The sequence below is a fragment of the Sphingobium sp. CFD-2 genome (assembly GCF_024611135.1).
Taxonomy (GTDB): Bacteria; Pseudomonadota; Alphaproteobacteria; order Sphingomonadales; family Sphingomonadaceae; genus Sphingobium; species Sphingobium fuliginis.
In genome coordinates, this window is sequence record NZ_CP084407.1 from 57,672 (window position 1) to 281,484 (window position 223,813).

Consider the following 223,813-nt stretch of genomic DNA (forward strand, 5'->3'; position numbering starts at 1 on the left):
GAGGACCCGCTTCCCGATCGCCGCTTATCCATAAGACAGAAGCTGCTGACGATTGTCCTGGCCGGGACAGGGGCCTGGCTGGTTTTCTACGCGCTCTTCATCTTGAGCGATCAGCTGCCCGCATTCTTGTTCTGAACGAAAGGCGATGATGGTTGTTGTCATGCCCTGTCGGCTGCCTGGAGCCTGCGGGAGCGTCCCGCAAGGAGCATCATTATACGGGGTGCTAAAGCTTCGCGCCGATCGCTTGAGGGTGGAAGGATAGAATGAGACGTGTGAAACGCCGGTTGGCGCGGTGGCCTTCACTCGCCCGGCGATGGGCCAGGAGACAGATGGGAGCCTCTCTGCCCGAACCTGTCTATCGGGACATGGTTGCCGCGCTGTTCGCCATGGATGTGCCCGTAGCAGGAATGGGCGTGCTCTTTGCAACCGCCGGCACGCTGATGGCGCTCGAGCATGGCGGCTGGCTCCTGGCAGCCCTCACCGCGGCCGGGATCGCGGCGACTTGCGCGCGGCTCGCCTTGTTCCAGGCCTTCAGGGGCCGGACTGCCGGGGAGGTGACCGCGCTTTCCGAACTGGAGCGATGGGAAGCGCGCTATGCGTGGGGGAGCTATGCTTCCGCCGCGCTCCTGGGCGCGCTCAGCGTTGCCGCGCTGAGCAGCCATGCGCCCCTTAACCATATGGTCGTCGTCAGCCTTGTCTTCACCTTTGGCGCGGGCACGGTCGCGCGCATATCCTGTCGCCCGCTGATCTGCGTCCCCAGCGTGCTTCTGGCGGCTGCGCCGGCCATCGTTGCGCTCGCGGTCCATGCAGGCGGTCAGATAGGCCAGGAGTGGCACGCCGAATATTTTTTCGTGGAAGCCGTCCTGGTTTCGGTCGTGACGGCGCTTAGCATAGAGACCGTCCGTCATTTGTACCGCTCGACCGTGGAACAGCTGACAACCAGGCATGACCTGACCCATCTGGTTCGAAAGGATGCCCTTACCGGCTTGCCCAACAGGCTCCTGCTGCGGGAGCGTTTCGCTGGCAGCCTGGAGACCAGCCTTGCCGAAAAGGCATCGGTAGCGCTGCACTTTCTCGATCTCGACGGCTTCAAGAGCGTCAACGATCGCTATGGCCATCCTGTGGGAGACCTCCTGCTGCGCGAGGTCGCGGTGCGTCTTTCAGGCTCCGTGCGATCGAAGGATACCGTGGCAAGGCTGGGCGGGGATGAATTTGTTGTCGTCCAGGAAGGCATCCATCATGTCGATGAAGCCACCATGCTGGCACGCCGCGTGATCAAGCAGCTGAGCGCGCCTTATGCGGTCAACGGCCATCTTCTCGAGATTTCCGTGAGTGTCGGCATTGCCATCGCGACCCGCGACGAGAGGGATTTCGATGAGCTTTCGGTTCGCGCCGACGCTGCATTGTACGACTCCAAGCGGGCAGGAAAGGGGCGTTTCCATCTTTGTGCCCCGTCCGATCCTTCCGCTCCAGGACCGGCGGTTTCGGCCGGCGGAATGGGATGAGGTGAAGCCAAGCCCCTTGCGACGGGCCGCGATGATCCGTTGATTTGAAGAGAAAGCCGTGCCCGGCCGGTTTCGGCCGCCATGCGATCGTCCAAGAAAGCGCTGCATGAGAGCTTCAGACTCGCGGCTCGTGCAGGGATGTCCGCTTCCTCCCGGCAGGGCGACGTTGCAGCCATCTCCACGGATCGCGCGGGAAAGCATGGGACAACATTGCTCAAATCCCGGCGCCACACTTGCTTTCACGCCACAGGTCATGACGCCGGGATCCCTGATTCGGCGGTGCGACCCACGTGCCGGCCTCAGGTGCTGGGCGAGATATGCATCGCCAAGCCTGCGCCATCCTATAAGGAATCATACAGGATTGTCCACGCAATAATTCCGCCAATGACGCATTGATAAGATTACATTAACGCGTTAAACGCAACTTCGTAGTATTCAACGGGCATGTATCCAGCGATTCCTTGATCAGGCTTTGCTCTGAAGAAGGTCTGGCTGGCGAACGGCCGGATGAGCCGTGGCATGTCATTAGGTGAGAGGTGAGTGGCGTAAAAAGACCTGGTCCTCCATAGAAGGTGCCCGATACCGGGGAACCTGGACAGAGGCCGTCGAGCGTTGCTCCCCAAGGCCTCTTTACAGTTCGTCAAGCCCGGAAAGTGGCAGTCCTTGGAGTACAGGCCGATCATGCCTCGTGCGGAGGCATGCTTGGCCAATTGGCTTTTCCCGTGGGGGAGGGCGTCTATCTTGAGGGGCAATTGATGGCGCACAGATATTTCAGGCGTTTTGGATGGTTTTCAGAAGCATATGTCGGATGGCAAAATGATGCGAAGCTGCGCCTGCAGGATGTGATCGCTCGCTACGGTCTTTCTGATGCCGCAACCAGCTATATTCAGTTACGGATCAGGCGTGCGCCCCTGACATCATTTGAGAGACGGCGTTGGCGTCATATACGCAAACTCTATTGGGACCGGGTTCATCGGCCTACCTCTAAAGTCGTCGGTAAGGATTGATGGTCCGACCATGTGAGGATCACGTCCGGATGGAAGATGACAACTGGTATGGACCGCTATGATCGCCTCCATGATGACCTAAATTCATGCACCGGCTCGCCTTCTCGCATATTCTGCGCAGGAGAACCTTCCTGACATAGCGGGCAGAAGAGCGTTCTCTCGCATCGATCCGGCAACCGGCTTCACCACATGTAACGCTGCTGAATGGTCGGGCGTATCCGGGCCGGTCCGTTGCCCCACCCAGCGCGACGTCCCGCCCGTCGACTGCGCGAACTTGCGCCGGCAGCGTCTCTCGCACCCCAGGCAAACAGCCGCATGCTGGCGCGATGTCCGGTTGTACCGGCTTGATTGCCCGGCGCTAAAATATGTCAGGAGGAAAAGGAGGGGATCGTCAGCCGGACAAAGCCAGTGGAAAGCTGCGCCGATCTCCACCCTCCCTCCCTGGCCTTGCCGATCCAGTGTCGTTCCTCAATGCGTCGCCGCCGAATAGCGCGCCAGCAATGCTACCAGCTCGCCCTGCCGGTTCGTGCCGGTCTTGGCCAGCAAGGTCTTGAGATGCGATCGCACGGTCGAGATTTGAACCCCGTGCCCGTCGGCATGTTCCTGAAGCGATTTGCCGTCGATCAGGCTGACGCACAGGGCCGTCTCGGCTCTGGTGAGGTCGTGACGCTGTTGCGCGAGCGCGATAACGCGCCGCTGGTGTTCGCGCTTGTCTATGAACCGGATTGTAGCCAACTGGTGACTCTCGCTCGACCGATATTGATCGACGAAGGCTATCCAGCCGCTCGTCTCGATGATGTCGCTCTGTGGATTCTCGTCCTGGGTCGCGCGCGCGACTGCCCGGACCAGCCGCGCCTGCAGATCGGGCGCGGTCGCGCCCAGCACGACCGAACGGCCTCGTTCGGCGAGACAGATGGACTCCAGAGGTGAGAATGTATTCTGCGCCATCCACCTCACTTCAAGCCGATCGGTTACAAGAAAGAGCGGATGGGTTCGCCCCAGCAGGGTTTCGAGCTGCTCGATGCGGCGTCCTTGCGTGCGTAAGCGGCTTCGCGTCGCCAGTGCGCGCTTGAGATGAGGCAAAAGGTCCTGAAGTCGCCGTTGCTCGGTCATGACAAAGGGCGGACTTTCGCGCGCACGGTGAACGCAAAAGGCATAATGTCCCTCGTCGACGAGAAATTCCGCGCTCAGGCAGTGAACGTCCGCCGCGCTGCATCGCTGCCTGTGAAAGCTCGAGATGCGCGTGGGGCGGCGGATATTCTCGATACCGCCCGCAGAAAGCCCTTGTGGCGCATTGAGGGCCGAGACCTTGCGCAATTCATGGCCGAACAGGGTGGTTGTTTCGCCTTGTCCCATCAGCCGCAACCAGCAGGCTTCCCCGCCAAGATGGGTCACGATCGCCGACGCAAGATCAGACAGCGCCGAATCATCGATTGCGGCGGTGTAGATGAGATCGATGATGGACTTCTGCACCAATGGCCCCTCTCGATTATGGAATGCGTGCATCTGCCTCCCTCACGAGCGCACGACGGTTGAACGGAGGGAGTTGTGACTGCCCATCTGATTAAACTCGAAAAAAATTTTCGCATCCCCAATTTAGGGGAAGTCACTCATTCCAATGAGCATTAAGCAAGTATCCGAAACCATATGAGTGAATCGGTATGGAATGGGAGGTATCGATTGGTGTCACGGGTGCCGATTGAAACATCAGATGGATGAAAAGATGGGTGCGAGGGTGGCGGATCGCTGGCCTAAGCCCCGTTAACGTCGGACTGTAATCTCCCATATGTAGAATTTACGACATCGCGACTGGCCGATACTTCCGGCCGGTCGCGATGGCGCGACCAATCGCTAGAAGGAAATCGACATGGCCAAGACCAAGCCCACGCCGGCCAATCCGGCGACCAAGGCTCCAGCCGCGGGTCACCCTCGTGAAGGAACCGTTGAAGGGCAGGGCGCAGCGAAATTCGTCGCCGTTAAGGCCGCTGGCGCCGCGGCAGGCAAAAACCCCGGCGCTGCGGGCGATGTCCACAAGGATGCCGAGGCTCGTGGCAGCGGGCCGGAGCCGGTGAAGGTCGCGATGCTGGCGAGCGATGCCGGAGCCTATGCGGAAATGACAGGCGGCGCGGCGCCCGAGGCCGCGCCGGCGGAAGATGAGACGGTGCAGGATGGGTCGGCGGCCGCCGAGACTGCTGGCGAAGGCGCAGGTCTCTCGACCGGTCTCATCATCGGCGGTGTCCTCTTGGGCGGCGCCGGCATCGCGGCGGCCGCGAGCGGCGGTGGCGGAAAACACGACGGTGGATCGGAGGAACGTCCGAACGTCGCGCCCGCGCTTTCGGCTGCGACCCAGACAGTCACGACCAAGGAAGATGCGGCCGCCACCATCAGCGTGTCGGCGACCGACGCCAACGGGGATGCTCTTGCCTACACCGCTGGAGAAGCGGCCCACGGCACGGTGACAGGCGGCGACAATGGCGCCTTTGTCTATACGCCGAACGCTGATTTCAACGGCGCCGACAGTTTCGAGGTGACCGTCTCGGACGGGAAGGGCGGCACGGCGACCCAGACGGTCAATGTGACCGTGACCGCCGAAAATGACGCGCCGACATTTTCATCGGCGACCCGCTCGCTGACCACCAGCGAAGACGAGGCGGTGTCCTTTGCGCCTGGCGCGAGCGACGTGGATGGCGACGCGCTGACCTATGCCGTCTCCGCCGCGACGGGCGGAAGCGCGGCGGTGGGTGCGGACGGCCGTGTCACATTCACGCCGACGGCGGACTTTTCGGGCGACGCAAGCTTCGTGCTGACTGCAAGCGATGGCAACGGCGGCACGGTGACCCAGACGGTCAATGTGACCGTGACCGCCGAAAATGACGCGCCGACATTTTCATCGGCGACCCGCTCTCTGACCACCAGCGAAGACGAGGCGATGTCCTTCGCGCCTGGCGCGAGCGATGTGGATGGCGACACGCTGACCTATGCCGTCTCCGCCGCGACGGGCGGAAGCGCGACGGTGGGTGCGGATGGCCGTGTCACATTCACGCCGACGGCGGACTTTTCGGGCGACGCAAGCTTTGTCCTGACTGCAAGCGATGGCAACGGCGGCACGGCGAACCAAACAGTCAATGTGACTGTCGCGCCGGTCAATGACGCGCCTGTCTTCGCCTCGGCGGAGTTGGCTGTGGAAGCGAGCGAGGACGAATCCGTTACCATCGAAGCGAGCGCCCAGGACATCGATGGCGATGCGCTCACATATAGCGTGTCAGGAGCGACCAACGGGATGGTTGCCGTCGGGACGACGCCCGGCAGCTTCGTGTTCACGCCCGACGATGATTTCAACGGCGTCGCCAGTTTCCAGCTGACCGCAACCGATCCGAGCGGCGCCACGGCGACCCAGACCGTCACCATCAATGTTGCCGCTGTCAACGACGCGCCCACGATTGAACCGACGGCGAGCCGGTCTCTGACGACGAGCGAAGACGCGCAGGTCGCGTTCGTGATCGACGCGAGCGATGTGGATACGCCCGAAGGCGAGCTTGTCGCCACCATCGCGACCGCGCCGGAGCATGGCAGGATCGTGACCGATGAGCAGGGGCAGTCCTTCTATCGGCCCGATGCCAATTTCAGCGGCACCGACAGCTTCATTGTCTCGGTGAGCGACGGCCAGGCCTCGACCAGCTATACCGTCAACGTGACGGTCACGCCGGTCAATGATGCGCCTGTGTTCGGCTCGGCCACCAGGTCTCTCACGACCGACGAGGATCAGCCCATCTCCTTCCAGCCCGGGGCGAGCGATGTCGATGGCGACGCGCTCACCTATGCGGTCGACAATATCGCGAACGGCACTGCGAACATCGGCAGCGACGGCAGCATCACCTTCACTCCGGCCGCCAACTTCCATGGTCAGGCGAGCTTCATCCTCACGGCGAGCGACGGCCAGGGCGGGGTCGCGTCGCAAACGGTCAGCATCACGGTCGTGAACCAGCCGGACATCGTCGATCTCGACGCGCTCGACCAGCTGGAAAATGGCGGTGACGGCGACCCGACCACGCCTCTCCTGGTCGATGCAAGCAACACCGACTATCGCTTCGACGATAGCGCGGACAAGCCCAGCAGCACCTGGATCACGGGCTTTGGCAGCGACGATTATATCCAGGTGGACGAGCCTATCGAGAATTACAATTTCTCGTCCAATGGTCAGGATATCTCCATCAGCTATCAGACCGCTGACGGAGCGATCAACCTCTTCGAGCTCGATGGCGTCGTCACGGATTCGTCCGTCCTGGTGTTTGACAAAGCCTCGGCGGCAAAGGCTGTCGGTTTCGATTTCTTCACCACGAGCGCCCCGCCCCAGCCGGCAACGACCATCAGCCTCGACGTCGATACCGACAATAATCTCAATACGGTCGCACTCTTCAGCGGCGCAGGCTTTGCCACGACCTTCACCCAGGACGCGAACATGCCCGATTTCGTGCAGATCCGCAATTTCGGGGCCGATGACCGCATCACCCTGCTCAATGCCGACCCGGACGATTTCAATTTCTCGTCCAATGGGGATGATATCTTCATCAGCTATCAGACGCCGGGCGGCGCCTCCAATGACATCACGATCGTTGGCGCCGTGCGCGACAGTGGCGTCCTCGTGTTTGACGAAGCCTCGGCGGAGGAGGCTGTCGGTTTCGACTTCTTCCAGGCCGCGAGCGATGGCGGAACGACGCCGCCGCCTCCGGCCCAGACGAGCAATCTCGACATCGATACCGACAATAATCTCAACAGCCAGGCCGTGTTCGATGCCGCAGGCATCGCCGCGACCTTCACCGAAGATGCCGATGTCCCCGACTATGTCCAGATTACGGGCTTTGGCTCTGACGATCGCATTCTGGTCACCAACGCGGCGAGTGGAGATTTCAACTTCTCGTCCAACGGCACGGACATCTTCATCTCCTATCAAAGTGCTGGCGGAGCGGTGAACGACATCTCCATCGTCGGCGTCGTCCAGGACAGCAATGTCCTCGTTTTCGATGAAGCATCGGCCGAAAAGGCCGTCGGCTTCGACTTCTTCCAGTTCGGCTGATCGCAAAATCCAGGGAGCACCATCATGGCACGTTTATTCCTCCAAAATGAGTCAGCCTCTTTCTCGTCGAGCGGGGCCTCGACCATCACTGGCTCGAACGGTTCAGAGATCGTCACGATCGGCACCGGCATCTTCACCTTCGACGCTTCGTTCAACCGCGGCGGCGATACCATCATCCTGTCCGGTAACGCCGGCGGCTACAATGTGAGCCGGTCCAACACCCAGGTGACGCTGACCAGCGACGACGGGCAGACCACGCTGATCCTGCCGGCAGGCACCGCCGGTATCACGATCCAGTTCGCCGATGCGACCCGCGCGCTGCAGATCAGCAACGGACAGGTTCTGCTGGGCTCGCAGGCGATCGGCCAGGGCGCGGCGCAGGAAGTCGAGAACGGCACCAATGGCGACGGCCAGGGCAATGGTACGCCCCAGGAGACCCCGTTCATCCTCACCGCGGATGCGCCGTCGGTAGCGGAGGGGAATGCCGGGACGAAGGCCCTGACCTTCACCGTCAGCCTCGATCGCGCACCCGATGCGCCCGTGACCGTCAATTATTCGACCACGACGGCGGGCAGCGCGGTGGCCAACACCGATTTCCAGCCGGTCTCGGGAACCCTCACCTTCGCGGCCGGGCAGACGACCGCCACGGTGACCGTGCTTGTCAATGGCGATGTGGCGCAGGAAAGCGACAAAACCATTGTTCTGAGCTTCACAGGCGCTGGTCTGGATGCGCCCGTCAACGCGACCGGCACCATCATCAACGATGACCTTGGCCAGCAGCTTACGACCCAGAATGACATCATCTTGGGTACGGGCGCTGACGAAATCTATGAAGCGTTCAACAACACGCTCAATGCAGGCGACCGCATCGATGGCGCGGGCGGGAGCGACACGCTTCGCCTGTCGGTGGACGGGGCGTCCGCAGGCTCGACCTATAGCGGCTTTCAGCTTCGCAATGTCGAGACGGTCGAGGTCACCAATGACGGGCTTGGCGGCATTGCCCTGGACCTGTCGAGCTCCCGCGACATCGACACGCTGCGCGTCAGCAACGGCTCCCAGGCTGTATCCTTCAACCAGGTGACCGAGCTTGCCAATGTCGAACTTGAGAACCTGACCAATCCGGCGGCGGCGGCGACGACCGTCCAGTTCCAGGACGCGGCGGTCGCCGGCGAGGACGACACGATCGGGCTGACGCTCGACAATTCCAACGCGGGACTTGTGCGCATCGGAAGCGTGGGCGACGCGAACGGGGGCATTGAAAACCTCGTGCTCGAAACCAATGCGAGCGCATCGACGATCTCCCAGCTCGACACCGATATCCGCTCGCTGACAATCAACGCGCGCGATGGCGGCAGCATCGATATCGCCGCGGCGCTCAACGGCACGATCCGGACGATCGACGCCGGAGCATCCGCCGGCAAGGTGACGCTTGATGCCAGCGCGGCGACAGGCTCGGTCGAGTATACCGGCTCGAGCGGTGTCGACGACTTCACGGGCAGCGCCTTTGCCGACATCATTGACACTGGTGAAGGCGATGACAAGGTCCTGGGCAATGGTGGCTCGGATGTCATCAACCTTGGAGACGGCGCCAATGAGGTGAACACCGGCAGCCTGGCGGGCGACACGCCCGTGGTGACCGGCGGCAGCGGCCAGGACAAGGTGACAGACGGGGCGGGCAACGCGACCATCTCCACCCTTGGCGGCGACGATCTCATCGATATCAGCGCAGGCGGGCGTGACGCCGTCGATGCAGGCGAAGGCGATGACGTCGTGACGGGTCTGGCGGGCTTCGACGCCAGCGTCATCGGGGGCATTGCCCAGGACGTAGTGGACGGCGGTGAAGGCACCGACACATTGCGCGTCAATGCGGGGCTCGTGGACGCCCAGTTCAATGGCGTGAGCAGCATCGAGACGCTCCGGATCGAGACTGCCGGCACCACCACGCTCCAGGGCGATGATGCTGGCACCAACTATGCTCAGCGCGCCGGCATCGTGACCGTCTACGCCGAGAATGCGGGCAGCGATGTCCTTCAGGCGGGGACCTTCACCTCGGATCTCACCGTCTTCGCCAAGGGCGGCAACGACACCATCCGGACCGGTCGCGGCGCGGATACCGTCAACATGCAGGGCGACGCCAGCCTTACCGACGCCGACAACCTCAATGCCGACGGCAGCGGCGGCGGTTCGCAGGGGCGTGACACGCTCAATCTGAGCGGCAACACCACCGTCTCGACGGCGAGCCAGTTCCGCGGTTTCGAACAGATCAATCTCGGTTCGGCGCGCGGTACGCATGGCTCCGGCAACGCCTACAGCCTGGCGATCGACAATGACAATGCCCCCACGGCTAACGGCACGCTCACCATCGACGGCGCGGCCCTGAGCGGCAGCTCGAGCGTTGACCCGTTCGAGACACCGGAAACCGTCAGCCTCAATGCTTCGGGCGTCTCGGCCTATGCGCTCGACGTCACCACGGGCAGCGCGAATGACGTGATCGTCTCGGGTACCGGCGACGGCATCTTCCGGACCAATGCCGGGGCGGACTCGATCACGCTGACAGGCGGGACCAACTCGGCACTGACCGGTGAAGGGGATGACACGGTCGTGACGCTCGGCGGCGTCAACCGGATTGAACTGGGCGCGGGCGATGACGAGGCCACGCTTGGGGCTGCCACCGACACGGTGCTGGGCGAGGAAGGCGACGATGTCTTCCACGCGGGCGCCAATCTGACCGCGGCAGACACGGTGAACGGAGGAGAGGGCGAGGACCGGCTCGAGATCGGCAGCCGCCACTATGCCGACGCTGATTTCACCAACGTGAGCTCGATCGAAACCCTCGAGATCACCACCAACAACAACGCGGTGCTGGGCACGGCCGCGAGCGGCTCAGGGATCACCACGGTCGTGTCGAGCGCGTCGGGCAGGAGCGACATCAACGCGGCCGAATATGGCTCGGCGCTCACCTTCGACCTGCGCGCCGGCGGCCATGACCAGGTGGTGGGCACGGCCTTCGATGACGTGGTCGTAACCGGTACCGGGAACAACAATCTGCGCCTTGGTGCAGGCGAGGACCGCGTCATTGTCTCGGGCAATGAGCTTACCTCCCAGGATGTCATCTCGGGCGGGGCGATCGCCGACGGCGTCACCGACACGATCGAACTGGACAACAGCGGCGGCGCGGTCACGGCAACGGTCAATCTCGATAATGTGACCAGCATCGAGCTCTACGAATTCTCGACCGACGGCGATCGGAATGCCAGCGTTGCCGATGTCGACAATCATAGCCTCACCTTCAGCAATGGCGCCGTGGGCTCGCTGACTGCGATCACGGTCGATGCCTCCAGGATCACCGACAGCGATGACAGCGTCACCGTGGTTATCGACGGCCCCCTCATCGGCACCGTCAACGACCCGGACTATGCGTTCAACATCATCGGCGCGGGCGCTGGCGTCGAGACCAACGTCATGAAGCTCAACAGCGTCGGCAATATTCAGAACAACATCAATTTCTCGGGCCAGGACGGCGATGACAATCTCTTCATCTCCGGCAACGACCTGGGCGGTACGGTGACCTTCTCCGGCGGCGGCGGAACGGACTCGATCCGGCAGATTGGCGGCGATGTTGGAAATCTCATCACCGATGATGGTTATCGCGGAGTGTCGGGCGTCGAGGTCCTGACCGTTGCAGGAGGGGGGCTGTTCTCCGGGAACAACCGGCTCAATGCGGTCCTGGGAAGCGAGGCCGGCGGCTCGGGCCTTACCACGGTGATCGGCGGCAGCAATGGCGACGACGTCATCTTCGACGCCGGCTTTGGCCGCGGTGTTACGATCGATCTTCTGACCAATTCGGGTGGAAACGACGACATCGATGCTGGAGCTGTTTCCGCAGCGTTCACCTTCATGGCCGCGACGTCCGGCTTCAACGCCAACGATCAGCTGATTGGCGGCAATGTCGACGGAGACGTTCTCCAGCTGCGCTCGACCGGGACCACGGCGGTGGCCACGTCCATCTCGAACATCGAGACCATCATCTTCGACAAGACGCCCGGTCTGGGCCAGTTCGATGGCAACCAGGGCACGACGATCAGGCTCGACAGCAAGCTCGGCGAACTGCAGAGCGAGGGCAGCGTGCTCACGGTCAATGCCGAAGCATTCGACAGCGATGACGTGCTCAAGCTGTCGGTCACGAACTCGACGAATGACGACGCGAATTATGCGGTCACCGCAGGCGCAGCCGACGACGTGATCGTGACGGGACGCGGGGCCGATGTCATCAACGCGCGTGATGGCGATGATACCGTGACCGCCGGAGCCGGAAATGACATTGTCTATGGCGAAGATGGCAATGATGATGTGAGCGGCGGCGCCGGAAACGACCAGCTGTTCGGCGGGGAGGGCGTCGACCGTCTTGCCGGCGGCCTGGGAGACGACATGGTCGATGGCGGGACCGGTGATGACCTGCTGCGCGGCGACGATGGCGTGGACACGATCCTGGGCGGCGCAGGCGCGGATCGTATCTATGGCGGGGCCGGCGCGGACATTCTCGATGGCGGCGACGGCGCGGACATCTTCTACTATGCGTCCGCCAATGAAAGCGCACCCTCGACCGCGCGCGACGTCATCAACAATTTTGAGAGCCACGACCTCATCGATATCCGCAGCATCGCAGGCGGTGACGGTCTGACGATCAACTTTGTCGGCAACGTAGCCAACTTCAGCGACGCACAGGGCGCGGTCCAGGGCAGCGATGGCGACATCGATGTGGTCTTCCAGCAGGACAATCATGTCCTGTGGTTCGACATCGACAATAACGGCCAGCTCGACGGCAATGATCTGCAGATCGTTCTGACCGGCGTGAGTGAGATTGACGGAAGCAACGTCTTTAGCGGCGCTGTGGTCGATGCCGCGAGCACGACAATGGGCTACGGCCAGTTCAACGCGGACTTCACCGCACTGAACATGGCGTAAAGCTTTCGAGATCGATGCGGGCGCCCTCGCGCCGCATCGATCCGGTGATCCTTACAACGGGCGTGAGCCCTGTCCACGGCTCGGTCGCAAGACCGGGCCGTGGACAGACGCGTACCTGCTCCTGAGCGGGTGCGCGCTGCGGTCATTTGCAGGAGCTGGGGTTCATGTGGAGCGGACCAAACAGGGAGAGACAGGATGCTGGTGGATTCGGTTAAATGCGCAACGCTCGTCAACGGCGTGGTCCGGATTGGATTGTCCTACCGCAATGCGAGCGGTGACGAGGTGACGGCCGGGGAGATCATGGTGCCCGCCGGGCAGCTGGCAGGTCTTGCGCAATCCTTGGCGCAACTGGGCGCCAGGCTCGGCGCAGGCGATGGAACCCGCGCGGCATGAACGCTGCCCGGTCGAAAGGGCCGCCGCGGGGCCGTGCCGCCAGGCGTGGCGCTCGCCTTGCGGGGCTCGTCCTTCTTCTTCTGGCCGGAACGTCCGTGCGTGCGCAAGACATGGGACCTGGCGACCTTGCCATGGTTTCCGGCGAAAATGGGAGCGAGCGTTCGTCGGCGGCGCCTGAACCGCCCCCGGCTCGGGCGAGAATCTATGGACCCCGGTTATCCGAAGCGATGGAGGTGTCGCAGGCGCCTTCGGGCATTCCTGCGCCGCTTGACCGGCTGGCCCGCGAGGCTGCACGGCGCTATCCCTCGATCCTCGCGGGGCGGACGGCCTTGAGGGCGGCCCGCAGCGACATCCGCGCCGCCAGGCATTTGCGGCTCCCGAGCATTGCGCTCGAGGGTGTCGGTTTCACCGGTGGAAGCGATCTCGCCGCGAGGAGCAACCTCGCGGCCAACCTCATCGTGGATCAACCCGTCTGGACCGGCGGCAGAATTTCCGGGACGATCGAAAAGGCGCAGGCCCAGCAGGCTGTCCTTGCCGACCAGGTGGATGAGACGACGCGGGACGTCGAACTGCGGGTGGTCGAGAGCTATTTCCAGATTGCCGGCGCGGCGCGTCGCGCGACGATTCTTGACCGCGGCATCGCGCAGCACCGGCTGCTCGTCGACACCATCATCCGGCGTGTCGAACAGGAGATCAGTCCCAGGTCCGACCTTGATCTGGCGCAGTCGCGCACCGCGCAACTCGAACAGCAGCGAGCGGTCAACTCCGCGCAACGCATGGTCGCCACGCAAAGGCTCATCCAGCTTGTCGGGCGCGCGGACCTGCAGCTGGGCGACGTTCCAGACTATGATCCGGCCCTGCACCATCCCCTGATCGAGCGCCTTGCCGATGAGGCGGTCGCCTGCGATCCCACGCGGGACCGGCTCAAGGGGGAGGCGGCGGTGGCCAACGCTGAAGCCAGGGTGGCCAAGGCCCAGATATTTCCCCAGCTTTCGGCGCAGTTTTCCTCCAACGAGATAACCGGAGAGCGTGTCGGGCTGGTGCTGCGCGCCCAGACAAATGGCGGACTGTCCCAGCTTTCGGCCTATGAGGGCGCGCGTCTTCGCCATAGCGCCGCCATCTTGCAGGTCGGCGTTGCCGAGCGGGAACTGCGCGAAGCCGTCGCACTCGATATGGTTTCGAATATTTCAACGCGCGCGCGCATCGCTGCGGGGCGCGACGCCACCAGGACGGCCATCTCCGTGACAGACTCCTACAAGCGTCAGTTTACCGCCGGTCGGCGGACCTGGCTCGATGTCATGAATGCCGTTCGCGAAGCGATCACGGCTGAACTGAGCGCCAATGACGCCGAAGTCGAGGCGATGGCGACGTCCTCGCGTCTTCTGCTGCGCAGCTGCAGATGGCAACCGACCGTCCAAACCGGGAGGACTGAACAATGACTTCGAGCTTGCTTGGCGTGCTGCCATCCTATGCCCGGCAGCGATCGATCGACCTGCCTGCGGAGATATTCGACGAGGCCGTGGCGCAGGAGCTCCCGGGCGGCGAGGACGCGCTGGACGACCTTGCCTCGCGCCTGGGCTGGCCGGTGCCGATCAGGCTCGAGGCGAAGCCCGGCGCTGAGGATTTTCCGCTTCTTCATCACCATCCCGACCATGGCTGGGTCATCGTCGAGCAATGGATCAACGCGGGCGACCTGCGGATTCGCACGATCGAGGGGCCAGCCATCCTTGGCTATCGGTCCGGGCTTGCTTTGCTGCGTCCCGCGATCCCCGATTGCCGTCCCAAGGGGCAGGGCGGCAGTGCGCTTGCGATATTCTGGCAGGTCTTGATGCGGCGGCGCTCCATGCTGTGGACCGCCGTGCTCGCAACGATCATCGTCAACTTCGTCACGCTCGCAACCTCCCTTTACTCGATGCAGGTCTATGACCGAGTGATCCCCAGAGGCAGTTTCTCGACGCTCTGGGTACTGACGGTGGGGGTTATCATAGCCCTGCTTATCGACTTTGCCCTGCGAACGACGCGGGCCCTCATGATGGAAAGGGAATCAGCGGCTATCGACGCTGAAGTTTCGGATTATTTCTTCGCCCGTGCGCAGGCCGTGCGCCTCGATGCGCGGCCTCCAGGCGTGGGCACCATGGCTGCGCAACTGCGCGGGCTTGAGCAGGTCCGCTCCATTCTTTCGGCCGGTTCGATCTTCCTGGTCGCCGACCTGCCCTTTGCCCTCTTCTTCATCCTCGTCATCGCGGCGTTGGGCGGTGTCATAGCGCTCGTGCCCCTCATCAGCTTTCCCATAGCGCTGCTTCTTGGTTTCCTGTTCGCTCGCCTGATCCGCAACGACACGGACAAGGCGCAGGTAAGCGGCACCCGCAAGAACGGCCTGCTCGTCGAGGCGTTCGATGCGGCCGAAACGATCAAGGCCAACCGCGGCCATTGGCACATGCTCGGCCGCTGGAACCGTCTTGTGGCAGATGTTCATCAGCATGAGGACCCCGTCAAGCGGTGGAGCAGCGTCACCGGATCGATCTTCTCCACGCTCCAGCAAATCTCCTATGTGGCGCTCGTGGCTGTGGGCGCGGTCGAGGTGGCCGCAGGTCACATGACAACGGGCAGCCTGATCGCTGCGGCAATCATCGCCGGCCGTGTCAACGGTCCGCTGGTGGCGCAGCTTCCCTCGATGCTCGTTCAATGGAGCTATGCGCGCTCGTCGCTACGGATGCTCGACGGCATCATGGCGCTTCCGGTCGACGAGCCGGAAGGGATGGTCGCGCTGCGGCCCGAGCGGTTGCGCGGCGCCCTGCGCGTAAAGGAGGTGATCTTCGCCTATCCGGGATCCCGCGAGACCGTCAACCTGCCCCATCTTGCGATAGCGGAGGGAGAACGGGTCGCGATCATCGGTGGCATCGGTTCGGGCAAGTCCACCCTGCTCAAGCTCATGGCGGGCCTCTATGCCCCTGCCTCGGGCCAGCTGACCATCGGCGGCCTTGACGTTCAGCATGTCGCAAGCGACGTCCTGCGGCGTCATGTCGGCTATCTTCCCCAGGATGTCCGGCTCATCAATGGCTCCTTGCGCGACAATATTCTGCTGGGGCTTCCCAATCCGGGAGACGACAAGATCCTCGCGGCGGCCGCCCAGACGGGCCTTGCAGGACTGATCTCGGGCAATCCGCTCGGCCTGGACCTGCCGATCGCGGAGGGCGGACGGGGGCTTTCGGGCGGGCAGCGCGCGATCGCCGGGCTGACCCGTCTGATGCTGGCAGAGCCGCGCCTCTTCCTTCTGGATGAGCCGACCGCCAATCTCGATCCGGCGACCGAGGAACAGGTGTTGCGGCTTATCGACGGGCGGCTCAAGGCCACCGGCGGCACGCTGGTGATGGTAACCCACAGACTGCAGCTCCTTGGCATCGTCTCGCGCCTGATCGTCATGCAAAATGGAAGGGTCGCGCTCGACGGACCGACCAAGGAGGTGCTGGCCCGCCTGCGATCCTCCTCTTCCCAAACGCCGACCGCCGCCCATGGAGCTGCCTGACATGGCTACATCTTTTCCCACCACCGCCCCATCCCCAGTCCCGGCAAGGCGCATGGGGCAGTTGGTGATCCTGCTGTGCACCCTTGCGATCGCCGCCTTTCTTGCCTGGTCGATCTGGGCGCGGCTTGACCAGATTTCCCGAGCCCGGGGGCAGGTGATCCCTTCGGGCCGTACGCAGATCGTGCAGAGCGTCGATGGGGGCGTCATCGAGAAGATCCTCGTGCGCGAAGGGGACCATGTCGACAAGGGTCAGTTGCTTGTGACCCTTGACCGGGTGAAACTGGCTGCCGCGGTGGCGGAGGGACGCGCCAAGGTCGCAGCGCTCAAGGCGACCATGGCCCGCATCGATGCGGAGCTTTTCGACAAGCCCCTGACTTTCCCGCCCGAACTCAAGGCCTATCCTGCCTTCATGGCCAATCAGCGCCTGTTATATGCCAAGCGCCGCGCGGCCCTTGGCTCGACGGTCGGCACCCTTGGCCAGATGCTCTCGCTAAGCCAGCAGGAACTGGCGATGTACAGGCCGCTGGTCGACACAGGCGACGTGAGCCGCTCGGAAGTGTTGCGGATGCAGCGCGGCGTGTCCGACGTCCAGGGACAGATCGCAAACCATCAGAACCGCTATCTGACGGAACTCCAGGCGGAGTTTACCAAAACACAGGAGGATCTGGTAACGGCCGAGGAGTCGCTGACACAGAGGCTCGATGCCTATGCGGCGACCGAACTGCGCTCGCCTGTCACCGGGATCGTCAAGAATGTACGCCTGACCACCCTGGGCGGGGTCCTCAAGCCAGGGGACGAGGTTCTCGAAATCGTCCCGACCGGCGAGGAGCTGATTGTGGAAGCGAAGGTCTCCCCTTCCGACATCGCCTTCATTCGTTCGGGCCAGAGCGCCTCTGTCAAGTTCGACGCCTTCGATTCCTCAATCTATGGCGCTGCCGAAGGGAAGGTGACGTTCATCAGTCCAGACACCTTGATCGAACGCCGCCCCGATGAACCCGCCGACACCTATTACCGTGTTCACCTGACGGTCGACACCCGGTCCATGCACCCGGTCGATCGCGGCGAACGCATCGAGATCCAGCCGGGCATGACCGCGACGGCGGAGATCAAGACCGGACGCAACACGGTTTTCCAATATCTCACCAAGCCCATCACCAAGACGCTCTCGCAGTCCATGGGGGAACGATAGAGGATGGGCGCGCGCCCGCCGCGCCCCGCTCGCTTCCCGAGAGCCTCCTGTCTTTGTCCGTCAAGCTCTCGGCAAGGCAAAGGCCGCGCAGATCTGTTTCATCCGCCCTGCCATCCAGGTAGAGACAATATCATGCTGAAGCGAAGAGAATATTCATCGGGCGCTCAAGGCGCAGGCCTTGACCTTGGGGCGGGCCTCGACAGCGGCTCTTGTCCGGCATGACGAACGCGACTTGCCGCGGCAGCATGCCGTCGGGCCGCACGGCCAGAACTGCCTGGCCGAGCAATTTAAATGCTTGCCGAATATTTGGGTCTTCTATTTCGTCGTGGCAGACTGTAGAGCCATTGTCATTCCGGACCAGCCGGATATCGGGATCTTCCATGAGAATCGCTCCGAAATCGGTCCGGCGGAACGATATCCGGTCTTGTTTGACGTGCGAAGTGGGCGAGACGTTGCCATGATCAGGTCTGAACTTGTGCAAAAAATGCAGGAACAATATCCCGACCTGCCCCCCAAGGATGTCGACCGACTCGTTTCGCTCTTCTTTCAGACGATTTCGGATCATCTTGCCGGAGGCGGGAGGGTTGAACTTCGTGGCTTTGGCGCCTTCAGCCTTCGTGAGCGCGACGCGCGCATGAGCCGCAATCCGCGGACAGGTGAAACCGTGCCGGTCGTTTCCAAGAAGGCCATACACTTCAAGACCGGAAAGGCGATGTTGGCGCGCATTCAGCCGCAAGGGCAGGGCGACTGAATAGGGCGCGCGGGACCGGCTGCAACCCCATCTTTCCAAAGCTGCAGCGCTGCTCGATTTGCGCGATCATCTACAGCAGAGATCATTCTCGCACGATACGGCAGGCGAGGCTGCCTGTTTCGAACATATTCCCGCTTCGCCTGTCGCGCCGGGCGCCGGCGCCCAGGCCATGATCCGCAGACGCCCGGAACGGCGTCCAGGGCTCCAGGTTCGACGCTGCCCGCCCGCGAGCCGTCAGGCTCGCGCCGGGCTTTCGCAAGCTCCGAGCGTGGTGATGATCTTGAAGGCGGCGCTTCGGACAAGCCGATAGCTACGTCGTCCCGTTTCTATGGTCTCGCTCTTGATGCCTCGCGTTTCGAGCTGCTTTCTCAATTTGCAGATATAGACCCTGATCACGTGTCAACGGCGGAGTAAAAGTCGGCCATTGGGCGGCGCAAAATCAGGCCGGGTGATCCGTGTGCTGGCGAGCGCCGCGAGGGCGTAGCCCGAGTGGGGGTCGCCAACACACGGATGGTCTTTTCTGTCAGGGGTTGGAGCGTGCCTTGCGCGCCTGGCTTTGGGCCAGACGATAGCTCTCTCCGTTCATCTCGAGTATGGAGACGTGGTGGGTAAGCCGGTCGAGGAGCGCGCCTGTCAGGCGCTCGGAGCCGAACGTTTCGGTCCACTCGTCGAACGGCAAGTTGCTGGTGATCAGCGTCGAGCCGCGCTCGTAACGCTGCGAGATCAGCTCGAACAGCAGTTCCGCGCCGGTTTTCGAGAGCGGCACGAACCCCAGTTCATCGATGATGAGGAGCTTGTATCCGGCCATTTGCTTGTGGAGGCGCAGAAGGCGGCGTTCGTCGCGTGCCTCCATCATCGCGCTGACCAGCGCGGACGCGGTGGTGAAGCCGACCGTCAGGCCCTTCTGGCAGGCGGCAAGGCCGAGGCCGATCGCCACATGGGTCTTGCCGGTTCCCGAGGGACCAAGGGCTATGACGTTCTCGCGGCGGTTGATCCAGTCGCAGCGTGCCAGTTCCAGCACCTGCATCTTGTTGAGCTTGGGGATCGCGGCAAAGTCGAAGCTGTCGAGGCTCTTGGCGGCCGGGAACTTCGCAGCCTTGATCCGGCGCTCGACCATCCGGCGTTCCCGGTCGATCAGCTCCAGTTCGACAAGCCGGGCAAGGTAGCGGACGTGATCTGCGCCCTCGGCCGCGCATCGCCGGGCCAGCTTGTCATGCTCGCGCAGGAAGGTTGGTAGCTTGAGCGTCTTGAGGTGGCTGGCCAGTAACAGCTCGGGGGACGGACTGCTCATGCCGCATCCTTCGCATCGCCCGAGAGCAACTGCATGTAGGAGCGCGCCGATGTCGTCTCCACCCTGGCTCTGGGCAGATAGGGATAGATCGCCATGTCCAATCGGGGTGGTCGGCGCTCCACCCGGCACAGCAGGAGATGCTTCACGGCATCAAAGCCGATCGCCCCGATATCGAGAGCCTGCTTTACGGCCGCATGCAGATCGGCAAGCGTGAAGCTCTCCAGCAGACGCAGCACCTGCACATACTCGCGCCGACCATGCTTGCCCATACGAGCTTCCATGAGGCGGCGCAGCGTTGCAAACGCTTCGGGCAGGTGCCAGCCTTGCAGGGGCGCTGCCTGATCGAGCGCATTGATCTTCTGTTCGATCAGGGGAAGGTAATGGATGGGATCGAAGATCACGTCCTCGCGCTCGTAGCTGCGCACATGACGGGCAATGACCTCGCCCCGGCAGCCGATCACCACCTCGCCGACATAGCCCCGGATCCATACCTCCTGATGGCCGAAGCGCACCGGCACCGAGTAATCATTGGTCCGGTAACGCACCAGCGCCTGCGACGAGACCTGGCCGCTGGTCTGGTCACAAGCCTCGAACGGGGCAGCCGGCAGTTCCTGCATCGCCGCCAGATCGCGCTTCAGCCTCTCGCCGATCGTCTCGCTCTCGCCCCGCAGCCGGTCGTTCTGACGCTTGCGGCATTGCTCCTCGAGCCACAGGTTGAACGCCTCCCACGTCGCGAACCGGGGGATCGGCACCATGAAGTTGCGGCGAGCATAACCGACCAGCCCTTCAACACTGCCTTTGTCGTTCCCCCTGCCGGGACGGCCGTAACGATCGCGGATCAGGTAATGCGACAGGAAGCCGCTGAACAGCCGGGCGCGCTGCCTCGTGCCGTCGGGCAGGATCTTCGAGACCAGGCAGCGGTCGTTATCGTAGACGATCGACAGCGGCACCGCGCCGAAAAACGCGAAGGCGTGCACGTGGCCGTCCATCCATGCCTCGGCAACGGCAGCGGGATAGGCGCGCACGTAGCAGGCGTCGCTGTGCGGTAGATCGAGCACGAAGAAATGCGCCTTCTGCACAACACCGCCGATCTCGACCATGGCCTCACCAAAATCTGCCTGGGCATGGCCGGGCGCATGCGCCAGCGGCACGAACATCTCCCGGCTGCGCTGCTCGCGCTGTCGGATGTAATCCTTGATGATCGTGTAGCCGCCGGTGAAACCGTGCTCTTCGCGAAGGCGGTCAAATACCCGCTTCGCCGTATGACGCTGCTTGCGCGGAACCTGACGGTCACCATCAAGCCATGCATCGATGATCGGAACGAACGCTTCCAGCTTGGGCCGCCGCACCGCCGCCGTCCGGCGGTAACCGGGGGGCTCCGAATACGACAGCATCTTGCGGACCGTGTCGCGCGATACGTTGAAATGCTTCGCCGCCTCACGCTGGCTCATGCCGCCCGCGCAAGCAAGACGCACCTTCAGGTAAAGATCCACGGTATATATCTCCACGCCCTCCCTGCTCGCGCAAAGAAGGCAAAGTGGACGACTTTTACGCCGCCCGCAGCAGCACTTCGCCGCCGCCACCGTGGTCTAATTTTGCACCGCCGTTCTCACCAGTTGATGGACGAGGTCAGGGTCTTCCTGACCGACACCCTGAAGCTGGAAATGTCTGCCGAGAAAAGTGGAATCCGAAAAGCCACGGACGGGGCGCGGTTCTTAGGATACGAGGTCTGCACCAGCACCAACCGCAATCCGCACAAGGCGATCTTCTATGGTCGATCCACCTTGCGGCGCGGCTTGGCTGACCGGCTGCGGCTCCGAGTGCCAAGGGACCGGGTGGTCCGGTTCGTCAATGATAAGGGCTGGGGCGACTATGAAGCCTTCCGCCCGCGTCATCGGCCCGCGCTGCGCTTCGCAAGCGACGTGGAGATCGTCCTTGCCTACAATGCCGAATGGCGCGGCTTTGCGAACTATTATGCTCTAGCTGACGACGTGAAGCGCAAGTTGAATAAGGCCGGTTACTTCGCCTTGTTCTCCTGCGTCAAAACCATCGCCGCCAAGCATAGGACATCAGCTCGCAGCGTCTTCGCCAGACTGCGGCGTGGGATGGACTTCTTCATCCGCTTCGAGGTGGGAGATGAACCCCGCGCGATCAAGCTATGGCAGTTGAAGGACCTGCGACGACATGTCCGATCGTGGGGCGGGATCGATAATCCCCGCTCCGCCCAGTTCGTGTTCAGCAGAACGGAGCTGGTCGAACGACTCAACGCCCGCCAGTGCGAGCGTTGTGGTCGGGATGACCTTCCCTGTGAGGTCCATCACGTCCGCCGGGTCGCGGAGATGCAATATGCCGGGCTGTCCCGCTACATGCGGTCGGCACGGCAGAGCAAGCGTGCGGTCCTCTGCGTCGCTTGCCACAATAGCATCCACGCCGGTCAACCAACCGACCGCCAACGGCGGATAGCACGCAGTCGTGGAGAGCCGGATGCGCTGAAAGGTGCACGTCCGGTTCGGAGGGGGGCCGAGCAATGTTCTCTCTGAGACTTTGCCGGCCTACCCTACCCGACCAGGTGGACGGATTGCCCGCCCATTTCTATGCGCCTACTGAACCGGATTCGCCGACCCTCCCTTCGTTGCGACAGCACGCGATCGATGCTTTCTTCGCCGCAATCCCGGCAGAGGTACGCCACGGCGGCAACCAGGCCTATTTCACGCCCACCTTCGACTATATCCAAATGCCCAGCCGTAGTGCCTTCCGCAGCATGGACCTCTATGCCTCGACCCGGTGCCATGAGACTGTTCACTGGTCGGGCCATGCGAGCCGCCTCGCGCGAACCTTCGGCAAGCGGTTCGGCGACCGGGCCTATGCATTCGAAGAGCTCGTTGCCTTATCTGGACAGTCTGCGCCGTCCGCAACATTGCAGTAAGGTCGGCGATGGACGCCCACGGTAGGCAGTTATCAGGCTGGCCGTAGCGCTGACCCAAGAGCTGGCGGAGGCCAGCCTGATAGCTGCCGGGCCATAGGGCGCAACGGTGCGAGGTCAGCTTCCGGGTGGGGGGTCCGGGGGGAGGGTTTCGCGCCGGTGTCGATCATTGTCTGCGAGCGCCGCGAGGCCAAGGGTCTCGATGCGCATGTGCCGCTGATCCTGCGCGGTGACGCGCTCTATGATCCCGATCTGGATCGCTTCTTTCTCGACCTGCCGCTGTCGGGGGTCCGCTCGCGGCATTCGCTTCGCGCCTATGCCTATGATGTCGCGGTCTGGCTTCGCTTTCTCGATGCCTGCGGCAAGACCGTGTGGACTGCGACCCGCGACGATGTGGGCGCCTATCATCGTGAGCGACGCCGCGACGAAGCCGATCACCGGATCACGGCGGCAAGCTGGAACCGGGCCGTCGCCAGCCTCGATCGCCTCTACCGCTGGGGCGAGCAGCAAGGGCTGATTGCCGAGGCACCGTTCAGCCGTCGCGCCGTGTGGCGACCGGCGCAGGGTGGCCGTCGTGGCATGATCGCGGCGCGCAACGACGCCTATGAACGTGTCGCCAAGCGGTCGGATGTGCGGTTCGTCACGATGGACGACTACCGCATCTTCCGCGAGGTCGGCCTGCGCGGCCTCACCCCTGACGGCACCGAGCGCCCCGGCGCTCGCGATCGGAACGGGCTGCGCAACGCGCTGTTCGCCGACCTTCTCGTTACCACCGGCCTGCGCCTTGAAGAGGCGTCGGGCCTGCTCGCCGCCGAGCTCGCAGCGATCGACCGCGGCGACGGCGACGCCCAACAGCTTTGGCTGCCTCTCCCACCACCGCTCACCAAGGGCGACCGGGGACGCAGCGTTCTGGTCCCGCGCCGGCTGCTTCGTCAGATTGCCGCCTATGTCGCCGTCGAGCGCGCCGCGGGTGTGGCCAAGTTCGCCGCACGCGGCGGCGCGGCCAGCTTCGAGCGACCGATCCCTGTCACCCGCGCCGGTCTCGACCACATGCGCGATGTCTGCACCCCGGAGGAACGATGCCGCCTGATCCTGTGCAACGAGGATGGAACGCCCCACGAGCCGGCGGCGCTATGGCTGACCGAAGTCGGGCAGCCTGTTCGCCCCAACTCGTGGGAGGTGATCTTCACCCGCGCCTGCAAGCGGTGCGAGGAGAACGGCTTCCCGCTGTCGATCAGTCCGCACCAGCTTCGTCACACCTTCGCAGTCCATATGCTCGCCTTGCTGATCCAGCAGCGGCTGCGCGAAGCGGCATTGCCGGCGGGGCCGGTGGAGAGTTACCGGCTGATCCTGGGCGACCCGCTGCAACAGGTGCAACGCCTGCTCGGTCACGCGAGCCTCACCACCACCTATATCTACCTCGACCATATCGCGACCCGCGCCGATACGGTGGACGCAGCCGTCGAGGAGCTGCTCGCGCTGCTGCCGGGACCGCAGGGCGCATGAGCGGGCGTCCCCGCAAGGGTCGGCCCGTCGCCTTCGCACCGATCGCGCCGGAGCGACCGCAGCCCGATCCGGTGCTCGGCCTCAAGTTCACCATCGAGGCGCGGCATGGCGGGACGGTCCTGATCGATATGACGGGGCTCGATCCTCGCCCACTCGCCATCGCCTTCGCCGGCGCGCTGCGTCGGTCAGCAGCGCTCGGCGGCCCCATCGGTGCGGCCAGCGTCATCAAGCAGTATGTAAATGCTTACCGCCTGTTCTTCGCCTGGCTTGGCGATGAAGCGCTGAACGTGGCTAGCGTCGGCGACCTGCGCGCAGTCCATATCGATGGGTTCGCCTCCGTGCTCGAGCAGCGCGGGATGGGCGCGATCCACCGGCACATAACGGTCGGCAAGATCATCAACACATTGCGCGCGATCGAGGCCGACCGGCCCGATCGGATCGCGCCCGACCTGCATGAGCGGCTGCGCTATACACTGGCTACTTCGGCGGGCCGCTCGACCCCGCGCGATGCTTACAGTCCTTTCGTCGCCCGCGCGCTGCGCGACGCCGCGCGGGCCGATGTCGAAGCGATGTTTCGTCGTCTCGGCGCCGACGACCGGACCGATGGAGGCGACCCTGTAATCGCCAGGGCACGCGCCGATGTCGAAGCGATCATCGCACGCCATGGAGCTATTCTAACCGACCGCGTCGAGGTGCGCCGCCTCTATTTCATGCGCCTGCGGCGCGGCCTGCCGTTCAGCACGCTCATCGACGATCTTCATGGCCGGTATCATCTGCTCGCGCGTGATCTGCCGGCGCTGCTCGTGTTGCTCACGCTCGATACCGGTCTCGAGCCCGAGTGCCTGAAGGCGCTGACCGTGGATTGTCTCACCAACCCCCATGCCGGCACGGTGGAGCTGCGCTATCTGAAGCGCCGCGCCCGCGGTGCCGAGCACAAGAGCATGCGCGTCCGTGACGGCGGTGGCGGCACGCCTGGTGGCCTTATTCGTCGCCTGATCGACGTCACGGCGACCGCCCGCAGGTATCTGACCGACGACTGCCTCTGGGCTTACCATAACGCAGGCGGCCTCCGGACAGGCGTCGCTCACCCCACGGAACGTATCGCTGCCTGGGTGGCGCAGCATGCTATTGTCGACGATGACGGCAAGCCGCTCCACCTGCTGCTCTCCCGGCTGCGCAAGACCCACAAGGCGCTGTGGTACACCAAGACCGAGGGGCATATGGCCCGTTTCGCGGTGGGCCACTCCCGCGAGGTCGCGGCGCGCCACTATGCCGATCTGCCGTCGCTCCGGCCCTTGCACGAGGCTGCCATTGCCGATGCCTTTCGGGAAGCGGTCGCCGCCGCGATGCCGACCGTGCTCCCGCCCACCGCCGAGCAGGCGCTGCGCGCAGCGCCCGAACAGGCCGCGCCGCTGATGCAGCCGGATACGGTGGGTCCGTTGCTCGACGGCGAACAGGATGTCTGGCTCGCCGCCTGCGCAGGCTTCCATAGCAGTCCCTTCGCCGAGCCCGGTTCGCCCTGCGCGCAGCCCTTCTGGGGGTGCCTCGATTGCCCCAACGCCGTCATCACCGCGCGCAAGCTCCCCGCGATCCTCGCCTTCCTCGCGTTCGTCGAAGAGCAGCGTCGGAGCCTGCCGGCGAGCGACTGGGCGGCCAAGTTCGGCCGCGTCCATGCCCGCATCACCGCCCAGGTTCTGCCGGCCTTCTCCGATGCCGTTATCGCCGATGCGCGTCGGCAGATGGCGAGCGAGCGGCTCTATCTGCCGCCGGAGGCACGCGTATGACCACGCCCGCCCATGCCCGCGCACCCGCGTTCGACGATCGGCCCGTGCTGGCGAGCGCGCCGCTCAAGGCAGGCCATGCCCGCGAGGAGCTGTCGCGCGTCGGCGACCCGAGCTGGGATCTCGGTCCCGCCGTATTCCGTGAGAACGCCCGGCGCTGCCACGTCACCGTGCATTTCGACGTGCTCGAACATCCCGACGTGCAGGCGGCGATGCGCGCCTATCTCTACGCCCGCCTCAACGTCGATCTTCCCGGCTACCGTCCCAAGCTGCCGCCGGCGAGCATCCGGCAGGCATTCAACCGCGCACGACGGTTCTTCGCCTTCGCGCGCTTGACGCTCGGACGGCTCGACCTTGGCCGCATCGATCACGCGCTGGTCGATGCTTACGCCCGCCATCTTCGCGACGATCCCGCGCGGCGACCCGTCATAGTCGGCCACCTCCTCGAAGTGGTCTCCGATCTCTATCACTATCGTGACCACCTCGCTGGCGGAGGCCTCGCATTTGAGCCTTGGGGCGGACAGTCGCCCGCCCGCGTTGCAGGCTACCGGCACGTCCGCGAGAACCGGACCCCGCGGTTTCCGGAAGAGGTCATCGCCGCGCTGCTCGCCTGGTCGTTGCGCTACGTCACCGCCTTCGCCGGCGATATTCTCGCGGCCCGCCGTGAGCTTGATCGGCTCGAAGCGCGCCGGGATCGCCTTGTCACCGCCGACGCCGGCCTCCCGGATGCTGATCGCCGGCAACGTCGCCGCACCCGCCTGAAGGCCTATTTCGATCGCCGACGCCGCGAAGGGCGCGGCGCACCGATCTGGGGCACCGCTCATAACGGCAAGCTGCGCGTCGATCCCAACACCGGCACCGTGACCCCACCGATCAACGCCCATCTCCTGCATCTCCATGCCGGGATCGACGTGCAGACCGAGCCAGGCGCGCATCTCATGCTGACCGGCGGTGAAGCGAGGCTGATCGACGCAGTGGCGACCGAGCTGGGGGTGGAGGTCGGCGGCATGGACACGCCGATCTCGATCGACCCCGAGAGCGGTCGGCCATGGCGCGAACGCTTCGACGCGAAGACTCTCGCACATGAGGAACGGATGCTCCAGGCCGCAGCCTACATAGTGTGCGCCTATCTGACCGGCATGCGCGACTGCGAGGTGCAGGCGATGCGCCGCGGTTGCCTCACGATCGCGCGCAGCGAGGACGGCCTGATCGAGCGGCATCGTATCCGATCGACCATCTATAAGCGCCGACGGGCCGTGGGCGAGGCGGCGAGCTGGGTGACGATCGAGCCGGTCGCAGACGCGATCGCGGTGCTCGAACGCCTGTCGGCAGGACCGGCGCGTGCCAGCGGCAGCGATACACTCTGGCCGGTGCTGCGTCCGAGCGCCGTCACCAAGACGCATCTGTCGAGCGAGGTGGTCCGCCAGCTCAACGCCTTCCGCGACCACCTCAACACCGCCTTCGGCAGCCCCGATGCGCCGATCATCCCATCCGGTCCCGATGGCAAGCCATGGCGCATCACGACGCGGCAGTTCCGGCGCACGATCGCGTGGCACATCGCCAACCGTCCGTTCGGCACCGTCGCCGGCATGATCCAGTATAAGCACGCCTCGGTCGCCGCTTTCGAGGGCTATGCCGGCACCAGCGCATCGGGGTTTCGTGCCGAGGTCGAGGCACAGCGCCGGCTCGGTCAGACTGACGATCTGCTGGACTATTTCGACCAGCGGCAGGGCGGCGCATCGCTCGGCGGTCCGGCGGGACCGCGCATCGCGCGGACGCTCGACGATGCCGCCGTCAGACAAGGGCCTTTGCCCGCCATGATCGCCGATCGCGCCCGCCTGCGCGTCATGCTCGCCAGCGTCGCGCGCACCTTCCATGTCGGCCCGCTCGCGGATTGCTTCTTCGATCCCGCGACCGCGCTCTGCCTCAAGCGCGTGACGACCCCCGATCCCGCACAGCCGCTCACCGCCCTGTGCGAGCCGACCCGCTGCCCCAACGCCTGCATTACCGCCCGCCATAGGCCGGCGTGGGAGCGTGCAGCCGCTGATGCCAAGGCGCATTTGCGCGAGCGGCGCATCTCCGATCTCCAGCGTCAGGCGCTCCAGCGCGAGCTCGATCGCCTGACCGCAGTGATTGCCGGGATCGATCCTCCCGCGCCGTAGACCGCCCCGGCTGTTGGCGGATTCCTGCGCCGGTCGGCGCGCCCGCGCAACGGCTTCGCCGTCCTCCGCTTCGCTGCGGCCCTGGCGGGTGCGCGAGCCCCCCTGTGCCCGGCGCGAACGGGCCTCCGCCGCCGGGGATGGTCCCCGGCGCGAGAACGGAGAACAGATCATGCCAGCCTCACCACGTGTCGACGTCTACGCTCGCGTCACCGACGCGATCGTCGCCGTCATCGAAGCCGGCACCGGCACCTGGCGCATGCCGTGGCATCATTCCGGCGCCGACGTCACCCGCCCGACCAACGTCGCCAGCGGCAAGCCCTATCGCGGCATAAATACGGTCTCGCTCTGGGCGGCCGCCTATGGCAGCGGCTATACGAGCGGGGTCTGGGGCACCTATCGCCAGTGGCAGGCGCTCGGCGCGCAGGTCCGCAAGGGCGAACATGCCAGCCTCGGCGTCCTCTGGAAGGAGTTTCGCGCAAAGGGCGGCGAAGCCAGCGACGATGATGGCGACCACCGACGGCTTTTCGCCAAGGCGTTCAGCCTGTTCAACGCCGATCAGGTCGATGGTTATGCGCTCGAACAGGGGCCGGTCCTGCCCGAGAGCGAACGCCTCGCCGCCGCCGAAGCCTTCATCGCCGCACTCGGCATCGATACCGTCTACGGCTCGGCCAGCGCCTATTATCACATCGCCGAAGACCGCATCCACATGCCGGATTTCAGCGCCTTCCACGACGCCCACGGATTCTATGCCACCCATATTCACGAGGCAGCTCATGCCAGCGGCGCAGCCCATCGGCTCGACCGGGATTTCAGCGCCAAGTGGACCAGGCACGCGCTCGCCATGGAGGAAGCGACCGCCGAACTGACCGCATCGTTCCTGCTCGCCGATCTCGGGATCGCGCACGAACCGCGACCCGATCACGCGGCCTACATTGCCTCCTGGCTGCAACTGCTCAAGGACGAGCCTCGGGCGATCTTCACCGCGGCGAGCAAGGCGCAGGCGGCAGCCGACTGGATGCACGCCCAGCAGCCATGATCCAGCGGCGACCAAGGCTGAGCGGCCGATCCCCAGCGGGCTCGGCCGCTTCGTCGCGCGCAGCGATGCGCGGGCTTCGCCCGCTCACCAGCGGACGCCGCTGGCGCGGCGGCGCTGATTATTGGGCCTCCCTCGATGCGGGTCTGGTCGGCGCTCCCTGCTAGGCCCGCCACGGCGCGCCGCAAGCCCGGCTTCGCCGAGCTGCTCCATTTCATTTCGCCCCTCCGGGTGCGGCCCGCCGCTACAGCGGGCCTCTCCGGTCGTTCTCGCCGCCCACCCCCGCTTCGGGGGAGCCATGGGTTTTGGGCAGTGCTGGAGGCACCGATGGTTTTCACCTTCCAACCGCCATTTTTCGCTGGACTGTCAGGATATGTAGCCGAGATCGGGGCAGGGCTGTGCTGCGCCGATCTTGGATTGCCAAACATCCTGCACGATAGCCATGCAAGCTATGTCGGCCATTGGCTGACGATCCTGCGCGGCGACAAGACCGCGATCATCCACGCCGCAGCAAAGGCGGAGCAGGCGTTCGCCTACCTCAAGAGCTTCGCCGCCAAGGATGGCGTCGCCGATCGCTCTGAGCCGGAACGTGCCGTCGCACCGGGCGCCTGACCGGCTGCGGCGACTACGCCCTTTTAACCCCTCGAACCAGAAGGAAGGATCGCCACTATGGGATGGCTCTTCATGCCGTTCAGCTCGATGGGCGGCCACAAGTCGGCCAAGGCCTATCTCGATGCCCAGCTTACCTGCGAGCGTACCCAGGAAGACGGGATCAAGCGTGGCCTGCGCGTGCTTGCGTCGTCCTGCCCCCGCAATCGCACCTATTATGCCGCTGCCCAGGAGCTGGTCGATGACGTGCCCGGGAACGTCTTTGCCGTTGTCTGTCTGGTGCGCTGGAACCCGCGGTCCAGTGACGGCCATCAATTCGGCTATAAGGACCTGAGCGAGAATATGGGGCCATACGAAAGCGACATGGAGCGTGCCTGGTCGATCATCCCGGTCACACGAGTGCACAAGACGGTGTTCGCCTGACTGTCACTCCCCTATGAAATGGATCATGACATGATACGCGCCGTCGATACGGGGAGCCTGTCACCCAAGCGCCAGATGCTTTGCAGCCGGGACAATGCCATGCGTGTGGCAGAGCAGATTTTCGACCAGTCCCTGTGCAGGGTAAGTGTGTTGAGCACCGGCGATCCATTGCAGCCCTATCGTGTGTCGACCAATCCGGAGGTTTTGGATCGCATCATTCTGGAGATGGTCGCATGACATGGTTGACCATCGGCGTCCTACCGAATTCATCAGCAATCGGAATGGCACAGCGTCAGGGCTTGCTTCTCGCACAGGGCCATCTACACATGGCATTTTGTGCACAAGGGCGATCTCGATCGCATGGATCGGTGCCTTCTCTATCATCGCTTCGAAAGGCAGCGGTTCACTCCGCCGATACCCGGTGCATCTCCTGGGTCACTCTCGGTCATCGCCTTTACGGCGGGCATTCTGCCGGTCGTGGGCACGGCCGCCCGCGATGGTGACCCCGAAGAACAGGATCAGCAATAATATCGAAATGACGACGATTGCGACAATGGCCATGCTTGGCTCCTTTGCAAGTATTTGTGATTGCTAACGCATATGCGGGCCTGATTCCGCTGCCGTGGCGTTTGGCGCGCAAGCCCGTCGGACCGTCAGCAGCAGCCATCCCACAATATGTCCGTGAGCGCTCCGCGGTGCAGGCTCTTTGTCGCCAGGCTCGAGCGCTTGCTCATGACTGCACCGTTCCGAATTTTTTCTCGCGTCAGGCGGACAATTGTCGAACGGCGACACCATAAAATCCGGCACATGAAACTCCCGCAGGCTGCCACCGGTTCGAGCAGGCTTGCTCAGCATCATACAAAACTCACTTCATGGTTGTTAAGAGTGAGATTTGATGCATAAAACATCATGCGACAGGAGTTGTTTCTCTTGAGGGGGCTTCAAGCCAGCGGCTGCCGAAGTCCGCCTGCGCCTGCCTGCGAGATGCCTTGCTGGCACTGATGAATTCGACGCGAGGCCGCGTGGTGTTATTTTGGCAGGGGGTCTGCCACAGAAAAATATGTCGGTGCGGCCAGGGGGCATTCGCTCAATAAACGAAAAACGTGGATCGTCCCCTTCGCTGCTGCAACGCAGTAGCCTTGACCCAAGCCGCTTCAGCCCTCGAGCGCAGGATCGATCCACCAGGATCGCCCCAGCGGGAAATCTTCGTCCATCGAGACCATTGGCCCATCGGGTTCGTCTCCCACATAGGGCGAGCGCAAGGGGCGAATGCGTACCCGACGCTGGCGCATCTGGCCGGCGACACGGCCCCGTCCTTCCAGCACATCTTCCAGCCACATGAGGTCGTCGAGCATTTCGACCACGCCGCGGCCCGCAAGACAGAAATAAATGCAGCGCTGGAAATCATCGCCCGTCGAATTGCTGAGGATGCCGACAAGCTTCCGCTTGCCGCCATGCTCACCTTCATGAATCCAGCTCACCGCCTCACGCAGTTCGCGTACCGAATAATAGGCGTCCTCCACATGAATGCCGATTGCTGCATTCGCGATCATTCGGCGCGACGGTGTGTTCTGCTCGTCGAGGGCTGCATCGCGCAGGGTAATGTCGAGATCGAATTGTGCGAGGAAAAGGCTCTGGGCATGAGACATGGCTGATTTCTCCGTGTAATGAACATATCATGAACATTTGCCCGGTCAACAAGCTTGATCGCGAGCCTCTCAGTTTCCCGAAATTGCGGGTCCGCAGCCTCTGCCGAGATGATGTGGATGCAGGTAATTCGGACTGAACTCGGCAACCTCGCACAGACGGGCCAAGTCCAATATGCGTATGGTGTTTTGCTATCTGTCGAGCAATCCATCCTCCCTGAAGCGCTTCATCACGCGATTGACGTGCACGCTCGTCAGTCCGACGGCATCCGCCAGGTCCTGCTGCGTGAGCGGCAGATCGAAGCGATCCTCCTCCGCGCGACCCATGATCCTCAGTCGCTGGTGCAGTTCACATAACAGGTGCGCCGTGCTTGCATAAGCATCCTTTCGCCCACCGTTGACCAGCCAACGGCGCAGGATCGCCTCATCAACCAAGGTAGCACGCCAAGAAGCTCGGGTGAGCAGTGGCGGATCGGGTGATAGAACCGATCGCTGTCTTGTCGACATAGCCCACCATGGAATCCGTGATAGCCACGATGCTATGGTCCATGGCGGCCAGTGTCGTTACATGTATGTCACAAAAATCACCCGGGATGAGGCATGCGGTTATTCTACGATCGCCGTTGGCGGTGATTGAATAACGGGCTGCCCACCCGTCGATAATGAGGTGAACATGCTGCGGATCGGTCCCTTCCGAGATAATGTCGTGCGCCTTCGGCGTCGTCATGGTCGACCGGCAAAGGGAGTTGGCACGCTCCTCTTCCTGCTCCGTGAGATGCTCCACGGACCCCAGTTTGAGAATGAGCGGACTTTTCAACGGATAATCCGGCCTGAGTTACTCAGCCAATATTCCATATGCAGTATATACCTCACGATGGCGCGCTATTATTTCCACGTGCGTGATCGTTCGGGCATTTCCCTTGATCCAGAAGGGGTGTTGTTGCCAGATTTCGCGGCCGCGCGCGATTATGCGATCGCCGGCGCGCGCTCGTTGATCTGCGAAGAGATCAGTCGTGGTGTACTGGATCTTGGCGGTTCGATTCAGATCGCAGATGAGCACGGTCAAACGATCTTCATCCTGTCGTTCGACGAGGCTGTTTCGCATCCCGAGGATTAATCAGTCAGTCGCAAGACACGGCTGCTTTGAGGGCGCCCATGGACGTGGCGGACGCCCACGCATGGCATAAGCTTCACGGACGTTGCCGTGATTGGCGCCCATCTGGTCGAACCATCCGTCACAAACTGACCCGGAGAGGGTGCCCGCCACCTGTCGGTTCTCCGTGTTTGCGCCTTGGCATGTCGCCGGCGGCACCGGAACGGTGGCTATCAAGCGTTCAGCAGGGGATGGCGCCATTCAGGCGGTACCCGGGAAAAAGGGGAGGGGGAAGGAGTGCGCGGGCGAATGAACCGCTCGAATTTCCGGAGGACCCCATGAGCTACGATGTCACCTTCCGCTACAGCCAGGCCTTAGACCCGAGCGCACTTGTCACGATTGAGGCCTCGCTCCACGCGATCCAGGCCGCCATCACCGATTGCCGCAATGCCGGGCTTCCTGTCGAAACCGACCCCGCCGTCATTCTGCTTGTGCGCCATCTGTCGCAGATCGGCGCACAGCGGACCGACGACGCGGATCTTCGCCGCGCCTGCATTGCGCAGGTCGAAGAACTTCGCGGCAGGCCGATGCTCAAGATCCTGGCGCTCCGTGGGGTCGCCTATGATGCACCGGCCAAGCGCCTCTTCCATGCCCAGGGCCGGACGGCCATGCGCCGTCTTGCAGCAGCTCTTGCCCTCGAGGATGGCAGTTTCGACATTCGCTCAAACAAGGCCGGTCCCGCCGTCTCGGGCGATGTTACGCTCCACGGAGAGAGCATCTGGGTCCAGCTGTCGCTTGGTCCGTTCGGACCTGGCCGCGAGGTCTGCTTTCGCAAAGTGCAGGATCGGCACGACCATATTGGTCAGCGCAACTATTGGGCGTCGGTTCGGGATCTCCTTGAGCCTGAGCAGTTCGCAACGCGCATTCGTCAGGAATTGAGGCTTCCCGCATCTGCCCCCGACGCGCCGCGCCTGGTCGCGTGATGCACACCCACGCCGCGAAGTTCGCTACGCGCAGCAGCTGCATCACGACCTCAATCTTTCATCCTGGAGCCCGGTCGCGCGCGTCGTTTGCATGGGCGGCGCTCGGCGCTCGGCGCGCGGATTGGCTACGCGAGATCGGAGTCTTCCCATGAACCCGACCGCTTTTCCTTCGCCCCTGCGGATTCCCGATACCATCCAGATTCACCCGCCGCCACCGGTCGTCCTTGCATATGGCATGGGCGTCGACAGCACTGCCCTGCTCTGTGGAGTATCGATAAGCGATTCCAGCCACGGTAAAGTGTGGGCACAAACCCACATTTGTGCTAATGTGCCTCTACTAGGATTTCGTGAGGTTCCCATGAGTCGGCTGACTATCGATATCACCGAACAGCAGCACCAGAGTCTGAAGGCCTTGGCCGCTTTGCAGGGCAAAACGATCAAGCAATATGCGATCGAACGGCTTTTCCCCGGCGACACGAACGCCGATCAGGCTTGGCAGGCGCTAAAAGCGCTCTTGGGCGAACGAATCGCCGAAGGCCTGGCGGGTGGCGTTTCCGCCAAAAGCATTGGCACGATCCTGGACGAGGAACTCGGCGAGGATAGTCGAGCTTGACCGCTCCTTATGCTTTGACGGCGGCGGCGGAAGACGATTTGCGTTCGATCATCCGCTATACGCGCAAGCAATGGGGTGACGCGCAGGTACGATCCTATATTGCCAGCTGGAACGTAGCATCGTCCACCTGGCGACCGGCCAAGGCCCGTTCAAAGAGATCAGCGAGCTCCACCCGGCGCTCCGCATGGTTCGTTGCGAACATCATTATATCTTCTGCCTCCCGTGCGAACATGAGCCGACGCTGATCGTCGCGATCTTTCATGAGCGCATGGATTTGCTGATGCGGTTAGAGAGCAGGCTCACTTAGGCGGTTCGCGGCAGAGACGTCGCCCGCAGTAAAACACCGGCACGCTCGCGGCCGCGTCCGATCACTCGATCGTGTAGCCGAGCGCGCGATAACAACCTGCCGTTTTGCCGCCATGCGCGAGAGCAGCGGAACGGCGTCGTCAACATAGTCGTAGACCCGTACGTCGGTCGTTCCTACGTGCCGGCGATGTAGGCGCCCAACATATTGAGCAAGCGTGCCCCGTCACGAGATCGGCATGGTCAGGAACAGCGTATCGAGCCGATCATCGTCGAACCCCTCGCCGATGTAGCGGCCTGTGCGAGGATGAGCCGCTCCTCGCCATAAGGGACGTTCAGTGCCGTCTCTGATGCCTTTCGGTCCGTCGCGCTCATGCCGCCACGCAGCACCGCCAGATTTCGCACGAAGCGGCATAACCGGCTTTGCAGATATTCGAGATGATCCTTGCGCTCGGTCAGGATCACCGGATCACCGGCGACCTTTTCGCCTCAAGTGCACGCAGCACATCGTCAAAGATCAGATCGTTGCGGGCTTCATCCTGCGCGAGGGCGGCACAAACCGCAGGCATTGGCGGCCTGTCCATGATCGTCAGCGGCTTTGGCAGTTGGAACGCGGTATGGCGCTGCCGAACGCGATGGGCGATGCCCCGACGGACCGCTTGTGTTCGAGCATCGACCCGGTGGCGGATCGGGCCGCATTGCATGAAGATGATCGGCTGATGTCCGTCCTTTCGCGCCACGGTAGCGGACAGGCCGAGAACGAACCGCGCCTTGGCGCGCCTGGCGACAAGCTCGAAGCTCGCCGGGGAGAGGTGATGGCATTCATCGACGATGAGATGGCCATAGTCGCCAACCAGATCTGCAACCTCACCGCGCCTGTTTCCCCGACGGCGAGCTCGCCCCTGCAACGGCAGCGCGATCAGATTGCCGAACCCGCCGAGCGGCATGGTATCCTGGCTCGGGAAGAGGCGGTCATAGGAGCCGAACCCGATCTCGCGGCGCCGCTCCATCGTCTCGGTCAGAAGTGACGCGCCCAGGGCGCGGGCGGTCCGTGCCGGCACGGCATCGGCAAAGAAGATCCAGACATGGCCGCCATTGCCCGATCGGGATCGTTCCAGCGCTGCGGCACGCCGCGAAGGCGGCAGGTTTCCATCATGGCGAGCGCATCCTCAGACCAGCTTGCCTTGTCGAAGTCGGCCGCGAGGAACCGGCAACTCTCATCGGCCAGCAGCGGGTAGACACCCGCAACGAAGTCGCCCGCGTCGGATCGCGAGGACGCGCCGCCGCGCAGATGCCGGTCGATCATCTCGTCCGTTACCGGCAGGAACGCCTGGTGCGCGCACTCGCCGCACTTGACGCGGGGCTTGCCGCAAAGCCCGCGTTTCCATTCGTTGCCGCAGGCGAGCGCATAGCCGCCGCGCCCGGTTTTCCGATTCTCCCAGCGCAGCGGGAGGACGTCCTCGCGCCCGGCGACCAACCGGCGGAACAGAGCGACCTTGGCGCTCGTCGACGATGTCGCCGTCACTGGTGCGTTGGGGAACAGCGAGGGGGAATCCGCCTTTCGAGTCTTCGGCCAACTACCAGCCCGTGCACGATCTTCGTCCCGGCCGTTCCGCCGGATTTCGGGCGAACCGCACCGCCGCGTCAGAACGCGAACGGGCTGATTTGTCGGTCACCCCGGCATCCACTACTCTCCTTACGGGAACGACTCGAATTGCCGGTTCAGTATAACTGCTTCCGCAAAGGGCGCTAATCGGTTCTGCTCAGACCTACTTGCCGAACTTGAAAGCCGCGGCACTCCGCCTAACCTCGTGCTAAGCGCCGACACGGGTGTCGAGAAGCCCGAAACTTACGACTACCAGGTCATGATAGCCGCCTGGATGGCGGCGCGCGGCATTCCCTATGAGATGGTCCGCTATGTGCCCCGACGCTTCAAGCATCGGCCGCCTTATTACGACATCCTCGCCAATGTCCTCACCAACGCGACCCTGCCGAGTATTTCGCTTGGCGGCAAATCCTGCAGTCTGAAATGGAAGGCGGCGCCTCAGGAGAAGTTCCTGAAAGCCTGGACTCCCGCCAAGACCGCCTGGTCGCGCGGTCAGAAGGTCGTCCGTCTGACCGGGTTCGACGCCTCACCGCAGGACACCCGCCGCTACACCCATGCCGCCTCGATCACCAACGACCTCTTCGATACCCGTTACCCTCTGCGCGAATGGGGCTGGGACCGCGCCCTTTGCACCGCGCGTATCGAGGCCGTCGGACTTCCCGTGCCGCCCAAGTCAAGTTGTATCATCTGTGGCGCCATGAAGCCTGACGAAGTCCGCACGCTGCCCGCCTGGTGCTTGCGGCTCATCGTGCTCGTCGAGGCCCGTGCCGCGCCGCGCCTTCGCACCGTCGAGGGTCTTTGGCGCCGTTCGACCAGGACCCGCCCAGGCCGAATGACCGACTTCATCCGCGCGGAGGCGCTGCTGCCCGAGACCGAGATCGACGCGATCATCCGCGATGCGCCTGCCGATCTCGTTCGCTTTCAGGACATCGCCGCCCTCGTGCCCCTGGCCGAGCGGCCTGCCTTGTCCGACTGGCTGGAGACTTTCAATGCCGGTCGCCTCACGAGATGAAGCCATTGCACCTCCCGGGGACCGGGCCTGCGCCGATCGTGTGCAATATCCTAAGGCCTGAGCACTACGCAACATTTCCCTTATCTTCCATGGTCGTCTGTGTCAGGATTTTCCGTGCGCGCGATAGTCCCACGGATGAACGGATACATGAAAAGGCTTAATATTGCCCATTCCGAATGGCCCGAGCAGCAAGGCGGATTGATGATCTGCGGCTACGAATGGGGCGGCGATGGAGCCGCCAACGCCGGAAGCTCCGTCAACGACACGATCTCATGCACCTTCGTCAACAAGGAGTTGCGCTATGGTCCTGAGGCGCTGGATTGGCCCTATGACAAAAGGATCAGAAAATGGTTCAGCCTGTGGGGCTGGCCGCTCGACCATGAAAACCCTGGACCGTTTGAGAGATCCATAATCCAGACGAACTGGTGCGATACCCAGAACCCCCGGATGAACGGTGATTACACGCTCCTGTGGCAACCCGAGCAAGCCGCGAACTTCATGGGTCATGTCGCCTATTTCAGACCGCGCATGATCCTGTTTATGGGAAGCAAACTGATCGACGCGTTGCAAGCCCCGGAAACCCTTGAGAAGTTCGAGGGCGTCGTTGGCAAATGCGTGAGCCCCTGTAGGACGGTTCAGCGACCGTTCGACGGAATCCGCTTCAAGGTCGGATATCAGAGCTTTGAGCGTTGCGAAGTTACCTGCTTCCCTCATCCCAGCGCGTCGCGGGGCCTTAGCGACAGCTATATCGATCTCTTTTCCACCGAGATCCGCAGTCGCCTGAACAGCTATGCAGCCCGGTTCAGCGCGCCCTTGTCGGCCGGAACCTGATCCCGCGCGTTGCCTTCTCAGCGATGCGGCACCCAGGTGAACGACGTTGCGCTCAACGACCGGCGCCTCGATCTCCAGTGCCTTGGCATACTCGATCAACAGACGAGGATATGGCTGTCATTGTCGATGACTGATCGCATGCCCCGCCCGATGCGGCAATGGCGGGCGATGACGTCGTTGTCGTTGCCGACCAGCAGGAGGTAATAGGTCCGGGGCCGGTTCGAGCACCGGCGCTATGTCCATTGGTTTCCATTCCCCGGACAGATCTTCGATCGTCAACCCGGCCTTGCCGAGATTGGCGGAGCGCGAGCAGATTAACCAGTTGGACCGACTGCGCAGGCACGATCCGGTACTTGAGGCTCGTGCCCCCTTGCGTTTGCAGCACCGACGCGGCGCGAGCTGCATAGACTGAGCCCACCAGCTTGGTGCCATCTGCGGGATCGACCAGGCGCAGGCTTTTGGTCGCCAGCGGCGCGCGGCTCGCACCCACCCTGCGTGGCATCGGGCACGAGCGTCAGGAACCAGGATGCGTCGAGCGGGCGGATCTCGCTCTGCGTGGCGGTGCGACCGGGCCGGCCGCCATTCGCCCAAGGCCGTGTATCCCGTGCTGTTCGACCCGCGCACGCTGCTTTTGTGTCTCCACAAGTCCTGCGACAGCGCCGCCACACAAATCGCCGAGAAGCTCTTCTCGTTCACCAATCCAATGGAATCGACCGCTGCCATCCGCATTCGCGTTATAGTATAGCCGAACCCGTCCAGGCCCTGGCTTTTTCATCCATGCAGCGCCTCGGGCGTGGACAAGAAGAGAGGGGGTGAGGCCACAGGTCCTCCGGTGCGAGTTCGCCCGCAGGCCATTCCCTCATACCAGGAGCCCTGCCATGTCACTCCCCATCAGCGCGCCAGAAGCCGTCACCATCGTGCCCGAACACCGGCGCAGCGCCTTCCTGCCGGCTCTCTTCGGACGCTGCCATTTCTTCATGGCCGAGACGATGGTCTACAATTTCCTCAGTCTGCTCTCTCCTGATTATCGCGGTGGCTACTGGAAGTTCCTCGAAGCTGGCGGCCGCCCGCTCTATCTCGCACCTGCGGGGCAGGAGACCTACCGAATCTGCTGCCAGGGCAATGGCTATACAGGCATGCTGTCCGCAGACGGCGCCGGCATCGTCGCCACCTTGTTCACCTTCTCGCATCTCTCGTTTGAGGTCGAGGACGATCACATCGTCGAGGTCTTCCACAGGCCGCGTGACTTCGCGGGCGACCACGTCGAGGCGACGGAGATATTCAGCGCCATCGACTGATATGACGGTGGCGCATGACCCGAAGATCGTGCGTGTATCGCCGGCAACCCGCTCAATCTCTTCCAGGCGCGCCACGTGGTCGTCGTCGAGATCCCCGGCGAGGACAGCATGGCCTTCACCATCAAGGCCGGTGTCACTACCGTTTTCCCTGCCGGAAATCCCATCCGTGTTCCGGGATAGCAGATTCCCGGCCATCGGACGCGATCTTCCGTCCCCCCTGCTTCAACGGTAACCCGTCAACGACACAGCTCATGGACGGACACCCGATTTGCGCGGAAGACGCAAGTGCAGGTAAGACCGCCTTGGAAAAGGAGAAACCCATGTTCATGACTCGCATCCTGCCCGCTCTCATCCTCGCTGTCACCCCGGGACTTGCGCAGGCGCAGCCCGCTGCCGCCGATCGCCAGCCGGGCGTGCTCTATAGTGGCGCCGGTCAGGAGCTGGGAAGGATCACGGTCACGTCCGCGCCGAAAGGTGTGATCCTGCGGGTCGAAGGACATGGTCTCCCGGCCGGATGGCACGGCATGCACTTCCACGAGAAGGCGGACTGCGGTGATGCGGCTTTCAAGAGCGCCGGAGGCCATGTCCATTCCACGAAGCCGATCGTACATGGCTTCCTTGTCGAAGGCGCCAATGACGCGGGCGATCTCCCCAATCTCTTCGTCCATGCTGACGGAAGCGCGAGCGCGGAAGTTTATTCTGCCCTGGTCTCCATCGACAACCGCGACGGTCGGCCCGCGCTCAAGGACAGCGACGGCTCGGCCCTCGTCATTCATGCCAACGCTGACGATTATACGACCCAGCCGATCGGCGGCGCGGGCGACCGCATCGCTTGCGCCGTGATCCGCTAGGCCAAGATTCAGCGGCCTCGCGCGGCCGTGTAATGACACTGCGGGGTGAAACGCAAGTCCCGGACATACGGTCCGGCCGATCGGCGACGCGGTCGGTTGGAGAGGGAAGAGGGAGGGGGACCGGGGAAGCAAGCCCGCTTCAAGGAGGTCCCAAATGCCGCTTCCCGCCGTCGTTCGCAGCGAAGTCCATCCCGCCGCGATCACCAGGGTGACGCGCCTCTTAGGTCTACATTGCTGATCTGCCCTATTAGGGCCGTCCTTCATCAGCTGCGGTGTAGTGGCGGCCTCTGGTGCGTTGGACCTGGCCAGACGGAGCGAAGAGCAATGTCATATCGACGCATGACCGCGCCGTCTCCCTGTGCGCACGAACAACTATGGATTTTGCGGAATGGCCATCTTATATGACCAGTCATTAGACGTGACTATAAAGGTGATCTATGCGAGCTGAGACCTATGGTGCGGCCGACTTCAAGGCCAACTGCCTGGCGATCCTGGACCGTCTGGCGCGTCGCGATGTCGATCGGGTGACCATCACCAAACGCGGCCACGCCGTTGCGGTGCTGACACCGCCGCCGAGCGTGGCTGAGGCGGTCGAGGCACTGCACGGTTTCATGCGCGGATCCGTTGGCGTACCCGAAGGGTTCGATCTGTTGGCGCCCGTTCTCGATGAACCGCTGACCGCAAGCGAAGGCAAGCTTCACCAGTGACGAAGCGGAAAAAGCCCGAGCCAGCACCAAGGGCAGTGCTGTTGGACACCTGTGCGGTCATCTGGCTGGCCAACGGCGATCCGATTGGCCCTGACGCGCTGGTGGCAATCTCGCATGCCGCGCTCGCAGACGGCATTTTCGTCTCTCCCGCATCGGCGTGGGAGGTCGGGTTGTTGAGCCGTATCCGCGGCGATAAGCGGCCTGCCGTTTCCTTTCTTCCCGACCCGCACGGTTGGTTCGCCCGTTTCATGGGCGGTCCGGGGATCAAGGAGGCGCCGCTTCTTCCCGAGATTGCCATCGCATCGTCGCATCTACCTGATCCGCTGCACGGCGATCCCGCCGACAGATTTATCATCGCGACGGCGCGACATCATCAAATCCCAATCGTTACGCGAGACGGCAAGATCATTGACTATGCCGCGCAGGGACATGTGAACGTCATCGCTTGCTGAAGGCTATGGCACATCAATCGGCGGAACCAACATTGTCTTCCCTGAAAGCCCAGCTGATCGCGCTGTCCAGTCTCGCCATCCGGCGACGGCGCTTGGAGGGGAGAGGGAGGGTGATTGTGGTGATGCGCCGACGTTGCCCGTCTGCACGCCAGCCTATCAGGACGTCCTGTTTGCGGGCTTCCCCTGATCATACCGGAATCTGGATCACGCCACCTTATCAGGACACTTCATTGTCAACCTATCGCCTGTTCAACAACACGCTCGCCGCGCGGGCGCCACGTGTGTCGATCTCGATCTGCAAATAGATTATGGCGAACACTGCGCTCGACCTAAATGATGAATTGGACTATATGATGGACCATCTATTCAAGGGCAAGTGAGCCATCGAAATGCGCGTGTCTGTCAGTGATGCCAAAGGTCAGCTCACCGAGCTTGTCCGGCGGGCGGAGGCTGGGGATGAGGTCATCCTGACCCGTCGCGGGCATGAGATCGTTCGCCTCGTTGCGATCGCTGCCGCGCCCGGACGTAAGGGCCGCCGCGCGCTGATGGAAAAAGCCCGGTCTGCGGCGGCAGCAAAAGTTCTGTCTGGCCCTACTGCCGCGCGGAGCCAGGACGATCTTTACGGCGATGACGGGATGCCAGCATGATCGCCGTCGATACCTCAGCGCTGATGGCGATCGTGTTGGGCGAGCCCGAGGCCGAGCAGTGCATGAACGCGATCGAAGATGCCGCCACCCTTTTTATTTCTGCCGGAACCGTTGCGGAAGCGCTCATCGTAGCGTCCCGGCGAAATGTAGGCGACGAAGTCGAAGCACTGCTTTCCGGACTGGGCTTTGAAATCGTCGCTGTAACAGGCGCGTCGGCCCGCCGGATCGCGAGGGCTTATGGACGTTGGGGCAAGGGCGTACACCAGGCATCGCTCAACTATGGCGATTGCTTCTCCTATGACGTCGCAATCGAAAATGATTGCCCATTGCTTTTCGTCGGCAACGATTTCTCCGCGACCGACGTTCGTCCTGCGCTCTAGTTCCCGCCGGTTCTGCTCCAAGCGCCGCTGGCGCGCTATAGCCCATAGATTCAAGGGTCTCGCGTCCAACAGCGCGGGTTCTTTCGCCTTCTCCCGGCCCTGCGGCCAGCAAGGGGGAGGGAAATCTGCGTCAGCTGTCTTAACCCATGGAGGAACGCAGTGTCTGACATCATCGACCTAGGCGGCGCGCCTGCCAACGGGAACTGCGCGCGGAACGGACACACCCCCATTTCGCGGCACTCAATCACCTCGAATTCGCCACCTATCGCGCCGCTCTGACCGCCCGCGCGCGCATCGCCAATCTCCATCGTGATCCGCGCATGGATGGACTGCAGCGACTTGGCGCCCACCGCGCCCTGACCCAGCTTGCGACCGACAACGAGGTTTCGGCCGGTCATGTCGGTCGGGGCGCCCAAGCGAAGCGTCTGATCTCGCCGAGGTCGCTGCAGTCGGCTTTGGGGTGTCGATCGCCAAAATTGCGCTGTTCTGAGCGCAGCCTCGAGTACGGAAGCGCTCGCGAGCGACAGGCAGGCATCATTTTGCGTGACCCCGTCTGTCGCGCGCGTGCCTCTGCTGAATCCCTCTCCGATGCTTGTAGATTGAGCGCTCGTTATTTTCTGATCGCGTCACGAATTTCACGAAGGAGCAGGATCTCCTCAGGTGTCGTTGCGGCCATGTCTTCGGGCTTGGGCATCAGGCGGTTGACGGCCTTAACGAGCAGGAAGATGATGAAGGCCAAGATCAGGAAGTTTACAAATACGGTCAGGAATTCGCCCCAGCCCAGCATCGCGACCCCTGCTTCCTTGAGGTCGGCATAGCTTTCGGGATTGCCCTTGAACCCAGCGGGTATCTCTCCAAGCCTGAGAAAATATCGCGAAAAGTCCGCGCCGCCGAAGAGGAAGCCAACCACCGGCATGATGAGGTCATCTGTCAGCGACTTGGTGATAGTGGCAAATGCGCCACCGATGATCACGCCAACGGCGAGATCTATGACGTTGCCGCGACTGATGAACGCCTTGAATTCCGAAATCAGTCCCATGCTGGGTCCTTTTTGTCATTGCGGATAATGGCAGCATGGCGTTCTGTTTTGGTCATCACAACCATCTATTTTCGACCCCGAAACAAAGCCCGAAGCCCATTTTGCAAGCGGGGCCGCATCCTCTTGCACAGCTAGCATGCGCGCCGGCGCATCGACTGGCAGGTTTCATCGATGACGATGGATACCGGTGATCTCAGAGCATCTTGGCCTTCATTCGCTTTGAACGTGCGACCGGCTGTCGGAGAAATTTCTAGCTGCAATCGCGGATTGGGAATGAAAGCTCGGTGCCTTGAGACACCATCTGCGGTTCCCGCGATGCCAGGCGTGTGAGATCGATCCTTCCCAAACTGGCCTAACGAGATCCGAAGTCCGATCCCAACGCCGATTCTCCCGATTTGCCAAACGCGACTAATCCGTCCCGAGGCCGCGAATGGCGGACCTCGGATTTGGCGCTTAAGCGCCTGCTCGGCCGAACGGCCGAGGAGAGGAGGGGGAGGGAGGAAGGTGCCTCGGACACGGTGTTCGAGAGCAACTTCTGACGGAGACGTTCCATGAACATCGGTACGATCAAACAGAATGACGGCGGCATTTTTGTCGGCAAGATCACGACGCTGACGATCGCGATGACAATCGCGCTGCGCGAGGTCCACTCGGCCAATCCCAGGGCGCCGAAGTATGAAGTGCTCGCTCTCTCGGCCTCGCGGGCATGGGTGCAGGTGGGCGCGCTCTTTGAACTCTTTTCGAACGGCACTGGTGAAGCCTTTCTCAACGGCAAGATCGAAGACCCCAGCTTCGCCGCGCCGCTCTACGTGTCAGCCTTCCGCCAGGAGGACGGCAGCTTTAACGTCGTCTGGTCCCGTCCGACGCGCCGCCGCGATCTCGCCTCCGAAATGGCGCCCAAGGCCGATGACGGTCTCCCGCCGCTGCCGGGTGCCGACGAGACTGTCGGTGTCGGCATGGGCGCGGGCACGGGTGCCGAGGCCGGCCTCGGCCAATCCTCGGCGGAACACGCCTTCGCCGGCTGACGCCGCCGGTCCAACTCCACGAAGGCTCTCGCGCCAACCGGCGCGGGGGCCTTTCGCTTTCCCCCGGCCGTGCGGCCGGCCTGGACGAAGCAAGGGGGAGGGGGGATCTGGACCTGCTGTCCGAACCATGGAGGAAGCGATGTCCAATATCATCGACCTGGGCGGCGCGCCCGCGAACGAGGATTGCGCGCAGCTCGGGCACACCCCGGATTTCGAAAGGCTAAACCGTCTTGAGGTCGCAGCCTATCGCGCGGCGCTGATCGCGCGCTTCGGTGTGCCGCCGGATGGCTGCGTCCTCAAGACGCTCACCAACCGCCACGACTTCGGGATCTATTACACGCTCGGCCTCTCGGTCGATGCCGGCGCCGCCCGGCGGGACTCGCGCGTCGCCGCCTATGCCGAGGCCGTCCAGGACGACCTTGCGACCTGGACCGAAGCCTGTTTTGCGGCACCCGTGCGCTACGCCGACGGCGAACCGCCGATCGTCGAGCGTGACCGGATCGATGCCATCGTCACAGGCGCGCTCCTTGCGACGCGGCCCGGCCCTGACGGCCGCTTTGCCGTGCCCGATTTCGAAACCCTGCACCGCAACCTCGCCGCCGCCTACCCTGCGAGCGCCGAGGCCGCGAACACGCTTCTTCAGGAGATCTCCGCATGACCGACATCCAGCTCGATCCCGAACATGCCGCCGCCGCGGCCCGCATCGTCGCGGAGATCGACGAACAGATCGACCGCGTCCGCGAGGCCGAGCGCCGCTGCAAGGCCGCCTTCCTGCCGCTGCTCGTCGAACATGGGATCACCCGCGTCGAGATCGGATATGATGGCGGAGGCGATGAAGGCGCGGTCGGCGACGTCACCGCCTTTGCCGGCGAAGACACCTGTGACCTGCCCTCCGTGCTTTGCGACCATTTCTCGGTCGAACGGGGCGGCGACATGGCGAGCCGCGCGATCCAGCTCGAGGATGCGCTCAGCGCCTTCGCTGAAAATGCCGCAAGCGACCATCACAGCGGCTGGGAGAATGGCGAGGGCGCCTGGGGCACGATCGAGATCGACGTCGCGAGCGGCGCGGTATCGCTCACTCACAACAGCCGCTTCGTCGACTATGAAACGACCGAGACGGAGCTCTAGCCATGTCGCACTGCCATTATCATGCGCTCAGCTCGGTGCGTCGATGGGGCGGGGTGCCCGGCGACTATATCGCGCTCCACCAGTGGTTTGACGAGTCCAAGAAGATCCTTGCCGATCCGCGTCACCGTGCGCTGCGCCATCATGCCGAGGGCATCTTCATGCTCGAGACGGTATTCGGGGTCACCATCACCAACAGCGACCATCGCGACGTGCCGGTGCGGCTGATTGGCGAGATGCATGTAACGGAGGACCTGGGGCGAATCCCGTCCTTCGCCGACTGGGCACGGCTCATCCAGCCCATGCCGTGGATCCTGCGCGGCAATCCGACCGGGTCGCCGGGACTGGATCCGATACTTCGCCGCAACGCCTCGAGACATGCCCAAAGTTCGCTGGACGAGCCCGGTTTTGCTATCAGTCAAAAATAGACTGAGTTGATTGAACTAAGTCAGGAGCCAGTGATGCAAACCGTCAACATCCACGAAGCGAAGACGCATCTGTCTCGCCTCATCGACCAGGTCGCAAACAGCGGCGGCTTCATCATTGCCAAGGCGGGCAAGCCGGTGGCCAAGGTCGTTCCTTTGAACGCGCCGGATGCCGGTCAGACGAAACGCCTGGGATTCATGGCGGGTCAGATGGTCGTGCCAGACGACTTCGATAGCATGGGAGAGGCCGAGATCGACGCCCTCTTCAGTGGCCAGCCATGAAGCTCCTCCTTGATACCTATCTGTTGATCTGGGCTGCCGGATTCCCGGACCGAATGCCAGAGAAAGCGCACGATCTTCTCGACGACGTCGACAACGAGCTCTTCTTCAGCGCCGCGAGCCTTCGGGAGATCGCCATCAAGAGTTCATTGGGCCGCGACGACTTTTGTCGTTGATGCCAGGTTACTTCGGCGCGGGCTGCTCGACAACGGCTACAGCGAACTGCCGTCATCAGCGAGCACGCCGTTGCGATCGACGCTCTGCCGCCCATTCACAAGGATCCCTTCGATCGCATATTAATTGCCCAATCGATGATCGAGGGCATCACTCTCCTGACGGCCGATGAGACGGTCGCCCGTTATCCGGGGCCAATCCGAAAATGCTAAGGTCGTTGGACACATCGCGTGACATAACGACGAGACGCTTCGACGGTCGGAGACCGGCTTCATTAAATCCGCTCGGCCTCACGCAATCCGATCACGTCATTGTCGAAGGGATCCCACGACCATGTCCATTGAGCACGTCCCGATCGACGAGGCCAAAAACCGGTTCGACGTCACCTATGACAAAGCGATGAGCACTCCCATCGCCGTTTAACGAAACGGCGTTGCCCACGTCGTGATGGTCCCGCCAACGGAGTTTGAACGCCTCGCTCGCCTCGACCGCGTCGCCATGACCCCCGAGGAACAGCGGTGGCCGCATGAGCGCGCAGGAAGCGGTGACGGATGTCAACGGCGGAGTAAAAGTCGGCCATTGGGCGGCGCAAAATCAGGCCGGGTGATCCGTGTGCTGGCGAGCGCCGCGAGGGCGTAGCCCGAGTGGGGGTCGCCAACACACGGATGGTCTTTTCTGTCAGGGGTTGGAGCGTGCCTTGCGCGCCTGGCTTTGGGCCAGACGATAGCTCTCTCCGTTCATCTCGAGTATGGAGACGTGGTGGGTAAGCCGGTCGAGGAGCGCGCCTGTCAGGCGCTCGGAGCCGAACGTTTCGGTCCACTCGTCGAACGGCAAGTTGCTGGTGATCAGCGTCGAGCCGCGCTCGTAACGCTGCGAGATCAGCTCGAACAGCAGTTCCGCGCCGGTTTTCGAGAGCGGCACGAACCCCAGTTCATCGATGATGAGGAGCTTGTATCCGGCCATTTGCTTGTGGAGGCGCAGAAGGCGGCGTTCGTCGCGTGCCTCCATCATCGCGCTGACCAGCGCGGACGCGGTGGTGAAGCCGACCGTCAGGCCCTTCTGGCAGGCGGCAAGGCCGAGGCCGATCGCCACATGGGTCTTGCCGGTTCCCGAGGGACCAAGGGCTATGACGTTCTCGCGGCGGTTGATCCAGTCGCAGCGTGCCAGTTCCAGCACCTGCATCTTGTTGAGCTTGGGGATCGCGGCAAAGTCGAAGCTGTCGAGGCTCTTGGCGGCCGGGAACTTCGCAGCCTTGATCCGGCGCTCGACCATCCGGCGTTCCCGGTCGATCAGCTCCAGTTCGACAAGCCGGGCAAGGTAGCGGACGTGATCTGCGCCCTCGGCCGCGCATCGCCGGGCCAGCTTGTCATGCTCGCGCAGGAAGGTTGGTAGCTTGAGCGTCTTGAGGTGGCTGGCCAGTAACAGCTCGGGGGACGGACTGCTCATGCCGCATCCTTCGCATCGCCCGAGAGCAACTGCATGTAGGAGCGCGCCGATGTCGTCTCCACCCTGGCTCTGGGCAGATAGGGATAGATCGCCATGTCCAATCGGGGTGGTCGGCGCTCCACCCGGCACAGCAGGAGATGCTTCACGGCATCAAAGCCGATCGCCCCGATATCGAGAGCCTGCTTTACGGCCGCATGCAGATCGGCAAGCGTGAAGCTCTCCAGCAGACGCAGCACCTGCACATACTCGCGCCGACCATGCTTGCCCATACGAGCTTCCATGAGGCGGCGCAGCGTTGCAAACGCTTCGGGCAGGTGCCAGCCTTGCAGGGGCGCTGCCTGATCGAGCGCATTGATCTTCTGTTCGATCAGGGGAAGGTAATGGATGGGATCGAAGATCACGTCCTCGCGCTCGTAGCTGCGCACATGACGGGCAATGACCTCGCCCCGGCAGCCGATCACCACCTCGCCGACATAGCCCCGGATCCATACCTCCTGATGGCCGAAGCGCACCGGCACCGAGTAATCATTGGTCCGGTAACGCACCAGCGCCTGCGACGAGACCTGGCCGCTGGTCTGGTCACAAGCCTCGAACGGGGCAGCCGGCAGTTCCTGCATCGCCGCCAGATCGCGCTTCAGCCTCTCGCCGATCGTCTCGCTCTCGCCCCGCAGCCGGTCGTTCTGACGCTTGCGGCATTGCTCCTCGAGCCACAGGTTGAACGCCTCCCACGTCGCGAACCGGGGGATCGGCACCATGAAGTTGCGGCGAGCATAACCGACCAGCCCTTCAACACTGCCTTTGTCGTTCCCCCTGCCGGGACGGCCGTAACGATCGCGGATCAGGTAATGCGACAGGAAGCCGCTGAACAGCCGGGCGCGCTGCCTCGTGCCGTCGGGCAGGATCTTCGAGACCAGGCAGCGGTCGTTATCGTAGACGATCGACAGCGGCACCGCGCCGAAAAACGCGAAGGCGTGCACGTGGCCGTCCATCCATGCCTCGGCAACGGCAGCGGGATAGGCGCGCACGTAGCAGGCGTCGCTGTGCGGTAGATCGAGCACGAAGAAATGCGCCTTCTGCACAACACCGCCGATCTCGACCATGGCCTCACCAAAATCTGCCTGGGCATGGCCGGGCGCATGCGCCAGCGGCACGAACATCTCCCGGCTGCGCTGCTCGCGCTGTCGGATGTAATCCTTGATGATCGTGTAGCCGCCGGTGAAACCGTGCTCTTCGCGAAGGCGGTCAAATACCCGCTTCGCCGTATGACGCTGCTTGCGCGGAACCTGACGGTCACCATCAAGCCATGCATCGATGATCGGAACGAACGCTTCCAGCTTGGGCCGCCGCACCGCCGCCGTCCGGCGGTAACCGGGGGGCTCCGAATACGACAGCATCTTGCGGACCGTGTCGCGCGATACGTTGAAATGCTTCGCCGCCTCACGCTGGCTCATGCCGCCCGCGCAAGCAAGACGCACCTTCAGGTAAAGATCCACGGTATATATCTCCACGCCCTCCCTGCTCGCGCAAAGAAGGCAAAGTGGACGACTTTTACGCCGCCCGCAGCAGCACTTCGCCGCCGCCACCGTGGTCTAATTTTGCACCGCCGTTCTCAGACGGACGGACCATTTGGGAAACGAGCTGTGCAAAATGCCCTCGACTACCTGATCGATGTCGCGCGTTCCGACCCTGCCCAGGCGCGCCGCGTCGCCAATTTCCTGCTCGCCTGGTCGAACGGGGACGACTGCGGCCATTTCCCGATCGCAGACCTGTTCGGCGTCGATGCGACGATCGCGACGCACATGACCACGATCATCGGCATTCTCGGCCAGCATGAGGGCGCGATCTATCCAGACGCCTTCGCCCGCAAGGCCGAGATGATCGAGCTTGTTCACCGCCGGCGCGACTTCAACAACGACTGAGCCCGCGCGGTGGTGGGCGGCTCGCTCTGCGGTCCCGTTTGCGCTATGATCGGTCCCATGACGGAACTCGACCCCCATACCTTGCATGTCGCCGCCTCGCTGGTTCGGGGCCGCCTCGCAACGATCAAGCTCGACCCACGGATGGACGGGCTGCAACGACTCGGCGCGCACCGAGCGCTCACCCAGCTCGCCATCGATCTCGAGGTCTCGGCCGACCATGTCGGGCCGAAGCGCTGCCGCCGGAAAGCCTGAGAGGACGGCCCTAACAATCTGCTGGTGATCGGCGTACACGACGCCGGGACGCTCCTACCCAGTGAAAGGGAAGGAGGATGCGTGAAGGTGATTCGATCGCCGACGCCTTCGTGCTCGTGCACGACTGCTATCTCCAGGTCTGAATTCCCCGCGGTTTCGGCGTTTCACGGTTGAACCAACGCTCAGCAACGCCATGTGTATAAAAACCGAAAAGGATACACATCATGAGAACGAATATCGTCATAGACGACAAACTCATGGCCGATGCCATGCGCGCGACCGGTTTCAAAACCAAGCGTGAGGCCGTCGAAGCCGGTCTTCGAACCCTTGTGAAAATCCAGTCGCAAGCAGCAATCCGTGCCGCTCGGGGAACACTCCATTGGGAAGGCGACCTTGACGCGATGCGACGCGACACATGATCCTTGTCGATTCCAGCGTCTGGATCGATTTCTTTCGCGGCACGCCATCGCGCGAAACCGATCTCCTTGACGAGTTGCTCGGCCAGGAACCGCTTCTCATTGGCGATCTCGTCCTTGCGGAAGTGCTCCAGGGATTTTCGGCCGATCGAGATTTCAAACGCGCCTACGGTTTGCTGGGTTCACTCGAATTGATCGAGATCGGCGGTCGCGAGATCGCTCTTCAGGCGGCGCGGAACTTCCGATCGTTACGAGCACGCGGGATCACCGTTCGAAAGACGACCGACACGTTGATAGCGACCCGATGCATCGAAGCGGGCATCAACCTCCTCCACAACGATCGGGACTTCGATCCGTTCATCGAACATCTTGGCCTCAATTCGATTTGAGGCACGCCTACTGCTATTGGACCTTCGGCGTCCAACCATGCGCAGCGAGAGCGCGTTGAATATCCGTCGACACGATGCCTGGCTCCGCGCAGCAATACCAGTCCAGATAGCTGCCTTCTTCCCGAAGCCATGCAATCAGGTCACCTGCCGACCGAAACGAATAACTCACCGCGCCGCCATCAGCATGTTGCCACTCGACATTGGCAAGAGCGGACCACAGCTCCACGGCAACTCCGCCATCAGCTAGGATCCGCTCTCCAAGCACACGGTCCAGCATCAGCTCAAACGCCTTTCGCAGTCGCGCAGGACGTGCACTTGCCACGCCATCCCAATCTCGTTTCTCGGTAAACACCGGCTGCATCCTCCTAATCGGACTGCGACTGCCGTTGTACAGCCCTGCATAATGTAGCGTGCGGGCAACGTGCAAGGAAGGCGCTCTCAACCGGCATCGCTTTCCTCGCAAGCCGACCAACTCCCGAGACCGCGAAGAGCGGACCCCGGATAGTCTTAAGGAAGGGGGCGCTGACGCGCCTGCTCGGCCGAACGGCCGAGGAGAGGAGGGGGAGGGAGGACGATGTCTCGGACAAGGGTGTTCGAGCCATCATCCAGGAGAAGTCCCATGAACATCGGTACGATCAAGCAGAATGACGCTGGCATCTATGTCGGCAAGATCGCGACGCTGACAATCGCCATGACCCTGGCGCTGCGCGAGGTCCACTCGGCCAATCCCAAGGCGCCCAAGTTCGAAGTGCTGGCGCTGTCCACCGCGCGGGCCTGGGTGCAGGTCGGCGCGCTCTTCGAGCTCTTCTCGAACGGCACCGGCGAAGCCTTCCTCAACGGCAAGATCGAGGACCCCAGCTTCGCCGCGCCGCTCTACATCTCGGCCTTCCGTCAGGACGACGGCAGCTACAACGTCGTCTGGTCCCGTCCGACGCGCCGCCGCGATCTCGCCTCCGAAATGGCGCCCAAGGCCGATGACGGCCTCCCGCCGCTGCCGGGTGCCGACGAGACTGCCGGTGCCGGCATGGGCGCGGGCACGGGCGGCGAAGGCGCCGAGGCCGGCCTCGGCCAGTCGTCCAGCGAGCATGACTTCGGCGGCGAGGTGCAGGAGCCCGCGCGCCGCGGTCGCCGTCAGCGCACCCCCGAACCCGTCGAATAACGCCGAGCGCACCAGCCAACCCCGCGTCACGAGCCCCCGGCGCGGGGTGACAGGGCTCGCTTCGCACCCCCTGGCGAAGCGGGCCCTGTCTTCGTGCTGCTTTTACCAACGGCACCGCGCGATCGGAGGCAATATTCATAATCTCCCCATTTCCCCAATATTGGGGAAATCGATTGAGGAGCTCCGCCATGCCCGCGGACCGCGCGCCAGTAACCATCACCAAGTATGGCCAACCGGATTTCACGATCGACGACGCCGCCTATTTCGAGCGAATCGAACGCCTCGCTGCAGGGCAGATCCTGGCTGTTCTCGACCTGCAGACCACGCAAATGCAGCAGGCGGGCTTTACGAGCCAGCTTTCGAAGCTCGACAAGCGCTTCGGCTGGAGCGCCTGAGACACGTTGAGGCCGTTGGGCGGGGATCGATGCTGATATTGCCATCTGCTATCAAGGTGATCGTCGCCCGCGAAGCCTTTGCCAGGGCGGGCGACGCCGACCTCGAAATGCTGCGTCGTCTGCCGCCCGTTGCCGTGCCGCAAAGCTATCTCGAATTCGTCGACCTGGGGTTACGTCCGGTTCGATCCGCTCGATGATCCGTGCGAATTTACCTTTGCCTATGGCGCGCAGGAGGTTGGCACCGACCTGCGATCATCGGTCAGCATGTTCATGGCCGCCGACAAGGTCGCCCCATATTATCAGGGTCTCGTCCTCGACGTCGATGACGACCTGCCCAAGTTCCCCGCCCATATGCTGCCAATCTGCTTCACGCCCAGTCAAAGCCACGTCCCGCTCGAATGCGGCGGCGACAGCGACGCCGTGTGGTTCTGGGACTTCGAGGACGAGCCGTGGCCCGGCGACACTGGCGTGAACCTTGGCTTCGTGGCTTCGACCTTCCAGTCGTTTCTCGACGGATTGCGCGTACCCACTCCGTGAACCGGAGCCACCGGGGCACCCTTCGACCAGACGGCCAAGTTCAGCGTCACCACCTCGACAACGCCTCGCGAGACGCCAGACCCGCGCCGCGCGGCTGTAGCGGACCACGCCCGCCACCTATTACGCCGCCCCTGCTTTATGGACTGCTCTCCTCCCGCCCGGCAACCTTCCCGGCGTGAACATCCCGCGGAGGTGGCGCTCCCGTCTGGCGGCCCGGCGCCGCCACGCGCTGTGGATCCGGGCCGAGGCCCGAGCGCAGCCGCGTCGGGCCAGCGGGAAACGCCGATGCTCTCAGCCCGACACCCCATTGCCCATGGCCTCGTGCGCCGTTCTGCAAACGCCAGGCACGCCACCCGCTTGAGGGGATGAACGCTACGCCCGGGCGGGGCCGCCGCAACCCCGGATTGTCCGGCCGTGTTGAGGCCTGACGGCCTCTGCCCGCACCACCCGGAAAATTCGGGGTTCCCCTGCGCTTCGCTCCGGTGCGCCGGCCCCTCGGACCCGGGCCTTCGCGATTGTCCATCCCAGCGGGATCGGCCCGCTGGCGCATCGCAAAGGCACAGCATCATGAACAAGGTTTTTCTCTCAGGCCGGATCACCTCGGACATCACCCGCTTCGGGACCGACAGCAAAGGCGGCGTCAGCTTCTCCCTCGTCACCTCCAAGCCCGTCATCAAGGACGGCCAGGTCCAGAAGGACGGCAACGGCTACACCGAGACCTACGACGAGTTCCATACCGTCAAGGCCTTCAACGGACTCGGCAAGTCGGTCGCCAACCACAAGAAGAAGGGCGACAAGCTCATGGTCGTCGGCGAGATCCGCTACAGCCGCAACGAGCGGGACGGCCGCACCTTTTACAACACCGACATCGTCGCCGAGGAAATCGAGTTCCTCTGACCCCCCGGACGGGCGGCCCTTGGGCCGCTCCCTTTCCTTTTCACGGAGACGATAGATGTTCCAGCTTTCCAGCCTTGAAGAGATCGCCGGGGTCGCCCACGGGATCGAAGTCCTCACCCCCAACCTGGTCGCCCGCATCCGCCGGGCCGCCGACCAGCTCAATCCCCACGAGATCGCAGCGCATCTCGCCGGTGCGATCACCGAGGCCGCGGACGCCGCCCATATCCGTTCGTTCGAGGAGGCCCAGTTCGGCGAAGCCAGCGCCGATGCGGTCGTCACCTGCGAATATCATGACGAACTCGCCGCCGCCTGGTCGCTGGTGGCCGCCGAGCATGAGCTCTTCAGCCCCGATCTCCTCTTCACCTTCGATGGGTCGGTCCACTGACCCGTCATTCCTTTGTCCCCAAGGATATCACCCATGTCGTCAACAGCACGTCTCCGCCGTCCCCGCGCCCATGGTTAAGGCATCGTTCTTCACCACCGCCTGGCTTGGTGGCTGGTGAATTTCCCTGACCTCGACAGCGTTCCCACAGGCGCGCGCAAGCTCTCGGGCCGGCTGACGCCGGCCCTTGCCGCCTGGCTGCGCGAGGAGACCGGCGATCGGTGTCTCAACGATGATGTGGGAGCCCTCAATCCGGGCAGCCGGCGCTGGTCGGGCGAATTTTCCGTCGTGCCAAGCGGCGCGGCCTGCGATCTGTTCGATATCGGCGTCCACCCCTGGGGGGCGGAGGCGGGTGAGCTCAAGACCAGGCTCGCGCGCACGATGATGGATGCGACGCTTCATCCGGTTTCATCTCGAGGCTGGCCGCGCTGCCGCGCGAGGACCAGCCGATGCTCGCCATGGCGCGACATCTCGGGGGACGCGGTCGGCGACAGCGGCAGCGATATCATCAGCTGGCGCGAGGCCGCCGATTGGATCAGGCCGGTGTGACGGCAGGCACCGCCGTGCGCGCCGGGCCCTTTGCCGGTCCCGGCTCTGGCGTTGACGGGTTCGCCTTGTCGAGCGCGCCACCGACCTTGGTCGCGACCTCGTCGAGCGTCGCCATCAGGCGATTGAGCTGCGACAGATTGCCGCTCAGTTCGGGGCCATAGCGGATCGAAAGATATTCCCTGCCCTCGCTGAGTTTGCCGAGATGCTCGAGCGTGCGTTGTCGCAGCCGCAGCGCAGATACCGCGGGGTTCGCGGTGCGCTTGCGCAGGTCATGTTGGTAACCCCGGATCTCGGCCGGCTTCACGCCCCGCGCCAGCAGCAGCGCATTGAGGTAAAGCTCGATCGCCTGGATCGCCGTCATCCGCGCCGGCGCCCAGCTCGACGGCTTGCCCCGCTTGCCGCGGCCCATCAGATCATGCGCCGCGCCGCGATATTCGTCGGCGAGCTGCCTGATGTTGTTCGGTGTCGCCACTTCGCCCGGATAGGGCTTTGATTCCCCCTGCATCGCGCCAGTCTATGACGCGATGCTGAAAGTTCCAATAATGTTCCGGCGCAAGACGAGATGGCACAGGGGCGGCGCATCCCGCCTCGTGCTACGCGCCGGGCGGAACCGGGGCTCTATTCGCTAAGCCGCCGCCGGCCTGTGGCCGACCCCGGCTAACCTCACGGAGCCGCGCGGGGGGCGTCTCCGCCCGTCCGGGTTACGATCCCCTTGCGGGACGGTGACGCAATGTGAGGTTTTACACCCCTATTCCTCTCTTGTGTCTGCCTAGAGTGGCATGCGGGGTTGGCGGTCCGTCAAGCATGAGCGGTCCCCCCAATTTTCAGTCCGCGCCCGCGTGCCGCGGACCCGCCCGGAAAATCGGTTCCCCCACTCCCCGCGGGGCGGCGGCGACCGGAGACCGGTCGCCGTGCCTGACATCCCTGACCACCGCATGCCCCGAGGCAAGCCTCATCGAACGGATGAGTTCCTTGAAAACCTTTGGAGGCTCCCATGACCAAGTCCTTTGCAAACTTTGCCGATCTCGCCAGCCACATCGCCGCCGAAACCGGAGCAGACGAGCGCAGCACCCTCTATTCGGGCGCGTTTCTCGAGCATGACGAACGCGCGAAGCTGTCGCCGGTCGACGAGAGCGAGCAACTCGAAATGCCCGATCCCTACCACGTCCGCGCGGCGGTCGAGATGGTGATGGCGATGCTGTTCGACGTGTTCCGCGACACCCGCCTGGAGCCCTTCGCCAGTGACCTCGCCTGGGGCTTCGTCAACAGCTTCCATGTCGTGGCGAAGCGCATCAGCGACCGCGAGGACGATGCCGCCAAGGAACTCGGCGATCTCGCGCGCAGCTTCGATCCGAGCGAAATCTACGCGACGCAGATCGAGGACGCACAGCTCCTCTGCCAGACGCTGCAAGGGTGCCGCGACGCGATGGAATGCATGCGCGACCACGCCGCCGAGGTTTACCGGATCGAGACCGGACGACCCTATGCACCGACCCGTGGCAGCCGGGTCTCGAAGGGCGTCACCGCATCGATGATCGACGCGCGTGATTTTCTCGCCGCACGAGGCCGGGAACGCCGCGAGCAGTTCAACCCCGAAGGGCCCGTCGTCGCCTTCTCCGGCGGTCAGGTCTGGGAAGATCATGACCTGCTCTGGAAGGGACTGGACTCGATCCTGGCGCGCGTCCCGGAGATGGTCCTCGCAACGACCGCGCAGGCGAAAGGCTGCGACGCGATTGCGCAGGCCTGGGCGGCAGCGCGCGGCGTGAAGGTCATCATGTTCCGCCTGGATCGCAGGTTGGGCGCCAAGGCCGCGTTCGTGCGCAATGATCGCCTGCTCGCCCTGAAGCCGGTCGAAGCGGTGGTCTGCGAAGGCTCCGGTATCCAGATGAACCTCGCGCAGAAGCTGCGGCAGGCAGGTGTCCCTTTGCATGTTGTGAAGCTGTCACAGCAGCGTCCGGCTGAGCGCAGCATCCGGCGGGCCTGAGCGCCCATCGGTCGAGAGGCTCCGGCATCCGCCGGGGCCTCTCGTGCCTCATTTCTGCGGTGCCCTGCGGCGCGCCGGGCATCGAACCCGACGCGCCGCACCCTGGGTGTGCCCGGGAAACCCCGCCGATGGCGGCCAAAAGAGAACAGGAGGGCCAGGGGACGGGCAACTTTCGAGGAGCCAAAGGCCATGTCCATCCTGTTCCGCATCGCCGTCCCCGCCGACGAGACGATCGATCCGTATGCGATCATCACCGTGCGGCAGTTCGCCGCCTTTCGGAGGTTTCTCCGCGCGGAAGGCGACCGGCTGGGCGTGGCGCTGCTCGAGCCCGACGAATATCTCGGCGACAGTTTCGAAGCGCGCGTCTGTCCTCTGGCTCTGGCGTCGATCACCGCCCGGTTCGACCACGAGCCCACTGTCATCGCGGTGGTGGAAGAAGCGCAGTTCCGTGTCCGTCGGGTCATGGTCCACCGCGACCGCGCGGCCGCCGAAATCCGCATGCGCGTCGCGCTGACATCGGATCGGGGTCTCGAACTCGATCTCGCCTACGGCAACGCCTATGCCTTGCTCGAGGCCCTCGATATCGAAGCGGAAAGCGTCGGCGACATCGCGCTTGATATGGCACAGGACCGTCTCCGGGATCCGGCCACGGCCGCCCGTGCAAGAGCGCGCCGCGTCGATCATTACCTCCCTCATCTGGAGACGTTGCTGATGACGGCATCGGATCCTGCCGTCGCCCGCCTTAGCTGGGCCTGACGTCCGGCGTTTTGCGGCGGAGAAGTGCGTCGATCCAGAATGTTGAGGAGCCGTGAAACGACGCCGGGCGCGGTGAGGTCCCGGCTCGCTCGCGTGCCATGCGGTCCCGTCGGACCGCACGCCGCTACGCATCGCCGGAGGGGACCTCACGAGAGGAAAAATCTCTCACAGTCTTCCCATGATGTCGGGCGAACGAGGCCGCCTCAAGGACGGCGGGGCCCCACCATTTTCGTCGGCGGATCGGGCGCCGGTTCTTCCCCTTCGGCGGTAGTGGCCGCCGAAGAAAATCGTGACCCCCACCGCCGCTACGCGGCCCGCTACGCGGTTCCTTGACCCGACCTCGCCCGCCCGACGCGACTGCCCCTGTCATTCAAGACAGACGAGGAGCACCGCCATGCAGATCAACACGACCGCCGCCGCCGACAACGCCGCCTACTTCGCCGCCGTCACGAACGCCACGCGCCGGGCGCATCGCAGCTACTTTGACCAGCATGTCATCGAGGACACCGAGCTTGGCTATCTCGCCATCGACGAAGGCGATTACGGCACGCTGAGCCAGGCGATGATCGACCGGATCGTCTACACCGCACCGGGCGGCCTCATCGACGAATATTGAGGCCAGGACGGGGAGGGGCTTAGCGGCCTCTCCCCTTTTTTGTGTGAGGATCATTCGGACATGAGGGGCGTCGAGCCCCCCATGTCCGAGCCGCGACCTATGTCGCGCCGGGGGTCGTTCAGGCGGTGAGGCGCTTCTCGACCTCGTCGATCCCGAGGGACCGTATCCGGGTCATCAGGCAAGAGAGCCGTTTGCTTTCGACCTTGAGCAGTCCCGACTTGTCGACGGCCAGTATCGCTGCCTCCCGTTCTTTTTCCGCAAGCCGTTGCCTGCGCTCTTCCAGCTTGCGTTCGTCCTCTGCGAGCGCCGCGCGCTCCTGTTCCAATGTGCGTGCCATAAGGGCCTCTTGGTTCACGCTGATCGGGCTATGAACGGGAGGCATAGTATCGAGGCCAGCGCGCTGCTGGAAGGGAAAGATGGACCGGCGGCTCGGCGGGGCGAAGGCGCCCCGCCGCCGGGCTCTATTCGCTAGGCCGCAGACCGCTGGAAGGAGCGGTCCCCGGCCAAGCTCACGGAGCCAAGGCGATGCCTTGTCTCCGCCCATTCGGGTCACTAACCCTGCCGTTCCTCTGGAGCCCGAGACGCATCATAAACGGCCGGGCACACCGTACCAATCGGTCCGTGGAACGGACCTGAGCCTTGATAACTGCGCGGCAATCCTTCCGTCCGCCGGACGGCCCGGTGCCCAGCCGGCGGCGTTACCCACCCATGAGACATGCAAGCCCAGAACGCCCGGGGTAGGGATCTACCCTGGTGCAGAGTAGCACACCGAACGCACCGAGGTGCAGCGTTATGTTGATATTATTCAATAGCTTACGGCGGCCTAGATGCGTGTGTGCATGTGGGACGGGTCTTCTCATAGACCGGCCGGGCCGGATTTTCGGCCATTTTGTGTGTTACGCGGAAACACGCAAATGGTGCTGACGCTGCATCTTATTGCGTCAGCACCCAGAATGGCTTACAGATAGAAACGCTTTCCCAAGACCCCGCCAGCCTCCTGAGAGGAGGCTTGGTTTGACAACTCCCAACAAGCATTGCACGGTCCGTCTCGATCGGGGCAAATATGATCGTCTGGTCGCACTCGCTGAAGAGCAGGGATGCACAGCTTCGGATCTTCTGCGTGCGGCAGTTGACAGCTTTCTAGCATCCGGACGCTTGCTTAACACGAGCCAGCGTCGTCTTGCACGCATCGGCGAATTCCAGCAGCTCGCGCTTGACATCATCATTCGGGAGCAATTCCCCGAATATCGGGACCGGATCATCGCGGAAACCGACAAGCGCCTGCAGCAATATCATGGCGCATAAGGACATTCGCACCGACGGCCGGCCCGTCCACCTCACGCATCACAGCGCCCGGGGCCGCGTCCAGCGCAACTCTGGCAATTTTACGCGCGGTTCGCAGCTTCTCGCCCATGAAATGCTGATGTGGTTTTCGGGTGCGAAACTGCCCTTCCTGCTGTGGTTCTTCGCCTTCCTTGTTGCCTGGTCGATCATCATGTCGATCAAGCTCGATGAGCACGGGTTTCAACTCGTTTGCATGAAGGTCCTTTCCGTGTTCTGGAACTGGGTTGACCTCGATGCGAACAAGCGCGTCAACGTCACCTTGCCCAGCGGCAAGATCGTGCGCACCGTCATGAAGGCGGTCCCCCATATCCCTGAGGTCATCAAGGCGTGGGAGGTCGCGATCCGGGGACTTCTTGGCGCACTGCTCGTCTCGATCTTCCTTACCATCCCTTTGACGATCTGGTTCGTCGACATTTCGCATCGCCGCGGTCGTTCGATCCTTCAGGAACGCCATGAGCGCGGTGCCATGCTTGTGGAGCGCTCGGTCCTCGCTGCCGAGATCGGTGCCCACAACCGCGTGAAGTTCGAAGAGGATGCCGCCGAACTCTTGCCGAACCTCTCCGCGTCGCAAGTGCTCGCGCTGCCGTTTCGCGCCCGCAAGGCGGCCGGCATCCACCATCCTTATATGCTCGCAGGCATCCCCTATCCACACCGCATGGAGCAGTCGCATTCGATGCTCATCGGCACCACCGGTTCGGGCAAGACCTCCGAGCTCAGAAGCCTCGTCTCGCAGATGCGCGCGCGCCAGGACACGGCCGTCATTTTCGATCTCACCGGCGCCTATGTCGAAGCCTTCTACGATCCCGATCGCGACACGATCCTCAATCCGATGGACGCGCGATGCCCGGCCTGGTCGATCTTCAACGACTGCCGCACGCACAGCGAGTTCACCGCCGCCGCTGCGGCGCTCATTCCGTCCGATGGCGGCTCCTCCGAACCCTTCTGGGCGCTCGCCGCCCGCACCCTCTTCATCGAGATGTGCGTGCGTTTGTTGGAGCGCGGCGAGGCCACCAATCTCGCGCTCGCCGAGAATCTGATGACGGCCGATCTCAAACGCGTTCATCGCACCCTTGCCAACACCATCGCCGACCCGCTGACCGCGCCCGAAGCTGCCCGCATGGCGGAGTCCATCCGCGCTGTCTTCAACACCAATGCCCAAGTCCTTCGCTTCCTGCCCGATGCGGGCGTACCGTTCTCGGTCCGTGACTGGATAACGCGCGACAAGAAGCCCGGGTCGATCCTGTTCGTCACCTCCAACTATGTCGATTTGCCGATGAACCGGGCACTGCTGACGCTATGGATGGACATCGCCATCAACCGGCTCATGACCCTGCCGCGAACGCGGTCGCTACGCACCTGGTTCATGTTTGACGAGCTGGGCGCGCTGCACCGCCTTCCCGCCATCGAGAACGGGCTTCAGACCGCTCGCGCCTTTGGCGGAGCAATGATCCTCGGCATTCATAGCTTCGAGAAGCTGGTCGAGGTCTATGGCGAGCAGGGCGCCCGCAACCTCGCCTCCCTCGCGCGCTCGAAGCTCATCCTCGCTACCGCCGATCTCGACACGGCCGAACAGTGTGCCCGGTATATCGGACACCGGGAGGTGCGACAGATGGATGAAGCTTATAGCTACGGCTACAATAACACCCGCGACGCCTCGACCCTGACCCCGCGCAAGCAGGTTGAACCGCTCGTCATAGCTGACGACATCACCAACTTGCCTTCCATGCACGGGTTCGTGAAGTTCCCCGACGGCTTCCCGGCCGCGCGCATCCTGCTCGAGTGGAAGGACTATCCCCAGGTCGCGCAGGGCTTCGTCCAACGCCCCGATATTCAGCCCGTGCGGTCAAGGCGCGGAGAGGAGGTGTTCGAAGAAGAGGGGGCAGGGGAGGCCGGTGGGCGCGATGGCGCCGGCCTGGTCGTGGAAGAGGTCTCCGATACCGCCAATCTCGCGCGGGATCTTGCCGCGCGCATCCTGTCCGCCGAGGTCGAGGAAGAGCCCGAGGCAGCCGCCGATCGAGCCGCGCAGCGCGGGGATGACCAGGGCGATCAGACGGTAGCGCCCGCCGCCGCCGAGCGGGCGCAGACCGCGCGGGCCGGCGATGAGGAACAGCCTGTCGCCAGCCGCCACCGGGATGATCGGCGCGGTGATTGGCATGGTCCCGCGCCCCAGGTCGAGGATCAGACCCTTGCCGAACTGCGCCAGGACTTTTCGGCAGGCCCGGATCATGACGGCATGGACATGGGGATTTGATGCTTTCGGTCGCTGCCGTCCGCTCTGCCTCCGGCGCCGCGAACTATTTCGCGAAGGACGACTATTACACGATCGAAGGCTCGTCCGAGATCAGCGTCTGGGGCGGGGAGGGGGGCGAGGCGCTCGGACTATCGGGTGAGGTCTTGAAGGACCCGTTCGAAGCCATCCTCAACGGCGTGCTCCCGAGCGGAGAGGGCGTGGCGCAAGTGGAAAACCGGCGGGCGGGGCTCGACCTCACTTTTTCCATGCCCAAGTCGGTGAGCGTCATGGCCTATGTCGCGGGCGACAAACGCGTCCTCGCCGCGAACATGACGGCGGTCCGACAGACAATGGCCTGGGTCGAGAAGAATCTCGCACAAGGGCGCAAGGATGTCGAGGGCCGTAAGGTGCCGGTCCAGACCGGCAACCTCGTCTACGCGCTCTTCCAGCACGATACGAGTCGGGCGAAAGACCCGCAGGCCCATATCCACGCGGTCATCGCGAACCTCACCCGCATGCCAGACGGCAAATGGCAGGCGCTCCATGCCGACAAGCTCTGGTCGCACAACAGCATCATCGGCTCGATCTACCATGCCTATCTGCGCTCCGAACTCGAGCGGGCGGGCTACCAGATCGCCATGAAGGGCAAGCACGGTACCTTCGAGATTGCTGGCGTTCCCAAGGCGGTGCTCGTCGAATATAGTAAGCGCCGTGAAGATATCCTCGGCCGGGCGACGAAGCTCGGCATCAAGTCACCCGAGGGGCTGCGCGAAATCACCCAGCGCTCGCGCGACCCCAAGCTCCAGGTCGAGGATCGCGAAGCTCTTAAACAGGAGTGGGCGGACCGCGCCGCCGCGCATGGTTTCGACGGCAAGGACCTGCGCGCGGCCGCGGAGGCTCGGGCTGGCATGAACCCACCGGGCCGCGCCATCGAGCGCGGCTACCGCGCGATCACCGACGCCATCGCCGTCGCACGGGGCAGGCTCGGTGAATTCCTGCGCCCGCGCGATCCCCTCGTGGATCACGGTCTTGCTCGCGCCGTCCGATCGCCGGTCGAAGCCCGGACGCAGCTCGCGGTCGCCTCGGCGGTGCGCATCCTGTCCGAACGCGAGGCAGCCTGGCCTCTCAACAAACTCGGTGCGACCGCGCTCGATCTGGGGCTCAAGGGCGTGACGATGGCGTCCGTCGAGCAAAGGATCGAACGGCTGATCCATGGTCGCCAGCTCATCCCCGGCGTCGCAACGGCCGCCGACCGTACGGGTCGCATGGTGACGACGCCCGAAGCCCTTCGCACGGAGGAACGGATCCTTGCCGCCGTCGAGCAGGGCAGGGGCCTGGCCGCCCCGATCGTACCGGCGACCGATGCCGTGTCCCGGCTCCAGGCCTCCGCGGACCGCCCCCTCAATCCCGGCCAGCTTGCGGCCGCTACCTTGATACTTACGTCAGCTGAACGCACCGTCTCGGTGCAGGGCGTCGCCGGCGCGGGCAAGTCGACCATGCTGCAGGCGGTCGCGCGCGTGGCGGAGGCCGAAGGCCGCGGCATTACCGGGCTCGCCTTTCAGAACAAGATGGTCGCAGACCTGTCGGAAGGCGCCGGCATAAAGGCACAGACGATCGCGTCCTTCGTGCTCGCCAATGAAAGGTTCATCTCGGAGCGCAATACAGCTCGGCTTGAATCCGTGCGCGAGAAATACGCTGGAACGATGCTGATCGCTGATGAAACGTCGATGGTCTCGTCGGCCGATATGCTCAAGCTCCACCAGATCAGCGAGGCGCTGGGCATCGACAAGCTGGTTCTCGTCGGCGACCGGCAGCAGCTCTCCTCGATCGATGCGGGCAAGGCCTTCGCCATGATTCAGGCAGGCGGCGGCACCATGGCGCGCATGGACCAGAATATCCGCCAGCGCACCGATCAGCTTCGCACCGTTGCCGCGCTCGCCAATGTCGGCAAGGCCAGCGCCGCTATGAAAGTCCTAGGTGACCGGGTCGTCGAGTCCAGTGCCCCGGCGGAACAGGCGGCAGACATGTGGCTCGCGCTTGGCGCTGCCGATCGCGAGGTAACGGCTGTTTTCGCCTCGGGGCGCGATGCCCGCGCGACCATCAACCAGCGGATCCAGGACGGCCTGGTCGCGGAAGGGTCGGTGAAGGGGCCTTCGGTCCACCTCACTGTCTATGAACGGATCAACACGACGCGCGAGGAGCTGCGCTACGCTTCGACCTATCGGCCCGGACAGACACTCGAGGTCGGGCGGGGCGGCGCGCAGGATGTCGGTCTCAAGAGCGGGTGTTATGAGGTTCTGAAGGTCCACACAAACGGCAAGGTCGATCTCGCCGACGGACGCCGCAAGATCCGGTTCGATCCCCAGAAGCTCTCCCCGACCGAGACGCGCGACCGGCTTCAGCTCGCGGAGAAGAAGGGCCTGGAGCTGCGCGAGGGCGATCGCATCCGCTGGACCGCCAACGATAAGGAGCGGGATCTCCTCAATGCAGCCATGGCGCGGGTGGTTGGCATCGATGCCGACGGCGTTCGCGTCGAGACGGCAGACAAGCAAACCCTCACACTCGGTCTCGGTGACCCCATGCTCGCTCGGCTCGATCTTGCCTACAGCCTCAACATGCATATGGCGCAGGGGATCACCACCGACAAGGCGATCACCGTCATGTCGTCGCATGAGCGGCACCTCTCGAACCAGCGGCTGTTCAATGTCGGCGTGACCCGCGTGCGCGATGAGCTGACCCTGGTGGTCGACGACAAGGAGAAGCTCGAGCGCCAGCTCGATCGGAGCCCGGGAAACAAGACGTCCGCCCTAGAGACGCTCGGCCGGCTTGAAATTGACGGGAAGAAGGGGCCGGGCACTCAGCCGCCGACGCCGTCTGCTCCCGGGTCAACCGATGACCTTGGATTCCTGCCCTTGCCTGCCGGCTCGACTATGCCCGTCGTCCAGGCGAAAGCGTCCCGGAGTGAAATTGAGTCCGGTCATGGGGATCCCCTGGCCTCATTGCCCGAGCGCAGCCTCGGCCTCGACCTGTGATGTAAAGTCGCCGGCACGGTGCCGGTGTCGACAGAAGGAAATGAACATGGGTTGGAAATTCCAACAGCACGGCAATTTCGGTGATTATAGAGGACCGACGACTGTGTCCGCCACGATAATATCGCGCCGCTTGTACTTCAAAGCTTCGGCAAGGCCGATGAGGTCTAGCGCAATATCCGCCGACCGCCGTCTCAACGGCCATGAGGAGGGCTGACGATGGATGGACATAACGGCCGCGATTGGGTCACCTCGCGCCTGCTGCTTCCGCTTATGGACAACCTGGTGCCGTGGTTCGTCTTCATGCTCAGCGCCCTATTGTTCCTTGCATTCCTGCGCATGATGGTGGGGACGGGCGGTCCGCCACGGCCTGTCGCCAAGCCGTTCCTGACCGCGCGCAAGGCGGCAATGCTGGAGGTGCTCGAGCAACTTTTACCAATGTATCGCCTTCATGCCCAAGTCGCGATGGGAGCATTGCTCAAGGTGCCGGCGTTTCCCGGCTGGCGCGCGACCCAGGCCGATCGCAACAGTTTCTCGCAGAAGATCGTTGATTATGTCGTACAGGATCCGACCACGGGCATCGTCGTTGCTCTCATCGAACTGGATGGGCGGGCACGTTTCGCCCAGAAGGACGGTGAGCGCGAGGCCATGCTCGCGTACGCCGGGTACCGGACCTTTCGCATTCCAAGATCGACCCCTCCTTCGATCCCGGCCGTGCTGACGATTATTGGATCGCTGCGCGACGACGCCCTTGGCTCGGCCGCGACGGCGCACGTGCAGTGAGCTTGCGCGTCGCCGTCCTAAACAGCAGCAGGCTGCAACGCAAACGAGAGGAGCGTGCTGAAATATGGCTTGCCCATCTAAAAGACCTCGGGTTCGGCCGGATCCGCCGTGGATCAGGATTATCCTAAGGAACGCTCTGCTCTGTGTCACCAGTGGGTGAGATTCAGTGCGGCTTGGTATCGCTGCCCCGACACCCCTCAGCGCCGAACACGCGCGAGAACGCGCGCCGCCACGTTGCTGCGGACCGCGAGCTTCCTGCCGTAGCGCAACGCGGTTGCCGGCGAACTCCATCGCAGTGCCTGGGCGATGCCCACACCGTCTTCACCTGCGGCAAAGAGATCTTGGGTCAGGCCAACACGTAGGGAATGTGTCGACAATGCGCGCACTGCTTCCAGCAGCTTGCCGGCAGGGAGTGTCACCAGCCCCTGTTCATAAGCCGTCATCGCGATACGACGATATATGCCGTTAACGCCCTGTCTCGTGAGTGCGGTATTCCCAATGGAATAGGTGATTAATGTCATGTCGGCAGTTTCGCCCGACGGTCGCGCCCGTCTGCGGTCAATCCCAACCCGGCGGAAAAGCAGACCCTCCTGGATACCACTTGCAGCTTGCCAAGCTTGAACACGCCGAACAGTTTCAGCGGACAGCCACGCCCATGCTCCTTCCTGCTCCTGATCCGTCTTGGAATAGGGTATGAAGAGCGTTGCCGCCCCGTCGTTTTGACAATCGATATGCCCTGCTTCAACGCGCGTCAGTTCGCTGACCCTTAGCCCCGCATCATATCCAAGCGAAAGCAGCGCTGCGTCCCGGAGGCCCTGGAGGTCGCCAGCGCATGCGTCGAGCAGCGCGGCAAGAGTAAAGCCTTGGGCGATATGGGGGTCTAGTGCCTTGCCCAGCCGTAAGGGCGCTGCCTGGCGCTGCGAGACACCTCTGCGACGCCGGATGCCCTTGAGCGCATTTCGCACCATCGGCGCGTCCGTCGGCGAGGCAGGGGTGGCGAGATCCAGAACCCGGTGAACCGAGCCGAGGCTCGCAATGCGCCGCGCTAGTGTGGAGGGCTTCTTACCTCGCGCGTCGAGGGCGTTAACATAGCGAACGATATCCTCCGGGCCGGCTGGCAGTGGGGCCATTCCTTCATCCTGGCACCAGTCCCGCCAACAGGCGAGATCGGAAGCAATCGCTGCCTTCGTCGCGTCTGCCATTGCGCTTAGAGCGGTTTCAAGTCCCAGCTTACTGATTGGCGAGAGGTCCAGCGGAGCCATCGCGGCAATCGTGCGGACTAGCCGCATGTCGCTGCTTTCGCGGCTTTCGCCTCGCAGGCGCGTGGGGAGTGAGACGTTTTCCACTTTTACAAGGACGGCCGTCCCCGCAGCGCAGGATTTCGCGAGATCGTCCTTCATCGTTCACCGCCCATCTGATCCCAAAATGTGGGGGGGCAGCGCATCTCGCCCACCCTCCTCTCGCTTCTGTTCTTACCATAATGTCCAATTATGGTAAGTGGGAAAATCGTGCGGGGAGGGGGGCTTCCTGGCTGTCGCGCGTCCGTCTTCGGCTATTTCGGCTCGCGGTGATCCTCTGTCTTCGCGGCGGAGTGCCGACCGTGATTCAAGACCGGCACAGTGCCAAGGAGCCGTGAAAAATCCATTCCGGCATGAGGAACGATCTGCTGAAATCTAACCGGATGCAACTTGTTACTGGCTTTTGTAGCCCGGTCGTCGAGCGCCGCAAAAAATGGATCTCCCCGATATTTACATTCCCGTGCGTTGCAGGCAGACGAGCCAATCATCAAATCCATACGGGTCGCATCATGGCGGACGACGCAAATTTCGAGATCGCTACACTCACGGTTCAACTGTTAAGCGCGTTCGTAGCAAACAACACTGTGTCTAGCGAGAAGTAAGCGGGGTCTGGCGACCGCCTTGCGCAGCGCCCATTAGCCGGGATGATTGCCGCTCTTTAAGCGGGGTGGCCGGTGTCGGACGAGATTGAAGATTCAGCGAGCAGCGCAGCGACTACTCATACGAGCGGTCGTATGAGTAGTCGGATAGAGATCGTTAGCCGGGTGTCAGGCCGGCGGCGGTGGACGGTAGAGCAGAAGCTGGCCGTGCTGCAGGATGCATTCGGCCCGGAGGGCTGCGTGCGCGCGGCCTGTGAACGCCATGACGTCGGCAGCGGCTCGATCTACACATGGCGGCGACAGGCGATGTCCGGTGAGCTCGCCGGGGTGCGCAAGTCGATCAAGCCTGCCTTTGCGGAGGTGCAGATCAGCGATCAGCTGGCCTTGCCTGGGCCAACGGTCGCAGCACGCAGCGAGGGAGTGATCGGCATCGAGCTGCCGTCTGGCATCAGGGTGAACGTGGACGCCACCGTCGATGCCGATGCCCTGTCGCGGGTGATCGGCGTCCTGACGCAATGATCCCGCTGCCGCCCTCAACGCGGATATTCCTGGCCTGCGGCGCAACAGATATGCGTAAGGGTTTTGACGGCTTGGCTGTGATGACGCAGCAAGTTCTGGAGCAGAGCCCGCATTCCGGTGCGCTGTTCGCCTTTCGAGGGAAGCGCGGTGATCTGGTAAAGCTGCTCTGGTATGACGGTCAGGGCATGTGCCTTTTCTCCAAGCGGATGGACCGAGGCCGGTTCATTTGGCCATCGACCAAGACCGGTTCGGTGGTGATGACGGCGGCCCAGCTTTCCATGCTTCTGGAAGGCATCGACTGGCGGCGGCCGGAACGGACTTTCACCCCGTCACTTGCGGGCTAAAACGCCCATTTTCCGGCGCTTTTTCTGGCATTGCGGCGTCTGTTCCGCTATAGGGTCGCGGTGTCGGACGCAGGCCTTTCCACCGCTGATAAAGACGCTCGGATCGCCGAGCTCGAAGCTGCTTTGGCGGCCGCCCACGCCGATATTTCTGCCCGCGACATCCTGATCGACACGCTGCGCGTGCAGATCGCGCGCCTCAAGCGGATGCAGTTCGGCAAGTCGTCCGAGAAGCTCGACACTCAGATCGCACAGCTTGAGCTTGCGCTCGAAGAGCTCGAAGGCGAGGCCATCGTCGCCGCCGCCCGCCGGGCCGATCCGGCAGAGGTTGATCGGCCGTCGCCTGTTCGTGCGCTGCCTGCTCATCTGCCGCGGGAGGAACAGCGGATCGAGCCCGAACGGGGCAGTTGCACCTGTCCAGATTGCGGCGGAGCGCTGCGGCCTCTGGGGCAGGATAGCGACGAGATGCTCGATGCCGTGCCAGTGCAATGGCGTGTCGTTCGGACCATCCGGCCCAAGTATAGCTGCCGGTCCTGCGAGAAGATCGTCCAGGCGCCCGTGCCGGTAAAGGCGATAGCGCGCGGCAAGGCGACCTTCGGCACGCTGGCCCACGTTGTCGTCTCCAAGTTCGACCATCATCTGCCGCTTTACCGCCAGGCCGAGATCATGGCTGCGCAGGGGGTCGAGATCGACCGATCGACACTGGCGGGCTGGGTAGGACAGGCATCCGTGCTGCTCGACCCGATCGTCAGTCGCATTCGCGAGGTGGGCCTCACCGCCTCAAAGATCCATACCGACGATACGCCTGTTCCCATGCTTGATCCGGGCCGGGGCAAGACGGCCACCGGCAGGCTTTGGGCTTACGCCGTCGATGATCGTGGCTCGGGCGCTACGACCCCCTCGCTCGTCTGGTATGAGTTCACCACCGATCGCACCGGTGCGCATCCCCAGCGTCAGCTGGCCAACTTCGCCGGCTACCTGCAGGCTGATGGTTACGCCGGTTATGACAAGCTCTACGACACGAACCGCGTCACCGAGGTTGCTTGCTGGGCGCATTTCCGGCGGAAGATATTCGACATCCACGCCACCAAGCCGACGCCGCTCACCACCGACCTGCTAGAACGCATCGGCCAACTCTATGAGATCGAGGCAGAGGTTCAAGGCCAGCAACCCGAGATCCGCCGACGAAGCCGGCACGACCGCACTCAGCCGTTGATCGATGAGCTGCGGCAAGCACTTGACGATGCCCTGCGCCGCCTCTCGCCCAAGTCCGAGATGGCGAAAGCGATCGCCTATGGTCGCAAGCGCTGGGTGGCGCTCACGCGCTTCCTCGATGATGGGCGTCTGGAGATCGATAACAACATTGCGGAGCGTGCCATGCGATGCGTGGCCTTGGGCCGTAAAAACTGGCTGTTCGCCGGATCAAAGGCAGGCGGCGATCGGGCGGCGGCCATCTACTCCGTTATCGAGACCGCAAAGCTCAACGGCCTCGAACCACAGGCCTATATTGCCGACGTTATCGCCAAGATCGCCGGCAACTGGCCTGCCGCTCGCTGGGATGAACTCATGCCCTGGAATTGGCGACCAGATCAGCAACCGATCGCCGAAGCCGCCTGATCTGCGGCCTCCAGCCCACGCTTACAGCGAGAATCTTGCTGACCTGATAAAGACAACACGCGCTGCCCTGGCTGATGAAGTTGCTCCGACGCCCGAGCCGACACCGGCTTATGTTCCTGCCGTCTCCATTCGCAAGAGCCTGTCGTCGCCCGATCATATTATCAGTCTGATCGACGGCAAGCCCTACAAGACGTTGAAGCGGCACCTGACCTCCCACGGCCTGACGGCCGATCAGTATCGCGAGCGCTATAAGCTTCCAAAAAGCTATCCGCTGGTGGCGCAGACCTATTCGGCGGCACGCCGCGCGGTTGCCCAAAAACTTGGTTTGGGCAAGAAGCCTGTGGTGGCTGCCGAGCCAGTCGTGCCCGCCAGTACGCCTGACACCGCAGCTGCCCCGGCGCCGGTGGCCGTCAAGACAAATGCCAGGAAAGCCCCTGCAAAGGTTAAATCCACCAAAGCTGCGGCTCCTATGGCGCAGGCGAGCGCGAAGCTGAGGGAACCCGATGCTCGCGCGCCTTCCAAGAAGGCCGCCCGCAGGCGCCTCTCGATCGCCGTGCCCAAGGGCGAACTGGATGTGCCCGCAGTCAAGGGAAAACCCTCCGCTCCCTCGAGCACTGCGCCCAAGCTTAAAGCCGACAAGGCCTCTAGGTCCCCGGCCCAGCCGCAGTCCGCGGCAGAGACTGTTTCTCAAGGGAACGGCACGCAGGGCGCTGCGGGATCGGCCGAAAATTCCGAGCAGACGAATGTGGTGGAAGCAGCGAAAAGCAACTTGTAAAGGATGGGGCGTGCCTTCGTGGCGGCCACCAGCGGTTTGCCCCCTGCCCGGCCCAATGAACATCAGCGCAGGCCGAGACTTTCGCACAGCAAGATAGGCGGATCTTTAGGCATGTGGCGATGCCGCGGCAATTGAGCCTTGAGGTGGTTGGAGCGCTTTATCCAAATGCCGATGGATCAAACCGGCTGTTTGAACTTCGCATGCTCAATCCAGGCGATGGTATATCGCTGATCCCGGAACCGACCAACAAGGCCGATCCGTTGGCCGTGGCCGTCTTTTCATTTCGTGGTTTTCAGATCGGTTATCTCTCCGCGGAGAGGTGCGGCTGGATTGGCGGCAAGATCCGCCAGGGTCACGATATAAGAGCGATCTTCCAGCGGGGAACGAGGGATGGCGCTCTCATCCGGGTGCATCTTGATGGCGGAATACCCACGTTGCCATCACCGTTGCCGCCGGGCGTCTGGACCGAGGATGAATGCTATGCCTGTAGCGTGGATCCTGAATCCGGCTTTTGGCCGGACTACATTCCCCCGGACGACTGACCTTTTGTCGCGCCCTAATGCGCACGTCCCAAGGCGCGCTTTGCTTCCGATGTTATGGTATAGACGGCTTCACGCTGGGCGCCCCGATTTTGATGGTCGACACGGATGCCTTGATAGTGACGGCGCAGGAGTCCGGCGCGCACCAGATCCGACGCGGCCCGGCTGATGCTGGTCCGTCCGGAGCGAAGGATGCGCGCCCTCACCTCTTCTTCGATCCGCCTCCTTGCCGCATCCGGATCACCAGGCAATTGACCGCTCGCAATGAGATCGGCGCGAACAGCACCGATCAATGCGCGCCTGCGCCCATCCCTTTGGGCGAGAGGAATGAGTGCCTGGCAAAGCCAATCGCGTACCGGAACCAGCGCGCCTTCATGGCGAACATAAGGTCCTACGCTATTACCATGGCCGGCAGCCTTGGAAATGAGATTGAGCACCAGAAAGGCATAGCGCGGCCGCCTCGACACCCTTGATATCTGCTCGATTAAATCGGGCAAGTCAGACAGCTTCGGCGCTGTTTCGCGGGAATGAAAAAGGTCAAGCTGCTGGAACATATCGGGAATCTAGCACAGAGTGACTCGCTGTGAATCCCCCCTCGCGCTTTTTTGCGACAAAAAACACTCGTGTCACTTTACCGGGCGGGGCGAACAGTCGGGCGACCGCAAACACCGTTGCCGCAGTCGGAAAAGCCGATAAACAAGACTGTTCCATCCAAGAGAGGTTCACCATGAACAGCATAGCCCTTGCCGAAGCCATTGCATTGGAACATGGCATTACCAAAACCGATGCCCGCAAATATGTCGATGCGGTTTTTACAACGATCGCCTCCGCTGCGGCGAACGGAAATGAGGTTTCGCTGAGCGGCTTTGGCAAGTTCAAGGTCAAGGATATGCCTGCGCGTGAAGGTCGTAACCCGGCTAACGGTCAGATCATCCAGATTGAGGCATCAAGGAAATTGACGTTCACGCCCGCCAAATCAGTCAGGGACCAGTTGAACGGCTAGAACCTTCAAGGCGCTCCCCAGATCCTCTGGGAGTGGCGCCGCGTTCTTGCTGTCACTTTATCAATGCCGCAGCTGGTAAAGTGACACGACCGGCACTTAGTGCTCGCAATGCCTCTACACCATCGTTGGTGAGCTGGGGTCGTGAGCGTGGATTGATACTGTCAATTCTGTCAGCGTTGCGGGACGGCTCTTGATTTGGGACTGAGCGACGCGCTTATGGCGCACCCTTTTCCTCGGGTGTGCTCTGGGCTGGCTAATCCTCGACGCGGGACACAGCAGCTTCGAAGGCAATGATCGCGATCGATCGGCCAGTCTGGTCGGCGATTTGTATAGAGCCGCGCAGATCAACTATGCCATGCATGATGTCTGAGAACGGCGGTGCAAAATTAGACCACGGTGGCGGCGGCGAAGTGCTGCTGCGGGCGGCGTAAAAGTCGTCCACTTTGCCTTCTTTGCGCGAGCAGGGAGGGCGTGGAGATATATACCGTGGATCTTTACCTGAAGGTGCGTCTTGCTTGCGCGGGCGGCATGAGCCAGCGTGAGGCGGCGAAGCATTTCAACGTATCGCGCGACACGGTCCGCAAGATGCTGTCGTATTCGGAGCCCCCCGGTTACCGCCGGACGGCGGCGGTGCGGCGGCCCAAGCTGGAAGCGTTCGTTCCGATCATCGATGCATGGCTTGATGGTGACCGTCAGGTTCCGCGCAAGCAGCGTCATACGGCGAAGCGGGTATTTGACCGCCTTCGCGAAGAGCACGGTTTCACCGGCGGCTACACGATCATCAAGGATTACATCCGACAGCGCGAGCAGCGCAGCCGGGAGATGTTCGTGCCGCTGGCGCATGCGCCCGGCCATGCCCAGGCAGATTTTGGTGAGGCCATGGTCGAGATCGGCGGTGTTGTGCAGAAGGCGCATTTCTTCGTGCTCGATCTACCGCACAGCGACGCCTGCTACGTGCGCGCCTATCCCGCTGCCGTTGCCGAGGCATGGATGGACGGCCACGTGCACGCCTTCGCGTTTTTCGGCGCGGTGCCGCTGTCGATCGTCTACGATAACGACCGCTGCCTGGTCTCGAAGATCCTGCCCGACGGCACGAGGCAGCGCGCCCGGCTGTTCAGCGGCTTCCTGTCGCATTACCTGATCCGCGATCGTTACGGCCGTCCCGGCAGGGGGAACGACAAAGGCAGTGTTGAAGGGCTGGTCGGTTATGCTCGCCGCAACTTCATGGTGCCGATCCCCCGGTTCGCGACGTGGGAGGCGTTCAACCTGTGGCTCGAGGAGCAATGCCGCAAGCGTCAGAACGACCGGCTGCGGGGCGAGAGCGAGACGATCGGCGAGAGGCTGAAGCGCGATCTGGCGGCGATGCAGGAACTGCCGGCTGCCCCGTTCGAGGCTTGTGACCAGACCAGCGGCCAGGTCTCGTCGCAGGCGCTGGTGCGTTACCGGACCAATGATTACTCGGTGCCGGTGCGCTTCGGCCATCAGGAGGTATGGATCCGGGGCTATGTCGGCGAGGTGGTGATCGGCTGCCGGGGCGAGGTCATTGCCCGTCATGTGCGCAGCTACGAGCGCGAGGACGTGATCTTCGATCCCATCCATTACCTTCCCCTGATCGAACAGAAGATCAATGCGCTCGATCAGGCAGCGCCCCTGCAAGGCTGGCACCTGCCCGAAGCGTTTGCAACGCTGCGCCGCCTCATGGAAGCTCGTATGGGCAAGCATGGTCGGCGCGAGTATGTGCAGGTGCTGCGTCTGCTGGAGAGCTTCACGCTTGCCGATCTGCATGCGGCCGTAAAGCAGGCTCTCGATATCGGGGCGATCGGCTTTGATGCCGTGAAGCATCTCCTGCTGTGCCGGGTGGAGCGCCGACCACCCCGATTGGACATGGCGATCTATCCCTATCTGCCCAGAGCCAGGGTGGAGACGACATCGGCGCGCTCCTACATGCAGTTGCTCTCGGGCGATGCGAAGGATGCGGCATGAGCAGTCCGTCCCCCGAGCTGTTACTGGCCAGCCACCTCAAGACGCTCAAGCTACCAACCTTCCTGCGCGAGCATGACAAGATGGCCCGGCGATGCGCGGCCGAGGGCGCAGATCACGTCCGATACCTGGCACGGCTTGTCGAACTGGAGCTGATCGACCGGGAACGCCGGATGGTCGAGCGCCGGATCAAGGCTGCGAAGTTCCCGGCCGCCAAGAGCCTCGACAGCTTCGACTTTGCCGCGATCCCCAAGCTCAACAAGATGCAGGTGCTGGAACTGGCACGCTGCGACTGGATCAACCGCCGCGAGAACGTCATAGCCCTTGGTCCCTCGGGAACCGGCAAGACCCATGTGGCGATCGGCCTCGGCCTTGCCGCCTGCCAGAAGGGCCTGACGGTCGGCTTCACCACCGCGTCCGCGCTGGTCAGCGCGATGATGGAGGCACGCGACGAACGCCGCCTTCTGCGCCTCCACAAGCAAATGGCCGGATACAAGCTCCTCATCATCGATGAACTGGGGTTCGTGCCGCTCTCGAAAACCGGCGCGGAACTGCTGTTCGAGCTGATCTCGCAGCGTTACGAGCGCGGCTCGACGCTGATCACCAGCAACTTGCCGTTCGACGAGTGGACCGAAACGTTCGGCTCCGAGCGCCTGACAGGCGCGCTCCTCGACCGGCTTACCCACCACGTCTCCATACTCGAGATGAACGGAGAGAGCTATCGTCTGGCCCAAAGCCAGGCGCGCAAGGCACGCTCCAACCCCTGACAGAAAAGACCATCCGTGTGTTGGCGACCCCCACTCGGGCTACGCCCTCGCGGCGCTCGCCAGCACACGGATCACCCGGCCTGATTTTGCGCCGCCCAATGGCCGACTTTTACTCCGCCGTTGACAGGTGTCGTTCGAACAAGCACCAGCTTCTCTTCGAACAGGAGTTCAGCGACAATGCCTGGTCTGCTGGGGGCTGCATAAAGCACTGCAACATCGAGCGTTCCGTCCTGGACCTGCTCCATCAGACGTTCGCCGGCCTCGATATTCGTGCTTACGGCGATGTCGGCGCATTCGCGCCGCATCCACAGGAGCCAGTGACGGAGCAGCGGACTCCACAAGCTGAGCTCGGCCCCGACCGTCACCACCGTTTCGCGCCCTGGCGGCAGAGCCACGGCGCGCTGGGCGCGCGCCCAGACCTGAACGAGAGTGGTTGCAAAGCGCAGAAACTGTTCGCCGGCCGGTGTCAGTCTGGCGCCGGCCTTGTTGCGGATGAAGACGGGTCGATCAAGCTGTTCCTCAAGGACGCGGATCCGTGCGCTTACCGCAGTTTGCGTGAGATGAAGATTGTTGGCGGCACCGACAAAACTGCCCGTTTTCACCACCTCGAGAAAGGTCCGGGCGATACTGATATCCATCAATGCAAACCTTTGCACTCAACGTAGAATTATATTCGTTTGCTTCATCTGTGTTAGCAGGAGGATGATGTCTTCACAAGACGCGGCCGGCCATGGCCGCTTGCCAATCCGCTGCTGCGGTTCTCGGAAAGGAGGCCAGCAATGAAGCATCAACATCCATTCAGGCCACACTCTGTGCCTTCACGAAAGAGGCGTTCATGGGTAGCTCTGGCGCTGGCCCTGCTGACCATCGTCCTGGCTGCGGTCGTTGTCATTCTCTACCGTGAGGGATATGTTGCCGATGGCCTCCTTCCCTCGATGATCTGCTTCATTGCTGCTGTGGCAATCGGTGCTGTTGCCGCAGCGCAAATCGAGGGACAGGAGCCTGAGGATCCGTATAGGCGTTATCGGGAAATCGCGCCGCCGTCCGACGTCTATAGTGTATGGCCGTTGACTATCCGGCTCCCTTCCGACGCGGGCCGCTTTGATGGTCGATGTGGACGGAGAGGGAAGCGGACGGATTGAGGAATGCCTGAACCATGAGCCGCCGGAAAGCTCTGCTCCAGGCTGGACATGCGTCGCAAGAGCCTGCTTGGCTGCTGCTCTACTGCGCGACCGCGATCATGATCGCATTTATATTCAAGCGCTCCTGCCCGTGGGGCGGCATTGGGGAAAGGCCGTGAAGCCAGCTGGATCGCGCGAAGGTGATATCGGTCCTGCGGCCAGTGACTATGTTAACGCTGTCCCTCGTCAAAGAGCGAATACCATAACATTATTGTGCCTATCCATGAATAACATTCACTTGTTTGATTGATCGGGCTACATCAATCTGATTGCGCATGAAGGAGGTTCCATGACCATTCAACTCGGGCAGATTGCCCCCGACTTCGAGCAGGATTCTACCCAGGGCCGCATCCGCTTTCACGACTGGCTTGGCTCAAGCTGGGGCGTGCTGTTCAGCCATCCCAAGAACTTCACCCCCGTCTGCACGACCGAACTGGGCGAAGTCGCGCGGCTCCGTCCGGAATGGGACAAGCGGCAGGTCAAGCCGATCGGGCTTTCCGTCGACCCGGTGGAGGCTCATCGCCGATGGGAAGAGGACATTCGCGAAACCCAGGACGCCATTCTCGACTTCCCGATGATTGCTGATCCTGATGCGCGTGTTTCGACACTATATGGCATGATCCACCCGGAAAGTGATCCCACCGTGACGGTCCGGTCAGTGTTCGTGATCGATCCTTCGAAAAAGGTCCGGCTCATCCTCACCTATCCGCCAAGCACGGGGCGCAACTTCTCGGAAATCCTGCGGGCGATCGATAGTCTACAGCTAACCGATGCGCGCAGCATCGCAACACCTGTGAACTGGTCACCGGGAGATCCTGTCGTGATCTCGCCCAAACTCTCCGAGGAGGAGGCAACTCGCCAGTTTCCTCAAGGCTATAGGACGCTCAAGCCCTATCTGCGCATCGTCGACCTGCATCAACAGGTGCCATGAAGAAATGCGGGCGGAGGATGAAGGGCAGATCACAAGCCTGGCGCGGAGCGCAGATGGACTGGGCCTGCTGTTTGAGCGCAATCGGGCTTGGGCTGAGGCCAAGACTCATGCAGACCCTACATTCTTCAGCCGCCTCGTAGGTCAGCAGCGTCCGCGATATTTCTGGATTGGCTGCTCCGATAGCCGTGTGCCGGCGACGGAGATTGTCGACCTCGATCCAGGCGAGATGTTTGTGCATCGCAACGTAGCCAATCTGGCCAGCGAGGACGATCCAAGCTTTGCCGCTGCCCTCCAGTTCGCAGTGGAGATACTCGAGGTGGAGCATATCATTGTGGTAGGACATTATGGATGTGGCGGCATCCATGCTGCCATGGGGCCTCAAACCTGTGACGCCATAGGTCGATGGCTCACACCGGTTCGGCGGGTGTATCGAGGCTCTACTGGTGAGGAGGAATGCGTTCCCATCGACGCGGACGAGCTTTGCGAATGCAACGTTCGAGCGCAGGTTGAGGCCCTGTCGAGGAATTCCGTTGTTCGTCAGGCCTGGCGACGATCAATGGATCTCACGCTTCATGGGTGGGCTTACTCGATTGGCGACGGACGCTTGCAACCGGTATGTGATCCGGTGAAGATTTCCAGCTTGGAGCGGAACTAAGCGATCTGCGGCGGAGCTTTGCTGTCGTTGAGAACATTATTCGGGCGAAAATGGCGGTCGACGGCAGCAAAATCTACTCGGCAATTGCGGCATGCAAGAGCGCCAAGGCAGCCAGCCGGGATCTTGACGCTCAGATCGCGATGTCGGTCTTTCCCGGTCTGGAAGTACTTCCGCTGATTGCAGCAGGGGTCTGGCGGCAGGACGATGGCAAGCATGTACGTGCCTTGCGGTATTCAAGTTCGAGATCTGCGGCGATGACTCTTGTTTCCCCGGGATGCTGGCTTGAGGCGATAGGGGATGACGTTCATATCCTGGGGGAAACGGGCGAGTGGATCGGCACACACGCACTGGGCGCCATCGCAATTTGTATCGCGGCGCTCACGGCCCGGTTGTCCGAAGCATAGATTCGCCCTACGCGGGATAGACATAAGCGTGCCCTGTCAATTTCGCAGAGATGAGAACAGATCTCTGCGAAACTGTCAGGCAAAGGATTTCAGGACAGGCTAGAGCCATGCGCCTTCGATTATTGCTACCCTTGCTGCTAGCTGCGGGAGGATCTGCTTCACTTCAGGCGGAGACATCGGGCGTGCCGCAATTTACCTTCAGGGCGCTCGAGAGGGATTATCAATGGTACGACCGAATGGACGAGGCAAATGCCGCTTTGCGCAGTGCCGTTCCGCCAGGTAGCTCATTCTGGAAGGCGCTCGACACGCTCAGGAGCGCGGGCGCTCAATGCGTCGGCGATAATCGCGATCGTCGCCTCGCTCGATGCACATATTCAGAGCGCATCATCATAGACGATTATCATCCGGCTGATGCGATCTGGACGGTACTGCTGCATTTACAGGACGGCGAGGCGGTCGACCTCACGATGAGTCGCGACATCGACAAGCGCTGACTGGTTTCATTTGCCCTCCTGATCGGCGTCAAAACCGGAGGATGTTCCTGGTCCGGATGAGGCTGTCCATCCTCCGCCCAAGGCCCGGAAAAGCGTGATCTGATCCTCGTTCATCGCCGCCCGACTGTCGGCTAGCGCCTGCTCGGACGCTATGAGATCGCGTTCGGCCTCCAGCGCCGGAAGCTCGGCAATCTTGCCTCCGCGCCGTAGCTGCGCCGTCCGCTGCGCCGCCCGTTCGGCATCATCTCGCGCCCGGGCGAGACTTTGCTTCTGGTCGAGCCCCGCCGCATAGTTGTTGAGCGCCATTTCGACCTCCCGCAGCGCCTTGATCACAGTCCCATCGAAGGTCGCGAGATCGGCCTTGCTTTGTGCCTGCGCCGCGGCAATGCCGGCCCTCGCGGCATGGCGATTGAGGGTCCAGCTGATGAGCGGACCCAAACCGAAACGGTTGGTCAGGGGTGAGAGAAAATCGGCCGCCGCACCGGTCGATCCGGCCGATGCTCCGAGGCGAATGTCGGGATAGAGGGCGGCAGTTGCGACGCCTATGCGGGCAGTGGACGCGGCAAGCCGGCGTTCGGCCATGCGAATATCGGGCCTTCGTCTTAGCAGCGCCTGTCCGGTGCCGACTGGCAGTATTTGCGTCAGTTCCAGCGGGCGATGACAGGCAAGAAGCCCCATATCCGCCTGATCAGGCGTCCGCCCCTGCAAGGCCGCAATGCGCAGGACCGCATTGCGCTGGCGGGCCGCAAGACGCGGCATGCGCGCCTTGTTGCTTTCCAGAGCGCTCTGCCGTCGATCCAGCTCATAGGGAGCGGCACGACCATGGCGGATCATTATTTCCGTCAGGCGAAGACCTCGTTGCTGAAGCGCGATCGAGCGGTTCAGCAGCTGAAGCTGGAAGCCTCCATTGCAGGCGTCGACATAGGCCCGCGCCGTCTCGGCCGCGACATTGATGCGCACCAGGTCGCGCGCGGCAACTGCAGCCTCTGTATCGGCGCTCGCCGCCTCGACCCCCCGCTTCAGTCCTCCGAACAGATCAAGGTCGTAACCGAAGGCGATGCCGGCATTATAGATTTGCCGAGCCGGGGGCTGGATATGCTGAAGCTCGGCTTCAGCGGATCTTTGCGCGTAGCTGGTCTCAGCATTGAAATTGCCCTGAATTTCCTGGCTCGCTCCGCGGGCATCCAGCAGGGCGAGCGTGCGCAGGAGATTGGCCTCGGCCGTGCGGAGGTCAGTATTTGCCTCCAGCGCGCTGGTGATCAGCCCATCGAGTACCGGATCGTCGTAAAGCTTCCACCAATGATCGGGCAGCGGCTCCGCCCGGGTTACCTGTGTTGCAGAGCGAAATGCCCCCTGGGCTCCCGGCGTGTTGGCCACCGCGCTGCCGGGAACATGATAATCCGGTCCAACGACAGCGCAGCTCGCCAATATGGGCGCAAGCAGAACAGGCCAAATTCGCTTCACCACGGCAAGCTCCTATGAACGCTGCGGCCGTCATCGCGGGGATGAATGACGACCGTAGCGGTCTGGCCCGGGATCATGCGCACTTGCGGCGGTATCCTGTCGATCGTGACGCGAACCGGAATGCGCTGGGCGAGCCGAACCCAGGTGAAGGACGGGTTCACATTGGCGAGTTGGCCGTTTGCGCCGGCACGTTCGCGATCTTCCACGCCGCCGGCGATGCTCTGCACATGGCCCTTTATTTCATCCGCAACACCCATGAGGTAGATGCTTGCAGGATCACCGACGCGGATGGCAGGCAATTTGGTTTCTTCGAAATAGCCCTCGACGCGCAGGGATTTGCCGTAAACGAGCGCGAGCGCCGGCGTGCCGGCCGACAGGTAAACACCCGGTTGCAGCGACATGTTGGCAACTGTCCCATCGACAGGCGCGCGCACGAAAGTGCGGTCGAGGTTGAAGCGGGCAAGGTTGCGGGCGGCGATCGCTTGCCCGATGTTCGCCCGCAGCTGGTCCACGCGAGCCCGGCCCTGTTCAATGACTTCCGCAGCGATTACCTCGGTCATCGCGTGATTGCGCTTATCTTCCCGGATTGCCTGCGCAAGTGCTGCCTTTTGACTGGCAACATTGGCAGCGGCCTGCTCAAGCGCAAGCTGATAGCGCGGCCGGTCGATCACGAGCAGGATGTCACCTTTCTTCACTGGTTGATTGTCGGTGACGCGGACCTCCGTTACGAGGCCGCTCACATCCGCAGCAACGGGCACCATATCGGCACGCACCTTGCCGTCACGCGTGACAGGCTCGACCTGATACCGGATCCACAAGGCATAGATCCCGCCCAGGATGGCCAGCAGGACGAGCAGCGTGGTGAGCGATCGCAGGAGGTTTTGGCGGTGCAGCATCAGGGAGTGAACCATCGATAGAGGAAGGCGTCGGCAAGGGCGGACAGCCCCCACCAGAACAGGATGAAGAGAGCGAGTTCGAGCAAGCTGGGATGCCACAGGAGGCGTGCGAGCGGCAGGCGCTGCAGCGGGCTGCGCACCAGATAAACCAGCACTGCGGCCAGTACGCCCCAGACAAGGGCTGCGGGCATGTAGACGCCCAGCACATGTATTTCCTCAATCACTCACCGCTTCCTTTCCCAGGGCGGCGGCCTGGGGGAACAGATTGCAGCGCATCCCCACCAGAGCGCGCAGCGCCCGGCGGCGTGTTTCATCCTGGGGCAAGTCCAGCATGGCAAGCAGCGCGTGATCGACAGCATGGAGCAAGCCCGCCGGCGGAGACTTGGCCAATCCATCCTTCCAGCGCGCGTCATAGAAGGACGCGAGGCCGGCAAGGACCGCGCCCAACCGATGGCGCACATCATGCGGGACATGCGGCAGTGACCGGCGCAACGGGATTATATTGCGTCCTATCCGCAGGTCTGCGAGCCCGTCGGCGCTATGCAGCACGTCCCCCGGCGCGGCCAGGGCCATGCGCGCCGCCACCTGTCCCAACCGGTCGACGGCCTTTGCAGTCCAGCGGTCGGGCTGGAACGGGCGGCGAATGTCGGACAGCTGCGCCAACTCGCCCCAATTGGCTCGCACGATGCGTCGCGCCGTCCAAAGCGCGTTGGCGGAGCGGAAGAGGCGCGTGACCGCAAGCGTCGTGACGATCCCGCCGAGCTGCGCCAATCCTGTATTCACGAACAGCGCAAAATCCGCCTGAAAGCGGGCAAGGAAGCCCATCGCCACGATGAAACAGGAAAACATCGGCAACGCCTGGGGCGACCGCTTCGGATCGGCTTGTATATACCCCATCCAGAGCAGGGCCGGCGCCAAGGTGATGATGAGCATCTCAAAGCCATCGACCCGCGGGAGGATGACGAAGAGATAAAAGGCAGCGAGCGGGAAGGTCTTGAGCGTGGCGAGAAGATAACGGCCGATCACCGGCGCCGGGTCATCCTGGGCGGCGAATGAACAGGTGATGAGAGCGGCAAAGGCAGCCGTCGCCGAGCCGTTGGGCCAGGCAAGCAGAATCCAGATCGCGCAATAGATCATGATCGCCGTTGCCGTCGCCAAGCCCGCCAGCGCGGCAACGCCATGGTCGCGCGCGAGCGTGAACGATGGCGGCTCTGCTCTTAGCGCTGGCCGCCCGGGCGCCCCGATTCTTTGAACGAGTCTTTCGCTTGCAGCCAGTTCGACCAGGAACTCGGAAATACGCGCACAAGCGCTGCCTGTCAGAAGCGATATCCAGTTGCCCTGCCTGTCCATCGCGGCGGCCATCGCATCGCATCGTTGCAGAAGTGGCCGCAGCTCGCCAAGACCGCTATCCGCCCGCGTCAACCAATCGATGATGTCGTCGACCAGTGCGCGCAATTCCGACGGAATGGCGGCATTTTCCCTTAGCAGATCCAGCCGGTTGGCGGCGGCTGAAGCCAAAGGCAGAATATTGGCCAGATGCTGTTGCAGCGCTGTCACGCGGCGGCGGGTGGCAGGCGCCCAGCGCTGGTCGAAGGGGAGGTGAACGGCGATCATGCCCAGTTCGGTCACGTCCGCGGCCAGCACCCGTCGATGTTCGTCTTCGAGTCGACTGTGATGGCTGCCCAGCGCTTCGGCGGTCCAGCGACGCGCATGCCCCAGAAAGGATTGTGCCCGGGCGCGAATGACCGGTGTCGCGCTCCATGGCTGAAGCAGCGCGTGGACGGCGGTGACGCATAGAATCGCCACAGTCATTTCCTCGACCCGTGCGATCGTCGTGTCGAAAATGTTGCCGGGATCGTCCAGATAGGGAAAGCTGATGACCGCCGAGCTGAACGCTGCCATCTGGAACAGAAAAGCTCTGGGCGTGCGATCCAGAACAGCGAGGTAAATGCAAAAGCCCGTCCATGAGGCGAGGCACAGGACCAGGAGCTCCGGTGAGTTTTGCAGATTGGGCACCAGCAGGATCGTCATGACCGCCCCTGTGATGATCCCGCCCAGCCGATAGAGAACTTTGGGCCGAAAGGCGCCCGCCATCGGCTGCGCCGTGACATAGACTGTCAGCAGCGCCCACCAGGGCCGCGGCAGGCTGGCCGAGAAGGCGATGGTCAGCGTAACCGCTGCCGCCAGAAAGCTGCTTACCGAAAAGAGCAGCTTTTGGGGATCGACATGGAAGGTCGGAATTTTCAGGCGTTTGGTCCCGCCCGTGAGCGTCATTGTCATCCTTGGCAACCGTGACATACTGGACATTGTCACGACCGAGAATGACCGTGCTCATGACCCCCTTTGCCGGTGCCCTAATGACGCTTGCTCCCCATCCATAGATCAAAATATTTATAGCTGAGCGCAAGAACGTTGCAGATATGCGCGCAAGTCGAGAAAATGTCGGGCGAACGGCGTGTCTGCCAACCCTAGCTCGCCCTATGGAAAGATTATCTATTTCCGATCTTTGCGGTGGCGCAGGCCAGCTTCCTCGGCGGAGCGATCTTGTCCATATCCCGAGAGCAGGAACGCAGCGATCGGCACCATGACGAAGAGGAGGAGCATCAACTGTTCTTCAGTCAGAATGCGATGGTGGCGCAGAAAATATATGCCATAGGCCGCAGCCGCCATAATGAGAGTCCAGATAATGGAAGACCAGGTGGGTACTGGGCTGATATCTGATGGCTCCGATCGCTGCCCCTTCATGGGCATCCTCTCCTGCAGGAACAGCCTTCGAAGCGGTCTTCACTATGACGGCCTGGCCTGCAATGTTGGTGGACCAAGCCATTTCGCGCAAATGAATGTTTTTGAAGGCTGACCGCAAAAGCTTTGATCGTTTGACGGATCTCTTTCCAGGCAGGTGTGGCGCGCGCCGCTGTGTTGGATCAGGGCAATTCTTCCGCTGCGAACTGGACATACGTCACCGGAACGCAACCCGAAGAAGTCGCCGCTTGTGTTGCTCCAGCCTCAGCGACAAGGGCAAGGGCCGGTCGCCGGGCCGCGTTCATGCCGCGCCCCTGAAAATCGGCGGCAGGGCCTGCCGATCGCTCATGCTCGATGTACGACCAACGGCTCATGAAAGACATCGCGGCGAAGAGGAACCAGAGGCCCGGCATGGCCTGCATCCGCCGCTAAAGTGGATGGAGGCGCCGTTTCAGCGCTGCGCGATGGCCAGGTCTCCCCCGTTGATCTGGAAGACTCGTCTGGCTGATGGCCCACCGTTGCAGACGACATCACCATGAGCGTGCTGCAAAACGCCGCCGCGATTCCGGGCAGGACCGCAAATGCGTAGAGAGGCCGCGCCATGAGGATGTCGTCCATCAACGGCTTGTCAGGCTGCCAGCAGTTCGTCGGCAGGGCCGAAGAATTCATAGTGGATGCGCGAAGATGGCACCCCCGCCAGCGAAAGCGTGGAGACCGCATGGCGCAGGAATGGGCGCGGTCCGCAAATATAATAATCAGCGTCGGCCACCGGCGTGTTGGCGGTCAGCCAGTCGTCGGTGATGATGCCCGCCGCGTCATAGTCGCGGCCTTCGACCTCGTCGCCAAGCGGGGTCTGGTGGAAGTCCACCACCTGGACTGCCTTGCCCTGCGCGGCAACCGTACGGACATGCTCACGCATTGCGTGCGTTTCACGATCGTGGGTGCCGTGGATATACTGGACCGGAACCTCGGTCTCCTGCGCCACCAGGGCCTCCAGCATAGCCACCATCGGGGTGAGGCCGACGCCTCCCGAGAGCAGCACCACCGGCCGCTCGACATGGTCGGCGAGGAAGAATTCACCCGCCGGCGCAGCGACCTTGAGAATGGTTCCGGGCTTGACCTCATCATGAAGCCAGCCTGAAGCCAGCCCGAGCGGCTCGCGCTTGACGGAAATGCGATAGGTTTGCCCGTTGGGAGCGGAGGAGATCGAGTAGTTCCGCTTGACTGGCGGATGTCCTGGGATCTCGAACCAGAAAGTGAGATATTGCCCCGGCTTATGCGCCATCACCCGATCGCCATCGACAGGCCGCAGCACGAAGGAATTGATTACGCTGCTTTCCCGCACGACTTCTTCCACGTTGAAATCGCGCCATCCGTTCCACCCCCCGGTCATCTCCTTCTGCTCGTCATAGACGCGTCGTTCGCGCGCAATCAGGATATTGGCGAGAAACCAGTATGCCTCGCCCCAGGCGCCAAGGATTTCCTCCGTTGCCGCCTCCCCGAGCACTGCCTTGATGGCCCCCAGCAGCGCCTCAGCCACATGAGGATAATGCTCGGGCAGGATCTGCAAGCCCACATGCTTCTGCGCGATCCGCTCGACAGCTGGCGCCAGAGCGCCGAGATTGTCGATGTTGCTGGCATAGGCAAGGATCGCTCCCGTCAGCGCGCGAGGCTGGGAACCGGTATCGCCGTGATGAGACTGATTGAACAAATCGCGGATCTCGGGATTCTGGAACATGCGCGAATACATCTCATGCACGATGTCCAGACCATGAGCTTCCAGGGCGGGGACAGTGGCTTTGACAAGCGCGACGGTCTGCTCGCTGAGAGGCTGAGACATGATTTCTCCTTTGCTAGGTTGACGTTACAGGGAGCGGTCAGGAAAAGGGAACCTGATTGTAGAAATCGACCCGCATCTTCATGGGCCCGAGCGGCGTGACGAAATGGGGTTGTCCGGGCAGCACGACGCCGGGATTGTCCCTCGTCAATATGGTTTGCGACAATGGTTCCAGGCATGTGAGTTGAACGCGCCCTTCCAGGATCCTGATCACCCCCCAAACACCCGCCTTGGTGTCATGCCGCGACCGCAGTGCGGCCGGAAGAGTGTCCTGGTCGAACACTGGCGTGGAACGATAGGGCCGGATATCAGCCATGATGCGCTGGTCCATTTTGCTGGTCCTTATCCATCGCAGGACAGGACATGGGATGTCGCGGCAGCCGGAAGAATATCGCGAGCTGCAAACTCTCGGCGATCTGAGCCGCCTTGGCCTGGAGGGCTGCGGCGGCATCTGCTGCCACCAGATCACCTGTGGTCTGGTTCCAGAGCAGCAGCCACCGTTTGAACAGTTCCGGCGAGAGCCGTGACTTGTGCTTGAGGTGCGCAACAACAGGCTGCCCCTTGTAGCGCCCGCTTCCCAACATCACCGATGACCAGAAGTCGGTCAGCCTGCTTAAATGCTCCGGCCAGTCCTGCACCGCGTCATTGAAAATGGGACCAAGCCTGTCATCCTCCCGGACGCGGGCATAGAATGCCTCGACCACCCGTTCCAGGTCGCTTTCACTGACAGATGAGACGCCATTCACGACTCAACCTCCAATCATGCATTGCAAATGCATCTATTGTGTTCTCTGGAAAGATGCAAACGGAATGTATATTATCTGTCGCAGAAAGGAGGATGGACGCTCACGACCATGAAGCTCACGCTGTTTACCGACTACGCCATGCGCGCGCTGCTCTATCTTGCCGGGCGACCCGGGCGCCTGTCCTCGATCGCCGAGGTCGCGCAGGCCTATGATATTTCGCAGAACCACCTGATGAAGGTCGTGAACGATCTTGCGCGAGCCGGTTATATCGAGAGCGTGAGGGGACGCGGTGGCGGGATTCGACTCGGTAGAAATGCGGCGGATATCAATCTTGGCGAACTGGTCCGCCATACTGAAGGCGGATTCGACCTGGTGGATTGTGGGAACTGCATCGCCGCTCCTGCCTGCAAACTGACCGGCGTCCTAAAAGAAGCCCTGGGAGCGTTCCTGGCCGTGCTTGATCGATACTCGCTCGCGGATCTCGCAGCCGATCCAGGTCAATTCGAGGCCATCTTCGATTCGTCAGGCGCCGGCTGGCCGCGAGCGACTGGCTAGACTCCCGTCCCTGGCCACGCGTCTCCAAAGCATGGTCGTCGGCCTCACGGCGCTCGCATGCCAGGCAATTAGGTTGTTCGTTGATGCGACCGCACACCCGAAGTGCTCTCAAACCCCTGGTGCGTGCCTCCCCCCCTGACCGTAAAATATGCGGGAATGCCCTTCCTGGCCTATCGTGTCGACAGCCACAGCAAAGCGGCCGTTCCAGCGACTATCCTGTACCAGGCGAAGGGCGCAAAGCCATGACGCGAGACCAGACCTACAAACCATTTGATGACGAGCAGCGCGACAATGAAGGAGATGGCGAAGCCAAGCGCGATGCTGTCCCACCCGACCGCTGCCGAGGTGATCTGATCACCCTTTTTCAGCAGTTCGAGCGTGGTTGCCCCCAGCATCGTGGGGATTGCCAGGAAGAAGCTGAATTCCGCAGCTGTGCGCCGTTCAACGCCGAGGGCCAGCGCTCCCATGATGGTTGCGCCCGATCGGCTGACGCCCGGGATCATGGATATGCACTGGATGAAGCCGATGCCAATGACGCGGACGAGGGGAATGTCGGCGATACCATGAAAACGGTTTTCCTTGATCATCCGTTCGATCAGCAAAATGGCGATGCCGCCCACGACCAGCGCCCAGGCGACCACCTTGGGCGCGCCGAGCAGCGTTTCGATCGCATCGTGCAGTGTAAGACCGATCACTGCCGAGGGAATGAAAGCGATGATCAGGTTGCGCAGGAATCGCCAACTTGTTGGCTGCCGGTGCAGCAGCCCCGTCGCCACCGCCCAGAAGGTTCGCCAATAGAGCACCACCACCGCCAGAATCGCGCCGAGCTGGATCACGATGTTGAACATTGCCCAGGTCGAGGCGTCATAGCCCAACAATTCACTCGCCAGGATCAGGTGGCCAGTCGATGATACCGGTAGAAACTCGGTCAGTCCTTCGACGATCCCAAGCAGGATGACTGTCAGATAGTGCAAGTCCATGACTGGATAAGATCCTTGGGGTCAGACAAGTGAAGTTCCTCCCGGGACGGCGGAGGAGAGATCGATGTCGCGCTCTTGCGCAGGAGCAAGGCTGTATGCAAGCCCTTTGCTGGATGAAAGGGAGCGTTGTCAGCGTCTTGCGGCGACCGCTGGAAGAGCCGGCTGCGCCTGTGCCGGTCAAGGCCGATGCGAAGGGAGATCCGATGTTTGCCCGAATGTCGCCTGCGGCGGCGTGCTGGTCGCATGCAACGTTGAGCGACCCTGCGATCGCATCTGTCCGAGGAGACCGCTTCTGTTCGTCATGACAAAGGCGCGCTTCCTGGTGTACCTCGGGACTGAAGGAGGTCGCATTGTCCCATAGCGAGCCCAACATTATCGTTTCGCCGCTGTCCGGGCGTGTCACGATCGAGGAAATCACGGTTGACGTGCAAATCTACCGTCTTGTGCACGACCCACACTGGGCGCTTGAGGTGATCAACTCCAACGGAATGTCGACCGTCTGAGAGACCCTGTTCGAATCCGACCAACAAGCGTTTGATGCCTTTACGCTCGTCGTACAGTCAGAAGGCATGATGACCTTCCTCGATGAGGACAGGGAACACGATCAGCCGACGATACATTGATCGGAAATGTTCAAGCCAGCCGTCAGGACATTGACGGGGAAAACCGGGCGATGAACCAACTTCCTCAGTAGCTTACTGCTGTGCATTGAAGGCAGATGCAAGGGATACGCTCGCGCGTTTTGCAGATCGCTTTTTCTGCGGCAAAACCGGCGCGGGCGGACGTCCCCCGCCACGCAGCCGCGGCCGCCGTCACTGCCCCACTCTGTTCGCGCCTGAATTCTGCACGACTGCAACCGCGATATTTCGTACGATCCTACGGCTTAGCCTGGTGTCGGAAAGGTAGTTCACATCGCGCCTGATCCGCCTCACCAGGATGCGCATTTCACCGAAGGTCGGTAGTCGCCCCTGTCCCATCGCCGCGATGATCGCTGGGTAGGACCACGATTGCCGCTCGATCATATTGGATCCTTTCAGTCAACGGTTGCGCGATGCGCCGCCTCTGCGCCTTGCCGATCTTTCATCCGTTCCTTGAAGATAAAGGACGGCCGCGGCAGCAAGTCCGAGAATGGCGCTCATTCTCACAAACTCGCTTGCTCCAAGGGCGACAAATGCCGCGACGGCAATTCCGACCAGCATCATCCACGCCTGCCTGCGACAATGAAGGCCAAGAGCAATCTGCCAGACCAGGCATGCCATCAACAATGAAGTCATGACACTACCAACGGTCAGCGCAACGCCTTCAACCAGGATCTTCAGCAATGCCATGGCTGGCCTCCATTCTCCCGGGGAGCCTTGCCGGGGACGTGCCTGAAACACCCCGCCGATTGAACTCTCTTATATATCGTAATGCGATATTATCGCATCGGCTCGGACTTCGCAAGGGGGCCTTGTCTGCGGTGCGGACGTTTGCGACGGCAAAGAGACTGCATAAAGCGCTCGCGCGGGCAACGTGTCAACGGCGGAGTAAAAGTCGGCCATTGGGCGGCGCAAAATCAGGCCGGGTGATCCGTGTGCTGGCGAGCGCCGCGAGGGCGTAGCCCGAGTGGGGGTCGCCAACACACGGATGGTCTTTTCTGTCAGGGGTTGGAGCGTGCCTTGCGCGCCTGGCTTTGGGCCAGACGATAGCTCTCTCCGTTCATCTCGAGTATGGAGACGTGGTGGGTAAGCCGGTCGAGGAGCGCGCCTGTCAGGCGCTCGGAGCCGAACGTTTCGGTCCACTCGTCGAACGGCAAGTTGCTGGTGATCAGCGTCGAGCCGCGCTCGTAACGCTGCGAGATCAGCTCGAACAGCAGTTCCGCGCCGGTTTTCGAGAGCGGCACGAACCCCAGTTCATCGATGATGAGGAGCTTGTATCCGGCCATTTGCTTGTGGAGGCGCAGAAGGCGGCGTTCGTCGCGTGCCTCCATCATCGCGCTGACCAGCGCGGACGCGGTGGTGAAGCCGACCGTCAGGCCCTTCTGGCAGGCGGCAAGGCCGAGGCCGATCGCCACATGGGTCTTGCCGGTTCCCGAGGGACCAAGGGCTATGACGTTCTCGCGGCGGTTGATCCAGTCGCAGCGTGCCAGTTCCAGCACCTGCATCTTGTTGAGCTTGGGGATCGCGGCAAAGTCGAAGCTGTCGAGGCTCTTGGCGGCCGGGAACTTCGCAGCCTTGATCCGGCGCTCGACCATCCGGCGTTCCCGGTCGATCAGCTCCAGTTCGACAAGCCGGGCAAGGTAGCGGACGTGATCTGCGCCCTCGGCCGCGCATCGCCGGGCCCGCTTGTCATGCTCGCGCAGGAAGGTTGGTAGCTTGAGCGTCTTGAGGTGGCTGGCCAGTAACAGCTCGGGGGACGGACTGCTCATGCCGCATCCTTCGCATCGCCCGAGAGCAACTGCATGTAGGAGCGCGCCGATGTCGTCTCCACCCTGGCTCTGGGCAGATAGGGATAGATCGCCATGTCCAATCGGGGTGGTCGGCGCTCCACCCGGCACAGCAGGAGATGCTTCACGGCATCAAAGCCGATCGCCCCGATATCGAGAGCCTGCTTTACGGCCGCATGCAGATCGGCAAGCGTGAAGCTCTCCAGCAGACGCAGCACCTGCACATACTCGCGCCGACCATGCTTGCCCATACGAGCTTCCATGAGGCGGCGCAGCGTTGCAAACGCTTCGGGCAGGTGCCAGCCTTGCAGGGGCGCTGCCTGATCGAGCGCATTGATCTTCTGTTCGATCAGGGGAAGGTAATGGATGGGATCGAAGATCACGTCCTCGCGCTCGTAGCTGCGCACATGACGGGCAATGACCTCGCCCCGGCAGCCGATCACCACCTCGCCGACATAGCCCCGGATCCATACCTCCTGATGGCCGAAGCGCACCGGCACCGAGTAATCATTGGTCCGGTAACGCACCAGCGCCTGCGACGAGACCTGGCCGCTGGTCTGGTCACAAGCCTCGAACGGGGCAGCCGGCAGTTCCTGCATCGCCGCCAGATCGCGCTTCAGCCTCTCGCCGATCGTCTCGCTCTCGCCCCGCAGCCGGTCGTTCTGACGCTTGCGGCATTGCTCCTCGAGCCACAGGTTGAACGCCTCCCACGTCGCGAACCGGGGGATCGGCACCATGAAGTTGCGGCGAGCATAACCGACCAGCCCTTCAACACTGCCTTTGTCGTTCCCCCTGCCGGGACGGCCGTAACGATCGCTGATCAGGTAATGCGACAGGAAGCCGCTGAACAGCCGGGCGCGCTGCCTCGTGCCGTCGGGCAGGATCTTCGAGACCAGGCAGCGGTCGTTATCGTAGACGATCGACAGCGGCACCGCGCCGAAAAACGCGAAGGCGTGCACGTGGCCGTCCATCCATGCCTCGGCAACGGCAGCGGGATAGGCGCGCACGTAGCAGGCGTCGCTGTGCGGTAGATCGAGCACGAAGAAATGCGCCTTCTGCACAACACCGCCGATCTCGACCATGGCCTCACCAAAATCTGCCTGGGCATGGCCGGGCGCATGCGCCAGCGGCACGAACATCTCCCGGCTGCGCTGCTCGCGCTGTCGGATGTAATCCTTGATGATCGTGTAGCCGCCGGTGAAACCGTGCTCTTCGCGAAGGCGGTCAAATACCCGCTTCGCCGTATGACGCTGCTTGCGCGGAACCTGACGGTCACCATCAAGCCATGCATCGATGATCGGAACGAACGCTTCCAGCTTGGGCCGCCGCACCGCCGCCGTCCGGCGGTAACCGGGGGGCTCCGAATACGACAGCATCTTGCGGACCGTGTCGCGCGATACGTTGAAATGCTTCGCCGCCTCACGCTGGCTCATGCCGCCCGCGCAAGCAAGACGCACCTTCAGGTAAAGATCCACGGTATATATCTCCACGCCCTCCCTGCTCGCGCAAAGAAGGCAAAGTGGACGACTTTTACGCCGCCCGCAGCAGCACTTCGCCGCCGCCACCGTGGTCTAATTTTGCACCGCCGTTCTCAGTTGTAATATGATGTAGACGCGGAGGTGGTGAGATGTTCGATGTCGATACGTACCTGACCACGCAGAACACGTCTGGCGGACCGATTATACGTCAGCTTGACCGGGCTGACATTTGCGATATCGACCTTGACGATGATGCAGGAACTGAGTTCTCTATTGGCGCGGCGATCGGACAAGCAATTGTCCTACTGCTAATCTTAGGGGTATTGCTTTATTTCCATTCCGCTTGATGAGAGATCAACCATCTGGAGGACGAGTGTCAAAGAACTTGCGACTCGTTTCCCTGTTTACATTGTTTTCAATATCTACCGCTCCCTGTAGGTGCCCTGCACGATTAACCAGCCCAGCAGCCCTGTCTGACGCGTAAGATCTCTCACCCTCTACAATGACCTTGTCCGCAACATTTGGGTTGCCTGAATCGGGACCCTTCGGCATTCCGGTGATGCCTTGAGGACGATAGCTCCTTTGGATGTCTTCAAAATCACCAATGCTTCGATGTGGTATATCAACTAGGTCGGGTTCATTAAGGAGATCTTGAACTTCAGCGCGTATCGCCTCCTGCTTTTCGCCCATCCAACGGCCGATCATTCCGTTGCGCACCGTCCGTTGATGGCCAGTCAGATCGGTTGACCATAGCTCTGGTGCATCAAGGCCTGGATTATTAACCTGCTCATTGCGATACCATTGAGCTAGTTCCTGGCTAAGATTTTCACTGAGTTGCATTCCGTGAGTTTCAGCATAGCTCGCGTCAAGAGAGAGCTGTTGCGATAGTTCCTCCAGTTTTTCAGCGGATTCTTGGTAGGAACGGGCACGAGAGAGCGCATCTTCGCGCCCCTGAGATGATGATGCTGCAGTGGATGCACGACTGAAGTGTCCGCCCTTCTCGTAGGTGCCTTCAGATATTGAAGCGTTGTTCCCGATGGAATGCTCGTCGCGAGTACCGGTAAACGTACTGCTGGTTTCATCATTCGATCGCGTTTCTTTAAAGCCTTGGTTCAGTTGATCATTCTGATTTCCCGTGAATGCAACGCGGCCGTCTACACCTGAACCGACCCCTGAGCGACCACCCTTGCCTCCAAATGCAAGTTGTCCGGTCAATCCGCCGCTGACTTGTTCATTCCAATTCGCCGTCCAATCCCGTCCACGGCTTTCCGATTGTCCAAGGCTGATCGAGCTGCGCTGGTCGATGCCTGACGAACTGGTTCCCGACTTCCGGTCAGTTTGTTCGATCGACGTGCTTGAATTCCTTCCGACGCTGGTGTCCCAGCCGGACGATTGTTCGGATGCCAAGCTGGAGGCGCTGCGATCGGTATGCGTGCTGGTCAGAATGTCGTTCGCCGCTGCCCGGTATGCCTGAGCTTGCCGGCGAGCCTCATGCGCCTGCTCCCTCATCTCGGATACAAAGCCCGTGTTGGCTGTCGGCGTGAAACCGAGCCGGGAAATGGCCTGGCTGGTGTCGATAACCTCCTGCCCGTTCCCGTAGCTTGACACGGTTGCGCCGTTGTCCTGTCGAATGCCGAACGCGGGGCCGCCCGCTTGATATGTGGGGGCGACGCTCCACTGATTGCTTTGCCGCATGTTCGACGTCTGGTTGGCCCAGCTCACATTTCCATAGGAATAATTTCCCGTCGTTTCCTCCAGTGCGGCAGCTTCGGCGGCGTTCTGCGCCGGCGCCAGCATCGACATGGAATGGCCGGCGATCGACATGGCGCCCCGCGCAAGGCCCGCGGCCAGAAACGGTACGCTCATGAGCATGAATCCAGCGATCGTAGCCGTCTCGGCGTTGACCGCATCAATGCCGGCATAGGCGCCGAGGGTCACGCCGCCACCGGCAACGCCGCCGGCGGCCGCCTCAGCCCGTGTCATGCAGATCATGTGCAGGATTACATAGAGCGGACCCCAAGCCGCAAGATAGAAGAAACCCGTCGCATAGCCCTTGAGGGCAGAGAGCCCGGTCTGCGGCATGAGGAACAAGGGGAAAATGACAGGGAACATGGCGAAGAAGACGACCGTCAAAACGACATTCAGGATCGGGACCCAAGTCATCGCCTGCTGGGCGATACTGTTATAGGTGTTGCGTGCCTGAATGTCGGCGCGGGTTTGGGCGAAGGCATCGATCGCGCTTCCGCTCATATTGTTGCGGGCCTGCATGAACGCATTGATGGCTGTATTCTGCCGCATGGTTTCGACAAAGCCGTCCGTTGATCCGGTGAAAGCCTGGTTGACGATCGGCAGGTCGTTACGAAGCTTGGTCTGCGCGACGGCTTCGCCGAGCTTGGGATAGAGCTCCAGTCCCCAAATCTTCGAATTGGCCTCGATCATCGCCACCCACTGTGCATCGAGCATCGAATAGGCCTGCCTGCAGGTCACGATGTAAGGCGTGACCGCCGCACCGCTGCGTTCCAGCCATTGCTGAGACCGGGATTCCGCGTCTGAAGCGATAGCCGCCCAGAGGTCGGTTGCGTTCGCCAGATCGGTCAGCGACTTTTGGTACAGCATGATGTCGCCAAAGACGCATTGCTTCATATAATGATCGAGATTGGCGGAGAATTCAGCATCGCGGATGTTGAAATTGCGCGTTGCGTCAAACAGCCGGGCTCCGTAGATGAGCCCATTGCTGCTGTAATTGAGCTCACTCGGACTGACAAAGACCGTTTCGGCCGTCCGGGTTAGATAATCGCCAATTTGCGTCGTGAAGCTGGCGAGAACGCCAAGACCCAGCGGCACGTTGGCTATCGTAGCAGGCGCAAGGCCCGGATTAATGCGATCTGTTACCTTGATGTCCGTGGTGGGGACCATCAGACACATGTAGATTGCGCTGGACTGGAGGAACCAGTTGAGCCACGCTTTGTAGTTCAGCGTGAAGGCTACCACAAACAGCGAAAAAATGAGGCCCATCACCATGACGACACGGATCATCGATCGATAGCCGCCGCCGCCGGTCCACGCGGCCACAGCGTTGAACATGCTGACGAGATATTCGCCGCCGCCAACCGTAAAGACCTCCAGCATCGCCCTTCGCCCTCGTTACTGGAACCCTCTGGCGCTGAGACCTCGGGAGAAATTGAGCGCTGCGGCCATGCCTGGAGACATCGTGTTCTGCAGCGTGGATTCCAGGAACACGCTTCGGTTGATGACCTGATAGGTGAGCTGGAGCTTGTTGTTGAGTTTCACCTCCCGCTGCCCGAACTTCTGCCGGGTGGCTGCGATCTGCGCCTTCCATTGCTCGGCCGTCGCCTGATCGGCCGTCTGATAATGGACCTTCGACTGCTCGACGCGATCGAGCATATTGTCGAGCATGGCATTCAGGATATCGACCGCCACGATTTCGGAGAGCGCATCGATTTCTCCGCTTGTAAGAGCGTTATGGGCGAAGGCCTGCACCGTCAGGATCTTGTAGAGCGGAATGGTTGCCATGTTCAGCAGCTGCTTCTCCGCTGCGGTGAGGGTTCCGTTGGTGCGAGCCTTGATGCTCATGTCGCTGATCATCTGCCGGATGCGCGGGCGCAGCGCCGCGGAAGCGGGCACAAGGAGCGTGGCTTCGCCTACATCATAGCAATTGCTGTCATTGCATTTGAGGACCTTGACTGCCGGTGCATTCTCGGTGCCGTCGAGAAGCGCGGTGACTACGGCTTCCTCGGCTGGACCGAACATGATGACATTGCCGCCAACGTTTCCGCTGGACGACGGCCGGGTGACGATGGTGCCGACCAGCGTCATGATATATTCTGAGAAATCCTGGTCGAAGGCGCCGAATTTGGCGGATTTCCTGAGCGCTTCCCAGGTGTAATTATGGTTCTCGCCAATCAGATGATCCTTCATGGAGGGATCGTTGTTGCCCGCTATCGTACTGTCGCGGCTGCCGCCATTGTTGCAGCCCTGGCGCGAGGCGGCCCAGTCGGAGAAGACGCCCTGGGCGTTGCCGACCGCCTCGCAGATCGTGGCGCGGGTCGTGTCCATGGCGGGCCAGATGCCGCCAACGAGCGCCTGGGCAGTTTCGCAACTCGAGATGTTCATCTGGTTGAGAAGCTGGGCCTTCTGGCTGAACTCGTCCATCACCTTGCCGATTTCAGGAGATACCGAATCGATCGCGAGCTTGAAGGCGAAGCCCAGAGCGTTGTTGGCCGTGGCTTTCAGCATCGCCACGATCTCGGATGCGTTGATGAAGGAGAATGAGCCTGAGAAGAGGTCGATGCCGCCGCAACCCGCGCGAGCGCTGGGAAGCTGAAGGTTGAAAGGCGACACGCTCTTTTGCGGAAAGCGGGTCCAGACGTTCCCGAGCGAATAATAGCCTGCGGACTGGCCCTGGAAGGCGGAGGGGCCGGTCACGTTGGCGGCTCCGCCCGCCTCGCTGAAAAAGTTGTTCATCTCCGAAGCGACATTGGCGTTAGCCCCGCCGATGATCGCGCAATGGACAGATGCTGTCATCGCTACGACCGAGCCAGTCTTTTTGAGGAAACAGCCGATCCGGCTGGATATCTGCCCCTGGCGCATCAGAAGTCGCTCCCCACCCTGGTGTTGGTCAACATGAAGATCCGGTCCATGATCTCGTCTCCTGAAAGGATGCCAAACCCGACCGGGATGGTGCGCCTGGTGACGGTGTCGAACAGCACCAGTGCGGGTGTTTCGTTGCCCGGCACGCCCATGCGTGCTCGCTGGCCGGCGTCGACGACATAGTTTGGAAAGTCGCGGTTGGGTCCGCCATCCATGGAGATCGCCATCACCGACATGCGGTGGCTGTCGGCGACAGAGCGCAGGATCGGTCCGAATATGTCGCAGGCTCCGCAGCTTTGCGCATAGAAATAAAAGAGTCCATAACGCTGGCCAAGGTTAGTCAGCGCGGCGGCGCGGTCAGCCTTGCGGTTATCCAGCCAGGCCCTTTTACCTACAGTGCTGACAGGACGCTGGAGCGTATAATCAAGGTCGGGATTCTGCCACAGCGCCCGCTGCCATGTGTCGGAAAAGGTGGAAGCGCGATCGAGTTGCTCGCGCTGGAACCGTACATAGGCGACGACATTCTCTTCGGTCGGTTCAAGGATCGCCCTCGCTTTGAGTTCATCAAGCTCGCGGGTGATCGCCGCCATCCGATCCGTGGCGCTGTCTTGCGGAGGCTCGACAGACTGCGGGTCAGCCTTTTCGGGCCTCGTGCAATAGAACCACTGACCAAGCCGTCGCTCGCGACAGTAGAAGTCGTCCCCCGCCTGCCCCCCTTCAACAGCTTGCGCTGACGCGCCAGCTGTCAGGACCAGGGGCGAAGGCGATAATGTGGCCAGCAGCGATATTGCGATAGACGCAGGATTGATCCTCATCCCGATGGTTCCTCGTCACCGATTATCCTCAAGAGGATGGGCCAGTCCATCATGCGCGGAGCGGAGGATCGGCATCTTCAGCGCGAACTTCCAGGAGCCGTGTCCCCGGTCCCGCAACCTGATGGGACCGTTCAACAAAGGACGGGCAACGAGCTGCCCGGTCTCGCTCTCCCGGAATCGCGCTCTTGACCTCAGCAGCCAGCCCTGCTCAAGCCTATATTCAATGCCGTGCCCCGGCTTCCGGGTGCCGACGGCCCGCGACGAATCATTGGCTGTGAAGCTCATAATAATCCTGTATCTTCTGCTGAATGTCGATCATCGTCTGGGCTTCGTCCGGCATCCGCACGGCGTCCATGAAGTCGGAATAGACGTCGGTGAAGTCCATCTGCGAGAGATCTAGGCGCGAGAACTCATCGATCGTGAAGCCTTCGCACTGCTCGCTCTTCGGCTTGCCGAAGGGCTTGTCGATCTGGGGCCGGCCCTGCTCCTGCAGGATACGCGAGAGCTTGCTTTCAAAACAACAATAGGTTTTCCGCTTTGTCGTGCAGACGCCGAGCACGCTGCCCGAGCAATAGCTGCCCACAAAGGTGCAAAAGCCCATCCGATCCTTTACATCGAGCATCTTCTCCTCGGTCGAACACATGAAGGTTGTGAGGAACTGGGTGGCGACGCCCGCGAGAGCCGCGACATTACCGCTGATTGCACCGGTAAGCGCGGCACCGCCGATCCCGAGCGGCAACAGGCCCGAAACCTTTCCCGCGCAACAATTGACGAGCCCGAAGATCGGCTTGTGGCATGTGTCCCGCGCTCCTGGGAACACATGCATATCGTCGGGATCAAAGTCTTTTCCCGCAGTGTCGATGGCGTGAAGCGCTGTCAGAACATCCTTGAACTCGGTGGAAGCCTCGCGGTTGATCGCCTCGCAGTCACCATTGATGCAGTAGACATCGTCGCCGCAGACATATCTGGGCGGCTGCCCGGCCTTCCCCCCCGGCACCGGGCAGCTATAGACCTTCTCCATCATCTTGCAGCCATCGGCTGATGGGCTCTCGTCGAGGCAGTTGTCATATTTCCAGCTGCACTGCGGGTTGGCCTGAAGATCGCCACAGTCGCTTTGCGGATCCTCGGTATAGCAGCTGCCATCAGAATTGCTGTTCGATCCAGAGGGACATTGCTGATGCGAGGCGGCCGCTTGGTTGCGGGTTTGCGAGCATGTCTGGCCCGAGAGCGTGAAATCGGCAGGACAGTAATAAGTAGGTTGGGCGGCAACGGTTGCCGTGCATTGTGTGTCCGACAGTAGAAAGCCTGCAGGACAGGCGTAGATCGGCGTCGCTGCCTCATTCTCGGCCTTGGTGCATGTCGTCCCGTTCAGTCCGTAGCCCGGAGGACAGGTATAGATCGGCGTGCCGGGCATGGTATCGGTTCTTGAGCAGCTGGCGCCATCGAGGACATGGCCTTGAGGACAGGCGTAGCTTACAGATGCGGCGATCTGTTCGCTGACATTGCAGGCCGTCCCCGACAGGCTTCCCCCGCTGGGGCAATTATGCTGCACATTGGCCTGTCTATGCTCGGATCTGACGCATGTTTGTCCGGACAAGGCATAATCAACAGGACAGGCATAGGTAACCGACGCGCCCGTCACATTGGTGCGATGACAGGTTGTGCCCTGCAAATCGCCACCCTGCGGGCAGCTATAGGTTACAACGCCATCCTGCACCGTACTCGACACGCAGTGGTTATAAGCCGGATCGAAATTCCACAGAGCGCTTGGACAGGTATAGTTCGTCAGCGGCCTGTACAGGCACCAGCCTTCGCCATATTTCTTCTCTTCGCGCAGAAACTCGATCGCAGTAGGGTGGTTCGGGGAGGTCGGCGCACATTTGCGAGAAGCAAATTCTGCCTTGCGCATCACGCAATGAGGACCGCCGGAGAACCCGTCGGGATTGTAGTAGTAATAGGGGCAGGCATAGGCGGGCGTTGCCGAAGTCGTGTTCGTCATGACGCACTTGTCGCCCTGGACCGTGCCCCCACCCGGACAGCTATAGGTGGCCGTCGCCTGATAATTGGCGTTCTGGGAGCAGGTGCCGTTTCCAAGGCTATAGCCTGGCGGGCAGCTATAACTCTCGGCAGCTGGCTGCGAGAGCTGGCGCGTGCAGGTCGAGCCGCTCAGCGCCCAACCGGGTTCGCAGGAGTAGATTGCACTTGCGGCGTAGCTGAAATTGCGCACGCAACTCGTACCCGAGAGAGAATAGTCGCCGGGACAGGAATAGACCGGCTCCGCACTGGTGGTGACGATCGTCTGGCAGATCGAACCGGCAATGCTATATCCGCTCGGGCAATCATAACCGTTCTGTTCTGCGTCCCGGGTCAGGATCTTGCTGCACCGGCTGCCTTCAAGCGTCCAGCCGGCAGGGCAGCTATGGGCGCTGACATTCGCCGGTTCGCTTCGCGCGCAGCGAGAACCTTCCAGCGTCCAGCCTGCATCGCAGCTATAGCTGATATTTGCCAGCATCGTCTCGATCATGGAGCAGGCTGTGCCGTCGAGCGTCCACCCCGGTGGACAGCTGTAGACCGTCTCTAAAGGCACGGAGTTGACGACGACACCCGTATCGCACGTGGCATCGTAATGGACTTGGCTCGCCTCGGCCGGCAAGGGCTTGCACTCGCCGCTGCTGGCGCCGATGCTATCGCTTCCCAGCTGCGTGGAGGGGTCATTTTCGATTTTCACCGCGTTGGCAGTCACGGCCTTGATCTCGTCGAGCGAGAAGACCGGCCGGCTCTTGTCGACGTCGATCGAGACCTGATAGGCGTCGTTCGATCCCTTGAGCGCGTTGGCGTCGCTGGCGAGCCTGTCAGGATCGGAAAAATAGTTCGTCTCGGGCAGGCCTGTGCCCTGATAGCCTGGCACGAGCGCGGCCTGGGCATCGGCCTTGGGAATCCAGGCCTCGTCGCTGCGCATGGCATTGCCGAGCGCTTTGCCATCTTCGCGGGCCTGGCTGTTCGTCATTTGCGCGGGCGCAGGCGCCGCCACTGCGACCAGGAGCGCGGCGAGAAGCGGGGCGAGCCCTCTCACGGCCGGTCTCGCTTCATATTGGCGAGCGCCACGGCGGCGATGCGCGCCCCCGGGCCATTGCCATCGACAAAGCTGCCCAAGGCATGGCGCACGGTCACATTGCCAGACATCCGGTCATAGGGCGGAAGCGTGGTCGTGCAATCGAAGCCTGCGCAGGGATCAAAATCCGAGGAGACGGCGACATAGGTTGGCACCACCTGCACATCGAAGGCGCGGAACAGCCTGGGATCAACGCCGATGGCCGCGAAATCCTGCTCATCGACAAATTTGGCAAGCTCGACGGAGAAGGCCTTCATGCTGTTATTCGGGAAACCGCGGAAGACCACGATGCCCCCTGCCCTGGCCGTGTCGCGGACCATCTGCTTCAGGGAAGCGGGCGGCATGGAGAGGCTGGCGAAGGCGATGAATTGTGGCGCCTCACCGGCCTTGCGGTCGAGATTGGCGGCGGCGCCCGAAACGATGGCGTCGAAATCGATCGCACCGGCAGACCCCTTGGGCAGGTCGCTGGCCGCAACCTGGCGCAGAGTGTGGGGAACCCTCTCCTCCATGCTCAGCGCCTCCTCACGGAAGGAATCGCCGCGATCCTTGATGTGATCGACGAAAGCCCGGGCGTCGGCCTCGAGTCCGGCTGCACGCCGCTTGACTGCCTGAATGTCGATGCCCTCGACCGTCTGCGCCAGCAACGCCGAGATGCCGGCGGCGCTGATCATCAGGCCCAGGGCGATCCGCGCCCAGGAACCGCTTAAAGCGCGCCTTGCGCCCCTTTCGGGTGGAATGCGTTCAGAAGACACAGCAATTCCTTTTTCTCCAGACGAGATAGCCCATGTCCTCGCCCCCGGCAGGATAGGCTCGCCCGGCGCCAGGCGGCATGGTGGACGCGCCGATCGGCGAACAGGCATAACGGCCCGACACCGTCGGAATGGGGTTCACCATCTGGAAGCGATATTGCTGCTTGCGCATGATCGGCATGACATATTTGCTGCACAAGCCCTTCGATCCCATTGTCCCCCAGGCGAGCGCCTGACGGTGCATCTTGTAGGCGAAGCGGGAGAGAGCCAGGCGCGACGACTGGACATGACCGATGGAGGCGGGGATGTTCCCGTTCATGGGGTACATCGAGCCTTGGCAACCCGCACACCAGAAAAGCGTGTCGATCGGCATGGCCGCGGTGGCGCTCACGCAGTCAGCTGCGCAGGCAGCCTGCGCGACCGGATTGGCAAAAACGATCGCTTCCGGGTTGATAAGCCCGGAGAGCGCGTCATCCTGCCAGAGCGGATCGACCTCGGTCATATAGGCGATGTCGAAACTGGCCTGCTCGAAGCAAACGAAATCAGTGAGCAGTTCCATCCAGTAGAGCAGCGGATAAACATACCAGTGCACATGCCACTTGGCCGTGCTCTGCGAGCGCCCGCCGACCATCGAAGGCCCTGCCATATAGCCCTGGCCAATGTCGAAACCAGGGGCGATCCGCACGCCGCCCAGATTGGGAAAGCACCACGGCTTCATCGTGACGTCGGCAAGCCGCGCCGGTTCCCAGAAGCCCACCGAAATGCCGATACGCGGAATGGGATCCGTGCAGGCGCACACTGGCGAGGAGGGATTTGACGCGTCGGGCCGGTTCCCGGGCCAGATTTTCAGCCCTCCAACCGAGAGAGGAAAAAGGCAGGACCAGCAAACATCCGTGATGGGATTGACGAATTTGCCATGGCAGGCAGGTGCTGCCTTCGCGGCGGGCACAATCGTAAAGACAAGGGCAAGGGCGCTCAAAATGACGAACGCGCCGCGCGGGTAACGGGTCATTCCGGGGTCTCCCCCGGCTCGCCGGCATGATTGTCAGCCCGTTGCTTGGCAGTCCAGTAGAGGAGGCTTTGGATCACGGTGATCGCGATAATCCCCGCTGCAAGACATGGAGCCGCCTGCCCAATCACGGCTCGCATCGGCCGTATGAACGCGACGCACAGCGCTGTGGCGAGACAGGATAGCTGCCAGCTCATGCGCAGCCAGCGCAACCGAGCGGTTTCGGTGGCCGCCATGGGCGTGCGCAAGAGGTCGAGCCAGAGCGGCATCAGCCTTGCTTCCCGCTGGGCAACGGTATCTCGCTTATCCGCATGAATTTGCCCGCCGGCTTCACGACCGCCGGAATGTGCTGGATTCCGAACCTGCCTGTGAGGCGTCCTTCCTGATCGAAATAGAAACGACGTTGCCGATGCGTCATAAGGTCGATCGGGGAACCCGACACGAAGATGATCTTGGCCTGGCTGTCGTCATAACGGGCAGTGGCCCAGTCCACCTGCGCTGCGTCATCGCCGTCGATGAAGACGAGTGCCTGCCGAACCGTCAGGAAATCGAGCGGGTTGATTCTTTGGCCTGCCGCTGCGATCAACTGCCCCTTCTGGTCGCGAATATCCTGTTCGAGCGTCACGGAGGGGTCGAAATCCCACTCCCTGGGGCTAGTCGCCGGAGAAACGCCGCGCACCGGATCGGGCCTGCGGATCTTTGCTTCGGCCCGCTTTGCAAATAGCGCATTGAGGCGCGCCAGGTCTCCGCTGGCTTGCGCACGCTTCAACCGGTTCTCGATCGTCGTGAGCAGATCCGGCTCGATCACGGGGAAGGTTTGCCCGGCGCGGCCATAATCCTTCGCATGGGTTCCCGCCGCCCCCACAAGCGCCAGGATTCCAAGCGCCGCGGTTACCAGGTGCATCCTGGGCGAGGACGACCTCACAGGATCGGTACTCCGGTGCCGATGATCTGGCTTTTGCAGACAAATCCGATTTCAGCGTAGCGGCTGTCGAATCCATCCTTATGGGAAGAGCCTGCAAAATAGCATTCGGGTGGAATTGAGCCTGTCCTGCCGGGGGTCAATCTTTCTCCAAGCCGGGTGCGCGATTTCATCGCCACGACCGGACGCCCGTTGATCGTTACAAGGGACCCTTGATGCGCCACAACATCTCCCGGCATCCCCAACACAAGCTTGCCGAAGGGCTGGGCCTTTTCGCCAAAATGCCGGCGGAGTAGCGTGCCGGAAGGCGGCATGAAGAAAATATAGTCACCTCTCGCCGGCATGCGGCCTCGCTCAATGGCGAACGCCCAGTTAGGCAGGGATTGCGTCAAGTTGATTAGCAAGACGTGCGAATTGCGCCATTGCTCAAGCGCGCCCAACACAAGACAGGCACCAACAATGCCGGCCAGCATCAGCCATCGACGCTTCGCATGCCGCCAGGTCGCACGCACGTCCTCACCGCGGCTCTGCGCCATCGGCCCCTCCAAAGCTTGTCACCAGCGCGCCTGTGCTGTTGATCGTCTTATCCATGTCACTCTCGGCACGCGGGCGTGCCTGCGCCATGGGATCATGGGAACGCAACGGCGCGACACGGTCCGGACCTCCCGCTCCCGGGGAGGTGACAGCCGTGTCCGCGCGGGTCGGGGTGGTGCGCGCGCTTGCCTCTTTGGGAAAGGGAATCCCCGCTCCGTAGACCGCCTTTTTGACGCTTTGGGTAATATCCGGCACGTTCCGGCTCAGCACCGCTTCCCCGGCCATGACCACCTGCCCATCTTTGGAACGCCGGTGCAGCTCGCCTTCAAGGGCTCCCATGAAGCGGCGTGTCTCGGCCTCCACTTGTTCAGGCGGTGACGCCGAACGTGCCTGTGCCTGTACATATTCACCGACGATGGTGGACAGCCGGGCGGAAACGATATGATCCCGCTGCGGCGCAAGAAGCGTCTTGGTCACCCACATCGCCCAGACCAGGGCCAGAAGGATCAACGTCCCGGCAAGCAACTGGGCGCGTGAATAGCCTGCGAAAAAAGCAGGTCTGCGCCGCGGCGCAGGGAGAGGAGGCGCGGAGGGTGGGACGAGGCCAAGATCGAGTTGGGCGGGGTCAGACATGGGGAATACGATGCCTTCGCAAGAAGATGATGGCGCACGACAGGATGAGGTGGGAAACCACAAGCAGCATCTGGAAGGACCGGACACGCTCGGCATCCGCGGCGAGATAGCGGGAGGACAGATTGGCGAGTTGATGCATCATGCCGCCCAGTGAAAATCCGCCAAGGCAGAGGAAGGCGAAGAGGAAGAGACCCCAGGTGATCAGGAGCGTGCCAGCGACGAATGCCGCCACGTCCAGAATGAGAAAGGCAAGGTCGTTCACCCCCCTTCCCGGGCGGCCGCTTGCGGAGACCTCGTGATCGGGCTGCACCCTGTCGGGATGAACGAGCATCGTCCTACTCCGCGGCCCTGGCGACCGGCTCCGGTCCCGGGGCGCCCGACCATTTTTCAGGAGCATCGGGAAAGGCGACGCGTTCGATCGCCTGGTCCATGCTCAGGCCTTGTTCGACAAGATGCTCGATCGCAGCGAAGGTGTCGGGCGAGGAGGAAAAGAGCGTCGCTGAATAAGGATCGAGAACGAGGCGGCCAACGGTCACCGTTTCGGGACCCTTGATCATGATATCGGAATATTCAAAGCCATTGCGCTTGAGAGAGCGCAGCAAAGCATCGGTATAATCGTCCATCTCGAACCGGTCATGTTTCCTGAAATCCGCGATGGTTTCGGGTTTTTGCTGAAGAATGACGAACCAGTCGCTATTCTCCAGAGCGGCAATGGCGCCGTCGGACTTGTAATAGTCGTTGAGGGACTGGGTGGCGGTCACCAGCGAAGCCCCATATTTGCGGCAGGTGCGCGCATAAGTCTCGATGAATTCCGCCATCGCCCCGCCCCGCAGCATCTGCCAGGCTTCATCAAGCAGCAGCGCCTTGGGGATCGCGCGATCCACCTTGCGCATCATTTGCTGGGAAAGGAACATGATCGCCGTCAATACGACGCTGCGCAGCTCCTCGCGCGAAGAGAGATCGGAAAGCTCAAATACGGTCAAGGCGGCCGACAGTTCGAACGAGACCTCTCCTTTGAAAAATCTGCCGTAGGTGCCGTGTGACGAGAAGGGACCCATGGCGATGCCAAGGTCTCTCGCCATCTGGTTGCCGGTCGCGTCGAGGGCGTTTATGACATCGTCGATCGAACCAGATCGTCCTTGCTCTTCCCAGACACGGTTCACCGCGCCATCGATCAGCCCCCGTTCGGTATCGTTCAGCCGGTCGACATGGCGCGCCATCTGGTTCACGATGGCCTTGAGCATTGCCATGCAATCGAGCAGATAGTCCTCGTCCTGCGCTGCCTGCGCCGCATCGATCATGCTGAAGGGGTTGAGGCAGAAGCCTGCTGACATGGTGAATTCGACGAACGCGCCACCCTGCAGTTTTGCGGAATGTTCAAAAGAGCGGCCGTCATCGATCACGACCACCCGTGCGCCCGCGCCGCACAGGGAGGCGCATAGTTCCTGGAGGGCGACGGATTTGCCGGATCCTGATTTGCCGAATACCGCGACATTATGATTGCCGGCCCTGTTCTCGAACGGGCTCCAGAAGAAGGGTTGGCCCCGGCGGCCGACAAGCAGCATGTGCGGAACGCTTCCTCCAAGATATTCGCCCTGCAAGGGCGCGAGATTGGCGGCGGTCGTGGTGAGCATGGTGCGCATGCGTTTCATGCGCTCCAGATCCTTCGACAGCCCGTTCGCCATCGTCATGGGCATGGCGCACAGAAGGCCCATGATCTGGAGATAGCGGTCATCGAGCAGGTCCCAGCCCGCAGCGCGATACACTGATTTGAGGATGCGCTCATGGGCATCGCCCTTGCCCTCGGGCGAGAAGGCGGTCACCGAATAGAACAGGCGCACGAGCTTGCGTCCTTGCTTCATCTCATCATTCACATGACGCCATTCCTGGCTCTGTTCCTTGAGCTGGGGCAGGAAACGCGCCGACTTGCTGTCCGCCAGGCTTGTCGAGCGCATATATTTGAACCCCGCCTTGCTCGCCGCGGCCTCCACGTCGGGAAAATCGATGCACAGGTTGGTCGAGACCGGACAGGGCATTCGCAGCTTGTCGGTGAACATGTCGCCGATAAGGCGCGCGACATCCCAAGGCGCCCAGCGCTGTGGTAAATTGCGGACGGAAAACGCCCGGACGTCGAAGCAGTCGGGATAAACTTCGCCAATTTCAGGCGTGCCGTCGCACTCCCTGCCCGTGGGACGGAACCGCTCGGTCCGCAGCAATATGCGGTCCGCTTCCACGCGCATCTCGATGTCCCGGCGGATCGCCTGGTCGGCGATGCTATCGTAGGGACTGTAGCTGACGGCATCCTCACCGGGCGCGGTCGTGGGAGATGTGATGTCATCGATCCACGCGATGAGGGCGGGCGGATCCATGTTGCGGGCACTGACATTGACCGAGGCGAGCGCCGACACGAGGCCGTCCATCACGCCGATGATGTCCTCGTTTGAAACCCGGGAATTTTCCGGCGTCGAATAGGAAATGGCGACCCGGTGATTGCGCAGGAAGAACGGCGCGTCGGCGGAGAGGGACGACCAGACCCCTTCCGTCATCAGGCCGATGCGGTGCTTTGCCATCCGCTCATAAAGGCCTCGTGCCCTGTAACGCGGGACATACCAGCGCGAGAGCAGCTCACTCACGCGCGGGCTCATCCATTGATGGATCTGGAGGCAAGCCGGCGCGGGAATGGCCTCGGAGAGAAACTGCGCCAGTATCTCCCCGCTGCGCTCATCAGCGCCAACCATGGGCGCCATCTCGAGGACGAAGCCGCGCGAGGCGCTGTTGTAGAATATGCCGCTTTTCGCATCATAGCTGCGATAGGGAAGCCAGTGCGCCAGCATGGGCACGCCAAGCGCTGGGCGTTCGGCCTCGGGCCGCTGCGTCCGGGCCAGCCACGAGGACATCAACCTGTCCAGAACCCCTCTCTCCCCCATGTCATTCGCCCTCCCTGGCGAAGGCTGGAAAAAGTCCGGCATCCGCCGGTGCGGGCGATGCCGCCTTGGGCTCCTCGAGGGACGCCTGACCGATCGCTGATCGCTGCTCGACCAGGTTGGGCGAAGCGGCCTTTTCTTGTCCCGGGATTGATGCTTCGCCGGCGGATGCTTGCAATGCAGGCGCGCCGTCCTTGCGGAGGGCGGACGGCCTGCTCCTGGCCGGCGAGGAGGAAACTCGCAGCCGCTGCTGCACATCGGCCTTGATCCGGGCGAGGGGATCGGCAGCGCGCATCCGCGCCGCAGCAACGGCGCCCGGGTCGGGAAGGTCAGGATCAGTCGCGGTCGGCACGTCACCGTGGGTTCCAGCAGTCTCTACGCGCTCGATCATCTGCGGAGCGGCGGCGAGCGCATTGCGCACGGGCGACGGCCCGGACGCGGTCGCCCGCCATTCGCCGGGCGCGACCACCGCATGAATCGCACTGGCCTCATGCAGCCTCCCCATCTCGTCGACATGCGCCGGGAAGACAATCCGCATCACGCGATCACCGGTTCTCCGGGCGCCGGCCGCGTCCAGGCCGTGCGCGGCCCTTGTCCGGCCGGTTGGAGCTGTCTCACCTGTTCCTCGCGTACGAGGAAAGATGTCCGCGGCGGTCGCAGCGGAGGGATCGTCAATGATCATCGCAAGCGCGCGGTCGTCGATGACCGCGCTCGGTGCGCAGATCCCGTCGGGCGCCCTGCAGGCAAAGCTGCCCTTGATATTGCCTCCCATGCCCACGCATCCAGGCAAAATGGCAAGGACAAGGCAGCCGGCGATAGCGCCTACGCCTGTTCGCGGGGCCGGCACGGCCCGGCTCATGGCCGCGCCTCCATGAGCCAGCTTTCAAGAAATGCCTTCGGCCGATAGCCCTCCAGCACCGATCCATCCGCGCGCACGATGACCGGCGTGCCATTGAGCCCGTTCTTGCGCGCGAAGGCCTCGTTCGCGTCCAGGCCGCTGGTATCGCAGGCGGGAGACGCCTTGACCGGATTTCCCGCGTAGACCGCATGCAGCGCAGCTTCCTGGTTTGGCGCGCAATAGACCCTCTCCGACAGGTCGCGACTGCCGAGCGAGGAAATCGGCCGTTCGATCACCTTGACGTTCATCGATCGCAACACGCCCGAGAGCGCGCGGCAATAGCTGCACCGGAAGTCTGAGAAGACCGTCACTGCCGGCGCAGCCTTGTTGCCCCAGACGATAGCGCCATCCTTGGGCAGTTGCGCAAGCGAGAGGATGCGGGGAGATTGCGGCACGGTGTTGGACTCAGCGGCGGCTGTGGCGATGGCTTTTCGCGCGTCCCCGCTCGTGGCCGCGGCATTGGCCGACGCGGCGGCGCCGACCAGCATGTCCGGGTTCATCTCCAGCAGCCGCGCTGCCGTGACATCCTGCCGGGTCTGCATGTCATAGATGCGCCCGATGATGAGATAGCGCGCGGAACCATCGACATAGAAGAGGTTCGCGCCCGCCGTGATCTCGCAAATGCCCCTCACCTTCGCGCAGTTCACTTCGCTCACCTGGGTCTTGGGCAACCGGGTCTTGAGCAATGCCCGCACGGCGGTGTCGGAGGGACTTGCGTCTGCCGCGAGGGCGAGGCTCGCAAGGCCAAGACACGCAGTTCCCATCACGATGCGGGAGACCCGGGCGAAGCCGAAAAGCTTTCGAAGCACCTTAATTGCGGACATAAACACCTTCCAGGAAGACGATTTCCACGTCGATGCCGGTCGGCATCTCGATGACCGGTTGATATTGCTCTGCGCGTTCGATCAGATATTTGGAGACCATGTCGCCGGTCTGGGCGACGCCTTCCCCCAAACCGCCCTCCAGGATTTCCGAGGTCGACAGCTTGTCCCGCTTGCCGCCGGTACTGATGTTGGTTCCCTGGAAAACGCTGTTCGCATTGGCTGAAAAGCCGCGCCCGAAGCCGCCGACCAGTCCTGCCATGAAGGCCTGCGTGACAAGGGAACCCTCACGCGAGACCACGCGGCCCCGCACCCCGGTCTTGCCGCCGAAGGCGATGAACCCCTTAACCTCCGAAACGGCATAGCGGCCGCCCGGTTGGGGGCAGGTCATCTTCTGCAGCTTTACGTAGACCTTTTCGCTTGAAAGATCCCCGCGCGCCGCCCCGTTCACGAGACAGCCTTCGATCCTGGTGGTGAGGAGCTTGCCATTGGTGAAAACCGAACGGGCAGGACCTGTGATGCGCAGGACGACGGGCAGCGGATCGGTCTGGCTGTTGACCCCGGCGCTGGCATCGACGCCGACGATGACGCGCGCGCGGGCGAAACTGTTGGGCGGCAGATAGTTCGGGCTGTCGGTATAGACGGTGTTGCCTTTTTCGATCTTGGAAGCTGTTCCCGCATCGGCGCTCGAGAAGCTTACCGTCTTCACCTCATGGCTTCGCACGAGGGCGCCTGGCGATCCCTTGCCATCGGATGGTTCGGGCCGCTGGTAGGTTTGTGTGCCGCCTGGCCCGTAGAGCGCACCGGGTCCGGGATCCGGCGCCTTACCGGCAGGGTTCTGCGCAAGTTGGCGCTTGAGCTGTTCATTCTCGGCCTGATAGGCGCTAAGCACCCGCTGGCCATCGGCCTGCATGGCTTCATTCTGTCCTTTCAGGGCTTCGATCTGGGCAGCTAGCGCGTCCACGCGCTGCTGCTGGCCGCCAAAAGCCTTGAGCTGGTTTTCCTGGGCCTCGAACTGATTTTCCGACCGCGCCATCCACTCCTGCTGGGAGAGATTGCGGTTGACGAGATCCTGTGTGGAAACGGTGACCTCGCTGACCCCTTCCTCGTCGGGTTCAGTCTTCTTCTCGCCGCCGCCGAATATCCAGAAAGATGAGGCAAGCAGGCCGGCAAGGGACAGACCGGCAAGCAGGTTCCGCTGTCTTATCCGCACGGCTTCATTGCCGCCAAGGTCGCCTGGGACCGGCGAAACATCCTTCCCCGAGTCGCCCTCAACCGTCTTGCGCCTGAAGGAAAACAGATCGGAAACCGCCATCAGGGCCTCCCGTTGCGTGATACGAGATAGGCGGTCGTCACCTGGCCTGGACCCAGGCGAGGCTCGGCAATGGAGATTGCCAGCGCGTTTGACGGGGCGATCGTCCGCTCGTCGAGCGCAATCTGCTCCTTGCCCAGATTCTCGATCCTGAGCATCCGCCCGCTCAGGTCCGCGCCCAGATATTCCGCGATCATCTGGACCTTGAGGTCGCCGACCGACACCGGCCTCAAGGATGGCTGCCGTCTTTCATACCCGTGGACGTCGCCGTTCCGGGCCATGGCCTCTATCAAGGCCACTGCTGCACCCCGCGGTTCGGCCCTGTCCTCAAGGCCGCTTCTCTCGTCCTCTTCCCGCGCGATCGCCGGGTTGGAGACGAAGACCTGCACAGCCTTGTCTCCCTCCACCCGGCACATAAACTTATAGACAAATCCGCGCTTGCTGGTGCCGAAGAAGGACAGGACGGGCCGACTAAAGCCGTCGGGCACGGAGAGATAAATATCGCCGCGAACCGGCTCGTTGACGACGGTGAAATCGGCGGCAGGATTGCCGGTGGCAATCTTCGACACGCTCGCGAACTGGTCGGCGACGAGGCTGATACGCGTGAGATCCCTCGCCGAGGCGTGACAATCGACCTGCGCGCTGTCCGCAGCCATGATCGTCTGGTCGGCAAGAACAGGTTCGCTTCTGAACAGGAACGCAAGAACCAGCAGGCCAAGGCCGGTCAGGCGGCTCGTCGGGCACGCGGCGCGGGACGCCAGAACCATCCCGGTCGCAAGGCTTGCGAGGAGAAGGATCGACATCATTGATCCTTCCCTTCCGGCTTCCCGACAATGCCGAAACCGATGAGCTTGAGGCTGAGGCCGGTATATTCCCAGTCATAGCGGAAAGTCCGACTTTGCCTGGAGACCACCTTGCTTCCAACAATGGTAGTCAGATCGCCGGTCACTTCGGAACGGAGATTGCGGGTGTCGATCTTCATCGACTGAATGGTGAAGAACTGCGCAATGGAGGATCCGCGCTGCTCATCGACAATCTTGAGCAAATCGGCCTTGATCCTGCCCTGGACTTGCGGCGCGGTTATCGCGAGGACTGCTTCGAGCCAATAGTCCAGGTTCTGCGGGCTGCGATTGAGCGTCAACAGCACGACATCACGCGTAATCATCTCGAGATAGTCCCGAGACACGCCCGAAGAACTGAGCGTCAGCGGCGCACGCAGTACCGGCTGCAGCACAATCTCACGATCGCGGGTGCCCAGAACGAACAGCAGTGCAAGAGCAAGCAGGCCAAGGGCGAGGACGCCAAGTGCGAGCAGGTTGCGCTGCCGCAAGACCTGCTGACTTCGAGAATGCTGATAGGCAATGTCCATGTCAGCCTGCCATCAGTCTAAGATAGGAGGGTGGCGTGGCCCGCAAACCGGTGAAGCCGGCAGGCAGATGCCAATAGGCCATGTGCAGGAGCCAGGATACCGCGCGACCTGCCTTTGCTTTCCGCAGACCCCACCAGCCTGCCGCGGCTAGCGCCATGCCGATGAGAATATGCTGAGACAGGATGCCCCATATGAATGGCATGACCATTGCCAGGAACTCATCGAGCGTCCACAGCCCGATCAGCTCGGGATCGTCGAGATGAGCCGGGATACCATATCTGTCCTGCGCCATGTCACCACCCTCCCCGACCGCGCGACGGGGCGATCTTCGCCCCGAAGGCGACCGGAACCAGTCAGATCGTTGCCGTTACGGTCGAGGTGACGATCGGTATGCCCGTGCCCGCTCCCACGCCCACGCCTACGGGGATGGCGATCTGGCCGAGAGAGAAACGGCCCGAGGCGAGGCCGACGATACCGCCTACCAGGGAGAGGATGGTGATGATCCGTCCGCCCGAGCCTTCAAGAAATCCGGTGAAGGTGTTTTCGGCGGTGTCAAAGGTTGCGTCCGCGCCCGCGAAAGCCGGGGCGGCGAACATCACAAGCGCGAGCGCGAGAAGGACGATGGCGAACATAGCTGCTTCCGCGCGTCCGGCCGATTTGAGGAGAGACTGCATGAAGTTTCCTTCCAGTGAGCGGCACAGTCGATCTGCGCCTGACACAAAGGCTGCTCCGCGCTTTGCCGGTTGTTCAAGTCCGGCAAGGTTCCGCGGTATCCATTTCATGCAAAAAAATGTCGATCTGCCCTGAAATCGGACGCCCTGTCCCCAAAGGAAGGACATCCGTCAATAAAGGAAGGACGAAAATTTCCTTGATTTGAGGACATCTGTCCCAGTTCTGAGGACAGGTATTTTTTTCCTTCGCTATTGGGTGATTCGATTTACTGGGAATTAGATCTCTTTTCCTGAATATAGTCCGAATGCCGTCACTTCGCGGGGGAGGCACGACCTAAGAATAGGTTTTATCTGAAAATGATTGTGGTGGGGCGACGGGCGGGGTTTCACGCGGCGCCCTTCCCGCATTACGCGATGTAACTGAAAATAGCGCCGAATGTGACCTGAGCGATTCGGCCAGGACGATGCTGGCACTGTTGGCAGAGGGTCGGTTGATGAGTGGGAGAGACGCGTTCGGCCCACCCGATTCCGCTCCAGGCGCAAGGTGCCGGGATGCATTCACAAGCATTGATGCAGGTTGAAAGAAAAATGTCACAAATGCTCTTGCTGAATCGAACAATATCTGTTCAGTTCGCGAAACTTGTGTGAATGGTCATAAGGGGGAAGTCGTGGATTTCACGCTACCGATCGCTAACGCTCAATCCATCCGTCATGCCGTAGAACAGGAACAGGCCGTTCTGATCGACTGGCTCCTTAAAGAGATCGAGCGTGGCAGTATGACGCTCCGCGATCTTTCTTTCGCGAGCGGACTTCACAAGACACGTCTTGGCTATATTCTTCATCGCGACCCGGTAAAACGCAGGGTAGCGCAAAATCCGGAGATCCTCCTGGTGTTGAAGGCCATGGATCTCAATCCCATCGAGGCTTCGGTGATGATCGAGGCAAGCCGTTATGCCGATGAAAGCTTCAATACCCTCTTCGGCCTGCTTGCCCACCTCTATGTCGCTCTGCCGAGGAAGATCATGAATGCCATCAAGGAGATTCACGGCCTTGATGGATCGCTTATCCGACGGGAATGGGCCGAGGCCTTGGCGACAGGGATCGCCAACAGGCTGAAGGATGTGCTGATGCAATGTCATATGCGCCGGGACGCGTTCATGGATTTTTGATCCTTCGGCATGTTGCTGGACTGTATGGCGCTGCCTTCACGGCACTGCGGATCATGCCGCGTTTTAGCTCCGCCGATAGCTGGAAGCTTGCGCGCCGGGGGGTGCATGCGATAGCCCCCGGCCCGCTGCCTCATCCACCGCATCGCACGGACAAGACTCATGACTGCGCTCGCTCGTTCCATCGGCATCGACTTTGGCACCACCAATTCGGTGGTTGCGGCGGGTCGTGGGAATGGCGAGGCCACGATGGTGACCTATCCGGCGCCCGGCAACACCGGCGCAATCTTCCGGTCCGCTCTTTGTTTCTGGGAGGATCATGATGCGCCTTTTGGCATTGCGCGCGAAGCAGGCCCATGGGCCATCGCTGAATTCCTCGAATTCCCGCATGGCAGCCGCTTCCTGCAATCCTTCAAGTCCGTCGCCGCGAGCAGTGCATTCGAGCATGCCACCATCTTCGACAAGCGGATGCGGTTCGAAGATCTGGGTCATATCTTCCTCGAGCGTTTGCGCGCGCACGCCGGCGAGGCGCTGAGGGATCTGCCGCCCCGGGTCATCGTCGGCAGGCCGGTCCGCTATGCGGGGCAGCGCCCGAACAACGCGCTCGGCCGGGAGCGGTACGACCTCATGTTCGCCGCGCTCGAACGTGAGGTACATTATGTCTATGAGCCATTGGGCGCGGCGTTCAGCTTCGCCTCGCGCCTCACAGAACCCGCCACGTTGCTCGTCGCGGATTTCGGCGGAGGGACCAGCGACTTTTCGGTCGTGCGGATCGAAGCGCCTGGGGAAGCGCGGCGCTGCACGCCGCTCGGGTCCGCAGGCATCGGCATAGCGGGCGATCGCTTCGACTATCGTATCATGGACAAGCTGGTCCTCCCCCTGTTGGGCAAGGGCGGCACATACCGGTCCATGGGCAAGACGCTGGAAATAGCTCCCGGCCATTTTGCCGATTTTGGCGACTGGGCCCATCTCGCACTGATGCACAACCGCCGCACGCTGGCCGGGCTGGAAAAGCTCAAACGCGTAGCGGACGATCCTGCCGCAATCGGCCGCATGATCGCTGTCGTCGAAAATGAGCTTGGCTATCTCCTCTACGACACTGTCGGGCAACTCAAGCGAACGCTCTCTGCGCAAGAGCATGCGCATTTCCACTTCGACAGTGCGGGCGTGCAAGTGGACGCGGAGGTCGGCCGGGCTGATTTCGAAAGCTGGATCGCAGCCGACCTGGCGCGCATCGATGCGACAGTGGACGTGGCGCTGGGACGCGCCGGCGTAGCGCCTGGAGGGATAGATCATGTCTTTCTGACCGGCGGCTCCTCCCTGATTCCCGCCGTACGCCGCCTCTTCGAGCAGCGCTTCACCACCAGTCATATCGCAAGCGGGGATGAACTGACCTCTATCGCCCATGGCCTTGCCCTGATCGGCCAGGAAGAGAGTGTCGCCCAGTGGGCGGTAGATGAGAAGGATGACGTCATTCAGGAGTAAACGAAAGCCGGAACGCAGCCGTGGCAGCAGCGATCGGGCGCCTGCTGGCGTCCACAAGAACCTGTAGACCATCGATCCGGATCCGCGGCCTCGTGCCTGGGAGACTCTGCCGCGCCGTCGGACTCACGACCGTCTCACGATAGGCGGCCGGCATCGCAGCATGCAAATGGGGCAATCCGCCGTTCTCACCAGTGGCCTTGTTAACAAGAGCCGATCAAGCCCGCTTTTGCGGGCCAGGCTTCTGACCTGCCTGCAACAAGCGAGGATCGCGCCGTCATGCCCTGTGTTGGCGCAAGGCCCACAGATGTGGATGATCTATCTCTCCATTACTGACGCGGTGAACGAATAGCCCACCCCGTAGACGACTTCGATAGGCGCGCGCACCTTCAAGCGGTCCTCGATCTTGCGGCGCAGCCGGCTCACGATCGCATCGAGATGGCGATTGTCGAAACTGGCCTTGGGCCTGGCCAGTGCCGCGATCAGTTCCTCTCGTTCACACACGTCGCCGCCGCGCCTGCACAATGCGCTCATGAAGGCTAACTCGGTTGCGGTGAGCTTGAGCGGGGGCTGGTGAGGAACGGTCAACGTCCAGTTCGTTCGATCAAGCACCCATTGGTCGTCAATGCCGTTTGCAACATCGGGCAGATCGTCCATTCGCCGCAGCAGGCTTCGCACCGCCGCCTCGATTTCGCGCAATGTGCTGTGCTTGACGAGGTAGATATCCGCTCCGCTGTCGAACCCTCTTATGCGATCATCGCTGTCCCCCAAAGCCGTCAGCATGATGATGCCGCACGACTGGGACCGGCGTATTTCTGCGGCCAGTTCAAAGCCATTGCCGTCCGGCAGCCCAACGTCGAGAATGACAATGGCTGGAGGATTTGGCTGGGCCAGTTCCTGGCGCATCTCCCGCGCCGTTCCGACCCCTCTTGCCGCAAGGCCGGTGAGTGCAAGGAAATCAGCCAGGTCCTGGCGCAGCCGCGGCTCGTCCTCAACGATCAGAATATGCTTCACGCCGCTTCCCCCTGGACCATGCTTTGCTCCCACGCCACCTGAGGATGGGGCACTCGTACGCTCGCGATGGTGCCGCCCGCCTCTCCAGGACGCAGATGCAGCGTTGCGTTGTGATAGGTCAGTAACTTTCTTGCAGAATATAGCCCGAGGCCCGTTCCCATGATTCCCTTGGCGTTGGAGGCGCGGAAGAAGCGGCGGCCGATCCTGTCGATTTCAGCTGCCGGAATACCCATTCCCTGATCGCGGACCTCGATCACGACCGATCCTTGCTCTTCTCTCGTCTCGATCCGGATCGGCTGGTCGTGGGGCGAATATTTAAGGGCGTTGTCGATGAGGTTGATGACCACGGTCGCGAGCATGTCCGGGTCCACGCAGAAGCACAAGGTTTGATCCTCCATGGTGAAGAGCAGCCGATCGCCCCTGCCGGTCATATCGAAATGCAATCGCACATCGCCCAGCAGGGAGCCGACCTGCATTCGTTCGGGCTGAAATCTGCTGTCCTTGTCATCCGCCATGAAACGATCGATGAGGGAAAACAGGCGATCAAGCGCCTCGGATATGCCCGAGAGCCGTTCACGCGTGGCTCCGGGCGATTTATCGCCGACCAGCCCGATCATGTCAGCCGCGTTGCGAATGACCGCTAGCGGCGTGCGGAACTCGTGACTGACAACGCGCATGAAATCGGCCTGTTCTTCCCGAAGCGCGCGTTCGACCCCAAGGCTTGCGCTCAGCCGGCCTTCCAGTCGCCCCCGCTCCTCAATCTCCTCCAGCAAGGCCTGGTTCTTGTCCCGCAGGTCCGAGGACAGCCTTAAGCTCACCATGAACAGCAGGCAGGCGAAGAGGGCGATGAGGAACAAGGTGGCCTGCAGCAGATACCATGCGTTGCGATCCGCCAGGATCGGACCGCTCTGGAATTGCGAGGGCAGGTAGACCTCGATGACGCTCTGGGCGAGGCTGGCGAGCATATATTCTGCAAGGACGCTGATCGTGATCCATCGCAGCAGCATTGGCTGCGTCCGGTCACGCAGCAGTCCCAGGCACATCATCGACATGATGACGAGTGTCACGAACGTCGAGGCATGGATGCGGGTGGCGACGTCATTGGGATCGTTGGTGAGCGCCGCGCTCCAGGCTGCGACCTGGAAGATCAGGAGGGAAATGCCGATCCAGCTATGGCGGGGCTGGCCAAGGAACCTCGCCAGCCCTTCGGCGAGCAATATAAGGCCAAGCTTGATGGTCGTGTTGTGGACGATGATGGCCCAGGCTGCCGGCTCGTCCCCGCGAAGGACCATCCACAAGACCCCAGCGGCGATGGCGATGAACCCGGCGGCGAGGAACCGCAGCTCGTAGAGATGCCGCCATGCACGCCAGACAAAGATCCACACCACCGCCTGCATGCTGGCGGTGGCGAACAGCACGACCAGGATGGTTCGAAGATCAAGCATCACCGAATATGTGCATAGGGGGTCGCTCCATCGCCCTGGATCGGGCGATCTTGAAAATCGCAGCAGTTCCGCTGCAAGGCAAGCGCCGGTGCGGGCTGCAAGATTCAATAAGAATTCATCAGAATTGATGGCTGGAATTATCGAGCTTTTACATCTAGTTAGATTCCATTCAAATGGCGCGCGGGCCGGGCCGAATGGAACCGGCATGTAATGGACGAGCCGGTGGTTTTTGCCACTTGCGGGGGGAGCGATTGTCCATCGGTACATCCAGTCAGGCCAAGGCGTGCCGGGTCCGACGGTCCCTTGCAGCGGCGGTATCATGCAGGGATCGGGCCTATGGCCGTCCCGCGTCGCAAGGCTGGCCTGCTTGCTGCTATCCCTTTCGCATGCCTGACGGACCCAACAGGAAGGATGAGAGACGATGCCCAAAGTCCGTATCGATAGAATTGAATGCCAGGCCCAGAAGGATGCCAAAGGTGAAGCTGAGATATGGCTGCTTGCGCAATCGGACGGTGGAATGCACGTTAGATATCCGGCCGGTCCCGTTGCTGCGCAGAATATAAGCGAAGGGGGGACATGGCAGATTGGTGATCTTGAGCTTGAATTCGAGGGCTGTTGCAATCTCGCGATCTACGAGCAGGACCTGAATGTCGACATCAGCCTGACCGATTTCCAGGGCTGTGTCAGTTTCATGGCCGGTGCCGATGACCTGGTGGACAAGATCGCGACCAACGGAAGCGACAGCAGCGACAGCGGATACAGCAAATATGCGGTCGGGTTCACCAACCTGGGCTGAATATTCTCGCATGGGAGATGGCGTGATGAGTTCGACCCTGAAAGATATCATAAAGAATCGTCTGGATGCTGCGGATATCCCGCAATCCCTGCCACCGGCCGAGCAATTTTCCGAGCGCGACCGGGCTGAGGTTCGGGCGGCCTTCCCGCCGATGGATCCGCAGATTGTCTCGGCGCTCGAAGCGGCGGCACGGGCGTTGCATGAGAGCCATGCCGGCCAGGAACTGGCTCGCCGCGCGCTGGACATGACGCCGCGCGAAGTCCTCGCCCTGGCCGGCGATGTCGCGAGGATTCCGGAGATTCGCCATGTCGCTGAGCTTGCAAAACGGCCCGGCGTCTTTGCAGCTTCGCGGGTCGAGGGTGGCGGAAAGATAAAGGATCTGGTGTCCAACTATGCGCCGCAGAGCCTGATCGTGAATTTTTGCTTCATGGGCGACGCGTTCGTCGGGGTAACCGGCTTTGTTGGCTTTGCTTATGATCTGGACGATTTCAACCGCTATTCGCTCTTCATCGGTGGATCGATAGGGATAGGCGTCGATGCCGTCGTCGCGGCGGGGCAAGGTGTGGGCCTGAGCGCCAACGCCTATTCGGACATGACCGGCGCCTGCGTGGGTGCGGATATCGGGGGCGCTGCGGGCGCCGGCCTCCTGCTTGACGGATCGATCGGCTACAGCCCTGTGGCGCGGACCTATCATCCGGACCAGTGGACCGGGATCGTCTATTTCCTCGAGGGGGCCGGAGCCGGCGTGGAATTCTATTTTGGTTATACCCTGCTGCTCGTGAATCAGTCGCTTCCCGACATCTTCCAGCCGCGCGGGGCATCCCGGACCACGATCTCTCGCATCGCCTGCGAAAGAGCCGAGGATGCCATTGGCAAGGACGAGCTATATTTTGAAGTTACAACCGATGTCAGTCCCGGCAGAACCTATCGATATCCGCTCTGGGATTATTTCTCCATCGAAGAGGGCAAGAGCTGGGATGTCGGATTTACGATAAACTTCAATGCTCAGTTTGAAGTCACGCTCTACAACGCCGAAACGAACGGCGCGAACAAAATCACCAGCTTTACCGTGACATCGCAAGACATCCCGGGCCAGGGGAGCTCGAAGAGACTGGAATATGATAATGGATCGGGCATGTTTCACAATCATGTCCATTATCTTGTCGACCTCTATACCCCCAAATACGGTTAGCAGGGCGGCTTTGCTGAAGGTTCCAGGCTGACAGTCACGTCCGTTTGACGTCGCCGATATGCGCGCGCGGGTAACGAGCCTCCCGTTTCATTGTTCATCATGGAGACTTTATCATGCTTGCGTATGCGAAGCGGAACCTCTTTCGTTCAGCCGCGATTACGCGCCTACTTGCGCTGGGCACGTCGATGCTCGTCGTGTCGCCGGCGGCCGCACAGGATATCGCGACCGGCGACGGGCGGTCGGGGCCCGTCTCCTGGCTCGACCCCGCGAGCTGGGCGGATATATCGGTGCCGACAGCGGCTGACGATGTGGTCGTCAATGCTCCTCTGGGCGTGCAGGTCGCGGGCGGCGCAGCATCGAGCAGGTCGGTCGATGTCGGCTCCGGTGGCGATGGTCTGCTGATCGTCGGCACGGGCGGGACACTCGCCTCGAACGCCTTGTCCCAGAATATGCAAAGCCGACTGGGCGTCCTGGATGGCGACCGTGGAGAGGCCGCGGTGACCGGGGCATGGACGCTTGATCATGCGCTGATCGTCGGTGCCGGTGGCGCTGGACGATTGGGGATTTCGGAAGGCGGCCAGGTCAGTAGCATCGCCGGTATCGTCGGCAGCGACGTCCCTGCCGCAGGCACGGCCATCATCACAGGTCCTGGATCGCATTGGCAGATCAGGGACAGGCTGACCCTCGGCGTTGAGGGTCGCGGGACCCTCGTCCTTCAGGACGGCGGCACCCTGACCAGCAACGAAGGCGTGCTTGGCGGGACAGTGGACGGTGTTGGCATCGTGAACCTGTCCGGTCTCGGTTCGAGCTGGGACATGGTGGGCGACCTTTATGTCGGCCACCATGGAAGCGGCACGTTGACGGTTGCCGACCAGGGCGCCGTTTCCAGCCTGAGGGGCGTTATCGCCTATTTCGAAGGCTCCACGGGCGCGGCGACCGTGACGGGCACGGGTTCGCACTGGGCGATGGGCGACAATCTGCAGGTTGGCCGCGCAGGAACGGGCGAATTGCACATCACGGCGGGCGCAACGGTGCGGTCGCGCTATGGCGCGATCGGCGCGGAGACCAGTAAGGCGTTCGGCATCGTCGAGGTGACCGGCCCGGGCTCGACACTGACCGTGGACGATCTGCTGTATGTGGGCCGGTTCGGACGCGGTGATCTGCGGATCGGCGACGGGGGCGCTGTCCATTCGGCATCGGGCGTCATCGCCTTAGGGTCAAGCGCGATCGGCACGACGATCGTCGACGGGCGCGGCGCGCAATGGGACGTCACGAACGAACTGGTCGTGGCCAACCAGGGCGCAGGCACGCTCATTCTCGGCAATGGCGGCAGCGTCAGGGCGGGCAGCCTCGTCCTTGGCGTGAACGGGTCAGGCACCCTCACCATCGGGGCGGCTCTAGGAGAGACGGCCGTGGCACCTGGGTGGGTCGACGCGCCCACCGTCGCGCTGGGGTCGGGCAATGGCACCGTCAATTTCAACCATAGCCAGGACGGCTATCTGTTCTCGCCGGCGATCGGCGGCATGGGCACGGTCAATGTCCTCTCGGGCCGCACTGTCCTTGCCGGCGCGAACAGCTATGGCGGGACCACCACCATTGCTGAGGGGGCGACGCTTCAGGTCGGCAACGGCGGAACGGTCGGCAGTCTGGCCAGCGATGTGGTGCTGGGCGGCGGCACCCTGGCCTTCGCGCGGAGCGACCCGTTCGCCTTTGACAGTGTCATCTCCGGGACCGGCCATGTGACCCAGTCGGGCGGCACGCTCATCCTTTCGGGTGCGAGCAGCTTCACCGGCGACGTCACGGTCACTGGCGGCACTTTGCGCCTCGCAGTTCCCGGGGCTTTGGGGGATGAGGGCAACATGCTGGTGCTCGGCGCCGCCACATTGGAAGCTGGTGCGTCGATCATGCTCGCCCAAAATCTCCAGGTCGCCAGTCCTCATTCGAACACCATCGATACGAGCGGTTTCGACCTTCGCCTCAGCGGCGTCATCGCCGACGGCCCGGGCACCACCAGCGGGAATTATCTCAACAAGCTGGGTTCCGGTACACTGACCCTGACCGCCGCCAACAGCTACACCAATCGTATCGTGCTCTGTCAACGGCGGAGTAAAAGTCGGCCATTGGGCGGCGCAAAATCAGGCCGGGTGATCCGTGTGCTGGCGAGCGCCGCGAGGGCGTAGCCCGAGTGGGGGTCGCCAACACACGGATGGTCTTTTCTGTCAGGGGTTGGAGCGTGCCTTGCGCGCCTGGCTTTGGGCCAGACGATAGCTCTCTCCGTTCATCTCGAGTATGGAGACGTGGTGGGTAAGCCGGTCGAGGAGCGCGCCTGTCAGGCGCTCGGAGCCGAACGTTTCGGTCCACTCGTCGAACGGCAAGTTGCTGGTGATCAGCGTCGAGCCGCGCTCGTAACGCTGCGAGATCAGCTCGAACAGCAGTTCCGCGCCGGTTTTCGAGAGCGGCACGAACCCCAGTTCATCGATGATGAGGAGCTTGTATCCGGCCATTTGCTTGTGGAGGCGCAGAAGGCGGCGTTCGTCGCGTGCCTCCATCATCGCGCTGACCAGCGCGGACGCGGTGGTGAAGCCGACCGTCAGGCCCTTCTGGCAGGCGGCAAGGCCGAGGCCGATCGCCACATGGGTCTTGCCGGTTCCCGAGGGACCAAGGGCTATGACGTTCTCGCGGCGGTTGATCCAGTCGCAGCGTGCCAGTTCCAGCACCTGCATCTTGTTGAGCTTGGGGATCGCGGCAAAGTCGAAGCTGTCGAGGCTCTTGGCGGCCGGGAACTTCGCAGCCTTGATCCGGCGCTCGACCATCCGGCGTTCCCGGTCGATCAGCTCCAGTTCGACAAGCCGGGCAAGGTAGCGGACGTGATCTGCGCCCTCGGCCGCGCATCGCCGGGCCAGCTTGTCATGCTCGCGCAGGAAGGTTGGTAGCTTGAGCGTCTTGAGGTGGCTGGCCAGTAACAGCTCGGGGGACGGACTGCTCATGCCGCATCCTTCGCATCGCCCGAGAGCAACTGCATGTAGGAGCGCGCCGATGTCGTCTCCACCCTGGCTCTGGGCAGATAGGGATAGATCGCCATGTCCAATCGGGGTGGTCGGCGCTCCACCCGGCACAGCAGGAGATGCTTCACGGCATCAAAGCCGATCGCCCCGATATCGAGAGCCTGCTTTACGGCCGCATGCAGATCGGCAAGCGTGAAGCTCTCCAGCAGACGCAGCACCTGCACATACTCGCGCCGACCATGCTTGCCCATACGAGCTTCCATGAGGCGGCGCAGCGTTGCAAACGCTTCGGGCAGGTGCCAGCCTTGCAGGGGCGCTGCCTGATCGAGCGCATTGATCTTCTGTTCGATCAGGGGAAGGTAATGGATGGGATCGAAGATCACGTCCTCGCGCTCGTAGCTGCGCACATGACGGGCAATGACCTCGCCCCGGCAGCCGATCACCACCTCGCCGACATAGCCCCGGATCCATACCTCCTGATGGCCGAAGCGCACCGGCACCGAGTAATCATTGGTCCGGTAACGCACCAGCGCCTGCGACGAGACCTGGCCGCTGGTCTGGTCACAAGCCTCGAACGGGGCAGCCGGCAGTTCCTGCATCGCCGCCAGATCGCGCTTCAGCCTCTCGCCGATCGTCTCGCTCTCGCCCCGCAGCCGGTCGTTCTGACGCTTGCGGCATTGCTCCTCGAGCCACAGGTTGAACGCCTCCCACGTCGCGAACCGGGGGATCGGCACCATGAAGTTGCGGCGAGCATAACCGACCAGCCCTTCAACACTGCCTTTGTCGTTCCCCCTGCCGGGACGGCCGTAACGATCGCGGATCAGGTAATGCGACAGGAAGCCGCTGAACAGCCGGGCGCGCTGCCTCGTGCCGTCGGGCAGGATCTTCGAGACCAGGCAGCGGTCGTTATCGTAGACGATCGACAGCGGCACCGCGCCGAAAAACGCGAAGGCGTGCACGTGGCCGTCCATCCATGCCTCGGCAACGGCAGCGGGATAGGCGCGCACGTAGCAGGCGTCGCTGTGCGGTAGATCGAGCACGAAGAAATGCGCCTTCTGCACAACACCGCCGATCTCGACCATGGCCTCACCAAAATCTGCCTGGGCATGGCCGGGCGCATGCGCCAGCGGCACGAACATCTCCCGGCTGCGCTGCTCGCGCTGTCGGATGTAATCCTTGATGATCGTGTAGCCGCCGGTGAAACCGTGCTCTTCGCGAAGGCGGTCAAATACCCGCTTCGCCGTATGACGCTGCTTGCGCGGAACCTGACGGTCACCATCAAGCCATGCATCGATGATCGGAACGAACGCTTCCAGCTTGGGCCGCCGCACCGCCGCCGTCCGGCGGTAACCGGGGGGCTCCGAATACGACAGCATCTTGCGGACCGTGTCGCGCGATACGTTGAAATGCTTCGCCGCCTCACGCTGGCTCATGCCGCCCGCGCAAGCAAGACGCACCTTCAGGTAAAGATCCACGGTATATATCTCCACGCCCTCCCTGCTCGCGCAAAGAAGGCAAAGTGGACGACTTTTACGCCGCCCGCAGCAGCACTTCGCCGCCGCCACCGTGGTCTAATTTTGCACCGCCGTTCTCAGCCATTGTGAGCGAGATAATCGCGCCTACACTGGAAACACTGCCGGCGATGCTCCCTAACCTTCATATCCGGCTGGCTGGAGCGAGCGGCTATGCCTTCGCCGGCGGCCCGATCAGTCCCGCGCCCAGGGTAACACTGCTGGGACCGACGAGCGCGGCCTATGCGATGGTGCTGGCGCCAGGGACCGAAATCGTGACGACGGGCCTTCTGCCCCAAGGCTGGATGGCTCTGGTCGGAGCGGCGGCGGCGGAATTGAGCGATCGCATCATCGATGCCGCCGCAATCTGGGGCGACTGGAAGATCGATCAACTGTGCGACCGCCTGGTGAGTGCGGTCGGTGACACAGCCAGGGTGGCGGTCCTGGAGTCGTTCCTGCTCCAGGAAACGCGCAATCTGTCCGATATCACTCTGGCCAGAACCGCGATGATCGATCAGTGGCTTGAACGAAGCGCCGGCCTGTCGCTCGATCTGCTATGCGCGGAACTGGGCGTGAGCAGCCGTCAAGCGGGCCGATTGACGCTTGAACTATATGGGGCTTCGCCAAAAACGCTGGCGATGAAATATCGCGCCCTGCGTGCCGCCGCAATCATGACCAGCCATGGCGAAGCCGGACTGGAGCGGGCGATGACGCCATTTGCCGATCAGTCGCATCTGATCCGCGATTTCCGGCGATTTGTCGGCTGGACGCCGACTGCCTTCGCGCGCGACCGGCGCAACGCCGCCTATGCGACACTGGAAGGGCGAAGCCGCGCTGGCGCGGTCCGGCCCCTCGCGCTGCTGAGTTGATGTCCGGTTCGTTCAATACCGGAGCGATCGTGCGCGCTATGGCGCTCTCTTCTTAAAAAGGGGCTTGGCCCCCTCCCGATGACAGAGGGCTGTCTGATGAGAAGCGCGTTCCTATCGATTGCAAGCGGTTTGATCATCCTATTGGCCGGTTGCGGCTCCTCGGACATGACCGGCGAGGACCGGGCTACCCAGCCCCGGACCGTTCCTGGCGAAATCGCTCCCCTTCCCCGCGGCACGCATGAGGTAAAAGGCCGCATTGTCACCATTCGTTTGCCCTATCGTACCACCGATAACCTGCTCTGGACGTCAGCCACCGATGTCATGGCAGCAGCTCCTTTCATGTTTCAGGACCTGGACATTCAGCCCCGGGCCGGACCTCAGGGCACGGACCTGGCGGTGTTCACCTATAAAGCCGACAAGCCGGGCACGGCAACGCTCGAATTCGGTCTCGTACCCGCGGGCACGACACTCCTGGACAATGGAGCAACCCGCCTCAAAGGCGAGCCGGCAAGCCGCTATGCCGCGAGGGTGACGGCGCAATGAGGTTGCCTCGCTCCTGTTCCCTTGGCGCTTTCGCAGCCCTGTTCCTCGCCATGGCATCAGCAGTCCTCGCTGCATCCCCGGCCGGTCGCATGGACGCGCGGCGCAATTCGTCCGCTGCCCTGCATGACGATGGCCTGTCCGATGCGCCATACGTCTACGCGTCGCGGATGAAAGGCATCTACGAGCTGGCGGAAGATCGTGAGGGCGGTCGCGCCTGCAGGATCATCCTGACCGATGAGCGCACCATCGGAGGCTATGAGGCGCAGGCCGACAATGCCTGCACCGCCCTCTTCGCCTTGCCCTGGTTCTGCGGCCATGACGACGTGATCGATACAGAGAAAAATTGCACCCCCGGGCCAACGGAAGACGTCTTTGCCTGGTTCGTCGCGCCAGATGGACAGATTGTGCTGATCGATGGTGCCCGCCAGCCATTGTTTCGCCTTACGCCCTTGTCCGACGGAATTTATTACGAACGACGAGATGACAGCAATGGACAGGAAAGCCTTAGCTTCTCCCGCGTCAGCCCGGCAGACGCCGACCGGTGAGCCAGATGTTCCATTTCGGACGGACCTGCGGCCGAGTTCAGCTGATACCGATAGCCGTTCAGTCCGGCTGCGCGAGGTCATGAAAGAAGGTTTCCAGGGAGGAAAACGCCTTGTGGTGTCATCCTCGGTGCGGTCTACCCTGGCAAAGAGACCCAACAAGCCGCCCGGCTCTCGCCCAGCTCCATGCTATTTACGCTCATGGGGCGTCCGGTTTATTTGAGCGCTTCCCTCGCCCGCCGCCCGAGACGAAAATTGCTTCGGGCGCGCTCCGATGCGTTGGGAGGAAGATCTGCCCCAACAAATCCCGCGACAAAGGCTCTTCTCTGTCCATCGCTATGCTCGACCACGCCTATAAGCGCACGAATTATCGCTTTTAGATCGCTATTCCTCACTCCGGTTGCGTAGAAAAATTGGCATGTCATGGCAAGATCATCGCATCGTCTCCTGTCAGCATATGGCTTTTCCCACGTGCACATGGATCAGGCAGAGAAAGGTCACTTGTCGCCGGTTTCAGCCGAGTTGACCTGCCCCGCGCGGACCTGGCCTGGCAGCGTTGATGGATGAGGCGGAGTCCGATGTGCCGGCCTGCATGACGTTCCGGAAAAAACTCTGGCTCGAATTCCAGCGCGCGGATCCTATCGAGCGGTTGAACGGCCAGACGTAGATTTCCTTGAAGTTGCCCCACGAACGTCGAGACCGTCAAGCGGGCGATGACAGCCCCGATGGTTGCGCGCGATCACCGCGTCCGCATCCGGACGCGCATAGCGCGACTGGGGTGCGACTAGGGCCCGGGTCAGCTCGGCCTGAGCCTGCGACGATGGCGAAATGCCTGCGCGCTTACAGGTATCTTGCCACCCGCTTCGCCGACGCGAAACACCAGCTGATATTCCGTCTTCCGCTACGAAACTTCGACGCGCCGGAAATCCAACGGATGCGAACGCTCTGCCAACTTCAACGGGCAGATATTCCACGAGCGCCGGGAGTGTATGGGCGGCCCCTGCCGGCAATCCGGCAAAACCGGCGAACTCGACGCGGGGTATCACGGAAATCGATCTCAATGCCGCCCCTTCTGCGCCCGGCAGCGCCCGCGTCATCAAGTCGGGCCGCGTCGCCGCAAAAAATACCGGTTTTTGGGGTCTCCAGCTCGCGAAAGCCAAAAAGGCGCGGGGTCCAGACGGTCGAAACACCCTTAAGACCGCAGCTGGCGCGGCTTGAGGAGCCGCATCGTCAACCCGCAGGGATTCGCGCCTCTCTGGGATCCGATGCCACCCGACACGAGCCAGGCTTGAGCTAAAACGATCTCCGGCGCATCCAATCTGAAGTTCGTCGAGAGATCGCAGCCACGCGCCTCGCAGTCAGCGCGAATGCCCCGCTGGCTATCGGCCGTCCGCAGCGGCGCGGTGGCGCAGCAGATCGGCGATCTGGCCGGCGAACAGCTCGGCTGGCGGATCATAGCCGTCGAACCGCTCGTAGAGTGGCCGCAGCGCGCCCTCGACCACCGTCGCCAGCCCGTCTTCGATCTCGCCAACCCGGGCGACCGCGCCGAGATCGACCTGATCGGTGCGTGCGCGGTGCCGCTCCTCGAGCGCGTGCCGCAGCAGAGGTTTCGCCCAGGAGAAGAGTTCACGGCCGGCGAGCCCGGTATAGCGCCCAACGAAGCGGATCGAGCTGTTCGCGTCGCCGCCGAGCGCCCGCGCCAGCCAGGCCGCATGGAGCAGAACCTCGCCGGTCCGCCAGATCGGCAACGTCAGGTCAAAGATCGTCGATGGCTCGAAGTCGGACCCGTCCTCCTGATAGCCGCGCTGCAGGTAAGCGGATGCGTCGCGCGATACCTGCCAGAAGTCGCTGTGCGCGGCGTCGGTGAAGATCCGATCGGGCTCGGGTCTGCCCAGCCAGCACTCGACAAGCCCGTTTCGGATCGTCGGCCTGATCGAATCCTTGGTGGGCACCCAAAAAGGCGGCCAGCCCGACGTCTTGGGGGCGCTGGCGAGCAATTCGCGCAGCTTGGAGAGTGTCGGCGCCTTCTCGATGCCGTCGATCGCATAGGCCTGTTCGCTAGACCCTTCGGGATGCCGCGAAGCGCTGGTCTCGGGCAGGTCGGCGACGAGTTCCTGCCAGCGTGTCCGGGCGGCATAGGCAAAGGATTGCAGGCTGTCCGAACGCCCCCGCTGGACGAACAGGCCGAGCGCATCGAGAATGGCGACGATTCGCTCGAAGCGCAGCGTGATCTCGCCCTGCTCGAAGGCATTGACCGTTGGCAGGCTGACGCCCGCTAGCGCCGCCAGGCTGCGTTGGGTCAGTCCCTCGTTCTTGCGGCGGCGGATCGCCTCGTCAACAACCTTGCGCCAGTCGAGCGGAAAGTCGGTCATGCTAGGATCCTTTGGGCATTGTCGTGCACGATCTCGCGGTAGCGGACCCGAAAATCGTCTGGCTGGACGTTGGGAGGGAAGGCGAGCGTCCTGGCGCCGGCAAAGGCCTTGCGCAGGCGATCGAGCGACCCCTGCACAGCCCGGAGCGGCAGGCCGATATCGGTGCCGAGACGCTTGACGAGCGCACGATCGAGCGCCTCGAACTCGCGCTTGGCGCCACCGATCTCAAGTGCGGCCTCACGTTCATAGTCCGGATAAACGAGGGTGTTGACGAGGTCGTAGGCCGGGCTCAGCCGGAGGCCTTCCGCCCGTTCGAGCAACGAGAAATTCTTCAGATGTGCGTCGGCATTGCCGATCACCAGGTTGAACACCACCAGCTCGAAATAGCGCGCCAGATCGATGCGCGCGCGCGCGGAATGCCGCTCGATGACCGTGGCGGCCTCCTCGTAGGAGGAGTGGTATTTGCCGTCGAATTGGCGCCCGCGCGGTTTGCCGAGGACCTGGGCGAAATCCTCCAGTCGCAGACGTGCACCATCCTGCCGATCGAATCGCTCGACCAGCAAGGCAATACCCTCAATGCCGCGCAGCTGCGCGCGGGTGGCCACGGTGATGCGCTCCTCGCCGAGGATCTCGCGCGCGAGACGCAGGGACAGATCCTCATTCTGGACGAGGGTTGGCAGATCGGCGCGATTGAACTTGGCGATATGCGTCGCAGGCTCGGCTGCGTGCAGGCAGGGGCGGAAGCCCTCCGCATCCTGCCAGGCGAGCAGCTTCTTCTGCACGCCCGACATCGTCCTGCCGGGAACAGTTGCAGCCTCGTCGACGACATCCTTCGTCAGAAGGGTGGGTTCAGGAAAAATGCCGTCGGGGCAAATCCCCACCGCACCGATACAATCCGCGCCATATTGAAGCAGCAGCCCGAAATCATCCTGCTCGGCGGTGCCGCCGGCACGCGCCTGGCGTCCGCGTAACCAGCCTTCGGGTCCCAGATGTTCGAAGAACGGGATGAGGCCGCCACGCCAGTAATGATCGCGGGTCGATGTCGGCAGCGCACAGGCGATCGCGTCCTGCCACCCGTCGTGATAGATGAAGCGCGTGTCACGACCGATTTCGCTCAGCGTTCCTGCTGGACGGCCCTTGAATGTGACGATGGCCTTGCGGTCCGGGATGGTGAACTCCGATCAATCTTCCATAAAGTTTTATGACATATTTGGTATAAGATCAATAAAGGTTTATCACCATCGACCGAAACTCTCAAGGTCGAAAACAGGATTGATCTTCTACGCCCAACCCTCTGCAATCAGTATACAGGGACGACAGAGGCACGAGCGACGCATAGCAAGCATTTTTTGAACATATGCGAGCTATGCGTCTGGTAACAACGCCAGGTTGAACAAAATTGCCCAAAAGCTGTGATTGGGCGCGCAGGATCGCAATCCGATCAGCAGCGGCTCTCGACCGCCGCGTGGCGGCGGTCCCGCTCGGCTTCATTGTCGCTGACCACGTCGATGATCCTGCCCTGCAGCCACTGGGCGCCGACCTGCATCTCCAGGTTGGAAAATCGGCCGCGCGACAATGTTAACCTACGCGCTATAGGTGCAGGTCCTGCCGACATTGGTGCAAATTCTGATCAGCAATCCATTGGCGAGCTTGGTTGCGCTCGTCTGAAGATCGCCGAAGTCATTGTATAAGGCAGATGCTTCCACCTGCACCTGGCTGAAGCGCAACAGGAATTTCGCGCCGGCCTCGCAGGTCCCGACCTTCTCTAAGTTGAACGGATCACTTTCCGTCACCGACAGGATCGTCGAACCGGACGTCGCACATGAGGCAATGGCGCGCTCAAGCACAATTAGCCAGATGTCTTCTATCAGGACGGCAAGAGGGAATCGCTCCCGACCGCCGGGTCCTGGCAACTGCGGACGTTCGAACTGTCGGTCCCGAATGGCGCGTATGCCGGGCGCCGCTATGACCGCTTCGAGCGACGCATCGGCCTGCGAAGGGCTTCGGCCGCGACACGGCCGACGCAGCTTCAAGAACGGCGTGCTCACTGTCACCCGGCCGAAAACAGAGGAGGCGAACGAAAATGTCCGCCGCATTGCGGTCATGACAAGGCGGCATGACAGGCAGCCCGAAAACTCGGTCCCGGCCCTGCCTCAAATCGATTGGGACTTGGGGCGATGCCACGGCGCTCGCCGCTAATGACAATCGCAGGTCCGGCCCTGGCAATTCGAGCGGCTTTCCGCAGGCGCGATGTTGCAGCAGCATCTGACGGTCAAAGGCTCCCAGGAAACCGCGCCGAAGGTCACGCTCGCGGCCAAATCGAGGCGCCGCTTTCGATTTGCAAAGTTCCAGCCCAGCTCTTCCAGTGGTATCGAGCAGCGCCAGCGCTCGGCAGGACCGCGTCATTGGAGCGGGATGATACCATCGATCGCGCACCATTCGGCAGGACGGATCAGTCGCCCGTGCGCGATCCGGACCGAATGGAGTGCGGCCTCGATTTCCCGCCGCCAATGATCGAGGAAGCCGAACAGCACGGGGAAATCGGGCGCGAGATCATATTCCTGCCAGACGAACAGCTGGAGAAACGACGGCGCATCGGGCCGGTAATAATGGATCTCGGCGGTGGTGAGGCCGTAGCCCTCCAGCTGTGCGACAAAGCCGCGATCGGTCATTGCAGCGATCGGCCGTCCGTCCGCGCGTCATCGAGCGAGCGCATGGCGGCGAAGACCTCGTCGATCGGAACGGCGCCCTGGGCGCCGGGCGGCCGGCGCATCGCCGGCTGGTTCTTCACCGCGGAGCGGTCGGACGCCCAGGAGGCGAGGATGGCGCGTTTGACTTCCGGCTCCAGGCTCGGATGGCGCGCAACGTCGAAGGGGTGCAGAAAACGGGCAAATGGCTGCGACTCCTTTCCTTGTGTCGCTCCTATTCTCATGCGTGGGCGGTGCCACATGCGGCAGAAAATTTTGGAGCTGCCGTGAGTCGCGTCAAGAGGAGAAATGCGGCACATGTTGCTGAAAAGGGTTGGCCTGGCACTCTGGGTAGGCGAGTGCCAAAAAAGTCCATTCTCCCTCTTGAACGGGGAAACCATTTTTCTAATTCACGCGAACCTGTCGTTCCGATGAGCGGCAGGGCTTGTCCCATTCTGTTTTGCATCCGGAGGTTATGCATGCATTTCCGCCCCTTGCACGACCGTGTGGTCGTCCGCCGCGTTGAAGCCGAGGAGAAGACCTCGGGCGGCATCATCATCCCCGACACCGCCAGGGAAAAGCCGCAGGAAGGCGAGGTCGTCGCCGTTGGGCCCGGCACGCGCGACGATAGCGGCCAGCTCCTCGAGCTTTCCGTCAAGGCCGGCGACCGCATCTTGTTCGGCAAATGGTCGGGTACCGAGTTCAAGATCGACGGCGAGGATCTGCTCATCATGAAGGAGAGCGACATTCTCGGGGTGATCGACGATGTCGTGCCTGTGAAGCAGGCGGCCTGAGCCGACCTGCCATCCCTCTAACCATCAGGAAGGAATCGAAGAAAGGAGCAGGCAGATGGCTGCCAAGGAAGTGAAGTTTGCGTCGGACGCGCGTGACCGCATGCTGCGCGGCGTGGATACGCTGGCCAACGCCGTCAAGGTAACGCTTGGCCCCAAGGGTCGTAACGTCGTGATCGACAAGAGCTTCGGCGCGCCGCGCATCACCAAGGACGGCGTAACCGTCGCCAAGGAGATCGAGCTCGCCGACAAATTCGAGAATATGGGCGCGCAGATGCTACGCGAAGTCGCCAACAAGCAGAACGACAGGGCGGGCGACGGCACGACGACCGCAACCGTGCTCGCCCAGGCGATCGTACGCGAAGGGGCCAGGGCCGTCGCTGCGGGCATGAACCCGATGGACATCAAACGCGGCATCGATCTGGCCGTGAACGCCGTGGTGAAGGATCTCGAGACGCATGCGAAGAAGGTGAGCGCCAACAGCGAGATCGCGCAGGTCGCCACCATCTCCGCCAATGGCGATGCCGAGGTCGGACATATTCTCGCGCAAGCCATGGAGAAGGTCGGCAATGAGGGCGTCATCACCGTCGAGGAAGCCAAGAGCCTCGAGACCGAGCTGGAAACGGTCGAGGGCATGCAGTTCGACCGCGGCTATCTCTCGCCCTACTTCATCACCAATGCCGAAAAGCTCAAGGTCGAGCTCGACGATCCGTACATCCTGATCCACGAGAAGAAGCTCTCCAATCTGCAAGCTCTCGTGCCACTGCTGGAGCAGGTCGTGCAGTCGGGCCGTCCGCTGCTGATCATCGCCGAGGATGTCGAGGGCGAAGCGCTGGCGACGCTGGTGGTCAACAAGCTGCGCGGGGGCCTCAAGATCGCTGCGGTCAAGGCGCCCGGCTTCGGCGATCGCCGCAAGGCCATGCTGGAGGATATCGCGATCCTTACCGGCGGCAATGTGGTCAGCGAGGAACTGGGCACCAAGCTGGAGAACGTCACCATCTCCATGCTCGGCAGTGCGAGGAAGGTCACGATCGACAAGGACAATTCCACCATCATCGACGGTGTCGGCACGAAAGCCGATATCGACGGCCGCCTCGCCCAACTGCGCCAGCAGATCGCGAACACGACATCGGACTATGACCGCGAGAAGCTGCAGGAGAGAGTCGCCAAGCTCGCCGGCGGTGTGGCGGTGATCCGGGTCGGCGGCGCGACCGAGGTCGAGGTCAAGGAAAAGAAGGACCGTGTCGATGACGCGCTCCACGCGACCCGTGCCGCTGTGGAGGAAGGCATCCTGCCGGGCGGCGGTATCGCGCTGCTTCGCGCGATCAGGGCGCTCGATGGCCTCAAGGCCGCCAATGACGACCAGCAGTCCGGTATCGATATCATCCGCCGCGCGCTGCGCGCGCCCGTGCGGCAGATCGCCGAGAATGCCGGTGAGGACGGCGCGTACATCGTTGGAAAGCTGCTCGAAAGCTCCGACTACAACTGGGGCTTCAATGCCGCCACTGCCGAGTATCAGGACCTTGTCCAGGCAGGCGTCATCGATCCGGCCAAGGTCGTACGGACCGCGCTGCAGGACGCCGCCTCGGTCGCCTCGCTGCTCATCACGACGGAAGCACTTGTTGCCGAACTGCCCAAAGATGAGAAATCCGCACCGATGCCGGCGATGGAGTATTGAAAGGCGGGAGGCCCGGTCGGCCGGGCCTCCCATGCGGTCGGATCTGCCCGCGGCCAACAAGACCACCGATTTTCATCAACCAGATGCAACCACGGAGCTTGCTGTCGATCGTCATATCGACCAGCGCCCGATCTCAAACGGCGGCGTTGATCAGATAGAATGGAATTTCCCATAGTTGCTTTGGCTTGAGAGTATTTTGCATCCACGGTTCGTCGGGCATGTCCGACTTGACGCCTGGTAACGGCGGGTTCGGCTTCAGGCATTTCCACGATCGTTCTCCAATGGCCTAAGCGGCCATGGGAAAGAACGCTTTCGGGTCTGATGGGCTGGATCCCTCGGGCCTATGCGACCGGATCACGACGTTCTTGCAGGTCCACCTGAACGTCCCCTGCAGTGGCGCAAGCGGCCGCTGGTACATCTTGAGCCTGAGCGAGAACTTTTTCCTTTCGCGAGACAGTCATGGGCACGTTGAGAGACCCCCAGCTCCCCTGGGTGATGCTGTATACCGTCTTGCGCCGCCTCCAGCGCGAACGTTAAGGGAACGAAATGCCTTGTAAAGTGACTCTTTACAGTGCACGATCTTGAGATAACGCGCGGAGGAGGCGAGCGAATGAGAGCTGGAGTTCGCCTGAAAGATCCCACTCATCCTGGTCGGTTTGTAAAGAGCAAAATCATCGAAATGCATGGGCTTTCCGTGACGCAAGCCGCACAGGCGCTCGGGGTTACGCGTCCAGCGTTGTCGGCCCTGCTCAACGGTCGAGCACATCTCTCACCCGAGATGGCCTTGCGCATCGAGAAAGCGTTTGGCTTGTCTTTAGTCACGCTCATGCGAATGCAAAATAGCTTCGACATCGCACAGGTCAGGAAACGGGCAGCCGATATCAAAGTGGTCCGGTTTACGCCGAAAGCGGCCACGGCTGGCGGGGTAAGGATTTCGTGAGCCTGAAATCGCCGGTGAAAGTGAAGAAGGCCACTCCAATTGAGATGGCCGTGACGCTTGATACAAAGCGCATCGAGCTTTCGCGCGCCCGTGTCATGGCGCGCGCCTGGTCGGAGACGATCACGGAAACGCGGCGTACCAGCCAAGCCGCGTTGTTCACACGCGCCGCCATGGAGGACTTTGCCGCCGGCGTGGCGCCCGGCCTTGCCCTCAGCCCGCCATTTGTCGCTGTCCGCGGAAAGCTTGATGCGACTGCCCGCCAGCTGGCCCGATCAATCGGGCAGGAAGCGGCGACGCTTCCGCTGCTGGAAGGCTGTCATTTCCTGACGAGCCTCTACACGACGCTGCTGCCTGGCAAGGAGCGCAGCGCCCTGGGCGCCTTCTATACGCCGCCGGCGTTGACGCGTCGCCTGCTCGACTTGGCTACCGAGGGCGGCGTGGATTGGTCGAGCGCACGCGTGCTCGACCCGGCGAGTGGCGGCGGTGCCTTCCTGCTTGAAGCAGCCGCGCGCATGCGGCGGGCGCTTGACGGCAGCGAGCCTGCTTTCATCCTCGCGCAGCTCGGCACTCGCCTGTCGGGCTTTGAGCTTGATCCGCATGCGGCAGGGCTGTCGCAGGCAGCCCTTGAAATCCTGCTGTCCGACCTAGGTGCGGCGAGCGGCCGCCCGGTGCCGGTTTTTGTGAAAGTCTGCGACACGCTCGAAGAAACGCCGGCGGCGCAGTTCGACCTTGTGGCCGGCAATCCGCCCTACGGCCGCGTGACGCTCACCCCTGCGCAGCGCAGCCGTTATGCGCGCGGCCTTTACGGCCATGCCAACCTCTACGGCGTCTTCACCGACATCGCCCTGCGATGGACGCGACCGGGCGGCGTGATCGCCTATCTCACCCCGACGAGCGTCCTGGGGGGGCAGTATTACACCGCCCTGCGCCAGTTGCTCGCGGCCGAGGCGCCGCCGGTCGCGATCGACTTCGTGCATGCCCGGCGCGGCGTGTTCGAGGATGTGCTGCAGGAAACCCTGCTCGCGCTTTACCGCAAGGGCGGGGAGAGTGAGCCTTTCCAGGTCCATTACCTCACCGTCGATAACGCGCGCGAAGCGCGCCTGACCAGGAACGGCAAGGTCAGCCTGCCCGCCGATGCCGGCGCGCCGTGGCTCGCCCCGCGCGAACCGGCCCATGTGGGATTGATCAAGTCGGCCGAGGGCCTGGCCGCACGCCTGTCCGATTGGGGCTATGGCGTCTCGACCGGCCCGCTCGTCTGGAACAGGTTCAAGCCGCAGATGCGCGGCCGGGCGGCGCGCGGCCTGCATCCGCTGATCTGGGCGGAAGCGGTGACGGCGGATGGCCGTTTCATTTTCCGTGCCGAGAAGAAGAACCACGCACCCTATTTCAAGACGGAAGCCGGGGATGGCTGGCTCGTTGTCGATCAATCCTGCGTGCTCGTGCAACGCACGACGGCCAAGGAGCAGCTGCGCCGCCTGATCGCGGCTGAATTGCCGCAGGCGTTCATCGACGCGCACGGCGGCGTGGTCGTCGAGAACCACCTCAACATGGTGCGCGCCATCGGCAAGCCGAAGGTCACGCCTGCAACCGTCGCGGCCGTCCTCAACAGCGATGTGGTCGACCAGATATTCCGCTGTATCAGCGGAAGCGTCGCCGTCTCCGCGTTTGAGCTGGAGTCCATCCCGCTGCCGCCTCTCTCCGCCATGGCGCCGATCGAGCGCCTGGTTGCGAAAGGCGCGACACGCGCGGCGATCGAGAAGGCCCTGCGCGGCCTCTATGGCCTCAAGGCATGAGTTTGCCTGCCCTGTTGTCGTGGAACGACGTTCACGCCCGCCTGCCAGAAATATTCCCGGAGGGCTCCGCAAACCGCGAGCGTTCGGTCTGGGAGATCGCCGCCAAGACCATCTTCGTGATGCTCTATGCCGGTGCGGTCGAAGGTGCGGAGCGATGGATCAGGCCGGATCAGGTCACACGCATGACGGACCAGCAGGCCGCGCAGGCGGATGACGGCGCGCGCGATGCCTGGGCGAAAGCCTCCATCAAGCCGAGCAAGGCCGATGTGCCGGGCCGCTGGTATGCCGTGAATACGCGGGAATCCATTCGCGACGACACGATCCGCTATGCGCTGATCGGGAACGGCGCCGTCATCGAGCGCGCCGGCCTGTCGACCACCTCGCCGGCGGGACGCTATGCCCTGCAGGGCGATTTCGCGGCGCTGCTGGCGCCCGATCTCGACGAGGCCACGTTCATCGCGAAGGCGGCAGCCTGGCGGGAAAAACACCTTAATGCCGGCGCGCTCGCGCGCATCGCGATCGTGCGCAAAGGCGCTGCTGGCGGCGGTGCCTACGAGCTGGTGACGTTCCCCAACGGCGAGACCCGGCGCATGACAGCCGGGCCGAGCGCTGACATTTCAAAGGCGGTCATTGAGGTCTTCGCGCCGAAGTTCCTGACGAAACCTGGCGTCATCACCTTGAGCGAAAGCGGCAACAAGGTCGTGGCGCGGGATGATGAACTGGCCAGGGCGATCGGGCTGACGATCCCGGCTGACAAGAGCCTTCCTGACATTGTGCTGGTCGATCTCGGCCCGGAGCACCCGCTGCTGATCTTCGTCGAGGTCGTGCACACGGACGGCCCTGTCAACGACACCCGGAAAGCCGCGCTCCTGCAGATTGCCGAAGGTGCCGGGTTCGCGCCGCAGCACGTCTCCTTCGTGACCGCCTATCTTGATCGCGCGTCGCAGACTTTCCGCAAGACCGTCAGCGGCCTTGCCTGGGGCAGCTATGCCTGGTTTGCGTCAGAACCCGATAACCTCATCATCTTCAGCGGGAAGCCGCACCAGATCGAAGGAGGCTGAGGGCGTGCCGCGCGCGGAACCAAGCAGGCGCTGATTGTCGACATGCTCGCGCGCGACGGCGGAGCCACCATCCGTGAACTCGGGGAAGTGACGCGCTGGAACCCAACACGGTCCATGCCGGCCTCCCAACCCTTCGATTCAGCGGGCGCAGGATCGCGGTTGAGCAGGCCGGTGAGGAAAGGCGCTACCGGATAACAGCGGATTAGCTGCGCCGCGAAGGCAAGCACAGATTCGCTGAAATGCGTCAGCTCCTGGTCGTTGATGGCTTCCGTTTCACAGGGCAACGTTGGTGTCATGGTGGAAGCGGTTCGCGGAGGTGAGCAGCGTCTTGCACATTCCGGATGCGGACGTCCGTGCGCGCGCAATCGAACGCATGGCCAACGCTGGCGAGACCCATTGGCTAAAGGCGCAAAGCAACAATGCCCCGCGCCTTGAACCTTCCCGCTGATTCAATGCAGCGCTGTGGGTCGCGCCCGAGCGCGCAGATCGTTGCCTCGCTGGAAGCGCCGCTCCGGACTGGTATCGGCTACGTCAGCCCCGATGATCGCTCAGCTGAATGATTTGTCCTGGCTGCGGGACTTCACCCCCGATTTGCGTCAGGAATTCATGCCATTGCTCTTCATCCATTCCCGTTACCTCAAGCCATTGGCGCTCGGGCGTCCGGCACGCGCAGATGGTCTTGCGCGTGAGCGCCTCAATGTCAGGATCACTCATCATCGAGAGGGCGATCCCGAGCCGCTCCTCTATAGACAGGTCGCGCGTCAACCCGAATTGTTCGGGTTCTCTCGCCAATAGCTCAAAGGCGAACGACTTTGCTATCAGCCCGAGCAGCCTCTCGGCCTCAGCCTTGCTCATCGGTTATCATCTATCTGCTTGGCTCGCGTGCTATTGCACCATGGCGCGCGCCGCTGACGGTTACGGTTTGCGCCGTCTCGTTGCGGGGCCAATCCATATATTGTGACGCCTCAAGTTCGATGACGCGAATATGGCCGGCGTTCAGCCGCTCGATCGACTGGATGAAGCTGCGCGGCTTCTTCATCAGTTTCTTGTCCTCGACGACGTTCAGCCCCGTCCGCCGCATCGCCTCGCCGACAAAATGGACGCAGTTGCGGCTGTTTAGCAGGTAACGATGATCGCCATTCTCTCCCCACTCAGCCACTAGGCGCATGATCGCGTCATGCTGCGCGTCGGTGAGAAGCACGGAGAAATGCGCGTTGCTGCGTGCAATGTAGCGATCGGTCGTCTCGTCGATACGGCCGGGCACCGTTCCCAGCAGGATAGCAGGCGTGATGGCCTTTGCCGTAAAGCCGTAACTCGCCCGCACCTTCGTTCCGTCCGTTCGCGTTCCGTGCAGCGTAAAGAAGGCATGCGGAAAATTTCGACCAAGCTCCTGCGACCAGAATGTGACGACGACCTCGGCACGAACCACCGGCGCCAGGAAAAAGCTCAGGCAAAGGAAGGCAATGGCGAAATGGATGCACAGAATTCGCGAAGGCCCGATACTGATCATGGCGCTCCTCCTATGCTGCATTCGCCGCCCCGTGCAATAATGAATGCTTTGCCACAGCCATCAATGTTGGGCGCTCGCAGGACATCGGCAGCCTCAGGCTGGAACTTCGCCCCCGCGAACGCCTGTACGAGAATCGTCGCGTGCAGCGGCGGGACACGCCTGAACAGTGCGCATTACTATCCCGGGGAGCAGTATATGGGCGATCACGCCTGCTTTGTGCGGCATCGGCAGACAGTGACCGCCGGGTCTTTGACGCTCATGCTCCCGGCAATGGCGCCAGGGGACTGTCGCATCTGGCTGTTACGCTGGATGATCGAATGCTTTTGCCGCTCCAGATCCGCCACACGCGCGCAACGCTGGTTCGCATCGCGTCACGAGTGCCACTATGGTGGCGCGGAAGGATGATGGCGAAACGGAAAGGACCGCGTTCTTGACCTTGACCCACGACATGGCCTTCGAGGCCGACTGCGTTATGCGGGCGAGGGCAGCGGATCCCATCATGGCCAAGGGCGTGATCGCCCCGGCAACAGCCGGATGGATTTGCGCAGGCAAAACTGGACTCGACATCAAGAAGCATCTTGCGCGGGAAGCGTCCATAGACTCTCGGAGCTGTCGCCTGCGCTGCCCACCGATGGCTCAATTCCAGCTCCCGGCAAGGCGCTCGGAATATTTGATCGAGACATATTGAGCGGATTCAACCGGTCGTTGCATCACCGGCTTCATACGGCTTAACGAGGAACGGGTCGAGGACCTCTGCAGGCGCTTGAACCGCCCCGGTATTACCGGAGACCCCAACTCCTGAGAGAGGGTCAATGAGCAGGACGACGCACAAGTTTGCGTCTGAGGTTCGCTAGCGGGCCGTGAAGACGGTTCTCGATCACGAAAAAGAGCATTCTTCCCGCTCGGCGGCAGCGACAGCGATCGCGGAGAAGATCAGCTGTTTGGCCTACACATTGCTGGAGTGGATGAAGAAGGCCGAGCTGGAACAGCAGCGTTCGTGCCGGGGCTCTGGCAGAACTGGCTGACAGATAAAAGGCGCGCGAGCGGGAGAACCGCGAGTTGCGCCAGGCCAAGGAGATCCTGCGCAAGGCATAGGCGGATTTCGCCCAGGCGGAGCCTGCCTTATGAGATTTTTCCGGCTCGGTAAGGCAAAATGGAGCCGCTGCCCGGCACTGCGGCTGCGGTGCCGGGTAGCGGCGGGGGACGGCGTCGTGCGGAGCCTGGTCTTGCAGGACCGCTGTCGAGCTTGACGATCCCCCGTCTTTTCTGATGACCTGAACCGGTACGTGGGCTGCGGGGCAATGCGCCGCTCTCTACCCTCTGCGGAGTCGACTCCAGCATGCCGATAACGCAGGGTATGCCGCGTTGATTCTACAGGGTGAAGCATGGCGGAAGGTGCATCGGGCAAGCCGGTTCTGGGATGGGAGATATTTGCCGCGGACGGCATGGCAGACGTGCATTTCTGGGTGAGCCGCGGCGAACAAAAGGGTACCGTGCCGCTCCCTTCAGCCATCCTCCTTTCCGAAAAACAGTGCCGAACCTTGTCCGAAAACCTCCTGGAACTGGCGGACTGGCTCCAGGAGAAGGAAAAGCCGGCCTGACCACGCCTGCTCCTGCCGTACATTCGCATTGGTCATCGCGACATGGTTACCGCCTTCCCTGCTCTCAGGCACGACATGTCAATCGCGGAGGCGAACGCCATCGCGCGCTTCTCCAGGAACAGCCGGATTCTTGCTTTCCCACTCCTCTACGGGCCAAAGCGGCATCGAGGTCGCGACTTGCGGGCTGTCGGAACCCTGCGGCGAATGCCGTCTGGCTCGGCCCTTGGCCTGTTCGATGTTCACCGCAAGCAACAGGCCGTCGTCCTCAAAAATATCGCTATCCATCGCTATGGCGCCAGGCGCGATGATCGCAGTTGCCATTTTTCCATGCTGCTAGCCCATTGGCAGAGTGAGTGTGCGAAACCAGATCAGCGCGCACGATGCTACCGGCGCTGTCCGGCAAAAAAGAACCCCGCCGGAGCAAACGCAGCGGCGAGGTCAAAAATTTGGGGGTTGTCGCCCCGGAGGGGTGGAGCGACGTGACGGAACCTAGCCTCGGCCGATGAACCTTCCATGAAGGACGACGCACCATGCACTCGGTCGCCTGGCGGCAAGGCTCGTTTCCCTGGCTTCGAACCGCGCTGGCACGGGAACATTGGTAGCGGCATTTTATGCAGCGCACACAAGGCGTCAGTCCGTCTGGAGCACTTGCCGGCGCAGCATATTGTTGACGCGCGTCTGCCAGCCCGGACCGCTCGCGCGCAGGGCAGCGACGAGATCGGCGTCGAGCCTGATCGAAACTCTCTCCTTGACCTGAGCCTTCTGCCCGCCGGACACGCGCGCAGGCGCCCCGGATTTGGCCTCAGCTTGCTGGGCGGCGACGTCGTTTGCGTCGGCGCCAGTCGGATTACCCCGACGCATGATAGAGTCATTCCTGGCGATCATTGCTTCCCCTGCACAACTGGAACGGCATCCGGCTTAATGCACGTCATGACCGCCCAGTCCAGCGGCGCCCTCTGCCATGGCCCCTTCATATCAAGAGATCCTTCCCGCTCATCGAGCAGATGGTGAAAGGTCGGCTTGTTCAAATTCTGCTGAACCGGGCGGTTTGCGCGTTCCATATTCAGGCGGCGGGCCAATCCAGCACGATCTACATTATTGGGTGCAGCATCAAAAGGGCGAGAGGCGGCAGGCTGGCTGCCGTGCTGACGTCAAGAAGGGCGCTTGCGTGCCCCGGACGATCAGGAAGACGCCGTCGGATGGCGAGTTCGCGGATGGGAGAAAAGAATGACTGTCCGAGTTTCAGGTGAGTGCAATATGAAACTCTCATCCGAGCAGGCGTTACAGCTTCGGTTAGCACAAGAGGAGCCGAAATGCCCGCGGTAGGGCCACTGGCCAAGCGTGCGCCATCCCATTTTCCGGCGTGAAGCTTCTTGCCATCCATCCCCATCAGGCGATCATTCCGGCAGGAGTCGCGGAGGAATCACAAGATTCTGGACAGGTGAGATGGTGTGATGCACTGTGCCATTGAGAAATCACGCATAAGCGGAGGAATGGAGATCCTATGGCCTATAAGCCGATCCGCAAGGCTGTCTTTCCCGTCGCGGGTCTGGGCACGCGATTCCTTCCCGCCACCAAGTCCGTGCCGAAGGAATTGCTGCCGGTTGTCGACCGTCCGCTGATCCAATATGCGGTGGACGAGGCGCGGGAGGCGGGGATCGAGCAGATGATCTTCGTCACAGGGCGCGGCAAGGGCGCGATCGAGGATTATTTCGACATGGCCTTCGAGGCCGAGGCCACCCAGCGCGAGCGAGGCAAGGATCTCTCCGCGCTGGATGGCACGCGCCTGTCGCCGGGCAGTGCTGTGTTCCTGCGCCAGCAGGAGCCGCTCGGCCTGGGCCATGCCATCTGGTGCGCGCGCGAGATCGTGGGCGACGAACCCTTCGCCATCCTGCTCCCCGACGAATTCATGAAAGGCGCGCCGGGCCGCGGTTGCCTCAGGCAGATGGTCGAGGCTTATGACAGGATCGGGGGCAATCTCGTTTGCGCGCTGGAAGTCCCGATGGCCGATACGCCGAGCTACGGCGTGATCGATCCCGGCAAGCGCGACGGCGCGTTGACGCAGGTAATGGGCCTGGTCGAGAAGCCCGCGCCGGGCACGGCGCCCTCCAACCTGATCCTGCCGGGGCGCTACATCCTCCAGCCCGAGGTGATGAAGATCCTGGAAACGCAGGAGAAGGGCGCGGGCGGTGAAATCCAGCTGACAGACGCCATGGCCGCGATGATCGGGCAGCATCCCTTCCATGGCGTGACTTTTGACGGCCGCCGCTTCGATTGTGGGTCGAAGGCCGGCTATATCGAGGCCAATCTGGCGCTTGCGCTGGAACGTGACGACCTCGCCGCGCCCATACGCCGGTTCGCCCTGCGGGAACTGGGGATCAACTGAAATCCACCCTGAAGGAATGGTCAATGCCGGACAGCCATGACAAGCCTCCCCCCGACGCCGCGCTGGTGAGAGCCATGGGAGGAGCCTTGTCGATCCTTACCACCCTGTTGGCTCGGCAGGGCCTGCTTCGCGTGAGCGATGTCAGCGAGCTTTTTGGCGTCTATGCGGTCGCCACAAGCGAGATTGATGACGCGGAAGGGCAGATTTTAGGGTGCTGGGCCGCCATGCTCCGGGACGTGGCACAAGATCAGGCCGTCGGATCCTCTGCGTCCGCCAGATAGCCTGGCGCGCCGCCGCTAGGCTGTCGGCTTGCCTCCATGGGATGACTGGACGAACAATCAGAAGATGGTGACCTCGGCCAGTCGCATCCCGGCCATCTGTCCCGATGCCGCCGGAATGCCCTGGAAAGGCCCTGCCCCGCTACTTAACCGACGCCAGTTGGCAAGGGTTCGGGATACATAGTCCTGGGTCTCCGCTATGCGCGGCACAGCCCCTTTGCGGATACGGCCCGGTCCAGCGTTGTAGGCGGCAAGCGCCAGATGATAGGCCCCATAGCGATCCAGCTGGGTTCGCAGATAGCGCGCTCCTCCTTGCAGATTTTGCACTCTGTCATAACGGTCCACGCCCATTTCGATCGCCGTTGTGGGCATGAGCTGCGTGAGCCCGAAGGCCCCCTTGGGAGAGATGGCGGACGGATCATAGCGGCTCTCACTGATGATCATGGCGTCGAACAGACCCACTGGAAGATCATATTGGCATGCCGCCGCGCGCATGAGGCTGAAATGGGCGGCGCGCCTTCGCTCTGCAATTGTCTCGAGAAATCCCGATGGCCGATAGGCAACTGGCGCGCAGCCAGATGGCGAACGCCCAGCGCCTGCGGCCTCGGGCCTCATCCATGCGGGGACGTCAATCGCCGTGGTCATGTCCGGCGCTGGCGAGGCGCCCGTGCCGTCAGGGCCGTGTGCCCTCGCGCCCGAAGCAGCCATCATCGGACGATCTGTTGTCAGCATCCCGACTTCGTGCGTCCTGAACGAGGGTCGTGAATCGCTATCCCTCTGCATCGCATCGGAAGGACTGACCACGGGCAGCTCGGGCCATGGCGATGGGACCCGCCTCATCTCTATCAGTTGCACCGTCCTGCCGGCCGTCATGGATTGGGCGGCGGCTGCGCCAGGCAGGAGCGCGATAACGGCCATGACTACCCGAATGCTCGGCATCAATGCTTCTCCAATCCTTGCAGGAACAAGCAGAGCGCCCCTGATTATGCTTGTCAATCCCCGCGCCATCGACAAGACTGGAGTATCCCAGCGATCGGAAGCGCAATTCGGCAGAACTCAGCGATCACCGGTCAGGAACTCGCGCAAGAGAGGAGATGGGGCAGCTGTGGTCGGGGGTAATTGGATCCTGCGCCGTTCCAGGTCCCGTCCATTGCGCCTGGCACACAGACAATGTGGTTGATCGATCGGCAGACCGATGGCGCCGCTAGGGGCCGCAGGATCGCTCTGCCGCCGGTTCTGCGCGACGCGCTCATACGCTGGTATGTCGGCGCAGGCAGCCAGCAGGACGAGGCGGCAGGCATAATGCTTGTCCAGCAGGCGCGGATCGGCGCCAAGTGGATAGCATGCGATTGCCTTGGGAGGTCGGCGCTCCCTCCCATATTGACACCGGCCTATCTCAGCGAAGCGGAAACCTATTATCTGCGGCGCCTCACGCAGTCGAACCGGCCCGAGCACCGCGCCGATTGCCCCTTCTTTCGCGACCAGGCGACCAATCGCATCACCCATGTGCACAACCGGGCAACCCCGGTCGAACCGCCAACAGGCTTCTTCCAGGTCCTGCTGCCCGCGCCCGACAAGCTCGCCCAGAAGCCGCAGCGGGACCTGATCGACGATCGTACGCGCGACGCCTCCATCCCGCGCCTCGCCCGGCTGCTGCGGCGGCTGATCGACCTGTCCGGCGTCAACCGGCTTTCACCCCTTGGACAGACCCCGGCCGTCCATTCCATCGCGCATGAATTCCGGGCCCTGGGTCGCGCGGCGGGACAGATCGAAATCGCTCCGGGCATCGAGTTGGTCCGTCTTCTATGGACGCATGCAGCCGCGCTGCATGGGAAACAGGTCTATGCCGCGCTTCGCAGAATGGCGGAAAACTGGCCCACGGGACATGCGCCGCAGGCCTTTCTCGCGCTGTTCGCTGAAAAATTCGAGGGCAATATCATCAGGCCCGCGGGAGCCGACCCGTTCTATCTCGCCAATCGAGTGCAATCACCGTCGGTTCGATCCAATCGCATCGGCGGGCCCTATCTCATCCTGGTCGTTGTCGGACAATATCCGGAGTCCCGGGGATATTCCCCGCTCAGAGCCTATGCCCAGCCTATCCTGTCGGGCCGCTGCTTCGTGCCGGTCGAGTCCGAAGCCGAACGCACGGTCCTGCGGGAATTACTCCGGGCGCGCCATGCCTTGCGGCGCGAAGGCGTTGAATGTGCCATCGAGAAGCCCGTCTTCGATTCCCTGACCCCTGCCGGTCCATTCCGCCCCGATTTTCTGGTCGAGGCCCGCTCCATCGAAACCGGTGAGATAAAGCAGATCATCCTCGAGGTTAAAGACAGCGAGCAGCCGGCGCCGGCTCTGGATCCCCAGACACCCTCATCTCCTCTGCCGCGATCGACGGCGCTCCTGAAGGTCTCGTCCAACGACTGCGAGCAGCACAGGCTTCCTCGAATGCTACTCGATGCTATAAGCTTTTGATCCATTCCTTCGCCAATGGTCATTGCCACATTTACTTTTGCCGTTCCGCACTACAAGAAGCGCCGGCATTGCCCCCCGAATAAGAGTCCCTGCATGGCACAAGAATCCGGTTCCGATGTCGCCGCTCTCACCGTCCAACTGCTAAGCGCCTTCGTTTCGAAAAACCCGCTGCCGAGCGATCAGCTGGCGCAGTTGATAAGGACGACACGTGCCGCGCTCAGCGAGGATGTCGCCGGTGAAACCTGCGTCCCGCAGGAATACAGGCCCGCCGTGTCGATCCGCCAAAGCCTTGCCTCGCCCAGGCACATCATAAGCCTGATCGACGGCAAGCCGTACAAGAGCCTGAAGCGCCACCTGAGAGGGCATGGGCTGACACCCGCGGAATATCGCCTTCGGTACAAATTGCCGGCAACCTATCCGATGGTTGCGCCCAGCTACTCGCAGCTTCGCCGCGCCGTCGCGCAAAGGACCGGCCTCGGCTACACGAGACGGGCCAATGCCCATCGGGCGAAGACGTCACGATAAAGGCCTTCGGCAGGCCACGACCCGATCGAAACGGCTGATATGCTCACTGCCCGGACGACTGCACGCGCATCCATGGCATAGGAGAGGAAGCCGCCACCGTTGAGGGAAGAGTAATCAGTAGCTGCGCGGCCTTGCAGTAGCGGTTCAGCCATGGCGCCCATCAGCATGCGGGGTGCAACGCGCGAAAAATCTTTCGATGAACAGCCCTGCGACGGCAACTCTCGTGGCCGGTTCTGGCGCAGGAAATCCGTACTGGATGCTTGACGAAACATTCCTTGAAGATTTGTCCCATGCTTCATCTTGTCGCTGCGCAGTGCAGGAAATCGGCAGGGATTGACCCTTCTCCCGACCCTGTGCAAAAACCGCTTTGCGATGCGTTGCAGAACGCTTCAGGGGTCTCGACGTCGGTCCGGTGCAGTGGGATATCGGCGTCGGGATTCCCCATCTTCAGCATGATCGGGAGAGGTCCGCGCTTGCTTAGCGTCGTGGCCCGCCATGTTCATTATGTTGTGAAGCAAAAACAACGGGTTGTCAGAATGTCCCGGCGCCAAGGGGGTCATCGTGTCGCTCAAAGCAACGGGGTGGCGCCGGGATCTCTGAAGGCCATAAGGGTCTGGCAAGCTTCAGGACCGGGCCACTTGTCACGACAGGGAAATGTCAAGCCGGGTCGGAACATTAATAGCCGCTGTTCAAACCGATGTCGAAACAAAATTTCGGACTTCTCAAGGAATCATTATTATATTGTCGTCCAATGCAGAGAAAGGATAAGGTTACACACGCATTCGATGGTCTGTAACCTGTTCGTTCCTTGAGACGCTTATTAACAGAATGGAAACACTCTCGGGAAAACCGGTGTTTTCGCGCCTGCCCTCGCCAACGCCGTCCTATCGGCGCGCCGGCCGAATTCGCGTACTCCGTTCCGCTGCGACCTCGAACGGCGACGTCGTATTGGCCTGCGGATCATAATAGCGATCGATCCTGTTGCGGATGCGGTTTTGCACCCGATTGGCAATCCGGCTGTTCAGGCGGCCGAGCGGCTTGATATCCACCCGGACGCTGTTCTTTGTTTGACGCTGGCCCGCCTGGCCAACGGCGGACTGGGCGATCTCACCCGCGCTCGATGCTACTTGCCCGTGGGCGTGGGTGGGCAGGACGGCAGAGAGAAGCAGGAGAACTCCCATCAAGGATTTGCGCGATCTCGAATGTCTTGCCATCATCACTCGGTCGCCTTCGCCGGACGCAACAGGAGGTGTGTGATCTGGCCCGACACTCCCGCGATGTCGTCGGACGATCGAGCGACCAGGGCAAGAATCTGCACCGGGCAGTCCGCAGGGATGCTCATAGCGCCTGCGAATTGTCCATTTTTCTCCGTCGAATTGGGGACGTCTGCCCGAGCGACCTCGCGTCCTGACCGGCAGCGGACCCTCCAATAAGGCCGGGAGCGCGCTGGCTGCTCGACCCCGACGCTACGGCCTTCCAGCACATAATCGCCTGGCGGGAGCATCTGAAGCTGCTGAAGCATGATTCCGCCATTGCCCATCGAGATGCTGAAATCGAATAGACCCCCGCCCTGGTCCGAGAGGATGGACCCCGATACCCCGCCCCGCGACGTGGCAATCCAGTCGAAAGACGTGGGCGCATCTATCACGGCCGTGAAGTTGGGATCGCGGGACCGACCTTTGTGGACCCCTTCGCGGAACGACGCATAATATTGCCACGCATCCTCGAAGCGTCCGGCGGCCAGCAATCTGTTCGTGATCGTTGCGCTCGCAGGACCGGAAACCGGAAAGCGCTTCTCCTGCAAGGTGCGGAAAAATGCGGCGGCTGCCACAGGATCGCCGTCGCTTCTTGCAACATGGTTCACAAAATCACTGCCCCAGATAGGCTGAGACCTGAGAAGCTGAACCAGCCCGTTGCGGATCGCCGGATCACCAAGCGCTGCGATGAGCACCGGATAGAGCACGCCTGGCGCATCCTTCTTGGTGCGCAGCGCAATGTCATAATGCCGCAGAGCGCCGACGATATCACCTTGTGCAACGGCAAGTTCAATTGCCATCAGCTGCGTGCGCAGATCCCGCCTGGAAAGCATCTGTGAATAGCCAAGCAGGCGCTCAGCTGCCGCTCGGTCACCCTTGAGCAGAGCAGCAACGGCAAGCGTCGCCACCGCTTCGACGGCGGTCGGATCATGCCGAAGCGCCGCATTGGCCACCGCTACCGCGCGAGCCTGATCGGCAGCGCTGGCATTGGGGCCGCTCAGCAACTGCGAATAGCGGCCTGCAACATGACCATTATTCGGCGCCAGCGCATATGCCAGCTCAATCCGGCTGTCGGGCAAGACCAGCGCGACCGACTGCATGACACTGATCGTGCCCAGCGCCGCAGCGATGCCGGCCAGCACCAGTCGCACGCTCCATTTAAGAGGAGCCTGCATCCGGTGCTGCACCCGTCCCAACATCAGGCTGCTTCGGCTTCTGGATCGCGCCGGTAGCTATAGCCATATTCATAACCATAGCTGTATCCGTAATGCGCCTTCTTGGCGTCGAACTTGGTAAGGACACTGCCGACGATCCGGACATTGGCGCTGATGAGCCGTCCAATGGCCTCCTTCACCAGGTTGGTGCGGATACCATGCGATTCCACCGCATAGATAACGCCTTCCACCTTGCTGGCGATCAGCGGCGCATCCGCAAGCCCCATGACAGGCGGAGAATCGATAATCACATGATCAAAATATTCCAGCAGCCGGGCAATGAGCTGCGAGAGCCGGTCACCTGTCAGCAGTTCGGCGGCATTGGGCGGCAGCGGACCAGATGACATGGCGGTGAAGCCCAGCTCATCCATATGAAACAGAAGGGACTGAATATCTTCTTCCCCGCTCAGGAAATTGCTGAGACCCCGTTCATGCCTGACACCTCCCAACTGATGGATGGAAGGGATGCGCATGTCGCCATCGACAAGGATGACCTTCTTCCCGGCCCTCGTGAGCGTCGATGCCAGGGCAAGGCAAGTGGTCGACTTGCCCTCGCTCGGCCGGGTCGAGGTGACGGCAAATGACCGCGGTACCCCGTGGGCGGTCGTGAAGGACAGATTTGTCTGCACCGCAAGATAGGCATCTACAAGGTCGGACTTGCGGTCGAGCAATGTTTCCTGCGGAACCTCCTCGATCTTGGGAATCGATCCAAGCAGGGGCAGGCCCAACTCGCGCTTCAGTTCCGCAGGATCTGTGATTCCTTCATCCATCTGTTCAAGAGCGAATGCCAGCGCTGCACCGATCCCAAGGCCAGCGAGAATGGCGATGGCCAGGTTGAGCATCAGCCTCGGGCTGGATGGCACCTTGGGAACCTGCGCCGGGTCGACGACAGAAATATTGTTGACGCCCACGCCGCCGGCGACGCCGATCTCCTTGAAGCGCTGCAGCATGCCGTCATAGAGTGCCTGATTGGTATCCACTTCCTGTTGATAGATATTATACTGGATGCTGCGACGGCGCAGATCGAGAAAATCGCCCTTGAGTTCCTCGACCTTGGCGCGCAGCGCCTGTTCCTGTTCCTGCGCCTGACGATAGTCCGCGAGAAGCGAACTGCTGACGCGCCCTTCTTCCCTCGCGATGCTGCTATCGAGCTGCGTGATCTGAGCCTGGACGGCATTGGCCGCAGGATAGCCGGGTTCAAACTGCGTCATCAGCCTCTTATATTCGGCGGCCAGTTCAGCACGGCGCTGCCGGAGGCCGTTGATGGTCGGATTGGCGAGCGCTTCCGACGATGCGCCGGCCTTTCCGCTTTCCTGGTAGCGCGCTTCCGCCTGGATCCGGTTGGCCGTCGCCTGTGCCAGTGCCGCGTTGAGCGAAGCCAGGTCATCGACGACGATGGACCGCTCGGCGCTTGATTCGCCGTTGCCCGACTTCGCGGGCAGATTGATGATCTTCGCTGCCGACGCATAGGAGACCAGTTGGCGCTGGGATTCGTCGAGACGTTCCTTGAGCTGCGCCAACTGGCGCTGCAACAGATTGCGGCCATAGGAAGTGGCTTCGATCTTGCGCTCGAGATTGGTCTGGATGAAATTCTGCGCCCAGGCATTCGCCACTTTAGCCGAGAAGTCCGCGTCAGGACTCGTAAAGCGGATGTCCACCAGTCGCGACATCCGCGTAGGACTGACGTTCAGTTGCTTTCGCAGGATCTCTCCGGCGATCCGCAGCCGGATCGTCCGTCCCGACGGAGCATAGCGGCCATTGACAAGCTTGAACGCGGGATTTTCGCTGCTTGCCCCGAACAGCTCGAAGAATTTGGGTGAATCCATGAGCTTGAGCTCAGCCGCGACGCGCTCGGAGAGCGAGCGTGATTGCAGCAGCCCATATTGCGTCTGGTAAAATTCCTGGTCTGCAATGCTCGCGTCGCGCTCCACACCCTGCAAATCGGTGACCTTGTCGGCCTCTCGCGAGATCTCGATCGTCGATGATGCGGTATATTGCGGGGTCATCAGGAGGGTAACAATCAACCCGATCAGGAAGCAGGCAGCCACCGCGCCGAGGATGACATAGCGCCACCGCATGGCGATGCCCAAATATTGGCGGAGGATGGGAATCCCCGCCGGTTCCGCCAGGGACTGGTGCAAGGCGGACGCCGCGTCGTCGCCGAACTTGGATGTTATAGCATTCATCTGGATCAGGCCTTAGCGCAAGACGGCAACAAGCGGGGCGGCAACAAGCGGCGCCAGGGAAACGATGTCCCGGAACAGCCGGCGTTCCGGGGAATCGCCCACGACGACAACGTCGTTGGCATAAATGGGCGGATCGGCATAAGCGCCCCGGCGGATCGCTCCGAGGTCGTAAAGCCCGGCCATGCGCTGATTGTCTACGGTCCGCAGGATCACCACCTGCTCCTTTCGGGCGAACTCATTGAGCCCCTTGGCCGAGGCGATGACGCGCATCAGCGTCATCTGGTTGGTGACCGGATAGAGGCCAGGCTCGGTCACTTCACCGTCAACCGTGACGACCTGGCTGACCGAACTCTTGATGTTGACCGTCACCTGCGGGTTGCGAACATACCCCTTGAGTGCGACTTCGATGGTGCGTGCCAGCTCGTCTGCAGTCTTGTTACGGGCGTCGATCGTGCCAATCAGCGGCATGGCAATCCGTCCGCTTGCATCCACCTGCATCTCGCGGCTGAGGTCGGGCACGTTGAAGATATCCACCCCGATCGTATCAAGCGGCCCGATGAGGGCAGGCCGGTCCGCAGCGCTCAGATCACTGCGGTCCGGTGCAGGCAGCCCCTGGCTGTCGGGTACGACCGTCAGCTGCGCACTCGGCTGGGGGGGCGGCGTTCCGGCACATCCCGCGACGCTCGCGGCAATAATCAGGGAAACTAAAATTTTGCGCATGCGTCTGAATTCCACACCCCAAAGAATCGGCCATGCATTAGATGCAGATATCACGTTCGTAAAGCGACGTGTTTGGCGCCTTGGCTAAGCCAGAGACCAGCAATCACAATAATCGCCATAAAGATCGGGGTTCGAGCTGGATAATCAGTGAGGCTCGCTACAAGAATGAGAAGCAAAATGCCTGATCCCGCTTTGGCCAGCCTGTGCTGTGCAGACCCCGCGCGCCAGACGCGAATACTTGCCGACACATACCAGCCCAGGGAAACGAGGAGCAGAAGCAAAGCCGGCAACCCGCCATCGAGAACGACCTCGAGAAAATCATTATGGGCGTGGTTGAAATAAGTGCGTTTCAAAAGCGCGAACGGCTCGTGGATCCGGAATATCGGGTCGAAGCTGCCGAACCCGGCGCCGGCGGGGAAGTAGGTGGCGACCATGGAAAGCACCGTGGGAAGACCTCGACTGCGCATGTCCTGTCCAGGGTCCAGTTCAAAGGCTCGACTGATCGATTCAGCCCGATCGGCAGCGATGCTGATGAGGACGAGCAGCGCGATCACACCGATCACCGATGCAATCAGAACCACGAACGCCCATCGTGGCGCATGACGGATCTCGTGTCGGATGTCGCCCCATGACAGCGCCAAGCCCAGGATGATCGCCAGCAAGCCCGTCACGATGCCCGCTCTCGATCCCGTCGCGAGGATGGTGAGGGCAAATAGCATGACGAGAGCAAGAGCGGCGGGCGCTCGCCATCGATGGCCTGATTGCCCAGAAAAGGCCCATCCTGGCGCGATGATGCAGCTTACCGCCAGGAAGAGCGCGAAATGGTTCCGGTTTGCAAAAATGCTGCTGACGCTGCCTGGCGTGTCGTTGACCCATGGATGATCGAAGGCGAAACCGCAAAATTGCCAAAGCCCGATCAGCATTGAGAGGAAGATCATTCCCAGTAACAGGCTCGGGAGCCAGCGCTCCTCGTTGTCTGCTAAAGCGCTTACAAGATATAGCGTGACGACGGGAATGATGAACGAGGATGCCGCATTGACGGTGGCCCATGGCACGATCGACCAGCTATGCCATAACGGTTCGCCCAGAGAGGTTTCAGGAAAGGGTTCCCGTCCCGGTAACAAGGTCCAGATGCTGGGTGGCAGCGGCACAAGCTGGAGAAGAACGAGGAGGAGTGCCGCAGCCAAGAGCCATGCAACCGCTCCTGCCTTGGCCGCGCTCGGCTTCAAGCCGATCAGGAGCGCGATCACGAGCAAAAGCCATGCGATGGTTCGTATTGCAACCTGACTCATCACATCCGCATGGGAGGCGCCCCCGGCGACCCACAAGCCGCTCAAGAGGAAGAGCAAAAGCGTCAGCGCTGCACTCGACGGACGTGAGGGGGCGATTGAGTTGACCATATTCATTGGCCGGTAAACCCAAAGTCCACGTTGAACGGCTGGATCACGGCCTCTCGCCTGTGCTCATGCAAGCGCCAGATTTTCCGTCCCGGCAGCTTCCGTTAGCACTTCCCCGAGGATCGCTGCGGTCCGCGCCATGTCTTCAGAAGAAAGTGTGGGATGGACAAGGAACATAAGGCTCGTCTCACCGAGGGCCCTTGCATTGGGCAACGGCGATTGCGGACGCCAGCCTGTGCCATCGAACGCCTTCTCCAGATAGACTTCCGAACAGGAACCTTGAAAGCAGGGAATCTCGCGCGTCGCGATTTCGTTCACCAGTCGGTCCCGTGACCAGCTTGGCGCTAAATTCTCGGGCCGGACATAGGCATAATATTTATAATAGGCATGGATCGAACCCTCCTGCCAATCTGGAGGGCCCATTGTGAGTGAGTCACTCAATCTGATGAGGCCATTCTCCCCCGCAAAGGGAACCAGCGCTTCATGGATAATAGTCGCGTTTCTGGTCCGTGCCTGCGTCCACTCGGACATCTTGCGCAACTGAATCCGGCCAATGACGGCTTGCATCTCGAGCATGCGCCAATTCGTGCCGATGCTCTCGTGCAACCAACGGAAGCCCGGAGGATGCGCCCGCGCATAAACCGCGTCCCAGCTCTTGCCATGGTCCTTGAAAGACCACATCCGTGACCAGAGTACCGGATCACTGCAGGTCACCATCCCGCCCTCGCCACCCGTTGTCATGATCTTGTCCTGGCAGAATGACCACGCGCCAACATGACCGATCGAGCCGACGCTGCGCCCCTTGTAGCGGGCGCCGTGGGCCTGTGCGCAGTCCTCGATAACCTTAAGGCCATGTAGCTCGGCCAGCTTCATGATCGGGTCCATGTCGCAAGGCCAGCCCGCGAGATGCACCACGATGACCGCCTTTGTGCGCGGGCTCATGGCTGCCGCGATAGTCTCGGCGGACAGATTGCCATTGATCGGATCGACGTCTGCGAAAACCGGAGTGGCGCCCGCATTGGCTACGCAGGATATCGAAGCGATGAATGTCCGCGGGGTCACGATCACCTCATCACCCTGCCCGATGCCCAGGCCATGCAGCGCAAGATCGAGCGCCACGGTTCCATTCGCGACAGCGATTGCATGGTCAACCTCCGCCCACTGGGCGAATTCCCTCTCGAACGCGCGACATTCTTCGCCAGTCCAGTAGTTGACCCGACCGCTCGACAACACCGCTGAAACGGCGTCCACCTCTTCCGAGGAATAGGACGGCCAGGGCGCGACCTTCTGATTCAGCATGCTAATTCCTTTTCGAGCTGCCGAGCGGGAACGCCAACAACCGTCGTGTAGGCAGGCACATCCTTGGTCACAACGGCACCCGCTCCCACCGTGGCGCCCTTCCCGATCCTCAGCGGCCGGCCCGGTTGCCCCTGTTTGATGACCGCCCCCGAGCCGATATAGGCATGATCCTCAATGACGATATTGCCGTTGCATTTCACGCCGGGCGCAAAGGTGACAAAATCGCCTATGACGCAATCATGCTCGACATAGGAATAGAGATTTGCATGGAAGCATCGGCCGATCCGGATGTTTGAGGTCAAGGTGACGAATGGCGAGAGAATCGCGCCCTCTCCTATGACAACATCATGCATTTCGACGACATTCTGAGCCCGCGCTTCAAACAGGGGAATTCCTGCGTCCGCACATTTGTCGGCAAGTTTGGCCCGTACCTCCGAATTGGCAATCGCGAGGCAAACCCTCTTTTCAGCCGGATTGGCGCGAAAGGCCTCCCAGGACATGACGGGATAGCCGTTCGCCTGACTCATCGGCGCATCGTCGATGAACACCAGGTCTGCGTCTTGGCCATGGCGCGCGCGTACGATGGGCATCACGCCCCGTCCGCAACCGCTCGCACCATATACGCCCAACAAGGGTTTCATATTTCATTTCCCTGGAACTTTGACATTGTTGCCTCTCCCGCGGCACTGATACCGTCCCGCGCTACCACTTTGAGTAGGGTGAGCAGGAGGATCTTCACGTCGAGCCAGAAAGTCTGATGATCAACATACCAGACATCCAATGCCAGCTTCTCCGGCCAATCGAGAGCATTGCGGCCGTTGATCTGAGCCCATCCGGTAATACCCGGCCGCAATTCGTGCCGCCGCAGCTGCGCCATCGAATAGCGCGGCAGATATTCCATGAGCAGAGGGCGAGGCCCAACCAGGCTCATATCACCTTTCAAAACATTCCATAGTTCAGGCAGCTCATCGAGGCTGGTAGCACGCAGGAAGCGGCCGAAGCGCGTCAGTCGCTCGGCATCACCTAAAGGTTGTCCCTCAGCATCATGCGCATCGCGCATCGTCCGGAATTTGATCATGCGAAATGGCTTCGTGTCCCGCCCAGGGCGCGTTTGCCGAAAGAGGATCGGAGAACCTAGGTCGAGACGCACCAAAATCGCAAGCACAGCCAGCACTGGCGAAAGCAGGAGTAATGCAATTGCTGCGACGGTGATGTCGAACAGACGCTTTCTCATCTGCGTTCTACCGCCAACGTTGTGCGCTGTGTGGTCCGGACGGCGGTGTAGAAAGGATCCTTCTCGAAATCGTTGCGCTTCAATCCCGCCGTGACCCAATCAACCCACTGTCCCGAGAGATATTCACGGCTCATGGAGCCGCGCGCGAATGCCGCTGCATTGTGTCCCATCGCGGCCAACGCAACGCGGTCCTCTGCAGCTTGCTGGAGGGCGTCCGCAAACGCCACAGGAGAGTCGGGCTGCACGGCAAAGCCTAGTTCATGCTGATCGATCATGCCGGCCAGCCAGCCCGGATAGTTGTTGAGCACCGGCAGGCCTACAGACAAATAGTCGAAAAATTTGTTGGGTGAGGTGCCATAGGCAAATTCGGGAATATTCCGCAAAATCTGTAGGCCCAGGTCCGCCTCCCGAAGTAAGGACGTCAAACGCCTTTTCGAAACCGGATCGAAGAATCTGACATTGGTTAACCGTTCGGCCTTCACTCGCTCGACAAGACGCGCCTTTTCCTGCCCTTTCCCGATAAGCGCTAGGATGATGTCGGTTCGACCACGATTGCGTAACTCGATGCCCGCATCGATTAGGGCATCGAGTCCATTGGCCAAGCCATGCGTACCGCAATAGACTGCGAGAAGCTGACCCTGAGAGATATTGTTGGCCTGCCGGAAGCTGTTGGCCGCCGGTCCACCTTCTGAAAAAAGCTCCACATCGCAGCCATTGGGTATCATGCTGATACGAGAGGCCGGGACACCCCGACGCGCGATCCCATCTACAATGCCAGGCGACAGACCAATACACCGCGTGGCCGAACGATAGGATATCCATTCCAGGACCGACATCGCGCCCAGAACGACCGGATTAGTGATCACTCCCATGGCGCGAGGCAATTCGGGCCACAGATCGCGAACCTCGAACACAAATGGCTTGCCCCGCAGCCACCGTGCGAAAATGCCGGGGATGCCGGCCGTCAGCGGTGTGGTCGTCGCGAATGCCAAGTCATACTTCTCGCGAAGCGCCAATTTGATGGACGCCAACGCGAATTTGACGAAAACACCCGAGCGACGGATGAAACCATCCTCATTGGCATAGCGGAGGTCGAACTCCACAACATTGATGCCATCAATCGTACCGCGCCGGCAACCCTTGTGAAACGGCATAGCCAGACCAGTTGCCCCTTGCGAATAGGATCCGCAGACCATCGTCACACTATGCCCCTGCCGGAGCAAGCGGCGTGCCATTTCATAGGAACGGGTGCCAGCAGCACCGTCAGGTGTGGAAAAATGCTGATGGAAATAGAGGATATGCACGTCAGAATTCGCCTGTTGTAACGATCTTACACGAATGATTGAACGCTATCTCAAGTGTCGGAATCTGCTCAATACGCATATAGTATCTGGATTCGCAAGCATTCGTGAGCGCGATTTTTGTATCGGAATCATTGCAATTTATCAACAAACTCATCTTATTGCTTGATATGCGGTTATTCTCAAGGCGATATGTGTCAGGCAGCAAGCGCCAACGGAGCACGGCAGCATCGAATCGTCCCTCGATCGTATCGGTGCAGGTGAAGCCATGTGAACGGAGAAGAATTTCGCGATGATGGCGCGCGCCGCGATGATCCGTGTAGGCAGCGGCACATCGCAAAGTGTCGCCGCTGCTCACAAATTCAACACGGTGGGCCTTCGGCCAGGCTCCGAAGAGAAACCGACCCAGTCGCGGCATCTGATCACGCCCATCGAACTGCACCGTGTTATGTGACGCGGTCCCCGCAAAATATCCGCTTGTTTCAGGCTCGGCATTGTAGCTGAACGTTCCCGCATCGCGGAGCAGATTCAGCCCGTCCACCCATAGATCCATATGCAGCAGATCGGCCTGGCTCGGACGAAACCGGAACCGAGGATAGCGCAGATAAACAGCTGCCCTCCCCGTCCGGAGCACGTGGAACCCTCCATCATCGAATGTGTCGCTGGCAGGCCGCGACAATGTCGTCGTATCCGGTGAAATGCCCAGCCAGCGCAGTTGAGCGTCCCAAGCCCCGTGATCACCGATGGCGCGCTGACCGCGGAAAAGAACCGAGGCCATCTGCAGCGATGGACGGAAATCACGATAGTCACTTTCCGTCAGTGGAAGGATGCGGACGCCATCATTGGCGCCAAGGTTAGGAGCATCGCCCGACGTACGATCCACCATGGCATCCAGCCAGCGGGTTGCTGCTATCAAACGAGTGTGCATCGTACCCGAGAAAGGAGCCAGATCCCACCGCTGCCTCCACATCTCCACGAAAGAATAGGTGTCGAGCATAAGTCGATGATAAACGACCGAATATTGGCTGAAACTGCCATCAGGCGCGATCAGATGGCGAGCCCGATTTTCCAACCATCTCCTGCCGGTGGCTGCCCAGTGCCTTGCCTTTGGCCAACCAAGCGCCGAAAGGAACGACCCTCCGGCAAACATCGCGGCCGCTTCGGACGTACCGTGGTTATTATCTTGCCCAATCGCATAGGACATGGTCGGAGCAATACGCTCAAGGTGCAGCGCTATTGTTTTGGCCAGCGCTGGCTCCGGCGTTCGCTCCTGTCCGAGAATGATCGCCGTCGCCAACAAATGAATGACCCGGAAGGAAGCCTCCTGCCCACATTTCCAGTTAGCGCCCAGATAAGGCGGGTTATCCTGCAACCATGATTGCAACCAGTGGTTAAGGGTAGCCAGTGCGTCAACATCGCCGTGGGACGCCTGCGTCGCGAAAGCGACGCTCCAGCTGAAGCGTGAGAGTTCCCAGACACCCTTGATATCACCAGAACCGGCAAAATCCGGAATGGCCCACCAATTGCTCACCTTGTCTGCCGGACCGGAACCGAAGGGGCTGTAGTGCCAATCTGGAGCTCCCCCCGACTGCTCGGCGCTGAACCAGTCAAACCACCACAGATGGTTTGACCAACGTTCATTAGGTAGTGGCAAACCAGACCGCGGAGAAGGTGTCCTAAATAGCGCCTCTGAAGGAACAACCCCTCTAATTTGCAGTACAGGATGCCGGCCACATTTCAAACGAAGCCGATAGACAGCCACCCGCGCGACGGATCTCACCCCGAGGCGCATCATAGTCTTCAAGTACAGAAAGGCATTCGATCTCATAAACTTGGGCCCCCCTCAACGCCAGATGGCTATTCAAAGCTCGCACTGAGGTCTCCCACGCCAAGCGACTTTCAAGACCACGTTTATCAATACAGAGCCTGATTCCCTGTTGCCGAGATCACTCAACACAGTCTCGACCCGATAGGAGAATTACCTACATAGCGAATTGTGGACGGTCGATCCGTCGAACGTTCACAATTCAGCTTCCCGACGAACGCTTCGAGCCAAACAATACAAGATCATGAACCATATGGCTTGAGAGTATAGGACACTTTTAGCAAACGAACCAAAATCTAATCTTATGAAGAACGCTAACCAGGGAATAATCGTGGCAAATATGGTCACACCAAACGCATTATTCCTCCAGTTTTCAAAAGCATATATATTAATTCTCCCCAACAGAATAATCATCAGCAAGAAAATCACGAGGCAGCCCGAAAGACCAAAGTTATAAAATGCTTCTGTCGCAGGAAAATATCCCATATTCCCGCCGATAGAGATGAAACGTGGATCGAAATGGCGGTCGGTGTACTCCCCACTAAGAGAAACAACACCTCCATTTATAAAAGACGGCAGCATATACACTGGAGAACTTAGGTAGCTTATTCCCAATCCGAAACCGCGCTTGTCCACAAAGGGAATTTCATCGTAGAGTGTACGAAACGGCGCACCCAACTCGTTATCTGAAACATCGAGCCACTCAACAGAAGCATTATCTCGAATAAAGTCGATGGTCGCAGCCACACCATCCGAAGAGATAACCTGCCTGTAATGTGCGAACGTCGACAAAATAACAAACAATGGAAGCACCACAACACACGCTCCGGAAATTTTCGGCCGGAAGCGTATGATTGAAAAAGCTGAAAACAGGCCACAGATCAGCAAAAACATCGGTCGCCTGATACCGAGATATGCAACGTAGGCTACGAAAAAGACGGTAGCGCAGTACAAAAACAGACGTGCTCTGTTGCGGGCTCCGTCAATAAGTCCGACAGAAAATATCGCTATGAGAGAGACCGCACAAACATATAACCCGATCTCAATAGGTCCTGCTTCGCGCTTTAATAGAGCTCGCCCCGCATAACCCGCGCCAAGATAGGCTTGGAATCCAACAGTAGCCATCACCGCAACCACACTGCCAACCAAGCCGACAAAAAATAGAATGTAGCTCGCTATGTTTATCTGCCGCGCACTTAGCTGATACGAACTTGATATACCATTATTAGATACAGAAACGGACCTAAAACGAACGAAAATAAGACCAAGTGCGAGGCCCATATGGCAAAATATGCAGATAAGTAACCCACGATCAACAATATCCAACGACAGGTCTTTCGGCGATATATGCGCAAATATTGGTAGATTCAGGGAGTAAATCGTAAAGAATAGAACGAAAGCTATGTCAACATGCACGATTCCTGCCTTTCTCGATGAGATTTCGAGATAGCAATATGCCAGTGCAGCGACGCCGCAGATAAGCGCAGCGGCAAGCGACAATCCAGCGACCAACATGGCCGCTGCTAGAACGGCGCCGAGAAAATAGCCCGTTGCCAATATAGGAGTCTGCTCACTCATCGAGTGTCCGATCTACGAATGATCTAATTCGCTTTGCAGGACTCCCACCAACAACCGACCCTGGCTCTACATCGGCATTTACGACCGAATTGGGCGCGATGATCGCATCATCACCTACTTGGATGGGGCCGATCAGAATGCACCCTGGGCCGATATGAACCCGGTCCCCAATTGTCGGCACACCCCCCTTGCCAAAATTCCCGCCAATCAGAACATTCGGTCCAATAGACACGTCATTTCCGATCCGTGTATGGCCGTGAACCACTATACCCAATCCGCCGTAGCCGAGACGGAGGTTGCGCCCCACTCGCAGCCCGGGTGAGATTTGACAGGCGAAAATCAGCCGCACAAAAATTGAGATAACCTTTGCCAGCCCAATTCTACTAAGGAAAGAACTGGCAATTGCGCGTACAAGGAAGCGAATAACATAGGTCATCGGAGTTCTTCCAAAATTTCATTAAACAGGCAAGACGCTCGTTCGATACTAAAGTGCTCCGAGATGAGATCGCGACCTTTTCTAACGCCTTCTTGCGGCTTCTCCGCGCGCGCAATGGCTTGCGTTATCCTGGAGGTGAGTTGATCATCCGAATCAACAAAAAACCAATCACCGGTCTTCTCCACGACAGAAGTCAAGTCCGCATAGGATGCCAGCCGATTTGTGACGACAACCCGATCAAAATAGAGGGCCTCCAAAAGCGTCGCACTTGTTTGATCAGAGACAGGAAAGTTAATACAGACATCGGAATCGCTCATCATCTGCATATATTCTTGATGATCGCAAGGCCTATCGATAAAGATAAAGCGGCTATCATTGAACTCTCGGCGCAGATCATTGAAATATGTCTCGTCACCATTACCGAGCGGAACAATCACCCTCTTGTTTTTCTGATCGCCAATTGCTTGAGCTACGGCGACTAGTACCTCTCTCGTTCGATAGTGTGCAGCCGTGTTTCGCAGAAGCATAATCTTTAACGTCTCACCCGACCCGTGCGCACCGGATCGTCGGATTAGGGCCGTTTGTTGGGTGTCTAAACCTGTATGGAAATAATGAGTTTTCATGCCTACAGTTGGAGACTTCCGCACGATTCTAGCCTTGGCATCCGCAGACGTCACCGTAATAGCAGACGCATTCCTGAGCACAGCGTCAACCATTCGGCTATAAGCAAACCCATGTGGACGCAATATCTCACTGCCATAAACCGTCGCAATATATGAGCGGCCGCTCAACATGGCCGATAGACCGTAACCCGAAGCACCGTGAGCATGAAGCAGTGTATCCGCGGGAAGCGCTCGTAGTCGCAGACCCAAAGCAATGTAGGAAAGCATTTTTCCACGAGTAGATACCAAATTTTCAGTAGCAAAAGTACCCTTCAAAGGATGTACAGAATACAACACATTCACCTGCCTGTTACACAGACGGTAAATTTGGCGCCATGTCTCCAAGTGGAATGAGGCAGGATTACCTAGGAAAATCATGTCAAACGCAATCTTCCATGAACGAGGGCCCCGAAAACGCCAGCGAAGCCCGAGAGGGCGCTTATGATGAGAAACATTGTCCAGTTTGATTGTAAGTATGCAACGGTTCTGACGATTCCGGAGACCGCCCATGTAAAGAATAGTGGCGCATAGAGTCGTTCTGATAAATAGTATACGTGAACGAAAGACAGCACCGCCTGCCCGAGGAAAAAAGTTGTTATTAAGGTTGCAAAAATGACAACTGGAGCACCAGGTGTTAGCCCTAATCCAACGGGATTGTAGGTAAAAAATGCGGAAATGGCCGCGCTGGAAAAAAGGCCTATAGCCGCTGCAGCGGCAAAAAGCTGAAGAAATCCGCCTTTTCTCAAGAAGGCATACAAGGATCCGGCAGGAATACGAAAGAGATGAGGTCGTTTTACCTCAATGAGCGACACCGTAAGCGCGTAGGCCGAACTGCAATAAGAAAATATAAGAAGGTAATCTGACAAATATGAATCAAGTTTGCTCAAGCCTTCGGCGAACACTATCCGATCGGACATAACATTAAATGCAATTAATCCAGAATGAGCCGACATTAGCAGCATTGATGTTTTGTCGGTCAGCATATTTCTTAAATTGCCGAAGCTTCCCTTATCGATTTCACTAAGAGCGACAGGTATAGTGAATGCCATCGCGACCATCGATGGCAAAATAAACCGATCACCATTGGAGCCATATGTGAAATAGACGCCCAACAATGTAGCGATTTCTAGGGTAAGCGCAACGCACATTACTCTATAGGCTTTTCCCACCTTCCCAGATGAGATCTGTAGATTAAAAAGTATGCGCTCGTTTACCCGATACGTAACATACAGAGAGACTGCGATAAAAACCGCATAGCTGTGCTCGTAAAAAGAGACATAGATAGCCGCTAATATAAGCGCGGCAGCGTGAACAAGTAAGAACAATGATATATCAATGCGCCCTTCCCTCCAAGCAACCACCTGCACGGGATAGCAGATACATCCGTGAACTGCGATCAGGAATATCATGGAATTTAGAAGAAGGAATGCATCTTTACTATAGAGACTTGCCGTCAGTTGGATAGCTATCAAGCTTCCCACCATGGTGGCGAGCTTCATCGTCAGCACAGATGCCGCTGGTCCACCAGCCGCCCGAAATACGTTAGTGCGCAACTTTTGTGTGGCGGACACTAGCAAGACCAAGCGCCGCGCAGGTCGAGGAGCACACCGTTGGGCTGCGGTGCGTTTCTAAAACTCTGATGATCAACAAGCATCACATGCACGTCAGCGGTCTGCCGCGCTTCTTCTTCGCTCACGAGGATCGCGCCTTCTATTGAGCCAGGGAGCCGATCGATGTTCGGTTCAACGACATAGACACTACCACAATGAAGTGAGGATAATTTGCTAACTATCTCGACCGCGGGACTTTCCCGTAAGTCGTCAATATCAGGCTTGAACGCCAATCCGTAGCACGCAATTGTGACGTCCGCTTCAGCCTTTCCGGGATCGGCGCACAAGTGTCGCGCTACAGCTTCCTTAATCTTGTTGAGTACCCATTGCGGCTTTGCATCGTTCACCTCGCGAGCCACCCGGATCAGGCACGCCTCTTCCGGGGTTTTTGACACGATGAACCAGGGATCAACCGCAATGCAGTGGCCGCCAACGCCCGGCCCTGGCTGCAGGATATTCACCCGTGGGTGACGGTTGGCAAGCTTGATGAGTTCCCACACGTCGATGTGCAGCTTGTCACAGATGATCGATAATTCATTCGCAAAGGCAATGTTAACATCGCGAAAGCTGTTTTCTGTCAATTTCGCCATCTCTGCCGTTCGTGCATTAGTAATCACGCACTCGCCATCTACGAAGATCTTGTACAGTGCAACTGCGGCATCGGAACATTTACGCGTCATGCCGCCGATCACGCGATCATTGTGTATGAGCTCCTGCATGACCTTTCCTGGCAGCACGCGTTCTGGGCAGTGTGCAACTCGGATATCCGAGCTTTCCCCAGCAGACTGGGGGAAGGTCAAATCTGGCCGTGCCTCGGCCAACCAAGCAGCGAGCAGTTCAGTCGCTCCAACAGGTGAGGTGGATTCCAGAACAACCAAATTGCCGGAGGAGAGGACCGGAGCGATCGCACGCGCGGCGGACTGAATATAGGTTAAATCAGGGGTATGATCGTCACCTTGAAATGGGGTCGGTACCGCTATCAGGAAAGCATCAGCTGGTTCGGGTCGGGTAGTAGCTCGCAAAAAGCCTTCCGTGACAGCCGAATGAACAGCTATGTCCAGATCCGGTTCGACAATATGAATTTTCCCTCGATTAATAGTTTCGACAGCGCTCGCATTTACGTCGACACCGACCACCTTGACTTTGCGCGACGCAAACATCGCTGCAGTCGGCAAGCCGATATAACCTAATCCAATAACGGAGATGGTGGGACTGGTCATGCTGCTTCACTGTCCTTATTCTGAAAGTTCCGTTGCGCCCAGTGAACCAAGGCGTCCGCAATTCGCTTGCAGGCTGCGCCGTCCCCATATGGATTGTGGGCAAAGCTCATCCGCGCATATTCCTCGTTATCCATCAGAAGCCGCGTGACCTCCTTCACGATGAGCCGCGCATCGGTCCCAACCAGCTTTACGGTTCCCGCTTCAACAGCTTCCGGCCGTTCTGTCGTATCGCGCATGACGAGGACCGGCTTGCCGAGAGATGGCGCTTCTTCCTGCACTCCACCTGAGTCCGTGAGCACGATATGCGCGCGATCCATGAGATAGACGAAGGGAAGATATTCCTGCGGTTCGATGAGGTGGATGTTCGGGATGCCCGAAAGCAGGCGATTTACCGGCTCCTGGACTTGGGGATTTAGATGAACGGGATAGACGATGTCTACGTCTGGGAAATCGCCAGAAATTGTCGCCAAAGCCTTGCATATCCGCTCGAAGCCGTCTCCAAAGCTTTCGCGCCGATGCCCCGTCACAAGGACCATGCGACGCTCACTATCGAGTTGCGGAAGTCGTCCCTGCACATCCCGCACGAGCGCGCCGTCGGTCTTCAGCCGTTCAACGACTTGCAGCAGCGCATCAATGACGGTGTTCCCAGTCAATATGATGTTGTTTTCGTGCACTCCCTCTCGGAGGAGATTGGCCTCCGCCGAGGATGTCGGCGCGAAGTGCAGTGTCGTAATCGCGCCTGTTAGCTTGCGATTGGCTTCTTCAGGCCATGGAGAATAAATATTGTGGGTTCTTAAACCAGCTTCGACATGCCCTACCGGGATCTGATGATAATAAGCAGCGAGGCTCGCTGACATCGTCGACGCCGTATCGCCGTGGACCAAGACGATGTCAGGTCGAAACTGCTCAAAGACTTCTCGCATGCCCAGCAGGACAGCGCTCGTAATGTCGCTTAAATCCTGCTTCGGTCGCATGATTCTAAGATCATAGGCGGCCTCGAGGTGGAAGATTTGCAGGACTTGATCGAGCATCTCCCGATGCTGTCCGGTCACGCAGATGCGGCAGTCAAATCGGCTGTCCGTGCTCAGCATCAGCGCAAGAGGCGCCATCTTGATGGCTTCAGGCCGTGTCCCAAACACGAGCATCACTTTGATCGACATAAGTGAATTTCCCTTTGCTTCATGGCCCCAATTGTCAGCGAGACCGAAGAGAATAGAATGGTGGTCGCCGACCCTCTGGTCTCGTCCCCGATTAGAAGCCGTTCATCAGGAAGCGACGTCTTTCACAGATGTTGGCGAGTGATATTCCGGGACAAGTTCACGAAGGACCGAAAGAGCGCCACTGGGTCCTCCCTGGCTCAAAAAGGTGCCAAGCCGGTCGAGGTTCGCAGACAAGCTGGGCCAGGCGAGCATGTTCTCCCGCGCCTGCATGATCCGCGAATGTGCGGTGGGGGCGGGATCATCGCCGATCAGGAGTTCCTCATATAGCTTCTCCCCTGGCCGGAGGCCGACTTCGACGATTTCGATGTCGCCATCTGGCGTGGTTTCATTTCGCACGGATAGTCCTGAAAGCCTGACCATGGTTTCAGCAAGGTCCACGATCCGAACCGGCTGTCCCATGTCGAGGACGAACACTTCGCCACCTTTGGCCATGCCGCCGGCCTGGATCACGAGCTGGACCGCTTCGGGGATGGTCATGAAATAGCGCGTGACGTCGCGATGCGTGATCGTCACCGGTCCTCCGGCAGCGATCTGCGCCTTGAACAGCGGCACGACCGATCCGCTGGAGCCCAGCACGTTGCCGAATCTCACCATGGTGAACAATGTGCTCTTCTGCTCCTGCGCACGCGCCTGGAGGATGAGCTCGCAGACCCTCTTGGACGCGCCCATGACGTTGGTCGGCCGTACCGCCTTGTCGGTGCTCACCAGAATGAAGCGCTTGACCCCCACCGCCTCGGCCGCAAGGGCGCAATGCAGCGTACTGAAGATGTTATTGCGCAGGCCCGCGATCGGGTTGCTCTCGACCAGCGGCACATGCTTGTAGGCGGCCGCATGGTAGACGCTTTCAGGCTGCCACCGTCGGAATATGCGGAAAACGGAATCGCGATCGGCCACATCGGCAAGTTCGGGCACGATTTCGACATCATGGCCTTCCTGCGCCGCTATCTGCCGCAGCTCACGCTCGATCGCGTACAGAAAATATTCCGACTGCTCGACAAGGATGAGGCGCCGGGGATGCGACCGGATGATCTGGCGGCACAGTTCGCTACCGATCGATCCGCCCGCGCCTGTCACCAGCACATTCTTGCTGAGCAACGAACGACCCATCAGCAGTTCGTTGGGCGCAACCGCGTCACGGCCGAGCAGATCCTCGACCTGGACATCGCGAAGATCGCTGACGGTCACATGGCCATCGATCAGTTGTCCGATGCCAGGCAACATCCTCACGCGGATCTTCCGCTTCTGCAACGTCGTCACGATCTGGCGACGACGCACGCGCAACGCACTGGGAATCGCAAGCAGGACTTCATCCACCTGCCGTTCTTCCAAGACCCGGTCGAGCGACGAGGAATGCCAGACCGTAAACCCGTCGATCTGCTGCCGGCTCAACCGCTCGTCATCGTCGACATAGCCCACGAGGGTAAGATGCGGTTCATGCCGAAGGGAATTGGCGAGCTGCTGGCCGCCGCGGCCGGCGCCATAGATGAGAACGCGCCGGCGATCCTCACCATTGCCGCGCGCCAGGTGAAGCACGTCGCTTACCACGAACCGCATGCTCAGCCGCAGGAACAGCATGAGCAGGAAAAAGATCATCGGGTGAAGCAGCGATGTCGTCCGCGGAACGCCATCGATCTGGATTCCTCCGAAAAGGATCGTGAGCGGCACCGAAAGGAGCGCACAGGCACAAAATAGCTTGCCCGAGGCGCGCGCGCCGGAAAAGCGAATGAGATTGCGGTAAATCCCGGTCCACCAGGCAATCGGCGCCCAGCAAAGCAGCGCTGCGGCAGAGAGCGTCAACAGCGCCGCGGCGTCCTGCGGCCATTCGCCCAGACGCAGCGCCAGCGCGATCCAGGCCGCGCCGACACAAAGCGTCCCGTCCAGACCGAAGGCAAGCCATCGCCGCGCCGAACGCGGCAGCGATGTAATCGCCTCCAACATATCAAGAATGGGTTTAGCCATTTCTTTGGTCATTGCTTGGCACCTCTCTCGATGCACTTTCCTGCGGAAAGATGGTCAGCTGGGAAGCGACGGCCTGGCGGCGCACGGACGGCGTATCTTGGGGGTCATTCGACGGTCACCGACTTGGCCAGATTGCGCGGCTGGTCGACATCGGTGCCCTTGCTGAGCGCCACATGGTAGGCCAGCAGCTGGATCGGCACGCTGTAGACCAGTGGCGCAATCAACGGATGCACCTTGGGCATCGTGATCGTCGCCAGGCAGCCCGCGCCGGCCTCCTCGATCCCGTCATAGTCGCTGATCAGCACCACCTTGCCGCCGCGCGCCTGCACTTCCTGCATGTTACTGACTGTTTTTTCGAACAGCGGGCCGGAAGGCGCGATCACGATCACCGGCACCTTCTCGTCGATGAGCGCGATCGGACCATGCTTCATCTCGCCCGCGGCATAGCCCTCGGCGTGGATGTAGCTGATTTCCTTGAGTTTGAGCGCGCCTTCGAGCGCCAGTGGATAATCGGTTCCGCGCCCCAGATAGAGAACGTCGCGCGCGCCGGCGATCTCGGCGGCGACCGCCTGGATCTTTTCCTCATAGGCGAGCGCCGCGTTGAGCGCTGCGGGCGCTTCGGCAAGATGCCTGACCACCCCATGCTCTTCTTCCCGCGTCATGCGCCCCTTGGCGCGCGCGAGATTGGCCGCGAGCGCTGCCAGCACCGCCAGCTGGCATGTGAACGCCTTGGTGGAGGCAACACCTATTTCAGGACCTGCATGGGTCGGAAGCAGCAGGTCAGCTTCGCGCGCCATGCTGCTCGTCGGCACATTGACGACAACCGCAATCTTCTGCCCTTCGGCCCGCGCATGCCGCAACGCCGCCAGCGTGTCGGCGGTCTCGCCCGACTGGCTGATGAAGAGAGCCAGCCCGCCCGGCTCGATCACCGGAGCGCGATACCGGAACTCCGAAGCCACATCGAGATCGACCGGCACATGCGCAAACTGCTCGAACCAGTATTTCGCGATCATCCCTGCATAGAAGCTGGTGCCGCACGCCACGATCGTGACTCGCTTTATCCCGGCAAGATCGAAGTCGGGAACAGGAAGCGTCAGCGTCTCGTCGATCCGCTGGAGGTAGGACCGCAAGGTCTGGGCAACGACGATCGGCTGCTCGAAAATCTCCTTGATCATGAAATGGCGGTGATTGCCCTTCGAGATCAGTTCGCCCTCGACACCCGAGTGCGTGAGGGGCCGCTCGACAGCTTCATTATCCTGGTCGAAAACCTGAACCTCGTCGCGCGAACATACGACCCAGTCGCCTTCTTCCAGGTAGATGACCTTCTGGGTCAGGGAAGCAAGCGCGAGCGCGTCAGAACCGAGATAGGTCTCCCCTTCCCCGAGTCCCACGACGAGCGGAGAACCAAGCCGGGCACCGATCAACAGATCCGGCTGCTGGCGAAAGAGGATTGCAAGCGCAAAGGCGCCGCGCAACTGCGGCAGCACTTCACGGACGGCCTCTACCGGGCGGAGACCCGCCTCGACCTGCTCGCTGATCAGATGAGCCACGACCTCGGTATCGGTCTCGCTCGTGAAAACCCTGCCTCGTGCGATAAGCATGTCGCGCAGCGGCTTGAAATTCTCGATGATGCCGTTGTGAACGACAGCAACCTCCTCGGTCGCGTGAGGATGCGCATTATTCGTCGTAGGGCCGCCATGCGTCGCCCAACGCGTATGGGCAATGCCGACCACTCCCGGCAGAGGCTCGGCGTCCAGTTCCTTCGACAGATTATTGAGCTTGCCAGAGGCACGCCGCCGCTCGATCACCCCGCCATGAACGGTTGCAATCCCGGCAGAATCATATCCCCGATATTCCAGGCGCCTGAGGCCGTCCAGAAGGCGAACGGATACATCCTCATGGCCAATGATGCCCACGATCCCACACATGAATATTCTGCCCCAAAAAGTCGGTTGCTGCTTATGCACAGCATTCGCAGCTATGCAAGTAACGATTCCTACATGAATGCTTTACGGTCGTTCATGATCGCCTTGAAATCAGGTGTGAAACAAAGATCCTGATGGTTAATCCGAAGCGAACTTTAGCTGTTCATGACCGCCCGTCAGCCGGACACTCCTGCCGGAAACCCGCAGGAAACCTTGTCACCCCGCGTAAAGCTCCGGCTCAGCAGTCCATCGCATGCGACGATCCCAAGCCTGTCGGCAGAGCCTGGACGATTCGGGCTACTGGCCGTAACCTACTGACCAAACGCCCGTTCCATCCACGGACAATCCGACCGGACAGGGAGTGGGCCGGCGCCCCAAAGGGTCGCGAATCCTTCCAGGAAGCGCCAACTAGGTAATCCTATGGGGTCAAATTGTTACAATGAGGCGTAATAGTCAGGAATCGCGTCATCATTCGATATTTCTATGCATGGGATGAAAAATATTCACTCGTCGATTCTTTTGTTTCCTCAGCTGGCGGCTCTGATTATGAAATAGCGCCAAAGCAATGAGGGAGCTTCCCATGATATTTCAGGACGGCGAGTTTCGCCCGACCGGCAAGCGCGAGCCGATGCTCTTCGATGGATGGGACTATGTGCCTGTCGCGCAGATGCGTGACGCCCAGGCACCAGGCCTGGCCTCCGCCGAGGGTACCGCAGGCACCTATAACGCTGCGACATCCGTCCAGGACGATCCCAATCCGCGAATATAGAGTATTTTCGAAGCAGGCGGCATCGCCTGCTGACTCGGAAGATGCGGAAACAAAAGACAAATAGAGCGTGGTCCGCTTCGATCTGATCGGATCAGGCTCCAGGTAGAACGCTGCGCTGGACGGGTCCGCAATTTTCTAGGCTCATTCTCTATGGCAGCCGAAAGCAGGAACGCGCCATGGGCCTGGGCCGAGATATCGTCCGCCCTCGCCAACGGCGCATCCCAATATACTGGCCTGCGCCAAATGGATCGCATCCAGTCAAGCAATCGCATGTTTCTCATGTCAGCGACAAGGCACGCCGCCGATCCTATCGGGGGCGGTCTCTGCTACTGAACGGGGCGCAACTGCCTTCCGGACTGTGATCGTCTGATCGATAGAAAAGGACAAAAAAATGGCGGCTCGAAGCCGCCATCCTTCTATTCTTTGATAGGGATGTCAGTTGCTGTCCGAATCATCGTCATTATCAGCGACCGCCACAACCGCAGCCACCGCTGCCACCGTACCGATCGCAGCCAGGGCGATCAGCGGCAGACCGATCAGCTTGCTCGACTTCTTGGACGATGTGACGGCCTTTACCTGCGATGCATTGGCAACCGAGAGCGCCGAAGCGGAGTTCGCCAGAGCCGGCGTTACCACCAGCGAAGAGGCCGCCAGGCCAGCAAGAAGTGTCTTGAACCGCATGTCGATTATCCCTTTCGAGGTGATATTGATGCCCGAATATCATTCGTTACGTGGCCATGCAAGAGCGTAGCGGCAACGAATCATGATACCAACGCCGCCAATCCTTTCGCGTTGCAACTATTCACATCTTTTGTTGCAGGATCCACCGCCCTGCGCCCTCGAATCCCATCGCGCTCAGCACCCCGGAACGATAGGCTCCGGTATCGAGGCTGATCCGCCCCGGATGCTCAACGACCTCGTCGAAGATCGTATGCCCATGGACAATGACCTTGCCGGGAATGAGGGGTCGATCCCTGACGGTCGATGCACGCAGAAACTCGTCGCGAATCCATCGCAGGTCACCTGGTTCCTGCTGTTCAAGCGACACCCCTGGCCGGATTCCTGCATGGACGAACACATAGCCCCCTTCGACGACCATGTCCTCGAATGTCCTGAGGAAAGCCCGATGCGCCGGCGGTACTGCCGCCTCCAGCAACGCTGCCAGCTCATAATAATCGGCCGTCTCATAAGCGGTGCGCGTAACGCCATAGCTCAGGATCGTTTCCGTGCCGCCGATACGGTCGAAAAAGCGCAACGCAGCGCGATCCCCCTCCAAAGCCTTGAGGAAGACTTCCTCATGATTGCCCAGCAGGAACCGAGTCTCGGGTCGCTCGATCTTCAACGCCATCAACCTCTCGATGACGTCGGCGGATCGCGGCCCGCGGTTGATAAGATCCCCAAGGAAAATTAGCTCGCCGCCGCCGCCGCGCAGGGCGTCGTCCGCGAAAATCTGGTCGAGCAGATCTTCGAGAAGATCGAGATGGCCATGAATGTCGCCTATGGCGTAAAGGCGGCGGCCATCGGGCACGATAACCGACGGCGCGGAAGCCTTGGCGAAGCGGGAGAAAATCTTTCGGAGCATCGGCCGATGCAGCACCTTGATGGCTCTTGAGCGATGAGAAAACAGCAATGGTGAAAGATAAGAGCGTTGCAAGCGTAAAAATGCGAATGCGGCGCACATTGCGCGTAACGTTCCTCTGGGCGATCGTCATCATGGCGCCGGGAGCCTCGGCGGTCGCGCCGCCCCCCTTCGAAGCCATTCGGGAAGTCGATGCGGAACTGGCCGAGCTCGGCTACAGGCTCGCCATTGCCAATGCGAGCCTGTGCGACCGCCAGGAACCCGGTCTTGGCCTGCTGCTCCATACCCCCGATCAATATGCGCCTGAAATACGCAAGGCGGCCGCGGCGCATTTCCGCTTCGAGGGGCCGTTGGGCGTGGAAGCCGTCATGAACGGATCGCCAGCGGCTGCGGCAGGCATTCGCGCGGACGACACATTGCTGGGCGTGGCGCAGATCCGCTTTGCCCCTTCAAACCCCAGGGCAAAAGCGAGCACAACAGCACTGGTCGAGGCGAGCCGGCAGATCATGGCGCTCCCGCCCGATCGCCCGCTCATCCTGCACCTGCGTCGCGCGGGCATAGACCAGCAGCGCGTCGTGCTCCCCGTCCCGGCATGCCGATCGCGCTTCGAGCTGGTCCTTGGTTCCCGGTTTGTCGCCCAGGCTGACGGCGAGGTCGTACAGATCGGCAGTCGCTTCCTTGCAGATTATCCCGCATGGGCAGCAGCGCCTGTCGCCCATGAACTTGCGCATAATATCCTGCGGCACCGCGAGCGGCTGGAGGCGCAAGGCGTCCGGTTCGGGCTCTTGTCAGGCATCGGTCGCAATGTCGGCTATTTCCGCCAAACCGAACTCGAAGCGGACATTCTGTCAATCTCGCTCCTTGCCAATGCCGGATTTGATCCGGCCATAGCCCTCTCTTTCTGGCGTGCCTTCGGTCCAGCGCATGACGGGAGCCTGCGCAGCCGCTCGCATCCGGACTGGAAAGCCCGCATCACCGTCATGGAGCGGGAGATCGCCCGGCTGGGGCCTCATCGCCCCCACAAGCCAGCGCTCCTCGCCGGGCGACACCAGCCGCTCGACGGGGACTGGCAAGCCCTGCTGGGCAATGAACACTGACCTACCGTAGACGCGTCGGATTTGCCCTCTGTCAGCGGGCAGGTGGGGGCGTCTTCCTGCCTGGGAAGGATGACGGCCGTTCCTGCCATCGCCTCCCGCATCGGAATCGAATATGATCGGCAAAGTTAACCCTGACGATCATCATCGACACCGGACGCGCCAGCACAACCCTCTGCGCTCCGCCTTCGCTCCGCGAGTCCAGCAGCCGGATAAGGCCCCAATTTTGTCGCAAATGCCAGATGCGCGATCATTTGCCAGCGATCAGGCGGGGCTCCCGGCGGCTGAGCCAGGCACTGGTTTTGGCGCCGCAGCATTCATCGCTGACCCGGGAACCGCATTGGGCGCAAGACAACGCAGGTCCAGCCATCGGCCGAGACGCCATCCAACCTGAGCGTCGCGCAATCCGACTACAGCTTGCGCGACGGGCCCTGGTCAAGACCAACCGAAGGGCTGGCTCCAGGCGAGCCCCTGCCGGGATCCACAACGCAAGGCACCGCGCCGGAAAGCCAAATCGGATGCGCAGCGCATGAAACCGCCGCTCGAGAAGCCGGCTGTCGGCTCGGCAGCTGCATAGCGCGTGATGGCGGAGCCGGACATGCGACTCCGCCAGGGATCGATCAGGCCACGCGGCTCTCATCGAGGCCTGTCCCCAGAGCCCCGATCCTGTCCTTGATCGCGAGCTTCTGCTTTTTAAGGCGCGCGACAAGCAGTTGATCAGGCATCGGGCGGCGCAGTTCCTGCTCGATTTCAGCCTCCAGTCGGGCATGCTCTTCGCGCAGGTGATTGAGGCGATTTACAGACATCGTCATCTCCATGCCAAAGTTGAGGATGTAGCGCTTGAGAGCGCAGATTAGAGATAGCATCGACCCCGCGGCGTTTTCAAGATGGGGCATTTTCTCTACCCGCGTTCAGGGCGAATATCGCCTCTGGTCGAACTGCCCTGAGAACGTGGCCTCGCTCGCGCGGCGTCGCTCCATCATCCTCGAACAGAACCGCTCGCAGCGCTTTAGCGGGCGGGTTCCAGCTGGAGTTTCAGCTTTCGGGTGACGCCGCCACGCAGCAGCGTCAGTTCCACGCTCTGACCAACCTGAAAGTCGTCCAGCCTTGCAAGAAGATCGCCAGGGCGCGACACCGGCTTGCCGTTCAGCGCGACGATGACATCGCCGGCCACCACGCCCCGGATGGAACGGGTAGCCGGAGTAATCCCGGCCCGTTCGGCCGCCGATCCCGGATTGACACCAAGGACGAACACGCCCTCGACACCTGACGCGCGTTTCAGCCGATCGTTGAGCTCCTCCTCGCTTTCCACCCCAAGCGCTGGTTGCGTATAGCGGCCGTTGGCGATGAGCTGGGGCACCACGCGCATGACCGTGTCCACAGGAACGGCGAAGCTGATCCCTGCCGACGCCCCGGAGGGGCTGTAAATCGCTGTGTTGATGCCGATCAGCCGCCCGGCCGAATCGAGCAAAGGACCTCCCGAATTACCCGGGTTGATCGCCGCGTCGGTCTGGATCAGATGCCGGATGTCCGGGCCGTTCTGGTTCGGTAACGACCGATCGAGAGCCGAGACGATCCCCTTGGTCAGGGTCCAGTCGAGGCCGAAGGGATTACCGATGGCGAAAACATTCTGCCCGACCTGAAGATCCGCACTGGTTCCGATCGGCACGCGGGCCGGCGCCTTGAAGCCCATCCCCCCGATCTTGAGTACAGCCAGATCATGCTGCGGACTGGCGCCGACCAGCGACGCGCTGAACTGGCGGCCGTCGGCCAACTGGATCTGCGCTTCCGAGGCGCCATCGATCACATGATAATTGGTGATGACATGCCCCGCCGCGTCCCACAGGAGGCCCGAGCCTGACCCCTTAGGGACGCTGTACACATTACGCGTCCACAGATCGGCCACGCGGCGGCTGGTCGAAATGAACACCACCGAATCGCGGGCATTGCGGAAGAGCGCGATAGTGGCCTGCTCGTCTGCCGCAAGGTGACCGCGCGGCGTGACCACCGGGCGCTGTGCGGCAGGGGCGGCCTGCAGGAGCAGAAGCGAAGCAACGGCAGCAAGGAGCATGATATTAACCAGGATGAGGAAAAGGATGAATCTGCGCGACTGCGCGATGGTCCGGGTGCGGGCAATTCTGGGCATGGTTTGATGGGGGCCAGCGGATCAGACAATGACTTCACCCCGAGCGCGATAATCTGCGTGGGTATGAAGGTCAGATATATTGCGACATCTTCGCCTTCTTCAACCCATCTCATAGCGTCGACAGGACGGGGGCTTTGAGAGGTGGCCCGGTAAAACTGAACATTGAGATAAGTGTATTTTCTGCCTGACGGTGGCCAGTATGGCTGCGAGACAGGAGCAGAGATGAGCAAACGACCCCGCCGGAACCACAGTCCGGCTTTCAAGGCGAAGGTGGCACTGGCTGCCGGGAAGGGCGAGAAGACGCTGGCCGAGTTGGCGCAGCAGTTTGACGTGCATCCGACCCAGATCACGACGTGGCGTAGCCAGTTGCTGGAGGGCGCAGCCGGTGTGTTTGGTTCGGACAAGGCATTGGAAACGGGCGAGCCGCCGGTTGACGTGAAGACACTACATGCCAAGATCGGTGAGTTGACGCTGGCGAATGATTTATATGTGGCGTTTCCTGTCAAGCGGCATGCAGAAGTTCTGCGTCGGACTGATTGGGCCCGCCTCTTCCATTCGTTGATAGGCTGCGGGGTCGATCGTCATCGTGCAGACGTGCGCCTGCCGCATCAACTTATATCCGGCAGCTCCATGACGGCTTGCCACAATCCTGCATGCACAGCACAGACGTTCGAGGAGACGGTCTCACACTTTTTGCCGGTGCATGCGCACCAATCATACTCTCGAATTCCGTCACCCCACTTTCAGGCCCTGGCCGGGACCTGAACTCTCAGATTTTTGTCATCAGGCGCTGGCCCTGCCTGGCACATCGATGCCTTCAGGGACTTTGCCCGTCTCGACATAGCGCCAGAGCGTGATCGCAAGCTTTCGGGCCATGGCAACCAGCATCACGCGGCGGATACGCGGCGATTGTCCTTGGGTTCGGGCCTTGTACCATTTCGTCAGCGGACTCTCGGCATGCCTTCCCTGCCCAGATCCTGGCAATTTCGATGAGAATGCGCCAGACCCAGCTGTTTCGGGCTTTGGAGATGCCCTGACACCTCCTCGTCGAGCCGCTGTCTATGCACTCGGCGTCAGCCCGAGGTAGGATCCCAGGTGGGAACGGCTGCTGAACTGCCGCGAGAATATCTCCCGCGCCATGATGGCTGCAGTCGTGCCGCCAATCCCTGGCAGCAGGCGGAGCATCTGACGCTTCTGCTCGACGACGGGGTCTTGAGCGTCAGCCATGTCGCGCTCTTTCTCGACACAACATATCTGCTCTTCGATCAGGGCCAGTCGGGCATATTCTCGTTCAAGTTCATGACGCAGACGCTCGGAAAGACGTCGGCCTTCGGCGGTGACAAGGGCGCCGAAATCGATACGGGTTGCCCGTAGTTTCGGCTCGATGCCCCTGATCCCCTGACCAAAGAGCAGGCCCTTGATCCGGTTGATATGGGCCGGGCGCTCACGGACGAGGCGTTGCCGCTCGCGATGCGAACGGCGTGCATCCTCCTCTTCTACGTCGGGAACGCGCACGACCGCACACACGTGATTGTCCCCGCGATCAATGGCGATGACCGCACGGAGCAGCATGAGGGCATCGAGGCGATCAGTCTTCACCCTGCGCGCGCGACGGTTCACCTGCAGGCTCGCGGGATCCAGCACCTTGCACATAATCCCAGAGCCGGTCAGGCGCCGCGCGAGCCAAAATCCATCATAGCCCGCCTCGTAGCAGACCACGATCCTGGATATCGGACCGGCTACATTGCGAAGCCGGGTCATCAACGCATCGAAATCCCACCCGCCAGGAGATAGATGCTCGGTTTGGGGTGATCAGGGTGGGCGATGGCTATCACCCAGTTCTTCTTGCTAAGCTCGATCGCCGCATAAACGGTCGTATGGGCCGGGGAAACAGAGGCAACTTCCTGTCCGGTCGTCATGGCCAATCTCCAATGAAAGAACTCAAGAGGCAGAGTGCGTATAAAAGGCACGTTTCCTTGTGGGTTCGTTGTTGTTTTCCAGGATAAGGAAGCATAAAGGGCGGAGACAAATCTGCCTCACCCAAAATTTGCCGAGGCTCTCGAGGGGGGTCTGATGGAGCGGCAGCGGGCCGCACCGTCACTTCTTAATTGAAAATCAGGCCGAATCGACTAAATGGGTTCGCGGAGGCTTTGTTGGCGGAAACGCTTGCATTGCCTTCTTTCGTTTCAGGCCAATGGCTTTGGCCTCAGATCGTTGATGACGGTCATACCGTAGATCCGATCGCCCCCTTCCGTCTCACGCCTGAATTGCAGCCGATGGACCAGGTCCACCAGCGGCCGCAGTTCGGCGCACGCTGGCGCTGTCATGCGGCGCAGCCGAAGCCCCCAGCTGATGACATAAGCGACGATGTCCGCTGTCTGGATGAGCGTCGTCAGATCGCTATGCACAAAGAACGGCTCAGGAATGATGAGCCGGGAGCGGCTGCGACCGTTGCGTGTGTTCACGAAGTATTTCGATACCTGGCCGAGCAGAATGTGGGCGGCGCTCCGATCCAACTCGTCGAATACGAGATAGCCCATCGGATCGCCGGGCAATCCGTTGAGGAAGTAGTAGAAACGCTCGAACAGAAACGCATAGTCCTTACGCAGCGCGTCTCCGCGTTCGGGACGCAGGGCCTCGCGCGGGACGATAGTCGCGAACACCCTCGCACCATGCCGGCGCGCCAGATCGAGGCTGAAGCGGCAATATTCGACCTTGGCTTGACCCAGCGCAGTTAGGCGATCCCGCGTCACCGCCGTTCCGTCGATCAGCAACTCACGCGCCAACTGGGCGCGCTGGGCGTGTTCAAATGGTCCGAGCTGAGCCGCGTGCTTGAATGTCTTGCGGTCGAGCAGCTTTTGCGCCTTGGCCTCCCGGCCATAGGCTTCAAACAATCGCATGCCGAAGATATGCTGCTGCGCATCCGACAAGTCGCGGATCAGCGGCCAGACCTTCCGATCTTCCACGGCGATACCCGCCAGCACCTCATAGGGCGAATGGCGCTGATCCTGCCCCGATTCATCGATGAACAATGTCCAGCTCACAGTCGCGCCCAAACCTCCATTTAATTGGTATGATCTTTCTCGACGAACAGGGCGCGGCCGTACCTAATCTGGCAGTTTATGAGAACCCCCTCAACCAATGCTGGTCTTGCCGGAAGCTGCCGGCAATCCTTGATCTGACAGGCCATGCCACACCGGCCATGTATGCACCCAAGCGAGTAAGTTCTGTCTCGGAATGTAGCCACGCGAATGTCCGCTTACGCCATGGGCTGACCTTCCCGCCGTCGCGTCGAAGCGGCATGTGTTGGTCGTCAGGAGAAGTGCCAAATGGTGGCGAAGATCTCTGCGGATTGGCTGCATGCGCTCATGGCGACTCGGCTAGCCATCGTAATTCGAGGATATCCAATCTTCCCGACCATGCCGGACACGCAGAATGATGACCTCGTCCTCATCTCCCACATCATAAATACCAGATGGGCTTTGTAGGGATGCGCGCGGACAGGCGGCGAGATCTCCTCTCGCAAGCGCGCGGCATGCGGGTAGTCTGCGAGAAACGCGAAAATCGCGCTCAGCCCTTCGTGATAGGCGTCGGCCTGAGGCAGACCGAACTGCACCATGCCTTCGAGAAAATGGCCGTCAGATCATCGACTGCGGCGCGTGCTAAGCGGAAGCGAGGCACGGTCAGGCTTACAAGCCTGCCTGGCCGATCGCCCGCGCCCGGATATTCGCCATCGTGTCGTCGCTGAGACCACTGGCGCGTGCTTCATCGACCAGGCGCTGCATGGCGGCAACCTTGTCGGCACGTTCCTGGTCACGGCGGATAAGATCGCGCACATAGTCGCTGGCATTGCTATACCGGCCGGTCTCAGTTTGTGCCTCTACCCATTGCTTCATAGGGTCGGGCAGTGAGATGTTCATCGTAGCCATGGCAACCTCCAAGACCATGTGGATAACAAAGATTGGCAAACTTTGTCAATTGAGGCCGTGGCCGTCCCATGCACACAGGGGGGCTATTATACAGCCGACGCTCCACGCATAACATTTCCTCGGTGGGGGCGCAGCGTTCTTCAGGCGGCTAATCCTGGCCATCGGAGAATGATCATGGAAAATGTCTGAAACCGTGAGTGCGTCCCCAAGCGCCCGGTCTGGAATGCAGGGCGCGCGGTCGGCGCGAAGCGGGCCCTGAAGCCCAAGCAAATTTGGGAGATCCGATTTTACCTCAATCAGCGCCGTCGCCTGCGGGATCGGGCGCTGTTCGACCTTGCGATCGACAGCAAGCTACGCGGTTGCGACCTTGTCCGCATGAAAATCGGCGACGTCGTCAGCGGAGGGCAGATCCGAACGCGAGCCATCGTAATGCAGCAGAAAACGGGTCGGCCTAAGCATCGCCTGCGGCCCGCGGGTCGTACATGTGAGACTTTCGTACGCCTGCCGGCGCCCGAAACCCTTCGACAAACTCGCCGTTTTTCAGGCAGAGGTACGAATGACGTGTTTCGTTCGGAGCGGCCCTTCGCGGATCGGCGGCGGTTAGCCGCCGAACGGGCAGCGCTGGCCGTTTGCTGATTGGCGGGTTCCGGACGAAAATTAAGACAAGCCGCCGCTGGTCGAGGCCGCGCCGCCATCACAGGAATGAGCCCATGAACGCGATCAGCGGATAGCCGTTGGACAGCGGCGATGGTCGGGTCACCCAGCCATTGGAATTAAGCCACCCAGCTTGCAGTTTTCGATGAGCGTGGCGAAGACCGATTAGGTTCGCCGCCTTGGCGCACACCGCTCAGCCGCTGCCCCGAACAAACTGGTCACCCGGCAATCAGGGTCGATGGCTATTGTGGAGAATTACATAACTATATGCGACCTGTACGATGGCGCCGCTTTTTGCGAAGACGTTTAGACTCCATCCACAATGTATATACATTTGTTGACACGTCGCCTCACTCTGGTAGTGTATCGCCATTGTAGCATCAGAGGTGTATCAAATGGGTGTTCAGGTAAAGAAGTGGGGTAATAGTGCGGCGATCCGCATCCCCTCCGCCATCATGGCGGCTGCTGCGCTGAATGTTGGACAGGAAGTCGAAGTTCGCGAAGAAGGCGGCCGGCTCATCATTGAACCCGTCTTGAAGCCTGTCTATACGCTCGAGGGATTGCTAGCAGGCATGAAGCCGGAGACGTTCCACGACAACGTAGATTTTGGTCCCCCGGTCGGCAATGAGATATTTTGATGGTCAGTCGCTATCTGCCTGACACGGGCGATATCGTGTGGCTGCAATTCGATCCCCAAGCGGGGCATGAGCAAGCGGGGCATCGGCCTGCCCTTGTGCTCTCACCTGCGGCCTATAACAAAACGCGGGGTATGATGATTTGCTGCCCGATGACGAGCCAGATCAAGGGCTATCCTTTCGAAGTTGTTGTGTCCCGGGAACCGCCCAGCGTCGTCTTGTCCGATCAGATCAAGAGCCTTGATTGGAAGGCGCGAGCGGCGAAGAAAAAGAGTTCTGTATCAACGGCAGTGATCGACGAGGTCCGCGCAAAGGTAGGCGCACTCCTCGGCATTTAGCTGGGGTCCAGCATCAACGGCTATGGCAGCTTTTAACCCCGCCCGTCATGGGCGGCGCTGATCCGCAGGCAGTGCGCTCCGCTGACGTAGTCCCGTTGCCAGCCGGGCAAGCTGCCGGTCGGCGCCTGAGCCGGTGCTCCGTCATGATGGCACAGGCGCCAGAGCGTCCGCTCCTAAGGGAGGGGATATCGCAAACGAACGGCGACAAGTGGCGCGACGCCGACCGGCGAGCTTTCGAGGCGAATGGCGGGTTCCAGCGCAAGCTGTCGGCCGAGGTAACGACGCCAAATGACTTGGATTGGTCGTGACCTGTCGACTATCCGAGCAGGCGCGGGCGGCGTGACGGGAGGAAGGCATCTGCTATCCCGATTTCGAGGGCAATGCCCGAATCGCGTTTAACTTCGTGTTCATCGAGCGTCAGGTCGAGGGCAAGCCTGAACCGGAACGCCGCGCCCTCCGCTTTCTTCAAGCCGAAATCCGCGCGAATTCTGCGAGTGCTCCTTGGCGAACCGTCACACGCATGGCGCGTGACCGACCTTGCTGAAGCCTCCACGGGTCAGCATCGGGCATGTCAGCACAATCGGGACTGCATTGCGGGAGCGGGACTGGACTCAGCAGTCCGATGGCGGCCTGTTGCTCACCGATCCCGACGGGTTGCCCGATGAGTGGAGCCGCAATTATGAACCGCCCAAAGGAGAAGAGGTCCGCCTTTACACCCACCTCCACGGCAAGGCGCTAACGGAGCGTCTGCGCGAAATCCCGGCGGAGGAAGGAAATCCGGTCCTTGCCTCATTCAGTGCAGCCCACTGGCTCGCTCCCTTCGGGACGGGTCGCACACCGACCCTAAAACAACACCAAGCCATGCCGCGAAGGTTCGCACTCGCCTGCTAACACATTGATATTATATTAGGGGGAAATAGCGCCAAGCCTGCAACTATGGCATAAATCCGACGATCCTCGGGTCATTTGTTTAGCCGTTCCTGTACGGAATCCTCTATTCCTTCGTGATATCTAATCCTCACTTTGTAAATGCTTTGCCACAAGTGAAGCAATCGTTTATCAACAGCCCGACTCAACCCCCCAAAAAGGACCCCCTTTCGGTTGAGTCGCTGTGTCGATCCGCATCAGCAGACGACACAGGGCATCCCGGCGCCGTCCCCATCCCTACGAGGATATGGCGCCGGGATCGCAAAAATGGGTGGCGTTGCTGTCATCGGTCAATTCACACAATTCCATGCGCAAGGATTCCGGCGTACCGCTCGCCGGCGTGGGTTCTTGATCTCCATGATTTTGCGCGACTTCCAAGACATTCAGGGCCGATTGGGAAGCGATAGCGCCGTCCCCTCGCCCAGGTCCGGGATTTGCCAGACAGCCTGCTTCTCCAGAGGTTATTCACCGTCGGCAGGAGCATGACCGCCGCCGCGGTCGCGGGTGAACCGGTTTGCCGCTGTTCACGCTTCTCCTGGACGGCGCGATCGCTCCATTCCGGGCGGTGACGGAGGCCAGGCCGCCAACCGTCGTCGCTTCGATGCAGGGCGCGCGTAGCGCTTGCTTCATACGACGAGGTTGTCGCCCCGGCGACCCGCGTAGAGCGCAGGACGCCGTCGGCGCGGCCCGCCGCATGGACGAGACTGCCTCCGTGGCCGCCTCATCCAGTCCGATCCTTGACCCAGGACCCGCGACCGATGATCATGCAGATCCGGATCGATCCTGTCCTCGCCCATGTCGGCACTCGCCGTCATGCGGCGCTTGCCTCTCAGCCAAGGCCCGCCCTACAAGCATCCTATGGGCGGGGCGGGGATCATCGATGACGGGACGTGGCAACGCCTGGCCAAGACCAGGCTGCGCGCGCCGATGATGCGCCATGACGGGTCTGATGAGAAGCATGCCGCCCGCCCTGCAAGCATGGGCGATCGCGACACCGTCGCACGGAGCGGCTTTACCGCACCGTTTCTCATGACGTGCATCATGACGTCCAGCGTCACCCGCCCGCCGATACACCATGCGAACGAGATCGGTCGCGCGACCGGCCGCAATTCCCTCGTCCCGGCAGCAAAAGCACGCCCGCGCCAACGATCCCCTCGATCCTGATCATGCTCGGCCGGACGAAGACCTTCAAGCCCAGCATCTGGGCCAAGCTGCTTCTGGTCGAAAGCTGGAAGATCGTTCTGAACCGGGCCACGCCCGGCATCGTCGACATCGTCTCGTCCAGGGCAGAAAAGGTGCGCTGTCTGGACATCCTTTCCGTCACCAGCAGCAAGGCTCTTCTCTGGCACAGCGTCGAAATACGATCGAAGGGCCGCGTCGAGTCCTTTTCGGGGCTTTCCGCCAGCTCCGCCCAGGAACTCAAGGATGCGCTGCTGACCTTCATCAATGCTCATCTTGGCGACCTCATCGAAGACGGCAAGGACCGGCTGCCGGACGTCGATACCGCCATCCGCCAGATCACCGATGCCAAGCGGCAATATCTTGCACAGGCCGATGTCAGCCAGGCGGTGGCGCTTGTTTCCGGTGCAGCCTCAAGCGCCCTCTCCCACCCGCTCTTCCATCACGCCCTGCTCCCGGCCAGGGTGCGCGGCTATCTGCCCGCATCGTTCAGGATGATCACCGATCCAGCCGTGAGGCAGCAGTATAACGACGAATTCGTGGCGCATGAACTCACCAGCTTCGCTGCCTTCTTCGACGATCTGGGCGGGGTTTCCATGGCGCGCGAGCAGCGGGAGGCGTGCATCCGCCTTGAGGACAGCAATCTGCTGGTCGCATCCGCCGGTTCAGGCAAGTCCGCAACCATGGTGGGCAAGGTCGCCTATGTGCTCGAAAAGGGTCTGTACGCGCCTGAGAACATCCTGGTCCTGGCCTTCAACAGAGACGCCGCGGGCGGGCTTAAGGAACGCATCGCCCGGCAGCTCGGGGTCGGGCAGGAGACGCTGGGATGTCGCGTCACGACGTTCCATGCCCTGGGGCGCGGGATCATAGAGGAGGTCGACGGCCGCCCTCCCCAACTTGCCAGCTGGGTGGAAAACGCGGCCGGGGAAGCCCGGTTCATCGACACGATCATCAAGGAACTGACCCGGAGCGATGCGCAGTTCCGCCGCCTCTGGCTCGACCTGCTGACCCTCTACCCCAAGGCCGACATCCCCCTCGATGCCTTCGGGTCGCAGGAGGATTATCGCCGTTACATAGCCGACAACCAGGGCAAGCGCCCCGGCAGCATCGGAACGATGGCGCCCGGCATCTACGTCAAATCCCTCCAGGAGCAGCGCATCGTCAACTGGCTCTGGCTGCGGACGATCGACTTCGAATATGAAAAGCAGGTCCAGGTCCCCACTCCGGACGATCCCGAGCGCCCGTTCCGCTATGTCCACCCCGACTTCTTCTATCCGTTCAGCCAGACGATCCACGAGCATTTCGCGATCGACTCAAAGGGGAACTCCCCGTTCCCCCATTATGTCGAACATGCCCAGCTCAAGCGGGCAGGCTATGCCAGCATCGAGGCGGACTTCATCGAGACCACATCGGGGCAGGCCGACGAAGGCGTTCTCCTGGACACCCTGGAGACCGAACTCACCAAACGGCGCGTCCCCATGGCGCAGCGGTCCGACGAGGAGATCCTGAAAGCCGTCTCCCCGCTGGTCGTGACCCACTATCACAAGATTATCGGCGTCTGCGTCAAACACATCCGCGCCAATCGTCTTACCGCCGCCGTCCTGCTCAAGAAGGCGCAGGAGCTGCACGACAAGGCGCGGGCCACGCATTTCGCCCAGCTCGTCTGGAAGATCGCCGAGGCCTATCGCGACAGGCTGGAGGAGGCGAAGCGCATCGATTTCGACTCCATGATCGGCGACGCGATCGATATGGTGGAAACAGGACGCTATCAAAGCCCCTTCTCGCTCATCCTCGTCGATGAATTCCAGGACATCTCGGGTCCCCGCGCAAACCTTATCAAGGCGCTCAGGCACCAGAAGCCGTTCACCAAGATCTTCGCCGTGGGTGACGACTGGCAATCCATCTACCGCTTCGCCGGTTCCGACATCTCCCTATTCACCGACTTCAAGAGCAGCTTTGGACCATCCTGGCAGGGATTCCTCCAGCAGACCTATCGCTGTAACCAGTCGCTTGCCCAGACAGCCGCCGCCTTCGTCCAGCAAAACCCTGACCAGCTCAAAAAGACCGTCGTTTCATCCCGCCCAGCCATCCCGAGATCGATCCGCATCGTCCCGGTGCGAGTGGAAAGAAACAGGCCCAGCTTCCAGGATGCTTGTTTCACCCTTCTTGAACGCGTTGACGCCTTCCTGGAGGGGCAGGCTTCCCAATGGCGAACGGACGACCGTCCAAGGCTCAAGGTGCTCGTCCTGTGGCGCTACAACATGCTGGACCCGTTCAGGAACCGAACACCACGCTTCGCCAATATCGAGGTTTCCGGCCTGTCGTTCCACAGGTCCAAGGGCCTGGAGGCGGACTACACCATCCTGCTCGACGTCAGCGAGGGCGATTATGGGGTGCCCAGCCGGATAGAGGACGACGAACTGCTCAACCTCGTCATCCCCCGGCCCGAAACATATCCCTTTGCCGAAGAACGGCGCCTGTTCTATGTGGCGCTCACCCGGGCGAGCCGTGGCGCATTCCTTCTGTGCAATGACCGTCAGCCGTCCCGATATATCCGCGAGCTTGCCGAAATAGCCGGCGAAAACCTGCGGTTCGAGACAGTCCATGGGCGAGCGCTGGAGCAATGTCCCAAATGCCTTGTCGGGCAGCTTGTCCAGCGTACCGGGCCCGACGGCTCCACCTTTCATGGATGCAGTTCCTTCCCCTCGTGCAGACATGTGGTCCAGGACACAGGAACGCTTTCGCGAGAGCCCCGCGCGATCGCTGCCCGACGCATGGCTTAGGCTCGCCGGCGTGGCCGTTGCGCAATGCCCCTGACCAGATCGCGAAAGACAGCCACACTCCGCCCGAGGTCCGCCATCATCATTGTCCCACCTCTTCCAGGCCCTGATCGGGCTGAAGGGATATGCTCGAGCGACAATAGGCGCACGCGTCAGCCACACCGACCTGCCCGCCGGTCGCTCTGGCCGACCAAAGACGCTGGATTTGATCAGTGACATTGGATAAAGGAATTTAACGATTGTAGTTTGATGTTTCATATATCATGCGGGGACCCATGATCACCTCTCAGCAGATGCGGGCCGCGCGAGCCTTGCTCGGAATCGACCAGCGCCAGCTCGCCGCTCTTGCGAGCGTGTCCCTGCCGACGATCCAGCGTATGGAAGCCTCCGACGGACAGGTGCGAAGCGTCGTTGATACCTTGGTCAAGGTGATCAGCGCCCTTGAAGCGGCGGGGATAGAGATCATCGGCGAGAATGCCCCAAGCAACGGCGCGGGACGTGGCGTGCGCCTGAAGGAAACGGCCGCCGGGCGGCAACCCAGGCGCGTGCCCTCTGTGCTGTTCGATCAGACGGCCGAGGACGATGGATCGTAACGCGCGGCTTGTCGCCTTCACGCCCAAGCTGATCACCGTCCTGCGCGAGGGCTATTGCGCCGAGCGCCTGCGGCGCGATTGCATTGCCGGGCTCACGGTCGCGATTGTCGCCCTCCCCCTTGCCATGGCGCTGGCGATCGCAAGTGGGGCCTCGCCCGACAAGGGGCTTGTCACGGCTGTCATAGCCGGCTTCCTGATCTCTGCGCTCGGCGGCTCGCGCGTCCAGGTCGGTGGGCCGACGGGCGCCTTTGTCGTCGTCGTTTTCGGGGTTATCGCACAGCACGGCTATGACGGTCTGCTCCTGGCGACGCTGATGGCAGGACTGATGCTGATCATTGCTGGATATTCCGGTCTGGGCGGTCTCGTCCGCTTCATTCCCCAACCCGTCGTCGTCGGCTTCACCGCAGGCATCGCCGTCATTATCGCATCTAGCCAGGTGAAGGATTTTTTCGGCCTGAGGATAGAGGGCGGCGTCCCTGCCGATTTCATCCCCAAATGGCAGGCCTATTTCTCTGCGCTGGGCAGCGTTCATATCCTGAGCCTCGCGATTGGCGCCGGGTCGCTGGCCCTGATCATCATACTTCGCAAATGGGCGCCACGGGCGCCAGGCTTCCTGATCGCGGTCATATTGACCGCCGCGATGGCCGCGCTTCTCCAACTGCCGGTGGAAACGATCGGATCGCGCTTTGCGAACCTGCCCACCGGGCTTCCTGTCCCCTCGTTCCCCGACCTCTCTCTTGCCAAGCTTCAGGCCGTCGTCCCTTCCGCGTTCACGATTGCCTTTCTGGCGGGGATCGAGGCACTTCTGTCCGCGGTCGTGGCCGACGGCATGATCGGATCAAGGCATCGCTCCAATCAGGAACTTGTCGGCCAGGGCGTGGCTAACATCGCCTCCGCATTGTTCGGTGGCCTGCCGGCCACGGGGGCCATCGCCCGCACCGCGACCAACATCAAGGCGGGCGCCATCACCCCCGTTGCCGGCATGATGCATGCGCTGTTCCTGTTGCTGTTCATCCTGTTCGCTTCGGATCTCATGGCCTTCGTGCCGCTGGCAACTCTCGCTGCCATCCTGTTCGTGGTGGCGTGGGGCATGAGCGAACATCATCGCTTCATTCAGCTTCTGCGAATGCCCAATGGCGATCGCGGCCCGTTGCTGCTGACCTTCGGTCTCACTGTCCTGGTCGACCTCACCGTTGCGATCGGCGTCGGCGTAACGCTCGCTTCGCTGCTTTTCATGATGCGCATGAGCCGAACCGTGGAGATTGCCAGCGACAGCGGCAATGGAGCGGCGCCATTGGGAGAAGGTGAGGACATCCACCAGCGCGACGCGCTTCCGCCCGGCGTCGAGGTGTTCCGTGTCGATGGACCGGTCTTCTTTGGCGTCGCGAATGAATTGCTCGATACGCTGCGGCGCGTCGGACCGGCACCCAAGGTCATCATTCTTCGGTTGCGGCAGGTGCCGCTGCTCGATGCCAGCGGCGTAAGCGCGATCGAGGAAATCGTCCGGCAAGCGGCATCCGCCGGCACGCAGATCATAATATCAGGCATTCAGGCACAACCCATGGCGATGCTCAAGCGTGGTACACTGGGCGAGCGGACCGGCGCCTGATCTTCAGCGATGATTTTCCTGATGCGCTCCGTCTCGCGCGAGCCATCACTCTTGCACCAACATCCGCAGCCCAGCGACCCCACTAACCACCAGCTCCAGGAACTTGAAATGAGCGATACAAACGATGACTATGTGTATGACGAAGCTTCGGGCGAGTGGATCTCCGCGGCGGAGGCTGCCGCCAAGGATCGCGAGGGCGACAAAATCGAAGTGCGTGATTCCGCCGGCAATCTCCTGGCGGATGGCGACAGCGTCATCACGATCAAGGATCTGAAGGTAAAGGGTGCCGGGCAGACGCTGCGCAAGGGCACCGTCATCAAGTCGATCAGGCTGACCGGCGACGCACAGGAAATCGACTGTCGCTACGAGGGTATCAAAGGCCTCGTCCTGCGGGCCGAGTTCGTACGCAAGCATTGATTTGCGGATCGCGAAAATGTGTGGCGGCGCCTGGAAGGGTGCTCCATGCCATTGTCGTCAGGACGCTTTTGCAACGGCTCAGCACCAAGGGTGCTTGACCGAACATCGGGCTGATCAACAACGACAGGCAAGTGACCGAAAGGACGTTACCTTGCCTCCTGTTCGCAGAGGCTGACTTATGCACCGCCCTTTCCATGTTTCTTCCTGGCAACTGACGCTGGCATGCGGCCTTTTCAAGCTCCTGCTGGCAGCGGCCGCTCTTGCCGCGCCGATTACGCAGGTCATGTTCTGCCCCGTCTCGTTGGCTGGATTCTCCTGGCCGGCGGTCTGTCTGAACTGATACTCTCCTGGGCGGGGCGTCACAGCTGGACCGGCCGTCTCACATTCGGATCAGGCGCCCTGACGGTCATCCTGGCCGCCCTGTTCATCGGCGCGCCCTGGCACGGCCTCCATCCTCTTGCGCCCGCTGTGATGATCTGGTTGCTCCTGCGAGGAATCCTGTCGCTGGACGTCGGCTTTCAGTCGCGTTTCGGTCCGACGGCCAACTGGGCATGGCTCCTGGCGCGAGGCTTCGTTGATTTTGGATTGGGCCTCGCGCTGATGGCAGGCGCACCGCTGGCGATGTTCGCCATCCTCATCTTCGGAGAGGCCAGGGAATTTGTGACCGTCTTCTCGGCCACTCTCGCGGTAAGTTTTGCAGTCGCGGGCATGGGTCTCATAGCGATCGCCCTCACGGTGCAGCGCCAGAACCGTACCGATCCGCTTCCTTCAAACGACTGAAGCCGCCCGCGCGAAGGCAATTGCGCCATAGAGGATGTCTGGCAGCACCAGACGTCTCGGGAAAATGACGTTCGTCGCGATATCGCGCTGGCCTTCACATCGTGCGGCTTTCTGCCCGATCGGCTGCGCAGACGAACGCGCAAACCGGATCGATGATCATCTCGAGAGGGTTGCCCCCAGCGCCAGGGGAAGGGTTAGCAGAAGGGGACACACGGCGAAATCTGCAATCGGCCCTGCCTGCCTCCGCAAGGGGTGGCGGATACAGCTGCGGCCTGAAAGCGCTGGCGCGCGGGCATCGTTATCTTCCCGAGCCAAGGCGCAGCAAGACGCTCGTGTCGGCCATGATCTTCCTTTATCATCCGGACCGGCCACACCAGCAGCAGTGACGAGCGCCTCGACCATCTCTGCGTGAGGCACATGAAGCGTCGAGGTCACCCTGACCGTGCAGCCGACCATCGCGCTCCATCAATGCCTTGTCCTTGCGTCAAGCCGAGACGCGCCCATGAACAATAATTCACAGCACAGCCATGCTTTGCTTCTCTTGCCCGCAATCGCCCGGCGCCCAGCAGCTTCGCAACTATTCGGTGGTGCGCCCGTCAAAATGCTCGTGCCCTGCCTCTGCATCGGCCTTCGTACGGTGGACGGTCCCGTCGACATGTTCGGGCGGGCCATAGATGGTGTACAGCTGCAGCGGCGTTGTTCCCCTGTTGAGAATATTGTGTCGGGCGCCGGCCGGCACGATTATGGCATCCTCGGCGCGGACCGCCGTCGAAAGACCATCAATCTGGACCTCGCCTTCCCCGGATTCTACGCGAAAGAACTGATCGCGATCCTCGTGCACTTCTTCCCCAATTTCCTCGCCAGGCGCTATCGCCATGATCACGAGCTGCAGATTGTGCCCGGTGTAGAGCACCTGCCGGAAGTTCGAATTGCTTACCGTCAGTTCCTCGATGTTGCCGACAAACCCTCTCATGGCGATCTCCTCAGGCTGGATGCTCAGTGTCGTGCAAGAGGCTGCCGGAGCCCCTGCCATTTGGCTCATTCCTCCCAGTGGGAGAATGGGCCTTTCCGGTATCCTACTTAAGGCAGTGAATTAGGCAATCCCAGGCACAAGGGCCTGCGAACAGGACATGCGCCGTCTTCTTTCATGCAGTCCTGTGATCGGACATTCCTCAAGACAGCCTATGCCAAGGGCGGGCAACCCGCATCAGCTGACATATGTTGCGGCACCCCTTGGCCTGCAGACGATTTCACTGACAGCGGGGCTGGCGCCGCATGCTTGTTATTTTGTCGACGACGCGCTTGATCCTCCCGTCATTGAACCGCTCCCCGGCTCTGCGCCGACCTCATCGCCTTGCGCAGGGCTGACTTCAATAGCGCGGACAGTGGGATCATCGGGGCCGGCTCGATTGACGGGGCGCGGGCCCGGACATTCTCCGGCTTTGGCTACAGGATCGCCGCCTAACGCCTCTTCGCCCTGCGCCTCGCTGGCAGGCGCCCGCCTTGACCGAATTCACAGGGGCGATGGCGAACAGCAAGGCTGGCAACAAGCCGGATGCCCGTGAGATGCCCTTGATCAGCATAGAAGCGCCGGCGAGAGGCGCCTGAGCATACCAGCTGCCGCACCGATGTCGGCCGCGCCGGAGACGGGCCATGATTCCCTACCGCATGACGCGATGGATCGGGGCGTGCTGCCATAACATTATAGGACAGCCGCTACGGACACGATCCTTCCCGTCCCATTGCGGCGAAGTGTCCCGAGCGGTATCGAGGCGCGACAGCCATGACGATCGAATTGCAAAGCAGGCGAAGGTCTTGCCGTTGTGCGGGATCGGCCTCATCCTCATCGCAAAAGGCAGAATCGCCAATCCGCGCTGAAGGCTGATCGGGCCGGCATCGCACTGACCACGGACGGCATCGGGACGAGAGGGAGGACCAACTGATGAAAACAGGCCTGCAACACCAGCTGGGTTTCCTTGGAATGATGCTTGCGCTCGCCGCTTGTAGCGCAGCGCCTGATCAGTCTGGCGCCAGTTCCAAAGGCGCGCAGGCCGGCGGGGAACAGGGCGCGTCCGGAAGGCAGGAGACCATGGCAGCAGCCACGGCTGCAGCGATCACTCCGGTAGATGTCGTAGCTGTCAACGCCGCCGGACATCAACCGGCGCAGGCCCCCGCCCAAGGCCAGCGGTCCGCTTCCTCCCAGCGCGACCGCGCAATCTTCCAGGCCGCCGGTTTCCGCTTCTCGCAGGCGAGAGGTCAATGGGAAAGCGGCAGCTGCGGCGATCCGCCGATGGGAGCTTATGAGCCCGGTGCGATCAGCAAGGTCGAGGACCTCAATGGCGACGGGCGCCTGGAAGCACTCGTGACCGAAGGAGGCACCTGCTACGGCAATGTCGGCACGCGCTTCTGGCTGCTCAGTCAGCAGCCAGGCGGGCAATGGAAGGTCATGACGAACTCTATCGCCATGCCCGAATTCCTCGCTACCAAGGGCGCTGATGGCTTTCCCGACATCCAGGGCGGGGGCCCAGGCTTCTGCTTCCCGGTGACGCGCTGGAACGGTCGCGAATATGCGCTAAACCGCCACGAATATGAAGGCAGACCCTGCTCGCCACCGCGGTAGAGGAATGATGATCATGGTTGAGATTACTGATAGCAGCGATTGCGGAAACTCGCCTAAAAACCGGTTCGCGCAAGATGTAGCCGTCGCCCTCGAGACGGGTAATCCTCCAACGGACATGCTGAGCGAGAGGGTGATCTGGTTCCGCTTGCATCATGACGCCGTCAAAGGGCGCGAAGCGGTTCTGCAGGCGATCCGTGAACAGCCGGAAGTTTCGTCCATTGTGATCGAACATGCGATTTCCCATGGCAGGGTGGGCATGGCGAACGGCCTTGTGATTTTCACGGACGGGGCGCGCAAACGTTTCTGTCATGTCCTCGATTTCACCAACACCAAGGGAAATTGCGTCGCAGCGATCAACAGCTATGGCTGATGGGCCGGGCGCCATCGACATTACGCAACCAGCGTCCACAATGCGTGAATATCCTGGCGCCCCAACCCTTTGGCCCCGGCGCGGGGATGACCCGGGCCTTTCCACCTTCGGCGGATTGAGGAGCAAGACCCGCAGTCGTGGCGCTCGCAAGCTTGGCAAGGGCGAGCCGCACTGGCCGACCAGCGGCGACGGATCTGGGGCCCGGGATACATCGGGACAGCGGATCGAGCTGCTTTTGCCCGAGCAACTCTCGTCACTGGGCCGGCAGCATGCCAATCTGAAGGGCGACCTGCTCCCGAGGAGACCAGTCTATGGCGCCCACTGGGTTACGCTTTCCTTGCAAAAACGCTTGTCAGCCCTGTGCCTCTCCATCCCTCCCATTGGCTGCGCGGGCTTCTGTCTGTCGGCCGGATCTCATTGCGGGCGAATGGTGATCAGCCAAAGGTCGGGCGGCGCCAGCATCCGGATCGGCAAACGGCTGGTGCCAACGCCGCCTGATACCACCATCGTCCTCGCGCCCTCGCGGTAGACGCCGCAGGCATAGCGCGTCCCGTAGTGCGACGGCACGTTGAGAATGCCCAGGAAGGGAAAGGCCACCTGCCCGCAATGGGTGTGTCCGACAAGCGTAAGCAGGGGCTGGTCAGGCAGCTGCGGAAACACATCGGGTCCATGCGAGAGGATCAGCGGTGCGCCTCCCAGCCGCCTCATCTCTTCGAAGGTCCTGGGTATATCCGGCTTGCCTGTATAGATATCTCTTAGCCCGCCTACGGAAAGCGGGCCCCGCCGGACAGCCTGATTGTCCAGAAGCTGGATACCCATCCTGCCAAACAGCTTACGCCATTGCTCCCGATCGATAAGCGAATGGTCGCGGCTGTCATGATTGCCCAGCACCGCCACCACGCCGAGGCGGGCGCGCAGCCGGGCAAAGGCCGCGATGCTTTCCACCGGTCCATAGGCGCCGCCGCCTTTCGCGTCAGCGATATAGTCTCCGCCCAGGACGATGAGGTCGGGCTTGAGGCCGTTCACCTGTTCCACGATGCGCGCCATGCGGGCAGGGCTGTTTTCAGGCCCCACATGCGTATCGGTCACAAGAGCCACCGTGACCGGCTCCCGGGCCGCATCAGGCGGGAAAGGCAGTGCTATCTCCAGCTGGCGCACGACGGGCATGGCCCGGGCGTTGCTGACCAGCCAGAGAGCAAAGCTCCCGATCGCGACAGGGAGCAGCAGCGCCCCGCGCCAGCGCCGGCCAGCACCCCGTCCCATCAGCTCGCGGCTTTGCGGGCCTGCATCCTCGCTCGGAATTGCGCAGCCCAGCCAGGCTTTTCTTCCTGGGCGGGACGGACGAGACACAGGGCGTCGGACGCCACCTCGCGCGTCACCACGCTGCCGGCTGCGACGATGGCGCCGTCCCCGATCCTGACCGGCGCCACCAAAGAACTGTTCGAGCCGATGAACGCCCCCGCTCCGATTTCCGTCCGGTATTTGAAGAAACCGTCATAATTGCAAGTGATGGTGCCCGCGCCGACATTCGCGCCCGCACCCACCGCCGTGTCGCCGACATAGGACAGATGATTGATCTTGGCGCCTTCGCCCAGTTCGGTCTTCTTGATCTCGACGAAATTACCCACCTTCGCCTTCTCCCCGACCCTCGTGCCCGCCCGCAATCTTGCATAGGGGCCGATATGCGCGCCGCTGCCGATGCTCGCGCCCTCAATATACGAAAAGCCGTGGATCGTCGCTCCCTCGGCTACCGTGACGCCCGGTCCGAACACCACATTGGGCTCCACCACCACGTCGCGACCGAGCACCGTGTCATGGCTGAAGAATATCGTTTGCGGCGCGATCAGGGTGACCCCGTCGCGCATGACCTCGAAGCGCCGGCGATCCTGCCACAGGGCCTCCACGCCCGCCAGTTCCGCCCGGCTGTTCACACCGGCAACCTCCCACGCCTCCGCCTCGATCACCGCGCTCGCCCTGCCAGGCAGCATGACGATGTCGGGAAGATAATATTCTCCGGCCGCATTATCGTTGCCGATCTCGTCCAGAAGCGCGAACAGCTCGGCCGAGCGAACCGCCATCAACCCGGAATTGCACAGCGTCACTGCCCGTTCCGTGGCATCGGCGTCCTTATATTCGACCATCTTTTCAATAACGCCGTCACCGGTCGCAAGGATGCGTCCATAAGCGGCCGCATCCGCGGGCCGGAAGCCGAGCACGACAGCGCGCGGCTCATCGGCCTGGTTCAGGCGATCGAGCATGGCCGCCATGGTTTGCGGGCGCACCAGCGGTACATCGCCGTAAAGAATGAGGACGTCCCCGTAAAAGCCCGCAAGCGCTTCTTTCGCTTGAGCCACCGCATGTCCTGTCCCAAGCTGCTGTTCCTGGACCGCGATCGAGATTGCCGCGCCCGCCACCGCCTTTTCGATCTGCTCGCGCCCGGCGCCCACGACGACGACGTTCCGTTCGGGATCGAGCTCCCCCACGCTGGCAAGCAGATGGAACAGCATGGGCCGGCCCGCAATGGGGTGAAGCACCTTGTGCCTTGAAGACTTCATGCGAGTGCCCTGCCCGGCGGCGAGGATGATGACGGCAAGCGAGCGGTTGGAGGTCAAGGGCAACAGGTCCTTTGGAAAAGAGGCCGGATTCGGGGCTCTGTGCCATGTTTGATCTTTCATTGCCACCGGCGACATGTTTCAATCCCTTCCAGCGACAAGCTTTGCCTGCAAAGGCGCCGGCCTGACCTTGATGAATCCTTGTTCCTCAGCCCAGCGCAGTAATCGCAAGGCTGCTGGAGCATCCATTGCCTACCTCATGGGAGATCCTCCCGCATGAGCTCCCTCATGAGCTCAGATCCTCTGGCAGGCAGCCTTCCCCGCCATCTTTTTTCAGGCTTTTCCCTGGCGGCCAGCCTGCATCAATGGCGATGAACAACTCTCCGTTCAGCTGTTGCATCATGATTCACAAGGATGCCTGCCGCACCAGCGACATTATCGCGCTCGGACCACGCCGGCTTCGCTTCGTTGGGCAGTCTGTCCGTGCAAGCGGATGTCCAGCGCCGGCCGACGCGCCGATGGCGGGCAGATCATCCCCGCAGCATCTTTTCGCCCGGACGCGAAATGTCGATCTTTCCCACGAACTTGCCGATGGCGCGCATTGGCGCGCGAGGGCAGGCGAATGAAAACCTGAAACGAAGGGCAACACGCGAAGCGCTCGCGAACCTCCTCTTCAGGTCCGATCCTCATCTTCCTTGGGACCCAAATTTGCCCTGGAATGCGAGGCATTTGTTCCACATCTGCTTATTTCATCCTCAATGCACGGCCCGGATCGTTTACAGTTTTTTACGAAAACAAGCTTGAATCTTTCCCTCTCCTGGCTGGATATTTCCCGTTTCGGGAAACAAGGAACAGGATTCCTGGCATGAATGCCGGGATGAACAGGGAGAGAATAGTCATGCGCGTGGTGCACGAAACACTCGAGGGGCCCTACCGCATAGAGGAGGATATAGCATTGTACGGCCTCATAGCCGGCGACGCGATCCTGTGCCGGGGCGCGCGGCTGCTCCTTCACGGCACGATTGCAGGAAACCTGACGGTCGAGACCGGAGCACGGGCTGTCCTTCATGGCACCGTGGCTGGACGCATCACAAATGACGGCGGTCGCATCGAACTGTTCGGCAGCGCCGACGCCATCTCCAACGTCTCGTTCAGCGCCATCACCATCATCGATCCCAAAGCCTATGTCCGCACGCAACCTGTACAACGTACATCGCCATGAATGCGGCGGCGCGGCGTACAAGGGCGGCGTCCACTGCCGTATGCCGGAGAGCGCAGCAATCCAGACTATCAGCGCTCTTCGGTTCAATCAGATGATTGCCCCGCCCTTATAGGGTGGCTGAAAGCCGGGCGAGGCTAGCTGATGACGCACATCCCTCGCCTTTGTTCCTCCAGCGCTTCACACAAAAAACCCCGCCCTCTCCTGAGGGCGGGGCCAGTCGGGTCGCACACGGGCAAAGCCCGCATCTGCATTTCAGCCTGAAGCAGGATGATTGGCCATAGCCAAAATTGGGTATATGCATCGATTTTGCTGGATATAGCCTCGCTTGCCGGAGCGTTCGTGGCGCAAAATGCAAAGAGCACGCCTCTACCCGGCGGCGCGCCGGAGCCCCTAGGCCTGCTTATGAGCGGCTGAGCGATTTTCGAGAAACCTTGGTCTTCGCAACCGGTTTCGAAGATAGTCCGGTGCACGAATGGCGAAGCCCCAAGCTGTGTGTCAACGGCGGAGTAAAAGTCGGCCATTGGGCGGCGCAAAATCAGGCCGGGTGATCCGTGTGCTGGCGAGCGCCGCGAGGGCGTAGCCCGAGTGGGGGTCGCCAACACACGGATGGTCTTTTCTGTCAGGGGTTGGAGCGTGCCTTGCGCGCCTGGCTTTGGGCCAGACGATAGCTCTCTCCGTTCATCTCGAGTATGGAGACGTGGTGGGTAAGCCGGTCGAGGAGCGCGCCTGTCAGGCGCTCGGAGCCGAACGTTTCGGTCCACTCGTCGAACGGCAAGTTGCTGGTGATCAGCGTCGAGCCGCGCTCGTAACGCTGCGAGATCAGCTCGAACAGCAGTTCCGCGCCGGTTTTCGAGAGCGGCACGAACCCCAGTTCATCGATGATGAGGAGCTTGTATCCGGCCATTTGCTTGTGGAGGCGCAGAAGGCGGCGTTCGTCGCGTGCCTCCATCATCGCGCTGACCAGCGCGGACGCGGTGGTGAAGCCGACCGTCAGGCCCTTCTGGCAGGCGGCAAGGCCGAGGCCGATCGCCACATGGGTCTTGCCGGTTCCCGAGGGACCAAGGGCTATGACGTTCTCGCGGCGGTTGATCCAGTCGCAGCGTGCCAGTTCCAGCACCTGCATCTTGTTGAGCTTGGGGATCGCGGCAAAGTCGAAGCTGTCGAGGCTCTTGGCGGCCGGGAACTTCGCAGCCTTGATCCGGCGCTCGACCATCCGGCGTTCCCGGTCGATCAGCTCCAGTTCGACAAGCCGGGCAAGGTAGCGGACGTGATCTGCGCCCTCGGCCGCGCATCGCCGGGCCAGCTTGTCATGCTCGCGCAGGAAGGTTGGTAGCTTGAGCGTCTTGAGGTGGCTGGCCAGTAACAGCTCGGGGGACGGACTGCTCATGCCGCATCCTTCGCATCGCCCGAGAGCAACTGCATGTAGGAGCGCGCCGATGTCGTCTCCACCCTGGCTCTGGGCAGATAGGGATAGATCGCCATGTCCAATCGGGGTGGTCGGCGCTCCACCCGGCACAGCAGGAGATGCTTCACGGCATCAAAGCCGATCGCCCCGATATCGAGAGCCTGCTTTACGGCCGCATGCAGATCGGCAAGCGTGAAGCTCTCCAGCAGACGCAGCACCTGCACATACTCGCGCCGACCATGCTTGCCCATACGAGCTTCCATGAGGCGGCGCAGCGTTGCAAACGCTTCGGGCAGGTGCCAGCCTTGCAGGGGCGCTGCCTGATCGAGCGCATTGATCTTCTGTTCGATCAGGGGAAGGTAATGGATGGGATCGAAGATCACGTCCTCGCGCTCGTAGCTGCGCACATGACGGGCAATGACCTCGCCCCGGCAGCCGATCACCACCTCGCCGACATAGCCCCGGATCCATACCTCCTGATGGCCGAAGCGCACCGGCACCGAGTAATCATTGGTCCGGTAACGCACCAGCGCCTGCGACGAGACCTGGCCGCTGGTCTGGTCACAAGCCTCGAACGGGGCAGCCGGCAGTTCCTGCATCGCCGCCAGATCGCGCTTCAGCCTCTCGCCGATCGTCTCGCTCTCGCCCCGCAGCCGGTCGTTCTGACGCTTGCGGCATTGCTCCTCGAGCCACAGGTTGAACGCCTCCCACGTCGCGAACCGGGGGATCGGCACCATGAAGTTGCGGCGAGCATAACCGACCAGCCCTTCAACACTGCCTTTGTCGTTCCCCCTGCCGGGACGGCCGTAACGATCGCGGATCAGGTAATGCGACAGGAAGCCGCTGAACAGCCGGGCGCGCTGCCTCGTGCCGTCGGGCAGGATCTTCGAGACCAGGCAGCGGTCGTTATCGTAGACGATCGACAGCGGCACCGCGCCGAAAAACGCGAAGGCGTGCACGTGGCCGTCCATCCATGCCTCGGCAACGGCAGCGGGATAGGCGCGCACGTAGCAGGCGTCGCTGTGCGGTAGATCGAGCACGAAGAAATGCGCCTTCTGCACAACACCGCCGATCTCGACCATGGCCTCACCAAAATCTGCCTGGGCATGGCCGGGCGCATGCGCCAGCGGCACGAACATCTCCCGGCTGCGCTGCTCGCGCTGTCGGATGTAATCCTTGATGATCGTGTAGCCGCCGGTGAAACCGTGCTCTTCGCGAAGGCGGTCAAATACCCGCTTCGCCGTATGACGCTGCTTGCGCGGAACCTGACGGTCACCATCAAGCCATGCATCGATGATCGGAACGAACGCTTCCAGCTTGGGCCGCCGCACCGCCGCCGTCCGGCGGTAACCGGGGGGCTCCGAATACGACAGCATCTTGCGGACCGTGTCGCGCGATACGTTGAAATGCTTCGCCGCCTCACGCTGGCTCATGCCGCCCGCGCAAGCAAGACGCACCTTCAGGTAAAGATCCACGGTATATATCTCCACGCCCTCCCTGCTCGCGCAAAGAAGGCAAAGTGGACGACTTTTACGCCGCCCGCAGCAGCACTTCGCCGCCGCCACCGTGGTCTAATTTTGCACCGCCGTTCTCAGGTAATCCGATCAGGCTGAAGTCAGGCTGTGCATCGTGGAGGGACAGGAGAAATTCGGCCGCGGGCCCATTGATCCGTGCCCGGATATCCTCGATCAGACGCTCGCGGGCGGCGAGCAGCGTTTCGAGTGAAACATGCTCGATCGTCATGCCGTCGAATTCCTGCGCGAAGGCACGGTCAATATCGATGCGGTTGGGATCGATCAGTTCGTGGGCCGGGCGGCCCGAGCAGGCGACATAGACCAGGAAAGTGCGGAACAGGTCGTCGTCGATGCCTTCGTGCTGGTAGAGCAAATGGATGTCGTAGAGGTCCCGTGGATGCTGGCGATCGAGTGCCGCGCAGATCTTACCGGCATATATGTCCTCGAAGGAAAGCACCGACATCTCAGCAAAGCCGAATGCTTCCTCCACCACATCCGTAACCTGCATGGTGTGCGGCGCCTTCACGGTGCCTCGAAGGACGGGCGAGACCTCTATCTTAACTTCGGCATCGGCGGAACGGAGGAGCACCCGGGTATCTCCATCGCCCCCGCCGCTGATCCTTTGCGCATTGACGCCAGGAAGGCGCTTCCGTGCCCGCTCGACGATGCGGCCGAACGCGGCATCGATGTTGGCGAGGGCAGTTTCGCGATCGTGGAGCGGCACGTAGGTCAGGTCGATGTCGACTGAGAGTCGCGGCATGTCCCGGTAAAAGAGATTGATCGCCGTGCCGCCCTTGAGTGCGAAATCCGGCTCGTCGGCCACGATGGGGATTGCGCTAACTAGGAGGCTGACTTGGGCCGCATAGCGTTCACGCGCCATCGCCGACCTCATTGGCTGGCTCGGGCACCGCAAACTCCTCTGGCACAACGAGTTGATAGGCTGCCGCATAGCGACCGCCTTCGACCAGCATGCGCGGGCCCTTGCCCATATCGATCCCAGAGCGATCGATATGCGACAGCCACCGGTGCCGATGGCGATCGGCAAACAGGAAGAACAGTCGCTTCACCTTTATGCTCTTGCAGGCGCCGAGCAGGGCACTCAACCGGCCAGGGCGCAGCGTCGCCAGTCCCTGGAAAAGCATGTCGACCTTATGGAAGCTCTCCTGGTCGGGAAGTTCGTTCAAGGCTTCGAGCACCGCGCGCTCTGGGGTTGAGCGCCGCAACGGCCAGTCCCAGGGGTTGGGTCCAGTGCCTGCCGCGGGGTCGAAGTCATTGTTCTCGATTCCAAGAGACTCCGAACCGAACAACTGCCGTCGCCGCATCAACACGTGAGCATCGAGAGCTAGCCTGGACAGCCAGGACGGGACGTCGCCGTAGAGATAGAGGTCCGCGCTGCGGCCAAGGGCGAGATAGTGGCTGTGCCCTTCAAGGCTTAGCGCACTCATGCCGCCGACGTGGAAATCATAACCCATGATCCACTGGGCCGAGAGCAGCGCCATCTTCCATTCGACAACATGCCCCGGTGGCTTGCCCGGATAGGGGCGGCGATAGACGCCGCGTGCGACACGCTCGAGCCAGCCTTCTCGATCATAGCTCGCTGCGGAACTCTTGGTGACGTCATGGGCACTCAACCATTGCGAGTCGACTAGGAAGCCAGCCGGAACCCGATCAAGGACATATTTTAGTCGATTGCGATTTGGTTCGGCCATAATGGCCTAAATAGCGAATTTTCAAAATTCCTGCAAATCCGATTTCGACAAAGTCGGATTTGGTACATCTAGGGTAAACCAAATTCGGCAGAGACAAAATTTTCGGGCAACCTACATCTAATCACCACGCCCAGCCCCACACGATCCAGAAGTCATGCTCCAGGTAGCCCATACAGATGTTCGCGGGCAGGGAATGCTCCCTTCCTGACCGCATCGGCAAACGTCCCGATCGCGGCATCGGCCTCTGCCCCGAGATCCGCGAACCGGCGAACGAAGCGCGCCGTGCGCTCCGTCATCCCGAGCATGTCTTCCAGGACCAGAACCTGCCCATCGCAAGCCTGGCTCGCACCGATGCCGATCGTGGGTATGGCGACCGTCTGGGTGATATGGCGCGCCAAAGGCTCGACCACAGCTTCTATCACCATCGAGAATGCACCGGCTTCTGCCACAACAATCGCATCGGCCTCGATCGGCCCAGGGTGGTTGGAGCTTCCCAAGGCGGCGGCCTTGGTCCTCCCTTGGGATCGGAACAATCCAATCGTGTGGATCGACTCTGGGGTCAGGCCGACATGCCCCATGACCGGTATGCCCCGGGTGACCAGGAAGGCGATGGTGTCGGCGAAATGAATCCCGCCCTCCAGCTTGACGGCACCGCAGCCGGTCTCCCGCATGACGCGTGCCGCCGAGGCGAACGCCTGCTCCTTCGAGGCTTCATAGGATTCGAAAGGCAGGTCCACCACGACCAGCGCCCGGCGCGATGCAGCCACCACGGTTCGCCCTGCATGATCATCATGTCGAGCGTCACCAGCAGGGTCGTATCGAAGCCATAGAGAACATTGCCGAGGGAATCGCCGACAAGCAGATGCAACTTTCAAAGCGTCCTCGCCTCGATCTGGTTGAGATAGCGAAACTCTGGCGCGCGAACGCCAGCGATACGCCGTATTTCGACGAGCTGAGGGGATTCGAAGAAGGCTCGCGCCGCATCGAGCGAAGTCCATTGCGAAAAGTGGACGATCTGACGGGCATCCGTGTCATAGGCCAGCAGTTGATAGGCGATCTCGCCCGCCTCGCGCCGGATCACGGCGGCATCGTCGAACACAGCCTTTCACTTATCGTAGTCTTCAACTTCATGGATGATGAGGACATAGGGTTGCTGAGCATCGCCCTTGGACAGGATCATGCGCAAACTTCGGTGATTGCCGATAGATCTTTGACGAAGCCCCCCACATCGCGAACAGCACGATGCTCGAGGCGATATAGACGCGGGCACGGGTCCGAACCGTGCTGGGGCCAATGTGAATGACGGTGTGCGCCAACCGGAGCGCGACGAAGATCCATGCCAGGACGACCTGCGCGGCCGAGGCGCTGCCCGTCAGGATCAGCAGTGGCACCAGCGCAAAGTAGAGCACCGGCATCTCGAACAGGTTCGCAAGGTTCGAGCGTTCCGCCGTGCCGTCGGCCCGCCTGCCGCCCCGATACATGGGTGCGATCGCGTCACATACCATGCACGAGGGCCGCTACCGCTCACGGAAGAAAAAGTCCTTCCTGGAGGAACCTTTCGATTGAGCGGCCCCGCCCGGCGATCCCTTGCAGAGGACCGCCGGGGCGGCTCGCACAGCCTCAGCGTGGTCGGCGGCGAACATGAAGAGCTTGCCAGGCAGCACAAGCGCGCGACCTCATCAGAACCAGGAACGGTGATAAAGAACGATGCCAGGCTCCAGGCATCGCCTGAGTTGATATGCCGCAGGACGTTCCATGCATGGCCCGCCATATGTCTTGACCATAACGACCAAGCGCAGCGGTCGACCGGCGAACACTGCTTCGGCAATGATGTCGACGCCGCGATCGCCCTGGCCTGCCTCGCCGGCAATGTCCGCATGCAATTGGGACAGCTGCGAAATTCGTCCCCAGAATGCTTTTCCTCGCTCCTGCGCCCGCTTCTCCATGCCAGATGCTTTGACAGCTGTCGTTACGCTTCCGGTCACCGATACCAAGAGGGCATACAGGTTGATGATCGCCGGGTGCTGAACGGCGCTTCCTGGCGGCTTCGCACTGGCCTTTCCACCCCGTGGGAGATACCCCGGATGTCAAACTCACCGGCGGGGCGCGCCTTTTCACCAGTCGCCTTGTCCTGGCCGCGCCAAAGAGCAGCAATGTCTAGGATCTGGCCATGCGAACCCCATCGAGCGGCAGCTTCCCTCAACCATCACGTTTCCATGGGGCGGCGGCAGCCAATCCGGCATTCTTGTGGAAAAAGCGCGAACCCATAGCGCCAGCCGCATGAGCTCAGACCCGCTCCGATCAGACTCCCTGCCGCCGGGCCGCCAGCCATTGTGCGCCGGACAATAGCGGCGGTCCAACTGGCGTTCCGGGGTGGGCGTCTCATGCCGCCAAAAGATCCGCTCCTGACCCCACTCCCTACCGCAACCGAACAGGAACATAGCCTGGCGCCTGCCCCCGGCGCTGGACGCGCAGCAGCAGGGCGCCCCGCGAGGCCCGCCTCGCCTCCTGGATCCGGCTTTCAAGGTCCCGGGCCGACATGACCGGTTGATTATTCGCCGAGAGCATGATGTCGCCGCGCCGCAAGCCCTTGGCTGCCGCGTCGGAAGACGAGTCGACGCTGGCGATCACAAGGCCCTGGGTCTTCTCGCTCGCTCCCAGTTGCCGCGCGATGCGCGGAGTCAGGGGCAGGACCGAGATGCCGAGCGCCTCGCGCACCGCAGACTCGCCCTGCTCTTGCGATGAAGCTCCAGATCCCTCGCGCCGCTCCGGCTCGAAGCTTTGGCCGCCAAGCTCCGTTTCCCCGGGCCGCAGGCCCAGCGTGACAGGGACCGTCATGCGCTTGCCATCGCGGATCAGCGCGATGGATATGCGTTCTCCAGGGTTCTTGCTTGCAATAAGGTAGGACAGGGACTGCCCGGCGGTGACCTCCTTGCCGTCCACCGCAACAATGACATCGCCTGGCCGGACACCCGCTTCGTCAGCCGCGTTGTCCGGCTCCACGGACTGAACGAAGGCGCCCTTGCGTTCTGGAATGCCCAGTGCGTTGGCGAGGTCATCCCCCACGGGCTGTATGCGCACGCCCAGATAGCCGCGCTCGATCGCCTGGCCGCTCTTGAGCTTTTCGACGATGGGCGCTGCGATCTCGGCTGGAATGGCAAAGCCGATGCCCACGCTGCCGCCATTGGGGGAGTAGATGGCGTTGTTGATGCCGATCACCTGGCCGTGCATGTCGAACATGGGTCCGCCCGAATTGCCGCGGTTGATAGCAGCGTCGGTCTGGATGTAGCGATCATAGGCGGTCCCCAGCCCCGTATGACGGTAGACTGCCGATATGATCCCCGATGTCACCGTCCCGCCAAGGCCGAAGGGATTGCCAATGGCGATGATCCGATCGCCTACGCGCGCGGTCCGGGAATCGCCAAACTTGACGAACGGCAGCGGCGCTCGCGCGTTGATCTTGAGGACGGCAAGATCCGAAGCGGCATCCTGGCCGACAAGCTTTGCGGGGTATTCCGCCCCATCCGGCATTGTGACGGTGATGGATTTGATCTCGGCGTCTCCGCCGCCGGGCGAAATCACATGATTGTTGGTCACCACATAGCCATCGGCCGATATGATGAAGCCCGAGCCGAGCGACTGTGCTTCGCGCGTTCTGGGACCAAGGCGGCGGCCACCGAACAGGTCTTCGAAGGGCGTTCCGGCAAAGGGGTTGAGGACCGGCGTGCGGACGCGCTGGCGGGTCGAGATGTTGACCACCGCAGGCGCGAGCCGTTCGGTCAGATCTGCAAAACCGGTGGCCGCCCACGCGCTGTGGGGTGCTGACGCCAGGGGCGCCGCTTGCTCTTGAGCGGCCTTCGCCTGTGACACAGATCCCCCGAGGGCGAGCAGGGCGCTTGTTCCCAACAATGTAGCGGCGGCCAGAGTATAGCTGTGTCGCACGCGTTCCACCTTCCTTTCTTTCCAATGGCCGCTTCCCACCCGTGCGCTCGGGCGATGGCCAGAGACGAGGAGGCAGCTGACGCATCATGCCTGCCTCGCATTCGATAACGGCGCAATGAGCCCAAGGAGGCTATTCGTCAGGCGCCAGTCGATGAGGATGGGACACCGCTGCTTTCCTGGCAATTCCATTTTCCTGGAAAACAGCACCAGCGCTGATGCCGGATCGATCTCGCCGCGCGGCGTGGACGTTCGGTCCACCGCGCGACTGTGCAACAGTGCTGTGAAGATAAGAAAGACCTTGAAGCGACTGCGTCGAGCAACCTCCCTCCTTGTGAGCGGGCGATACTAATTCGAAAGGCTGAACGCAGCATGACTGTTGCACTGCCAGCGGGATCTGGCGCCCTTCGATCGGGGACTGGATTTCTCCGATGGCGGGCATGGAACCCGGATTGTTTCCGTCCGGGTAGCGCCCCTGGCGCAAAAATCCCGGGCCAGGTGGCCATCTTGTCACCGCGCCGATGGGAAGGATGGGCGCTTTCCCTCGCACCCCCGGCGGGAGGCGACAAGGAGGATGGCAGAGGCCCACGCGCCAGAAACGGAAAGTCCCTGCTCTTGCAACCGGGCATCAGGAGCATCTATCCTGACCATTGGACAGAGTTTCGAGATCAGGAATGACAGGGCGCCTATCGGGATGTTCGGAGGATCAGTCGGATGCACCTGCCGCCGGGCCCGTCGCCGCGGCGAACAGCGTCCGGCGATTTGGGGCAGCGATGAACACCGCTTTCTTCGATTTTATCGATCGCTGCCACGGCCAGCCGGACGGGTTTGTTGCGACCTCCCCGCTGGCTTCCTGGCGACTGGGGGCCGTGCTCCGTGTTCGGCGGCATTCGCGTAGCCGATGTCACCCCGGCTGATGTGACGCGCTGGCGCGACGACTGCGCGGGCGAACGTGAAGCCCGATTATGACTTTGCGGCTTCGCGCTCCACAAATAGCTCCACCAAGGCCTGGTTGATGTAATAGTTGTTTCGCCCGGCGCGATGTTTGAGAAGGAGCCCGCTTTCCGCTAATTCGTCAAGGTACTTGGTCGCGGTAGGACGCGACACATCCAGCTCCTGCTGGACAAACTCGATGCGGGTATATGGGTGCCGGAAAAGGTTGTTCAGGAGATCCTGAGAATAGAGTTTGGGGTGCCCCTCGCGCAGCCGCTTTTTGGTATCCGCCATGAGTGTGCGAATGCCTTCGACCAGGCGGAGAGTTTCGATCGCGGTCTCCTCTATGCCGCGCAGAATATAGAGCAGCCAAGGCTCCCATTCACTGGCGTCGCGTACCGCCAGTAGCAGCTTGTAGTAATCCGCCTTGTTCTGGGTGATGAACCGGCTGAGATAGAGGATCGGAATGTCCAACAGACCGCACCGGGTAAGAAACAGGACATTGATGATCCGGCCCAGTCTTCCGTTGCCATCGGGGAAGGGGTGAATGCTCTCGAACTGATGGTGGATGATGGCCATGCGGGTGAGCGGATCGAGGTCGCTTTCCGCATCCTCAACATGGATGAAGCGCTCCAATGCCGTCATCAGGTCGCGAACCGCATTGGCGTCCTGTGGCGGCACATAAACCAGTGCGCCTGTGCTCTCATTCTTGAGTGCGGTGCCGGAGGTTGCGCGAAAGCCGCCATCGGTTCCCTTGAGGATACGAAACATGGCGATGATCATGTTGTTGGTCAGCAGCCCACCAAGGCGGCGCTGCTCGTTAAATCCATGGTGAAGCGCGTCCCGGTAGCGAGCAACCTCCTTGGCTGCCGGTGATCCCGGGTTCTCAGGAAAAGCGCTCGTCTGAAACAACTCATCCTGGGTCGTTACGATGTTCTCGATCTCGGAGCTGGCCTTCGCTTCCTGGAGCGAAAGCGTATCGATCAGGATGCCCTGATTGGGGATGGTCGCTGCCCGCCCTTTCAGCTCCGCAAGGTAGCGGTGCGCGCGGGTCAGTGCCTTCAGAACCGCAGCCGTCTCCGTCACGCTTGGCGGCGGCAGCTCAGGCAGATTGTAGCTGGGTCGAAGCACGATCATGACCTTATGCAAAACAAAGCGGCCAAGTCTTAGCACGTCGGCGAGACATGTAAAGATTTCACGATTTTCTTTACACGTTTTCTTGGACATGCAAACGCTCGGAGATCACAGTATCGCGATGGCTATTTGGTCCCCGATTCGATCTAAAACGAGAACGAGAGTCGTCCGCCGAACGAGATAAACCATTCTCATGCGCCCGGATCAGGCGCGCTTAAGTGCCTAGCCGGAAACGATATTTGACCACATTCTGAGTGCAAAGCAAGTTTGTGCGAAGTACCCGAAAATGGCTGTCTATTGACAGCACTCAGAAGGCCCCAATGATCGGGTCGTGCGCCCTTGACGATCCAGAGCCAAAGCACCGCCGACGCGATATAGACACCGCCATAGGCAGCGTAGGATCGCCCGGCCAGATCTGCATCCGGAAGCGTCAGCAGATACGCGAATATACAGAGCGACAGGACACCCGGAACAATCCACCACGGCGATTTCCCGAGCCTGAGCCAGGCCCAAAAAGTATCGGCATTGATAAATGTACATACAAATGCCATTTTCCAGCGTGGTTAGCAAAAATGCCGCTGGCTTCGATGGGATGAAGGCCGCCAGGCGAAATGCCAGCAACATGGTGTCACGCTGGCGGAAATTGAGCGTGTTCGCCGATGCGCCGTCCATAGGCCCAGATGTCGCCCATTCGACGGTGGAGACGCGCTTTCTGGGGATCGGCCGCGCCAGCAGTGGCCGTCATGTGTTTCTGGCCTTCACCTGGCGCGAACGGAACGGGGCCAGATTTATCCGTCCGATCAGCGCCCGTTACATGCACGCCAAGGAGGTGCGGCACTATGAGCAAGGATAAACCCCTTCCGCTGTTGTCCAGCGATAAGGAGGCTGAGGATTTGGTCGGTTCCGCCGATCTTACCGGCTATGATCTTTCTGCGCTGACGCCCACGCGGTTTGAGTTCCGCAGCAAGGACGCGCGGGTCAACATGCGTTTGCCCGCCGAGTTGCTGGAGCAGGTCAAGGCGACAGCCGCCAGCAAGGGCATGCGGTTCATTCGCCAGGCGCTGGAGCAGGCGCTGCATCGTTAAGGCTGTCGAACATCATGGATGACAGCGACGATCCAGTGATGGCGCTGCTGGCGACCCAGCGGGGGGTGCTGGCGACGGTGGAGAATCTTGCGGGGCCAAGTCGAGGCGATGCAGGGTAAGGTGGACGCCATGAGCGAGATGCTTGGGCGATAGGTTGGGGGCGATGACAGCGATCTCGAAGGCGCGGCCCGGAAAGCCCCGGATTGCTCCCTGATCCTGATTTCGCGCACGTCGGGCCGATGGTTTTCATCGGCTTCCAGTTGTCGGGGTCGTCGCCAATCTGGACCTCGCCCAGCTAATGGCCTGCTTGGAATCTGGCATCATCAGGAAAATCACGAAGCCGAGCTGGGCTGTCACCCAGGAACGAAATCTGTTTCACGGTGCATCAAATTCGATACACAAAAGCAAGCGAGGATCATTTCGGGCAAGCCAATCAACGAGATCCGACCTCACACATCCCTGGGGTTCACGACGCCTGCCGAATTTGCGTCATCGGCCGGGGTTAACCCCCGGCCGATGAAGCGCCGGATCTCTCATTCTGGCCGGTGGCAGAACCGGGACAGGGTCAAAAAGCTGCCCGGCTCTAATCCCAACGGGAGTAATCCGGGTGTCACGTCATCACCCATGGCGGGATTTTATAACCGCCCCATCCAAGCTCAAATTTTACTCAGGCGTCCGTCATCATCGATGAGCGTGAGTTTCAGCGGGAGTCTGCCACTCCACCTCCAGAGCACGAGATTGATGTCGTCATCGGTGGCGCCGCGAGCGAAGCTGCGAACGAGCAAGCCGTTGAAACCCTCGCAGATGAGGGCCTCAGCGAAAATCTGGCTACGCGCTTTCCCGTCCTTCTTCATCTGATCGCGCCAGGTCGGCTCGCCCAGGCTGGCCGGGTTCATACCGTATTTTCCGAGTTCAGCAGCATCACGACCGTCGAAGATGTTCGCAATATCGGCATCGTAGGAGACGATCGTCGTCGGTTGGAGATCGCCGACCTGGTTAGCCTCTCTGATGGCCGTCTGAAATGAAGTCGCGAGGTAGAGAGTCGCCGTTCCCTTGGGATTGAAACGACCACCATATAAGGCAGCGCCGCGGCCAGAAATTGGCGCGCGCGCATAGATCGGGTTTAGCGCCCGGTAGAGCTTGCCCCGGTAGCGCATGGACGCTGTCAGGCGTAAACGCCTGCGTCGACAGCGTCGATATAGTCCAGCACCTCGCTTGCCCTGCCATCCTGGACGAGCTGCATGGCCGTCTGACCGGAGAAGCCCGGCAATGGCTCCGACCTGTACCAGGCATAGGCGATGAGAGGGGATCCAAAACGTGGGCTGGTCTTGGTAATCACCTCGACCATTTCCCTCAGGCGGCGCTGCGTTTTATCGGAACGCAAGCGCTCCTTGCGCTGTACAGCGTCACGACCCAGACCGGCCGAGCGGGCAACCTCCTCGCTCGTCGTGCGGAATGCCGCCGCGATCTTACTGGGAGCAAAAAGTCCGTGATCGGCATATTCCAGCAGGCCCATGATATTTCCAAACCTATCTATTCTGACGCAATATAGCGTCAGAATATGCGACATACAAGCTAGGGCCGACGCTGGCATTCGGCTCGACCGCACAAGGAGGATGTCATATTCCTTGAGGCAAAGTGTCGGACTGTTCCCCCCCATTGGCATGCCAGCGTGCGCCAAGTGGCCTGTCGCCCTCGGCCCACAGGTGCAGCCAACCCCCGCCGGGAATCGCTGCCTATCAGTTCGATCGGAAGGGGCGCGGCGCTTCACGGCCGGGATGAACCGGCGGAACAACCAAGCGTGGCCCCTGCCCGGAAGGAACATTTCGGGCGGCGAGCCATTCACGACAGGTCCGCCCGAAAATGTCTGGAGTGTAACATATGGTGTCGCCGAGCGTGCAACCTACGGCCGCGCGCACCCTCGCGCCCTTGATCCTGGGCGGCATCATCGCTGCGATCGGGCTGGTGCTGGGGATCGGAGGCATCTGGCTCGCCGCGTTGGGCGGATCGGCCTATTATCTGGTGACGGGCATCGCGATGCTGACCTCGGGAGCCTTGCTGATCCGGCGGCGGCAACTGGGCGGCTGGCTTTACTGCGCAATCTTCCTCCTGACGGTGATCTGGGCCTTTGCCGAAGTCGGCGCGAACAACTGGGCGCTCGTGCCGCGCGTGATCGCACCCCTCGTGTTGCTGGTGGCGACGCTGCTGGTGATGCCCACGCTTTCGGCCCATCCTTCGCGCTGGAAGCTGGGATTGGGGGCGAGCGCCGCAGCCGTCGTGCTGACCGCGGTGACCGCCACGATCTTCGCGCGCATGGCCGACGCGGGCCCACTGTCCGACCTGCCGGGACTGCGCTACGAAATGGGCGACCCTTCGCTCGGCAAGGTGGGCGATGACTGGCCCGCCTATGGCGGCACCGATGCCGCGCGGCGCTACTCCCCGCTGGGGCAGATCACGCCCGAGAATGTCGGCAAGCTGAAGCGCGTATGGCTTGCCCATACAGGAGACATGCCCGCCTCCGCGACGATCGCCAGGACCTATGGCGGTGAGAACACCCCGCTCAAGGTCGGTAACACGCTCTACGTCTGCACGCCCAAGAACATGGTCCTGGCGCTTGATCCCGCCACCGGCAGGCAACGCTGGAAATTCGATCCCAGGGTGTCGGACGAGGCCATTCCCTACACGGCCGCGTGCCGGGGCGTCAGCTACTACGCCGTGCCCGATGCGCCCGCTGACCAGCCTTGTGCTACACGCATCATCTACGGCACCCTCGACGCGCGCCTCTTCGCCATCGACGCGCGCACCGGCGCGCGCTGCACGGCCTTCGGCGCCAACGGCGAGGTCGATACCAAGATCGGCATGGGCGCCACCCCGCCCGGCTACGTCTCGATCAACTCACCGCCCACCATCGTGCGCGGCGTTGCCGTTACCGGCCATCAGGTGCTCGACGGGCAGGACCGCTGGGCGCCATCGGGCGTGATCCGGGGTTACGACGCGGTGACCGGCAAGCTGCGCTGGGCCTGGGACATGATGCACCCGGACTGGAACGGCTACCCGCCGCAGGGCCAGACCTGGGCGCGCGGCACGCCCAACATGTGGACCATCGCCAGCGGCGACGAGCAGCTTGGCCTCGTCTACCTGCCCATGGGCAACGCGGCGGCGGACTATTATTCCAGCCTGCGCCGCCCGCAGGAGCGTGATTTCGCGACATCATTGGTGGCGCTCGATGTGGCGACCGGCAAGCCGCGCTGGAAGTTCCAGGCCGTGCGCGACGACGTTTGGGATTATGACTTCGGAGCGCAGGCCACGCTGGTGGACTTCAAAGGGACCCCCGCGCTGGTCCTGCCCTCCAAGCAGGGCGACATCTACATACTCGACCGGCGCACCGGCAAGCCGCTGACCCCGGTGGGCTTGATCAAGGCCCCAGGCGGCGGCGTGGAGCCTGCCCAGCGCGCAGCGACCCAGCGGATCTCGCTCTGGCATACGCTGCGCAAGCCTGACCTCACCGAGCGCGACATGTGGGGCATGTCGCCGATCGACCAGATGATCTGCCGCATCCAGTTCCGCCGTGCGAGCTACAAGGGCTTTTACACGCCGCCGGAAAGCGACCGCCGTTCGATCGAATATCCCGGTTACAATGGCGGCACCGATTGGGGCGGGGTAGCGGTCGACCCGCGCCGGGGCGTGATCGTCGCCAACTACAACGACATGCCCAACTATGTGCGCCTGGTCCCGCGCGCCGAAGCCGACCGCAAGGGTTGGGCGCCTCGCGATCAGGCGCGCGGCGAGATCGGTGGCGCGGAAGGAGCCGGCGATCCGCAGGCCCACACGCCCTATGCCATCGACGTCAATGCGGGTTGGCGCCTGCCCTTCACCGGCATGCTGTGCAAGCAGCCCCCCTATGGCGGCATTCGCGCCATCGACATGGCTACGGGCAGGACGATCTGGGACCGGCCGCTGGGCGAGGCGCGCACCAACGGCCCCTTCGGCATTCCCTCGATGCTGCCGCTCACCATCGGCACGCCCAACAACGGCGGCTCGGTGGTGACGGCGGGCGGGGTGATCTTCGTCGCCGCCGCGACCGACAATCTCATCCGCGCGATCGACCTGAGGACCGGCAAGGTGCTGTGGAAGGACGTGCTGCCCGCGGGCGGCCAGGCAACGCCGATGACCTATATGGTGGCGGGCAAGCAATATCTTGTCATCGCGCCGGGCGGCCACCACTTCATGGAAACCCCCATAGGCGACCAGGTGATCGCCTATGCCCTGCCTTGAGCGCAGCGCCGCATGTCAGGAGCGACCGGGCATTTTCGGGAAAACATCGTCCTGTTCGGCGCGCTGGCGGCAAATCTTGGCATCGCCGTTGCAAAGTTCGTGGCGGCGGCGATCGGCGGGTCATCCGCGATGGCGACCGAAGGAGTCCATTCGCTCGTCGATAGCGGCAACCAGCTGCTGCTGCTCTACGGGCAGAAGCAAGGCCGGCGACCGCCCGATGCGGCGCATCCTTTCGGCTATGGACGCGAGCTGTATTTCTGGGCCTTCGTCGTCGCCATCCTGATATTTGCCGGCGGGGCGGGCATCTCGATCTACGAAGGCGTGGTGCATATGCGCGACCCGCACCCGGTCGTGGACCCGATGCTGAGCTATGCAGTGCTTGGCGTCGGCTTCCTGATGGAAGGCGCGTCCTGGACGATTGCCGCCAAGCAGTTCAATGCAGGCCGGGCCGGGCTAGGCTGGTGGCAGGCCGTGCGCCGTTCGAAAGATCCCGCAGGCTTTATCGTGCTGTTCGAGGACAGCGCCGCGCTCATCGGGCTCGTCATCGCCGCGTTGGGCATCTGGGCGAGCGGCTATTTCGAAGACCCCCGGCTCGACGGCGCCGCTTCCATACTGATTGGACTGGTGCTTGCAGGTGTCGCGATGGTGCTGGCGCGCGAATCCAAGGGCCTGCTGATCGGAGAGGCGGCCGACCCGGCGCTGATTGCCATGCTTCGCGCCGAAATGGAGGCCGAGCCGCTCATCACCTGCGTCAATCACGTTCGGACCATCCACTCCAGTCCGGATTCGGTATTCATCGCGGCCAGTGCCGATTTTGCGGACGATCTGCGGATGGGCGAGGCAGAAGCCCTGATCGAAACCCTGGAGGCGCGGATGCGAGCACTTTCCTCTCGCATCACCTCGATCTACATCCGCCCCGAAAAGCGCGAACAAGCCAGGATTGGATGATGAGATCCTCCCTGGCGCCCGACCATCGGCGGTCCTGCGCTTCAAAGGCGCCTCTCAGCCCGAACACGAAGTTGCGGCCGCGCAGTGGGAGAAGGTCCTGGTGAAAGGGGCGTGGTCGTCAGGCAACCAGCTTACCAGTCGCGACGGCCCCTTCATCGATCGGATCGATGCTCCTGCCGGGAAGGCGTCATCGAGGTGAAGCGCCGCTATGTGTCATGGCCGCGCAGGAAAACGACGAAATGGCGGTGGCGATAGGACACGCTGCCGCTCGTCAGCCGGGTCCTCGCGGACCTGCGTGCGACGGACAACGCAACTGGCCGGCGGGCGTTCCGCCCCGGATGGCGCCGCACCGAGGGACCCGGCGCGCCGGCGGCATTCCGCACGCAAGCGCTCGGGAAAATGGCAGCGTTCGAGAGACAGGAGAGGCGATTATTCAGCGCCTGCCTTCCCATCGGCCGTCCCGATCGCCGCGATGCTCCCCATGTCGGTCGTGACGCTCGTAGCGATCGTCCCGATCATGCCGCGGCGGGCGATGGCGGCCGGGGCGCTCGTCGTAGCAGGCGGCTAGTCCCGAGCTTGCGACGAGAAGCAGCGCCATGCCGATCTTAAAGCGATGCATCCTATATTTCTCCTTCATGAATAAGGGATAATGAGCCGGACGCTGGAACGGTTCCCCAAGGATAGGCTCCCAAGCCGACAGGAACGGCGATCGACCATCAGTCCTGCTTGCCGCGCGGTCGCGGAATCGCCGGCCAGATGCCCGCTCGCTCGGCGTCCGTGAGGGGCCGGGTCTGGCTTTTGCCAAGGTCCCCGAGCATGAGAGTTCCAATCGCAACGCGCACGAGACGAAGCACATGGGCGCCGTGGGCCGCGACCATCCTGCGTACCTGGCGGTTGCGGCCCTCGGTCAGCACGACTTCGATCCAGCTTGACCGGCTGCCGGTGCGCAGGAGCCGCACCGCTGCTGCGCTGAGCCTTTCTCCGCAATCCTCGACGGGTTCGCCAAGCGCCTCGATGAAGGCCTCATCGGCGATCCGGTCGATCTTCACATGATAGGTCTTGGGGACAGCGGAAGCCGGATTCAGCAGATGCTCGGCCCAGCCTGTATCGTTCGTCAGCAAGAGCAATCCCTCGCTTGCCTTGTCAAGGCGCCCCACCGGAGAGAGGAACGGCAGATCCGGCGGCAGCCGGTCGTAGACAGTCTCACGCTGCCCGGGATCCCGCCGCGTCGTAACAATGCCGCGCGGCTTGTTCAGCATCAGATAGACCTTCGTGCCGGCAGCGACGAGCGTCCCATCCACCGCGATCCGGGACCGGGCAGGATCAACGCGCAGGGAGACCGTTCGCGCGGTTCGGCCATCGACCGATACGCGTCCCGCTTCAATCAACGCAGCCGCCTGGGTGCGGGAGCAAAAGCCCAGCTTGGAGAGGGCTCGTGGCAGACTGACGACCGGCCGCGCGCCGCCAGCGGGCTGCCCGCGCAACGACGTGCGGCGGCTTCCCGCGGCTTTTCCGGAAGGAACATATGACATGACAAGGCTCGCGCCCAGTGGCGCCGCGTCCCAATGAGCAGAAGATAATGGAGGCAGGAACAAGCGGCTGCCGGGTCAATATGTCCCCGGACGCGTCGCCGCCTCCGGGGTCAGATGCCCGTGATCAGTCTGCCGGCGCGGAGTGCCCGGATGAGGCGCTGTTTGCTCATATCCTGTCCTTCGCCTGTCCCAGCGCACCCGTCAATTCCAGCAGATGCAAATAATCCAGGGCGAGCGGACTGTCGCATGCGAGCGACGCGTGATGTGGATCTCGAGATGGCAAGGAAACCAGGTCTCCACTGAATGCCGGTTTTTCCAAGCGCCCGGCCGCGACGCCTGGATGGCGCGGGATGATCTTCCTTGCAGAGCGAGCGCATCGGCGCGATCAGGTCCCTGACACACAGGAAGGACGCAAAATGCATTCCCCCGCGCCCATGTGATCCATGCATCGGAGATCCTGCTCGCCGATGAGACTCCCGTGGCCAAGGGGAGGCGGCCACAATCCGTTTTTCCCTCCCTATGCAGGTTCCAGCGGATGTAAACCATCATGACCGGCCAAGCATTGCATGAGCATTGGGAAGCATTCGCCTCCGGTTGGCAGCACCTTGCGCGGCTCGAGCCGCAGGTTCAGGTCTGGAGGAGATGACTGCCACACGCCGACCTCGTTCACCATTCGCAGCACGCTGGCAGGACATCAAGCAGGCGGCAGCGCCCACGCGAAAACCCGCTTCCTGCTCTCTATCGCCGAGCCTTGACCACAGCGCATGCCACGCGTCCTGCGGCTCCACCGATCGGCTGCGTTGCGTGATCATCGCCATGGGCGTGGATCACCAGCGCCGAGCCATCCGCATCGAGCAGGTCGGCCCGCTTTGAATCCGTGCCGAGCTTGACCAGCGCGGAAAAGGCTTCTGCTTTGACGCTGCCGTCCCCGGCTACGAATATGTTGGGAAGATCGCCAAAATCAGGGCCCTTTGGACTGAGCAGCCCATGAGACTTCTTCTGCTCACTATGATTGAGATGACCGCCCGATCTTTGAAAGCCAGCGTCGGAACAATCCCCCACATCGTGAAAATGCATGGCGTGCCACCCCGGCGTCAGGCCCGTGGCTGATAGCCGCAGCAGCACGCCTGTCGGTCCATCGGTAAGCACGACTTCAGCCAGCCCGGTGCCGCCCGCCGCAACGATGTCCCCGGTGAGCCGTGAGGGGAGCAGAAGCGGGCTGCGCCCAGCCCGGCGCAGAGCAGGCCAGCATCGTAGTGGCGATCCATGCGCGAGATTTCATGGGTCTTCTCCTTGATCAACTAAGCGAACATGCAAGCGGAACCAGCACCCTGGGCTTGAGAGCCCCGCCTCCCCGTCGTCCCGGCGCGGCAAAAAACAGTGTCGCGGCCCGGTTCATCCCAGGAAGCCTGCTACGCCGGGCGATGTAAGCTTCCTTTGGGCAGCGACCAGGCTTACCCAAACCTCAGCACAGGATTTGCCCTTCATGGGCCAGGTCGCCTGGAGACTTTTCGGGCATGTGCCCGTCAGCCAACCGGCCGGCGCCCTTGCAGCGAACGCGTCTCAGGGGGTGACAGTCGATCCACCGCGCGTTGACGCAGCGGATCAGTGGCCGGCGAGGAAGTGGCGAAACTGGTCATAATGGCCGATGACGTCGGCGATCACCTGTTCGGCCTCATAGCCATAGATGTCATAGCCTCTTCCCCCTTCGGCAAGATAGACCTCGGCGCGGTAATAGCGCGTGCGACGATCGTCGCGCTTGCGTCCCGAATCCGCCAGGGCAAAGGCCGGTAGCGGCCGCGGCACGGTGCGTACCGAATAGATGAAGTCACCTGCCTCGCCATGCGACACACGCAAGCCCAGGCCGTCCTCGGCCTCCTCGACGGTCGCCGCGATACCCCGCTTGTCGAGTTCGTCGACGACCGCGCCCAGCGCCCTGCCGATTGTCGATGCGATATATTCGCGCACCTGCTTCTCGGTGGGGTGACTGACGATCGCGGCGAGGCGGCGGCGCCATTCAAATTGCCCCTTCGCGCCGACCAGCGGCGCCGACGGCAGCTGGCCGCTTGCAGCCAGCGCTCTCTCGCGTCTGAGCGATGTCCAGATGCCGTAGCACATGACCAGCATGATCACGGCGAGCGGCAGAGCTGCAATCACGGCGGCCATCTGCACCGCGGCCAGGCCGCCGGCGAGCAGCAGGACCGCCGCCACGCCGCCGCAGGTCAGCGCCCAGAAGACGCGCAGCCACAAGGCCGGCTCTTCGCCTTGGTCCCGTGCGGTGATCATCGCGATGACCAGCGCTCCGGCATCGGAGGCGGTCACGAAATAGATCGCAACCAGCAATCCGGCTGTCCACGCGAGCAGGGCCGAAAGCGGCAGATATTCAAAAAGCGAGAAGAGGGCGATGGGCATGTTCTGCGCGACGGTTCGCGAGATCGCGCCACCTGCCACATTGATGTCGAGCCAGATTGCCGTGTCGCCGAATATGGTGAACCAGATGAAGCTGAACCCTGCCGGCGCCAGCAAGACGCCAAGCAGAAACTCGCGGATCGTGCGCCCGCGCGATATGCGCGCGATGAAGAGGCCGACGAACGGCGCCCAGGAAATCCACCAGCCCCAGTAGAACAGCGTCCATGTTCCGACCCAGTCGGTCGGCTCATAGGCATAGATATGGAAGGTGCGCCCGACGAAGGCATTCATGTAAAGCCCGATATTCTCGACGAGCGCCTGAAGCAGGAACTGGGTCGGACCGAGCGCGACGATCATCAGCATGAGCACGCCGGATATCACCAGGATCGCTTCGCTCAGCCAGCGGATCCCGTTGTCGAGACCGGTAGCGACGGTCGCCGTCGCCAGAAGCGTGACGATCGCGATCAGCACGATCTGCGTCTCGATCGTCTGGCCTATGCCCATCAGATAGTTGAGCGTTGCATTCAGTTGCGCCACGCCCAGGCCGAGCGACGTCGCGAGCCCCGCCAGCGTGCCGACCACCGCGAAGATGTCGATGAAGTCGCCAAGCGGTCCGCGCACCCGCTCACCGAACAAGGGAAGGAAGGCCGAGCGGATCGCCAGCGGCTCGCCCCGGCGATAGCCGAAATAGGCAAGCGCCAGCCCCATCGCCGCATAGATCGCCCAGGCGTGAACGCCCCAATGGAAGAAGGTGACTTCCATCGCATCGCGCGCTGCCTGTGCCGTACCCGGCTCGGCGTCTGGCGGCGCGGAGAAGTGGGTGATCGGTTCGGCGACGCCGAAAAAGACGATCCCGATGCCCATGCCCGCACTGAACAGCATCGCGACCCATGTACGGAATTTGTAGTCGGGTTCCGCATCGTCGGGCCCGAGCCGGACTGTGCCGAACGAGCTGATCGCGACACCGAACAAAAACACAACGAAGATGCCGACCGTCAGCAGGTAAAACCAGCCGGCTTCGAGGATGATCCAGGCGTTGGCGCCTTCGAACACCGCCGCCGCGCGCCTGGGCAGAAGGCTTGCAAAGACGATGAGCCCCAGCGCCACGATGGCCGATCCGAAAAAGGTGACAGGAGCGATGTCCCGCAACGAAGGAAGGTGCCTGAAACGGCTGGCGTCGGCTTCTGCTTGGCTCAATGTCACGATCCCCGGCATGCGTTGCCCTCCTGCGACGAGCGAGGTCGTTGCGACGGCTCCGCACCCACCGGGAGATCAACGCTTTTTTAGACAATCTCGCAATGCCACGCAGCGCAGGTGCTTGGGAAGCTGTTTGGTCAGGATCGCGTCGGATTTCTCCCTGGAAGAGCGGTCGGGAGCAGCGCCGGCTGCAGCTGGCTGGCGGCCCGGCCGGCATCCGCAATCCGATCAAGCGAACTTGAAAGCGGGCCGCGCGCGCCATTTTAGTCCACGCGCTTCCCCAATTTCATCCCTCCTTGCGAGGATCAGTTGAGCAGACGGCTCACGAGCGCGACCAGCTCCGCCTCTCGGCCCACATCGGCCTTGCGAAACAGGCTTTTGAGATGGGCATGGACGGTTGTCGCCGATGTGCCCCGACTTTGCGCAACCTGTTCACGGCTATGTCCACGCCCTATCATTCTCGCTACTTCCGCCTCCGCCCGCGTCAGGCCCATCGCCTGCCGAAGGAACATAGCCTCGTCATCGCCGCGCCTGTCTGCATGGCGCACGACCAGCAGCACGCGCGGCTCATATCCAAATGTCCATTCACGGCGCGGCAGCGAGAATATCTCACAGCTGTGGCCATCGAGGATATGCTCGCCAGCCAGCCAGACTCTGGGCGTCCTCACCTGCAGCTCGCCCAGGACGTCCTGGATGGCTTTCCCAAGCGATCTGTCCTCGCTCCTTCTTGCAGCCACCAGATGCCGGTTGGACAGGCGCAGGGGGCAGTTGGGCCGACGAAGAAATTCATCCGCGGCGGCCGTCTGGCTCATGACCCTGCCCTTGCCGTCGAGCAGGAAGGCAACCGCTTGCATCGCCTCAAATGTCTCGGCAGCCAATTGAGCCCCCTTGTGCTCAAGCGCGATCTGCATCTTCACCGCTGAAAGCGCGAAGGGCGCCAAGCCTGCAAAGAGGGTCCGTTGCTCCTGGGTGGTCGGGCCGTCAGCGCCGGTCCGCAGCGTAGCCAGACCGAAAAATCCTCCGCTATCGTGCGAAAGCACCGTCTGGCATCCGTGCATCATGTCATATTGGCGGGCATAATCATCGTAAATATCCGATCGCAGGCGGCGGCGCGCGATCGCATAGTCCTGCTCGAAAGCAAGCTCGAATGGCGCACGAGCGCAGGCAAGCCGCCAATTCACAGCAGGATTGCCGCCGTCAATGGCGACAAACCCCTCAAACCAGCCTTCCGGCTCGTCGGTGACCTTGTTGAAAGGGATCGCGTGATCATGCCCGAACGCCACAAGCTGACCGCGCGCCGAACCGGTTTCCCGCGCCATTTTCCCAAGCGCCCTGTCCCACCCGTCCGGCTCCAGCGGCGCGGACAGGAATGTCGTGGCGATCTCAAGCAACAGGCCACTCAAACGACATGCCTCCCTCCACTCGCAGCCCAACCTTGAAGCGGCAACTGCGAAAATCTTCGCGTGGCACCTTCCTCCCTGCTCACTGTCGAACACCCCTCGTTCCCCGAGAGGGAGGTTCCGGCGAGCGTGAGGACCATCCACCATGATAGGAAGGACCCGGCGAAAAACCAACGTTCCCCGGCAGCTGTTGCCGCAGCACAGGCGCAAGCGCAAGATCGCGACAGGGGCAGGCTCTGGCTGGGCAGGCGGCGAATGACGAGACGGCCTCGTCGAGGCCGTCGAACAGGGTGCCTCGTTCGCAGCCGCCCGCGAAGATGGCTGGCAAGGGCTCGCAAGGATGGTTAAGGGGCGCAGGTCATGCATACACAAGAGCCCTATTCACCGCTTCGCCCGCTTCCCCTCCTGATCTTCAGCTCGCGCTGGCTCCAGCTTCCGCTGTATCTCGGCCTGATCGTCGCGCAGTGCGTTTACGTGTTCCTGTTCCTCAAGGAACTGTGGCACCTTGTCCTGCATGCATCCGAATTCGGGGAGCAGCAGATCATGCTCGTCGTTCTGGGCCTGATCGACGTCGTCATGATATCCAACCTGCTCGTCATGGTGATCGTGGGCGGGTATGAAACCTTCGTTTCGCGCCTCGGCCTGCAGGGGCACCCCGATCAACCCGAATGGCTCAGCCACGTCAATGCTGGCGTACTCAAGGTCAAGCTTGCAATGGCGATCATCGGCATATCGTCGATACATCTTCTCCGGACATTCATCGAAGCCAGCAAGATTGGAACAGCCGGCGCGAATGTCACGTCCCAGGGTGTCATGTGGCAGACGATCATCCACAGCATTTTCATCATCTCGGCGATCGGGATCGCCTATGTCGACCGGATGACGCAGCACAAACACTGACAGAGCCTGTGAGACCTTTTAGAAAAGTGGCACTGCGAATGACGATGAGTCTCCGTCGGCCGAAGACTCGTAAAGATCCGCGGAGCGCTACATGAACATGCTTTCGCGTCTGGATGTCTGGCTGGGGCGGACCTTGTTCCATCCACCGATCATTCTCGTCTGTCAACTGACGCGGCAATCCCAATATGCCCTGTACCGCGCGCTGTGGTTCTTCGCGGCGTGCCATGCGACCTATTATGGGCTTGTCGAAGACAGAGGCTGGCTGTTTACCATTTTCATGTGGGGCTGGGTGACCGCTACGCTCCTGAACGCCACTCTCCATCCTGACCGCCCGGCCCGGTCATCCGGCTTTTTCCGCTGGATCTTCTGGATATTCTTTCTTTCCGGAACTGCGATCATTCCACTGACCGGCACTGTTTCGGATGGCACGGTAAGAGCGCTGATGGTCCTGTTTGCTGAATATGCCGCAACGATCAAGACCATCCCGCCCGGCAATTCACAGGAAAGCAAGCGGCGGCAGGCTTCCGCGAGCTAAATGACAAGCGGTCTCGGGATAGGGCGCAAGACATTATTTTATTGTGAAAACGCACCCCTACGGCATCGCGGGAAAAAGCGGCGTTTTTTTCCGATTTTCGCCTGGAAAGGATTGAAGAGGAAGGCCTGGAGCGCGCCGTGGGGTCGCCTGGCTTGCCGGATCCGCTCGCAGTTTGGGCGACCAACATTGTCGTCGCAATTACGAGGAATTGGCCGCCGACCGGCACCAAAGATGATCCGGCCAAATTGCCCGCTACACTGCTCCAACAGGCGGACTTGCGGCGCGACGGTAAGGCCGGCCAATTGTATTGGCCATCACCGCAGTCGGCCCGGGGTGCTGTTACGCCCCCGTAACTCTCAGAGGTTATAGGCGTGGCGCAGCCGATCGATAACGACCTCTCTCGTCATCGCTACGCCAAACTGCTTCGGCGTGAAATCGTCCTGCTCTGCGAGGGCGTCAATGAACGCCTGCATATCGGCCTTGATCTTCTCGGGCAGATCGAACGTCGCCTCCGCGCTCAGGAGCTGGAGCAGGCGCGCCACATCGTTGCGGTGCTTCTTCACGTCTCTGTCGTCGACTTTCTCGCCCTCCGCACGACGGCGGCTGAGATCAACCCAGGCACGCGCCTTGAAGGGAATAAGACCGGCTTCGTCGAGAACCGGCATGCCGTCCAGCGACCGTCCCATCGTCTTGAGAAACGCATAATAGTCGGCGTCAAGCAGGATGGCAGACAGGCTCGCAGCTTCCTCGGCGATTGGGATCGGCGTAAGCTGGCTACCGGGCGCCACCTCAAATCCTTCCGGCGCGTTGGAGAACAGCTCCAACATCGCCGGGTAGCCGTCCGTCGACGGTTTGGCGAACCGGTAAAGAATCCGTTCGCCTTCACTCCGCTGCCGGATCTCGTATCCGCCTGCCTCGACAAAGGCCATGAACGTCTCGGAGAATGCCGGGTCGAGCGCCTCACAGATGAGGACAATATCGAGATCCTTGGTCGCGCGAAAATCGAGACCGGCTTCCTCCATGATCAGCTCGCACGCCCCTCCGCCGATCAGCACATACTGGTGCTCATGGCCGGAAAAATGTGCGCGAAAGCGGTCGACGCCAGCTACCATCCAAAGGGCTCCAAAAGGTGATCGGCTGCCTGCGCGACTCGTTCGTCGGCGTCATGCCGTGCGCTCAGATATAGCGAAAGTCGGTCGGCAACCTCGTTGTCGCTAAGGACTTGGGGATCATAGGCCCATGTCTGGACCTCGATCCGGCGTTCGTCATAGGCCCAGGCCGTTTCCAATCTGTGATGCCGCGCCATCCGCTTCCATGCGGCGGCCGGCGCCGCCCTGCATTCAATTCGCGGTTCGTTGAGCATCGTATATCGGGCAAGGGCACTTTCGCCCGCCAACACCGCCTCGTTCAGGGGCAGATCACCCGCGACATAACGAGTTTTGCGCACCGGAGATTGCAAGCGCCCCTCGACCGCGCGCCAAAGGTCGCCGCCACCAAAGCGAAGGCTGAGGCGGCGCTGGCGGCCGACGCGGTACGGCCGCGCCAGTTCGAGCGCTTCCAGTTCATCGAACGCCCGGCTCATGCTCATGATCGCGACTTGGTAGCGCTCGGCGAGCTGGGTCAGGCTGGCATCGTTCACATCGTGACCAAGCAGGGCGGCCAGAATTACGACCTGAGTGGTGGGAGACACCTGCTCGGACGAGGATCCCGGTTCGCTGGAATAGGTCTCGCGCAGGTCGACGAACGCTTCGGGCACATAGAATTGTGCGCCCGGCGAGATGAACGCGACGCGCTTCTCCATCAGACGCCGACGCAATGCCGCCGGTACAGCTTCGAGCAACAACACGAACAGGCGGGCATCGATATGGCGTCGCATCTGGTCCCGATGCTTCAGGAACTCGTCAACGCCGCCTATTGCGCCGCTTTGCGGAACGATGAACACGGTCGGGCGGTCGAGCAGTTCCCCGCGCCACAAGGCGTAGCGATCATACAAGAAGTGCGGGAGCCTGAGCGGCTTAATGGGATCGAGATGGAGGTGCGCACCGAAAGCCTCGCGCGCATAAGTTTCCGATGCGACCGCCAGCGCGCGTAATCGCAGGTCAGGAAATTCATCTAACATCGGGCCGACTATCTAACAGCAGTGATGTTAAATATCCACCTCAATGTTAGATAGCATGGTTGCCGCTTGTTGGCAGCGATCCGCTGCTCTATTTCCCGGACTTCGGACACGCCCAGGCTCACGAGTCTACCGAGCACGGCGTCGATCCGCGCGGGTCGCGAGCCCGATCGGCCGTCTGACCCCGATCGTTGAAACAGCGAACGTCGGCTGCGTGAACGAGCGTAGTGAAGACATCGCAGAACGACCGATCAGGAAGCTCGACGATCAGCCGGATGTGGCGTTCGAACCGCGATTCGTCCGCGCCCATCAGCATTGCCGCGAGCAGGACATAGAATTAATGGTTCAAATCGTCCGGCGTCCGATCCAGCTCGGCACGATCTGGATACCCATCGCCGTTCAGCCGCGCCGACCAAGGGGCATAGGCGTCGATCAGTTCCTCGTACCCACCAGCCGTGCCCTTGGTTTCGGCATTCCAGGACGCCGAGCCATTTCGCGATGCCCTGTGCATCGACATGGAAGGTTGGCGATGAGCAGCCCGTTGCTGAGGCCGCCTGTCAGCCCGGGCGGGGATCCGATGACGCAATATCCGGCTCGACGAGCCGGGGGATGGGCGGGTGTCGCGGGAGATCTGTGGAAGCAGGGGTCGTTCATGAGGAGCAAGATCATAGGCCATAACATCCGCCATCGGTCCCACGCTCAACCGCCGTCGCGTACAGCAGTTCCCTAAAACAGTCCTCGCTGATTGAGGGCAGATAGGCCGCACACCCTGCTGATCTGCCGCCGCCCATGCCGATCGCCCAGCGGCTGTCCTGACGGGCGTGAGCGCGAACGAGCCGGCCCGGTCCTCCGCGCGGCGGCGCGAGCAAGAAGCCCGAGCCGCACGGAAAAGGTCAAGCTGTTCGGCGCGGGCCGGTGCAACAACGAAGGATTGCCCCCGCAAGCAACTGCTCACAAGCGGGAAAGACCGGCTCCCCAGACCTGCCACCTGCGAGTTTTTCATCACCGTGGCAGAACTTAAACGTGGCGTTGCCGTCCTCGGTCTGAGCGCGACTTGCCGGAACGCGCCGCCGCGATCTTCAACAATCGCTGGAATGAGGGACATTCCATATGGCTCGGAGCCGGGCAGGCCGCGGCATGTTCCAGGCCATTTTTCAATGCGCTAAGCTGCCTGATGGTCCGGCCGAGCTCGACCGCCTTTTGCGACAGCAACTTGCGGTCTATCTGCGCCCTTGGCCCTGTGCCAAACATCGCCCCGATCTGATCGAGCGAAAATCCCGCCATGCGGCCGAGCCCGATCAGCGAGAGCCGGCCGAAGACATCCTGGCCATAGATACGCCTCAGCCCGCGACGTCCCAGCGATTCGATCAGACCCTTTTCCTCGTAGAAGCGAAGGGTCGAGGCCGGAACGCCGGAGCGCTTCGCCACCTGCGAGATTTCGATCAGTTTCATGCTTGACCTCAAGTCGACTTGAAGTGGCATTCTGCTGCGATCGGCCTTTCGATACAAGGACAAGTCACCATGCAACTGGCACCAACCGCCGTGCGGCAGCCCGCCCCTGGGTGGACGCTTGCC

Annotated in this window: 220 protein-coding genes and 10 pseudogenes (1 of these 230 running past the window's edge); 111 read left to right on the forward strand and 119 right to left on the reverse strand. The window is 61.6% G+C overall.

Going from position 1 to position 223,813, the window contains the following annotated elements:
• Positions 1-24: 24 nt before the first annotated feature.
• On the reverse strand, positions 25-162 hold the full coding sequence (locus tag LDB29_RS25610; protein ID WP_257558336.1) for a hypothetical protein: 138 nt from the start codon (positions 160-162) through the stop codon (positions 25-27).
• Between the two features lie 167 nt (positions 163-329).
• Between LDB29_RS25610 and LDB29_RS25615 the strand changes: the two genes are divergently transcribed.
• Entirely contained in the window at positions 330-1,505 is a 1,176-nt protein-coding gene (locus LDB29_RS25615; protein WP_257558337.1) for a GGDEF domain-containing protein, read from the forward strand.
• Positions 1,506-2,203: 698 nt separating this feature from the next.
• Positions 2,204-2,512, forward strand: coding sequence for a hypothetical protein (locus LDB29_RS25620; RefSeq protein WP_257558338.1), 309 nt, complete (start codon positions 2,204-2,206; stop codon positions 2,510-2,512).
• 468 nt (positions 2,513-2,980) lie between these two features.
• On the opposite strand, the gene LDB29_RS25625 is transcribed toward LDB29_RS25620, so the two are convergent.
• Positions 2,981-3,985, reverse strand: coding sequence for a helix-turn-helix transcriptional regulator (locus tag LDB29_RS25625; RefSeq protein ID WP_257558339.1), 1,005 nt, complete (start codon positions 3,983-3,985; stop codon positions 2,981-2,983).
• A gap of 394 nt (positions 3,986-4,379) precedes the next feature.
• On the opposite strand from LDB29_RS25625, the gene LDB29_RS25630 reads away from it, so the two are divergent.
• From LDB29_RS25630 to LDB29_RS25660, 7 genes are all read left to right on the forward strand, one after another.
• Complete coding sequence (locus LDB29_RS25630) at positions 4,380-7,586, forward strand: tandem-95 repeat protein (protein WP_257558340.1); 3,207 nt, start codon at positions 4,380-4,382, stop codon at positions 7,584-7,586.
• A 24-nt stretch (positions 7,587-7,610) separates the two neighbouring features.
• Complete coding sequence (locus tag LDB29_RS25635) at positions 7,611-12,551, forward strand: Calx-beta domain-containing protein (protein ID WP_257558341.1); 4,941 nt, start codon at positions 7,611-7,613, stop codon at positions 12,549-12,551.
• A gap of 195 nt (positions 12,552-12,746) precedes the next feature.
• Positions 12,747-12,944, forward strand: coding sequence for a hypothetical protein (locus LDB29_RS25640; protein ID WP_257558342.1), 198 nt, complete (start codon positions 12,747-12,749; stop codon positions 12,942-12,944).
• A 233-nt stretch (positions 12,945-13,177) separates the two neighbouring features.
• Positions 13,178-14,383 (forward strand): TolC family protein, encoded by a 1,206-nt coding sequence (locus LDB29_RS25645; RefSeq protein WP_257558343.1) that lies wholly within the window; start codon positions 13,178-13,180, stop codon positions 14,381-14,383.
• Complete coding sequence (locus tag LDB29_RS25650; RefSeq protein ID WP_257558344.1) at positions 14,380-16,470, forward strand: ATP-binding cassette domain-containing protein; 2,091 nt, start codon at positions 14,380-14,382, stop codon at positions 16,468-16,470. The genes LDB29_RS25645 and LDB29_RS25650 overlap by 4 nt, the downstream gene beginning before the upstream one ends.
• A 1-nt stretch (position 16,471) precedes the next feature.
• A complete protein-coding gene (locus LDB29_RS25655) occupies positions 16,472-17,659 on the forward strand; it encodes an HlyD family type I secretion periplasmic adaptor subunit (RefSeq protein WP_257558345.1) in 1,188 nt (395 codons plus the stop codon).
• A 457-nt stretch (positions 17,660-18,116) separates the two neighbouring features.
• Positions 18,117-18,410: an HU family DNA-binding protein gene (locus LDB29_RS25660; RefSeq protein WP_257558512.1), complete on the forward strand. Its 294-nt coding sequence runs from the start codon at positions 18,117-18,119 to the stop codon at positions 18,408-18,410.
• Between the two features lie 523 nt (positions 18,411-18,933).
• Here LDB29_RS25660 and istB (LDB29_RS25665) read toward each other — a convergent pair.
• Both istB (LDB29_RS25665) and istA (LDB29_RS25670) read right to left on the reverse strand, forming a co-directional pair.
• Positions 18,934-19,701, reverse strand: coding sequence for an IS21-like element helper ATPase IstB (gene istB, locus LDB29_RS25665; protein WP_054944222.1), 768 nt, complete (start codon positions 19,699-19,701; stop codon positions 18,934-18,936).
• Positions 19,698-21,152 carry an IS21 family transposase gene (gene istA / locus LDB29_RS25670; protein ID WP_218036328.1) on the reverse strand — a complete coding sequence of 485 codons (1,455 nt, stop codon included), beginning with the start codon at positions 21,150-21,152 and terminating at the stop codon, positions 19,698-19,700. The genes istB (LDB29_RS25665) and istA (LDB29_RS25670) overlap by 4 nt, the downstream gene beginning before the upstream one ends.
• A gap of 144 nt (positions 21,153-21,296) precedes the next feature.
• On the opposite strand from istA (LDB29_RS25670), the gene LDB29_RS25675 reads away from it, so the two are divergent.
• From LDB29_RS25675 to LDB29_RS25715, 9 genes and pseudogenes are all read left to right on the forward strand, one after another.
• On the forward strand, positions 21,297-22,241 hold the full coding sequence (locus tag LDB29_RS25675; protein WP_257558346.1) for a group II intron reverse transcriptase/maturase: 945 nt from the start codon (positions 21,297-21,299) through the stop codon (positions 22,239-22,241).
• Positions 22,229-22,627, forward strand: coding sequence for a zincin-like metallopeptidase domain-containing protein (locus LDB29_RS25680; RefSeq protein ID WP_373886393.1), 399 nt, complete (start codon positions 22,229-22,231; stop codon positions 22,625-22,627). Before LDB29_RS25675 ends, LDB29_RS25680 begins: the two co-directional genes overlap by 13 nt.
• A gap of 156 nt (positions 22,628-22,783) precedes the next feature.
• The gene (locus tag LDB29_RS25685; RefSeq protein ID WP_257558347.1) at positions 22,784-24,130 is read left to right on the forward strand and encodes a site-specific integrase; all 1,347 of its coding nucleotides are present in this window, start codon (positions 22,784-22,786) and stop codon (positions 24,128-24,130) included.
• The gene (locus LDB29_RS25690; protein WP_257558348.1) at positions 24,127-25,914 is read left to right on the forward strand and encodes a hypothetical protein; all 1,788 of its coding nucleotides are present in this window, start codon (positions 24,127-24,129) and stop codon (positions 25,912-25,914) included. The genes LDB29_RS25685 and LDB29_RS25690 overlap by 4 nt, the downstream gene beginning before the upstream one ends.
• Complete coding sequence (locus tag LDB29_RS25695; protein WP_257558349.1) at positions 25,911-28,073, forward strand: integrase; 2,163 nt, start codon at positions 25,911-25,913, stop codon at positions 28,071-28,073. Before LDB29_RS25690 ends, LDB29_RS25695 begins: the two co-directional genes overlap by 4 nt.
• A 169-nt stretch (positions 28,074-28,242) precedes the next feature.
• Positions 28,243-29,109 (forward strand): ArdC family protein, encoded by an 867-nt coding sequence (locus LDB29_RS25700; RefSeq protein ID WP_257558350.1) that lies wholly within the window; start codon positions 28,243-28,245, stop codon positions 29,107-29,109.
• A 372-nt stretch (positions 29,110-29,481) separates the two neighbouring features.
• Positions 29,482-29,718, forward strand: a pseudogene (locus LDB29_RS25705) (zincin-like metallopeptidase domain-containing protein); the annotation flags it as partial.
• A 57-nt stretch (positions 29,719-29,775) separates the two neighbouring features.
• Positions 29,776-30,138 (forward strand): hypothetical protein, encoded by a 363-nt coding sequence (locus LDB29_RS25710; protein ID WP_257558351.1) that lies wholly within the window; start codon positions 29,776-29,778, stop codon positions 30,136-30,138.
• A gap of 30 nt (positions 30,139-30,168) precedes the next feature.
• On the forward strand, positions 30,169-30,375 hold the full coding sequence (locus LDB29_RS25715; protein WP_257558353.1) for a hypothetical protein: 207 nt from the start codon (positions 30,169-30,171) through the stop codon (positions 30,373-30,375).
• A gap of 198 nt (positions 30,376-30,573) precedes the next feature.
• Here the strand turns inward: LDB29_RS25715 and LDB29_RS25720 are convergent, their stop codons facing one another.
• From LDB29_RS25720 to LDB29_RS25735, 4 genes are all read right to left on the reverse strand, one after another.
• A complete protein-coding gene (locus LDB29_RS25720) occupies positions 30,574-30,699 on the reverse strand; it encodes a hypothetical protein (RefSeq protein ID WP_257558355.1) in 126 nt (41 codons plus the stop codon).
• A 593-nt stretch (positions 30,700-31,292) separates the two neighbouring features.
• Positions 31,293-31,787: a hypothetical protein gene (locus tag LDB29_RS25725; RefSeq protein WP_257558357.1), complete on the reverse strand. Its 495-nt coding sequence runs from the start codon at positions 31,785-31,787 to the stop codon at positions 31,293-31,295.
• 189 nt (positions 31,788-31,976) lie between these two features.
• Positions 31,977-32,219 carry a Crp/Fnr family transcriptional regulator gene (locus LDB29_RS25730; protein ID WP_257558359.1) on the reverse strand — a complete coding sequence of 81 codons (243 nt, stop codon included), beginning with the start codon at positions 32,217-32,219 and terminating at the stop codon, positions 31,977-31,979.
• Entirely contained in the window at positions 32,212-32,601 is a 390-nt protein-coding gene (locus LDB29_RS25735; protein ID WP_257558361.1) for a cyclic nucleotide-binding domain-containing protein, read from the reverse strand. The genes LDB29_RS25730 and LDB29_RS25735 overlap by 8 nt, the downstream gene beginning before the upstream one ends.
• 57 nt (positions 32,602-32,658) lie before the next feature.
• On the opposite strand from LDB29_RS25735, the gene LDB29_RS25740 reads away from it, so the two are divergent.
• The 4 genes and pseudogenes from LDB29_RS25740 (at position 32,659) to LDB29_RS25755 (ending at position 34,780) form a co-directional block, all read left to right on the forward strand.
• On the forward strand, positions 32,659-32,901 hold the full coding sequence (locus LDB29_RS25740; protein ID WP_044663343.1) for a hypothetical protein: 243 nt from the start codon (positions 32,659-32,661) through the stop codon (positions 32,899-32,901).
• Between the two features lie 314 nt (positions 32,902-33,215).
• Positions 33,216-33,860 carry a hypothetical protein gene (locus tag LDB29_RS25745; RefSeq protein ID WP_257558365.1) on the forward strand — a complete coding sequence of 215 codons (645 nt, stop codon included), beginning with the start codon at positions 33,216-33,218 and terminating at the stop codon, positions 33,858-33,860.
• A gap of 358 nt (positions 33,861-34,218) precedes the next feature.
• Positions 34,219-34,473 (forward strand): antitoxin, encoded by a 255-nt coding sequence (locus LDB29_RS25750; RefSeq protein ID WP_257558513.1) that lies wholly within the window; start codon positions 34,219-34,221, stop codon positions 34,471-34,473.
• Positions 34,470-34,780: pseudogene (locus LDB29_RS25755) on the forward strand (type II toxin-antitoxin system RelE/ParE family toxin). The gene LDB29_RS25750 and the pseudogene LDB29_RS25755 overlap by 4 nt, the downstream one beginning before the upstream one ends.
• Positions 34,781-35,019: 239 nt before the next feature.
• Here the strand turns inward: LDB29_RS25755 and LDB29_RS29470 are convergent.
• The 3 genes and pseudogenes from LDB29_RS29470 to LDB29_RS29480 all read right to left on the reverse strand — a co-directional run.
• On the reverse strand, positions 35,020-35,241 hold the full coding sequence (locus LDB29_RS29470) for a hypothetical protein (RefSeq protein WP_373886394.1): 222 nt from the start codon (positions 35,239-35,241) through the stop codon (positions 35,020-35,022).
• Complete coding sequence (locus LDB29_RS29475) at positions 35,238-35,723, reverse strand: DEAD/DEAH box helicase family protein (protein ID WP_373886400.1); 486 nt, start codon at positions 35,721-35,723, stop codon at positions 35,238-35,240. Before LDB29_RS29475 ends, LDB29_RS29470 begins: the two co-directional genes overlap by 4 nt.
• Positions 35,715-36,301 (reverse strand): annotated as a pseudogene (locus tag LDB29_RS29480) (restriction endonuclease subunit R); the annotation flags it as partial. The gene LDB29_RS29475 and the pseudogene LDB29_RS29480, both read right to left, overlap by 9 nt.
• Positions 36,302-36,503: 202 nt before the next feature.
• Here LDB29_RS29480 and LDB29_RS25765 point away from each other — a divergent pair.
• From LDB29_RS25765 to LDB29_RS25800, 8 genes are all read left to right on the forward strand, one after another.
• Entirely contained in the window at positions 36,504-37,394 is an 891-nt protein-coding gene (locus tag LDB29_RS25765) for a hypothetical protein (protein WP_257558515.1), read from the forward strand.
• A gap of 147 nt (positions 37,395-37,541) precedes the next feature.
• Positions 37,542-38,225, forward strand: a complete 684-nt coding sequence (locus LDB29_RS25770) for a hypothetical protein (RefSeq protein ID WP_257558367.1) — start codon at positions 37,542-37,544, stop codon at positions 38,223-38,225.
• An 878-nt stretch (positions 38,226-39,103) separates the two neighbouring features.
• Positions 39,104-39,523: an antirestriction protein gene (locus LDB29_RS25775; protein WP_257558369.1), complete on the forward strand. Its 420-nt coding sequence runs from the start codon at positions 39,104-39,106 to the stop codon at positions 39,521-39,523.
• A gap of 326 nt (positions 39,524-39,849) precedes the next feature.
• Positions 39,850-40,374 (forward strand): superoxide dismutase family protein, encoded by a 525-nt coding sequence (locus LDB29_RS25780; protein ID WP_257558517.1) that lies wholly within the window; start codon positions 39,850-39,852, stop codon positions 40,372-40,374.
• A gap of 437 nt (positions 40,375-40,811) precedes the next feature.
• Positions 40,812-41,081 carry a type II toxin-antitoxin system Phd/YefM family antitoxin gene (locus tag LDB29_RS25785; RefSeq protein WP_044663350.1) on the forward strand — a complete coding sequence of 90 codons (270 nt, stop codon included), beginning with the start codon at positions 40,812-40,814 and terminating at the stop codon, positions 41,079-41,081.
• Positions 41,082-41,116: 35 nt separating this feature from the next.
• Positions 41,117-41,533 carry a type II toxin-antitoxin system VapC family toxin gene (locus LDB29_RS25790; RefSeq protein WP_257558520.1) on the forward strand — a complete coding sequence of 139 codons (417 nt, stop codon included), beginning with the start codon at positions 41,117-41,119 and terminating at the stop codon, positions 41,531-41,533.
• Between the two features lie 389 nt (positions 41,534-41,922).
• Positions 41,923-42,180, forward strand: coding sequence for a type II toxin-antitoxin system Phd/YefM family antitoxin (locus tag LDB29_RS25795; protein ID WP_257558373.1), 258 nt, complete (start codon positions 41,923-41,925; stop codon positions 42,178-42,180).
• The gene (locus tag LDB29_RS25800) at positions 42,177-42,560 is read left to right on the forward strand and encodes a type II toxin-antitoxin system VapC family toxin (RefSeq protein WP_257558375.1); all 384 of its coding nucleotides are present in this window, start codon (positions 42,177-42,179) and stop codon (positions 42,558-42,560) included. The genes LDB29_RS25795 and LDB29_RS25800 overlap by 4 nt, the downstream gene beginning before the upstream one ends.
• A gap of 610 nt (positions 42,561-43,170) precedes the next feature.
• Here the strand turns inward: LDB29_RS25800 and mscL are convergent.
• On the reverse strand, positions 43,171-43,599 hold the full coding sequence (gene mscL / locus LDB29_RS25805; protein WP_048574934.1) for a large conductance mechanosensitive channel protein MscL: 429 nt from the start codon (positions 43,597-43,599) through the stop codon (positions 43,171-43,173).
• A 551-nt stretch (positions 43,600-44,150) separates the two neighbouring features.
• Between mscL and LDB29_RS25810 the strand changes: the two genes are divergently transcribed.
• From LDB29_RS25810 to LDB29_RS25835, 6 genes and pseudogenes are all read left to right on the forward strand, one after another.
• Positions 44,151-44,624, forward strand: a complete 474-nt coding sequence (locus tag LDB29_RS25810) for a DUF736 domain-containing protein (RefSeq protein ID WP_257558380.1) — start codon at positions 44,151-44,153, stop codon at positions 44,622-44,624.
• A 139-nt stretch (positions 44,625-44,763) separates the two neighbouring features.
• The gene (locus LDB29_RS25815) at positions 44,764-45,282 is read left to right on the forward strand and encodes a hypothetical protein (protein ID WP_257558382.1); all 519 of its coding nucleotides are present in this window, start codon (positions 44,764-44,766) and stop codon (positions 45,280-45,282) included.
• On the forward strand, positions 45,279-45,752 hold the full coding sequence (locus tag LDB29_RS25820) for a DUF6878 family protein (RefSeq protein WP_257558384.1): 474 nt from the start codon (positions 45,279-45,281) through the stop codon (positions 45,750-45,752). Before LDB29_RS25815 ends, LDB29_RS25820 begins: the two co-directional genes overlap by 4 nt.
• Positions 45,753-45,754: 2 nt before the next feature.
• Positions 45,755-46,177 (forward strand): hypothetical protein, encoded by a 423-nt coding sequence (locus LDB29_RS25825; protein ID WP_257558386.1) that lies wholly within the window; start codon positions 45,755-45,757, stop codon positions 46,175-46,177.
• A gap of 33 nt (positions 46,178-46,210) precedes the next feature.
• Entirely contained in the window at positions 46,211-46,456 is a 246-nt protein-coding gene (locus LDB29_RS25830; RefSeq protein ID WP_257558388.1) for a type II toxin-antitoxin system Phd/YefM family antitoxin, read from the forward strand.
• A pseudogene (locus LDB29_RS25835) lies at positions 46,453-46,839 on the forward strand (type II toxin-antitoxin system VapC family toxin). Before LDB29_RS25830 ends, LDB29_RS25835 begins: the two are co-directional and overlap by 4 nt.
• A 466-nt stretch (positions 46,840-47,305) precedes the next feature.
• On the opposite strand, the gene istB (LDB29_RS25840) reads toward LDB29_RS25835, so the two are convergent.
• Together istB (LDB29_RS25840) and istA (LDB29_RS25845) are read right to left on the reverse strand one after the other, a co-directional pair.
• Entirely contained in the window at positions 47,306-48,073 is a 768-nt protein-coding gene (gene istB, locus LDB29_RS25840; protein WP_054944222.1) for an IS21-like element helper ATPase IstB, read from the reverse strand.
• Positions 48,070-49,524 (reverse strand): IS21 family transposase, encoded by a 1,455-nt coding sequence (gene istA, locus LDB29_RS25845; RefSeq protein WP_218036328.1) that lies wholly within the window; start codon positions 49,522-49,524, stop codon positions 48,070-48,072. Before istA (LDB29_RS25845) ends, istB (LDB29_RS25840) begins: the two co-directional genes overlap by 4 nt.
• A gap of 189 nt (positions 49,525-49,713) precedes the next feature.
• Between istA (LDB29_RS25845) and LDB29_RS25850 the strand changes: the two genes are divergently transcribed.
• The 4 genes from LDB29_RS25850 (at position 49,714) to LDB29_RS25865 (ending at position 51,049) form a co-directional block, all read left to right on the forward strand.
• Positions 49,714-49,992, forward strand: coding sequence for a hypothetical protein (locus LDB29_RS25850; RefSeq protein WP_257558390.1), 279 nt, complete (start codon positions 49,714-49,716; stop codon positions 49,990-49,992).
• A gap of 57 nt (positions 49,993-50,049) precedes the next feature.
• Positions 50,050-50,244: a hypothetical protein gene (locus LDB29_RS25855; protein ID WP_257558392.1), complete on the forward strand. Its 195-nt coding sequence runs from the start codon at positions 50,050-50,052 to the stop codon at positions 50,242-50,244.
• Between the two features lie 224 nt (positions 50,245-50,468).
• Positions 50,469-50,663, forward strand: a complete 195-nt coding sequence (locus tag LDB29_RS25860) for a type II toxin-antitoxin system VapB family antitoxin (RefSeq protein WP_257558394.1) — start codon at positions 50,469-50,471, stop codon at positions 50,661-50,663.
• Positions 50,660-51,049, forward strand: coding sequence for a PIN domain nuclease (locus tag LDB29_RS25865; protein ID WP_257558395.1), 390 nt, complete (start codon positions 50,660-50,662; stop codon positions 51,047-51,049). The genes LDB29_RS25860 and LDB29_RS25865 overlap by 4 nt, the downstream gene beginning before the upstream one ends.
• Before the next feature lie 13 nt (positions 51,050-51,062).
• Here LDB29_RS25865 and LDB29_RS25870 read toward each other — a convergent pair whose 3' ends face one another.
• The gene (locus LDB29_RS25870; RefSeq protein ID WP_257558396.1) at positions 51,063-51,326 is read right to left on the reverse strand and encodes a hypothetical protein; all 264 of its coding nucleotides are present in this window, start codon (positions 51,324-51,326) and stop codon (positions 51,063-51,065) included.
• A gap of 342 nt (positions 51,327-51,668) precedes the next feature.
• On the opposite strand from LDB29_RS25870, the gene LDB29_RS25875 reads away from it, so the two are divergent.
• From LDB29_RS25875 to LDB29_RS25905, 7 genes are all read left to right on the forward strand, one after another.
• Positions 51,669-52,208, forward strand: coding sequence for a DUF736 domain-containing protein (locus LDB29_RS25875; protein WP_257558397.1), 540 nt, complete (start codon positions 51,669-51,671; stop codon positions 52,206-52,208).
• A gap of 188 nt (positions 52,209-52,396) precedes the next feature.
• Positions 52,397-52,603 (forward strand): hypothetical protein, encoded by a 207-nt coding sequence (locus tag LDB29_RS25880; RefSeq protein ID WP_257558399.1) that lies wholly within the window; start codon positions 52,397-52,399, stop codon positions 52,601-52,603.
• A gap of 29 nt (positions 52,604-52,632) precedes the next feature.
• Positions 52,633-52,800, forward strand: a complete 168-nt coding sequence (locus LDB29_RS25885; RefSeq protein ID WP_257558401.1) for a hypothetical protein — start codon at positions 52,633-52,635, stop codon at positions 52,798-52,800.
• A gap of 73 nt (positions 52,801-52,873) precedes the next feature.
• Positions 52,874-53,140, forward strand: coding sequence for a hypothetical protein (locus tag LDB29_RS25890; RefSeq protein ID WP_257558403.1), 267 nt, complete (start codon positions 52,874-52,876; stop codon positions 53,138-53,140).
• A gap of 567 nt (positions 53,141-53,707) precedes the next feature.
• On the forward strand, positions 53,708-54,037 hold the full coding sequence (locus LDB29_RS25895) for a single-stranded DNA-binding protein (protein ID WP_257558405.1): 330 nt from the start codon (positions 53,708-53,710) through the stop codon (positions 54,035-54,037).
• Between the two features lie 55 nt (positions 54,038-54,092).
• Entirely contained in the window at positions 54,093-54,422 is a 330-nt protein-coding gene (locus LDB29_RS25900; protein ID WP_257558407.1) for a hypothetical protein, read from the forward strand.
• Between the two features lie 114 nt (positions 54,423-54,536).
• Positions 54,537-54,968 carry a hypothetical protein gene (locus tag LDB29_RS25905; protein ID WP_257558409.1) on the forward strand — a complete coding sequence of 144 codons (432 nt, stop codon included), beginning with the start codon at positions 54,537-54,539 and terminating at the stop codon, positions 54,966-54,968.
• Here LDB29_RS25905 and LDB29_RS25910 read toward each other — a convergent pair.
• Positions 54,955-55,473 carry a hypothetical protein gene (locus LDB29_RS25910; protein WP_257558411.1) on the reverse strand — a complete coding sequence of 173 codons (519 nt, stop codon included), beginning with the start codon at positions 55,471-55,473 and terminating at the stop codon, positions 54,955-54,957. The two genes, LDB29_RS25905 and LDB29_RS25910, sit on opposite strands and share 14 nt — an antisense overlap.
• 489 nt (positions 55,474-55,962) lie before the next feature.
• Here LDB29_RS25910 and LDB29_RS25915 point away from each other — a divergent pair, with 489 nt between their 5' ends.
• The 3 genes from LDB29_RS25915 to LDB29_RS25925 all read left to right on the forward strand — a co-directional run bounded on the left by LDB29_RS25915 (position 55,963) and on the right by LDB29_RS25925 (position 58,324).
• Positions 55,963-56,952 (forward strand): DUF2493 domain-containing protein, encoded by a 990-nt coding sequence (locus LDB29_RS25915; RefSeq protein WP_257558413.1) that lies wholly within the window; start codon positions 55,963-55,965, stop codon positions 56,950-56,952.
• Between the two features lie 189 nt (positions 56,953-57,141).
• Positions 57,142-57,708, forward strand: a complete 567-nt coding sequence (locus LDB29_RS25920; protein WP_257558415.1) for a hypothetical protein — start codon at positions 57,142-57,144, stop codon at positions 57,706-57,708.
• Positions 57,709-58,102: 394 nt separating this feature from the next.
• Positions 58,103-58,324 carry a hypothetical protein gene (locus LDB29_RS25925; RefSeq protein WP_257558416.1) on the forward strand — a complete coding sequence of 74 codons (222 nt, stop codon included), beginning with the start codon at positions 58,103-58,105 and terminating at the stop codon, positions 58,322-58,324.
• Positions 58,325-58,442: 118 nt separating this feature from the next.
• Here LDB29_RS25925 and LDB29_RS25930 read toward each other — a convergent pair whose 3' ends face one another.
• Positions 58,443-58,661, reverse strand: a complete 219-nt coding sequence (locus tag LDB29_RS25930; RefSeq protein ID WP_257558417.1) for a hypothetical protein — start codon at positions 58,659-58,661, stop codon at positions 58,443-58,445.
• A 677-nt stretch (positions 58,662-59,338) separates the two neighbouring features.
• Here LDB29_RS25930 and LDB29_RS25935 point away from each other — a divergent pair.
• The 4 genes from LDB29_RS25935 (at position 59,339) to LDB29_RS25950 (ending at position 65,710) form a co-directional block, all read left to right on the forward strand.
• Entirely contained in the window at positions 59,339-59,629 is a 291-nt protein-coding gene (locus LDB29_RS25935) for a hypothetical protein (protein ID WP_257558418.1), read from the forward strand.
• The gene (locus LDB29_RS25940) at positions 59,619-61,919 is read left to right on the forward strand and encodes a type IV secretion system DNA-binding domain-containing protein (protein ID WP_257558419.1); all 2,301 of its coding nucleotides are present in this window, start codon (positions 59,619-59,621) and stop codon (positions 61,917-61,919) included. The genes LDB29_RS25935 and LDB29_RS25940 overlap by 11 nt, the downstream gene beginning before the upstream one ends.
• Complete coding sequence (mobF, locus tag LDB29_RS25945; protein WP_257558420.1) at positions 61,919-64,930, forward strand: MobF family relaxase; 3,012 nt, start codon at positions 61,919-61,921, stop codon at positions 64,928-64,930. The genes LDB29_RS25940 and mobF overlap by 1 nt, the downstream gene beginning before the upstream one ends.
• A 216-nt stretch (positions 64,931-65,146) precedes the next feature.
• A complete protein-coding gene (locus LDB29_RS25950; protein WP_257558421.1) occupies positions 65,147-65,710 on the forward strand; it encodes a DUF2726 domain-containing protein in 564 nt (187 codons plus the stop codon).
• A gap of 197 nt (positions 65,711-65,907) precedes the next feature.
• Here LDB29_RS25950 and LDB29_RS25955 read toward each other — a convergent pair whose 3' ends face one another.
• On the reverse strand, positions 65,908-67,110 hold the full coding sequence (locus LDB29_RS25955; RefSeq protein WP_257558422.1) for a tyrosine-type recombinase/integrase: 1,203 nt from the start codon (positions 67,108-67,110) through the stop codon (positions 65,908-65,910).
• A 632-nt stretch (positions 67,111-67,742) separates the two neighbouring features.
• Here LDB29_RS25955 and LDB29_RS25960 point away from each other — a divergent pair.
• The 5 genes from LDB29_RS25960 (at position 67,743) to LDB29_RS25980 (ending at position 71,401) form a co-directional block, all read left to right on the forward strand.
• On the forward strand, positions 67,743-68,126 hold the full coding sequence (locus LDB29_RS25960) for a transposase (protein WP_041380262.1): 384 nt from the start codon (positions 67,743-67,745) through the stop codon (positions 68,124-68,126).
• A complete protein-coding gene (gene tnpB / locus LDB29_RS25965) occupies positions 68,123-68,470 on the forward strand; it encodes an IS66 family insertion sequence element accessory protein TnpB (protein WP_011950829.1) in 348 nt (115 codons plus the stop codon). Before LDB29_RS25960 ends, tnpB begins: the two co-directional genes overlap by 4 nt.
• Before the next feature lie 39 nt (positions 68,471-68,509).
• Entirely contained in the window at positions 68,510-70,084 is a 1,575-nt protein-coding gene (locus LDB29_RS25970) for an IS66 family transposase (protein WP_373886338.1), read from the forward strand.
• Positions 70,026-70,859: a MucR family transcriptional regulator gene (locus LDB29_RS25975; protein ID WP_257558423.1), complete on the forward strand. Its 834-nt coding sequence runs from the start codon at positions 70,026-70,028 to the stop codon at positions 70,857-70,859. Before LDB29_RS25970 ends, LDB29_RS25975 begins: the two co-directional genes overlap by 59 nt.
• 119 nt (positions 70,860-70,978) lie before the next feature.
• A complete protein-coding gene (locus LDB29_RS25980; protein WP_257558424.1) occupies positions 70,979-71,401 on the forward strand; it encodes an HIRAN domain-containing protein in 423 nt (140 codons plus the stop codon).
• 14 nt (positions 71,402-71,415) lie between these two features.
• Here LDB29_RS25980 and LDB29_RS25985 read toward each other — a convergent pair whose 3' ends face one another.
• Positions 71,416-71,952 (reverse strand): hypothetical protein, encoded by a 537-nt coding sequence (locus LDB29_RS25985; protein ID WP_257558425.1) that lies wholly within the window; start codon positions 71,950-71,952, stop codon positions 71,416-71,418.
• Between the two features lie 173 nt (positions 71,953-72,125).
• Between LDB29_RS25985 and LDB29_RS25990 the strand changes: the two genes are divergently transcribed.
• The gene (locus LDB29_RS25990) at positions 72,126-72,401 is read left to right on the forward strand and encodes an HU family DNA-binding protein (protein ID WP_257558427.1); all 276 of its coding nucleotides are present in this window, start codon (positions 72,126-72,128) and stop codon (positions 72,399-72,401) included.
• 253 nt (positions 72,402-72,654) lie between these two features.
• Here the strand turns inward: LDB29_RS25990 and LDB29_RS25995 are convergent, their stop codons facing one another.
• On the reverse strand, positions 72,655-72,843 hold the full coding sequence (locus tag LDB29_RS25995) for a hypothetical protein (protein ID WP_257558429.1): 189 nt from the start codon (positions 72,841-72,843) through the stop codon (positions 72,655-72,657).
• An 86-nt stretch (positions 72,844-72,929) separates the two neighbouring features.
• Between LDB29_RS25995 and istA (LDB29_RS26000) the strand changes: the two genes are divergently transcribed.
• Positions 72,930-74,384, forward strand: a complete 1,455-nt coding sequence (gene istA / locus LDB29_RS26000) for an IS21 family transposase (RefSeq protein ID WP_218036328.1) — start codon at positions 72,930-72,932, stop codon at positions 74,382-74,384.
• The gene (istB, locus tag LDB29_RS26005) at positions 74,381-75,148 is read left to right on the forward strand and encodes an IS21-like element helper ATPase IstB (RefSeq protein ID WP_257558430.1); all 768 of its coding nucleotides are present in this window, start codon (positions 74,381-74,383) and stop codon (positions 75,146-75,148) included. Before istA (LDB29_RS26000) ends, istB (LDB29_RS26005) begins: the two co-directional genes overlap by 4 nt.
• A gap of 119 nt (positions 75,149-75,267) precedes the next feature.
• Here the strand turns inward: istB (LDB29_RS26005) and LDB29_RS26010 are convergent.
• Positions 75,268-75,786 (reverse strand): annotated as a pseudogene (locus LDB29_RS26010) (LysR family transcriptional regulator); the annotation flags it as partial.
• Between the two features lie 141 nt (positions 75,787-75,927).
• Between LDB29_RS26010 and LDB29_RS26015 the strand changes: the two are divergent.
• From LDB29_RS26015 to LDB29_RS26035, 5 genes are all read left to right on the forward strand, one after another.
• Positions 75,928-76,290 carry a hypothetical protein gene (locus LDB29_RS26015; RefSeq protein WP_257558431.1) on the forward strand — a complete coding sequence of 121 codons (363 nt, stop codon included), beginning with the start codon at positions 75,928-75,930 and terminating at the stop codon, positions 76,288-76,290.
• A gap of 328 nt (positions 76,291-76,618) precedes the next feature.
• Positions 76,619-77,260 (forward strand): peroxiredoxin, encoded by a 642-nt coding sequence (locus tag LDB29_RS26020; RefSeq protein WP_257558432.1) that lies wholly within the window; start codon positions 76,619-76,621, stop codon positions 77,258-77,260.
• Between the two features lie 4 nt (positions 77,261-77,264).
• Positions 77,265-77,915 carry a carbonic anhydrase gene (locus LDB29_RS26025; RefSeq protein WP_257558433.1) on the forward strand — a complete coding sequence of 217 codons (651 nt, stop codon included), beginning with the start codon at positions 77,265-77,267 and terminating at the stop codon, positions 77,913-77,915.
• Between the two features lie 50 nt (positions 77,916-77,965).
• A complete protein-coding gene (locus tag LDB29_RS26030; protein ID WP_257558434.1) occupies positions 77,966-78,319 on the forward strand; it encodes a hypothetical protein in 354 nt (117 codons plus the stop codon).
• A gap of 182 nt (positions 78,320-78,501) precedes the next feature.
• Entirely contained in the window at positions 78,502-78,813 is a 312-nt protein-coding gene (locus tag LDB29_RS26035; RefSeq protein ID WP_257558435.1) for a hypothetical protein, read from the forward strand.
• A 6-nt stretch (positions 78,814-78,819) separates the two neighbouring features.
• On the opposite strand, the gene LDB29_RS26040 is transcribed toward LDB29_RS26035, so the two are convergent.
• From LDB29_RS26040 to LDB29_RS26075, 8 genes are all read right to left on the reverse strand, one after another.
• Positions 78,820-80,280, reverse strand: a complete 1,461-nt coding sequence (locus LDB29_RS26040; protein WP_257558436.1) for an efflux transporter outer membrane subunit — start codon at positions 80,278-80,280, stop codon at positions 78,820-78,822.
• A complete protein-coding gene (locus tag LDB29_RS26045; RefSeq protein WP_257558438.1) occupies positions 80,274-81,173 on the reverse strand; it encodes an efflux RND transporter periplasmic adaptor subunit in 900 nt (299 codons plus the stop codon). The genes LDB29_RS26040 and LDB29_RS26045 overlap by 7 nt, the downstream gene beginning before the upstream one ends.
• Complete coding sequence (locus LDB29_RS26050) at positions 81,173-81,397, reverse strand: DUF1656 domain-containing protein (protein ID WP_257558440.1); 225 nt, start codon at positions 81,395-81,397, stop codon at positions 81,173-81,175. The genes LDB29_RS26045 and LDB29_RS26050 overlap by 1 nt, the downstream gene beginning before the upstream one ends.
• Entirely contained in the window at positions 81,390-83,447 is a 2,058-nt protein-coding gene (locus tag LDB29_RS26055) for an FUSC family protein (protein WP_373886396.1), read from the reverse strand. Before LDB29_RS26055 ends, LDB29_RS26050 begins: the two co-directional genes overlap by 8 nt.
• Before the next feature lie 219 nt (positions 83,448-83,666).
• A complete protein-coding gene (locus tag LDB29_RS26060) occupies positions 83,667-83,918 on the reverse strand; it encodes a PrgI family protein (protein ID WP_257558444.1) in 252 nt (83 codons plus the stop codon).
• 625 nt (positions 83,919-84,543) lie between these two features.
• Positions 84,544-85,755 carry an NO-inducible flavohemoprotein gene (gene hmpA, locus LDB29_RS26065; protein WP_257558446.1) on the reverse strand — a complete coding sequence of 404 codons (1,212 nt, stop codon included), beginning with the start codon at positions 85,753-85,755 and terminating at the stop codon, positions 84,544-84,546.
• A gap of 37 nt (positions 85,756-85,792) precedes the next feature.
• Positions 85,793-86,068: a DUF1971 domain-containing protein gene (locus tag LDB29_RS26070; protein WP_257558449.1), complete on the reverse strand. Its 276-nt coding sequence runs from the start codon at positions 86,066-86,068 to the stop codon at positions 85,793-85,795.
• The gene (locus LDB29_RS26075) at positions 86,061-86,498 is read right to left on the reverse strand and encodes a group III truncated hemoglobin (RefSeq protein ID WP_257558451.1); all 438 of its coding nucleotides are present in this window, start codon (positions 86,496-86,498) and stop codon (positions 86,061-86,063) included. The genes LDB29_RS26070 and LDB29_RS26075 overlap by 8 nt, the downstream gene beginning before the upstream one ends.
• A 108-nt stretch (positions 86,499-86,606) precedes the next feature.
• Here LDB29_RS26075 and LDB29_RS26080 point away from each other — a divergent pair, with 108 nt between their 5' ends.
• Positions 86,607-87,053 (forward strand): Rrf2 family transcriptional regulator, encoded by a 447-nt coding sequence (locus LDB29_RS26080; RefSeq protein ID WP_257558452.1) that lies wholly within the window; start codon positions 86,607-86,609, stop codon positions 87,051-87,053.
• A gap of 170 nt (positions 87,054-87,223) precedes the next feature.
• Here LDB29_RS26080 and LDB29_RS26085 read toward each other — a convergent pair whose 3' ends face one another.
• Positions 87,224-88,033, reverse strand: a complete 810-nt coding sequence (locus LDB29_RS26085; protein ID WP_257558453.1) for an undecaprenyl-diphosphate phosphatase — start codon at positions 88,031-88,033, stop codon at positions 87,224-87,226.
• A gap of 350 nt (positions 88,034-88,383) precedes the next feature.
• On the opposite strand from LDB29_RS26085, the gene LDB29_RS26090 reads away from it, so the two are divergent.
• Positions 88,384-88,536, forward strand: coding sequence for a hypothetical protein (locus tag LDB29_RS26090; protein ID WP_257558454.1), 153 nt, complete (start codon positions 88,384-88,386; stop codon positions 88,534-88,536).
• A gap of 534 nt (positions 88,537-89,070) precedes the next feature.
• Here LDB29_RS26090 and LDB29_RS26095 read toward each other — a convergent pair.
• From LDB29_RS26095 to istA (LDB29_RS26105), 3 genes are all read right to left on the reverse strand, one after another.
• Positions 89,071-89,361, reverse strand: coding sequence for a hypothetical protein (locus LDB29_RS26095; RefSeq protein ID WP_257558455.1), 291 nt, complete (start codon positions 89,359-89,361; stop codon positions 89,071-89,073).
• Positions 89,362-89,672: 311 nt separating this feature from the next.
• Entirely contained in the window at positions 89,673-90,440 is a 768-nt protein-coding gene (gene istB, locus LDB29_RS26100) for an IS21-like element helper ATPase IstB (RefSeq protein WP_257558456.1), read from the reverse strand.
• A complete protein-coding gene (gene istA, locus LDB29_RS26105) occupies positions 90,437-91,891 on the reverse strand; it encodes an IS21 family transposase (RefSeq protein ID WP_257558523.1) in 1,455 nt (484 codons plus the stop codon). The genes istB (LDB29_RS26100) and istA (LDB29_RS26105) overlap by 4 nt, the downstream gene beginning before the upstream one ends.
• A gap of 194 nt (positions 91,892-92,085) precedes the next feature.
• Between istA (LDB29_RS26105) and LDB29_RS26110 the strand changes: the two genes are divergently transcribed.
• Positions 92,086-92,283 (forward strand): hypothetical protein, encoded by a 198-nt coding sequence (locus LDB29_RS26110; protein ID WP_257558457.1) that lies wholly within the window; start codon positions 92,086-92,088, stop codon positions 92,281-92,283.
• Between the two features lie 7 nt (positions 92,284-92,290).
• On the opposite strand, the gene LDB29_RS26115 is transcribed toward LDB29_RS26110, so the two are convergent.
• The 19 genes from LDB29_RS26115 to LDB29_RS26205 form a co-directional block, all read right to left on the reverse strand.
• Positions 92,291-95,065, reverse strand: a complete 2,775-nt coding sequence (locus LDB29_RS26115; RefSeq protein WP_257558458.1) for a conjugal transfer protein TraG N-terminal domain-containing protein — start codon at positions 95,063-95,065, stop codon at positions 92,291-92,293.
• A gap of 15 nt (positions 95,066-95,080) precedes the next feature.
• Positions 95,081-96,481, reverse strand: a complete 1,401-nt coding sequence (locus LDB29_RS26120) for a conjugal transfer protein TraH (protein ID WP_257558459.1) — start codon at positions 96,479-96,481, stop codon at positions 95,081-95,083.
• Positions 96,482-96,546: 65 nt separating this feature from the next.
• Positions 96,547-97,362, reverse strand: coding sequence for a conjugal transfer protein TraF (locus tag LDB29_RS26125; RefSeq protein ID WP_257558461.1), 816 nt, complete (start codon positions 97,360-97,362; stop codon positions 96,547-96,549).
• A 265-nt stretch (positions 97,363-97,627) separates the two neighbouring features.
• A complete protein-coding gene (gene traN / locus LDB29_RS29485; protein ID WP_373886397.1) occupies positions 97,628-100,435 on the reverse strand; it encodes a conjugal transfer protein TraN in 2,808 nt (935 codons plus the stop codon).
• Entirely contained in the window at positions 100,432-101,145 is a 714-nt protein-coding gene (trbC, locus tag LDB29_RS26135; RefSeq protein ID WP_257558525.1) for a type-F conjugative transfer system pilin assembly protein TrbC, read from the reverse strand. The genes traN and trbC overlap by 4 nt, the downstream gene beginning before the upstream one ends.
• Before the next feature lie 70 nt (positions 101,146-101,215).
• Positions 101,216-102,235 carry a conjugal transfer pilus assembly protein TraU gene (gene traU / locus LDB29_RS26140; RefSeq protein ID WP_257558463.1) on the reverse strand — a complete coding sequence of 340 codons (1,020 nt, stop codon included), beginning with the start codon at positions 102,233-102,235 and terminating at the stop codon, positions 101,216-101,218.
• A complete protein-coding gene (locus LDB29_RS26145) occupies positions 102,232-102,501 on the reverse strand; it encodes a hypothetical protein (protein WP_257558465.1) in 270 nt (89 codons plus the stop codon). Before LDB29_RS26145 ends, traU begins: the two co-directional genes overlap by 4 nt.
• Positions 102,501-103,136 (reverse strand): type-F conjugative transfer system protein TraW, encoded by a 636-nt coding sequence (gene traW, locus LDB29_RS26150; RefSeq protein ID WP_257558468.1) that lies wholly within the window; start codon positions 103,134-103,136, stop codon positions 102,501-102,503. Before traW ends, LDB29_RS26145 begins: the two co-directional genes overlap by 1 nt.
• A 17-nt stretch (positions 103,137-103,153) precedes the next feature.
• Complete coding sequence (locus tag LDB29_RS26155) at positions 103,154-103,690, reverse strand: S26 family signal peptidase (protein WP_373886398.1); 537 nt, start codon at positions 103,688-103,690, stop codon at positions 103,154-103,156.
• Positions 103,671-104,321 (reverse strand): type-F conjugative transfer system protein TrbI, encoded by a 651-nt coding sequence (locus tag LDB29_RS26160; protein WP_257558470.1) that lies wholly within the window; start codon positions 104,319-104,321, stop codon positions 103,671-103,673. The genes LDB29_RS26155 and LDB29_RS26160 overlap by 20 nt, the downstream gene beginning before the upstream one ends.
• A complete protein-coding gene (locus LDB29_RS26165) occupies positions 104,314-104,652 on the reverse strand; it encodes a hypothetical protein (RefSeq protein ID WP_257558472.1) in 339 nt (112 codons plus the stop codon). The genes LDB29_RS26160 and LDB29_RS26165 overlap by 8 nt, the downstream gene beginning before the upstream one ends.
• A gap of 4 nt (positions 104,653-104,656) precedes the next feature.
• The gene (gene traC / locus LDB29_RS26170) at positions 104,657-107,248 is read right to left on the reverse strand and encodes a type IV secretion system protein TraC (RefSeq protein ID WP_257558474.1); all 2,592 of its coding nucleotides are present in this window, start codon (positions 107,246-107,248) and stop codon (positions 104,657-104,659) included.
• Between the two features lies 1 nt (position 107,249).
• Complete coding sequence (locus tag LDB29_RS29490) at positions 107,250-107,786, reverse strand: hypothetical protein (RefSeq protein WP_373886399.1); 537 nt, start codon at positions 107,784-107,786, stop codon at positions 107,250-107,252.
• 314 nt (positions 107,787-108,100) lie between these two features.
• Positions 108,101-108,967: a DsbC family protein gene (locus tag LDB29_RS26180; protein ID WP_257558476.1), complete on the reverse strand. Its 867-nt coding sequence runs from the start codon at positions 108,965-108,967 to the stop codon at positions 108,101-108,103.
• Positions 108,954-110,279: a TrbI/VirB10 family protein gene (locus LDB29_RS26185; RefSeq protein ID WP_257558479.1), complete on the reverse strand. Its 1,326-nt coding sequence runs from the start codon at positions 110,277-110,279 to the stop codon at positions 108,954-108,956. The genes LDB29_RS26180 and LDB29_RS26185 overlap by 14 nt, the downstream gene beginning before the upstream one ends.
• Positions 110,279-111,082, reverse strand: coding sequence for a type-F conjugative transfer system secretin TraK (locus LDB29_RS26190; RefSeq protein WP_257558481.1), 804 nt, complete (start codon positions 111,080-111,082; stop codon positions 110,279-110,281). The genes LDB29_RS26185 and LDB29_RS26190 overlap by 1 nt, the downstream gene beginning before the upstream one ends.
• A complete protein-coding gene (locus LDB29_RS26195; protein WP_257558483.1) occupies positions 111,079-111,645 on the reverse strand; it encodes a type IV conjugative transfer system protein TraE in 567 nt (188 codons plus the stop codon). Before LDB29_RS26195 ends, LDB29_RS26190 begins: the two co-directional genes overlap by 4 nt.
• Position 111,646: 1 nt before the next feature.
• Entirely contained in the window at positions 111,647-111,937 is a 291-nt protein-coding gene (gene traL / locus LDB29_RS26200) for a type IV conjugative transfer system protein TraL (RefSeq protein WP_257558485.1), read from the reverse strand.
• 61 nt (positions 111,938-111,998) lie between these two features.
• Positions 111,999-112,319, reverse strand: coding sequence for a hypothetical protein (locus tag LDB29_RS26205; RefSeq protein WP_257558487.1), 321 nt, complete (start codon positions 112,317-112,319; stop codon positions 111,999-112,001).
• A gap of 665 nt (positions 112,320-112,984) precedes the next feature.
• Between LDB29_RS26205 and LDB29_RS26210 the strand changes: the two genes are divergently transcribed.
• Together LDB29_RS26210 and LDB29_RS26215 are read left to right on the forward strand one after the other, a co-directional pair.
• Positions 112,985-113,485, forward strand: a complete 501-nt coding sequence (locus LDB29_RS26210) for a hypothetical protein (protein ID WP_257558490.1) — start codon at positions 112,985-112,987, stop codon at positions 113,483-113,485.
• A gap of 159 nt (positions 113,486-113,644) precedes the next feature.
• On the forward strand, positions 113,645-114,967 hold the full coding sequence (locus tag LDB29_RS26215; protein ID WP_257558491.1) for an Hsp70 family protein: 1,323 nt from the start codon (positions 113,645-113,647) through the stop codon (positions 114,965-114,967).
• Positions 114,968-115,282: 315 nt separating this feature from the next.
• On the opposite strand, the gene LDB29_RS26220 is transcribed toward LDB29_RS26215, so the two are convergent.
• The gene (locus LDB29_RS26220; RefSeq protein WP_257558493.1) at positions 115,283-115,978 is read right to left on the reverse strand and encodes a response regulator transcription factor; all 696 of its coding nucleotides are present in this window, start codon (positions 115,976-115,978) and stop codon (positions 115,283-115,285) included.
• Positions 115,975-117,630 (reverse strand): HAMP domain-containing sensor histidine kinase, encoded by a 1,656-nt coding sequence (locus LDB29_RS26225; RefSeq protein WP_257558495.1) that lies wholly within the window; start codon positions 117,628-117,630, stop codon positions 115,975-115,977. The genes LDB29_RS26220 and LDB29_RS26225 overlap by 4 nt, the downstream gene beginning before the upstream one ends.
• Before the next feature lie 214 nt (positions 117,631-117,844).
• Here LDB29_RS26225 and LDB29_RS26230 point away from each other — a divergent pair, with 214 nt between their 5' ends.
• The 3 genes from LDB29_RS26230 to LDB29_RS26240 all read left to right on the forward strand — a co-directional run bounded on the left by LDB29_RS26230 (position 117,845) and on the right by LDB29_RS26240 (position 121,591).
• Positions 117,845-118,219, forward strand: coding sequence for a hypothetical protein (locus LDB29_RS26230; protein ID WP_257558497.1), 375 nt, complete (start codon positions 117,845-117,847; stop codon positions 118,217-118,219).
• 25 nt (positions 118,220-118,244) lie between these two features.
• Positions 118,245-119,411 carry a hypothetical protein gene (locus LDB29_RS26235; protein WP_257558499.1) on the forward strand — a complete coding sequence of 389 codons (1,167 nt, stop codon included), beginning with the start codon at positions 118,245-118,247 and terminating at the stop codon, positions 119,409-119,411.
• Positions 119,412-119,524: 113 nt separating this feature from the next.
• Positions 119,525-121,591 (forward strand): autotransporter-associated beta strand repeat-containing protein, encoded by a 2,067-nt coding sequence (locus LDB29_RS26240; protein WP_257558501.1) that lies wholly within the window; start codon positions 119,525-119,527, stop codon positions 121,589-121,591.
• Between the two features lie 39 nt (positions 121,592-121,630).
• On the opposite strand, the gene istB (LDB29_RS26245) is transcribed toward LDB29_RS26240, so the two are convergent.
• A complete protein-coding gene (istB, locus tag LDB29_RS26245) occupies positions 121,631-122,398 on the reverse strand; it encodes an IS21-like element helper ATPase IstB (RefSeq protein WP_054944222.1) in 768 nt (255 codons plus the stop codon).
• The gene (istA, locus tag LDB29_RS26250; protein ID WP_218036328.1) at positions 122,395-123,849 is read right to left on the reverse strand and encodes an IS21 family transposase; all 1,455 of its coding nucleotides are present in this window, start codon (positions 123,847-123,849) and stop codon (positions 122,395-122,397) included. Before istA (LDB29_RS26250) ends, istB (LDB29_RS26245) begins: the two co-directional genes overlap by 4 nt.
• 209 nt (positions 123,850-124,058) lie before the next feature.
• On the opposite strand from istA (LDB29_RS26250), the gene LDB29_RS26255 reads away from it, so the two are divergent.
• From LDB29_RS26255 to LDB29_RS26265, 3 genes are all read left to right on the forward strand, one after another.
• Positions 124,059-124,796, forward strand: a complete 738-nt coding sequence (locus LDB29_RS26255; RefSeq protein ID WP_257558047.1) for an AraC family transcriptional regulator — start codon at positions 124,059-124,061, stop codon at positions 124,794-124,796.
• A 96-nt stretch (positions 124,797-124,892) separates the two neighbouring features.
• Positions 124,893-125,339, forward strand: a complete 447-nt coding sequence (locus tag LDB29_RS26260) for a hypothetical protein (RefSeq protein WP_257558049.1) — start codon at positions 124,893-124,895, stop codon at positions 125,337-125,339.
• A gap of 89 nt (positions 125,340-125,428) precedes the next feature.
• Positions 125,429-125,884 carry a protease inhibitor Inh/omp19 family protein gene (locus LDB29_RS26265; RefSeq protein WP_257558051.1) on the forward strand — a complete coding sequence of 152 codons (456 nt, stop codon included), beginning with the start codon at positions 125,429-125,431 and terminating at the stop codon, positions 125,882-125,884.
• A gap of 1,376 nt (positions 125,885-127,260) precedes the next feature.
• On the opposite strand, the gene LDB29_RS26270 is transcribed toward LDB29_RS26265, so the two are convergent.
• The 7 genes and pseudogenes from LDB29_RS26270 to LDB29_RS26295 form a co-directional block, all read right to left on the reverse strand.
• Positions 127,261-128,253 (reverse strand): helix-turn-helix domain-containing protein, encoded by a 993-nt coding sequence (locus tag LDB29_RS26270; protein ID WP_257558053.1) that lies wholly within the window; start codon positions 128,251-128,253, stop codon positions 127,261-127,263.
• A complete protein-coding gene (locus tag LDB29_RS26275) occupies positions 128,250-129,035 on the reverse strand; it encodes a HipA domain-containing protein (RefSeq protein WP_257558055.1) in 786 nt (261 codons plus the stop codon). The genes LDB29_RS26270 and LDB29_RS26275 overlap by 4 nt, the downstream gene beginning before the upstream one ends.
• Before the next feature lie 150 nt (positions 129,036-129,185).
• Positions 129,186-129,422, reverse strand: a pseudogene (locus LDB29_RS29495) (HipA N-terminal domain-containing protein); the annotation flags it as partial.
• 272 nt (positions 129,423-129,694) lie between these two features.
• Complete coding sequence (locus tag LDB29_RS26280; protein ID WP_257558058.1) at positions 129,695-129,829, reverse strand: hypothetical protein; 135 nt, start codon at positions 129,827-129,829, stop codon at positions 129,695-129,697.
• A 7-nt stretch (positions 129,830-129,836) separates the two neighbouring features.
• Complete coding sequence (locus LDB29_RS26285; RefSeq protein WP_257558060.1) at positions 129,837-130,358, reverse strand: hypothetical protein; 522 nt, start codon at positions 130,356-130,358, stop codon at positions 129,837-129,839.
• A 297-nt stretch (positions 130,359-130,655) separates the two neighbouring features.
• Positions 130,656-130,925 carry an usg protein gene (locus LDB29_RS26290; protein ID WP_257558062.1) on the reverse strand — a complete coding sequence of 90 codons (270 nt, stop codon included), beginning with the start codon at positions 130,923-130,925 and terminating at the stop codon, positions 130,656-130,658.
• The gene (locus LDB29_RS26295) at positions 130,922-131,185 is read right to left on the reverse strand and encodes a hypothetical protein (RefSeq protein ID WP_257558532.1); all 264 of its coding nucleotides are present in this window, start codon (positions 131,183-131,185) and stop codon (positions 130,922-130,924) included. Before LDB29_RS26295 ends, LDB29_RS26290 begins: the two co-directional genes overlap by 4 nt.
• A 234-nt stretch (positions 131,186-131,419) precedes the next feature.
• Between LDB29_RS26295 and groES the strand changes: the two genes are divergently transcribed.
• From groES to LDB29_RS26325, 6 genes are all read left to right on the forward strand, one after another.
• Positions 131,420-131,734 carry a co-chaperone GroES gene (gene groES, locus LDB29_RS26300; protein WP_257558064.1) on the forward strand — a complete coding sequence of 105 codons (315 nt, stop codon included), beginning with the start codon at positions 131,420-131,422 and terminating at the stop codon, positions 131,732-131,734.
• Between the two features lie 55 nt (positions 131,735-131,789).
• A complete protein-coding gene (gene groL, locus LDB29_RS26305; RefSeq protein ID WP_257558066.1) occupies positions 131,790-133,409 on the forward strand; it encodes a chaperonin GroEL in 1,620 nt (539 codons plus the stop codon).
• A gap of 610 nt (positions 133,410-134,019) precedes the next feature.
• Positions 134,020-134,349, forward strand: a complete 330-nt coding sequence (locus LDB29_RS26310) for a HigA family addiction module antitoxin (protein WP_257558068.1) — start codon at positions 134,020-134,022, stop codon at positions 134,347-134,349.
• Positions 134,350-134,393: 44 nt separating this feature from the next.
• The gene (locus tag LDB29_RS26315) at positions 134,394-136,142 is read left to right on the forward strand and encodes a class I SAM-dependent DNA methyltransferase (RefSeq protein WP_257558534.1); all 1,749 of its coding nucleotides are present in this window, start codon (positions 134,394-134,396) and stop codon (positions 136,140-136,142) included.
• Positions 136,139-137,203: a BsuBI/PstI family type II restriction endonuclease gene (locus LDB29_RS26320; RefSeq protein WP_257558070.1), complete on the forward strand. Its 1,065-nt coding sequence runs from the start codon at positions 136,139-136,141 to the stop codon at positions 137,201-137,203. The genes LDB29_RS26315 and LDB29_RS26320 overlap by 4 nt, the downstream gene beginning before the upstream one ends.
• Positions 137,204-137,245: 42 nt before the next feature.
• On the forward strand, positions 137,246-137,398 hold the full coding sequence (locus LDB29_RS26325; protein ID WP_257558072.1) for a hypothetical protein: 153 nt from the start codon (positions 137,246-137,248) through the stop codon (positions 137,396-137,398).
• A gap of 336 nt (positions 137,399-137,734) precedes the next feature.
• On the opposite strand, the gene LDB29_RS26330 is transcribed toward LDB29_RS26325, so the two are convergent.
• The gene (locus LDB29_RS26330) at positions 137,735-138,058 is read right to left on the reverse strand and encodes a hypothetical protein (protein ID WP_257558074.1); all 324 of its coding nucleotides are present in this window, start codon (positions 138,056-138,058) and stop codon (positions 137,735-137,737) included.
• Between the two features lie 10 nt (positions 138,059-138,068).
• Positions 138,069-138,713 carry a hypothetical protein gene (locus tag LDB29_RS26335; protein WP_257558076.1) on the reverse strand — a complete coding sequence of 215 codons (645 nt, stop codon included), beginning with the start codon at positions 138,711-138,713 and terminating at the stop codon, positions 138,069-138,071.
• 860 nt (positions 138,714-139,573) lie between these two features.
• Between LDB29_RS26335 and LDB29_RS26340 the strand changes: the two are divergent.
• A pseudogene (locus LDB29_RS26340) lies at positions 139,574-139,805 on the forward strand (IS3 family transposase); the annotation flags it as partial.
• Positions 139,806-140,098: 293 nt separating this feature from the next.
• A complete protein-coding gene (locus LDB29_RS26345; RefSeq protein WP_257558079.1) occupies positions 140,099-140,314 on the forward strand; it encodes a hypothetical protein in 216 nt (71 codons plus the stop codon).
• A 78-nt stretch (positions 140,315-140,392) separates the two neighbouring features.
• Here the strand turns inward: LDB29_RS26345 and LDB29_RS26350 are convergent, their stop codons facing one another.
• The gene (locus LDB29_RS26350; protein ID WP_257558080.1) at positions 140,393-140,635 is read right to left on the reverse strand and encodes a hypothetical protein; all 243 of its coding nucleotides are present in this window, start codon (positions 140,633-140,635) and stop codon (positions 140,393-140,395) included.
• 309 nt (positions 140,636-140,944) lie between these two features.
• Positions 140,945-141,175 (reverse strand): BrnA antitoxin family protein, encoded by a 231-nt coding sequence (locus LDB29_RS26355; RefSeq protein ID WP_257558081.1) that lies wholly within the window; start codon positions 141,173-141,175, stop codon positions 140,945-140,947.
• A gap of 643 nt (positions 141,176-141,818) precedes the next feature.
• Here LDB29_RS26355 and LDB29_RS26360 point away from each other — a divergent pair.
• Together LDB29_RS26360 and LDB29_RS26365 are read left to right on the forward strand one after the other, a co-directional pair.
• Positions 141,819-142,700 (forward strand): UTP--glucose-1-phosphate uridylyltransferase, encoded by an 882-nt coding sequence (locus LDB29_RS26360; protein ID WP_257558082.1) that lies wholly within the window; start codon positions 141,819-141,821, stop codon positions 142,698-142,700.
• A 23-nt stretch (positions 142,701-142,723) separates the two neighbouring features.
• A complete protein-coding gene (locus LDB29_RS26365; RefSeq protein ID WP_257558083.1) occupies positions 142,724-142,981 on the forward strand; it encodes a hypothetical protein in 258 nt (85 codons plus the stop codon).
• Positions 142,982-143,038: 57 nt separating this feature from the next.
• Here the strand turns inward: LDB29_RS26365 and LDB29_RS26370 are convergent, their stop codons facing one another.
• On the reverse strand, positions 143,039-143,440 hold the full coding sequence (locus LDB29_RS26370) for a lytic transglycosylase domain-containing protein (protein ID WP_306812593.1): 402 nt from the start codon (positions 143,438-143,440) through the stop codon (positions 143,039-143,041).
• A gap of 708 nt (positions 143,441-144,148) precedes the next feature.
• Between LDB29_RS26370 and LDB29_RS26375 the strand changes: the two genes are divergently transcribed.
• Together LDB29_RS26375 and LDB29_RS26380 are read left to right on the forward strand one after the other, a co-directional pair.
• Positions 144,149-145,447, forward strand: coding sequence for a hypothetical protein (locus LDB29_RS26375; protein WP_257558084.1), 1,299 nt, complete (start codon positions 144,149-144,151; stop codon positions 145,445-145,447).
• A gap of 93 nt (positions 145,448-145,540) precedes the next feature.
• Entirely contained in the window at positions 145,541-145,972 is a 432-nt protein-coding gene (locus tag LDB29_RS26380; RefSeq protein ID WP_257558085.1) for a MucR family transcriptional regulator, read from the forward strand.
• Positions 145,973-146,856: 884 nt separating this feature from the next.
• On the opposite strand, the gene LDB29_RS26385 is transcribed toward LDB29_RS26380, so the two are convergent.
• The 18 genes from LDB29_RS26385 to glmS all read right to left on the reverse strand — a co-directional run bounded on the left by LDB29_RS26385 (position 146,857) and on the right by glmS (position 169,017).
• Positions 146,857-147,153 (reverse strand): hypothetical protein, encoded by a 297-nt coding sequence (locus tag LDB29_RS26385; RefSeq protein ID WP_257558086.1) that lies wholly within the window; start codon positions 147,151-147,153, stop codon positions 146,857-146,859.
• A gap of 35 nt (positions 147,154-147,188) precedes the next feature.
• Positions 147,189-148,427: a hypothetical protein gene (locus LDB29_RS26390; protein ID WP_257558087.1), complete on the reverse strand. Its 1,239-nt coding sequence runs from the start codon at positions 148,425-148,427 to the stop codon at positions 147,189-147,191.
• Positions 148,427-150,628 carry a polysaccharide biosynthesis tyrosine autokinase gene (locus tag LDB29_RS26395; RefSeq protein WP_257558088.1) on the reverse strand — a complete coding sequence of 734 codons (2,202 nt, stop codon included), beginning with the start codon at positions 150,626-150,628 and terminating at the stop codon, positions 148,427-148,429. The genes LDB29_RS26390 and LDB29_RS26395 overlap by 1 nt, the downstream gene beginning before the upstream one ends.
• 12 nt (positions 150,629-150,640) lie before the next feature.
• Entirely contained in the window at positions 150,641-151,348 is a 708-nt protein-coding gene (locus tag LDB29_RS26400) for a polysaccharide biosynthesis/export family protein (protein WP_257558090.1), read from the reverse strand.
• 50 nt (positions 151,349-151,398) lie between these two features.
• Positions 151,399-152,754: an O-antigen ligase gene (locus LDB29_RS26405; protein ID WP_257558092.1), complete on the reverse strand. Its 1,356-nt coding sequence runs from the start codon at positions 152,752-152,754 to the stop codon at positions 151,399-151,401.
• Between the two features lie 57 nt (positions 152,755-152,811).
• Positions 152,812-154,044 carry a DegT/DnrJ/EryC1/StrS aminotransferase family protein gene (locus LDB29_RS26410; RefSeq protein WP_257558094.1) on the reverse strand — a complete coding sequence of 411 codons (1,233 nt, stop codon included), beginning with the start codon at positions 154,042-154,044 and terminating at the stop codon, positions 152,812-152,814.
• Entirely contained in the window at positions 154,038-154,685 is a 648-nt protein-coding gene (locus LDB29_RS26415; RefSeq protein ID WP_257558096.1) for an acetyltransferase, read from the reverse strand. The genes LDB29_RS26410 and LDB29_RS26415 overlap by 7 nt, the downstream gene beginning before the upstream one ends.
• Positions 154,682-155,278 carry a sugar transferase gene (locus LDB29_RS26420; protein WP_257558098.1) on the reverse strand — a complete coding sequence of 199 codons (597 nt, stop codon included), beginning with the start codon at positions 155,276-155,278 and terminating at the stop codon, positions 154,682-154,684. Before LDB29_RS26420 ends, LDB29_RS26415 begins: the two co-directional genes overlap by 4 nt.
• Entirely contained in the window at positions 155,275-156,582 is a 1,308-nt protein-coding gene (locus tag LDB29_RS26425) for a glycosyltransferase family 4 protein (protein ID WP_257558100.1), read from the reverse strand. Before LDB29_RS26425 ends, LDB29_RS26420 begins: the two co-directional genes overlap by 4 nt.
• Position 156,583: 1 nt before the next feature.
• On the reverse strand, positions 156,584-158,110 hold the full coding sequence (locus LDB29_RS26430) for a heparinase II/III-family protein (protein ID WP_306812594.1): 1,527 nt from the start codon (positions 158,108-158,110) through the stop codon (positions 156,584-156,586).
• A gap of 489 nt (positions 158,111-158,599) precedes the next feature.
• Positions 158,600-159,982: an O-antigen polysaccharide polymerase Wzy family protein gene (locus tag LDB29_RS26435; protein ID WP_257558105.1), complete on the reverse strand. Its 1,383-nt coding sequence runs from the start codon at positions 159,980-159,982 to the stop codon at positions 158,600-158,602.
• Positions 159,975-160,418, reverse strand: a complete 444-nt coding sequence (locus LDB29_RS29500; protein WP_373886385.1) for a serine O-acetyltransferase — start codon at positions 160,416-160,418, stop codon at positions 159,975-159,977. Before LDB29_RS29500 ends, LDB29_RS26435 begins: the two co-directional genes overlap by 8 nt.
• Positions 160,415-161,377, reverse strand: a complete 963-nt coding sequence (locus LDB29_RS26440; protein ID WP_257558108.1) for a hypothetical protein — start codon at positions 161,375-161,377, stop codon at positions 160,415-160,417. The genes LDB29_RS29500 and LDB29_RS26440 overlap by 4 nt, the downstream gene beginning before the upstream one ends.
• A gap of 77 nt (positions 161,378-161,454) precedes the next feature.
• Positions 161,455-162,579: a hypothetical protein gene (locus tag LDB29_RS26445; RefSeq protein WP_257558110.1), complete on the reverse strand. Its 1,125-nt coding sequence runs from the start codon at positions 162,577-162,579 to the stop codon at positions 161,455-161,457.
• Between the two features lie 71 nt (positions 162,580-162,650).
• Positions 162,651-163,910, reverse strand: coding sequence for a UDP-N-acetyl-D-mannosamine dehydrogenase (wecC, locus tag LDB29_RS26450; protein ID WP_257558112.1), 1,260 nt, complete (start codon positions 163,908-163,910; stop codon positions 162,651-162,653).
• A complete protein-coding gene (wecB, locus tag LDB29_RS26455; protein ID WP_257558113.1) occupies positions 163,907-165,070 on the reverse strand; it encodes a non-hydrolyzing UDP-N-acetylglucosamine 2-epimerase in 1,164 nt (387 codons plus the stop codon). Before wecB ends, wecC begins: the two co-directional genes overlap by 4 nt.
• A gap of 105 nt (positions 165,071-165,175) precedes the next feature.
• Entirely contained in the window at positions 165,176-167,101 is a 1,926-nt protein-coding gene (locus LDB29_RS26460; protein ID WP_306812595.1) for a nucleoside-diphosphate sugar epimerase/dehydratase, read from the reverse strand.
• A 92-nt stretch (positions 167,102-167,193) separates the two neighbouring features.
• Complete coding sequence (glmS, locus tag LDB29_RS26465) at positions 167,194-169,017, reverse strand: glutamine--fructose-6-phosphate transaminase (isomerizing) (RefSeq protein ID WP_257558114.1); 1,824 nt, start codon at positions 169,015-169,017, stop codon at positions 167,194-167,196.
• Between the two features lie 577 nt (positions 169,018-169,594).
• Between glmS and LDB29_RS26470 the strand changes: the two genes are divergently transcribed.
• Positions 169,595-169,783, forward strand: a complete 189-nt coding sequence (locus LDB29_RS26470; protein WP_257558115.1) for a hypothetical protein — start codon at positions 169,595-169,597, stop codon at positions 169,781-169,783.
• A gap of 435 nt (positions 169,784-170,218) precedes the next feature.
• Here LDB29_RS26470 and LDB29_RS26475 read toward each other — a convergent pair whose 3' ends face one another.
• Positions 170,219-170,464, reverse strand: coding sequence for a hypothetical protein (locus tag LDB29_RS26475; RefSeq protein WP_257558116.1), 246 nt, complete (start codon positions 170,462-170,464; stop codon positions 170,219-170,221).
• Between the two features lie 121 nt (positions 170,465-170,585).
• Positions 170,586-171,365, reverse strand: coding sequence for a metallophosphoesterase family protein (locus tag LDB29_RS26480; protein ID WP_257558117.1), 780 nt, complete (start codon positions 171,363-171,365; stop codon positions 170,586-170,588).
• 80 nt (positions 171,366-171,445) lie between these two features.
• On the opposite strand from LDB29_RS26480, the gene LDB29_RS26485 reads away from it, so the two are divergent.
• Positions 171,446-172,459, forward strand: coding sequence for a M48 family metallopeptidase (locus tag LDB29_RS26485; protein ID WP_257558118.1), 1,014 nt, complete (start codon positions 171,446-171,448; stop codon positions 172,457-172,459).
• A gap of 617 nt (positions 172,460-173,076) precedes the next feature.
• Here the strand turns inward: LDB29_RS26485 and LDB29_RS26490 are convergent.
• Together LDB29_RS26490 and LDB29_RS26495 are read right to left on the reverse strand one after the other, a co-directional pair.
• Positions 173,077-173,352, reverse strand: coding sequence for a YdcH family protein (locus LDB29_RS26490; protein WP_306812596.1), 276 nt, complete (start codon positions 173,350-173,352; stop codon positions 173,077-173,079).
• Positions 173,353-173,465: 113 nt separating this feature from the next.
• Positions 173,466-174,527: a S1C family serine protease gene (locus tag LDB29_RS26495; RefSeq protein ID WP_257558119.1), complete on the reverse strand. Its 1,062-nt coding sequence runs from the start codon at positions 174,525-174,527 to the stop codon at positions 173,466-173,468.
• A gap of 297 nt (positions 174,528-174,824) precedes the next feature.
• Between LDB29_RS26495 and LDB29_RS26500 the strand changes: the two are divergent.
• Positions 174,825-175,139 (forward strand): annotated as a pseudogene (locus LDB29_RS26500) (transposase); the annotation flags it as partial.
• Positions 175,140-175,661: 522 nt separating this feature from the next.
• Here LDB29_RS26500 and LDB29_RS26505 read toward each other — a convergent pair.
• From LDB29_RS26505 to LDB29_RS26520, 4 genes are all read right to left on the reverse strand, one after another.
• Positions 175,662-176,363 carry a transposase gene (locus LDB29_RS26505; RefSeq protein WP_257558121.1) on the reverse strand — a complete coding sequence of 234 codons (702 nt, stop codon included), beginning with the start codon at positions 176,361-176,363 and terminating at the stop codon, positions 175,662-175,664.
• On the reverse strand, positions 176,363-176,521 hold the full coding sequence (locus tag LDB29_RS26510; protein ID WP_257558124.1) for a hypothetical protein: 159 nt from the start codon (positions 176,519-176,521) through the stop codon (positions 176,363-176,365). The genes LDB29_RS26505 and LDB29_RS26510 overlap by 1 nt, the downstream gene beginning before the upstream one ends.
• A 267-nt stretch (positions 176,522-176,788) precedes the next feature.
• Positions 176,789-177,634 carry a DUF3800 domain-containing protein gene (locus LDB29_RS26515; RefSeq protein WP_306812597.1) on the reverse strand — a complete coding sequence of 282 codons (846 nt, stop codon included), beginning with the start codon at positions 177,632-177,634 and terminating at the stop codon, positions 176,789-176,791.
• 657 nt (positions 177,635-178,291) lie between these two features.
• On the reverse strand, positions 178,292-178,531 hold the full coding sequence (locus tag LDB29_RS26520) for a type II toxin-antitoxin system ParD family antitoxin (RefSeq protein WP_257558128.1): 240 nt from the start codon (positions 178,529-178,531) through the stop codon (positions 178,292-178,294).
• Between the two features lie 207 nt (positions 178,532-178,738).
• Between LDB29_RS26520 and LDB29_RS26525 the strand changes: the two are divergent.
• The 3 genes and pseudogenes from LDB29_RS26525 to mazF all read left to right on the forward strand — a co-directional run.
• A pseudogene (locus LDB29_RS26525) lies at positions 178,739-178,984 on the forward strand (integrase); the annotation flags it as partial.
• 596 nt (positions 178,985-179,580) lie between these two features.
• The gene (locus tag LDB29_RS26530) at positions 179,581-179,823 is read left to right on the forward strand and encodes an AbrB/MazE/SpoVT family DNA-binding domain-containing protein (protein WP_257558131.1); all 243 of its coding nucleotides are present in this window, start codon (positions 179,581-179,583) and stop codon (positions 179,821-179,823) included.
• Positions 179,823-180,158, forward strand: coding sequence for an endoribonuclease MazF (gene mazF, locus LDB29_RS26535; protein ID WP_257558133.1), 336 nt, complete (start codon positions 179,823-179,825; stop codon positions 180,156-180,158). Before LDB29_RS26530 ends, mazF begins: the two co-directional genes overlap by 1 nt.
• A gap of 316 nt (positions 180,159-180,474) precedes the next feature.
• Here mazF and LDB29_RS26540 read toward each other — a convergent pair whose 3' ends face one another.
• Entirely contained in the window at positions 180,475-180,627 is a 153-nt protein-coding gene (locus LDB29_RS26540; protein WP_257558135.1) for a hypothetical protein, read from the reverse strand.
• Between the two features lie 1,624 nt (positions 180,628-182,251).
• On the opposite strand from LDB29_RS26540, the gene LDB29_RS26545 reads away from it, so the two are divergent.
• From LDB29_RS26545 to LDB29_RS26565, 5 genes are all read left to right on the forward strand, one after another.
• Positions 182,252-185,047 (forward strand): UvrD-helicase domain-containing protein, encoded by a 2,796-nt coding sequence (locus LDB29_RS26545; RefSeq protein ID WP_257558137.1) that lies wholly within the window; start codon positions 182,252-182,254, stop codon positions 185,045-185,047.
• Positions 185,048-185,319: 272 nt separating this feature from the next.
• Positions 185,320-185,637 (forward strand): helix-turn-helix domain-containing protein, encoded by a 318-nt coding sequence (locus LDB29_RS26550; protein ID WP_025772589.1) that lies wholly within the window; start codon positions 185,320-185,322, stop codon positions 185,635-185,637.
• Complete coding sequence (locus LDB29_RS26555; protein ID WP_257558140.1) at positions 185,627-187,246, forward strand: SulP family inorganic anion transporter; 1,620 nt, start codon at positions 185,627-185,629, stop codon at positions 187,244-187,246. Before LDB29_RS26550 ends, LDB29_RS26555 begins: the two co-directional genes overlap by 11 nt.
• 108 nt (positions 187,247-187,354) lie before the next feature.
• Positions 187,355-187,663: a zinc ribbon domain-containing protein YjdM gene (locus LDB29_RS26560; protein WP_257558142.1), complete on the forward strand. Its 309-nt coding sequence runs from the start codon at positions 187,355-187,357 to the stop codon at positions 187,661-187,663.
• Positions 187,664-187,885: 222 nt separating this feature from the next.
• Entirely contained in the window at positions 187,886-188,443 is a 558-nt protein-coding gene (locus LDB29_RS26565; protein ID WP_257558144.1) for a DUF308 domain-containing protein, read from the forward strand.
• Positions 188,444-189,020: 577 nt separating this feature from the next.
• Here LDB29_RS26565 and LDB29_RS26570 read toward each other — a convergent pair.
• The gene (locus LDB29_RS26570) at positions 189,021-189,416 is read right to left on the reverse strand and encodes a cupin domain-containing protein (protein WP_257558146.1); all 396 of its coding nucleotides are present in this window, start codon (positions 189,414-189,416) and stop codon (positions 189,021-189,023) included.
• 1,116 nt (positions 189,417-190,532) lie between these two features.
• On the opposite strand from LDB29_RS26570, the gene LDB29_RS26575 reads away from it, so the two are divergent.
• Both LDB29_RS26575 and LDB29_RS26580 read left to right on the forward strand, forming a co-directional pair.
• Positions 190,533-191,063 (forward strand): hypothetical protein, encoded by a 531-nt coding sequence (locus LDB29_RS26575; protein ID WP_257558147.1) that lies wholly within the window; start codon positions 190,533-190,535, stop codon positions 191,061-191,063.
• 13 nt (positions 191,064-191,076) lie between these two features.
• Positions 191,077-191,433, forward strand: coding sequence for a hypothetical protein (locus LDB29_RS26580; RefSeq protein WP_257558148.1), 357 nt, complete (start codon positions 191,077-191,079; stop codon positions 191,431-191,433).
• A gap of 414 nt (positions 191,434-191,847) precedes the next feature.
• On the opposite strand, the gene LDB29_RS26585 is transcribed toward LDB29_RS26580, so the two are convergent.
• Together LDB29_RS26585 and glmU are read right to left on the reverse strand one after the other, a co-directional pair.
• Entirely contained in the window at positions 191,848-192,696 is an 849-nt protein-coding gene (locus LDB29_RS26585) for a metallophosphoesterase (RefSeq protein ID WP_257558149.1), read from the reverse strand.
• Positions 192,696-193,988, reverse strand: coding sequence for a bifunctional UDP-N-acetylglucosamine diphosphorylase/glucosamine-1-phosphate N-acetyltransferase GlmU (gene glmU / locus LDB29_RS26590; RefSeq protein ID WP_257558540.1), 1,293 nt, complete (start codon positions 193,986-193,988; stop codon positions 192,696-192,698). The genes LDB29_RS26585 and glmU overlap by 1 nt, the downstream gene beginning before the upstream one ends.
• Positions 193,989-194,883: 895 nt before the next feature.
• Here glmU and LDB29_RS26595 point away from each other — a divergent pair.
• Positions 194,884-195,207, forward strand: a complete 324-nt coding sequence (locus tag LDB29_RS26595; protein WP_257558150.1) for a hypothetical protein — start codon at positions 194,884-194,886, stop codon at positions 195,205-195,207.
• A 619-nt stretch (positions 195,208-195,826) separates the two neighbouring features.
• On the opposite strand, the gene istB (LDB29_RS26600) is transcribed toward LDB29_RS26595, so the two are convergent.
• The 11 genes and pseudogenes from istB (LDB29_RS26600) to LDB29_RS26650 form a co-directional block, all read right to left on the reverse strand.
• The gene (gene istB / locus LDB29_RS26600) at positions 195,827-196,594 is read right to left on the reverse strand and encodes an IS21-like element helper ATPase IstB (protein ID WP_054944222.1); all 768 of its coding nucleotides are present in this window, start codon (positions 196,592-196,594) and stop codon (positions 195,827-195,829) included.
• Positions 196,591-198,045 carry an IS21 family transposase gene (gene istA / locus LDB29_RS26605; protein ID WP_218036328.1) on the reverse strand — a complete coding sequence of 485 codons (1,455 nt, stop codon included), beginning with the start codon at positions 198,043-198,045 and terminating at the stop codon, positions 196,591-196,593. The genes istB (LDB29_RS26600) and istA (LDB29_RS26605) overlap by 4 nt, the downstream gene beginning before the upstream one ends.
• 97 nt (positions 198,046-198,142) lie before the next feature.
• On the reverse strand, positions 198,143-199,006 hold the full coding sequence (locus LDB29_RS26610) for a nucleotidyl transferase AbiEii/AbiGii toxin family protein (protein WP_257558151.1): 864 nt from the start codon (positions 199,004-199,006) through the stop codon (positions 198,143-198,145).
• Positions 198,996-199,835: a type IV toxin-antitoxin system AbiEi family antitoxin gene (locus LDB29_RS26615; RefSeq protein WP_257558152.1), complete on the reverse strand. Its 840-nt coding sequence runs from the start codon at positions 199,833-199,835 to the stop codon at positions 198,996-198,998. Before LDB29_RS26615 ends, LDB29_RS26610 begins: the two co-directional genes overlap by 11 nt.
• A gap of 152 nt (positions 199,836-199,987) precedes the next feature.
• Positions 199,988-200,697: pseudogene (panB, locus tag LDB29_RS26620) on the reverse strand (3-methyl-2-oxobutanoate hydroxymethyltransferase); the annotation flags it as partial.
• Positions 200,698-200,706: 9 nt separating this feature from the next.
• The gene (locus LDB29_RS26625) at positions 200,707-200,934 is read right to left on the reverse strand and encodes an antibiotic biosynthesis monooxygenase (RefSeq protein ID WP_257558153.1); all 228 of its coding nucleotides are present in this window, start codon (positions 200,932-200,934) and stop codon (positions 200,707-200,709) included.
• A 28-nt stretch (positions 200,935-200,962) separates the two neighbouring features.
• A complete protein-coding gene (locus LDB29_RS26630) occupies positions 200,963-201,316 on the reverse strand; it encodes an MAPEG family protein (protein ID WP_257558154.1) in 354 nt (117 codons plus the stop codon).
• A 198-nt stretch (positions 201,317-201,514) separates the two neighbouring features.
• On the reverse strand, positions 201,515-201,781 hold the full coding sequence (locus LDB29_RS26635; protein WP_257558155.1) for a hypothetical protein: 267 nt from the start codon (positions 201,779-201,781) through the stop codon (positions 201,515-201,517).
• Between the two features lie 472 nt (positions 201,782-202,253).
• Positions 202,254-203,777 (reverse strand): Do family serine endopeptidase, encoded by a 1,524-nt coding sequence (locus tag LDB29_RS26640; protein ID WP_257558543.1) that lies wholly within the window; start codon positions 203,775-203,777, stop codon positions 202,254-202,256.
• 960 nt (positions 203,778-204,737) lie between these two features.
• The gene (locus LDB29_RS26645) at positions 204,738-205,838 is read right to left on the reverse strand and encodes a Fic family protein (RefSeq protein ID WP_257558544.1); all 1,101 of its coding nucleotides are present in this window, start codon (positions 205,836-205,838) and stop codon (positions 204,738-204,740) included.
• Positions 205,839-206,032: 194 nt separating this feature from the next.
• On the reverse strand, positions 206,033-206,392 hold the full coding sequence (locus LDB29_RS26650) for a YnfA family protein (protein ID WP_257558156.1): 360 nt from the start codon (positions 206,390-206,392) through the stop codon (positions 206,033-206,035).
• A 41-nt stretch (positions 206,393-206,433) separates the two neighbouring features.
• Here LDB29_RS26650 and LDB29_RS26655 point away from each other — a divergent pair, with 41 nt between their 5' ends.
• Both LDB29_RS26655 and LDB29_RS26660 read left to right on the forward strand, forming a co-directional pair.
• The gene (locus tag LDB29_RS26655; RefSeq protein ID WP_306812598.1) at positions 206,434-206,694 is read left to right on the forward strand and encodes a BrnT family toxin; all 261 of its coding nucleotides are present in this window, start codon (positions 206,434-206,436) and stop codon (positions 206,692-206,694) included.
• Positions 206,681-206,926: a BrnA antitoxin family protein gene (locus tag LDB29_RS26660; protein ID WP_257558158.1), complete on the forward strand. Its 246-nt coding sequence runs from the start codon at positions 206,681-206,683 to the stop codon at positions 206,924-206,926. The genes LDB29_RS26655 and LDB29_RS26660 overlap by 14 nt, the downstream gene beginning before the upstream one ends.
• Before the next feature lie 656 nt (positions 206,927-207,582).
• On the opposite strand, the gene LDB29_RS26665 is transcribed toward LDB29_RS26660, so the two are convergent.
• Positions 207,583-208,083, reverse strand: coding sequence for an RES family NAD+ phosphorylase (locus tag LDB29_RS26665; RefSeq protein WP_257558160.1), 501 nt, complete (start codon positions 208,081-208,083; stop codon positions 207,583-207,585).
• Positions 208,084-208,091: 8 nt separating this feature from the next.
• Positions 208,092-208,442, reverse strand: coding sequence for an MbcA/ParS/Xre antitoxin family protein (locus tag LDB29_RS26670; protein WP_257558162.1), 351 nt, complete (start codon positions 208,440-208,442; stop codon positions 208,092-208,094).
• Between the two features lie 365 nt (positions 208,443-208,807).
• Here LDB29_RS26670 and LDB29_RS26675 point away from each other — a divergent pair, with 365 nt between their 5' ends.
• Together LDB29_RS26675 and LDB29_RS26680 are read left to right on the forward strand one after the other, a co-directional pair.
• On the forward strand, positions 208,808-211,201 hold the full coding sequence (locus LDB29_RS26675) for a membrane-bound PQQ-dependent dehydrogenase, glucose/quinate/shikimate family (RefSeq protein WP_257558164.1): 2,394 nt from the start codon (positions 208,808-208,810) through the stop codon (positions 211,199-211,201).
• Between the two features lie 12 nt (positions 211,202-211,213).
• The gene (locus LDB29_RS26680) at positions 211,214-212,149 is read left to right on the forward strand and encodes a cation diffusion facilitator family transporter (RefSeq protein ID WP_257558166.1); all 936 of its coding nucleotides are present in this window, start codon (positions 211,214-211,216) and stop codon (positions 212,147-212,149) included.
• A 433-nt stretch (positions 212,150-212,582) separates the two neighbouring features.
• Here LDB29_RS26680 and LDB29_RS26685 read toward each other — a convergent pair whose 3' ends face one another.
• From LDB29_RS26685 to LDB29_RS26705, 5 genes are all read right to left on the reverse strand, one after another.
• The gene (locus tag LDB29_RS26685; RefSeq protein WP_257558167.1) at positions 212,583-212,768 is read right to left on the reverse strand and encodes a hypothetical protein; all 186 of its coding nucleotides are present in this window, start codon (positions 212,766-212,768) and stop codon (positions 212,583-212,585) included.
• A 97-nt stretch (positions 212,769-212,865) separates the two neighbouring features.
• The gene (locus tag LDB29_RS26690; RefSeq protein ID WP_257558545.1) at positions 212,866-213,681 is read right to left on the reverse strand and encodes a pseudouridine synthase; all 816 of its coding nucleotides are present in this window, start codon (positions 213,679-213,681) and stop codon (positions 212,866-212,868) included.
• Positions 213,682-214,419: 738 nt separating this feature from the next.
• The gene (locus tag LDB29_RS26695) at positions 214,420-214,920 is read right to left on the reverse strand and encodes a superoxide dismutase family protein (protein WP_373886401.1); all 501 of its coding nucleotides are present in this window, start codon (positions 214,918-214,920) and stop codon (positions 214,420-214,422) included.
• Positions 214,921-215,286: 366 nt separating this feature from the next.
• On the reverse strand, positions 215,287-217,305 hold the full coding sequence (locus LDB29_RS26700; protein ID WP_257558170.1) for a BCCT family transporter: 2,019 nt from the start codon (positions 217,303-217,305) through the stop codon (positions 215,287-215,289).
• A gap of 287 nt (positions 217,306-217,592) precedes the next feature.
• Positions 217,593-218,903, reverse strand: a complete 1,311-nt coding sequence (locus tag LDB29_RS26705) for a helix-turn-helix transcriptional regulator (RefSeq protein ID WP_257558172.1) — start codon at positions 218,901-218,903, stop codon at positions 217,593-217,595.
• Between the two features lie 144 nt (positions 218,904-219,047).
• Between LDB29_RS26705 and LDB29_RS26710 the strand changes: the two genes are divergently transcribed.
• Together LDB29_RS26710 and LDB29_RS26715 are read left to right on the forward strand one after the other, a co-directional pair.
• Positions 219,048-219,587: a TIGR00645 family protein gene (locus LDB29_RS26710; protein WP_257558174.1), complete on the forward strand. Its 540-nt coding sequence runs from the start codon at positions 219,048-219,050 to the stop codon at positions 219,585-219,587.
• Between the two features lie 91 nt (positions 219,588-219,678).
• The gene (locus tag LDB29_RS26715; protein ID WP_257558175.1) at positions 219,679-220,122 is read left to right on the forward strand and encodes a hypothetical protein; all 444 of its coding nucleotides are present in this window, start codon (positions 219,679-219,681) and stop codon (positions 220,120-220,122) included.
• Between the two features lie 356 nt (positions 220,123-220,478).
• On the opposite strand, the gene LDB29_RS26720 is transcribed toward LDB29_RS26715, so the two are convergent.
• The 3 genes from LDB29_RS26720 to LDB29_RS26730 all read right to left on the reverse strand — a co-directional run bounded on the left by LDB29_RS26720 (position 220,479) and on the right by LDB29_RS26730 (position 223,690).
• A complete protein-coding gene (locus LDB29_RS26720; RefSeq protein WP_257558176.1) occupies positions 220,479-221,234 on the reverse strand; it encodes a hypothetical protein in 756 nt (251 codons plus the stop codon).
• A complete protein-coding gene (locus tag LDB29_RS26725) occupies positions 221,228-222,241 on the reverse strand; it encodes a hypothetical protein (protein WP_257558177.1) in 1,014 nt (337 codons plus the stop codon). Before LDB29_RS26725 ends, LDB29_RS26720 begins: the two co-directional genes overlap by 7 nt.
• A 1,014-nt stretch (positions 222,242-223,255) precedes the next feature.
• Entirely contained in the window at positions 223,256-223,690 is a 435-nt protein-coding gene (locus LDB29_RS26730) for a helix-turn-helix domain-containing protein (protein ID WP_257558546.1), read from the reverse strand.
• A gap of 69 nt (positions 223,691-223,759) precedes the next feature.
• Between LDB29_RS26730 and LDB29_RS26735 the strand changes: the two genes are divergently transcribed.
• A protein-coding gene (locus LDB29_RS26735) for an MFS transporter (RefSeq protein WP_257558178.1) crosses the window boundary here: on the forward strand, positions 223,760-223,813 show its 5' end (the start). It continues 1,410 nt past the right edge of the window; the window shows 54 of its 1,464 coding nt (coding positions 1-54); the start codon lies at positions 223,760-223,762; its stop codon lies beyond the right edge, outside the window.

What these genes read in the sequence shown, in the direction of transcription:
- LDB29_RS25610 (WP_257558336.1), bottom strand. Translation starts at nt 162, where the DNA reads ATGACAACAACCATCATCGCCTTTCGTTCAGAACAAGAATGCGGGCAG.
- LDB29_RS25615 (WP_257558337.1), top strand. Translation starts at nt 330, where the DNA reads ATGGGAGCCTCTCTGCCCGAACCTGTCTATCGGGACATGGTTGCCGCG.
- LDB29_RS25620 (WP_257558338.1), top strand. Translation starts at nt 2,204, where the DNA reads ATGCTTGGCCAATTGGCTTTTCCCGTGGGGGAGGGCGTCTATCTTGAG.
- LDB29_RS25630 (WP_257558340.1), top strand. Translation starts at nt 4,380, where the DNA reads ATGGCCAAGACCAAGCCCACGCCGGCCAATCCGGCGACCAAGGCTCCA.
- LDB29_RS25635 (WP_257558341.1), top strand. Translation starts at nt 7,611, where the DNA reads ATGGCACGTTTATTCCTCCAAAATGAGTCAGCCTCTTTCTCGTCGAGC.
- LDB29_RS25640 (WP_257558342.1), top strand. Translation starts at nt 12,747, where the DNA reads ATGCTGGTGGATTCGGTTAAATGCGCAACGCTCGTCAACGGCGTGGTC.
- LDB29_RS25650 (WP_257558344.1), top strand. Translation starts at nt 14,380, where the DNA reads ATGACTTCGAGCTTGCTTGGCGTGCTGCCATCCTATGCCCGGCAGCGA.
- LDB29_RS25655 (WP_257558345.1), top strand. Translation starts at nt 16,472, where the DNA reads ATGGCTACATCTTTTCCCACCACCGCCCCATCCCCAGTCCCGGCAAGG.
- LDB29_RS25660 (WP_257558512.1), top strand. Translation starts at nt 18,117, where the DNA reads ATGATCAGGTCTGAACTTGTGCAAAAAATGCAGGAACAATATCCCGAC.
- istB (WP_054944222.1), bottom strand. Translation starts at nt 19,701, where the DNA reads ATGAGCAGTCCGTCCCCCGAGCTGTTACTGGCCAGCCACCTCAAGACG.
- istA (WP_218036328.1), bottom strand. Translation starts at nt 21,152, where the DNA reads ATGAGCCAGCGTGAGGCGGCGAAGCATTTCAACGTATCGCGCGACACG.
- LDB29_RS25680 (WP_373886393.1), top strand. Translation starts at nt 22,229, where the DNA reads ATGTTCTCTCTGAGACTTTGCCGGCCTACCCTACCCGACCAGGTGGAC.
- LDB29_RS25690 (WP_257558348.1), top strand. Translation starts at nt 24,127, where the DNA reads ATGAGCGGGCGTCCCCGCAAGGGTCGGCCCGTCGCCTTCGCACCGATC.
- LDB29_RS25695 (WP_257558349.1), top strand. Translation starts at nt 25,911, where the DNA reads ATGACCACGCCCGCCCATGCCCGCGCACCCGCGTTCGACGATCGGCCC.
- LDB29_RS25700 (WP_257558350.1), top strand. Translation starts at nt 28,243, where the DNA reads ATGCCAGCCTCACCACGTGTCGACGTCTACGCTCGCGTCACCGACGCG.
- LDB29_RS25710 (WP_257558351.1), top strand. Translation starts at nt 29,776, where the DNA reads ATGGGATGGCTCTTCATGCCGTTCAGCTCGATGGGCGGCCACAAGTCG.
- LDB29_RS25715 (WP_257558353.1), top strand. Translation starts at nt 30,169, where the DNA reads ATGATACGCGCCGTCGATACGGGGAGCCTGTCACCCAAGCGCCAGATG.
- LDB29_RS25720 (WP_257558355.1), bottom strand. Translation starts at nt 30,699, where the DNA reads ATGGCCATTGTCGCAATCGTCGTCATTTCGATATTATTGCTGATCCTG.
- LDB29_RS25725 (WP_257558357.1), bottom strand. Translation starts at nt 31,787, where the DNA reads ATGTCTCATGCCCAGAGCCTTTTCCTCGCACAATTCGATCTCGACATT.
- LDB29_RS25740 (WP_044663343.1), top strand. Translation starts at nt 32,659, where the DNA reads ATGGCGCGCTATTATTTCCACGTGCGTGATCGTTCGGGCATTTCCCTT.
- LDB29_RS25745 (WP_257558365.1), top strand. Translation starts at nt 33,216, where the DNA reads ATGAGCTACGATGTCACCTTCCGCTACAGCCAGGCCTTAGACCCGAGC.
- LDB29_RS25750 (WP_257558513.1), top strand. Translation starts at nt 34,219, where the DNA reads ATGAGTCGGCTGACTATCGATATCACCGAACAGCAGCACCAGAGTCTG.
- LDB29_RS29475 (WP_373886400.1), bottom strand. Translation starts at nt 35,723, where the DNA reads ATGCCGCTCGGCGGGTTCGGCAATCTGATCGCGCTGCCGTTGCAGGGG.
- LDB29_RS25770 (WP_257558367.1), top strand. Translation starts at nt 37,542, where the DNA reads ATGAAAAGGCTTAATATTGCCCATTCCGAATGGCCCGAGCAGCAAGGC.
- LDB29_RS25775 (WP_257558369.1), top strand. Translation starts at nt 39,104, where the DNA reads ATGTCACTCCCCATCAGCGCGCCAGAAGCCGTCACCATCGTGCCCGAA.
- LDB29_RS25780 (WP_257558517.1), top strand. Translation starts at nt 39,850, where the DNA reads ATGACTCGCATCCTGCCCGCTCTCATCCTCGCTGTCACCCCGGGACTT.
- LDB29_RS25785 (WP_044663350.1), top strand. Translation starts at nt 40,812, where the DNA reads ATGCGAGCTGAGACCTATGGTGCGGCCGACTTCAAGGCCAACTGCCTG.
- LDB29_RS25795 (WP_257558373.1), top strand. Translation starts at nt 41,923, where the DNA reads ATGCGCGTGTCTGTCAGTGATGCCAAAGGTCAGCTCACCGAGCTTGTC.
- LDB29_RS25800 (WP_257558375.1), top strand. Translation starts at nt 42,177, where the DNA reads ATGATCGCCGTCGATACCTCAGCGCTGATGGCGATCGTGTTGGGCGAG.
- mscL (WP_048574934.1), bottom strand. Translation starts at nt 43,599, where the DNA reads ATGGGACTGATTTCGGAATTCAAGGCGTTCATCAGTCGCGGCAACGTC.
- LDB29_RS25810 (WP_257558380.1), top strand. Translation starts at nt 44,151, where the DNA reads ATGAACATCGGTACGATCAAACAGAATGACGGCGGCATTTTTGTCGGC.
- LDB29_RS25815 (WP_257558382.1), top strand. Translation starts at nt 44,764, where the DNA reads ATGTCCAATATCATCGACCTGGGCGGCGCGCCCGCGAACGAGGATTGC.
- LDB29_RS25820 (WP_257558384.1), top strand. Translation starts at nt 45,279, where the DNA reads ATGACCGACATCCAGCTCGATCCCGAACATGCCGCCGCCGCGGCCCGC.
- LDB29_RS25825 (WP_257558386.1), top strand. Translation starts at nt 45,755, where the DNA reads ATGTCGCACTGCCATTATCATGCGCTCAGCTCGGTGCGTCGATGGGGC.
- LDB29_RS25830 (WP_257558388.1), top strand. Translation starts at nt 46,211, where the DNA reads ATGCAAACCGTCAACATCCACGAAGCGAAGACGCATCTGTCTCGCCTC.
- istB (WP_054944222.1), bottom strand. Translation starts at nt 48,073, where the DNA reads ATGAGCAGTCCGTCCCCCGAGCTGTTACTGGCCAGCCACCTCAAGACG.
- istA (WP_218036328.1), bottom strand. Translation starts at nt 49,524, where the DNA reads ATGAGCCAGCGTGAGGCGGCGAAGCATTTCAACGTATCGCGCGACACG.
- LDB29_RS25855 (WP_257558392.1), top strand. Translation starts at nt 50,050, where the DNA reads ATGACGGAACTCGACCCCCATACCTTGCATGTCGCCGCCTCGCTGGTT.
- LDB29_RS25860 (WP_257558394.1), top strand. Translation starts at nt 50,469, where the DNA reads ATGAGAACGAATATCGTCATAGACGACAAACTCATGGCCGATGCCATG.
- LDB29_RS25865 (WP_257558395.1), top strand. Translation starts at nt 50,660, where the DNA reads ATGATCCTTGTCGATTCCAGCGTCTGGATCGATTTCTTTCGCGGCACG.
- LDB29_RS25870 (WP_257558396.1), bottom strand. Translation starts at nt 51,326, where the DNA reads ATGCTGGACCGTGTGCTTGGAGAGCGGATCCTAGCTGATGGCGGAGTT.
- LDB29_RS25875 (WP_257558397.1), top strand. Translation starts at nt 51,669, where the DNA reads ATGAACATCGGTACGATCAAGCAGAATGACGCTGGCATCTATGTCGGC.
- LDB29_RS25880 (WP_257558399.1), top strand. Translation starts at nt 52,397, where the DNA reads ATGCCCGCGGACCGCGCGCCAGTAACCATCACCAAGTATGGCCAACCG.
- LDB29_RS25885 (WP_257558401.1), top strand. Translation starts at nt 52,633, where the DNA reads ATGCTGATATTGCCATCTGCTATCAAGGTGATCGTCGCCCGCGAAGCC.
- LDB29_RS25890 (WP_257558403.1), top strand. Translation starts at nt 52,874, where the DNA reads ATGGCCGCCGACAAGGTCGCCCCATATTATCAGGGTCTCGTCCTCGAC.
- LDB29_RS25895 (WP_257558405.1), top strand. Translation starts at nt 53,708, where the DNA reads ATGAACAAGGTTTTTCTCTCAGGCCGGATCACCTCGGACATCACCCGC.
- LDB29_RS25900 (WP_257558407.1), top strand. Translation starts at nt 54,093, where the DNA reads ATGTTCCAGCTTTCCAGCCTTGAAGAGATCGCCGGGGTCGCCCACGGG.
- LDB29_RS25910 (WP_257558411.1), bottom strand. Translation starts at nt 55,473, where the DNA reads ATGCAGGGGGAATCAAAGCCCTATCCGGGCGAAGTGGCGACACCGAAC.
- LDB29_RS25915 (WP_257558413.1), top strand. Translation starts at nt 55,963, where the DNA reads ATGACCAAGTCCTTTGCAAACTTTGCCGATCTCGCCAGCCACATCGCC.
- LDB29_RS25920 (WP_257558415.1), top strand. Translation starts at nt 57,142, where the DNA reads ATGTCCATCCTGTTCCGCATCGCCGTCCCCGCCGACGAGACGATCGAT.
- LDB29_RS25925 (WP_257558416.1), top strand. Translation starts at nt 58,103, where the DNA reads ATGCAGATCAACACGACCGCCGCCGCCGACAACGCCGCCTACTTCGCC.
- LDB29_RS25930 (WP_257558417.1), bottom strand. Translation starts at nt 58,661, where the DNA reads ATGGCACGCACATTGGAACAGGAGCGCGCGGCGCTCGCAGAGGACGAA.
- LDB29_RS25940 (WP_257558419.1), top strand. Translation starts at nt 59,619, where the DNA reads ATGGCGCATAAGGACATTCGCACCGACGGCCGGCCCGTCCACCTCACG.
- mobF (WP_257558420.1), top strand. Translation starts at nt 61,919, where the DNA reads ATGCTTTCGGTCGCTGCCGTCCGCTCTGCCTCCGGCGCCGCGAACTAT.
- LDB29_RS25950 (WP_257558421.1), top strand. Translation starts at nt 65,147, where the DNA reads ATGGATGGACATAACGGCCGCGATTGGGTCACCTCGCGCCTGCTGCTT.
- LDB29_RS25955 (WP_257558422.1), bottom strand. Translation starts at nt 67,110, where the DNA reads ATGAAGGACGATCTCGCGAAATCCTGCGCTGCGGGGACGGCCGTCCTT.
- LDB29_RS25960 (WP_041380262.1), top strand. Translation starts at nt 67,743, where the DNA reads ATGAGTAGTCGGATAGAGATCGTTAGCCGGGTGTCAGGCCGGCGGCGG.
- tnpB (WP_011950829.1), top strand. Translation starts at nt 68,123, where the DNA reads ATGATCCCGCTGCCGCCCTCAACGCGGATATTCCTGGCCTGCGGCGCA.
- LDB29_RS25975 (WP_257558423.1), top strand. Translation starts at nt 70,026, where the DNA reads ATGAACTCATGCCCTGGAATTGGCGACCAGATCAGCAACCGATCGCCG.
- LDB29_RS25980 (WP_257558424.1), top strand. Translation starts at nt 70,979, where the DNA reads ATGCCGCGGCAATTGAGCCTTGAGGTGGTTGGAGCGCTTTATCCAAAT.
- LDB29_RS25985 (WP_257558425.1), bottom strand. Translation starts at nt 71,952, where the DNA reads ATGTTCCAGCAGCTTGACCTTTTTCATTCCCGCGAAACAGCGCCGAAG.
- LDB29_RS25990 (WP_257558427.1), top strand. Translation starts at nt 72,126, where the DNA reads ATGAACAGCATAGCCCTTGCCGAAGCCATTGCATTGGAACATGGCATT.
- istA (WP_218036328.1), top strand. Translation starts at nt 72,930, where the DNA reads ATGAGCCAGCGTGAGGCGGCGAAGCATTTCAACGTATCGCGCGACACG.
- istB (WP_257558430.1), top strand. Translation starts at nt 74,381, where the DNA reads ATGAGCAGTCCGTCCCCCGAGCTGTTACTGGCCAGCCACCTCAAGACG.
- LDB29_RS26015 (WP_257558431.1), top strand. Translation starts at nt 75,928, where the DNA reads ATGAAGCATCAACATCCATTCAGGCCACACTCTGTGCCTTCACGAAAG.
- LDB29_RS26020 (WP_257558432.1), top strand. Translation starts at nt 76,619, where the DNA reads ATGACCATTCAACTCGGGCAGATTGCCCCCGACTTCGAGCAGGATTCT.
- LDB29_RS26025 (WP_257558433.1), top strand. Translation starts at nt 77,265, where the DNA reads ATGCGGGCGGAGGATGAAGGGCAGATCACAAGCCTGGCGCGGAGCGCA.
- LDB29_RS26030 (WP_257558434.1), top strand. Translation starts at nt 77,966, where the DNA reads ATGGCGGTCGACGGCAGCAAAATCTACTCGGCAATTGCGGCATGCAAG.
- LDB29_RS26045 (WP_257558438.1), bottom strand. Translation starts at nt 81,173, where the DNA reads ATGCTGCACCGCCAAAACCTCCTGCGATCGCTCACCACGCTGCTCGTC.
- LDB29_RS26055 (WP_373886396.1), bottom strand. Translation starts at nt 83,447, where the DNA reads ATGACGCTCACGGGCGGGACCAAACGCCTGAAAATTCCGACCTTCCAT.
- LDB29_RS26060 (WP_257558444.1), bottom strand. Translation starts at nt 83,918, where the DNA reads ATGAAGGGGCAGCGATCGGAGCCATCAGATATCAGCCCAGTACCCACC.
- hmpA (WP_257558446.1), bottom strand. Translation starts at nt 85,755, where the DNA reads ATGTCTCAGCCTCTCAGCGAGCAGACCGTCGCGCTTGTCAAAGCCACT.
- LDB29_RS26070 (WP_257558449.1), bottom strand. Translation starts at nt 86,068, where the DNA reads ATGGCTGATATCCGGCCCTATCGTTCCACGCCAGTGTTCGACCAGGAC.
- LDB29_RS26080 (WP_257558452.1), top strand. Translation starts at nt 86,607, where the DNA reads ATGAAGCTCACGCTGTTTACCGACTACGCCATGCGCGCGCTGCTCTAT.
- LDB29_RS26085 (WP_257558453.1), bottom strand. Translation starts at nt 88,033, where the DNA reads ATGGACTTGCACTATCTGACAGTCATCCTGCTTGGGATCGTCGAAGGA.
- LDB29_RS26095 (WP_257558455.1), bottom strand. Translation starts at nt 89,361, where the DNA reads ATGGCATTGCTGAAGATCCTGGTTGAAGGCGTTGCGCTGACCGTTGGT.
- istB (WP_257558456.1), bottom strand. Translation starts at nt 90,440, where the DNA reads ATGAGCAGTCCGTCCCCCGAGCTGTTACTGGCCAGCCACCTCAAGACG.
- istA (WP_257558523.1), bottom strand. Translation starts at nt 91,891, where the DNA reads ATGAGCCAGCGTGAGGCGGCGAAGCATTTCAACGTATCGCGCGACACG.
- LDB29_RS26110 (WP_257558457.1), top strand. Translation starts at nt 92,086, where the DNA reads ATGTTCGATGTCGATACGTACCTGACCACGCAGAACACGTCTGGCGGA.
- LDB29_RS26115 (WP_257558458.1), bottom strand. Translation starts at nt 95,065, where the DNA reads ATGCTGGAGGTCTTTACGGTTGGCGGCGGCGAATATCTCGTCAGCATG.
- LDB29_RS26120 (WP_257558459.1), bottom strand. Translation starts at nt 96,481, where the DNA reads ATGACAGCATCTGTCCATTGCGCGATCATCGGCGGGGCTAACGCCAAT.
- LDB29_RS26125 (WP_257558461.1), bottom strand. Translation starts at nt 97,362, where the DNA reads ATGAGGATCAATCCTGCGTCTATCGCAATATCGCTGCTGGCCACATTA.
- trbC (WP_257558525.1), bottom strand. Translation starts at nt 101,145, where the DNA reads ATGATCAGCGCCGCCGGCATCTCGGCGTTGCTGGCGCAGACGGTCGAG.
- traU (WP_257558463.1), bottom strand. Translation starts at nt 102,235, where the DNA reads ATGACCCGTTACCCGCGCGGCGCGTTCGTCATTTTGAGCGCCCTTGCC.
- LDB29_RS26145 (WP_257558465.1), bottom strand. Translation starts at nt 102,501, where the DNA reads ATGCCGCTCTGGCTCGACCTCTTGCGCACGCCCATGGCGGCCACCGAA.
- traW (WP_257558468.1), bottom strand. Translation starts at nt 103,136, where the DNA reads ATGCACCTGGTAACCGCGGCGCTTGGAATCCTGGCGCTTGTGGGGGCG.
- LDB29_RS26155 (WP_373886398.1), bottom strand. Translation starts at nt 103,690, where the DNA reads ATGGCGCAGAGCCGCGGTGAGGACGTGCGTGCGACCTGGCGGCATGCG.
- LDB29_RS26160 (WP_257558470.1), bottom strand. Translation starts at nt 104,321, where the DNA reads ATGTCTGACCCCGCCCAACTCGATCTTGGCCTCGTCCCACCCTCCGCG.
- LDB29_RS26165 (WP_257558472.1), bottom strand. Translation starts at nt 104,652, where the DNA reads ATGCTCGTTCATCCCGACAGGGTGCAGCCCGATCACGAGGTCTCCGCA.
- traC (WP_257558474.1), bottom strand. Translation starts at nt 107,248, where the DNA reads ATGGGGGAGAGAGGGGTTCTGGACAGGTTGATGTCCTCGTGGCTGGCC.
- LDB29_RS26180 (WP_257558476.1), bottom strand. Translation starts at nt 108,967, where the DNA reads ATGTCCGCAATTAAGGTGCTTCGAAAGCTTTTCGGCTTCGCCCGGGTC.
- LDB29_RS26185 (WP_257558479.1), bottom strand. Translation starts at nt 110,279, where the DNA reads ATGGCGGTTTCCGATCTGTTTTCCTTCAGGCGCAAGACGGTTGAGGGC.
- LDB29_RS26190 (WP_257558481.1), bottom strand. Translation starts at nt 111,082, where the DNA reads ATGATGTCGATCCTTCTCCTCGCAAGCCTTGCGACCGGGATGGTTCTG.
- LDB29_RS26195 (WP_257558483.1), bottom strand. Translation starts at nt 111,645, where the DNA reads ATGGACATTGCCTATCAGCATTCTCGAAGTCAGCAGGTCTTGCGGCAG.
- traL (WP_257558485.1), bottom strand. Translation starts at nt 111,937, where the DNA reads ATGGCGCAGGACAGATATGGTATCCCGGCTCATCTCGACGATCCCGAG.
- LDB29_RS26205 (WP_257558487.1), bottom strand. Translation starts at nt 112,319, where the DNA reads ATGCAGTCTCTCCTCAAATCGGCCGGACGCGCGGAAGCAGCTATGTTC.
- LDB29_RS26215 (WP_257558491.1), top strand. Translation starts at nt 113,645, where the DNA reads ATGACTGCGCTCGCTCGTTCCATCGGCATCGACTTTGGCACCACCAAT.
- LDB29_RS26225 (WP_257558495.1), bottom strand. Translation starts at nt 117,630, where the DNA reads ATGCCGGTTCCATTCGGCCCGGCCCGCGCGCCATTTGAATGGAATCTA.
- LDB29_RS26230 (WP_257558497.1), top strand. Translation starts at nt 117,845, where the DNA reads ATGCCCAAAGTCCGTATCGATAGAATTGAATGCCAGGCCCAGAAGGAT.
- LDB29_RS26235 (WP_257558499.1), top strand. Translation starts at nt 118,245, where the DNA reads ATGAGTTCGACCCTGAAAGATATCATAAAGAATCGTCTGGATGCTGCG.
- LDB29_RS26240 (WP_257558501.1), top strand. Translation starts at nt 119,525, where the DNA reads ATGCTTGCGTATGCGAAGCGGAACCTCTTTCGTTCAGCCGCGATTACG.
- istB (WP_054944222.1), bottom strand. Translation starts at nt 122,398, where the DNA reads ATGAGCAGTCCGTCCCCCGAGCTGTTACTGGCCAGCCACCTCAAGACG.
- istA (WP_218036328.1), bottom strand. Translation starts at nt 123,849, where the DNA reads ATGAGCCAGCGTGAGGCGGCGAAGCATTTCAACGTATCGCGCGACACG.
- LDB29_RS26255 (WP_257558047.1), top strand. Translation starts at nt 124,059, where the DNA reads ATGCTCCCTAACCTTCATATCCGGCTGGCTGGAGCGAGCGGCTATGCC.
- LDB29_RS26260 (WP_257558049.1), top strand. Translation starts at nt 124,893, where the DNA reads ATGAGAAGCGCGTTCCTATCGATTGCAAGCGGTTTGATCATCCTATTG.
- LDB29_RS26265 (WP_257558051.1), top strand. Translation starts at nt 125,429, where the DNA reads ATGGACGCGCGGCGCAATTCGTCCGCTGCCCTGCATGACGATGGCCTG.
- LDB29_RS26270 (WP_257558053.1), bottom strand. Translation starts at nt 128,253, where the DNA reads ATGACCGACTTTCCGCTCGACTGGCGCAAGGTTGTTGACGAGGCGATC.
- LDB29_RS26285 (WP_257558060.1), bottom strand. Translation starts at nt 130,358, where the DNA reads ATGACCGCAATGCGGCGGACATTTTCGTTCGCCTCCTCTGTTTTCGGC.
- LDB29_RS26290 (WP_257558062.1), bottom strand. Translation starts at nt 130,925, where the DNA reads ATGACCGATCGCGGCTTTGTCGCACAGCTGGAGGGCTACGGCCTCACC.
- LDB29_RS26295 (WP_257558532.1), bottom strand. Translation starts at nt 131,185, where the DNA reads ATGAGAATAGGAGCGACACAAGGAAAGGAGTCGCAGCCATTTGCCCGT.
- groES (WP_257558064.1), top strand. Translation starts at nt 131,420, where the DNA reads ATGCATTTCCGCCCCTTGCACGACCGTGTGGTCGTCCGCCGCGTTGAA.
- groL (WP_257558066.1), top strand. Translation starts at nt 131,790, where the DNA reads ATGGCTGCCAAGGAAGTGAAGTTTGCGTCGGACGCGCGTGACCGCATG.
- LDB29_RS26310 (WP_257558068.1), top strand. Translation starts at nt 134,020, where the DNA reads ATGAGAGCTGGAGTTCGCCTGAAAGATCCCACTCATCCTGGTCGGTTT.
- LDB29_RS26315 (WP_257558534.1), top strand. Translation starts at nt 134,394, where the DNA reads ATGGCCGTGACGCTTGATACAAAGCGCATCGAGCTTTCGCGCGCCCGT.
- LDB29_RS26320 (WP_257558070.1), top strand. Translation starts at nt 136,139, where the DNA reads ATGAGTTTGCCTGCCCTGTTGTCGTGGAACGACGTTCACGCCCGCCTG.
- LDB29_RS26325 (WP_257558072.1), top strand. Translation starts at nt 137,246, where the DNA reads ATGCTCGCGCGCGACGGCGGAGCCACCATCCGTGAACTCGGGGAAGTG.
- LDB29_RS26330 (WP_257558074.1), bottom strand. Translation starts at nt 138,058, where the DNA reads ATGAGCAAGGCTGAGGCCGAGAGGCTGCTCGGGCTGATAGCAAAGTCG.
- LDB29_RS26335 (WP_257558076.1), bottom strand. Translation starts at nt 138,713, where the DNA reads ATGATCAGTATCGGGCCTTCGCGAATTCTGTGCATCCATTTCGCCATT.
- LDB29_RS26345 (WP_257558079.1), top strand. Translation starts at nt 140,099, where the DNA reads ATGGCGGAAGGTGCATCGGGCAAGCCGGTTCTGGGATGGGAGATATTT.
- LDB29_RS26350 (WP_257558080.1), bottom strand. Translation starts at nt 140,635, where the DNA reads ATGGCAACTGCGATCATCGCGCCTGGCGCCATAGCGATGGATAGCGAT.
- LDB29_RS26355 (WP_257558081.1), bottom strand. Translation starts at nt 141,175, where the DNA reads ATGCGTCGGGGTAATCCGACTGGCGCCGACGCAAACGACGTCGCCGCC.
- LDB29_RS26360 (WP_257558082.1), top strand. Translation starts at nt 141,819, where the DNA reads ATGGCCTATAAGCCGATCCGCAAGGCTGTCTTTCCCGTCGCGGGTCTG.
- LDB29_RS26365 (WP_257558083.1), top strand. Translation starts at nt 142,724, where the DNA reads ATGCCGGACAGCCATGACAAGCCTCCCCCCGACGCCGCGCTGGTGAGA.
- LDB29_RS26375 (WP_257558084.1), top strand. Translation starts at nt 144,149, where the DNA reads ATGTGGTTGATCGATCGGCAGACCGATGGCGCCGCTAGGGGCCGCAGG.
- LDB29_RS26380 (WP_257558085.1), top strand. Translation starts at nt 145,541, where the DNA reads ATGGCACAAGAATCCGGTTCCGATGTCGCCGCTCTCACCGTCCAACTG.
- LDB29_RS26385 (WP_257558086.1), bottom strand. Translation starts at nt 147,153, where the DNA reads ATGGGAGTTCTCCTGCTTCTCTCTGCCGTCCTGCCCACCCACGCCCAC.
- LDB29_RS26390 (WP_257558087.1), bottom strand. Translation starts at nt 148,427, where the DNA reads ATGTTGGGACGGGTGCAGCACCGGATGCAGGCTCCTCTTAAATGGAGC.
- LDB29_RS26395 (WP_257558088.1), bottom strand. Translation starts at nt 150,628, where the DNA reads ATGAATGCTATAACATCCAAGTTCGGCGACGACGCGGCGTCCGCCTTG.
- LDB29_RS26400 (WP_257558090.1), bottom strand. Translation starts at nt 151,348, where the DNA reads ATGCGCAAAATTTTAGTTTCCCTGATTATTGCCGCGAGCGTCGCGGGA.
- LDB29_RS26405 (WP_257558092.1), bottom strand. Translation starts at nt 152,754, where the DNA reads ATGAATATGGTCAACTCAATCGCCCCCTCACGTCCGTCGAGTGCAGCG.
- LDB29_RS26410 (WP_257558094.1), bottom strand. Translation starts at nt 154,044, where the DNA reads ATGCTGAATCAGAAGGTCGCGCCCTGGCCGTCCTATTCCTCGGAAGAG.
- LDB29_RS26415 (WP_257558096.1), bottom strand. Translation starts at nt 154,685, where the DNA reads ATGAAACCCTTGTTGGGCGTATATGGTGCGAGCGGTTGCGGACGGGGC.
- LDB29_RS26420 (WP_257558098.1), bottom strand. Translation starts at nt 155,278, where the DNA reads ATGAGAAAGCGTCTGTTCGACATCACCGTCGCAGCAATTGCATTACTC.
- LDB29_RS26435 (WP_257558105.1), bottom strand. Translation starts at nt 159,982, where the DNA reads ATGAGTGAGCAGACTCCTATATTGGCAACGGGCTATTTTCTCGGCGCC.
- LDB29_RS29500 (WP_373886385.1), bottom strand. Translation starts at nt 160,418, where the DNA reads ATGACCTATGTTATTCGCTTCCTTGTACGCGCAATTGCCAGTTCTTTC.
- LDB29_RS26445 (WP_257558110.1), bottom strand. Translation starts at nt 162,579, where the DNA reads ATGAAGCTCGCCACCATGGTGGGAAGCTTGATAGCTATCCAACTGACG.
- wecC (WP_257558112.1), bottom strand. Translation starts at nt 163,910, where the DNA reads ATGACCAGTCCCACCATCTCCGTTATTGGATTAGGTTATATCGGCTTG.
- wecB (WP_257558113.1), bottom strand. Translation starts at nt 165,070, where the DNA reads ATGTCGATCAAAGTGATGCTCGTGTTTGGGACACGGCCTGAAGCCATC.
- LDB29_RS26460 (WP_306812595.1), bottom strand. Translation starts at nt 167,101, where the DNA reads ATGACCAAAGAAATGGCTAAACCCATTCTTGATATGTTGGAGGCGATT.
- glmS (WP_257558114.1), bottom strand. Translation starts at nt 169,017, where the DNA reads ATGTGTGGGATCGTGGGCATCATTGGCCATGAGGATGTATCCGTTCGC.
- LDB29_RS26470 (WP_257558115.1), top strand. Translation starts at nt 169,595, where the DNA reads ATGATATTTCAGGACGGCGAGTTTCGCCCGACCGGCAAGCGCGAGCCG.
- LDB29_RS26475 (WP_257558116.1), bottom strand. Translation starts at nt 170,464, where the DNA reads ATGCGGTTCAAGACACTTCTTGCTGGCCTGGCGGCCTCTTCGCTGGTG.
- LDB29_RS26480 (WP_257558117.1), bottom strand. Translation starts at nt 171,365, where the DNA reads ATGCTCCGAAAGATTTTCTCCCGCTTCGCCAAGGCTTCCGCGCCGTCG.
- LDB29_RS26485 (WP_257558118.1), top strand. Translation starts at nt 171,446, where the DNA reads ATGCGAATGCGGCGCACATTGCGCGTAACGTTCCTCTGGGCGATCGTC.
- LDB29_RS26490 (WP_306812596.1), bottom strand. Translation starts at nt 173,352, where the DNA reads ATGCCCCATCTTGAAAACGCCGCGGGGTCGATGCTATCTCTAATCTGC.
- LDB29_RS26495 (WP_257558119.1), bottom strand. Translation starts at nt 174,527, where the DNA reads ATGCTCCTTGCTGCCGTTGCTTCGCTTCTGCTCCTGCAGGCCGCCCCT.
- LDB29_RS26505 (WP_257558121.1), bottom strand. Translation starts at nt 176,363, where the DNA reads ATGACCCGGCTTCGCAATGTAGCCGGTCCGATATCCAGGATCGTGGTC.
- LDB29_RS26510 (WP_257558124.1), bottom strand. Translation starts at nt 176,521, where the DNA reads ATGACGACCGGACAGGAAGTTGCCTCTGTTTCCCCGGCCCATACGACC.
- LDB29_RS26520 (WP_257558128.1), bottom strand. Translation starts at nt 178,531, where the DNA reads ATGGCTACGATGAACATCTCACTGCCCGACCCTATGAAGCAATGGGTA.
- LDB29_RS26530 (WP_257558131.1), top strand. Translation starts at nt 179,581, where the DNA reads ATGGGTGTTCAGGTAAAGAAGTGGGGTAATAGTGCGGCGATCCGCATC.
- mazF (WP_257558133.1), top strand. Translation starts at nt 179,823, where the DNA reads ATGGTCAGTCGCTATCTGCCTGACACGGGCGATATCGTGTGGCTGCAA.
- LDB29_RS26545 (WP_257558137.1), top strand. Translation starts at nt 182,252, where the DNA reads ATGCTCGGCCGGACGAAGACCTTCAAGCCCAGCATCTGGGCCAAGCTG.
- LDB29_RS26550 (WP_025772589.1), top strand. Translation starts at nt 185,320, where the DNA reads ATGATCACCTCTCAGCAGATGCGGGCCGCGCGAGCCTTGCTCGGAATC.
- LDB29_RS26555 (WP_257558140.1), top strand. Translation starts at nt 185,627, where the DNA reads ATGGATCGTAACGCGCGGCTTGTCGCCTTCACGCCCAAGCTGATCACC.
- LDB29_RS26560 (WP_257558142.1), top strand. Translation starts at nt 187,355, where the DNA reads ATGAGCGATACAAACGATGACTATGTGTATGACGAAGCTTCGGGCGAG.
- LDB29_RS26565 (WP_257558144.1), top strand. Translation starts at nt 187,886, where the DNA reads ATGCGGCCTTTTCAAGCTCCTGCTGGCAGCGGCCGCTCTTGCCGCGCC.
- LDB29_RS26570 (WP_257558146.1), bottom strand. Translation starts at nt 189,416, where the DNA reads ATGAGAGGGTTTGTCGGCAACATCGAGGAACTGACGGTAAGCAATTCG.
- LDB29_RS26575 (WP_257558147.1), top strand. Translation starts at nt 190,533, where the DNA reads ATGGCAGCAGCCACGGCTGCAGCGATCACTCCGGTAGATGTCGTAGCT.
- LDB29_RS26580 (WP_257558148.1), top strand. Translation starts at nt 191,077, where the DNA reads ATGGTTGAGATTACTGATAGCAGCGATTGCGGAAACTCGCCTAAAAAC.
- LDB29_RS26585 (WP_257558149.1), bottom strand. Translation starts at nt 192,696, where the DNA reads ATGGGACGGGGTGCTGGCCGGCGCTGGCGCGGGGCGCTGCTGCTCCCT.
- glmU (WP_257558540.1), bottom strand. Translation starts at nt 193,988, where the DNA reads ATGAAGTCTTCAAGGCACAAGGTGCTTCACCCCATTGCGGGCCGGCCC.
- LDB29_RS26595 (WP_257558150.1), top strand. Translation starts at nt 194,884, where the DNA reads ATGCGCGTGGTGCACGAAACACTCGAGGGGCCCTACCGCATAGAGGAG.
- istB (WP_054944222.1), bottom strand. Translation starts at nt 196,594, where the DNA reads ATGAGCAGTCCGTCCCCCGAGCTGTTACTGGCCAGCCACCTCAAGACG.
- istA (WP_218036328.1), bottom strand. Translation starts at nt 198,045, where the DNA reads ATGAGCCAGCGTGAGGCGGCGAAGCATTTCAACGTATCGCGCGACACG.
- LDB29_RS26610 (WP_257558151.1), bottom strand. Translation starts at nt 199,006, where the DNA reads ATGGCGCGTGAACGCTATGCGGCCCAAGTCAGCCTCCTAGTTAGCGCA.
- LDB29_RS26615 (WP_257558152.1), bottom strand. Translation starts at nt 199,835, where the DNA reads ATGGCCGAACCAAATCGCAATCGACTAAAATATGTCCTTGATCGGGTT.
- LDB29_RS26630 (WP_257558154.1), bottom strand. Translation starts at nt 201,316, where the DNA reads ATGTATCGGGGCGGCAGGCGGGCCGACGGCACGGCGGAACGCTCGAAC.
- LDB29_RS26635 (WP_257558155.1), bottom strand. Translation starts at nt 201,781, where the DNA reads ATGGAGAAGCGGGCGCAGGAGCGAGGAAAAGCATTCTGGGGACGAATT.
- LDB29_RS26650 (WP_257558156.1), bottom strand. Translation starts at nt 206,392, where the DNA reads ATGGCATTTGTATGTACATTTATCAATGCCGATACTTTTTGGGCCTGG.
- LDB29_RS26655 (WP_306812598.1), top strand. Translation starts at nt 206,434, where the DNA reads ATGAAGGCCGCCAGGCGAAATGCCAGCAACATGGTGTCACGCTGGCGG.
- LDB29_RS26660 (WP_257558158.1), top strand. Translation starts at nt 206,681, where the DNA reads ATGAGCAAGGATAAACCCCTTCCGCTGTTGTCCAGCGATAAGGAGGCT.
- LDB29_RS26665 (WP_257558160.1), bottom strand. Translation starts at nt 208,083, where the DNA reads ATGCGCTACCGGGGCAAGCTCTACCGGGCGCTAAACCCGATCTATGCG.
- LDB29_RS26670 (WP_257558162.1), bottom strand. Translation starts at nt 208,442, where the DNA reads ATGGGCCTGCTGGAATATGCCGATCACGGACTTTTTGCTCCCAGTAAG.
- LDB29_RS26675 (WP_257558164.1), top strand. Translation starts at nt 208,808, where the DNA reads ATGGTGTCGCCGAGCGTGCAACCTACGGCCGCGCGCACCCTCGCGCCC.
- LDB29_RS26680 (WP_257558166.1), top strand. Translation starts at nt 211,214, where the DNA reads ATGTCAGGAGCGACCGGGCATTTTCGGGAAAACATCGTCCTGTTCGGC.
- LDB29_RS26685 (WP_257558167.1), bottom strand. Translation starts at nt 212,768, where the DNA reads ATGCATCGCTTTAAGATCGGCATGGCGCTGCTTCTCGTCGCAAGCTCG.
- LDB29_RS26690 (WP_257558545.1), bottom strand. Translation starts at nt 213,681, where the DNA reads ATGTCATATGTTCCTTCCGGAAAAGCCGCGGGAAGCCGCCGCACGTCG.
- LDB29_RS26700 (WP_257558170.1), bottom strand. Translation starts at nt 217,305, where the DNA reads ATGCCGGGGATCGTGACATTGAGCCAAGCAGAAGCCGACGCCAGCCGT.
- LDB29_RS26710 (WP_257558174.1), top strand. Translation starts at nt 219,048, where the DNA reads ATGCATACACAAGAGCCCTATTCACCGCTTCGCCCGCTTCCCCTCCTG.
- LDB29_RS26715 (WP_257558175.1), top strand. Translation starts at nt 219,679, where the DNA reads ATGAACATGCTTTCGCGTCTGGATGTCTGGCTGGGGCGGACCTTGTTC.
- LDB29_RS26720 (WP_257558176.1), bottom strand. Translation starts at nt 221,234, where the DNA reads ATGGTAGCTGGCGTCGACCGCTTTCGCGCACATTTTTCCGGCCATGAG.
- LDB29_RS26725 (WP_257558177.1), bottom strand. Translation starts at nt 222,241, where the DNA reads ATGTTAGATGAATTTCCTGACCTGCGATTACGCGCGCTGGCGGTCGCA.
- LDB29_RS26730 (WP_257558546.1), bottom strand. Translation starts at nt 223,690, where the DNA reads ATGAAACTGATCGAAATCTCGCAGGTGGCGAAGCGCTCCGGCGTTCCG.